Origin of the sequence: Natronorubrum marinum, assembly GCF_052040125.1 — an archaeon.
In the GTDB taxonomy this organism is placed as follows: Archaea; Halobacteriota; Halobacteria; order Halobacteriales; family Natrialbaceae; genus Natronorubrum.
In genome coordinates, this window is record NZ_JBPPFV010000002.1 from 949,564 (window position 1) to 1,171,728 (window position 222,165).

A 222,165-nucleotide genomic window follows, 5' to 3' on the forward strand; every position below is an offset into this window, starting at 1 on the left:
TGACGGCGACGCGCAGCGCGAACGTCGTCGACAAACAGATCGACACCGTCCTCGTCGGCGTCTTTCTGACGCCCACCGCGGTCGCGTTCTACACGATCGCCAAGCAGATCACCGACTTCGTGCTCTCGCCCGCGGAGGCGCTCGGCTTTACGATCTCGCCGAACTTCGGCGAGCAGAAGGCCTCCGGACAGCTCGCGGAGGCCCGTCAGATCTACCAGACGGCGCTGACGAATACGATGTTGCTGTACATCCCCGCGGCCGCCGGGCTGGCGATCGTCGCGGGCCCGTTCATCACGATGATCATCGGCGAGAACTACGCGGGTGCCGTGCCCGTGCTCCAGATCCTCGCCGGCTTCGTCGTGTTGCAGGCGATCACGAACCTGACCAGCGACAGTCTGGACTACCTCGGCCGCGCCCGTCATCGAGCGATCGCGAAGGGAGGCACGGCCGCGGCCAACTTCGGGCTGAACATCGTCCTCATCCCGACGATGGGCGTCGTCGGCGCCGCGGCGGCAACGGTCGCCACACACTCGGTGTACGTCGCGGTGAACCTCTACATCGTCCACCTGGAGCTCGATCTCGACCTGTTGCGTCTGGCCCGATCGATCGGGCTGATCTGCGCCATCACGGGCGTGATGGCCGTCGCCGTCTTGGTCGTGATGCCAATGGTCTCGAGCATCGCGGTACTGTTCGGCGCGATCGCACTCGGCGCGGCCACGTGGGCCGTCCTCGCCGTCGCGAGCGGACTGGTCGATCCAGGGGAGGTCCGGGCGGCGATTTCGTGAGAAACTCTCGGAAAATCGAACAGAATCCGGCTATATCGACCACCCGTCGCCGTTCGATGACAGTATACTTTTCCCGCACCTCATCGTCTACGCTAGTATGGCCGTCGACGATCCTGTCACCGTTGGAGTATTAAGCCTACACACGAGCAAGGAGACGAAGGCGATTTTGAACGCCGTCGAAGGACTCGGTCACGAGACCGAGTGGCTCCGTGCCGAGAATACGTCGATCAGCGTGACCGACGGCAGCGTCGTCTTAGAACCCGACGTCGACGTCATCGCGAACCGAATGCTCCTGTCGAACACCGAACAGCCCGCCGAGGAACTCGGACTCGCGAACACCTTCGCACAGCTGGTTCCAACGCTGAACGAGCCGTCGACCGTATTGACGGCGATCCACAAGCTCGCGACGGCAACGACGCTCGCGGCCAACGACGTCAGAACGCCCGACGTCACCCTCGCGCTGAACAGCGAGACGTTGAACGCCGCCCGTAAGCGGTACGGCGAGGAGGCCGTCTACAAGACGGCGATCGGAACCCACGGCGGCGGGACGTGGAAGGTCAGCGGCGACGATCCGGTCAACGCCAAAGTCGGCAACCGATACGCCTTCCTGCAGGAACTCATCGACCGCGACGACGACCGTCACTTCGACGCTCGCGTCTACGTCGTCGACGGGGAGATCATCAGCGCGATGTACCGCTACGCGCCGGACAACGACTGGCGAACGAACGTCGCCCTCGGCGGCGACGTCGAAGACGCGACCGACGACCTCCCCGAGGAGGCCCGGGACATGGCCCGCCGAGCGTCGACCGCGATCGGCCTCGACTACGCCGGCGTCGACCTCGTCGAGGGCGACGAGGGCTGGTTCGTTCTCGAGGTCAACCCGACGGCCGGATTCAAGGGGCTCTACGAGGCGACGCACGTGAGTCCCGCGCCGTACATCGCCAAACTCGCGATCGAACAGGCCGGCGGCGAGGTCGACGACGACCGCGTCCGCGACCTCGCGAACGTCCTCGACGACTCCCGACCGACGGCCCAGCCCGTCGAGGCGACGTCACCGGATACGGAGTCCGCCATCATCGGCTACACCGAGGAGATCGTGCTGTCGGGAACCAGCGGCTCGAAATCCGTTCTCGCAAAGTCCGACACCGGCGCGACGCGGACGAGCATCGACACGAGTCTCGCGGCCGACATCGGGGCTGGCCCGATCAAATCCATCACGCGCATCCGCTCGGGCAGCAGCAAAACGGCCAAGAGCCGGCCCGTCGTCGACGTCGTCGTCGGCGTTGGTGGCAACCAGCACACCGTCACCGCGAGCGTCGAAGACCGCAGCCACATGGACTACCCCGTCATCCTCGGTCGAGATATCCTCGGTAACTACCAGGTTGACGTGGGTCGGCGAGCCGACAAGGACGTTCCCGACACCCCCGAAGAAGAAGAGTAATCGGGCGAGACCGGGCGACTCCGGTGTGGCTCTCGACGACCGACGACGTCCGTCTCGAGCGATCTCCAAGCAACACATCACTTTTGGTTGTTCGAACTCAACTCGAGTGGATCAGCAGTTGTCGGTCCAGCACTCGGACTCGGTAACGGAGGGGAGCCACCATCGGGGCCGAAAACGATCGCGGCCCCGACAACGAGGACGGCTGAGCGTATTGGTTGGCGGTGGATCGTAGCGGTCGTGCGGAGAGACAGCACGGAGACACTTCGGAAAAAGTTTTTGAAGATGAAAATCAGTTGGGCTACAGCGAAGACTAATTTCTCGCATTAGGAAATCTTAATACGGGAAAGACACAATCCCCCGTTGATGACTAAGTCAAACCAAGACTGGTGGCCAAACCGGTTGAACGTGGACCTTCTCGATCAGAACGTTTCCTCGTCCAACCCGATGGACGAGGACTTCGACTACGCCGAGGCGTTCGAAACACTCGACCTCGAGGAAGTGAAAGCGGACATCGAGGACGTCATGACGACGTCCCAGGACTGGTGGCCGGCCGACTACGGCAACTACGGACCGCTGTTCATTCGGATGGCGTGGCACAGCGCCGGGACCTACCGGACCAGCGACGGCCGCGGTGGCGCGGCTGGCGGCCGACAGCGGTTCGCGCCCCTCAACAGTTGGCCCGACAACGCGAACCTGGACAAGGCGCGCCGAGTGCTCTGGCCGGTCAAACAGAAGTACGGCCGCAAGCTCTCGTGGGCCGACCTGATCGTGCTGGCCGGAAACGTCGCCCTCGAGTCGATGGGATTCGAGACGTTCGGCTTCGCCGGCGGACGTGAGGACGAGTACAAACCCGACGACGCCGTCGACTGGGGGCCTGAGGACGAGTGGGAAGACTCGGACCGCTTCGACGAGGAAGACACTCTCGAGGGAGGGCTCGCCGCCACCGTGATGGGCCTCATTTACGTGAACCCGGAGGGTCCGAACGGTGAGCCGGATCCGGAGTGGTCGGCGGAACGGATCCGACACTCGTTCGGTCAGATGGCGATGAACGACGAGGAGACGGCCGCGCTCATCGCCGGCGGTCACACGTTCGGGAAGGTCCACGGCGCCGACAACCCCGACGAGCACGTCGGCCCGGAGCCCGAGGCTGCCCCGATCGACCAGCAGGGCCTGGGCTGGGAGAGCAGCCACGGCTCCGGCAAGGGGTCCGACACGATCACCAGCGGGATCGAAGGACCGTGGAACACCACGCCGACCCAGTGGGACACGAGCTACCTCGACAACCTGCTCGAGCACGAGTGGGAGCCCGAGAAGGGTCCCGGCGGTGCGTGGCAGTGGACGACGACGGACGGCGAACTCGACGGCGCCGCACCGGGCGCCGAGGATCCGTCGGAGAAAGAAGACGTGATGATGCTGACGACGGACGTCGCGCTCAAGCGGGATCCCGAGTACCGGGAAATCATCGAGCGCTTCCAGGAGAACCCGATGGAGTTCGGGATGGCCTTCGCGAAAGCGTGGTACAAGCTGATCCACCGCGACATGGGCCCGAAACAGCGGTTCCTCGGCCCGGAGGTTCCCGAGGAGGAGATGCTGTGGCAGGATCCCATCCCCGACGCCGACTACGACCTGATCGGCGACGAGGAGGTCGCCGAGCTCAAAACGGAGCTCCTCGACTCGGAACTCTCGACCACCCAGCTCGTCAAGACGGCCTGGGCGGCGGCGTCGACCTACCGCGACAGCGACAAACGCGGTGGTGCCAACGGCGCGCGCATCCGCCTCGAGCCCCAGCGGAGCTGGGAAGTCAACGAGCCGGACCAGCTGGAGACGGTGCTGTCGACCTACGAAACGATTCGGGAGGAGTTCAACGGTTCGCGATCCGACGACGTGCGGGTTTCGCTGGCCGACCTGATCGTGCTGGGCGGCAACGCGGCCGTCGAGCAGGCCGCGGCCGAGGCCGGCTACGACGTCGAGGTGCCGTTCGAACCGGGCCGGACCGACGCCTCCCAGGAACAGACCGACGTCGACTCGTTCGAGGCGCTCAAGCCCGAGGCCGACGGCTTCCGTAACTACCTCTCGGACGAGGCCGACCGATCCCAGGAGGAGCTGCTGGTCGACAAGGCCGACCTCCTCGATCTGACGGCACCCGAGATGACGGTGCTGGTCGGCGGCATGCGCGCGCTGGACGCGACCTACCAGGATTCCGGTCTCGGCGTCCTCACCGACCGGCCGGGGACGCTGACGAACGACTTCTTCGTCAACCTGCTCGACATGAGCTACGAGTGGGAAGCCTCCGACGGCTCCCACGACGTCATGGGTTGGGAAGCGGCCTCGGATACCGAAGAGGACCAGGGCCAGGTCTTCGATATTCGCGACCGCGAGACGGGCGAGGTCGAGTGGACGGCGACCCGCGCGGACCTCATCTTCGGGTCGAACGCCCGACTTCGAGCCATCGCGGACGTCTACGCGGCCGACGACGCCGAGGAGAAGTTCGTGCAGGACTTCGTCGAGACGTGGAGCAAGGTCATGAAACTCGACCGCTTCGACCTCGAGTAACGACTCGAGTCGCCGACATCGATCTCTCTGTCACCTCTTCTTTGCGGACATCGCGTCACGCAGTCGTGATCGCCCAGCGCCGTCACTCGACGTGCTCGTCGTCGGCTCGGTGCTGGATGATGACCTCGTCGTCGGTGATCTCGTTGATCTCGGAGCGCTCGACAGGGTAGTCGTCGTCGCCGTGGCCGCCCCAGTTCAGTCGCGCTTTGAGCCGATCCGTCAGCCCCGGCTCGGGGTCGATGTAGGCGGTCTGGCCCTCGATCTCCGCGACGATGCCGATCTGTTCGCCCCGCTCGTCGACGACGTCTTTCCCCTGATCGTCCTCCGAAAGTTCGACCGGACCAGTGTCGACGGTCGGCGTGTCGGTCCCCGCGTCGGCTTCGGTGCCGGTCTCGCCCATGGCTGCGTCACCGCTCGCGTCGGCTTCGGTGCCGGTCTCGCCCATGGCTGCGTCACCGCTCGCGCCGGCAGCACCGGGCTCGGCCGTCGTATCAATCGCGCCGTACTCCTCGACGTCGATGATTTCGCCCTCAATAAGGTCGCTGCCGAGAACCTCGGACTCGAGCAGTTCGGTCTCCTCGAGCGTAAAGCGCATCCGGCTTCGCTCGTCGATCTGCTCCTCGATGGTGCGGCGCTCGAGCAGTTCGCTCCGGACGGTATCGCCCTCGCCGCGCTTGCTCTGGATGACCTCGCGGTCGACGACGTCGTCGGTCGCGACATCCGTACGTACGACGTCGCTGTCGAGGATCGATCGCTGGACGCTCTCGAGTTCGATATTCGTCTTGACCTCGTCGCGTTCGAGCTGATCGTGCTGTTCGACGTCGACGTCGACCACCCGGCTCTCGATCGTGTAGCGTTCGATCTCTTCGACCGTCTCGAGGCGGGACTCGTCGGTCGTCACCTCGATGAGGTCGTCGCTGACGAACTCGGTATCGACGATCTCTCGGGAGAGAAGTTCCGAGTCGACGACGGTCCGTTCGGCGAGTTCGGTGTCGACGACTTCGCTCTCGATCGTGTCGCGTTCGACGACTTCGGTCTCGACGACCTGCGTCTCGACGATCTCGGTCGTCACCGTTTTCCCCTCCCGAAGCTGGTCCTCGAGTTCGCTCCGGCCGAGATCCGCGCGCTCGAACGCCGCCTCGCGCTCGACGATCTCGAAGTGGCCCAGCCCCTCGCCGGCGGGTTCGTCCTCGTGGTAGACGAACACCAGATCCTCGTCGTCGAACGTCTCCGTGAACTCGTCCCAGGTGTACTCCTCGTGGCGCTCCTCGAGGTGGCCCTGCCGGGCGAACGAGTGGCCGTGATCGTCACTGTCGCGGACCGTGACGGGAACGGCGTCGTGGGCCTCCGCCCACTCGCGGATTCGTTCGGGATCGGTGGTCATTCGTCGCTGTTCGGGGCCGTCGTCTACGGGTGGTTCGTTTGCCATCTCGTTTTCGACCCCGCCCGGATCGCACTTGAGTCGGTGTGGCCGTCTCGTCGGTCAGTATCTCGTTTCTCGAGACGCCTCGTTCAGACTGTATCGTCGGGGACGTAATCGTCCGTTGTCCATTCGAGACGTTCGAACGTCGGACAGGGATCGGTGACAGTAACGGATTACCGCAGCCGACCGACCGAATCCGTCGCGACCGGCGACCGTTTCACTCCGTTTCCCCTCGGAAACTCGCGTTTGTACGCCGATCGCTAGGGAATTTGCGACCCGATCCAGAGCCCGCTACGCCGATTCGTACTCGGCCCAGATGTACCGCGTCGCGACGCTTCGGTACGGCCGCCACGCCTCGGCGATCTCGCGCATCTCCGCCCGCGTCAGCTCCTCGTCGCCGTTTCCGTACAGCTGTTCGATACCGCGGCGAACGGCGAGATCGCCGAGGGGGAGAACGTCCGGTCGCTCGAGAACGAATAAGAGGTACATCCGGGCCGTCCAGTCGCCGATCCCCTTGATTTCGGTGAGCAGGTCCATCACGTCGTCGTTCGAGCGGTCGGCCAGCCCCTCCCTCGTGTAGTCACCCTGTTGAAACGCGCGGGCCGCGTTTCGGACGTACTCGATTTTCTGTCGCGAGAGTCCGGCCGACCGCAGGGCGTCGTCCGCCGTTGTGAGGACGGATTCGGGCGTTACATCGCCGTCTAACAGTTCGAAGAATCGCTCTCGAACGGCGGTCGCGCTCGCCGTCGACAGCTGCTGGTTGATGATCGAGATACAGAGCCGTTCGAACTCGCTCCAGTTCGGTTCGACGTACGGATCGTGTCGCTCGACGAGCTCCGCCATCACGGGGTCCTGCCGGAGAACCGGCTCGGCGTCTGCTAACATCTGCGTAGATCGAATGGGAGGTGGCCAAGCGTCAAAGGCGTCTCGGTGACGGTCACCGATCGGCAGGACCCGATCGACGGCCGAACCGTCACTCGAGGTGGTGGTAGTCGAGTTCGTGATCCTCGTCGAGGGCCGCTCGGACCGCATCCGACGGGTCGGCGACGCCCCGCCGCCGAATTCTGAGGCCGCCCTCGTCGGCCGAGAGAACGAGGTTGGCTCGCCAGTCCGAGTCGGTCTCGGGGAAGTCGGTTCGGTAGTGAGCCCCCCGAGATTCGGTTCGCTCGAGTGCGCTCCGAAGCATCGTTTCGGCGACGGTGAGGCTAAACGAGAGGTCGACGGCGTACTCGAGCGATTCCGACGTCCGGTCGCCGTCGACGCGGAGGTCGGCGGTCCGCGCTCGAAGTTCGGCGACGGCCGCCAGCCCCTCGCGGAGCGACTCCTCGTCGCGAAGAATGCCGGCGGTATCCCAGAGTACGTCGCCGAGTTCCGTGAGGAGTTCGATCGGGCGAACGCTGCCCTCGGCCGCGGCAAGGTCGTCGAGTGCCCGGAACTCCCGTTCGGCGAGAGCCTGCTGTGCGCCGGTGACCGTCGGAACGCGGTCCCTGCTGGTAACCGCGTTCGCCACGTGGCCACCGACGAGTTTCCCGATCGCGACGGTCTCCGCCAGGGAGTTGCCGCCGAGCCGGTTCGCGCCGTGGACGCCCGCGACGGTCTCGCCGACGGCGTACAGTCCCTCGACGCCCGTCTCGCCGGTTCGGAAGTCGATGTCGACGCCGCCCATCGTGTAGTGGGCGGTCGGCGCGACTTCCATCGGTTCCCTCGTGATGTCGACGCCGAGCCCCTCGAAGCGCTCGACCATCGTCGGCAGTCGGTCACGAATGTACTCGGGGTCGCGGTGGGAGATGTCGAGGTAGACGCCGCCGTGGTCCGTGCCGCGACCTTCTCGAACCTCCTGGGCGATTGCTCGCGCGACGACGTCTCGCGCGTCGAGTTCCATCTGGGTCGGCGAGTAGCGTTCCATGAACCGCTCGCCGTCCGCGTTGAACAGCCGTCCGCCTTCGCCGCGGACCGCCTCGGTCACGAGTCTGCCGTCCCACTCCTCGCCGTAGCGTTCGCCGACCATCCCAGTCGGGTGGAACTGCACGAACTCGAGATCCATCAGTCGCGCACCCGCCTCGAGGGCCAGCGCCTGTCCGTCGCCGTTGTTCTCGTCGGCCCGCGAGGAGTGGCGGTGGTACAGCGCCGAGAACCCGCCCGCGGCGAGCACGACGTGGTTCGTGCGGAACAACAGCCCCTCGCCGGTCTCCATGTCGAAGCCCACGGCGCCGTCGACGCGGGTGCCGTCCGAGAGCAGTCGGCTGATCATCACGTTGTCACGGTAGGGGATCTCGAGCGCCTGCGCGCGGTCGATCAGCGTCTCGAGCATGGCCTCACCCGTTCGATCGCCGACGAAGCAGGTCCGGCGCGAAGACTGCGCCCCGAAGTAGCGTTGGTTGATCTTGCCGTCGTCGGTTCGATCGAATGGCATCCCCCACTCTGCGAGTTCGCGAATGCGGTCCGGCATGTGCTTCGCGGTTAGTTCGACGGCTTCGGGGTCGTTCAGGTGGTGGCCCTCGTTCAGCGTGTCCGCGGCGTGGATCGTCCAGTCGTCCTCGTCGAGCGAGCCGAGTGCGGCGTTGATCCCGCCCGCAGCCCACGTGGTGTGAGCGTCGCCGTGGTCTCGCTTCCCGATGACGAGCGGCTCGAGACCCGACTCGGCGAGTTCGATCGCGACTCGCGCGCCGGCGGCACCCGCACCGATGACGAGGACGGGGGTCGTGACGGTGTCGTACTCGATCTCGCGATCGGTGTCACCGCCGTCGGCGGTGTTGATTCGCCCGTCGACGCCGGCGTCGTCGGTCGTCGGTACACCGTGGTCGGTCGGCGGTATTTTTGTCATCAATATAAGGGAAGGGGTGGTGGGAGATAAGCCGACCACCCAACCATGCAACCCGCTGAAAACGGCCGAACGCGCACGTTCAAACCGGGGATTTAGTATCCCACGTCGGCCACGTTCGGACGGATGCAACCGGTCGTTCATCTCGCCGTCGGCTACCTTTGTTATGCAGCCTACACGCGATGGCACCACGGACGCACGCCGGCCGATCTACCCGCGCTCGTCGCCGTCTTCGCGGCCGGACTCGCGGACTTCATCGACAAGCCGCTTTACGCGGCCGAAACCGTACCGGTCGGTCGGGCCATCGGTCACTCCTTGCTGTTCGCCGCCCCCCTAATCCTCCTGGCCTGGGTCGTCGCGACCCGCCGGGACCGACGGCCCCTCGGCGTCGCCTTCGCGATCGGCTACCTCTCGCACATCGCGACGGACGTGCCGTGGCACGTCCTTTCGGGCGATTTCGACGAACTCGGCTTTCTCCTCTGGCCGGTGACTGAGATGCCCGCCTACACGGGGGTCAAACCGCTCGGAACCGTCGGCGGGGTCGAGATCACGACGCTGTGGCTCGAGGCCGTTATTCTCGCCGCTGGCGTCGCGCTGTGGTGGACCGACGGCCGGCCCGGAACCGGGACGGTTCGTCGCGGCCTCGGTGGATGACAGCTATCGGGACAGAGAGGGCGATTGGGGAACTACCATAACCTCCGCGGCCGTTGGTCGCGGTATGAGTTCCGAAGACAGGCAGACAGTCGAAGACGTCATGTCAACGCCACTGGAGACCGTTTCGAAGGACGCGACGGTCGTCGAAGCCGTCCAGCAAATGCGCGACAAAAATATCAACGCGTTGGTCGTCCCGACGACGCCACGAGCGATCATCAGCAGTACGGACGTCCTCGACGCCGTCGCCGACGGTCAGGACATCACGGAGTTGACGGTGGCAGACGTGATGACGACCGATGTCGAAACCGTCGCGCCGGATCTGTACATGGAGGAAGTCGCCGCGATGATGACCACCTACGGTATCAAACACCTCCCGGTCGTCGACGACGACTACGTCGGAATGGTCTCCTCGACCGACGTTACGGCGCACCTCTCGTAAGCCGGCCGCTCGATTCGCGCCGGAACGCTTTTCGGTGGATCCAGCCGATCAGCGCCCGCCGTCGCCGCGTCCCTCGAGTCCGTCGGGCGTCTCGGGTTCGACGTTCGCCAGGCGCATCGCGTTGCCCGTCACGCCGAGGCTCATCCCCATGTCGCCGATGACAACCGCGTGAATCACCGTGACGATCCCGACCGGGGCCCCGACCGCGAGGACGGCCTTGACGGCCAGACTCGACCAGACGTTCTGTCGGATCACGCCGTTCGCCATTCCGGAGAGTTCGTAGAGGTAGGGAAGCCGGGTGAGATCGTCGCTCATCAGGGCGACGTCGGCCGTCTCGAGGGCCGTGTCGGTCCCCGCCGCACCCATCGCGATGCCGACGCTGGCGGTCGCGAGCGCGGGCGCGTCGTTGATGCCGTCGCCGACCATGGCGACGTGGCCGTCGCCGCCGTTGCCCACACCCGCCTCGTCCGCTAAGCGTCGGATCCACTCGAGTTTCTCGTCGGGCAGGAGTTCGGCGTGGTACTCCTCGATCCCGACCGCGTTCGCGATCGCGCGAGCGGTCCCTTCGTTGTCGCCGGTGAGCATGACGACGCGAACGCCCTGCTCCTGGAGTTGCGAGACGGCCCACTTCGCTTCGGGCCGAACCTTATCCGCGACGCCGATGACACCGATCGGTCGCTCGTCGGTGCCGACGATCACGACGGTCTTCCCCTCGGCCTGAAGGTCCGGAACGACCTCGCTGAGCACGTCCAGACAGCCCTCCCGGTCGCACTGGAACGCGCCACTGTATCCCATCTCCGTGAGTGCCACGCCGCCGTCGGTCGTCGCGTGGACGTGCTCGAGATCCGCGAGTCCGTCGAACAGGTCCGGCTTGCCGACGTAGTGGGTGGTTCCGTCGATTTCGGCGCGGACGCCCTTGCCCGTCAACGCCTCGAAACTCGAGACCTCGGGTTCGGTCCCGTCTCCGCGGTCGGCCGCGATTTCCTGCTCGTCGGCGTAGCCGACGATCGCCCGGCCGATCGGGTGTTCGCTCCGTTGTTCGAGCGTGCGCGCTCGACGAATCACGTCGTCCTCGTCGGCACCCTCGAGCGGGATCACGTCGGTGACCGTCAGATCGCCCTCGGTAAGCGTTCCCGTCTTGTCCACCGCGAGGACGTCGCTGTCGCCGACGGCCTCGAGGTGTCGGCCGCCTTTGATTAGGACGCCGTTTCGCGCCGCGCTCGTGATCCCGGAGACGACGCTGACCGGCGTCGAGATGACCAACGCACAGGGACAGGAAAGGACGAGTAGGGTCAGACCGACGATGAACCAGTAGTTCCACGACGCGCCGAAGAGCAGCGGCGGCACGACCACGGCCGCCACCGCGAGCAAGAGGACGATCGGCGTGTAGACGCTCGCGAAGCGATCGATGAACTGCTCGCGTTCGGTTTTTTCCCGTTCGGCGTCCTCGACCATGCGGACGATCCGGGCGATGGTGGAGTCGCCGGCCTCGCTTTCGACCTCGACCTCGAGGTAGCCCGACTCGGGGATCGTCCCGGCGAAGACCTCGTCGCTCGCAGCCGTATCCACGGGCACGCTCTCGCCCGTGATCGGCGACTGATCGATCGCGCTCTCGCCTTCCAGTACGACACCGTCGGCCGGAATCTTCTCGCCGGGCCGGACGACGACCACGTCGCCGATCGCGAGTTCGTCGGCCGGAACCGTCTCCTCCGCCCCGTCCTCGCGACGAACGGTCGCGGTCTCCGGGGAGAGATCCATCAGCTCCCGCAGCGAGTCACGCGCGCGGTCCATCGAGAACCGCTCGAGCAGTTCCGCGACCGAGAACAGCACCGCGAGCATGGCTCCTTCGAAAGGGTGGTGGGCCGCGACGCTCGCGACGATCCCGAGTCCCATCAGGAAATCGATGTCGAGACTCCGATTGCGGACGGAGTAGTAGCCGTTGCGGAGGATCGGCGTCCCCGCAACCGCGACGGCCGCGATGAACAGGAGCTGTGACAGTTCGTAGGTCCGGCCCGCGAGGGTGGCCAGCGCTGGATCGAGGGCCGGGAAGACGAACTCGAGCAGCATGCCGACGGTCACCAGCGCGGCACCGATCGCGGTCCCGACGGCGCGGCGACTCTTCCAGACGGCCTCCCGGTCGTCGATCGGGCCGCTGTCGTCGGCGATGGGTGACGCGTCGTAGCCAGCGCCGTCGATCGCGTCGATGACGGCCGTCGATTCGAGACCATCGTCGACCGTCACGGTCACGCGACCTGAGGCAGGACGCGTCTCGATGTCGTCCACGCCGTCCGTGCGCTCGAGCGCGTTTTCGACCTTGCCCGCACAGGAGGCGCAGTCCATGTTGGGGACCGAAAACGTGCGTTCGCCGGCCGAAGATTCGATCTCGTAGCCCGCCGCACGCACGCGCTCGCGAATCTCCGAATCGTCGGTCAGCGTCGGATCGTACTCGACGACGAGGCGACCGCTGGTCACCCGCGGCTCGATGCCGTCGATCCCCTCGAGTCGCCCGACGCTGTTCTCGACCTTCCCGGCGCAGGTCGGACAGTCCATGTCGGGGACGCGTAGCTCGAGGGTTCGACTCGAGTCCGGCGGCGTAGACGGGGAGGGGGTATCGCTCATTATATCCACATAGTCGCCCGGCCGACATACGGGTTATTTGGCGTGCGCCAACTCGGCCGTCGTCTCGAGAGAATTACCTGCTATCGAGTCGCTCTACCGTAGCGAGTCTACAGGCGGTTCGAGCCAATTCACAGCATCATCGTTCAAATGTAGTCTCGGAAGAGACCTATCAGTTAAGTTCGTGTAACAATACGCGCAGAAGCCATACACGGATGGAGGGTGTCCCTACGGTATGGAACTGAACCACATTCGGCGGGGGACGGGCGACCCGTTGCTCCTCGTTCACGGGCTGGGTGGAAGCTGGCGAACGTGGGACCCCGTACTCGACGACCTGGCCGCCGAGCGCGAAGTGATCGCGGTGGACCTCCCCGGCCACGGTGAGACGGCCCCGTTGTCCGGCGAAGTGTCTATCGATACGCTCGCTACGGCCGTCAGCTCGTTTCTCGAGGCGAACGGTCTCGACGGGGTCGACGTGGTCGGGAACTCGATGGGCGGACGGCTCGTACTCGAGCTCGCGCGTCGAGGTGACGTGGGCGCAACTGTTGCGCTCGCTCCCGGCGGATTCTGGAAGGGGTGGGAGCGGTACTTTTTCTATGCGACCCTCGCCCCTTCGATCCGACTCGTTCGCTTGCTCCAACCCGTAATGGATCGGCTGATGGACAACGCAGTGGGTCGGACCCTCCTCTTGGCCCAACTCTCCGCCCGACCCTGGGCGCTGTCTGGCGATGTCGCCCTGGAAGAGATGCGGACGTTCGCCGAGTCGCCCTCGTTCGGCGAACTGTTGCGTCGGTTGGCCTTCGAGCCCGGTCAGCGAGGGGCAGCCTCCACACGCGGACCGGTCGTGATCGGATGGGGGCGTAAAGACCGAGTGACCCTTCCCCGTCAGGCGAAGCGCGCGATGACGCGGTTTCCCAACGCACAACTATACTGGTTTGGGGAAAGCGGGCACTATCCCCACTGGGATGCGCCCGAAGAGGCCGCCCAACTGATCCTCGCGAGCACCGTCAGCGAAGCGGGGACCACGCTCGAGTGAGGCCGACGCTGATCAGCGGTCTACAGCCAGCGCCTCGAGCGAGTCGTCCTCGTCGACGAAGGTCGTCGCGAGGCTGGCTTCGGCCCGGCGGAGTCGGTAGGAGAGCGTCGACCGAGGAATCTCGAGTTGCTCGGCGAGGTCGGAGAGTTCGATCCGGCGCGGCGTCTCGTAGTAGCCGTGATCGACGGCAGCCCGCAGCGCCTCGCGCTGCTCGTCCGGCAGGTCCTCCGCGGGTTCGGGATGGGAACGGTCCGGATCGAGTTCGGTCAGCCGGAGCATCTCCATTCCCGTACACTCGCCCACTTCCTCGCCCAGCGCGTCGAAGAAGTCGTGGATCGGCGCGTCGCTTCCCAGCACGATTCGCCACCGATAGCGCCGGCCCTCGCGATAGGTCTCGAAGAGGAGCCCCTCACCGAGGTGCTCGAGGGCCACGTGGGGAACCGACGTACAGATCTCGGTTCGATCCCAGTAGGTGTAGACGACTAACGTGTCGTTCGAGCGGTCGAGCACCTGGACCTCGCAGTCGGCCCCGCAGTCGTCCTTCACGAGACAGTCCGCGAAGAAATCTGCCGTTTTGTAGGCGTCCTCGAGGGCCTCGAGCGCCTCGCTCGACCCTTCAGCGTGGTCGACCCGCCAGAGGCTGTCCCTCGTGACGTGACACGACAGCGAGCGGATCGACGTCTCGGGGTAGTCGGCGAGCACGTCGGCGACCGGGTTCGTCCCCGATTCGTACTCGAGGGCGAAGACGAATTCTCTCATTAGCTCTATAGAGGCGCTCGCACGCCAAAGGGGTTTCTCGATGGCTGCCGTAGCGACGAACGATGGTGGTGGCATCGACGGTCGTTATCTCGAGCGTCACGCAGTGGGTTCGAGACTTCTGGGTGTTCTATCGTCGCTATACGGACACGACGGTCCACACGGCGTCGACGGCAGCGCTCGCCATCTTCGGGATCCTCGTCTTCGTCGACCCCTGGTTTGCGGTCGCCGCTATCGCCTGTTACGTCGTTCCCCCCGTCGCCTTGTACGTGGTCGCGGATGACCCGGTTCCCGGCCCGGAACGCCCCGTCGAACAGCGTGGTTCCGAGAGCCACGCGGCCGATACGTCGGATCGGGCGGTCGAATCTGTCGCCGCGCGTTCGGAGCCGGCTCGCTCGAGTGGCGACGGCGGTGCCTCGAGATCGAACGTGAACGCCGACGCTGGTACCGGAGACACCGATAGCGACACCGACGCTGGTGAAACAGCCACTGACGGCGACAGTGGCGGGACGGACTCGGACTCCGACAGCGACGGCGGAGACACCGATTCCGACAGCGACGGCGGAGACACCGATTCCGACAGCGACGGCGGAGACACCGATTCCGACAGCGACGACGGAGACACCGATTCCGACAGCGACGACGGAGACACCGATTCCGACAGCGACGGCGCGGATACGGATTCTGATTCTGACGATGGCGACACCGATTCGGATTCCGACAGCTAATCGAATCGCTCGAGGTCGTCACCCGAATCGTCGTCTGCAACGCGATCGACGAACTGGCGTTCGGCTGGTTGTGTGAACGAAACGGGCGGAGAGTACTGGCCGGGAGCGCGACTCGAGCAGACGCGAGAGTCGCGCGACCCGACGGAAGACGTTGCGCGTCTTCCGAGCATCGCGGACGCAAAGCGTCCGCTTAACGGGGAAAGGAAGGCTTTCACACCGTAACTCTCCGCGAGCGAAGCCGAAGACTGAGCGAGCGGGCCGACGACTGATGTGACCGAACGACTGAAAGGAGTGAGAGAACGGAAGGAGGAGTGCTTTTAATCGAATTTTTGCCGAGGGCCGGCGATAGCCGGCCCGCAGAGCAAAACTTCGTCTCTAGAACCCCTTGCCGAGCAGTTCCCGCGCGATGACGTTCTTCTGGATCTCGGAAGTTCCCTCGTAGATCTGGGTGATCTTCGAGTCACGGTAGAAGCGCTCGACGGGGAAGTCGTTGACGTAGCCCGACCCGCCGTGGATCTGGACGGCTTCGTTGGAGACGTCGACGGCAACGCGGGAGGTGTACTCCTTGGCCATCGAGGCGAGTTTCGTGATGTCGTTGCCCTGGTCGACGTTCCAGGCGGCCTTGTAGGTCAGGTTGCGGGCGGCCTCGGTCTGGGTCGCCATGTCGGCGAGTTTGTGCTGGATGGCCTGGAACTCGCTGATCGGCTGGCCGAACTGCTCGCGGTCCTGGGCGTACTCGAGGGCCGCGCGAAGCGCACCCTTGGCGATCCCGACGCCCTGTGCGGCGACGCCGGTTCGAGTGGCGTCGAAGAACTGCATCTGCTGCATGAAGGCGGCGTCCTGGGTACCGATGAGGTTCTCCTCGGGGACGCGAACGTTGTCGAAAATGAGTTCGGCGGTGTCCGACGCTCGAATGCCGAGTTTGCCGGTAATCTTGTCCGAACTGAAGCCGTCGCGGTCGGATTCGACGACGATCTGACTGAAGCCGTTGTAGCGACCTTCGGCGTCGGGGTTGGTCTTACAGAGGACGACGAAGAAGTCGCCGACGGTACCGTTCGTGATCCACATCTTGTTGCCGTTGACGACCCACTCGTCGCCGTCCTTCTCGGCGCGCGTCGAGACGGAGGAGACGTCGGAGCCGGTGTCGGGTTCCGAAATCGCGGCGCCCGAAATCTTCTCGCCCATCGCAACGGGCTCTAAGAAGCGTTCCTTCTGGTCTTCGTTCCCGAACTCCCGAATGGCTTCGGTCCCGAACGAACAGGCCATGATCGAGAGCGCGATGCCGGGATCCCAGGAGAACAGTTCCTCGGCGATGAGCACCGACTCGAGCGTCGAGTAGCCCGCGCCGCCGTACTCGATCGGGATCGACGAGCCGACGAGTCCCATGTCAGCGGCCTTGTCGACGATTTCGTGGGGGAACCGCTCTTCGACGTCGTACGTCTCGGCTTCGGGGACGATTTCGTTCTTGGCGAACCGCTCGACTTCCTCGCGAATCTGTTCCTGCTCTTCGGAGAGACCGAATTCCATGTGAACGTGTTCCTAGGCCAGCGGTAAAGAACTTTGTAACCGGGAGTAAACTGAACTGTAGTTTCTACCAAGCGGAGGGAAACGTTGAAACACGTGCCGATTGCAAGTATACCCATGGAGTTAGAAGATATCAACACCGTCGCAGTTCTCGGCGCAGGGAATATGGGCCACGGCATCGCGGAGGTCGTCGCGATGGCCGGCTACGACGTCAACATGCGAGACATCAAAGAGGAGTTCGTGCAAAACGGCTACGACCAGATCGAGTGGTCGCTCGGGAAACTGGCCGAGAACGACCAGCTCACCGAGGAGGAAGCCGACGCTGCCTTGGAACGAGTCACCCCGCTCGTCGACATGGCGGAGGCCTGTGGCGACGCGGACGTCGTCATCGAGGCCGTGCCGGAGCAGATGGGGATCAAAGAAGACGTCTACACCGAACTCGAGGAGGTCGCCCCCGACCGCGCGATTTTCGCGACGAACACTTCGAGTCTCTCGATCACGAAACTCGCCGAGTTCACCGAGCGACCCGAGCAGTTCTGCGGGATGCACTTTTTCAACCCGCCGGTCCGAATGGACCTCGTCGAGGTCATCTCGGGAGCCGAAAGCGACGAGGAGACCCTCGACGTCATCGAGGAACTGGCCGACGATATCGGGAAGTCGCCCGTGCGCGTGCACAAAGACTCACCCGGATTCATCGTCAACCGCGTGCTCGTTCCCCTGATGAACGAGGCCTGCTGGCTCGTGAGCGAGGACGAGGCCACCATCGCTGAGGTCGACTCGACGACGAAGTACGACATGGGGCTCCCGATGGGATCGTTCGAACTCGCCGATCTCACCGGGATTGACGTCGGCTATCACGTCCTCGACTACATGCACGAGGTGCTGGGCGAGGCGTACGAGCCGAGCCCGCTGTTCGTCGAAAAGGTCGAAAACGAGGAGCTCGGCAAAAAGACCGGCAAGGGATTCTACGACTACGAGGACGGTCCGGGCGCCGAGATCCCGACCGACCAGCAGTCCGACCTCGTCAAGGCGCGGCTGGTCGCCTCGATGGCGAACGAAGTCGCCAAACTGATCGGTAACGACGTCGCACCGCCGGCGTCCATCGACGAGGCGACCAAACTCGGCGCCGGTTTCCCCGACGGTCCCGTGAAGATGGTCGACCAGTTCGGCGTCGAAAAGGCCCTCGAAACGCTCGAGGAGGCCTACGAGAAGACGGGCCACGCGCGCTACGAGCCCGCCGACTATCTCGAGGAACGCGCCGGCGAGGGCGGCTTCTACGAGCAGGAGGGAGACGACGGACGGACCGACTTCGACGCCATCCGCGTCGAGTACCCCGGGGACATGGTCGGCCACATCGTCCTGGACCGACCCCACCGAATGAACACGATCAGCGACGAACTGCTCGAGGAGCTATCCGAGGCGATCGACCTGCTCGAGGGTGACGACGAGGTTCGTTCGATCCTCATCACCGGCGAGGGCGAGAAAGCCTTCTCCGCGGGTGCGGACGTCCAGAGCATGGCCGCGGGCGGGGCGGACCCGATTCAGGCCCAGGAGCTCTCGAAGAAGGGCCAGTCCACGTTCGGCAAGCTCGAGGCCTGCGACATGCCCGTCGTCGCCGGTATCGACGGCTTCTGTCTCGGCGGCGGGATGGAGATGGCGACCTGCGCCGACATGCGCGTCGCGAGCGAGCGATCGTCGTTCGGTCAGCCGGAACTGAACCTCGGCTTGCTCCCCGGCTGGGGCGGCACTCAGCGGCTCAAACACATCGTCGGCGAGGGCCGCGCGAAGGAGATCATCCTCACGGCCGAGCGCTACGAGGCCGAGACGATGGCAGACTACGGCTTCGTCAACGACGTCGTCGGCAACGACGAGCTCGAGGACGCGGCGCTCGACCTGGCGGCCGACCTCGCGGGCGGGCCACCGATCGCCCAGAAGTTCACCAAGCGCGCGATGCTCGCCGGTCGCGACGACACCGACGCCGGCCTCGAGTACGAGGCATCCGCGTTCGGTCACCTGATGGCAACCGACGACCTCATGGAGGGGATGACGGCCTTCATGGGCGACGGTGAGCCGAACTTTCAGGGGAAGTGAGGCGAACGTCGAACGACTCGCGCTGCGAGTCGTGCGGACGGGAGTCCGAGTTCGACGATAGGTAAGAGATGTCGGAATCGGCGGCCGACGCCGGTCGACGACCATCGATGCCGGCTATGGATCGGCGTCTCCTCGAGTCTGGTGTATCCGAGTCTCTCAGAACGAGTATATTTTCGGGACGGTCACTACTCCGCAGTTGTATCTCCCGGTTATCGAGTACGCCACGTCAGATTCAGCTTGAAATAGTCTGCATTCTGATATTTGGTCGCGAGATTTATCACTAAGAGGTACCATTGGTGGCCCGTGGCAGTATTCGATGATGAGAACCGAGGGGGCAACCAATGAGTGAGAATCTCGAAGTACTCGTCGTAGACGACGAGTCTCGACTCGCCGACCTGTTCGCCGCGTGGTTGCAGGGCGAGTGGCGCGTCGATACGGCTTACGACGGCGAAGAGGCGCTCGAGAAAATGGCCGACTCCGTCGAGGTCGTGCTGCTGGACCGCCGCATGCCGGGGCTTTCCGGTGACGAAGTGCTGGCGAAGATCAGGGACGCCGGCTACGACTCGCGGGTGGTAATGGTCACGGCGGTCGATCCCGACTTCGACATCATCGAGATGGGCTTCGACGACTATCTGGTTAAGCCGGTCTCGAAGGACGAACTCGTCGATATCGTCGACAACGTCGCCGATCGATCGGAGTACGAGTCGGATATCCAGGAGTACTACGCGCTCGTCTCGAAGAAAGCGCTGCTGGAGTCCGAGAAGGCTGACCGCGAACTCGTGGACAACGAAGAGTATCAGGAGCTCCGCGAGCGCGTCGCGGAACTCGAGGAGCGAGTCGACGAGACGGTCTCCGGGATGACCTCCCACGACGACTTCGTCGGCGCGTTTCAGGACCTTCAGTCCGAGAATTAACGCCGGTCGTCCGACTCGGCGTCGAACGCGAACTCGAACCGGGCCCCTCCGGCTTCGCTCTCCGCTGCGGTAACCGACCAGCCGTGTCCGGCAGCGACTTCTCTGACGACCCACAGACCGATTCCGAGCCCGTCCGACGACGACGAGACGGACGGGTCGAACAACTCGTGGCGCATGTCCTCGGGTAACCCCGTGCCGTCGTCTTCGACGAAGAAGCCACGCGGCTCGGTGTCCGTCTCGTCGTCCGACTCGAGGACCCCGATTCGAACCGAGAGTCCCGCATCACCGTCTTCGGCTGCCTCTCGCTGGGCCTGCAATGCAGGACTCGTCGAGCCGTGCTCCACCGCATTTCGAAAGAGATTCTCGAGCAACCGCAACAGCCGCGATCGGTCGGCCTCGATGGCAGTCGTTTCCGCGACGGAGAGCGACGCGTCGGCCGTGGAGACGTACTCCCAGGCGTCGCGTGCGACCGACTCGAGGTCGACGGATTCGGTGTCGGTCGCCCACTGGCCGTCGCGGGCGATCGCCAGGACGTCCTCGACGATCGATTCCATTCGATCGAGGCCGTCGCGGACGTTTTCGGCGTGCTCGAGCGATTCGGTCTCCTCGAGCAGGTCGAGATAGCCCTGGGCGACGCTCAACGGGTTTCGGAGGTCGTGACTGACGATTCGCGCGAAGGCGTCGAGTCGTTCGTTCTGCTCGCGGAGTTTCCGTTCGCTGCGCTTGCGTTCGGTAATGTCGCGGATGACGGCGACCGACCCTAGATACTCCCCGTCGTGGACGAGCACGGCGATCTGGACCTCACACGGGATTCGGTCGCCGGTTTTCGTCTCGAGGGACAGTTCGAGGGTGTCGGTCCCGGTCCCGCTGGACAGCAGGGAACGGATCTTCGCCTCGCCGGCTTCGATATCGTCCGGATCGAAAACCAGCGAGGCGTGTTCGCCGAGCAGCCCCTCGCGGCTGTAGCCAGTCATCTCCGTGAGGGCGTCGTTGACCGTCATGAAGTGACCGTGTTCGTCGAGGACGTACATGCCGTCACCGGCGGTTTCGACGAGGCGCTCGTATCGCCGGAGGCTTCGCTCCTGTTGCTCGAGGGCTCCGCGGGCGACGATCGTCTCGAGGACGTGCGAACTCGCGTCGGCGGCCGCGCGAATCGCCGTCCGTTCCGCCTCGGCGAACGGCTCGAGGGCGTAGACGACGAACACGCCGTAGACGTCGTCGCTGGAGGACAGTGGGGCGACGACGACGGCGTGAGCGCCCCGATCGAACGCGTGGTCGCCGAACGGAACGTCGTCGCGATTGTTCGCGATGTGCTGGAGCGTCTGGAGTTCGCCCGTCTGCAGTGCGCGTTCGAGCAACGGGTGCTCGCCGTCGCCGATGGGGAAGGTTCGTTGCATCGGCCACTCCATGCTGTCCGGGTCGGTCAGCCACGGGACGACCTCGCGTTCGCCACGGTCGTACTCGCCGACCCAGGCGAACCCGAACCGGTCGGTGGCCGTACACTCCTCGCGGAGGATCCGCTCGACGGCGACAGGCGATGTTACGTCGACGAGGCGTCGTCTGACGCCGCTGACGATGGCCTCGAGGTCGTCCGGGAGGTCGAGGTCGGGGATACGCCGGTCATCGTCCGTCTCGCGGGGCTCCTCCGTCGCACTCGAGTCGCCTGCCTCGGCCGAATCGTCGGTCTCGTCGGCTGTGCTCGAGTCGTTACGGGCGTCGTTTGCCGTGGGACTCGCGTCGGCATCGATACGCCCCGCGACGGCGTCGGCCAGCCGATCCGGCGACTCGGTGTCCTCGGTGCGCGCGACCACTTCGCTGAGGACGGCGACGGATCCCGCGTCCGTTTCGGTGTCGCCCCAGTGAACGAACGTCGGCGTCTCTGCGGACTCGGATTCGACGGTATCGACGAGCGTCGGCACGTCCGAGACCGTGCTCGCGTCGATGACGATCGCGTCGATCGACTGCTGTGCGAGTCGCTCGACGGCGTCGGAAGCGCACTGGGCGACGACGACGTTGACCGGTGTATCGGTCAGCGCGAGCGTCACGGACGCCCGCGTCGAGCGATCGCTACTCACACAGAGGACGCGTGGTCGGCTCATCTCAGCTGAACTCCGTCGGGACATCCATCTCCATCACGGGGATTCGTCGGTGCTAGCTGATCGAAGGCGGCCGAAACAGATTGTTCTTTCGACACAATTTTTGCGCTGGCCGGCCCGCAGGGCATCACTACTGTTCGTCCGCAGTCCGACGTGTTGGTGGTTTTGGCCGAGGTCGTGGCCGCGTTCGAAAGGCGAGAACGCACCGGTGGAGACGAGAGAGTGCGAGGCCGCGTCGGCAGCGCCCGCGTCACCTGTCGTTAGGACGGCGCCTGCCCGTAGATCAGGTTCCGCTGGATCTCGTTTGCCCCCTCGTAGATGACGGGGATACGGACGTCGCGGTAGACCCGGGCGATCCGACGTTCGTCGAGGACCGACCGACCGCCGTGAAACTGCATTCCTCGCTCGGCGACGTCGACAGCCGTCTCCGTCGCGCTCGTCTTCGACAGCGCTGCCCAGTAGCCCGCGTTCTCGCCGTTTTCGACCTTCTCGCAGGCTCGCCAGGCGAGCGATCGGGCGCGCTCGAACCCCATCAGCATATCCGCGAGCCCGTGTTGAACCGCCTGAAAGTCGCTGATCGTCCGGCCGAACTGCTCGCGGTCGTGGACGAACTCCCAGGTCTCCTCGATGGCGGCCGCCGCGAGACCCAGCCCGTGGCCGGAGACGGCGATCCGTCCGTGGTTGAAGAACTCCGCGAGCATCCAGAACCCTGCGCCCTCCGAGCCGACGAGGTTCTCCTCGGGGATGCGACAGTCCTCGAGTTCGATGTGGGCCTGCTTCGAGGCGCGCATCGCCATCTTCTCGGGGATGTGCTCGGCCTCGTAGCCGTCGGTATCCGTCGGCACGATAAACAGCGAGTGGTTGCCGTAGCGGTTGGTCTCGTCGTCGTCAGTCCGCGCGTAGAGGGTGATCCAGTCCGCCTCGACGCCGTTCCCGATCCAGTACTTTTCGCCGTTAATGACGTACTCGTCGCCGTCCTTTTCCGCCGTCGTTTCCATCCCAGTCAGGTCGCTGCCGGTGTCTGGTTCCGAGACGGCGAGCCCCGACCGCTGCTCGCCTTCCGCGACCGGCCGGATGTACTCCTCGCACTGTTCGTCGGTTCCGTACTCGCAGGTCATCTTGCAGCCGAAACTCGCGAGTTGGAGCGTCAGCGCGATGCCCGCGTCCGCGCGGTAGAACTCCTCGGTGAGCGCGAGCAACTGCGGGAGGTCGAGCCCGCGACCGCCCCACTCTTCCGGAATGTCCTGGGCGACGAGGTTCGCCTCCTGACCGGCCTCGAGAATCTCCTCAGGGTAGGTCCCCTCCTGGTAGTGTTCCTGTGCGTTCGGTTCGATGTGTTCGCGGGCGAACTCGCGAGCCTCGGCCTTGATCTCGTGGGCGTGATCCGGAACGATACTCTCCTCGAGTAGAGCCATATTCTGTCACACGGCAGCGAGGTGGATATATTCGCGGGGCAACAGTGCAAGCCTCGCTCCCTCACGGCGGACGCGGCCGGTTGGCGAATCCCAAATCCTCCTTCATCGAAGCGCGCGGACCAGTTCGTCCGTCGTCGCGGCCTCGTCGGCCTGCCGTTCCAAGCGCCACCGATCCCAGAGCACGTCACTGAGGATGTGAACGTAGAGCACGACGCCGGTGATGATCGCGAGCGAGACGCTCGAAACGGCGAGCAGCGGGACGGCGACGCCGACGATGAGGAGATGGCTCGCCAGCCGCGAGAGGAGTCCGACGTCACCCGCGTCGAAGATCCGCTGCTGGTCGGCGACGCCCGAAGCGGGGTTCGCGAGACAGAACCGGACGGCGTCCCAGCGGCCGGTCTTGAGCCGAGCGATGAGGAAGTGATCGAGGTCGACGAGCACGCCCACCGCGGTGCCGTAGCCGACGAGAATCGGTGTCGGAACCGAATGGCCGAAGACCGCGACCGGTGACAGCGCGTAGGCGAGGACGCCGGCGACGGCGAACGAGACGAGCGCGTGGTGTTTCGAGTAGATCGATCGTCACCCGGCCGTTTCGACGGCGGGAGGCCACTAAACCGTCCCGCCGGGTTTCAGAGATCGCCTGGGTCGGAAACACGTCGGGAACCGTACCGATCGGCGACTCAGCCCGCGAATCCCGAGACGAGCCACTCGTCACCATCGTCGTCACCGATGCTCGGTGCGCTGACGAGGACGAACGCGCTCTCCTCGTCGCCGTTTCGGATCTGGCGCGTCGAGGCCGGCGGAATCCACAGCGCGTCGCCGGTCTCCATCTGGACGGGGTCATCGTCGATCACGACGGTCGCGGATCCCTCGATTAGCACGTAGACCTCTTCGTGCTCGTTGTCCGTGTGGTCGTGTGGCTTGCTGTTCCAGCCCGGGTCACAGCGTGCGACCGTTACGCCGACCTGTTCGGTCTCGAGCGGATCGCTCAGGAAGTGCATCGCACTCGAGACCTGATCGACGTCCTCGTAGTTCACCTTCCGATAGCTCATGGCTCTCCATTGGACGGGAAACCAGTAAAACTACGCGTTCCGCGACGGACCGCGAGAAATCGTTCGATCGGGGCGGTGCTCGAGCGCGGCGTCGCGACTAGCAGTCGTCGCAACTGCAGTCGTCGCCACACGTACAGGCCGGATCACAGGTGCAGTCGGGTTCACAACAGGCGGACATTGGTACAGTGTATCATCCTGGGCGCTACAGTCATAACCGTTGCGCTGCCGGCACTCCTCGTCCTGATTTTCGACGCGTCGGGGGCGGTTGAGGACCGTTGCGGGCCGCGGCGATTCCGTCGCCTGCCCCCGGCAACGCCCGTGTACGACGTCGATATTCTCACTCGCACGTCTACGGATCGCTCGAACGGCGGTGTGATCGCTCCGACGCCGTCCGGCGTCCTCGAAGCGGTAGTAGCACGGAGACGACGGATCCGGCGCTTACCCGTCCTGGGAGATCGGGTCGAAGCTGTCGACCGGAATGACCGAGTAGTCGACCGTCAGCGCGTCCTTGGTCGCGCGAATCTTCCCAACGAACGTCGAGATGTCCTCGAGTTCGCCCTCCAGGACGAACAGTTCCATGCAGTAGTGGTCGCCGACGTGGCTGTGGAAGTTCGAGGCGACGAGGTCCTCGTGTTCGTGGCGCAGGTGCATCATGCGCTCTTCGACGCTGGTCGTTTCGTAGTCGAAGAGGACGGTGACGATACCCATCAGCTCTCGGTCCTCGAGGCGGGTGTCCTCGAACTCGCCGAGCAGGTTGCGGGAGGCCTCTCGGACGACTTCGCTCCGACCGGTGTAGCCGTGTTCGTCCGCGAACTGGTCGAGGCGCTCGAGGAGTTCGTCCGGCATGGAGACGCTTACGACTGCCATATAATAATTCGCGGGGCAAAATCTATTAAGCCTTATCATATATCCGGCGCTCGAGCCGATCGGGATGGTATCCGGTCGCGCCGGTTCGCCGGCACACACTGTTTTCCGACTCGACCGTGAGCAGCGTGTATGTACCTTCCAGACCGAACCTGGCCGGAGGTCGGCGAGTACGTCGCGGACGAATCGCTCGCGGTCGTCCCGCTCGGCTCGACCGAACAGCACGGTCCGCATCTCCCGGAGGGGACCGACCACCTGATCGCCGAGGCGCTCGCGCGCGAGGCGACCGATCGAACGGGCTATCTCTGTACGCCGCCGGTTCGGATCGGCGTCAGCTCCCACCACCGGCAGTTCCCCGGCACGATGTGGGTCGAGGCCCCGGTGTTCCGGGACTACGTCGAGAGCCTCTCGAGAAACCTCACCTACCACGGCATTGACCGCATCGTCTACGTCAACGCCCACGGAGGCAACGTCGCCCACCTCCGAGAGGTCGGCCGGCGGCTCCACGACGACGGGACGGCCTACGCCATCGAGTGGATGTGGGACGAGTCGATCCCCGGGCTGATCGAAGAGGTCTTCGAGACGCCGGGCCCTCACGGCGGTCCCAAGGAGACCGCGATGATCATGCACATCGCGAACGAACTCGTCCGCGCGGATCGCCTCGAAGAGGCCCGCGACGGCGGCGCAGTCTTCGATTATGACGCCGAGCGGGTCCACGGCGCGACCACCTTCTACGACTGCATCGAGAACAGTCCGAACGGCGTCTTCGGCGACCAGACCGACGCCACGCCAGAGATCGGCGAAGAGCTGTTCGAGGCCGCGACGGACCAGCTCGTGGCCTTACTCGAGTGGCTCGACGCCCGCCCGGTCGACGACCTCATGCCCGAGCCGCCGCTCGAACCGTAGCCGCCGTCGGGAAGCCGGCGTTACTCCGCGTCGGATCATGCCCACTCGAGCGTCGCGTGGTCCGTATCGCGCCCGTTTCGACCGAGAGATGGGGACGCCGAAGGGCGGGTCGACGACGGCGCGCACGGCCTTTTCCGTCTCGCTGGACTTATGCGCCCGAGACGCCTGACACAGACAATGAGCGACCGAACGGAGTCGTCGGGAACGAGCTTCTGGACGGCCGGCGACGACCGGGCGACGATGGCGTGTTGCCAGGCACTCGTCGACACGGTCGAAGACGGCGTTTTCCGGCTCGATGCCGACGACCGGTTCCTCGCGATCGACGAAACACTTCTCGAGACGACGGGCTACACGCGCGACGCTGTCCTCGGCGAACACGTCTCGCTGCTGTTCTCGCGGTCGGACGCCGAAACGCTCGCGGAAGCCGCCCGAACCGAACGCGACGGCGCCACGTCCCTCGAGTTCCCGCTCCGAACGAGCGACGGCACTACGATTCCCTGTGAGTGCCGAGTGAACGGCGTCCGGGTCGACGGCCGGTTTCGAGGGTCGATCGCGACCGTCCGGGAGTTCGAGGAGCACGACACCCAGACCGACGATGTGCCCGACCGAGCGCGCGACTCCTCCTCGTCGTCCGCGACGTTCGAAGCGGCGACGACGGTCCTCGAGGAAGCCGACGTCGGCGTCTTCGTCCTCGACGACGAGTTCGATGTCGCGTGGATCAACGAGGCGACCGAGCGATACTTCGGCCTCGACCGGGAGGCGGTCCTCGGTCGAGACAAACGCCGGCTGATCGACGAGACGATCGCGGATCGGCTCGCCGATCCCGAGGAGTTCACCGAGGCCGTCACCGCCACGTACGCGGACAACAGCTCCGACGAACGCTTCGAATGTCACGTCACCGCGGATGACGACCGCGAGGAGCGCTGGCTCGAGCACCGAAGCAAACCGATCGACTCCGGGCGGTACGCCGGCGGACGAGTCGAACTCTACTACGACGTCACGGCACAGCACGAGCGAGCGAGCCAGCTTCGACGGCTGAACGAGGCCGTCCGCGAGTGGCTCGCCGAGGATTCGCGCGAGCGCGTCGCCAAGCTGGCGAGCCGTCACGTTCGAGAGATCCTCGACCTCGAGATCAACGGCGTGTTCTGCTACGATGACGATACGCAGACGCTTCGCCCCGCCGGCTGGTCAGAGCCGGCGGAGGCGCTGCTCGGCGACATCCCGTCGTTCGCACCGGGGGAGGGCATCGCCTGGCGCGTCTTCGAGACCGGCGAGCCGGTCATCTACGACGACGTCACGACCGATTCGGACGTCTACAATCCCGACACGCCGATTCGTAGCGAGATCTGCCTGCCGATTAGCGATCACGGCATCCTCATGATCGGCTCCGAACAGCCGACCGAGTTCGACGACGGTGATCTCTCGCTGGCGAAGCTCGTCGCCTCGAGTCTCGAGGTGATCTTCGATCGGATCCGCCACGAACGCCACCTCGAGCGCGAGCGCACGCAAACGCAGAAACTGCTCCAGACGGCTCCGATCGGCATCTCGGTCGAGGACGCCGACGGCGAGACCGTGCTCGCGAACCAGCGAGTACAGGAGCGCGTGAATTCGGTGACGGGGGCGGCGCTCGGCGAGACGGAGATGGTGCGAGAGTGGTCCGTCCGCGACGCCTCGGGCGAGGCGGTCGAGCCCGGATCCAACCCGTCGGCCCGGGTCAGGGAAACCGGCGAACCGGTGCTCGACGAAGAGCTCGTCGTCGAGGGGCCGACGGGCGAACGCCGGTGGCTCTCGGTCAACGCCGTCCCGGTATTCGACGCCGACGGCGGCCTCGAGCGCGTAATCTCCAGCGCGGAGGACATCACGGCGCTCAAAGAGCGCAAGCGTCGTCTCGAGCGCCGGAAGAGCGAACTCGAGACGGAGCTGAGCGAGATCTTCGGTCGCATCTCGGACGGCTTCTACGCGCTCGACGCGGAGTTCCGGTTCACGCACGTCAACGAGACCGCCGAACGGCTCCTGGACCGGTCGCGAACGGAGCTGCTCGGGACCGTGCTGTGGGACGTCTACCCCGAGGCCGCGGGGTCCGAACTCGAGGAACGGTACGGGGAGGCGCTAGCTACGCAGGAGCCGGTCTCGTTCGAACAGTACGTCGAGCCGATGGGGTTCTGGGCGCAAGTGCAGGTGTATCCCTCCGAGACTGGCCTCTCCATCTATTTCCGCGACATCACCGAGGAGAAGGCCCGCGAGCGGGAGCTGATCACCTACGAGACGATCTTCGAGACGGTCGAAGACGGGATCTACGTCATCGACGACGAGGGCCGATTCACGACCGTCAACGAGGCCTACGCCGCCATGACCGGCTACGATCGCGACGAACTGATCGGGACCCACGCTTCGATCGTCGTCGACGAATCGGTGATGGATCTCGCGCGCGAGATCGCCGCCGAAGAGAGCGACGTGCCGACGGTCGAAGCCGAACTCGAGACGAAAACCGGAGGTTGCGTGCCGATCGAAGCGACGGTGACCGCGCTCTCAGTGGCCGATTCCGATCGCGAACGCGTCGGCGTCGTCCGAGACGTCACCGACCGCAAGGAACGCCAGCGAAAACTCGCGGCGAGCGAACAGCGCTACCGAACCCTCGCCGAGAATTTCCCGAACGGGACCGTCGGCCTGTACGACGAAAATCTGCGGTACACGGCCGCCGGGGGCCAGCTCCTCGACGAACTCGAGATCGACCGCACCGACGTGATCGGCCAGACGGTCGCCGACCGGTACTCCGAGTCGATCCTCGAGACGATCGAGCCCCACTTCCGGGCCGCACTCGAGGGCGAGGAGCGGTCGTTCGATCTGCGCTATCACGGCCGGGAGCTGCTGGCACACACCCTCCCGGTCCACACGGACGGCACCGTTCGTCGGGGGATGCTCGTCGTGCAGGATATCACCGAACGGAAGGCCTACGAGCGGAAACTCGAGGAGTCGAACGAGCGACTCGAGCAGTTCGCCTACGCCGCCAGTCACGACCTGCAGGAGCCGCTGCGGATGGTCACGAGCTACCTGCAGCTGATCGAGTCCCGCTATGCCGACGAACTCGACGACGACGCCGAAGAATTCATCGCGTTCGCCGTCGACGGCGCCGATCGCATGCGCGAGATGATCGACGGGTTGCTCGAGTACTCCCGCGTCGAGACGCGGGGCGATCCGTTCGAGTCGGTCGATCTGGAGGGCGTGCTCGAGGACGTCCGCCGGGACCTCGAACTCCAGGTCGACGAGAGCGGGGCCGAGATCGAGACGACGAACTCGCTGCCCGCGGTCCGCGGCGACAGAAGTCAGCTTCGGCAGGTATTCCAGAACCTGCTCGCTAACGCGATCGAGTACAGCGACGACGAGCCGCACATCACCATCTCGGCCGAACGCGACGGGCGACGGTGGACCGTCTCGGTCAGCGACGAGGGGATCGGCATCGATCCAGACGACGCCGATCGGGTCTTCGAGATTTTCCAGCGACTCCACAGTCACGAGGAACACGACGGCACCGGGATCGGGCTCGCGCTCTGTCAGCGCATCGTCGAACGCCACGGCGGCCGGATCTGGGTCGACGCCGAGCCCGGCGAGGGCTCGACGTTCTCGATGACGCTTCCGGCGACCGAGTGAGTCTCATCGGACCCCGGACCTCCGGACGGGAGCCCCCTACCGCGGGCAGCGGTCGGAACCGCGGGCCGGCGGCCGGTGGTCAGTTTTTCGGCGACGTGACGAGTTCGAAGGGACCTCTCGAGCGCCGACGCGTCGGTCCCAACGGTAGAATCGACGATCAGAGAGCGATCGCTGGGGCGGAAATCAGCCCCTACCGGGTTTCAATCAGGTGTTTTGTATCTTGAATGTGTGAAAGTCACCCGAACGTTTACTACTGTCTATCACACGTGATTCACCATGTCCACCGACCAGGCAGGCCTGTCGCTCCGATTCGGTGCGGGACGGTTCGAAGAACAGTTGCTCTACCTAATTCTGATTTTACAACTGACGCTGGGAGCGATGCTCGTCGTGGTCGCGGTGGGGTGGCTGTTCTTCTCGTTCAACCACCTCTCGTACTCGGCGCAGTCGGTCGTCTATCTCCTCGGGGTCATTCCGATACTGATCGGCTTAGCGGCGCCGCTCTACTTCCTCACGTATCTCTACGAATGAGCGCCGGCGCAGTGTGACCGCCGAACCAGCGATGGTCGTGACGGTTTGGAACCGTGAGTGTGTCGAGTGCCGGTCGTCCACCGTTTCCCGAGCGCGTTCTGCGAATGCGGGTGTGCTTCCGCGAGTGGGACTCGAGTCCGTCAGTCGCTCGGGCGGGAGGTCTCGTTCGAGACGGGCCAGTACCGACAGCCACAGGGGTGGGCCGTTCCCTCACTCGGCCCGCGGACGGTCACGGCGGTGATCAGGCTGCCGCAGGTCGGACACTCGGGTAGCGTGGATCGTTCGTCCGTCGTCTGTGACGGCGTGTCGCTCATCGTTCCCCCTGATGGGGCGCTCGATGCGGGCGGTTCGTCGGTCGTTCGGGACGTGTATGTCCCGTCGAGATAGCCGTAATCATGGCTTCAAATCCCCGGTGAGGGATGGAAGCCACGTCCCGGGTGTCTCAGCACCCGGGACAGGTCGGCGCATGGCCCCCGGCAACTGGTGTGGAGAGCGGCTTCCATTCTAATTGTTGAACTGTTGTATCTTATATCTACTGCTAATAGCTGGGAACGAGAAAACAGATCGACGTGAACGGGTTACCGAAACCGATCGCTGTAACGCGGGTCTGGGTATCCGAACGCCCTACCCCATACAAAGCCAACAGCTATATATTCGACCGCCTGTTCGTCCCAGCAAAGCGGTGCACGACGTGATTTCGATACCTACTCGATCGAATCGGCTGTTGCTCGCCGTATCGTTCGCCTGCTTCGCCGTTGCCGGTCTTCTCAGCAGTACCGTCGACACGCTCGTGCCGACCCTCGTGGCCACCGCCGTCGCCATCACGGGCGTCTACTGCGTCGCCCGCTACGCGACCCGCGTCTCCCGGCGAACGCTCGCCAACCTCGCGCTCGCGTTCTGGGTCGCCTTCCTCGCCGTCGCCGGCGTTCACGCGATCGGCCTCGAGACCGTCGGCGCCGCCGTCCCCGGCAACGCGTCGACGTACGTCCACTCGCTGACCGCGATCACCTGGGGCACGCTGCTCATCGCCGCCGCGGCGACGGTCTTCCTCGGCTTCCGCGAGTACGGCGCGACCTCGAGCGCCGACGCCCCCGAAGAGCAGATCCTCGAGGGCGAATCCGACTACTCGACGCGGTAACGATCGATATCCGTTTTCGGCCCGATTCTCGGGCCTCGAGCGTGCCGGTCGGTTCTCGTTGCAGTCTTTGATGGCCGATCGTGGTGCTCACACTGAGGCGTCTCGAGATCCCGAACCCGGAGACCGATCCCCAAAGCCGCAGTTAGCCGACCCGATAGCTCACCGCGATCCCTTCGCCCAGCGGCAACACGATCGTCTCGAAATCGGGGTCGTCGGTCACGCGCTCGAGGTAGTCCGCAATTCCCCGCGTGTGTTGATTCACGTCATCGGGCGCTCCGCCCTCCGCGATTGTCAGCAACGCCTCGAAATCGATCGGACCCGCGGTGATCGCGTTGTCCGCGATCACGACGCCGCCGACGGGAACCTTCGAGCGGACGGCCTCAAATGCGTCCGCGTACCGGTGTTTCTGGTGGTCGATCAACACCACGTCGAACGGGCCGTCGTACGCCTCGATCGTCTCCATCGCGTCGCCCGGTTCGTACCGCGCGAGGTCGTTGTACCCGCCCCGACCCATGTACTCGCGGGCTAACTCGAGTTCGTCCTCGTCGACCTCCGTAAGCACGATTTCGCCGTCATCGGGCAGCGCCGCTGCCATCCAGTACGCCGAGTAGCCGTAGCCGGAGCCGAACTCGAAGATCCGCTCGGCGTCGGCCATCCGGGCGACGAACCGGAGGAAGGCGCCGACCTCGGGACCGACGTGGGGGAACCCTTCCCGTTCGGCGTAGTCGTCCATCTCGCGCAGCGTTTCGTCGGGTTCGGGTCCGACCGCGCGTACGAAGCGAGCGATCTCGTCCGACAGAACATCGACCATGCGGTCCCCTACGGCGGCACCGATATCAAAGCCAGTGGCCTTTTCACGACCCGCTGCGGACTCGAGACCGAGAACCAGTGACGCTGACGACGGCCCTTGCGGGCGTGATCTTCGGACTCGCCCTCGCCGCACCGCCCGGCCCCATGAACGCCATCATCGCCGAGGAGAGCGTCGTCCGCGGCTGGACGGCCGGTTTCCGGGCCGGACTGGGCGCGATGTCGGCCGACGTGCTCTTCTTCGTGCTCACGCTCGCCGGCGCGGTCGCCGTCATCGATCAGTTTCCAGCGGCCCGGCCGCTCCTCTATCTCGTCGGCGGCCTTCTCATGCTGTACTTCGCCATCGGCGCGGTCGAAGAGGCCAGCGCCGCGGCCACGTTCACCGCCGACGGCGACCACAGCGTCTCGACGGGGTTCCGAAAGACGTTCGCCCTCTCGCTGACCAACCCCTACCAGATCGGCTTCTGGCTCACCGTCGGCGTCGGCTTACTCGAGTCCGGCACGCTGGACGTACTCTCGCACGTTCCGGGCGCCGGCGCGGCGCTCGAGGGCGTGCTGACCGTCCAGACCGGTTCGCCCACGCTGCTCGTCGGCTTCTTCGCCGGAATCGCGATCTGGATCACCGTTTACCCCGCCGCGCTGGTCGCGGCGGGCCGGCGCGTCGACGCCTTCGCACCCGTCATCGCCGCGCTGAGCGCGGTCGTCCTGGTCGGGTTCGGACTCCTCTTTCTCGTAATCGGGGCGCTACGCATCGTGTGAGATGGGGCGAAGCTACCGCCTCCATAGAAACGGCCACTGATCGCGGTCAGGACCGATCGGACCGGTCGTTCGACGCTTCTCTATCACCGCTATCGTCCGAATCGCCGGCATCCCCGTCATCGCTCGAGTCCGAAGCTCCGTCCGAATCGACGGCACCGTCGGACCCCGTCCACGCAGTACCGGCGTCGTCGACGTTGTCGGCGGTTGTCTCCGCATCGTCCCACCCGGACCACGGTCTCGAGTCGGCACCGCTCGAGTCGGTATCCGATCCTGTCGAACCGTCTCGGTCCGACTCGTCGGCCCAGCCGTCCTGCTCATTCCAGGCGGCCGAACCGTCCCACGTGGGGTCGTCTCGAGCCGTGTCGCGTCGGTTGCTCGAGGCGGACTTTCCACTTCGACCGACGCCGTCGGCATCGGTCCCACGCTCCCAGTCGATCGTTTCGCGGGGATCACGGCCGGTTGATCGATCGACAACGGGTCCCGTTCCGTCATCGGACCGAACCGCCGCGCGCTGTGCCGGGATGAGGTCGAGCGCGTCGTCCGTATCGCCGAGGATCAACAGCGCGTGGTATCGCACGTAGCTCCGGACCGGCGCTTCGATCGCCGCGACGACGTACTGGTAGCCTAGATAGGCGAAGAGTAACAGGACGACCGCAACCCAGAGGAGGTTCGGATGGATCGCTTCGAACAGCAGCGCCACGAGGACGAACGCGATGATCCCGAAGAAGGTGAGGAAGAATCCGATCATCGCGAACAGCATCCAGAAGGCAAACCCGATCGACCAAGCGATCAGGAGGTAGCCGAGCATCCCGCTCCAGTTCGACGCCAGCGTCGGGACGAACCGTCGCCAGGCGGCGATCGGGCCACACGCCTGCTGTAACATGATCGGAACCGCGAACGCCGTCGTGAGCGTGTAGACCGCGTACCAGCCGATGAAGATACCGAGCGCGGAGAGGGCGAGAAGGGCGATCTGGCCGTCCGAAAGATCGGCAACCTCGCTGATGTCGCCGCCAACGATCACTGCCGCGACGGGGATCGCGAGCGCGACGACCAGTCCGAGCCACAGCAGGGCCCGGAACGCCAGCAGCCACAGGGCGCGACCGAGATTCGCCCGACCGTACCGCCGGAGGCGGATCGCCTCGGAGCGAAGCGACTCGACGAAGACGAACTCGAGGAGCGCGGCGAGATACCTGAACGCGCCGTAGACGACGAGGACGAGGAGGAGCACCGCTGCTGCGAGCCACCGGACCTCGGGATCGTCGACTCCCTCCGCGATCGCTTCCAGCGGGACGTTGACAAACTGTATCGAGATACTGATCCCGCCGAGAAAGAGGACGACGAGCGCGAGTTTGAGCCAGCCGACGTAGCTCAGCGCGCCGAGATATCGTTTCGTGACCGCGAAAGCGTCACGCAGCGTGCCGATCGCATACATGTTGATCGTAAAATCATTCTCGGATGTCAAATAGATGCTGATACGTTTCGCGCGAAACGATACCGGTTCTCTCGCGGGAACCAACCGTGAGGAGAAGGACCCGCCGGATCTCGCGAGGAGACGAGGAGACGGTACGCTCCCCTTCTGACCAGTTGCGACACGGTGCTGCCGACGCCGCCATCGAGCGGACGGCATTCCGTCGACGTGCGCGCCGGAACGGCTATCCCATCGCCGCGATTTCGTCCTCGAGCCACTCGCTGAACCACTTCACGCGCTTGAGTCGCTGGTGGGCGATGCTCTCGGCGGTGTCGCTCCGGACGCGCGAGGCGGCGTCGTAGCCCCGCTCCAGGACTCGCTCGACCATCTCGTCGGAGTCCATGTGCGTTCGGGCCTCGTAGCCCATCCGCAACAGCATGAGCGCGGTGCCGTTCGCGCCGACCTTGTCGAGTAAGTCGGCCTCGATGAGACACTGGGACTCGAGTGAGAGGTCGGTCAACTCGCCCTGATAGGAATGGTGTTCGATCGCGCGACAGACCTGTTCGATGAACGACTCGGGGTACTCCGCGCGGGACTCGAGGTACTCGCGGGCGACGCGAGCGCCGGCCTCGGCGTGGAGCTCCTGATCGGTCTCGAGTTTGGCGACGTCGTGGAAGAGTGCGGCGACGCGCGTGACGTCGACATCCGCGCCCTCCTCGTGAGCGATCTCTTCGGCGAGTTCGACCACGTTGAGGATGTGGTTGTGCCGGTACTCCGCGGAGTGCCACGGATACCAGCGCATGCGGCCGCCTTCCTCCTCTTTCTCGACGCTGGCCGCGAGATACTCGAAGACGAAGCCCTTCATCTTCTCGAACTCGGCGTCGGTCACTCTGGTCTCTTTTATTTCGACTCCCACGAGAGATCCCTCCGCAGTAAACGAACGATAGTCATTAACGGAATGTTAGGTCGTTTCGCTCTTTAGCCTTTGGTTCAGTTCAGATCCGTCTCGCCGTGAGACGGACACGAATTCAGAAGGGTGCCACCTGCCGATATCGTCGGTTCGGAACTGATCGCTCGCGGACGGATGCCGTACCGCTCGATGATGAGGCCAGTCACCCGACACGGCTGAGACGTTCTGTTCGAACGACGTCCCGCGCAACCGTTCCGCGGGCCATGTTCCGGCGAAATATGCACGAATTTCCGTTAAAGTCAAACAGGCGGCTGGGAAAGTGGAGGTATGAGCAGCGAACAGGAACAGGAGTCGATTCGATGTCTCGTCGCCAAGGTCGGTCTCGACGGTCACGATCGTGGAGCCCACGTCATCGCGCGGGCCTTCCGCGACGCCGGCTTCGAAGTCATCTACTCCGGACTGCACAAGGCACCCGAAGAGATCGTTCAGGCGACCGTCCAGGAGGACGTCGACGTCCTCGGGATCTCCATTCTCTCCGGGGCTCACGATACGCTCGTTCCGAAGATCATGGACGGCCTCGAGGAGTACGGCGCAAAAGAGGACACGCTCGTGCTGGCCGGCGGCGTCATTCCCGACGAGGATCGCGCGGAACTCGAGGCACAGGGCGTCTCGGCCATCTTCGGGCCCGGGACGTCGATCGAGGAGACGATCGAGTTCGTTCGCGAGAACGCTCCCAAGCGATGAGTTCCGACGAGGAACTACTCGAGGCCTTACTCGCGGGCGAACACCGCGCGCTGGCTCGAGTAATTTCGAAGATTGAAAACCGATCGCCGGGCTACCGAGACCTCGTCTCGGAACTCTACGCCCACACGGGCGAAGCCGACGTGATCGGGATCACGGGCAGTCCCGGCGCGGGGAAATCGACGCTGGTCGACAAACTCGCCGAAACCTACCGCGACCGCGGCGAGACCGTCGGCGTCATCGCGATCGATCCCTCCTCACCGTTCACGGGGGGAGCCGTCCTCGGCGACCGCATCCGAATGGCCTCGACCGTGGGCGATATGGACGTCTTCGTGCGTTCGATGAGCGCCCGCGGCACGCTCGGGGGCCTCTCCACGGCCACCGCCGACGCCGTCAAGGCGATGGACGCCTTCGGCAAGGACAAGATCATCATCGAGACCGTCGGCGCCGGCCAAAACGAGATCGACATCGTCCGCACGGCTGATACTGTCGCCGTCCTCGTCCCGCCGGGGTCGGGCGACGACATTCAGACCTTGAAAGCCGGCATCCTCGAGATCGCGGATGTCTTCGTCGTCAACAAGGCCGACAGACCCGGCTCGGATCGAACGGTCCAGGAACTGCGGGATATGATCCAACTCGGCGACGGCGGCGGCATGAGCGGCGGCGGTGGCCACCACAGCCAGGAGGTCATCGACGCCCACGACGATTGGGACGGAGAGACCGACGACAAGGGCGAGACGGCGGACTGGACGACGCCCATCGTCGAAACCGTCGCCACGAAGAGCGAGGGCGTCGACGACCTCATCGCCGAGTTCGCGAACCACCGTACCTATCTCGTCGACTCCGGCGAACACGCCGAGCAGGTCCGCGGCCGCTACGCCGAAGAGATCCGCACGCTCCTGCGCGAGGACGTCCACGCCCTGCTCGAGGAGCGACTCGCCGAGCGCGGCGGGATCGACGACCTCGCCGAGTCGGTTCGTGCGGGCGAGACCGACCCCTACTCGATCGCCGGCGAGTTGCTCGACCCCGTCGAGGACTGTCTCGACGAACTCGAGACGACCGGCAAAAACGAATAGCTGAGGCCGGCGGGCTGGGGCCGACGAGTTGGGGCCGACCAACCTGGAACGACCCGGGCGAATCGGCACAGATTGTGAACGCCGACCGCAGGCCTAAGGCCGTCGACGGCATACGCCTCAGTATGAAATTCCGCACAGTCCTCGGTGCAGCAGTCGGTACCGTCGGCGCGGCCGTGATCGGCAATCGACTCCTCGCGAAACGAGCCGGAGAACTCGAAAACCCGCTCGTCGGGGTCGAACGGACGTACCGCTGGCGCGGGATCGAGACGAAGTACACCGTCGCCGGCGATCCCAACGACCCGGATATGATCCTCTGTCACGGGATCCACGCGGGCGCGAGCAGCCGCGAGTTCGAACCGATCGTCGAGCGACTGGCGGAGGACTACCACGTGATCGCGGTCGATCTCCCCGGGTTCGGCCGATCGAACCGGCCGCCGCTGATCTACTCGTCGACTCTCTACGCCGAGTTCATCCGCGACTTCGCGGCAGACGTCGCCGACGAGCCGACCGTCGTCGCCTCCTCGCTGACCGGGTCGTTCGCCGCCGAAGCCGCCCGGGAGAGCGAGTTCGATCAGCTCGTCCTGATCGCCCCGACCGACGAGACGACCGACGAACGCCCCTGGGTTCGGACCCTCGTTCGGACACCGATCGTCGGCTCGACGCTGTTCAACCTGCTCGCCACCAAGCCCGCGATCCGCTACTTCTACGACCGGGACGGCTACTACGACAGCGACCGCATCGACGACGCGGAGATCGAGTACGCCTGGCGGAGCGCCCACCAGCCCGGCGCTCGCTACGCCCCCGCCTCCTTTAGCTCGGGGACCCTCGACCCCGAGTTCGATCTGGCGACGGAGCTGGCGGCGCTCGAGACCCCGACCACGCTCGTCTGGGGCCGCGACGCCGAACTCGTCCCGCTGCGGGAGGGCCGAGACCTCGCCGACGCGGCCGATCTCGAGCTCGTCGTCATCGACTACGCGACGCAGCTACCCCACGCCGAACACCCCGACAAGTTCGTCGAGTATCTCAGCGCCGAGTTGCCACACGCCGACGTCGATCTCGAGTAATATCGACTCGAGTCGAAAACGTAGCTCGTCTCCGTTCGACGACGTTCAGAGTGAGACGAAAAGTCAGACCGATAACGCCGCGTGTACGCTGTGTTTTTCCGCCGTTGCACCGTCGGCGTGCATCGAGGGAGAGAGCCTCAGCGTCTCGAACTGAGCTACACCGGACTGAAGCTGAGCACGCGCTCGCCCGTCGTCTCCGAGACCGTGATCTCGGGTTCGACCTCGAGTCCGTTCTCGATCACCTCGAGCTCGATCTCGACGATCTGTCCGGTGATTCGAACGGGCCCGAAATCGACGACGGCCGTCGCGTACGGTGCGTCCTCCTCGAACGCCGGCGTCGGGACGTGCGTCACGGTGAACGTGGCGACCTCGCCCGACTCGGGGAGTGCGACTTCCTCGAGGTCCGTCGAGCCGCAGTCGGGACAGACCCGCCGCGGCGGCAGCGAGCCGTGACCGTTCGCACACTCGAGGTAGTAGGCCTCGCCCGCTTCCGCGGCGTCGAGCCACTCGTCGAAACCGGCGTCTCTGGTTCGGGAGTCGTTCTCGCTCATCAGTTATCGACCTCCAGGACGTGAACCGTCGCACTCGCGACCGTGCCACCCGCGTTGTGGGCGACGGCGGTCGTTTTGTCCTCGACGAACTCGCTGTTCGGGTGGTCGCCGGAGAGCAGCGTCGCGACCTCCGCGATCTGTGAAGCGCCAGTCGCACCGACCGGATGGCCCTTAGCCTTCAGGCCGCCGGAGAGGTTGATCGGCGTCTCGCCGTCGGCGGTCGTCCGACCGTCGCGGGCCGCCGAGATGCTTTCCCCGACCGGGAAGAGATCCAACGATTCGATCGCCAGCACTTCCGCGATGGTAAAGCAGTCGTGGACCTCCGCGAAGTCCACGTCGGCGGCGTCGATATTCGCGTCGGCGTATGCCTGCTCGCCGGCCTCGCGGGCAGCGGGCGAGCGCGCGAGGTGTTCGCGGTCGTGGAGGGCCATACGATCGCCGCCCTGGCCGGTTCCCGTGATGGAGACCGGTGCGTCGAGGCCGTGCTCCTCCGCGTACTCCTCGCTCGTGAGGACGACCGCGGCGGCACCGTCGGAGAGCGGGCAGGAGTCGTAGAGGCCGAGCGGCGAGGAGACCTGCGGGGCCTCGAGCACGTCGCTCACTTCGATGGCGCTCTGGTACTGGGCCTTGTCATTGTTCAGCGCGTTCTCGTGGTTTTTGACGGCGATGTGGGCAAGGTCTTCGTGTTCGCCGCCGTACTCGGTGAAGTAGGCCTGGGCCATCAGCGCGTACGCGCTCGGGAAGGTCATTCCGGCCCGAACCTCCCAGAGGTCGTCGGCAGCGATGGCGAGCGCTTCTGTCGCGCCCGCGGTGCCGAGGTTAGTCATCCGTTCTGCGCCGCCGACGAGGAGGACGTCGTCCTCGCCGTTTCGGATTCGCATGACCGCGTCTCGAACGGCCGTTCCGCTCGAGGCACACGCTGATTCGTAGCGGGTTGCGGGGGCCTGCACGCCCGCGGCTTCGGCCATCAGCGGACCGTGGTGGCCCTGGTGTTCGGACAGTTCGCCCATGAAATTACCGTAGAGGAGGGCGTCGACGTCGTCGCGGGGAACACCGCTGTCTTCGAAGGCGGTAATGCTCGCTTCCGCGAAGAGGTCCCGGCTCGTTCGCTCGGGCGCGTTCCCGAACGGGGTCAGACCGACACCTGCGACACGTACGTTACTCATGTACACGCGTCTAGCGGGTCGCTCCGTTAATACTCCGCGGTTGCTCTCGCCGCGAAACCTTCCAGTTACTAGTCGTACAGTATCGATCGCGCGGGAGCGTCGTCGGTTCTCCGTAGTCCGTACGTTTATCACGGATTCCCCGTCAGATTGTGTATGGAAACCGTTCCGTTCGATGCCGACCTTCTGACGAAGCTGACAGAGACGAGTGGCGTCCCCGGCTACGAGGACCGAATTCGGGACCTCGTGATCGACGAGTTCGAGGACAGCGTCGACCGGATCCGCACCGACGCGATGGGGAACGTCGTCGGGACCCTCGAGGGCCACTCGGAGTACTCCGTGGCCGTCGCTGCCCACATGGACGAGATCGGCTTTATGGTACGCCACCTCAAGGGCGACGACGACGGCTTCGGCTTCGTCGAACTCGACGCGCTCGGGGGCTGGGACGCCCGGATCCTCAAGGCCCAGCGCGCGACGATCCACACCGACGACGGCGACCTCCCGGGCGTCATCGGCTCCCCGCCGCCACACACCCTGAGCGAGGAAGAACGCGAGAAGACGCCCAAAGTCGAGGACGTCGTCGTCGACGTCGGACTTCCCCACGAGGATCTCGCGGAGCGCGTCTCGGTCGGCGACCTCGTGACGATGGACCAGACCACCGAACGCGTCGGCGAGACGATCACCGGTAAGGCGCTGGACGACCGCGTCTGCCTGTTCGCGATGCTCGAGGCGGCCCGCCGACTCGAATCGCCCGACGTGACGATTCACTTCTGTGCGACGGTCCAGGAGGAGGTCGGCCTGCGCGGCGCACGCGCGCTCGGCGTCGACGTCGATCCGGACCTCGCGATCGCGCTGGACGTCACCGTGGCCAACGACGTTCCCGGCTTCGACGCCGGCAAACGCGTCACCGAACTCGGCGACGGTACGGCGATCAAACTCAAGGACGGGAGCGTCATCACGAGTCCGAAGGTCCACAAACGACTGCAGGCGGTCGCCGAGGAGCAGGGAATCGAGTTCCAGCACGAAATTCTCCCCGCCGGCGGCACCGACACGGCCGGCTTCCAGTTCTCGAGCGGAGCGAAGCCCGTCGGCGCGATCTCGATCCCGACGCGGTACCTCCACACGCCGACCGAGACGGCCCACGTCGAGGACATCTCGGCGACGATCGATCTCCTCGCGGCGTTCCTCGAGAGCGAAAACGGGGAGCACGACTACGCGCTCTGAGCGGCACGACAGTACCGCTCCCTCATCCTGCAGCGCGTTTCGCCGCCCGTCAGGGCATCTCGTGAACCGTCAACTCCACGTCTCTGCGTCGGCCCTCGATATCCGCGACGAGCCGTTCGACGACGGACTCGGCTTCGCTCAGCAGTTTCGGCTCGACCTTCCTGACGACCCAGTCCAACGAGACGAATCGGGGCAGCGAGAGCGCGCTCTCGTCCGCCGAGTAGGGATCGTACTGCGCCTCGAAGTAGATCCGACTCGCCGTCTCGACGCCCTCGGGTGCCGACTCGGGTTCCGATTCGACGCGCCACTCGCCGCGGGCGTCGAGATCGTTGACCAGTCGCCACTCGAGCGAATCCGGCACGGAGATCGCGGTCACCTTCGAGCGCGCCGTGTAGCTGAGCTTCCACCAGCCCAACTCGAGGTCGTAGACGGAGCCGACATCGCCGTCTCCGTGCACGCGGACCGATTTCAGGTGGTCGGTGTACCGCGGGTAGTTGGTGAACGCTCGCACGTACGGAAAGACCTCCTCTGGCGAGCGGTAGGCGACGATACTGAGGAGAATTCTGTCCACATCCGCGTTACAACGCGTCCGAAAGTAAGGATTGCCATCGTGACAGTCGACTCGGGACGGATCGCATCGTCCGACGTCGGCCGTAAGTACGAACCTTTGATATTTACGGCGGCTTACGACGACCCATGCGAGACATCTGTATTATCGGCGGCGGTGTCTCCGGCCTCGCCGCGTCGATCTTCACCGCACGCGCGGGCCTGGACACCCTCGTCATCGACGGCGGGGAGTCCATCCTCGCGCGCAACGCCAGCCTCGAGAACTACCCCGGTTTTCCCGACGGACTCGACGCCCGCCGGTACCTGCAACTGACTCGCGAGCAGGCTCGAAACGCGGGCGCGACGTTCGAACTCGGATACGTCACGAGCGTCGAACCCCGCGACGAGTCGGATCTCGAGGCCGGGTTCGTCCTCGAGACCGAGGGCGGCGACCCGCTCTCCGCCCGCCGGGTGATCGCGGCCTCCTGGTCGGACAGCGAGTACCTCGTTCCACTCGACGTGGGACGGATCCAGCGCGGGAGCAAACACTACGTAAGCGTCGACGAAGCCGGGCGGACGGCCGTCGACGGCGTCTACGCCGCGGGTCGGATCGCCAACGAACCGCACCAGTCGATCGTCGCGGCTGGCCACGGGGCAAAGGTCGGTCTGGCCGCGATCCACGACTCGGATGCGAACTTCTACCACGACTGGGTCGTTCCCGAGGGCTACTTCACCGGCCGGGGCCGCGAGGTGCCCCCAGGCTGTGAGGAGATCGACGGCGAGGAACGTCGCGCCCGCGACGAGCGCGCGCGAAAAACGATTCGCGAGGCGTTCGCCGATCCGCTCGACGAGCAGCCGACGATGCACCCGAGCGTCGATCTCGACGAGGACTGACAGTCGTTCGGTCGGAAGCGAGGAAGCGACGATAGCGGGTCGCACTTTCATTACCGGTCGTCCGGCTCACCCGATCGATTGCCCACCTCACCGTTCGCCGAGCCTCGCTACGCTTAACATACCCCGAGAGAGACTAGCAGACGAATGCTCGAGGGAGTCAACGTCGCGCTCGGGGTGACGGGATCGATCGCGGCCGTCAAGACGGTCGAACTGGCCCACGAGTTGCGACGCCAGGGTGCCGAGGTGCGAGGCGTGATGACCGGCAGTTCCCAGGGGATCATCCACCCGTGGGCGGTCGAGTTCGCCACCGAGAACGACGTGGTGACGGAGATCACGGGACGCGTCGAGCACGTCGAACTCTGTGGCTACGACGGCTGGGCCGATGTCCTCCTGATCGCGCCCGCGACGGCGAACACGGTCGGGAAAATCGCCGGCGCTGTCGACGACACGCCCGTCACGACGTGTGCGACGACCGCACTCGGGGCCGAAACACCCGTCGTGATCGCCCCCGCGATGCACGAACCGATGTACGACCACCCCGGCGTCCTCGAGGCCATCGACACCGTCGTCGACTGGGGCGTCGACTTCGTCGACCCGCGTATCGAGGAGGGGAAGGCCAAGGTCGCCAGCGAGGCGGCCATCGTCACTGACGTCGCGCGTGCGGCGGGCGAGGGCTCGCTCGAGGGCAAACACATCGTCGTCACCAGCGGTGCGACTGGCGAGTCGGTCGATCCCGTCCGCGTACTCACGAATCGCTCCTCAGGGAAAATGGGGCGAGCCGTCGCGAGAGCCTGCTACGCGCGCGGTGCCGACGTCACCCTCGTCCATGGCTTCGTCGGTCCGCAGCCATTCGCTCAAGACGCGGATCTACCAGAGATCGACGACGGCGGCAACGTCCCCTACGCCAGCGTCGAACACGTCGAGAGCGCGCGCGAGATGCTCGAGGCGACGCTGGAGGTCTGCGCCGACGCGGATACGCTGGTCTCCGCCGCCGCGATCGGTGACTACACCGTCGAGACGAGCGCCGAAAAGATTCGATCCGGCCAGGAGCTCTCGCTCTCGCTCGAACCGACGCCGAAACTCATCGACGCGGTCCGCGACGAGCGGCCGGAGCTACCGATCGTCGGCTTCAAAACGGAGACTTCGGGCGACGAGACGGCGATGATCGAGCAGGCGCGACGGACGCTCGAGCGCGCAGAACTGGCGTTCGTCGTCGCCAACGACGCGAGCGTGATGGGGTCGGATCGAACGATGGCGCTGTTGGTCCACGACGAGGACGCCGCTCGCTACGAGGGGACGAAGGCGGGGCTGGCCGGCGAGATCGCCGATTCGATCGCGACGATAACCGGCCCGTAGACGTATGTAATAGTAGACATATTGAACGTTCTTTCCTTCGATTGCCGTCCGTCAGGAGAGTTATATAGGTGGGGTTCCTGCCACGAATTAACAGGGATGCGACCGGTTTCAGTGGCGGACTCGGCTTCGGTATCGGACTGTCTTCCCGGCCCCGATAGCTTTGATTCGATCCCAACCGGTGCAACGAGGTGATCCGTGATGGCTCAACAACAACAACAACAAACTGACAATATCGACGACAGCGGTCCGTTGTCGAAAGGCGAAATTTTCGAAGTGTTACGCAACCAGCGACGGCGCTACGTCCTCCAGTATTTGAAACAGGATACCCGGCCCGTCGAACTCGGCGACCTCGCCCAGCAGGTCGCCGCCTGGGAGTACGAAAGGACCCTCGACGAGGTCACCCCCGAACAGCGAAAGCGCGTCTACACGACGCTCCAGCAGACCCATCTCCCGAAGATGGATCAGTCGGGGATTCTCCTGTTCGATTCCGACGACGGCGTGATCGAGGCCACAGATCGAACGCGCGACATCAGCATCTACCTCGAGATCGTCCCCGGCCACGAGTTCGCGTGGCGCGAGCTCTACCTCTCGCTCGGGGCGATCAGCTCCGCGCTGGTCGCCGCGCTGTGGCTCGAGATCTACCCGCTGACGACGCTTTCGGATCTGACCTGGACCGGAATCGTCGCCGTGACGTTCACCCTGACCGCCGTGGTGCACATCTACTACGAGCGCAACATGCGCCTCGGCCACGGCGAACAACCGCCGGAACTCAGCTACGGGAGCGACGACTGACTGCCACATCGCCGATCGACGCGAAACGGCCCATCGAATTTCGGCGTTCGACATCTTACCGGCTCTCCAGCGGTGACCCAGTCGAATTCGAGCGATGCGGCCGAACGTGACAGAGAGTCACCCACGCCTCGAGTGGATCGTCAACTTTTACTCCGAGACCACCAGACCCACGACATGGATCAGTTGAAGCGGTCGCTTCTCGACGCGCCGATCATCGAGAAAAACGGTTACCACTACTTCGTTCACCCGATCAGTGACGGCGTTCCGAAGCTCGACCCGGGACTCCTCCGCGAGATCGTTATTCGCATCATCAGAAAAGCCGAACTCGAGAACGTCGACCGGATCGTCACCCCGGCGGCGATGGGCATCCACATCTCGACGGCCGTCTCGCTGATGACCGACATTCCGCTGACCGTGATCCGGAAGCGACAGTACGGCCTCGACGACGAGGTCGCTATCTCCCAAAAGACTGGCTACTCGGAGAACGAGATGTATATCAACGACGTTCGCGAGGGCGAGCGCGTACTGGTGCTCGACGACGTGCTCTCGACGGGCGGCACGCTCGCGGCGGTCCTCGAGGCGCTCGACGGGATCGGCGCCGAAGTGATCGACACGGTCGCCGTCATCAAGAAGGTCGGCGGCGAGAACAAGGCCGACGACGCTGGCTACGACATCAAGACGCTGATCAACGTCGACGTCGTCGACGGCGAGGTCGTCATCGTCGACGAAAACGGCGACTGACGGCTCGAGTCGATACTCCGTCGACGGGCCGGTATATCGGTGTCGAACGGCAGTCGGAGCAGTGGTGCCAACAGTTCTCGTTCGGAACCCGCCTTCCGCGCCCGATCAGCGATCCGCTCTCAGTTCGCTCGAATCAGCGAAGTTCGCCGGTTTCGCCACCCCGGACGAACGCTTCACACAGATAACGTTGGCCGTCCGACAATATATTAATTCGGAACGCGATGTTGTATTAAAGAAGCGGGCCTGTTCGACTACTACAATTTACAAATCCTTGTTTGTTTCTTCCAACAATAGTGGGCCTTGTCCGACAAATGTGTCCACAGATGCGCTCTTTTCATACTATGGCGCCCTTAAACTGTGCACTACTGCACACGGTATTACTTGCCTCAGAGTAAAACCATACATATTTATGCCTCCGAACTACACCAAATATCCATGGTCAGGAATACCAAACAATCACGACCGGATATGAAGCGACGACGGCTTCTTCAAGGCGCAGGTGCAGCGGGTATTACCGCAATCGCGGGTTGCCTCGGTGGCAGCGACGATGAAGCAACGTTCGACGTGACGATGGAAGTAAACGCGGACAACGACGACCGCGTCCAGATGGTCGAGTTGATCGCGGAGTCGATGGAGCAGACCGGCTACTTCAACGTCGATGTCGAGACCTTCGAGTGGGGTGACTACGTCCAACGAGTACTCGACACCGGATACGGCGACAATGGGTACCTCCCCTGTATCGGTCTGGGCGGGACCTTCAGCCCGCACAGTTTCTGCGAGGCGCTTCACCACAGCGACAACCACGGCCAGTGTTGTAATCTGGTCGGCGTCAACATTTCCGAACTCGACGAAGCTCTCGACGCCGCACGCTTCGGTGCCGACGTCGCGGAAGACGACGAACTCCGCCGCGAGCGCTACGACGAGGTCTGGAACATGCTCGCAGACGTTCGAGCGAGTTCGATCACCCACTTCGACCTCGAGGCGGGTGTGGTCAACACCGACGTCCACGGCTACCGCCACTGGCCGTTCCAGCAGACGCTGATTGGGAACTTCATGTACCTGCCGACGGAAGAGCAGGTCACGTGGATCGATCGCAGCGACGCGACGCCCGACGAAACCGACCTTTCGGACCTGCAGGAGGGAGACACCATCAGAATCGGTGTCGCGGAGAACCCCGTTTCGTTCGATCCGCCCTACAGCACCGATACGACGTCGACGATCGCCCAGGACCTGATCTTCGAGACGCTGACTCGAAACGACGCCGAAGGGGTGCTCTATCCGTGGCTCGCCGAAAGCTACGAACTGGTCGAGACCAACGACATCCAACGGGTTGATTACGCCGACTACATGGAGACCGTCAGCGTCGAGGAGGGTGTCCCCGACCACGACGGCCAGATCTATATCACCCACCCCGAGGACAACCCCGCCGAGGACGACGAGGTTCGGATCCTCACTCGAGACGGCGCCGCCGCCGCGATCGAAGACGGGGTCTTCGGTATGCAGTACCGCTACACGCTCCGCGAGGGCGTCGAGTTCCACGACGGGACGGAGATGACGGCCGAAGACGTCGTCGCCTCCGGCTTCCGTCAGGAGAACTCCGACATCAGCGCACAGACGTTCAACTCCACGCTGTACTACGACGAAGTCGACGAGTACACGGTCGACATCTACGCGCAGATCCCCGACGCCGAAGCGGAGCGCAACCTGCCGCCGGGCGCGGTCATGCCGAAGGAGTACGCCGAGATGGAAGCGAGTGCGGTCGACCCGCGACAGGGCGTCGACCAGCCGATCGGTACCGGTCCGTACGAGCTCGCCGATTTCGAAGAACAGCAGTATATCGAGTACTCGAAATTCGACAGCTACTGGGTCGAGCAGATGGGCGTCGACTCGATCGACTGGTTCGACGGACCATCGGAATTCCCGGACGGCCCGGTCATCGACACCGTCGAAATGAGCATCGTTCCGGAAAACTCCAGCCGGTCCGCTGCGCTCCAGAGCGACGAAATCGATATGACCTACGGGTTGACGACGGACACGCTCGACGAGTACGACGAGTCCGACGACTACATCGTCGACTCGGTCGAAGCGGGCGGCTACGAGTACATCCAGTACCCGCTCAACGTCGAACCGTGGGACGACGAGCGACTTCGAAAGGCCGTCAACCACCTCGTTCCCCGTCAGAGCATCGTCGACAACGTCCTCAACGGCTGGGCGCGCCCGGCGTGGACGGACATTCCGTCGCTCGCACAGGGGACGGGGACGGCGGACTACGACGCTCTCGAATCGGAGATCAAACCGAAAAACGAGTACGACCCCGAACGCGCAGAGGAACTGATCGAAGAAGTGATCGAAGACCACGACCTCTAAGCCGACTGGTCACCACCTAAATCCGTTATAATGCTTTACTGAGTATGAGTTTACGACGTTTTATACTGAAACGGCTACTATCGATCGTACCGATCCTGTTCGGCGTCTCGGTGATCACGTTCGCCCTCGTGCATCTCACGCCCGGCGATCCTATCGATCAGATGACCGCACTGAACCCTCACGTCGGGCCGGCCGAAGAGGCGCGGTTACGCGCCAGATACGGACTGGACGGTCCCGTCTGGGAGCAGTATCTCACCTGGATCGGCAACGTCGTGACCGGTGACTTCGGTCAGGTCATCACGACTGATCGAGCCGTCATCGATGTCATCTGGGCCCGCCTTCCGGAGACGATCGCCCTCGGCCTTTTCGGCTGGGTGTTCGGTCTCGCAATCGCGATCCCGACCGGTATCTACGCGGCCATCAACAAGGACGAACTCGGCGACACCGTCAGCCGATTCATCGCTCTGTCGGGGATCTCCATTCCGAACTTCTGGCTCGGACTGATGCTGATCCTCATCGGCTGTCTCTGGCTCGGCCTCTGGCCGGTACTACCACCAGCCAGACAGCCGCTGTACCACCCAGAGATGCTGTGGTATCTCGTCCTCCCCGGAATCACGATCGGGACCGCATCTGCGGCGAGTATCATGCGCGTCATGCGCACGTCGATGGCCGAAGAGATGAACAAAGAGTACGTTACGGCCGCTCGAGCGAAAGGCCTACCCGAACGGACGGTCGTCCTCAAGCACGTGTTCCGTAACTCGCTCATCTCCGTCGTCACCCTCGCTGCGACCCTGACGGCGGGTATCGTCGCCGGTTCGGTCGTCGTCGAGGTCGTCTTCAACTGGCCGGGGCTGGGCAGGGAGTTCATCAACGCGATCGTCTCTCGAGAGATCAACCTCATCATGGCAATCACGCTGTTTACAGGTGTCTTCCTCATCCTGGCGAACCTGCTCGCGGACATCCTGTACGCGGTACTCGATCCGAGGATCAGATATGACTAATAAGCGAACGACATCGACGAAACGAGGCCGAATACAGATCTCCGGCTTCAATCCGAAGCGCGTGACGGAGCGAGAGGGGCTGTCCGACTGGACGGAAGAGAGCGGTCAAGAAACGCAGAGTCGATGGAAGCGAGCGCTGGACAAGTTCATGCGGAATCGTTCCGCACTGATCGGCCTCGCAGTCGTCGTCGTCCTCTCGATGTTAGCGGTTTTCGCGCGCCCGATCACGGTTTCCGGACTGACCGTTCAGCCGTTCGGACTCGCCCCGTACGAACCGGGAACGATTCTGTACATGATAGATCCGTCCGTAAGCACCTGGGACTCGCCGTCGGCGTCCCATCCGATGGGCGTCGACGGAAACGGCCGTGATATCTTCTCACGGGTGTTGTACGGCGGCCGATACAGTATCTCGATCGGCTTCGTCGTCGTCTTGCTAACCGCCAGCTTCGGACTCGTCTACGGAGCGATTTCGGGCTACTACGGCGGTTGGGTCGACGAGATCATGATGCGCATCGTCGACACGATCTTCGCGTTTCCGGCCCTGATCCTCGCCCTGATCATCGTCGCAGTCCTCGGAGGCGGCTACTGGCAGCTCGTGCTGGCGTTCTCGCTCTTCGGGTGGGCGACCTACGGACGGCTCATCCGTGGAGAAGTACTGAAGGTCAAAGAAAACGAGTACGTGCTGGCCGCAAAAGCACTCGGCGCGCGGGACCGGTCGGTCATCTTTCGACACATCGTCCCGAACGCGATGCCACCGTTGATCGTCGTGGCGTCGCTCAACGTCGGGACTGTCGTCATCGGTGTCGCAGCACTCGGCTTCCTCGGACTCGGCATGCCGTCCAGTTCGGCCGAGTGGGGAACCATGCTGGACAGTACCCGCGAAACGCTCATTCAGGGACCCGGCGGACGGATTCCCTGGTGGGCGACGGTGTTCCCGGGCGGTGCGATCTTCCTGTTCGTGATGGCGATGAACATGATCGGTGACGGCATCAACGATGCACTCGACGCACAGGAAACTGGTGCAGGAAAGCAAGGAGGTGGCGGATAATGACACTACTCGAAGTAAACGATCTCACGGTCAAGTTCTACACGCAAGAGGGCGTCGTCAACGCGGTCGACAACCTCTCGTATCGCATCGAACGGGGCGAAAAATTCGGCGTCGTCGGTGAAAGTGGGGCTGGGAAAAGCGTCACCGCGCTCTCGCTAATGCGCCTCATCGACAGCCCCGGTCAGATCGAAAGCGGGGAGATCCTGTTCAAAGGCGAAAATTTGCTCGAGTTAAGCGACGAGGAGATGCGGGATATCCGCGGCAACGAGATCGGCATGGTCTTCCAAGACGCACAGACCGCGCTCAACCCCGTTTACACCGTCGGTGAGCAGATTGCAGAAGCGGTCAGACATCACTTGGACTACGACGACGCCGAAGCACGCGAACGGACGATCCAGTTGCTGGACAAAGTCGGGATCCCGGAGGCCGAATCTCGGTACTCCGACTATCCACACGAGTTCTCCGGCGGGATGCAACAGCGTGCCGTAATCGCGATGGCGCTGTCGTGCGATCCGGACTTACTCCTCTGTGACGAACCCACGACCGCGCTCGACGTAACGATCGAAGCCCAGATTCTGGGCGAACTCGAGACGCTCGCGGACGAGTTCGATACGGCAATTCAGCTTATCACGCACGATCTGGGCGTCGTCGCACAGGTCTGCGATCGGGTAATGGTAATGTACGCCGGCAAACCCGTCGAAAAGGCACCCGTCGAAGACCTCTACTACGATCCCAAACATCCCTACACCGTCGGGCTCATGAGTTCGATCCCTCGAGTCGGCGACGACCGAGATCGACTGCAGACGATTCCCGGGACGATGCCGGACCTCGTCGAACTCCCGCCAGGCTGTAGCTTCCATCCACGCTGCCCGTTCGCGGAGGAGGCCTGTCTCCAGAAGGAGCCGCCGATGCTCGACCCCGAGAGCGGGCATGAAGCCACCGAAGCAACGAATCACGCGGCCGCATGTCTCGAGTACACCGGCGACTTATACGGCGGACTCGACTACGAAGTGACGGTCGACGACTCGCCGGTAGAAGAGCAAACCCAGTACGCAGAACGTGATCCGAATGTCTGAAAACGAGATGCCGCTGTTGCGGGCCGAGAACCTCACGAAATACTACGACTCAAACAGCGGGTTCATCGAGAACCTCCTCGGCCAGAATCAGCAGGTGAAAGCGGTCGACGGCATCGACCTCGAACTCTACGAGGGTGAAACACTCGGCATCGTCGGCGAGAGTGGCTGCGGGAAGACGACGCTCGGCCGAACCCTGCTCCAGTTGATCGAACCCACCGACGGCTCGGTCTACTACCAGCAGCGAACCGATCCGGAGAACGATACCGAACGTCGAGAGGAAGTCGACTTGACGAACGCGTCTGGCGGACAGCTCAGAGACCTTCGAACGGACCTCCAGTACATTTTCCAGGACCCCTTCTCGAGTCTGAACCCGCGACTGACCGTCGGCGATATCATCGGCGAACCGCTCGACATCCACGGGATCGCATCGGGCTCCGAACGAACCGATCGAATCTACGAACTGCTCGAGACCGTCGGTCTGAACCCGAGTCACACCCATCGCTATCCACACGAGTTCTCCGGCGGACAGCGCCAGCGGATCGGTATCGCACGCGCGCTCGCAGTCGACCCCGAGGTCATCGTCTGCGACGAGCCCGTCAGTGCACTCGACGTCAGCGTTCAGGCACAGATCTTGAACCTCCTCGAGGACTTACAAGAGGAGTTCGGCCTGTCCTACATCTTCATCGCCCACGATCTGAGCGTCGTCGAACACATCTCCGACCGTATCGCCGTGATGTATCTCGGCGAGTTCGCGGAGGTCGGCACGACCGAAGAGGTGTTTTCGCCACCGCACCATCCGTACACGGAGGCGTTGCTCTCTGCAATTCCGGAACCGGACCCCCTCTGGGAGGGCGAGCAGATATTCCTTCCCGGCACCGTTCCCTCGCCGCTCAATCCACCCTCGGGCTGTCGGTTCCACACGCGCTGTCCGCGAATTATCCAACCGGACGAGTACGACATTCCGCAAGGCGTCTGGCGGTCGATCGTCGACTTCAAACTGCGCGTACGAGAGACGGACTCGATCACGTCGCTTCTCTCGGTCAACGACGTGGACACCGACGACGGCCAAGTCGACCTGAGCGACCGCTCCCGAGACGTCATCGACGAGCAACTCCGAGCGGAGTTCGGGATTCCGTCGACGGTTCCCGATCCCGATATCGAACGGACGCTGTCGCAGGTCGTCGACGAACTCCGAGCCGAGAACCTCTCCGGTGCGCGCGAACTGCTCGAGAAATCGTTCACTTCGCCCTGTGAGACGCATCATCCGGGTCAGGCGCGGACGGGCGAGTCACACCGAATCTCGTGTCTGCTGTACGACGAGCGGTACGAGGACGGACAGTTCCGGACCACGACTACCGGGACTGACGATGCCGTCGCTGACGACTGATCGGCTCGACCGACACCCGTTCGCTACCCGAACGTTTTAGTCGTCGTATCCCCAGCCAACACCAATGCGTCGGATCTACGAATCCAGGGCGCTTCGCCGTGATGACGAGCCGTTTACCCCGACCGAGACCGATTCTTCAGAGCGACCACAGGCGATGCGATCGGTGAACTCGTCCGGACTGAGTCGACTTCTGGTCCCGAAGCGAATCGGTTACCGGGCGATTTCGGTCGCGATCTCGTCACCGCGGACCGAGTACCCGGTCGGGACGATGGTCCCCTTTCGAGTCACGATGAAGAACGCGATGCCGTTTCCGATCACGATCTCGACGAACTCACCGCTCCTGTGGTCGTGGTCCGTCGATAGCGTCCCGGAGGCGTCGCACGTCCCGCTTCGCGATCCGCCGGACGAAGCTGGCTCGCTCTCCTTCGACCGCGGTGAACGAAAGCAGTTCACGAAACAGTGGCACCAGCACTTCCGGGTCGCCGACGACGAGTGGGAGCCGGCAGAGGCCGGTGCGCACACGATCGGCGTCGAACTCAACGTCGACGATCCGGCCGGAAAGGAACTCGCCGACGAAACGACGGTCCGTATCGTTCCGGACGCGGAAGCGTGAGGACGGAGTTCGGTCGTTCACGACGCGATTAGTTCCAGGAGCGAGGGTCGGCCTCGATCGTCGAATCGTAGCGGTGACAGCACACCGAGTGGCCCGTTTCGCGTTCCGAGGCTATCGGCGTCCGTCGCTCACAGACGGTCGGAACCACCTCGCTGAGACGGTCACGAGCGGCCTGCAGATCGCCCGTGATCAGCGACGAAACTGCCTCGCCCTTAGGGCTGGATACCGCCGTTCTCACCGCCGAGTTCTCTCGGGTCGAACTCGAGCAACGGCGCCTCGCAGTCGGCGCACCCGAGCGCGAGCACCTCGTACGATCGACAGCACGATTCGACCGTTTCGTCGGTCAGCGCGATCGTGCCGCCGCAGTCCGGACACGTGTCGTGAAACGAGCGCAGCGCCTCGAGCACTGCGAGCCGTTGTCCGCGAGGAACGGCCGTCCACTCGTCGGTTTGCTCGCACAACGCGTAGTGAGTTGCGACGTCAGTGGCGAGCGCCGCGGTCCCGGGCCACTTGTGAATCCGGCGACCGATCTTGATCGCAGGATAGCCTCGCTCTTTGATCGTCACGGCACGTCGATCGACGTCGAACAGTTCGGCGAGCGTCGCCCGATCCGTCAGGTCGTGATCGCGGTCCAGTTCGCGCCCGACACGTGCGTCGAACTCGTCGGTCAGACAGAGGTCGGATTCCCGCTCACACGGCTCGACCGCGTTCACCCCGAGTAGAAACTCCGACGGATCGACGGCGTTCTCGCGCTGGTACTCGAGTTCTTCGAGGGTCTCCCACTCCGTGGCGCTCCCGTCGGCCGCTGACTCCCCGTCATCCGGTGTACTTCCGGACTCGGACTCGGGGACCGCCTCGATTTCGATCCCGGTTCGTGGCCCCTCGAGTGACTGCTTGTCGAACGCCGCGAGGACCGAATCCGGTAGATATCGCTTCGTGAGCGTCGGCGTTCCCGGAACGAGATACCCTTTGAGGTAGATCACGAGCAGGGATCCCCCGAACGCGAGGGCAGCGACTCGCCGCGACCGAAGTGCGACGAGCACGCTCGCTACGAGAGCGATTCCCACGTTGACGGCGGTACACGGGATACACCGATTCTCACCCGTATACTCGGTGTCTCGAAACCTGTCGACGGCCGACGTTGGCTCTTCTGACATACCCCTCGATTGAACTCCAGCGATAAAAACTGACGGGCTCGAGTGACTCCCTCGCCGGACGTAGTTCGATCGGTATCGCGTCCGGGCCGATCCACTCGCGACGAGCGACCGGCGTGGACGCTCTGGGGATGATGTTCGTCGCGAGCCGAAGAAGACGAGTGTGCGGCCTCGAGCGGTAGATTTGCACCACGCCGACTTCGGTCGCTTCGCTCGCTCGTCGTCTACTTCGAATCAACTCAGCGTATTTTCGACGCTCGCGTCACTCATCACTCCGTTCTTCGTTATTGTTCGCGTCGAAACGTAGCGGGAGGTAGATTTGAACTACGCCGTCATCCTCGCTCCGCTCGGATGCCGTCTGGTTCAGATTACCACTAACCTATTTTCACGAATTCGGAACTCACACCTCGCGATACTCGGTGTCCGTCATTGAATTCGTGAAAAGTAGCGGGAGGTAGATTTGAACCACGTCGAGACGTGCTCGCTTACGCTGCGCGCGTCTCGTCTGGTTCAAACTACCGCCGTGCTATACTTGCTGCTCGCAAATTTGCTCGCAGCAAAAGTATAGCGGGAGGTAGATTTGAACTACCGGTCTGCGGGTTATGAGCCCGCCGGAATCTCCTGGCTATCCCATCCCGCTATCACATCATAACCGAGTGCACTAGTTAAGGGTTGTGATTCGGGTGCCGTATGCGGGTTTCTACCGTCAATCCCGGTGGACCTTCCACGTGTAGAGGCTCTCACAGGTGTAGTTGACGAAGAACCCAACTCCGGTTCCGATCAAGTTCGCCACCAGATACCAGACGCCGAACCAGGTGGTCAAAATGGCGAGCACCGACAGCGTCACCAAAAAGCCAGCGAACCGAACCGCGTTCGAGCGAGCGAACCGTTTGCCGAGCGCTCGAGGCGTCATCGCGCCGTACTCCGAGAAGGTCCAGCGTTCGTTGACCGCGAAGATGACCGCGATCGACAGCTCCCAAGAGATCACCTTCGCTCCCACGGGTCCGAGGCCGGTCAGTTCGACGAGCAAGACGAGGACGAGGTTGTCGACGGCCGCGCCGACGAGTCCGACGCCGGCGAACTGGCTAAACCGTGCGGTCGAGCACAGGGCACGAAAGCGCGTTCGGACGGCCTCTGACAGCGATCCACTCATCGTACGCACCGTCGGTCGATCGCTCGTCGTCTCCAGCGAGCGTGCATGCGAGCGTATGTTTATGGTGGCCCCGGCTTCGGTATCCATGTTATGGTTCAGCTACAGAGGCACTGAGCTGAGATCGTACGATCACGCGGGCACGCGCGAAGAAAAAGTTGTCATAAGCAGTAAATTGTCATACGCAGTAGATATCGAGTGAAACGCAGCGAGACGGATGCCGCAGCGCACGCGGGCGAGTTTGATCGGGGACCTCTCCCATCGGGTTGGGACTCGAGACGATTCGAAAGCCGGCCCGTCGAACAGCTTGCTCCTCGAATCAGACCGCGAGGTCGGCTTTCGGACGGACGACGTCGACGTCCTCGGCGTCGACGCGGTCTACGTCGAGGAAGTGGGGCGTGTAGTTTCGTTTTTCGTAGTCCTCGTACTCGTCTTCGGCGCCGACCGTACACCACAGCTGGACCTGCTCCGGGCCGTGCCACTCGCCGTTCCGGTTGATCCCGAAACAGACCAGCTCCGTCCCGTCGTAGTCGATAATGGCCCCCTTCCGGATCCCGGGATCACCGTGGATAATGACCTGTCTCATAGGTCAGCCTACTCGTGACGGTGGATTAAGCCCTTCGGAGTATCCGTCGCCGTGACCGGTCGGCGCGTGATACGCGTGCGTACACAGCAGGTTGCGAGTGACACGCCGGACGGAGCTCCGACTGCGACCGACCGACGGCGACGAACCAAACGGGTTTTAAACGGCGCTGTCTTAGCCCACGCCAAGTGAGATAACCATGCAGATGCCACGCCGATTCAATACGTACTGCCCGCACTGCAACGAACACTACGAACACGAAGTCGAGAAGGCCCGTTCCGGTCGTTCCTCGGGGATGAAGTGGGACGCTCGCCGCACCCGGCGAAACTCCTCATCGATCGGTAACTCCGGTCGCTTCTCGAAGGTGCCCGCCGGCGAGAAGCCGACGAAGAAGACCGACCTCAAGTACCGCTGCAGCGAGTGCGGCAAGGCCCACCTCCGTCAGGGATGGCGCGCCGGCCGACTCGAGTTCCAGGAGTGATTACAATGGCAGGAAATTTCTACAGCGTCCGATGCAGTGATTGCGAAAACGAACAGACCGTCTTCGGCAAAGCCTCGAGCGAGGTCGCCTGTGCCGTCTGTGGCACGACGCTCGCTCGACCGACCGGCGGCAAAGCCGAGATCGACCACGAGATCTTAGAAACAGTCGAGTCACGATGAAGTACAGCGGCTGGCCCGATCCCGGCGAACTGGTCGTCGGCAAGATCGACGAGATCGAAGACTTCGGCGTCTTCGTCGATCTCGAGGAGTATCAGGACAAACGCGGCCTGATCCACATCTCCGAAGTCGCGAGCGGCTGGATCAAAAACGTCCGCGACCACGTCCGTGAAGGCCAGATCGTCGTCTGTAAGGTCCTCGAGATCGACGAGAGCTCCCAGCAGATCGACCTCTCGCTGAAAGACGTCAACGACCACCAGCGCTCGGACAAGATCCAGGACTGGAAGAACGAGCAAAAAGCCGACAACTGGATGAGCATCGCGCTCGGTGAGGACGCCGACGACGAGAGCTACACCGCGGTCGCCAACGAACTGATCGGCATCCACGGGAGCCTCTACGACGGCTTCAAACAGGCCGCGATCCACGGCGAAGAGGCGCTCGAGGACACCGATCTCTCCGACGACGAGATCGAATCCATCGTCGAGACGGCCCGCGAGAACGTCTCGGTGCCGTACGTCAACGTCACCGGCTATGTCGACCTGGAGAACGCCTCGCCAAGCGGCGTCGACGGGATCCGCGAAGCCCTCGAAGCCGCAGAGGGCAACGGTGAAATTCCCGACGAGGTCGACCTCGAGGTCAGCTACGTCGGTGCACCCGAGTACCGCATCAAGGTGAAAGCGCCCAACTACAAAACCGCCGAATCCCAGCTCGAGGAGAGCGCTCGGCGCGCGGTCGCCGCGATCGAATCCGAAGGCGGCGAGGGCGAGTACCACCGCGAGCGACGAACCGACGACGAGTAACGTATGAAGTCGGATATCCGGGTGTGTTCGGCGTGGCGCGACGCACACGACCGCCCGGTGTATACGCTTTCTGCGAGCTGTCCGGAGTGTGGTGCGGACGCCGAAAACAGCGCCCCCGCGCCGTTCGATCCGAACGACCCACACGGCGAGTACCGACGGTCTCTTAAACGTCGCTATCGCTGATACGGTATGGACGAACTCGAGATCGACGCGGTTGCCGAGGTCGAACTGGACGACCCCGTCCTCGTCGAGGGGCTGCCGGGTGTCGGTCACGTCGGAAGTCTCGCCGTCGAGCACCTGCTCGAGGAACTCGAGGGCGACAGTACGCTCGTACGCCGGATCTACTCCCACGAGTTCCCGCCCCAGGTGAGCGTCGAGGACGGCGTTTCGGAACTCACCTGCGCGAAACTCCACGCCGTCACCGTTCCGGACGGTCGTGATCTACTGCTGTTGTCCGGCGATCATCAAGCACAGACTAACGAGGGCCACTACGTACTGACCGACGCCTTCCTCGACGTCGCCGAGGAGTTCGGCGCGGACGAGGTGTACGCGCTCGGCGGCGTCCCGACCGGTGAACTCATCGACGAGTACGCCGTCGTCGGCGCCGTCAGCGACGAGTCGATGCTCGAGGCGCTCGAGGATGTCGGCGTCGAGTTCCGCGAGGACGAACCCGCGGGCGGCATCGTCGGCGTCTCGGGGCTCATGCTCGGACTGGGCGAGCGCCGCGGCTTCGAGGCCGCCTGTCTGATGGGGGAGACCAGCGGCTATCTGGTCGATCCGAAAAGCGCACGGGCGGTGCTCGAGGTGCTCGAGGAGCGACTCGGCTTCGACCTCGAGTACGAGTCGCTGGACGAGCGCGCCGACGAGATGGAGGACGTCATCGGCAAGATCCAGGAGATGGAGCAACAACAGCAGATGGACGTCCCGACGGACGACGATCTGCGGTATATCGGCTAACTCACGAGGGTCGACTCCGGCAGTTCTCGACGATTACGATTCCGATCCCCGCGTCGCCTGTGGGCGAAACAGCGCGCAGTTCGGGCACCAGACGGTGCCGTCAGTTCGGGCGATCTTCTTTCCGCTACAGTCGGAACAGCGCTCCGCCGAGTACTGAGTCATACGATCTCGAGAATGAATTGCCCCGGGTGTTCATCTACCTTTCGGTGAAATTAACGTTCGACTCGAGTGACAATCCTCGGTCGACGACGGTTCGACGCCGGGACAGAGTAGAGAGACGCGATCGGTTCTAGACGGTCGATCACGCGTCGCCGTCCGGCGCGAGTCCCTCGAATACGCGACAGGCGTTTTTCGAGAACGCTCGCCACAGTTTGTCCTCCGAGACGTCGAGCGTGAGGATCTCCATGACCGCGACGTCGGGGTGGCAGGCCGGCGCGCCGCTGCCGAACAGCACCCGATCGGGATGTTCGAGCAGCGCCCGCTCGAGCAGATCCCGGTATCGGACGAAACTCGTCTCGAGGTAGCAGTCGTCGTACGTATCGAGCAGATCCACCGTCTCGTGCATGCGCGAGCGCTCGAGCAGGTGGCCGCCGAAGTGGGCGACGACGACGGGAAAGGAGCGCTCGAGCACCGTCGCCGCGAGGGTTTCGGGTGGCGCCTCGACGCCGCCGCGAACGATCACGGGGAGGCCGACGTTTTCGAGGGTGGCGAGGACGTCCGCGTCGGGGTAGCCGTCGACGGCGGGATCGACGACGAAGCCGTGAAAGCGGTCGTCGTAGGCGTACTTCTCGACGTCTTCGGGGGTCGTGTGGAACTCCTGACGGCTGCTGATCGCGTTTCGGAACCGTTCCGTTACGGAGGTGCCCGCCCGCTCGGTTCCGTTTATCCGGGCGACGGCGACGAACGGCCGGTCGACGCTGCGGCGGGCGACGCCGTTGTTCGCCGCGACGTAGCTCGTCTCCGCGCTGGCGGGCGGGAAGACGATCGATCTGGTGATGCCGGCCTGGTGCATCTCCCGCTCGAGCCGGTCGGGCGTTATCGTCTGTCCCCCGAACTCCACCGTCGATCCGTCCGGCGTCAGTCGCGCGTAGACGTCGACGATGCGAAATCCGTGCTCCAGTTCCAGCATTCCGTACGCACTCTTTTCAGTCGAGACATATTTCCCTACCGGCCCCGTGACTGTCACGAACGGAGCCGTTCGGGAAGCTGTCGGGCGTGCAATCGCCAGACGGAGCCGGGGCGGGAGCAAAACACTTATATAGAAGTGCTGACGACATAGTTAGTGAGGATTCAACTATGGCACAACAGCGACGCATGGGCGGGCAGCCTATGTTCATTATGAGCGAGGATAGCCAGCGAACGCAGGGTCGCGACGCCCAGTCGTCGAACATTATGGCCGGCAAGGCGGTTGCCGAAGCCGTACGGACGACGCTCGGACCCCGCGGTATGGACAAGATGCTCGTCGACTCCGCCGGCGAGGTCGTCATCACCAACGACGGGGCGACGATTCTCAACGAGATGGACATCGAGCATCCCGCGGCCCAGATGATCGTCGAGGTCGCCGACTCCCAGGAAGAGGAAGTCGGTGACGGGACGACGACAGCGGCCGTGGTCGCCGGCAACCTGCTCGGCGAGGCCGAAGACCTCATCGAACAGGACGTCCACGCGACGACGATCGTCGAGGGCTATCACGAAGCCTCCGCGATCGCTCTCGAGGCCATCGCCGAACAGATCAGCGAAGACACGGTCGACGACGAAGTGCTCAAGCAGGTCGGCGAATCGAGCATGACCGGCAAAGGGACCGGCGGTCTCACCGCCGAGTCGCTGGCCGAGACGGTCGTCGAAGCGATCCGTCACGTCGAAACCGACGACGGCGTCGCTCGAGACAACGTCACCGTCCACACGCAGGTCGGTGCCTCCTCGAACGCGACGGAGCTCGTTCCCGGCATCGTCATCGACGAAGAGCCCGCCCACGAGGGCATGCCCAGCGAGGTCGAGGACGCCTCGATCGCCGTCCTCGACGTCGAACTCGGCGTCCGCACGGGCGACATCGACGCCGAGTACGCCATCGACTCGATCGACCAGCTCAACACGGCCATCGACGCCGAGGAGAGCGAAGTTCGGGGCTACGCCGAAACCGTCGCCGAGAGCGGGGCCGACGTCGTCTTCACGACCGATGACGTCGACGACCGCGTCAGCAACTACCTCGCCAACGAGGGCGTCCTCGTCTTCGAGAACATCGGCAACAGCGACGCCCGCGACATCGTCTCCGCGACGGGCGCTCGCCGCGTCGGCGCGCTCGACGATCTCGAGGAGTCCGACTTCGGCCACGCCGACCGCATCCGGAGCGAGAACTTTGGCGACAACGACCTCGCGTTCATCGAGGGCGGCGCGGCGGCCGAGACCGTCACCGTCTTCGTCCGCGGCGGTACCGAACACGTCGTCGACGAACTCGAGCGCGCCATCGGCGACGCGCTCGACGTCGTCGCAACGGCACTCGCCTCCGGCGAGGTCGTCCCCGGTGCCGGCGCGACCGAGATCGCCATCGCGGACAAGATCCGCCAAGAGGCCGCGGGTATCGAGGGCCGCAAACAGCTCGCCGTGACGGCCTTCGCCGACGCGCTCGACGTGATCCCGCGAACGCTCGCCGCCAACACCGGCCAGGACCCCATCGACGCACTCGTGGATCTTCGTGCCGCCCACGAGTCCGAGGGCCGCGCCGGCCTGATCACCGACGGCGAGACCGTCACCATCGACGACCCATTCGAGTACGGCGTCGTCGACCCCGCCGACGTCAAGCGTGAAGCCATCGAGAGCGCGACCGAGGCCGCGACGATGATCGTCCGCATCGACGACGTCATCGCCGCCGAGTAACGCCGTCGCTCGCCGTTTTTCGGTTTCCATCGGGTTCAGTGACAGTCGTGCGGCCGTCAATGTTATATGTTGACATAGCTAACTCAGCACCGTATCATGTCTGGAACGACTCGAGATCGGCTGACGCCGGTCAGTAAGACGGTCGACCGTCAGCTCTACTACGACGAGGGCCGCGGAACGTACCACGCGTGGTGTGCCGACGCGGACTACGAGCCTGTGAGCACGGGTCTCGTGATGGCCGTCTCGTCGATCCTCGAGGCCGATCCGGCCGATCTCGACTCACTCTCAGCCTCCATCGATCCCGACGCGCTGAACGCTCTCGTCGGCCACTGGGGCGAACGCGAGTCACAGGGTGGGCGAAACTCGATCGCGTTTTCGTTCGCCGACTGCCTGATCACGGTCTACTCCGACGGCGAGATCGTGATCGATCCCGACCACCCCGTCGACGGACCGATCGGTGCGTAATCAGTCGCACACCGACTGCGACCGTCGTCGGTCGGCTCCGTTCGTGCCGTCCGTTCACTCGCCATCAGTGAGATCGCTACCGCAGTCGGCGGTAGCCGTGGTCTCGAGAACCACCCGATCGCCGGCCGCGAGATCGAACGCCTCGTCGCCCCGTCCCTGATTCACGTCGAGTTCGACGTAGCCGTGGCTGCCGACCGTTGCCAGACGCTCACCGGTGGGAACGGCGGCGAACGTCTCGCCGACGGGCACAGTGTCACCGTTCGCGACGATCCGTTCTCGCTCCTCGAGAAATTCTCCCGGTACGTTCGTGATGACGTTCCCGAAGTCGTCGACGACCAGCACCTCGCCCGTCGCACGCTCGCCAGTGAGGGACGCTCGCGGGAGGACGAGATCGACAGGGTCGTCCTCGAGCGGCGAGAGCCACTCCAGATCGACGAGATCCTCGAGTGCGGTGTCGTGAACCGCCGCGGCAGCGGGCGCGAAGACATCGCGGCCGTGAAAGGTATTGCTCGCCGGTCCTGCAGTCGCATCTTCCGGGTCGGCGGAAACCGCCGCCGATCGCTGTGTGCCGGCGGGTTCGACGGGCTCGAGGCGACGCTCGTCGATGACGTAGTACTCGAGGTCGGCGTCGCCGGCGAGTCGACGTGCGGCGGGGAGCAGGACGCCGTTGTCGGGACCGACGAGCGCGTGCTCGCCCGCGCGGACGACGAGCGCGTTGCGATCGGTGCCGACGCCGGGATCGACGACGACGAGGTGGGTCGCCGGCGGAAAGTAGGGGAGCGTTTCGCGGAGCCAGAAGGCGGCGGCACGAACGTCTTGCCGGGGAAAATCGTGGGCGATGTCGACCAGCCTGCAGTCAGTTCGCTGGAGAATAACGCCCTTCATCGCCGCAGGATACGGCGAACCGAAATCCGACGCGAGCGTGATCATGCGCAGTAGTACGGTCCGATCGCTGAAAGCCGATACGACTCACGGTTGAGGGTTGTGGGGAATCGATGGACCAGTCAATCGCCGTTCGAGTCCGAGCCGCTGATCATCTGGATGCGTTCGATGCCGCCAATTTCGCCGACGACGTCGACGACGGCTTCGGGAACCAGCGTCTCCCAGTCGCCGCCGTGGATCATCCGTTGGCGGACTTCGCTCCCCTCGAGCACCTCGCGGTTGAACATCGGCGACTGGCGGATCTCGATGTCGGCCTCGCGAAACAGCTGGATGACCAGCGGATTGTTCGAGTAGGCGACGTCGAAGTCGGGACTCATGCTCTGGACGTGGCTCACCCAGACCGAGTTGCGTTCCAAGTCCTCGATCGGGACGGCGTAGGTGACGAGATCGTGATCGACGAGCGACTTCGTGATCATCATGATCCGTTCGCCGGCCGTGAACGGGTTTCGGATCGTGTGTGAGTCGTCGGCGCTCCCGATGCCGAGTACGAGTTCGTCGACGTCGTCGGCGATCTGCTCGACCATGCTGAGGTGGCCGTTGTGGAACGGCTGAAAGCGGCCGATGTAGAACCCCCGGGTCATGCCGGACACTGTTCGGGCCGCGTGCTTAAGCGTGGCGAGTTTTCCAGCGGCTGAACGGACGTCTTTGCCGGCGTCTCGAGCGACCGACTGACTGGGTGTTAATCACACACATCTTGCGGGCTCGACACGACCGGATGAGAACGAGGCGGAAATCACTAATTGCGCCTTTGGACGCCTGAGGGTGCCGGTATCAGGCACTGTCACCATACTCCGCATGGAGAAAGTATATCAGTCCCAATCCCTTCGAATCAGGTACTGAACAGAGTTCTATGAGTAACGATACGAACGTTGACGACCCTCCCGAAGACGCCCCCTCCACTGAGCCTGACGAGGAGCAGGCACAGCCTCGGTCCCAGGACCAGGAGTCGGTGCGTCAGGGAGAACGGCCGCCGCCCGAGGAGGACGGCGACCAGCGCGACGACGTCGACGACAGTGACCACCAGGAGGAGATCGACGACGGGGACGAGTTCGACGATCCGATCGACGAGTTCGATCGGGAGTCAACCGACGAGGACGACGACATCGAAACCGTCGAAGATCTCGGGAGTACGGTCGACGTCGATCCGGGCGTCGAGATCGACGAGGAGAACGCCGAGGACGATCTGCTCGGCGGCCTCAAAGTCGACTCGACGGCAGATATCGAGGTTCCGGATCGGCTCGTCGACCAGGTCATCGGTCAGGACGAAGCACGGGATATCATCATCAAGGCGGCCAAGCAGCGCCGCCACGTGATGATGATCGGCTCCCCGGGTACCGGGAAGTCGATGCTGGCGAAAGCGATGAGCCAGTTGCTCCCGAAAGAGGATCTCCAGGACGTCTTAGTCTACCACAACCCAGACGACGGCAACGAGCCGAAGGTCCGAACCGTCCCCGCCGGCAAAGGAGAACAGATTATCGACGCCCACAAGGAGGAGGCTCGAAAGCGCAATCAGATGCGCTCGATCCTGATGTGGGTCATCATCGCGATCATCATCGGCTACGCGATTCTCAGCCCCGCCAGCATTCTGCTCGGCATTCTCGCGGCAGGTATCGTCTGGCTGATCTTCCGCTACACGTCCCGCGGCACGGACGCCATGGTGCCGAACATGATCGTCAACAACGGCGATCAGCGCACGGCGCCGTTCGAGGACGCGACCGGCGCCCACGCCGGCGCACTGCTGGGCGACGTTCGCCACGACCCCTTCCAGTCCGGCGGGATGGAAACCCCGAGCCACGACCGCGTCGAACCCGGCTCGATCCACCAGGCCAACAAGGGCGTGCTGTTCGTCGACGAGATGAACACGCTCGATATCCGTACCCAACAGAAGCTGATGACCGCGATTCAGGAGGGCGAGTTCGCCATCACGGGCCAGTCCGAGCGCTCCTCGGGTGCGATGGTCCAGACCGAACCCGTCCCCTGTGACTTCATCATGATCGCCGCGGGGAACCTGGACGCGATGGAGAACATGCACCCCGCGCTCCGCTCGCGGATCAAGGGCTACGGGTACGAAGTCTACATGGACGACACCATCGAGGACACCCCCGAGATGCGGCGCAAGTACGCCCGCTTCATCGCTCAGGAGGTCGAACGCGACGGCCGTCTTCCACACTTCACCCGCGAGGCCGTCGAGGAGGTCATCCTCGAGGCCAAACGCCGCGCGGGCCGGAAGGACCACCTCACGCTGCTGTTCCGAAATCTCGGCGGTCTGGTCCGCGTCGCCGGCGACATCGCCCGCGCCGAGGACCGCGAACACACGACCCGCGACGACGTCCTGCAGGCCAAGCGCCGCTCCCGGTCGATCGAGCAACAGCTCGCCGACGACTACATCGAGCGACGCAAGGACTACGAACTGCAGGTCACCAAAGACGGCGTCGAGGGCCGCGTCAACGGCCTCGCCGTCATGGGCGAGGACTCCGGGATCATGCTCCCCGTCATGGCCGAAATCGCGCCCGCACAGGGCGGCGGACAGGTCATCGCGACGGGCCAACTCAAGGAGATGGCCGAGGAGTCCGTCCAGAACGTCTCGGCGATCATCAAGAAGTTCTCCGACGTGGACCTCTCGGAGAAGGACATCCACATCCAGTTCGTCCAGGCCGGCGAGGGGGGCGTTGACGGTGACTCCGCCTCGATCACGGTGGCGACCGCCGTCATCTCCGCCCTCGAGGACATTCCGGTCGATCAGTCGATCGCGATGACCGGCTCGCTGTCGGTCCGGGGCGACGTACTCCCCGTCGGCGGCGTCACCCACAAGATCGAAGCCGCCGCGAAGGCCGGCTGCGACAAGGTCATCATCCCCGCCTCGAACGAGCAGGACGTGATGATCGAAGACGAGTACAAGGAGATGATCGAGATCATCCCGTGTTCGAACATCAGCGAAGTGCTTGACGTCGCGCTGATGGGCGAACCGAAGAAGGACTCGCTGGTCGACCGTCTCAAGTCGATCACTGGCTCGGCCTTCGAGGGCAGCCAGAGCGGCGTCGGCTCCGCCAGCGGCTCGAACCCGAGTCCGCAATAGATGGCCGACTGGGCGACGTTCGCCGGTATTACGGGCGTCGTCCTCGTGCTGTTGCTGGTTTTATCGCATCTGACGCAGTCAGCGTTCGACAACGGCTCCGACTCGGATCGTAATCGTGACTCGAGCGGCGATTCCGACTCGAGCGTTACTGCCGAGCCGAACGCCGAACTCGAGTCACCCAACGCTCCCAAACCGCGAACGGAGATCGACGACTCGCGTTCGGGTGTCGGGGCCGACAACTCGCGCGCCACTATCGGACCCGCTGGCTCGAGCACTGCAGATCGCGACTCCACGCTCGAGCGCGACGCGAGTCCATCCTCCGATGTCGACGCTGAAGCCGACGAGGATGCCGAGACCGTCTCGGTCGATTCCGAGGCGACTCCCCATCCCGAACGCGGACGCCCCACCGAGCGACCGGATGGGATCGATCCCCGATCGCTGTCGACGGGGGAACTCCTGGCAAACGTCGCGCTCTCGCAAGGGCTGTTCGCCCTCGTCTTGCTCGGGGGCGTGATCTACACGGGGATCCCGGCCGCCGCGCTCGGGATCGAGTTCTCGCTCGGCTACCTCGAGCAGGGACTACTGCTGGGAACGGCGTTCGGACTCGCGTTGTACGTCGTGAACGAGATCGGCGCGGCGACGGCGACTCGGTTCGGCTTCGATCACGACGAGGAGCTTCGGGAACTGCTCGCGCCGGATACGAGACGAGGCTGGTCGGCACTGCTACTGGTCGTCCTCCCCATCATCGCCGTCTTCGAGGAACTGCTCTTCCGGGCGGCGCTGATCGGGGTCATCGCAGCCGCCTTCGGCGTCTCGCCGTGGCTGCTCGCCGTCGTCTCCTCGATCGCGTTCGCCGTCGGCCACGGCATGCAGGGTTCTGTCGGCGTCGTCGTCACCGGCCTGCTCGGGTTCGTCCTCGCGGCGATCTTTATCGTCACCGGCAGCTTCCTCGCGGTCGTCGTCGCGCACTACCTGGTCAACGCCCTCGAGTTCGTCGTCCACGAGGGGCTCGGCTTCGAGTGGGCCCAAACCCTCGAAAGCTAAGGGTTGTGACCTGTTGGGTGTGGGTATGAACGGGCTCGACGACGTACCGGACACGGTCTATCGGGCGATCTTCTCCGGGATCGTCCTCTATTTCGCACTGCTGGTGTACGCACAGGCGACGGGCGACTCCCTGGCGGCGTTCGCCTCGGAGTTCGTCTTCGGCGTGATCGCTATCGGCGTGGGAACGATTCTGTACCTGCAGGCCGAGACCGATCGCGGCTCGTGGGTGATCCCCGGCGCGGCCGTCTGTCTCGTGTTCGGTGGTATGGTTCAGTTCGCGTACCTGTTTACTCGCGTCCTGCTCCTCGATACCGTCTCGTCGATCGCTGTCTTCGTTGGAATCGGGCTCTACATCTACGCGGTCTGGTACGGCGACGAAGAAAGCACCGGGTAGAGGACAACATACGAGCACGATTCCGCATCTCGGTGGTAGCGTTGCTTCCGTATAACAGAAACTGTTAAACCTACAATTACCAACAATACACTCGTGAATATATCTCGACGGCGTATCTTAGCTGTTGGTTCTTCGACCGTTTTGCTCTCTGGGTGTACAGACATCATTACTGACGGAGAGCTAGTAGAACTCGAATTGGAACTCCAGAACCGTGCTGATACTGCACACAGTTTCTCGTTTAGCATAGAATGGGCTGACGGGTTGGGCGAGTGGAAGCAACGAGAAGTGGGGCCAAATGATCGCGAAACAGTTTCTATTTCTATGCCTGGAGATGGGACAGAAGAGTATATACACACAGTTGTAAACGACGAAGTAGCAGTTGGGATGTTCCGCATGGAACGAAGCGATATTGATGGGGACTACTGTGCCAAAATGATAGTCCGATACAGCGAATCGAGAACTGAGATAGATATTGTCACTCCCGAGGACCAGCCGGATTGTTGAACACGATCTCGAAGAGACGGTGTTTCTCGTCGATGGCTATGGATATCTGACTCCCACCTCCCGATTAGGATCGAGCGATCGGCTCGACTGTGTCGAGAGAGCCCTGATCGAAAAGTAGTTTCACGCCCTCGAGAGACGGGTTGGTCGCTTCCATAACTCGTGGATGGCAGTCAGGAGAGCGTCAGAGAGTGGCTCGAACAGTTCGTACACTACTACAAGACAACGACCACAGCAGTCACTCAACGGACAGACGCTAGCAGAGATACTCAACTATACACTGCCACTGAGAACGAACAGTTAGAGCCCCTCGAGCGACCTGAGCTTCTGTTCGACGGCCGGCGGCGCGGCGCTCGGACCGTCGCGCACGCGGTGGTCGGGAATCAAGATCGGGGTTGGGTTCCCATCGAGGGCCGTTCGAACGAGAATGAGGTCGTCCTCGTCGTCCGGGTCGAGTTCGGGGGTCATCCGCGCGAGGGCGTCGACGCTGACCTGCTCGCCGTAGGGGATTCCGCGGACCTGCTCTAAGACGGCACGCTGGTCGGTTGGCACGGTCAAGGCCACCTGTAGCTCGTCGAAGTGGACCTCCTCGAGTCCCTCGAGGTACTCGAAGATCTGCTCGAGAACGGGATGGTCGTCCGTGGCCTCCTCGTCCGGCAGGTCGGGAAACGAGACGCTCAGGACGCGACCGCTCGCGGCCCCGAGCTGGACGTATCGATCGAGATACGACGATTCTCGCGCGTAGATTCCGGCGTCCGTGACGTCCTCCATACTCCCGCGTAGGTGATAGGGCCTTGAATAATCGCCGGTCGCCGGTTTCGAACGCGTCGGTCGGTCGCGGAAACGCCGACCAGTCGGCCGCCCACCGACTCCGACCGAGTTCCATCGATCCCGACGAACCACGTGAACCCTGCCGATGCTGGCACCGACGATAGCCACACCCTCCCCAGCCGCCTGCGGTCCTCGCTCCGTCCGTCGCTGCGGTCCTCGTCCCTCGCGCACCGTCGGCGACGGACCCTCGCTCACTTTTCGAGGTGCTCGCAGGGCTCGCACCTCGCAACGCTCGGCTCCGTCGACAGCGCGCGCCACCGCACGCCGGGGGTCGATCGGCCGAAATCTCGGTAGTTGTCCGGGTTCGACTCGTTCCGATGGCGCAAAGCTTTTGTACATATGAGTACGTCGATGTACAACAATGAACTCTCGAACAGAGCTCGCGCCGGCGGTGGCGTCGATCCTCGAGGCCGCCCGGGAGCGGCCGGGAGGCGACGGCGTCGTGGACGTCGACGCGCGGTCCCTGCCCGATGCGCTCGCGCGGGCCGAAGCCGACGGCCGCGTTCCGGTGATCGCGGAGGTAAAACCCACGAGCCCAACCGCCGACGGCACGCGCGACGACGACCCCGTCGAACTGGCCGAGGCGATGGTCGACGGCGGCGCAGCGGCGATCTCGGTCCTTACCGAGCCGAGTCACTTCGGTGGCTCCCCCGAGTCGCTGACTCGCATTCGCGAGGCCGTCGACGTCCCCGTCCTCCGGAAGGACTTCGTGCTTGAGGAGGAACAGATGGACGTCGTCGAAGCCGATCTGCTCCTGTTGATCGTCCGCTTCGTGGACGATCTGGAGGGACTCATTGCGGCCGCGCGCGAACGCGGCTTCCAGCCACTGGTCGAGGTCCACGACCGCGCGGAGCTCGAGACCGCACTCGAGGCCGGCGCGGAGATTATCGGGGTCAACAACCGGGATCTGGCGCGACTCGAGGTGGACCTCGAAACGTTCGAGTCCGTCAGCCCCCACGCTCCGGATGACGTTACGCTGATCGCCGAGAGCGGCGTGTCGACGCCCGCCGACGTGCGCCGGATGCGCGGGGCGGGTGCCGACGCCCTCCTGATCGGCAGCGCGATCATGGACCACGCCTCGGGCGACAGCGACGTAACCGAGAACACCCGGCGACTGGTCCGGGCCGAAGACGGGGCGGAGAGATGAGCCAGTACGCGACCGACCACTCGGACGACACGGACGGACCAAACACATGAGTACGAACGACCACGACGAACGCACTCGAGAGCGCGATAGCGAAGCCACGTTCGGTGACTACGGCGGGCAGTACGTCCCCGAGGCCCTGATGCCGGCGGTCCAGGAACTCGAGGACGCCTACGAACGCTACGTCCTGCACAACGAAGACGGCTTCATGGACGAGTTCCGCGACCGAATGCGGGATTTCGGCGGCCGACCGACGCCGCTGCAGCGCGCGGAACGCCTCAGCGAGCGCTACGACCGCGAGATCTACCTCAAGCGCGAGGATCTGGTCCACGGCGGCGCGCACAAGCTGAACAACGCGCTCGGACAGGTCCTGCTGGCCAAGTACATGGGCAAAGAGCGGATCATCGCCGAGACCGGCGCCGGCCAACACGGCACGGCGACCGCGATGGCGTCGGCCCACCTCGACATGCCCTGCGAGATCTACATGGGTCGGACCGATATCAACCGCCAGCGGCCGAACGTCTACCGAATGCGGATGAACGGCGCCGAGGTGAACCCGGTCACGGCGGGCAGCGGCACCCTGAAGGAGGCGATCAACGAGACGATGCGCGACTGGGCGACGACCGTCGAGCGGACCCACTACGTCATTGGGAGCGTCGTTGGCCCGCATCCCTTCCCGAAACTCGTTCGAGACTTCCAGTCCGTTATCAGCCAGGAAGCCCGCGAGCAGATCCGAGAAAAGGCGGGGCGACTCCCCGACAGCGTCGTCGCCTGCGCGGGCGGCGGCTCGAACACGATGGGGACGTTCCACGAGTTCGTTCCGGACGAGGATGTCGACCTGTACGCCGTCGAGGCCGGTGGCTCGAGCCTCGAGATCGACGAGGAGAACGCGCTGGCCCCGAACTCCGCGACGCTCTCGACGGGCACCGACGGCGTGCTCCACGGCGCGATGACGAAGCTCCTCCAGAGCACGGACGGCCAGATCATGGAATCGCACAGCGTGAGCGCGGGGCTGGACTACGCCGGCGTCGGTCCCGAGCTCTCACACCTCGTCGACATCGGACGCGTCACCCCCGCGAGCGTCGACGACGAGGCCGCGCTCAACGGCTTTCACCGCCTGTCGCGACTCGAGGGGATCATCCCGGCACTCGAGTCGAGTCACGCGCTGGGCTATCTCGAAGAGAACTACGACGAACTGGGCACGGTCATCGTCGTCAACGTCTCCGGCCGCGGCGACAAGGATCTGGAGACGGTGCTCGAGGAGACCGAGAAGCGTGATCTCGAGGCGGCCCCCGAAGTGGAGGTGTTCGATCGATGAGTGGCGAGGATCGACGACCGGAGGGAGGAGAGCCTCGGGAAACGCGAGCGGGGAGCGACGGTGGGAAGCGATCCGCGAGCACCGAGTACGACAGCGACATCGAGGCCGCTATTCGGCAGAATTACCCGGCGCTGATCACCTATCTGACCGCGGGAGATCCGTCGCTCGAGGACACCAAGGCGTACGTCGAAGCCCTCGACCGCGGCGGCTCGGACCTGATCGAACTCGGCCTGCCGTTTTCGGAACCGATCGCGGAGGGGCCGACGATTCAGGCCGCGATCAACCGCGCGCTCGACGCCGGGACGACGCCCGAGGGCTTCTTCGAGTTGGTCGACGACCTCGAGACCGACGCGCCGCTGCTGGTGATGACGTACTATAATATGATTCTGCAGTACGGACCCGAACCCGACGTCCGGCCGTTCGTCGAACGGGCTGCCGAGTCGGGACTGTCGGGAATCATCGTCCCGGACTTGCCTGCCGAGGAATCCGGTCCCCTTCGCGAAGCCTGTGACGAGCACGGTCTCGATCTGGTCTTCATCATCGCGCCGACGACCGAGGGCGAGCGCCTGGATGGGATCATGTCGCAGGTCTCGGGCTTCGCTTACGTACAGGCCCGACTCGGAACGACCGGGGCTCGCGCGGATGTCTCGTCGGCGACCCACGACAGCCTCGCGCGGCTGTCCGACTACGATGTCCCCAAAGCGGTCGGGTTCGGCGTCAGCGAGGGCGATCACGCGGCAGAGATCATCGAGGCCGGTGCCGACGGCGTCATCGTCGGCAGCGCGCTGATCGACATTGTCGCCTCGAACGATAACCCCGCTGCCGACCTCGAGGCCAAAGCCGAGGAACTCAAACGCGGCGCCGTTCGCGGGTCGGAGACCGTCACGAACGATACGGAAGATGCACCGGAACCAGAACAGCCATAACTGCAAGCTTGCTACACTCCCGCAATGACTACCACAGGCATCGACGCGCGACTCGACAGGATCGGTACAGACGACTCGTACGTGATCGTTCCGATGGATCACGGCATCACCATGGGCGCGGTTCAGGGGCTGAAAGACATCGAATCGACGATCGACGGTGTCACCAGCGGCGGTGCGGACGCGGTCCTCACGCAGAAGGGGATCGCACCTCGCGTCCACGAGCACAAGAACGGAAAGGGCTACATCGTCCACCTCAACGGTTCGACGACGATCGGTCCCGACGAGCAAGACAAGCGACTGACCGGGACCGTCGAGGAGGCCGTTCGGGTCGGCGCCGACGCCGTCTCCTTCCACATCAACGTCGGCTCGGACCACGAACCCGACCAGCTCTCCCAGCTCTCCGAGGTCACGGCGAACGCAGAGCGGCTCGGCATCCCGGTGCTCGCGATGGCCTACGCCCGCGGCCCCGGCGTCGACTCCGAGGATCCCGAAGCGCTCGGCCACGCCGTCCGTCTCGCCGAAGAACTCGGCGCCGATATCGTCAAGACGGGTTACAGCGGCGACGCCGAAAGCTTCCAGCACGTCGTCGAGTCGACCCGGCTGCCGGTCGTTATCGCCGGCGGCTCGAAAGGAACCGACCGCGAGACCGTCGAGATGGTCCGCGGCGTGATGGACGCCGGTGGAGCCGGCGTCTCGATGGGGCGATCGATCTTCCAGCACGAGAACCCGGAAGCCATCGCGACGGCCGTCGCCGGCGTCGTCCACCACGATCTTTCGACCGACGACGCGCTCGCAAAGGCCGGACTCGCGCTCGAGGCCTGAGCACCCCGTCTCTTCCTCTCTGCGATCAACCGCACCGATGGAACGAGCCGCTCGGTAGCGGTTCGGAACTGGCCTGTGCGTGACCACCAATTATTACGGCCACTCGCCTACCCGATACTCGTGACGCCAGCGTCGTTTCGGACCCACCGGCTCGAAGAAACCGACACCGGCCACTACACCGAACTGCTGTACGACGACGGTGGCAACGACGAGATACTCGTCTGTGCCGCCCACGGCGGACACGTCGAACCCGGCACCGCCGAGCAGGCGCTCGATCTCGCCGCTCGTCTCCCTCGGGCCAGCTGTTGGGCCTGCCTGGGCTACGACGAGCAGCGAAGCCCGTTCGAGCTGTGGCATCCGCCCTCGGGCGCGTTCTCGCCCGACGACTACCCCCTGCTCGGCGAAATCGCCGACCGAGCCTTCAAGACGGTCGTCAGTTTCCACGGGCTCGGCGACGACCGAGTCCTCGTCGGCGGCGGAATCGACGCCGGCACGAAACGCGCCGTCAGCGACCGACTCGAGGACGCGGTAACGCCGCCGGTCGAACCGGTCTCGACGGGCCCGTACGCCGGCGTCAGCCCGGACAACTTCGTCAACTGGCTCGCTCGGGACGGCGGCGGACTTCAACTCGAGCAGAGCCGCACCGTCCGAATCGAGGAGTGCGAGGCCGTAAATTCCGTGCTCGAGGGACTTCTCGAGGCGGACGTGCTCTGAGCGAGGGTCGATCAGCCGGCGTCACTCGTCCCGATATCGAGCGGATCCGCCACGACGAGCGCCTCGACGACCGCACCGCCGACGCGTGCGGCGTTCTCGATACCCAGCGCGAGACTGGCGGGATTCCCGTCGAAACTTTCCGCGACCGACTGGCCGGGCGCCGCCCGATCGTAGTTCGAGACGGCGCGGACGCTCAGGTACCGGTGGCGCAGTCCGAACCGCTCGAGGGCCGTCGCCGTCGCGGCATCTTCCATCTGGGTCGTCACGTAGGGGCCAACGCCGTACTGCTCGCAGAGCCACTGAACCTCCCGCGCGTAGCGGGGTCCGTGCCAGAACTCGTCGCCGCAGACGGTCGTCCCCCGTTCGATCGTCGGTCCCGAATCGGGGGCGTTCGGATACGATCGCTGGTAGTCCCGAGCGTCGGCGTCCTCACGCAGGTTGACGTCTCGGGCGCCCTCGAGCGCGCAGTCGACGACGGTCTCCTCGAGTCGGTGGACGTAGTCCCGTGGCCGGTACGCGAGGAGATCGATGGGGCGCTCCTCGATGGAGTGCTCCTCGGTGGATGCTTCCGACACGAAATCCATCCCAGCGGCGTCGGATCCGTGATCCCACCGTTGCTTTCGGTCCCAGTCGACGACGGCGTCCGCGATCGCGACCGAGCCGAGCGCCGTCGTCTCCGGCGACGAGCCGGCGATACCGCAGGAGACGATGTACGTCGACTCGAGATCGAGTCCCGGACTCGACAGAATGGCGGTGACGGTCGTCGCCGCGTCGCTCTTGCCGATGCCGGTGGTCGTGACGGCGATCCCGGAGTCGGTCACGTAGACGGGCGTCTCCGCGCCCGGTATCTCGAGGGCGTCGGCGGGGTCGTCGCGCTCGAGCCACGGTCGGCGTTCGTCGAGCGGGTCCTCGAACGCGGCGGTGAGGACCAACGCGTCGGGAGCGATCGGATCGTCCGGATCCGGGTCTCGAGGCTTTGGCAATGGTCTGTCAGTTGGAGTCATGGCTGGTTTGCACGGAACAAGTGATTGCGTTGCATACCTCTCTCGTTGCGTGGAAGGACTTGGTACATGTGAAGTAACGTATTACATGTAATGTAACGGACCTGGAGTCGCCTCGGATTCACGGCGCAACCGAAACACCTTCTAAATCCGCCTTCCTTCTCCGGCTGTGACCGACGAGGATCTCACGGTCGACGACGAGATCGTCGCTCGAGCCCGGATTCACGCCCGTGAGATCTGTCGCGAGTACGACCTCGAGATCGACCGTTCGTCCCTCGAGTGGGAGGTCACCACGCGCGCCCGTCGCCGCGCGGGGGCCTGCCGGTGGAACGCGAGTCGAGAGGTCGCGACGATCGTGCTCACCCGCCAGGCGTACGAACGCTACGCGTGGGAGACGTTTGCGGGCGTCGTCAGACACGAACTCGTCCACGCCTGGGAGTTCCAGCGCTACGGCGAGTCGGGCCACGGCTCGCGATTTCGCGACCAGGCGGCGCGACTCGAGGCACCCAGACACTGCGAGACGTTTTCGGACCCGCGGTACGTCCTCCGCTGTCTCGCGACCGACTGCGACTGGTCGGCGAGACGCCACCGGGCCTCGAAGCCGGTGAAATCGCCCGACCAGTATCGCTGCGGGACCTGCGGCGGCGACCTCGAGGTCGAACACGCCGACAGCGGACGGACGTGGACGTCCGCGAGCGGGTTCGGCGGGACGAAGGCGGCGCTCGGTGATGATTGGTGAGGTGCGAGGTGCGACCAGCGGGAGCATCTCGAAATGGCGAGCGGGGAGCGGAGCGACCCGCGAGCAGCGAGATTCTCACTCCGTTCGAATCTCGAACTAGCGAGGGACGACCAGCGGGAGTCCCGTTCGGAACGGCGAGTCGCCCGCGGAACACTTATTCGAGTGCCCCTGCCTGTTTCAGCTATGGGAATACTCGAGTTGATGCTGGGCCAGTCGGGACCCGGCGAACAGGGAGTCGAGGGACGGTCGTACAAACTGCCGAAAGAGACCCACGACTTCGTCTATCCCATCGCCGTGCGCCCGCGGGAACTCGAGGCCTTCGCCGAACTCCTCGAGACCGAGCGCGACGCGCCGTCGCTCGAGGACAACACCGACGAACTGCAGGACGTCTTCGACGACGTGCTCGGCGACGTCGAGATCGACGCCTCGGAACTGGCCGAACGACAGCGAAAGCCGCGACTCGAGACCGAAGCGATCGTCGACCACTGGCGCGACCAGGTCACCGAGGATATCGGCGTCGTCTACGCTCGCGTGGACACGTATCCGACGCTACTGTCGTTCGTCAAACGCTGTAAACAGCGCGACGGGCAGGCCGACGACCCGTTCGAACTCCCCGAGAGCTTCGCCGACGGAGCCGCGTTACTGAAGCGACTCGAGACCGCGACGAACGATCAGTATCGGGCCGTCGTCCACACTGATCAACTCCCGCCCGAGAAGTAAGACGGCGGTCGTGGACTCGCGCCGGTTAATCGGCCGTCGTTCCCCGTTCGGAAGCCACACGGCGAGTCCACCACCATCGATTCGCGGCGTAAACCGTCGCTACCACTAGCGTTCCAACGAAACCGAGGAGCCACGCGAGCGCACCGTAGCCGACGGTGACGTTCCCGTACGGTCCGATGATGTCCTGCGGTGGTTCGATTGCGAACGGCCCGAAGTGGACGACGGTGACGACGAGACAGACCGCGCCCAGCAGGACGGCCCAGTATCCCGCCCCGACTCGCTCCGTGAGCGTCAGAGAGAGCCCGACCGCCACGAGCGGGTAAACCACGAGGGTGTAGGTGAACACCGTAACCTCGGGAATCAGCGGCCAGCCGACGTGATTTCCTCGAACGACGTGATCGACGTGGTGTCCGATTCCGAAGACCGTCGCGAGGACGATCAGCGCGTAAAGCCGCGTATCGACGCTGCCCGGGCTCGACTGTTCACTCTTGCGGCGAGGGGGCGTGTTGCTGGATGGCTCGAACATAGCCAGAATCACTCGAGCGGGGTGGGAATATATGTCCCCAACATGTTAGCTTCTACTGTGTCGAATCACACCGAACCGATCGCCAGCGATCCGAGACCGAGCGCTAACGATCCCGTTTCCCTTTCCGCTCCGGGCCGGTCAGAAACCACTTGACCAGCGCCGCTTCGCCTCGGCGGAGCGTCGTGCTCGCCGTCGCCTTGTCGATCTCGAGCGTTTCGGCCAGCTCCGCCAGCGTGCACTCCCTCGGAATTTCGAAGTAGCCTTCTCGAATCGCAGCCTCGAGGAGCTCTCGCTGGCGGTCGGTCAGTAACGCGCCCGAGTCAGTCGTGCTGACTACCGATTGCAGTTCGAACGCGACGCCCGCCGCCTCGAGCGTCGTCCGCAGTTGCTCGAGTTCCTCGCGCGTTCCGGTGAGGTCGAACTTGAACCGGCCGTTCCGGGCGACGACCGGAAACTCGACGGGCAACGACGACAACTCGACGAACCCGTAGAGATCCGTGTGGGTCGTCTCGTACTTGCTGAGCACGCGCCTTTCGGTCGACTCCAGCAGTTCAAACTGGGTGATCCCGGGGTGAGCGCACAGCGCGTCGACAACCGTCTCCGGCTTGTCCGCGCGTATCTCCCCGAGTTCGATCGCCGTCTCGCCCATCTGGTAGCCCGCCAGAAGCGTGAACGTCGCGTCGGGAAACATTCGTGAAACGTCCCGCAGCCACACCCCCTCGGGGAGATCGATCAGAAACTGTGCACGGATCATGGGCCGGTACTGGCGGTCTCCGAAGGTCCGTCGACAGCGGATTTGTGTTCGTCTTCGGCGAGCTGACAGCGGCCGATCGAGCGTAGCACCAACATGTTAGGGTCACTGACAAGCTCGCTCTCCACGATTATGAGCGTAATGAAAGCGCAAGAGCACAGCGTCGACGAGGTGAACGAACGGAAAGTGACCGCCGAACGTGACGAGGAGTTCGTGGTCTTCCACATCGGCATGCGGATCAACTCGTTCTGGAAGATTCATCGCTGGCTCCCGCTGGTGCTCGTCGCACCGCGGATGGTCCGCGAACTGGTCGCCGATCCGGAGTCGGGGCTGCTCGGCAGCCGAACGGTGGTCGGACCCGGTATCCGCAATATCGGCTTCGTCCAGTACTGGGAGTCGTTCGACGCGCTCGAAGCGTACGCTCGCGACAGCGACCGATTACACTTCCCCGCCTGGCAGGAGTACTACAAAGACGGGACCAAAACGGACGGTGCAGTCGGAATCTGGCACGAAACCTATCTCGTCGATGCGGATGAGTACGAGACCGTCTACAACAACATGCCGGCGCACGGACTCGCAGCGTGCGACGAAACTGAAATCGTGTCTGCAAGGGAACACCGGAAGACGGCCGCTGGCCGGTTGGGTCGGACTGACGAGACGAACGGTCTTGCGGGCGCCAGTGATTCGCCCTGAACGTGCAGTTAGTAAATGACGGTGTCGAAGGCCTCGAGCGACGACAGTTCGTGCGTCGGTTCGTGCTCGACGCCGTCGCGGTCGTCGCGACCGAGGTCGATCCAGGCCGAATCGATCCCCATCGCGTTCGCGCCCGCGATATCGGCGTGCAGGGAATCGCCGACGTGGATCGCGGCGTCGGGCGAGACCCCGAGTTCGTCCAGTGCGTACTCGAACGGGGCTGCGTTCGGTTTCGGGTGGATCCCCGCGCTCGGTTCGGTGAAGACGCGAACGTCGAAGACGTCCGCGATGTCGAGCGTCTCGAGTTTCTGCGTCTGCGTCGGCCGGCCGCCGTTGGTGATCAGTCCGACCGGGCCACACTCGCGGGCGCGCTCGAGCGCCGTCTCTGCGCCGGGACGAAATCGGACGGCGGTCGGGTCCTGTAACTCGAGATACTGCGCGGCGAGCGCGGGAGCAATCTCGGTATCGAGATCGGTCTCCGCGCGGTCGACGACCGCGCCGAACAGGTTCCCGTAGAACTCGCGATCCGTCTCGGCCGTCGGCAGCGACGGCACGGCCGCTCGCAGGTCCGCGGGCGTACAGAACGGCTCGCAGCCGACTCGGTCGAACGCGGACTCGAGCAGCGTCGCGCCGTCCTGCGTGGGTTCACAGAGCGTCTGATCGAGATCGAAACAGATCGCGTCGTACGCAGCCATATCCCGGGAATAGGACGGCGAGCGTTCTCAACGTTTCGGGGGTGTGCCTACCCGCTTATACCGTGCTGACGACCCCACCGACGTACCTTCGGTGGGGGATCTCGGAGCCGAGCGCAGGCGCGACCGACCGCCGACCGATCCGCAGCCGTTATTTTCGCGGCGGTTCCTGTCAACGTATGAACGTCGTCAAACGAGTCCACGTCGTGCCCCTCGGCTACGAGTACGACCGGATCGTCGAGCCGATCAGGGCACAACGGGCCGACCTCGTCTACCTGCTCGCGGACGACCGAACCGACAATAGCGGGGACTCAGTCGACAGCGACCGCCCCAACGTAGAGTCCACCGGTACCAATTCCACCGACGGTGACGCCGCAGTCACCGCCGACTACCACGACGATCTCCGGGCCGAACTCGAGTCGGCCGTCCCCGACGTCGAGACGCGACGCTGCGATCTGGGCGACGTCTACGCCGTTCTCGGCGAGGTGACGACGATCGCGGCGGAACACGCCGAGGACACTGTCTCGGTCAACGTCTCCGGCGCGGGGACGATCCCCGCAATCGGCGCGACGATGGCTTGTATGGACGTCTCGACGGACGCACACGCCTACTACGTCCAGCCGTCCGACTACGCTCACGAGGGCGAACGCGAGCCGATCTCGACCGGCGTCGCGGAGACCGAACGCCTCCCGACGTATCCGATCGACTCGCCGACGCCCGATCAGGTCGCGATCATGGGCTTTCTCGCCGATCCAGACGCGTGGGACGGCTATCACGAGGCCAGAACCAGTCCGCCGAAGAAGAAAGACCTGATCGGGTACGCTCGAGATCGGAATCTCTCGTTCATGGCCGATCGTCGACCGCCGGCGGAACGCGGCGGCGAGGACAAGGGTGCCTTCCGCGTGCTCGATACGCACGTGCTGGACCCGCTCGAGGCCGACGGTTACGTGACCATCGAGTCGGTGGGTCGCCGCCGCGTGGTCGAACTTACCGAGCAGGGGACCAACGCCTACCGCGCGTTCAAGCACAAACTCGCCGACGACTAAGTCGGCGGTCGAACGGAAGCGCCACGGCCGAAAACGGCGATGCGCCGAAGATCGAACGGCACTGCGGATCTGGAGGACCGAACCGCCAGCGGAGACGGAACGAGTGGCCGGCCGATGGCACCGGAATCGGCCGAGTGGAGGACCGCGGTCAGCGGAGAATCAGTGCCGAGCAAGCGTCCTACCCGTCGTCCTCGACGCCCGCGCCGAGGACCGTTCCCAGCCGGGCGAACTCGAGGTCGGCCTCGAGTCGCTCGGCGTGGGCCCGAAGCGCGGCTTCGTCGAGTCCCCCCTCGCCGTCGTCGCGACCGGAATCGGTCGCTCGAGCGAGGAGGAACGGCGCGGCGTCGGCGAGCGACGAGCCGGGAAGCTCGGGGCCGACGACACTCCCGCGTTCGGCCGCGGCGAGGAGTTCGCGGACGACGATCAGTCGCCGTCGCAACGATCGAATCTCCTCGGGAGCCGCGGGCGAGCCGACCTGAGCCGCAAGCAACTCGTCGGCCGCGATCACGCAGTCCGGATCGACCTCAAAGGCCGCTTCGAGGCGCTCGCGCTCGAGCGCTCGAGCGTCGGTCCGACGGCAGGCGAGTCGAACGGCCCCCAGGACGGCTGCCGTTCGGCCGTACCGTCGCGACGCGAGGTCGCCCGCGTGGTCGAACGCCGCACGAGCGACGGGGGTGACCGCGTCGACCTCGAGTCGACGAGTCGCCTGGTCTACCGTCAGTCCGTTCCGTGCAGGGGAGTGTCGCTGGCCCATATCTGAACAGTCACGCGAAGAGACATTATTCACTTCTAAGAGAGTGTTCTAACAATCGAAACTGTCGCTACCTTCGTTACTAACGACACTATCTTACTATCGAGCTCGAGCGGAGGCGAACGCTGCTCCGATCTTCGGATCAGCAGCCACAACTGACGCTACTGTTTGGGAAGAACCGCCCTCGAGTCGACCGATTTCGGCTCGAACCCTGAATCAGATCCGGTTACGTGTGCCGATCCCGCCTGCGGCATTCGCCACGTTCAAGCCGGTTCCCTTCGACGGTCGATTTATGACGCGATCTGTCTGGGTAAAAGCCGACGACACGGTCGGCGACTGGGACGACCGCCGTGGCCGGATCACTGCCGCCCTCGAGTCGGGTGCGGACTGGGTACTGGTCGACGAGGACGACGTCGCTCGCGTGCGCGAACTCGGCGACATCAACGTCGCGGCGTTCCGAACCGACGGCGACGTGACGCTGGTCGACGACATCGACGACGCGGAAGCCGACAGCGAGGAGAGCGAACCGACCGCGAAACCCGACGCCGTCGTCGTCGGGAAGGAAGGTGAGGGTGACGCGACTATCGACCTCCCCGAGGACTTCTCCGGCTCGGCGGACCTCTCGACGCTTCGCCGACGTGACGGCGACCTCGAGCGTGGCGCGTACATCCGTATTCTGGGCCAGGAGTACGAACAGTTCGCCGAAGCCGCCGCCGACGAGGCCGACTACACCATCGTCGTCGGCGAGGACTGGACGATCATCCCTCTCGAAAACCTGATCGCCCGCATCGGCGAGGAGACCGACCTCGTCGCGGGCGTCACCAGCGCCGAGGAGGCCAAGACGGCGTTCGAGACGCTCGAGATCGGCGCTGATTCGGTCCTGCTGGATTCGGACGATCCGGACCAGATCCGCGAGACCGTCGAGGTCCGCGACGAGGCCGAACGCGAGTCGCTCGACCTCCAGTACGCCGACGTGCTCGACGTCGAACAGATCGGCAGCGCCGACCGGGTCTGCGTCGATACGGGCAGCCTGCTGGAACACGACGAGGGGATGCTCGTCGGCTCGATGGCCCGCGGGCTCGTCTTCGTCCACGCCGAGACTGCCGAATCGCCCTACGTCGCCTCCCGGCCGTTCCGGGTCAACGCGGGGGCCGTCCACGCCTACGTGCGCACGCCCGACGGCGGCACGAAGTACCTCTCGGAGCTCCAGAGCGGCGACGAGGTACAGATCGTCGACACCGCCGGCAACACCCGCGAGGCGATCGTCGGCCGCGTCAAGATCGAGAAACGGCCGATGTTCCGCGTCGCCCTCGAGACCGAAGACGGCGACCGCATCGAAACCCTCCTGCAGAACGCGGAGACGATCAAGGTCCCGACGCGGGACGGACGGACGGCGGTCACCGACCTCGAGGCCGGCGACGAACTGCTGCTCTACTACGAGGATACGGCGCGACACTTCGGCGAAGCCGTCGAGGAGAGCATCATCGAAAAGTAACGGTACTGGACGGTAGTAGCGGGATCGATTACGTCAATCGACAGAGAACACAATTCTGACGCGCGAAACGGGTTCAGTTACGGACGAGGCGGCGTTTCCTGCTCGGACTTCTCGGCATCGACGGGCGCTTCGTCGTCCGCCGGATCGACCGGCTCGAGGCGGGTCGTACACCAGTGACAGAACGTGAGATCCGCGTCGAGTTCCTTCCCGCACTGCGGGCAGGACGGGCCGTCGCTCGACTCGGAGCCGTTCGGCGGGAAGCCGACCGCTCTGAAGGTGGCGTCGATGGCCGCGAAGAGGGCGATAAACATGATGAAGAACTGCGCCATCGTGTCGGTCTGGGTGTTCGCGATGTCCATTCCTTCCGAAAACGTCGCAGCGTCGACCATCTGATCGATCGGGAAGAAAAACCAGACCGCCGAGAAGTAGAGCCCGGCGAACACCAGCGCACGGAGCCAGTCCCGAATCAAGGCGTGGCCTGCACCGGGGAGGAAGATCGAGAGGCCGCCGGCGAACAGCGCGCGAAGCCATGTCATCGTACGTGGTGCTAGGGGACCCCGCCCCTTAACATTCCGATTTTCTCCGCGGCGTGACTGATCGGCTACGACGATAGTTCCGAAACGAGGGTCGACAGCGTCTCGAGGTCGTACTGCCCCGGCGCAGTCGCATCCGCAGCATCCACAGGCGCATAGCCAATTTTCGACCCGTACACGGGCGCCACGGCACGCGTATGGCTCCCCGGGTCGCCCATCGCCATCGTCGCCACCGTATCTCCGTGAGCGGTCACCTGCTCGGTCGCCGCCAGCAACGCGAGGGTGTCCTTCTTCGACTCCGCAGTGACGGCCATCTTCGACACGTCGGCGTGTTTGGCTGCCTCCGTCAGGGTCGATGCGATCTCGCCTCGAGAGGGCGTCCCCTCGAAATCGTGGGCCGATGCGATCACCGACACGTCACGATCACGCGCGGTCTCCACCACCGCTTCGGCGTCACCGTCGAGTATCGACTCGAGTTCGATATCGATCGCTTCGACGGCATCGAACCCGGTCGCTTCGGCGAGCACAGCGAGTCGCTCCTCGTCGTCCTCCTCCCACTCCCCACCTTCCCAGACGGCCCTGTTCGTCGCGAGAATCGGCAACTCGCCGTTGTAGTTCTCGAGCGCGGCCAATGGCTCGTCCGTCAGATCCATCCGGAACTCGATCGCATCCGCGTGCTCGCGGGCGACGGGTTCCTCGTTCAGGTCGGCGGTCGACGCGGCCAGCACGAACTTCTCGAAGTCGAGACTCATGACCGAACGTAGCGGCGAGAGCGAGAAAAACGGTGTCGTTTCGGCGAGTTACGCCAGTCCGAGCGTCTCCTCGGCCTCGAGGAGTTCGTGGTACCGGTTCCGAATCGTCACTTCGGAGATGTCGGCGACGTCGCTGACGGCGGCCTGCGTGGTCTTTTCGTTGGTCAACAGTGCGGCGGCGTACACCGCGGCGGCCGCGAGGCCGACCGGCGACTTGCCGCTGTGGACGCCCTTCTCCTTGGCGTTCTGGAGGAGGCCGCGGGCGCGGTGTTCGGCCTCGTCGGAGAGGTCGAGTCCCGAAGCGAAGCGGGGAACGTAGCTCTCGGGGTCGGCCGGCTGGACCTCGAGGCCCAGTTCGCGGACGACGTAGCGGTAGGTGCGAGCGATCTCGTTTTTCTCGACGCGGGAGACGTCGGCGATCTCGTCGAGGCTCCGGGGGACGCCGGCCTGACGGGCGGCGGCGTAGACACAGGAGGTGGAGACGCCCTCGATGGAGCGGCCGGGGAGCAGGTCCTCGTCCAGTGCGCGACGGTAGATGACGGACGCGGTCTCGCGAACGTTCGTCGGCAGTCCGAGCGCGCTCGCCATTCGGTCGATCTCGCCCAGCGCCTGTTTCAGGTTGCGCTCCTTCGAGTCGCGGGTGCGGAAGCGCTCGTTCCACTTGCGCAGGCGCTGCATCTTCTCGCGCTGCCGGGAGCCAAGCGAGTTGCCGTAGGCGTCCTTGTTCCGCCAGTCGATGTTCGTCGACAGCCCCTTGTCGTGCATCGTGTTCGTCGTGGGCGCGCCCACGCGGGACTTCTCGTTCTTCTCTGCGGCGTCGAACGCGCGCCATTCCGGCCCGCGGTCGACCGAGTCCTCCTCGACGACCAGGCCGCAGTCCTCACAGACGGTTTCGCCGTGTTCGTCGTCGACGACCAACTGCCCCGTACATTCGGGGCAAGCGAGGTCGCTCTGTTCCGATTCGTTCGTCTCTTCGTTCGATTCTCGTTCGGTACGCCGTACTCTGGTGCTCGATGGTGTGTTAGTCATACGATGGCGAGTGCTGACCGGCCGAACTGACTGCAAAAGCCCGGACGGGTTCGTTACCTACCCCGTTCTGATACTCGAGGGTTAAGGGTTTCGGAATCGCGGGCCGACACCTCTCGAAAGCGGATAATTCGGGCGAACTAGTATGATCGATCAGAACAGTTACGCGGCGAAGCGGGTCCGAACCGGCACTCCCAAAGTTGGGCCGTTCGAACGACGGATATGGACGTCGCAGTCGGGAGTACGAACCCGGTCAAGGTAGACGCGGTCGAACGAACGCTCGAGCGATATCAGCCGTCGGTGTCCGCAGTCGCCGTCGACTCGGGCGTCCCCGAACAGCCGTGGTCGGTCGAGGAAACCGTGACGGGTGCCGAAAACCGCGCTCGACGAGCGCTCGCGGCGACCGACGCCGACTACGGGGTCGGTCTCGAGGGCGGCGTCGCCCGAATCGAGGGCGTCCCCAGTCTCTCGTTGATCATGTGGGCCGCCGCAACCGACGGCGACCGACTGGAACGCGGCGGCGGTCCCACGCTTTCACTCCCCGGCGACGTCGCTCGTCGGCTCGAGGACGGAGCCGAACTGGGACCGGTGATGGACGACCGACACGGAACCGACGGAATCGCCGAACGCGACGGTGCGGCCGGCATCCTGACCGACGGGCTGACGAACCGTTCGCAAGCGCTGAGCGAAGCGGTCGCGTGTGCTGTCGGTCCGTTCGTCACCGATGACTCGCTTACTAGCCAACTGTAACGCGTCGTCGGCGTTTTCAGTCGACGGACTGTCAGTAGTCTCGGCGAGACCCGTTCGGCTGTCAGTACCGTCAAGAATTAACGATAATATGGTAAAGTTGACGTTCTCTCACTATAGAGGTTCGTTAGAAGATATATATTAACCGAACGTACCAACGAAAGCTTTCTGCCCCGTTATGCATCCATTACTCACTGAAAAAACCGCATGCAGGCGGAGGGTTAACCGCACGTACCAAACCCCCTAAGGGCATTCTCGGCATTGAGTCGTGTATGAGCACTGCACTAACCGCGGACCTCACGAGTAAACAGCGCCAGATCCTCCAGTATCTCCGCAATAACGCCGGAACGAAGACGTATTTTAAATCCCGCCTCATCGGCAAAGAACTCGGCATGACGGCCAAGGAGGTCGGCTCGAATATCACCGCCCTGCAGGACGGCAACTACGACATCGAGATCGAGAAGTGGGGCTACTCTTCGAGCACGACGTGGAAAGTCAACGCGTAACGGATCACCGCCGGCCAGTCACGCACGCTGGCCTGCACACGACGGTTCTCCGCGTGTTACGTCGGATTCCTCGTTCGTCGACCGCTTTTTGACGGCTCGCTACGTCCCCTCGAGCGACAGATGTCGCTGCCAATACTGTTCGACATGGACGGAGTGATCCTCGAGGGTCCCGGCACCGATCCGCAGGTGTACGCCGACGCGGCCGACGCAGCCCTCGACGAACTCGGCGCCGAGCCGACGCCGGCACAGCGAGCCGATCTCAGACGGCACGACCTCGAGCACATCAGGGATCACTGCGACGCGCTGGGTATCGACGCCGCGGCGTTCTGGAGGCTGAAAGACGAGTACGCGTCGGAGACGAGCCACGAACTGATTCGGTCGGGCGAGCGCGGGCTGTACAACGATATCGACGCGCTCGCCGGGCTAGCCGATCGGACCACACTCGGGCTCGTCACGAACAACCGGCACGCGACCGCCGAATTCGTCGCCGACTACGTCCCCGTCGAGTTCGACGTCGTCCGCGGTCGCCGGCCGACGTTCGACGACTTTCGGAGAAAGAAACCCGAACCCAACTTCATCGACGACGCGCTCTCGGAACTCGGTGTCGACAACGGGTGCTACGTCGGCGACTCGCACAAAGACGTCACGGCCGGGCGAGCGGCGGGTCTCGAGCCGATCTACCTCCGTCGCCCACACAACCGCCACGTCGATCAACCGACCGAGGCCGCCGCGGTCGTCGACTCGCTCGCGGCGCTCCCGGTGGTCGTCGAAACGATCTGAACGGCGTGAACGGCGTCGCGTTCGAACAGTAATACGCGCTTACCGGCGGTACAAGCTCCTTACCCGTCGTAGACGACGAACTGATCGGCGTTCCGAGCGAGCTGTCGCGCCGCCTCTCCGAAGGAATCGGCGTGGCGGACGACCAGAATCAGGACCGTCTCGGGGCGTTCGACGGCGTAGCCGTCCTCGCGCGAGAGCAGGCCGGCCCCCTCGAGTTCGCCGGCGTACTTGCTCACCGTCGGCGGCGAGACGTCGAGGGCCGTCGCGAGGTCGCCGGCCGTCGCGTCCGGCGTCGAGAGGAGTTCGATCAACATCCCGCGGGGCGTATCTCGGCGGAGATAGCCGAGCGTCTGCTTTTCGAACTCGTCGAACCGATCCGCGAGGACGAACCGCTTGTAATCGCCGTCTCGGAAGCGTTCGATCGCGTCGAGTTCCTCGAGTCGGCGCAGGTGGTGTTGGGTCTCTCCCGTGCCGAGTTGGAGGTCGTCTCGGATCTTCGAGAAGTGCGCGCCGGGCGTGGTAGAGAGATAGCCGGCGATCGCGTCGCGGGCGTCGCTCTCGCCCGTATCGGCTGCTGCAGAATCGGAGAGGCCGGCCAGCGGTGCCGCAGCACCGAGCGCTGCGAACCGGCGCAGGGTCGCTCGTTTGTCGTCGTCGACCCCATCGGAACTCGTCATGAACTACCTACCAACCGAAACGTGGCGGGACGTAAAACAGGTTTCGCTCCGCTTTCTTCACCGAGAACGGAGTGTCTGGAATCTATGAACTCTTGCCGGAGTCGGCGTCGCCGGCGAACTCCTGGTCCATCTCTTCGATGACGTCGTCGGGATCGGAGATCGTGCCGGCGTCTTTGCCCTCTTTGATCGCCTGGGCTTCCTGCTCCATCGCTTCGAGGTCCATCTCGGCTTCCTCGTCGATCTCGCCGATGATTTCGGCGATATCGTCGAGCCCGATCAGTTCGCGCGTCTCCTCGTCAAAGTCGAGACTCTGGAGCGAATCGCCGTCTTCCTTGACGTCGCTACCCGAGAGGTGCTTGCCGTAACGGCCGACCATCGAGGTGAGCTCCTGGGGCATGACGAACGTCGTCGAGTCGCTCTGGCCGATCTCGGCGAGCGTCTCCATCCCCTGATCGATGATGGCGCGTTCGCCCATCGATTCGGCGGATTTCGCGCGCAGTACGGTCGAAATCGAGTCACCCTGCGCTTCGAGGATCTGGCTCTGCTTTTCACCCTGGGCACGGATGATCTCGCTCTGTTTGTCACCCTCTGCCTTCTCGACGGCACTGCGGCGTTCACCCTGGGCCTCGAGAATCATGGCGCGGCGTTTCCGCTCGGCGGAGGTCTGTTGCTCCATCGCGCGCTGGACGTCCTTCGAGGGGTTGACCTCACGGACCTCCACCGACTCGACGCGGATCCCCCACTCGTCGGTGGGTTCGTCGAGTTCCTGGCGGATGCGCGCGTTGATCTCCTGGCGCTTGTTGAGCGTGTCGTCCAGTTCCATGTCACCCAGGACGGCACGCAGGGTGGTCTGGGCGAGGTTCGAGGTCGCCCGCTTGTAGTCGTCGACCTGGAGGAATGCCTTCTTGGCGTCCATGACCTTGATGTAAACGACGGCGTCGGCGGTCACGGGCGAGTTGTCCCGCGTGATCGCTTCTTGTCGAGGGACGTCCAGCGTCTGCGTTCGCATATCGAACCGATACGTGTTCGAGACGAACGGCGGGACGAAGTTGATACCCGGCTCGAGGAGTTTTCTGTACTCCCCGAAGACAGTGAGCGCACGCTTTTCGTACGCGTCGACGATCTCGATCGCACTGAGCAGTGCGGCGATAACGACGAGGAGGACGAGTGCACCGAGGAATAGCAGTGCACCACCGGTCTGCAATGGGAGTAGTTCTACGACCATAGTTCCGTCTTACGGGGGGGACGGGAAAAACGTTCCCTTATTTCAGTAACATATCGGTCTCCGTGATCGACTCGCCCCGGGGTCTAAACTGACTCGAACCGAGCCGCAATCGGCTCGAGCCCGATCCGTCACTCTCTCAGTTCGATTTCTCCGTCTCAGTCTCCGGCTCTCCATCGGCCTCCACGTCGGCCGTCGGCTGGGACTCCTCGGTGGAGTCGTCGGCATCCGCCGGAGGATCCGAGACGGCAGCACCCTCCGCGAGCGCCCGATCGATCTCGTCTTCGCCGATCGCGCCGAGCGATTCGACTGTGAGCACGTTCCCGCCGCCGGGGTCGAGGACGATCACTTCTTCGCCCTCCTCGATCGTTCCGCTCGTGGTTCGTGCGCTGTAGAAGGGCGCGAACCCGCCTTCGTCGAGTTTGACTTCGCCGTCGCGAGTCGTGACGGTCTCGGTGACGTAGCCCGTCGTGCCCGCGAGCGAACTCGAGTCCGACGTTTGGGCGGTCCCCTTCCCGCCGTAGAAGTCGAACTCGTTGTAGACATAAGCCGCGGCGAGGCCGATGACGAGCGTCAGCCCCGCCAGTACGAACGCGTTGGCGACGGGCGGAAAGATAAGTCCGATGAGCCCCGCACCGACCAGTGCGACGCCGATGACGATGAGATGTGCACCCGGCGAGAGGGCCTCGAGCGCCATCAGGACAAGCCCCACTGAGAGGAGCGCGAGCGGCATGTTCGCGAAGAGGAGTTCGATCATACGTCGAGCTAAGTTCTCACCCAAATTAAAGGTTGTCGAGGCAACCCGCTGACTGTACCGACAGAAAACCGGACGGCGGTAGCTTTGTCACCGCTTCTCGTCCCTGTTCAGAGCATAATCGACGCGAGTTGGAACATCACGAGTACCATCGCGACCGCACCGAGGATGACGAAGAGAACGTTCTCGAGCGACGGCTCGCCGGGTTCGATCGGCGTCGAACTGGGTTCCGGTGCGTACGAATCGTTCTCGTCTGCATCGCCAGTCCCGTCTCCGGTCGGTTCGTCCTCGTCGGACGCGTCGGAGAGATCCAGCGGGACCCGGTACTCGTCGTCGGTTCGTTCGGGTCGTCCGATGCGGTCAGCGCGTCTCGCGTGGCCATCATTCTCGAGTCGGTCGCCTCTCGGAGACGCCGTGGTATCCCGGTCGTCCGCGGACCGCGCCGATTCCGCCTCCCCGTCCGAGTACTTGCCGTCCGGAGCTGCCGGCGGCTCACGTCGGTCGTTTCCACCGTCGCTTCCGGACGCGTCGTCTGCCATGGACAGTCCTAACAGGTCCGTCGTCAAAAATCCGCGGTCCGCGCGCGGGCGCGATGTCACATATCGCACTGCCTGCGGACTCAGGCGAGATCGATCTGCTCGTCCCGATCCGTTCGATCGCTGAGGTCGCCGCCGTAGATGACCCCGCGTTCGGCGTCGAGCGTCACGACGCTGCCCTCCCCGGCCTCCGAGAGGTCGGCCCCGCTGATCATCGGGATGTTCATCTCGCGTGCAACCAGCGCCGGGTAGCCGGTTAGTCCGCGCTGGGCGTCGACGATCCCGCCGATCGTCGTCAGATCGCCCTCGAACTCCTCGTCGAAGTCGGCCGCCAGCGAGAGGATCGCTCCCTCGGGGACATCCGAGAGGTCGCCGTCCGTCATTCGGACGAGCGGACCGGTCGTCCGCCCCTCGACGACGACGCGACCGGTCGTCAGCGCCTCCGCGGCGACGTGGACTTTCAGCATGTTCGTCGTGTTCGCGCCCTCGAGTTCGGTCATCATGCCACAGAGGACGACGACGGTGTCGCCGCTGTCGGCCACGCCGGCGTCGAGCGCGGCCTGGACCGCTTTCTCGACGACGGCGTCGGCCCCCTGATCCGACACGCGAGCGTACAGCGGCGTCACACCCCACGAGAGGGCCAGTCGCCGCCGGACCTCGTGACTCGGCGTGGAGGCGACGACCGGAACACCGGGTCGGTACTTCGCCGTTTTCAGCGCTGTGTAGCCGGATTCGGTCGCGGCCACGACCGCGTCCGCCCCGATGTCTCGGGCGAGGAATCGCGCCGAGCGAGCCAGCGCGTCCGTCCGCGCCGGCCCCGCCGCGGGGACGCGTTGCTCGAGCATCTCGGCGTACTCCTCGGAGTTTTCGACCTGCCGGATGATGCTGCCCATCGCGTCGACAACGGAAACGGGGTGGTCGCCGATGGCGGTCTCGGCCGACAGCATCACGCCGTCGGTGCCGTCGAGAACGGCGTTCGCGACGTCCGAGGCCTCGGCCCGCGTGGGGCGGCGAGCGTGGACCATCGAGTCGAGCATCTCCGTCGCCGTGATCACCGGCGATCCCTCGTTGCGACACTTGCGGATGATGCGCTTCTGAATCATCGGGACGTCCTCCATCGGACACTCGACGCCCAGGTCGCCGCGGGCGACCATGATCCCGTAGGCGGCTTCGATGATTTCGTCGAGGTTGTCGACCGCCCCCGCGCGTTCGACCTTCGCGATCAGCGGGATTTCGGCGCCCAGCTCCTCCAGCACCTCGCTGACCGCGTAGACGTCCTCGGCGTCGCGAACGAAACTCGCGGCAACGAAGTCGACCCCCTTCTCGGCGGCCAGTTCGAGGTCCTTGCGGTCGGATTCAGTGACGATGTCGAGGTCGAGGTCCACCCCGGGGACGTTAACGCCCTTTCGACCGCGGAGTTCGCCGCCGGTATCGACCCGCGCTCGGATCGACTCGCCGTCCCGTTCGAGAACGGTCGTCTCGATCAATCCGTCGTCGAGCAGGATGCGATCGCCCCGTTCGACGGCGTCGATCGGCAGCGAGAGGCCCACCGCGTCCGAGGAGGCCTCCTCGCCTTCGACGAACCGGATCTCCGAACCGGTCTCGAGGGTCACCGTCTCCCCCTCCGGAAGCGGCGCGGTACGGATTTCGGGACCTTGCATGTCGAGCATCACCGCGACGGGGGCCTCTCGTTCCTCGTCGACGGCCCGAACGCGGTCGATCAGTTCGGCGCGATCTTCGCGGCTCCCGTGGCTCGCGTTCAGACGGGCAACCGACATCCCGGCGTCGGCGAGCTCCCGGATCGTGTTCCGGTCGCTCGAGGCCGGCCCTAGCGTACAGACAATTTTCGCGTTTCTCATGGCTCGACGTAGCGGGAGTACGGCCAAAAAGATAGGTGGTTTACTCGTCTTCGAGTTGTCTTTCGCCCCGTCGACTGCCACGCGAACGGTTTTCAGCCGGACGATCTACCCGTCGAACGTGGCCACGTACGTATCACTCGTCGACGTCGACGACCGGGACGTACAGAACGCCCAGGAGCTCTCGTCGCTCTGGGGCGAGACCAGGACGGAGTTCGAAGCGCATGAGGCCGACGTGATCGACTCCTATGCGATCCTCGGGGGACACGACTTCCTCGTCCTGTTCGAGGCACCGGACCGAGAGTCTGCGTTCAAGTCGGCGCTGACGCTGCGCCGACACGGGCTGTCGGCGGAGACGATGGAGATCACCCACACCGACGACTTCGCCCACCTGGTCGATGAAGTGTGAGCACTCGTATCAAACCCGACACCCGAGTCGGGCTCGAACGTGACTGCGTCTCGAGCGGTTCGAAGAACGCAGTCGACGGGAATTCGATCCGGCCGACGCGAGGCTACTTGATCTTCTCGCCGATCTCGGCGTCGTCGTGAGTCGTCAGCAGGTCGGCCTCCTCGCCCGCGGCGAGAATCATTCCGTTGGACTCTACGCCGAACAACTTCGCGGGCTCCATGTTCGCGAGGAGCACGCAGTTCGTCCCCGGTAGCTCCTCGAGGTCGTGTAGCTGCTTGATCCCCGCGACGACCTGTCGCGTCTCGAAGCCGATATCGACCTCGAGTTTGGCGAGATCGTCAGCGCCGTCGATCCCCTCAGCCGACTCGATCCGGCCGACGCGGATGTCCAGTTCCTGGAAGTCCTCGAATCCGATTCGATCCTCGAGGAGCGGCTCGAGATCGCCTGTGTCCGTCATATCACCGGATTCGCCCGCGTCGGTGTCGTCAGTTTCGGTTTCGTCGTCGGACTCCGCTTCGTCGTCCGAGGCCGCTTCGACTCGCTCCTCGAGCTTTGCGGTGAGTTCCTCGACGCGGTCGTCCTCGATCTTCGCGAAGAGTTCGCCGGGCTCGTCGAAGCTTCGTGGTGGGGCTTCGAGCGCGTCCTCGAGGTGGGCGTCCGCGACTTCACCGTCCTCGCCGATCTGCTCCCAGAGCAGTTGGGATTTGTCGGGCGTGATCGGCTCTATGAGGATGCCGACGGCCTTGGCGAGTTGGACGCAGTCGCGGATGACCTGCGCTGCCTTCTCGGGTTCCTCGTCCGTGAGCTTCCAGGGCTCGTTGCGCTGGATGTACTCGTTGCCGAACTGGGCGAGTCGCGTCGCGGCGCGGCCGACGCCGCGGAGGTCGTAGTCGTTGACCGCCTCGCGGGTCTCGCCGATCGCGCCCTCGATGCGCTCGCCGACTTCCTCGGAGACATCCGCTTCGGGCGTCCCCTCGTAGTTCCGGTAAGCGAACAGGAGCGAGCGGTACCAGAAGTTGCCGACGGTCCCCACCAGTTCGCCGTTGACCTTCTCCTGGAAGGCTTCCCACGAGAAGTCGACGTCCTGCTGGAGGCCGCCCGTGGTCGTCAGGTAGTAGCGCAGGAGGTCGGGGTGAAAGCCTTCCTCGAGGTACTCCTTCGCCCAGATCGCACGATTCCGGCTGGTCGAGAGTCCCTTCCCGTTGATCGTGATGAAGCCCGTTGCGGCGATTCCGCGAGGGGCGTTGTAGCCGCTTCCCTCGAGCATCGCCGGCCAGAAGATGGCGTGGTGCTGGATGATGTCCCGGCCGATGATGTGAACGATCTCACCCTCGTCTTTCCAGACCTGCTCCCAGTCGTACTCGTCGGTGCCGACGCGCTCGGAGTACTGCTTGGTCGAGGCGATGTACTCGATCGGGGCGTCGACCCAGACGTAGAGGACGAGATCGTCCCCGTCGGCCCCGGCGTCTTCGGCATCCGGATAGTCGATCCCCCAGTCCATATCCCGCGTGATACACCAGTCTTGCAGGCCGTCTTCGATCCACTGCCGGGGCTGGTTGCGCGCGTTCGAGGTTCCCTCGAGACCGTCTAAGAACTCCGTCAGGTACTCCTCGAAGGCCGAGACCTCGAAGAACTTGTGCGCTCGCTGTCGGTACTCGGCCGGGTTGCCGGTGATCGTGCTTTCCGGGTTCTCGACCTCGCCGGGCTCTAAGTGTCGCTGACAGCCCTCGTCGCACTCGTCGCCGCGGGCCTTTGCGCCGCAGTAGGGACAGGTGCCCTCGACGTAGCGATCGGGGAGGTACTGGTCGGCGTCGGGATCGTAGGCGACCTGAATCTCCTTCTCGTAGATGTAGCCCGCCTCGTCCAATTTGCGAACGATCTCCTGGGTCAGTTCCGTGTTCGTCTCGTCGTGGGTGTGCCCGTAGTTGTCGAAGTCGACGTTGAACTTCGGGAACGTCTCTTTATATTGTTCGTGCCAGTCCAGTGCGAAGTCCGCGGGGTCGACGCCCTGCTGCTCGGCGTTGACGGCGACCGGGGTGCCGTGCATGTCGGAGCCACAGACGTAGGCCGTCTCCTGGCCTAACGTCTCGAGCGAGCGGTTGAACGCGTCGGCGCCGATGTACCCCCGCAGGTGGCCGATGTGCAGGTCGCCGTTGGCGTACGGCAACCCGCAGGTCACGACCGCGGGTCTGTCCGTCGGAAATTCGTCGGTGCTCATATCTGTGTGGTGTCGGTGGCGGGCGTAAAACCCGCCGGTTTTCGGTCGTCGGTCGGTTCACGAGCGATACCGGTCGCTTGCGAGCGAGCGGTCGAGACTGACTCGAGTTTCGACGCCACGCGACCGTCGTATGACCGACGTGTTCGCAGCGTTCCACCCGGTGCGGTACCGTCGCTACGGGCGCATCAGAAGAGCGTCGCGGACGGTACGCGTCATCGATTCCGAGTTGTGGATGTCCCTATATAAGTGTTCGGCCCCGCGACTCGCGTCCGCCTCGGACGATCGTCTCTCGATGCCGATAGACGCGCAGTTATTGTCCGGATACGGACCACAAAAACCTGATTTCCGATTTCGACGATCGCGTACTGTTTTGACATATCCGATAGCAACCCCCGACTATGAGTTCACTCGACGTTCCGCGCGAGCAGTGGGCGACCCGTGCCGGATTCATTCTCGCTGCCGTCGGTAGCGCAGTCGGACTCGGGAACATTTGGCGATTCCCGTTCCTAACGGCGGAATCGGGCGGGGCGGTGTTCGTGCTCGTCTACCTGCTCCTCGTCGCGCTCATCGGGCTCCCGGTAATGCTCGTCGAGTTCGTCATCGGGCGACGATCGGAGCGGAATCCGATCGGCGCGTTCAGACGCCTCGGCCATCCGTCCTGGAAGTTCGCCGGAGTGATCGGTGCACTCGCGGGCTTCATCATCCTGTCGTACTACAGTGTCGTCGGCGGGTGGGTACTCCAGTACATCGTCGCCAGCTTTTCGGGCGGCTACGGCGGAGACCCGGAAACGTTCTTCGTCGAGACCGCGTCCGGGACGGACGCGATCGTCTCCCACGCCGTATTCATGGGGCTCGTGGCCGGTATCGTCGCTCTCGGCGTCCGAAACGGACTGGAGAGGGCGGCGAAGGTGATGGTGCCGAGCGTCATCGTGCTCCTCGTGGCCCTCGCGGGGTACGGCGCTACGCTCCCGAACGCGAACGAGGGGTACCAGTTTTACCTCAACCCGGACGTGAGCACGTTCGCGTCCGACGCCGTTTCGATTCTGCCGGCCGCGGCGGGTCAGGCGTTTTTCACCCTGTCGCTCGGGATGGGCGTGATGATCACCTACTCCTCGTACCTGGGCGAAGACCGGAACCTGCTCAACGATTCGCTCATCATCGTCGCGATCGACACGTTCATTGCGCTCCTCGCGGGACTCGTCGCCTTCCCGTTCCTCGCCTCGCAGGGAGTGGATCTCGAAACCGGCGGCGGCGGCGCTGGCGCCGTCTTCATCAGCCTCGCGACCGCGTTCGAGTCCATGCCGGCGGGCCATCTCGTCGGCGGCGTCTTCTTCATCATGCTGGCGATCGCCGCGCTGTCCAGCGCGTTCAGCATCCTCGAGGTCGTCGTCTCGTTCGTGATCGATACGTTCGACGTCGGTCGCGTCCCGGCAACGGTCGGGATCACGGCCGTCATCTTCGTCGTGGGCATCCCGACCGCGATCGACCTGAACTACCTCGACGCCTACGACCTGTTCGCGAACAACATCTTGCTCATCGTCGGCGGACTGGTGCTCTCGATCTTCATCGGCTGGATCTACGCGCCTAACGCGCTCGAGGAACTGGGTCAAGGGCGGACCGGAGACGGTGCATTCGACGCGTACTGGATCAACGTTGTTCGGTTCGTCGTCCCCATAGTACTCCTCTACACGGTATATCTCGCCGTCGTAGAGTACGTCGAGTTCATTCAGGGAACGTTCCTCTGATTCGATCTGCAAAACCGATAACGTGAACGGGCGAGCGGCATGGACGACCGAATTACCATCCTCTCCCGACTCGATCGACGCCCGCGATCGCGAGTCTCGAAACCGTCGCCCTACCGTTCGTCGACCGCCTCTCGATCCGCGTCCCAAATTTCCGGCAGCAGTTCGTGTCGGCTGGCAAAGAGCAGTCCCAGTCCGACCAGTAGCGGCCCGAAAAATAGCACTGCGAACGCGATTCTCCCGGGTGCGAGGACCGGCGCGACCGCGGCACCGACCCACGCGAGCCAGGCCAGCGCCTCCCACGCCTCCCCGTCGTAGAGTCGCCAGACGGCGATCGAGAGGAGGAAACCGCCGAGTGCAGCCGAAAGCGGTGCCGGCTCGGCGACGAGCGAGAGACCGACGATCGCCGCGAACCCGACGACTGCAATTCCATCCTGACGATCGAGCGTCATGGTGATCTCTGAGCGCGGAGGTCGAAAACGCGTATCGATTTCGTCTCGCGGTCGCCGATCGCTCGTCGCTTACTCGTCGCTCGCGACGGGCACGCTGGCACGCACCTCGAGTCGATCCAGATCCCCGATAAACGAAGCCAACATCTCCCGAGTCACGTGGGGCATACAGACCACTCGGAGCTCACCCGTCCCGGTTCTCGAGATCCGCCACCCCTCGTCCCGCAGCGCCTCGAACGTCGACCGCGGCAGGTCGGCCGCGACGAGCGGCAAGGTGGGATCGACGACGTCGTAGCCCCGCTTTTCCAACGCGTCCGCGAGCCACTCGGCGTTGCGCTGGGAGCGGTCGTACTGGCGACGGTAGCCGTCGGGCCACAGCTCGTCCATCGCCGCCACGGCGCTTGCGACCCCCGCTCCGGACCGCGTCCCCGTCAGCGTCGCCTGCGAGGTCGACTCGAGGTAGGGCGTGTCGACGGCGAGTTCGTCGAGCAGGTCGTCCGAGCGAACCAATAACCCACCCGCGGGAACTGCGGCCTGCCCCATCTTGTGCGGATCAATCGCCATCGTGTCGACCGCGGCGTGACCGAAGTGCCACTCGTAGTCGGTAAACGGCAGGACGAACCCACCCCAGGCGGCGTCGACGTGCAGCAGCGCTCCGACCGACCGAACGATCTCGCCGAGTTCGGGGATCGGATCCACGCGGCCGTACTCGGTCGTTCCCGCGACGCCGACCACCATGGCCGTCTCCGCATCGACGCAGGAGCGGACGGCCTCGAGATCGGCCCGGAAGTCGTCGTCCGTGGGAACGATTCGCAACTCCACCCCGAGAACGTCGGCGGCTTTCTGGAAGCTGAAGTGTGCCGATTCGGGCATGATGACGTTCGGCGTCCGCGTTTCGGCGCGCTCGCGAGCGATCCGCACCGCCTGGATGTTCGCTTCCGTTCCGCCGCTGGCGACGTAGCCGGCGGGATCCTCGAGACCAGCAATCTCTCCCAGCGTGGCGATCGCAGCTTCCTCGAGGGTCGCCACGTTCGGATACGTCCCCGGATCGCCGGGATTCGTCGCGAGAAAGCGTTCGGCCGCCTCGCGTGCGACCGGGTGGGGCGCCGTACACATCGACGAGAGCACCCGATCGAACGACTGCGGCTCGATTTGCATATCATGCACAAGTATGTTCGCTGATTTCAACGTTGCGCTTAGGGCCGATAGCGACGACTGTAGCGCTGTGTCAGAGATAGCAAAACGTTCAACGAAGATACAGATCGTTTTGTGGACACTCACCGACAATCTTCACGGTGGAAGACACGTTCCCTCAACGTCTGAGAGGACTCGTTCGGGCGTCGAACGAACCGCGTACCGCCATACTGCGGTATCGGTTCAGGGGTCGAAGCGTCAGGACCACCGCAGCCATCGAACGGCCGCAGTCGGTACCGATCGACGGACAGCACCGCACTGCGCCACGATCCAAAAATATTGATAAGAAGTCGGACGGTACCTCTCGGTAATGCTCACGACAGCATCCCGACTCGCCGAGTACGGCGGCACCGTGGGCGGCGTTCTCCTCCTGTTGCTCGTCGGCCTCTTTCACGGAACGGAGGTGCAAACTGTCACCGTTGATCTACTCGCGGTAACCGTTCGAGTCGTCTTCCTCGAGGCGCTGTCGGCGGTCGCGGTGTTCACCGGGTTCGTCACGCTCACCGGACTATTGCTGGCCCGTGAGGTGTGGACGAGCCGCGAGTCGCTCGAACGGCTACCTGACGGGCCGCGGCTGACGGCGATCGTCCCCGTCTACCGCGATCACGAAGTCATGGACGTCAGCGTCGAGAGCCTCCGTGAAAGCGCCTACGAGAACCTCGAGATCGTGATCGTCGCCGAACCGAACGACGAACCGACGCTCCGACGGGCCCGCGAACTCGCGGCCGCCCACGAGTCGGTGGAGTGTGCGATCAACGGCCGGCCGGGATCGAAAGCAGGCGCGATCAACTACGCCGTCCGCGCGTACGACACCGAGTACGTCGCCGTCTTCGACGCCGACGAGTGGATCGCCCCCGAGTTCCTGCCGACCGCGATGGGCGAACTGCTCGACGGCGCGGACGTCTTTCAGGGTCGGCGCGTCCCGCGCCCGACCGGCATCGTCGAGACCGTCGCCTACTGCGAGCGAATCGTCTTCCACGCGAGCTACAAGCTGGTCGAACTGTTCGACTTTACGAACTGCCGCAGTTCGTCGACCGCGTTCACCCGCGAGGCCTTCGAACGAGTCGGCGGCTACGACGATATGCTCACGGAGGATCTCGACTTCGCTCACGCCTGTTACCGCGAGGGACTGGACGTCAGGCAGGCCCGCCAGTGTACGAACACGATGGAGGCCCCCCACACCTGGACCGATCTCTGGGGGCAGCGCAAACGCTGGCGCGTCGGTCAGATCGAGGTGTTGCACGCGACCGTCGTCGACCTCCTCCGGGGTCGAGTCGGCCGCCGCGGCGCCATCTCGATCGGCCGAATGTGCTCGAGCCTGCTCGGGAGCCTCTTCACCCTCGCGCTCGCCTCGAAACTCCTCCTCCTGCTCGTCCTCGACGTCGAATCGGCCTTCCTGATTCCGTTCACGTTCCTCGTCGGCAGTATCGGCCTCGTCGCCTGGCGCGACGCTCGAGACGGCCGGATCGACGACCTCCGCTGGAGCGTCGTCCTCGCGCCGCTGTTGTATCCCGCGTTCGGAATTCTCACGCTCAAGTCGCTGTTCGAGTACGGACTCAGCTGGGACGGAAGCTGGTATCACGTCGAAAAGACGGGGAGCTGACGGTCGCGAGACGCGGCTATCGGAGCGTTATCGAACCGAGTCGAGCAGCAGTTTCTGCTCGGTCCGTTTGACTTCGTGCTGGACGTCGCGAACGGCGTCGATGTTCGCCGAAATCGAACTCACGCCCTCGTCGACGAGGAACTGGACCATCTCCGGTTTGGAGCCTGCCTGGCCGCAGATGCTCGTTTCGACGTCGTGTTCGCGACAGGTCTCGATGACGGTCCCGATCAGTTTCAGGATCGACGGATGGAGTTCGTCGAAGCGGTCGGCGACGTGTTCGTTGTTCCGGTCGACCGCGAGCGTGTACTGGGTGAGGTCGTTGGTCCCGAAAGAAGCGAAATCGATGCCCGCCTCGGCCATTCCCTCGACCGACAGCGCGGAGGCCGGCGTCTCGATCATCGCACCCCACTTGCGCTTTGCGGGGTCGATGCCCGCCTCTTCCATCAGCCGCTTGGCCTGGTAGATGTCCTCGGCGTCGTTGACCAGCGGGAACATGATCTCGACGTTGTCGTACCCCATCTCGTACAGTCGACGGAACGCCTCGAGTTCGTGGGCGAAGACGTCGGGTCGGTCGAGCGAGCGTCGGATGCCCCGGTAGCCGAGCATCGGGTTGTGCTCCTTTGGCTCGTCCTCGCCGCCCTCGAGTTGGCGGAACTCGTCGGTCGGCGCGTCGAGCGTGCGCACGCGGACGGGTCGGGGGTAGAACTCGTCGGCGACGCCGCGGATGCCCTCGACGAGCTCCGTGATATAGGCGTTCTCGCCGTTTTCCTCGATGTAGTTGGCGGGCGTCTGGTTCAGCGAGAGGATCATGTGTTCCGTGCGGAGCAGGCCGACGCCGTCGGCGCCCGTCGCGGCCGCACGTTCGGCGGCTTCGGGAATCGAGACGTTGACCTTCACCTCGGTCGCGGTCATCGGCTTGACCGGCGACTGCGGACGAACCTCCTCGACTGGCTCGGTCTCCTCGTCCGGTTCGACCTTTTGGCCCTCGAGGACGGCACCCTTGTCGCCGTCGAGCGTGACGATCTGGCCGTCCTCGAGGACGGTCGTGGCGTTCGTCGTGCCGACGATTGCCGGCACGCCGAGTTCGCGGGAAACGATGGCGGCGTGGCTGGTCATGCCGCCCTCGTCGGTGATGATCCCCGAGGCGCGTTTCATCGCGGGAACCATATCCGGCATCGTCATCTCGGTGACGATAATGTCTCCCTCCTTGACCTTGTCCAGGTCGTCGAGTTTCAGGACGATCTGTGCGGCCCCGCTGACGGTGCCCGGACTCGAGCCGAGCCCGTCGACGATGACGTCGCCGGAACTGGCGCTCGAGCCGCCGCCACCGCCGGAGGCGGCTTGTGTCCCGCCGCTGCCGCTGCCGTCGGTGACGCCCTTCGCGGCGTTGACGGCACCGCTCGCACCGGGTGCCTCGGCTCCGCTGCCACCCTCGTCGATGGTGGTGATCGGTCTGGACTGCAGCATGTAAACGTCCCCGTCGATGATGGCCCACTCGACGTCCTGTGGGGTGTCGTAGTGGTCCTCGACGCGCTCGCCGAGTTCGACGAGTGTGTCGATCTCGTCGTCGCTGAGCACGCGGGCGTTTCGTTTGTCCGCGGGTACCTCGCGCTCGACGGTCTCGCCCGTTTCCTCGTCTTTTTCGTGCATCACCTTCTTTTCGGCGACGGTCACGTCGATCTCGTCGTCGTTGCGCGGGACGACGTAGTTGTCCGGCGAGACGGCGCCGGAGACGACGGCCTCGCCCAGTCCCCACGCGGCCTCGATGATCATCGTCGGATCGCCCGTCGAGGGGTGGCTCGTGAACATCACGCCCGATTTCTCGGCGTCGACCATCTGCTGGACGACGACCGCGATGTTGACCGCGGAGTGGTCGAAGCCCTGCTCCTGGCGGTAGTAGATCGCTCGTTGAGTGAACAGCGACGCCCAGCACTCGCGAACGCGATCGAGGAGGGCCCCCTCGGTCACGTTCAGGAACGTCTCCTGTTGCCCCGCAAAGGAGGCGTCGGGCAGGTCCTCAGCCGTCGCCGACGAGCGGACGGCGACGAACGCCTCGCCGTTGCCGACCTCGCGGTAGGATGCGAGGATCTCCTCGCGCAGGTCGTCGGGGAACGGCGTCTCGAGGATGAGTTCCTGTGCGCGGTCGGCCGCGGTCGCGAGCGCGCTCGAGTCGTCGACATCGACCTCGACGGCCTCGAACAGTTCCTCGTCGATTTCGGCGTCTTCGATAAACGATCGATAGGTTCCGGCGGTTACTACGAATCCCGGCGGTACGGGCAGCCCAGCACCCGTAAGCTCGCCCAGGGAGGCGCCTTTGCCGCCGACCTTCTCGAGGTCGCCGGCACTGATCTCGTCCAGCCAGAGTACAGCCATCTCTAGTGGCGTGGACACCCGAGCGAATAAAAAGGGTTGCGAACAGTCGCGCTGATTCGCAACTCGGGACCGAATGAGTTTCGACGGTAGGCGCCGGTTTATCGCCGGTTCCGGCAATTCTTCTGGATCGACGTGCGGCCGGCAGAGCGGTCGAATGGCTACACGTTTCTGGCGATCGTCAGGTAGCCCGTGTGGCCGACCGGTGCGGTCGACGGTCGCGAGCCCCGGTCGTCGAACTGCATCTCTCGCTGGATCGTCTCCCGAGTGCGGACGTTCGACAGGCCGGCCTCGCGGGCCGTCTCGACGACCGCGCGAGTCGACTCGATGAAGGGGCTGTAGACCGCGACGAACCCGCCCTCGACCAGCAGCTCGGGGGCGTGCCCGACCAGATCCGCGGCGTCGCCGGTGTCGAGCGTCATCACGTCGAACGACGAGAGGTCGAGTTCCTCGACGTCCTCGGTCAGGTCGCCCGTTCGGACGTCGACGGCCTCGGCGACTCCGCCCAACTTCATGTTCTCGCGCGCGACGTCGGCGAACTCCGGGTCGCGCTCGTAGGTCACGACCGATGCCCCGGCGCGGGCCATCGACGCCGAGAGCACACCCGTTCCGGTGCCGGTGTCGAGCACCCGATCTCCCTGTGCGATCCCCGTCTCGCCGATGATCAGGCCGATGTCGCGGGGGACCATCGGCGCACCCGTTCGCTCGAAGTGATGAAAGAGGTCCGGGCCGCGCAGTCTGCGGACCCGAAACTCGTCGCCCAGGTGGGTCTCGATCGTGTCGCCCGGCTGAACGTCTTCCGGCACCTCGAGGACGCCTAGATCGGTCCCCTGCTCCCCGCCGGGTTCGACGAGATACGTGCGGTCTTCGCGGACGAGGAGAACGGGAACGCGGTCGCTTTCGGCGTCGGGTTCGGCCTCGTCGCCGGCTCCGGCTTCCGCATCCGCTTTCGAACCAGTTTCGCCCGCCGCGTCGTCGTCGACGCCCGAATCGCGCTCGTTCACGTCCGTCACTCGAGGGACTCGACTGCCGCGGCGAGGTCGCCGTCGACGTCCTCGAGGGCCTCGCGGGCCTCGTCCTCGCTGACGCCGGTGCGGGCCGCAACGAGTTCGACGTCGTCGTCGGGGATCGCACTGCCGGCGTCCCCGTCGGCCCCGGCGTCGGCGCTCCCGCCTGCGGCACCGGATTCGACCTGTTCCGGCGAGCCGATGACCTGGTAGGTCTCCTGACCGCGAGCGTCCATCTTCGTGACTTCGGCGTCGTTGAAGACGAGGTCGTACTCGTCGGTGCGGATGATTACCTCTTCGGCGTCGATATCCTCGACGTCGATCCCCATCTGTTCCATCATCTGTTCCATCTTGCGCGGGTTCAGTCCGCCGCCTCCTCCGAACATACCCGACACGTCGCCACCAGCCACCTTTTACCCTGCGGTCTTGCGTGAAGGAGAGTCCCTCGATGCGGATCGTACGCCGCGACAGAGAGAACGGATTGCACGGCGTTGTTCCAGACGTGTTTCTCGGCCGTCGCGTACCTCCGCGATAACTCGAACGACTCGGGCCTATTTCTCCGCTGGCGCACCCTCGCGCACGTTCACTGCCATCCCCGTCTCGAAGTCCTCGATAGCCTCGGCGCCGAGTCGTGCGGTTCCGACGGCGATTACCTCTCCGCGCTCGTGGACCACCACCACCTCGTCGCCCGGCCGGACTTCCGGGCCGACCTCGAGGACGAACTTCGTGAAGACGTTCTTCTCGTCGCGGACGAACGGTTCGCTCTCGTCGTCGACGACGACGCGGTAGGCCGGATGCTCGAGTGCCGCGTGGAGCCGACGACCACCCTCGAGTCCGAGCGTAAAGCGGCCGTCGGTACCGAAGGAAACGAGACGGCCGGCATCGGCGTGGACCTGCTGGGGGCGACCCGAGGTCGTCCGTTTGACCGTCAGCGATTCCGCGGGCGGGAACAGCGCGTCGCCCGCCCCTGCGCCGAACTGGTAGTCCGCAATCGTGCGGAGATTCGAAAGCCCCGCGAGCCCGTTTTCGTCTCCAGTGTCGCTCATTGCGTGGCGTTTCGTGCGGGCGGTCGAAAGCCCTTCGACCTCGAGCGCCGCGTGATCAGGTCCGAACCGTCTCCGATGATCTCGATCTATCTACTCGAGATAAATGACAGTGAATGAGATGAAAACGAGATAGAGAACGTTATAATACTCGATTCTGTAGTGCCGCTATCCAATGGACGTCACGCAAATCGGCCTCGGGGCTGCCCTCCTCGTCCTCGGCACCCTGACGCTGGCCGGCCCGGCCTCGCTCGTCTCGGGTCCGACGACCTATCTTCTGGCGGGTGTGACGCTGCTCGTTACCGGCTACGCACTGCTGGTCGGTCTCTGGCGAAGTCAGTACCCGCATCGATCCTGATCGATCGCCGCGAATCGTCCGCGACGACCGAGAGCGGCACGCGGAACGCGCCTACAGCAGAAACGTCTCGTGGCGCTCGCCGAGGTCGAGGAACGAGTCCGCCGCGTCGATGAGTTCTTCGGCCGTCGAGGACTCGAACGCCATCACCTCGACGCGAACGCCTTCGTGGCGCAGGTGCGAGCAGAGCCGCGAGAAGTCGCCGTCGCCCGTACAGAGGACGAGCGTATCGATGTGATTCGCGAGCGTGATCGCGTCGAGACTCATCCCGACGTCCCAGTCGGCCTTCTTCGTGCCGTCCGAGAACGTCTTGATGTCCTTGATCTTCGGCTCGAAGCCGATATCGACCAGCGCCTCGAAGAAGCTCTCTTCCTCCGGCGAGTCCGCGCGGATCACGTACGCGATGGCGCGAGTCAGCTGGCGGTCCTGGACGGCCTTATCGAGGAGCGCGGAGTAGTCGATATTTCGACTGTGGAGGCTCTGTGCCGTGTGATAGAGGTTCTGGGCGTCGACCAGGACGGCGACGCGCTGGCCGGGGTGAATTTCGGTCATGGATTACATTGTATCGGCAATCGTTAAAAAGGCGCGTCGTTGGGTCCGTATTTGCGGGCCTCGACCTCGGCATCTTGGGGCACGCAGCCGATATCACTCACGCTCGAGGGATCGATCGTCGCTCGAGTCGGCAGCCGACCGGTGCGGTCGCTCCGGACGGTCGAAACGGCGGCCAAAATATCGTCGACTGTAACCGATCGGCAGCCGTTAGCTGCGGAGCTTCTCGATGCGCTTTTCGGTCGGCGGGTGGGTCGCGAACAGCTGTGCCATGAGGCTCTTGTCGGAGTTGAAGATACAGAGCGCGTTCATGCTGTCTTCGACCTGCGACTCGCGGCCCTGGGACCCGCTCGAGATTTTCTCGAGTGCGCGTGCGAGCGGGTCGCCGCTGCCGATGTACTGTCGCGCGTCGTCGTCGGCAACGTACTCGCGGTACCGCGAGATGGCGAGCACGAAGACCATCACGAGCATGTTCGCGAGCGTGGAGGCGACCATCGCGAGGATGTAGGTGCCGATGTTGCGCTCGCCGCCCATCAGGACCGCGAAGTAGGCGACGTAGCCGACCATCATCCCGATCGACTGGCCGACGACCATCGTGATGACGTCCCGGTTTTTGATGTGGGCGATCTCGTGGGCGATGACGCCCTCGAGTTCGTCGCGCTCGAGCAACTGCATGAGCTCCGTCGAGACGCAGACGACGCCGGCGCCTTTCCGGCCGACGGCGAAGGCGTTGGGGACGCCCATCTCCATCACCATCAGCTTCGGTTTCTTGACGCCCATATCGCGGGAGAGCGATTCGGTCATCTGGTGGACCTCGCGATACTGGCCCTCGTCGGGCATCTCCTCGGCTTTTCTGGTCGCCAGCCACTTTCCGAGTTTGTACTGGAACGCGGGGAGAATGATGATACCAGCGGGTAGTATCAACAGGGGATCGACGCCGAACATCAGTGCGAGCACCGTCGCTGCACCGACGTAGAAGGCGAACAGGATGGCCCCGACGACGACCATCCGTACTTTTAGTCCGAAGTCTGTCATACTCAGTCGTACGTACTACTCCGGGATAAATTACGCGAAACGTCATGTCAATTAGTGGCACAACCCGGACGAGCCGACGGATCGAAGTCACAACGGATAAGGTCGTCCGTTCCGACCGTTCGCACATGCGTCACGTCGCTCACCCGACCGCTGGCCCTGCCGTGAGCGACGCCGCCGTTCGTTTTTCGAAACGCAAACGTCCGTGAGATGTGCTCGAGGCGGGCGTAGCACCCCCGTCCCGGGCGCGACCTCGACGCGGTCAGGTCGAGTCCGATTCCACGCCTGACTCACGACGCGCGAATCACCAATAGCCAAGTACCCAGCAGCCGACTCAGATAGCAACACCCACCCATGACATCCGATATCGACTTCACCGGCGTCTTCCCGGCCATGTGCACGCCGTTCGACGAGGACGAACGCATCGACTTCGAAACACTGCAGACCGACGCACAGCGACTCGAGAGCGCGGGCGTCGACGGACTCGTTCCCGTCGGCTCGACGGGCGAATCCGCGACCCTGACCCACGACGAACACGTCCGCGTCGTCGAGGCCGTCATCGAGGCCGTCGACGACGTCCCCGTCATCGCGGGCACCGGCTCGAACAACACCCGCGAGGCGCTCGAACTCTCCGAACGCGCCGCCGAGGCCGGCGCGGACGGGCTCCTGCTCATTTCGCCGTACTACAACAAGCCCGAACAGCGCGGACTCGTCGACCACTTCCGGACGATCGCCGACGCGGTCGATCTTCCGCAGATCGTCTACAACGTGCCCTCCCGGACGGGCCAGAACATCCAACCCGACACGGCCGTCGAACTCGCGAGCCACGAGAACATCGCGGGCTACAAGGCCGCCAGCGGCGACCTGGGCCAGATCGGCGAGATCGCCGAGCGCACGACGGACGAGGACTTCGCCGTCCTCTCGGGCGACGACGCGCTCACCTTGCCGACGATCGCCGTCGGCGGCACCGGCACGATCAGCGTCGCCGGGAACATCGAACCCGAACTCACCTGCGCGATGGTCGGCGCCGCACTCGACGGCGACTACGCACGCGCGCAGAGCATTCACCACGAACTCGGGCCGCTGTTCCGCGGACTGTTCGTCGAGACCAACCCGATCCCCGTCAAGGAGGCCATGGAGATCCGCGGCTACGGACCCGCGCGGATGCGGCCGCCGCTGACACGGCTCTCCGAGGAGTACCGCGAGGACCTCGAGGCCGTCCTCGCCGACCTCGAGCGCGAATCGACCGAGGTCGCCGATGCGAACCCGGAGGGTGATCGATGAGGGTACGGGTCGGCGTCACCGGCGCGACGGGCCGGATGGGCCGCGAAGTGATCGCCGCCGCGGCCGACCACACCGACTGCGAGGTCGTCTTCGCGGTCACCCGCGAGCCAGACGGCGAGACGGTCGACAGCATCGAGATCGAATCTTCCGGCGAGTTCGACTCGCTGGTCGTCGAGCGCGAACCCACCGTCGTGATCGACTTCACCGGTCCCGACTCCGCCGTCGACTATGCTGGAACCTGCGCCGACGCCGGCGTCGCCTTCGTCACGGGAACCACCGGTTTCGATGACGAAGGGCGCGAGGCGCTCGAGTCCGCGAGCGACGAGATCGCCGTCCTCCACGCACCGAACTTCGCCCGCGGGGTGCAGGCCCTGCTGAACGTCGTCGGCGAAGCCGTACAGAATCTGCCCGGCTACGATGTCGAACTCGTCGAGACCCACCACAACGCCAAACGCGACGCGCCGAGTGGCACCGCGAACCGGCTGCTCGAGGAGATCGAATCTTCCGGCGAGTTCTCCGGGCGCACGCACGGTCGCGAAGGCGAGGACCCGCGGGAGTCGGGCGAGATCGGCGTCCACGCGCTCCGTGCGGGCAACGTGACGGGCGAGCACGAAGTAATCCTCGCGGGCAACCACGAGGAGGTTCGACTCACCCACCGCGCCGAGGACCGCGGAGTCTTCGCCGCGGGCGCGGTCGACGCGGCGGTCTGGATCGCTGGACAAAAGGCGGGCCGCTACGACTTCGCGGACGTGATCAGCGAATGAGCACGCTCGAGACCGAGATCGACGAGCTGTGGGAGCGCAAACAGAACGACGACGTCAGCGTCGAGACCGCCGGCGAGGACGAGAAAGCGACGCTCGACGCCTTCCTCGACGCGCTCGAGGACGGCGAGATCCGCGCCGCGGAGAAACGCGGCGACAACTGGGCGGCCAACGAGTGGGTTAAACAGGGCATCCTGCTCAACTTCGGCCTGCGCGAGACCGTCCCCCGCGAGTACGGCGGCGTCACGTACAACGACGTCCTTCCGCTCGCGGACTCGAGCGAGTACGGCGCCCGCGGCAGTCGAAACACGCCCGACGGCACGGTCGTCCGCAAGGGTGCTCACATCGGCTCGGACTGCATCCTGATGAGTCCGGCGTTCGTCAACATCGGTGCCCACGTCGGCGACGGCACGCTCGTCGACTCCTGTGACACCGTCGGCTCCTGCGCCCAGATCGGCGCGAACGTCAAACTCGGCGCGAACACCCTTATTGGGGGGGTTCTCGAACCGGTCGAGGACGCCCCGGTCATCGTCGAGGACAACGTCTCCCTCGGCGCGGGCTGTCGCGTCACCTCGGGCTTCGTCGTCGGCGAGAACAGCGTCGTCGGCGAGAACACGCTGCTGACGCCGCGCATTCCCGTCTACGACCTCGTCGAGGACGAAGTGCTCTACGGCGAACTGCCCGCCGACCGCCGCGCGTTCACGCGGTTCGTCGAGTCCTCGGTCAGCGAGCACGCGCTGTTCGACGGCGGCGCCTACAAGCCGGCCGTCGTCGCCACGGATCTGGAGACGGAGACGCTCGAGGCGACCGAACGAGAGGACGCGCTGCGAGAGTAACGCCGAACGCCTCGATTGCACCCTCGTCCCGGCCGCACCGAATCCAAACCCTTGAATTCTCACGCTCACGTACACTGAACAATGACTACGCCCGCAGCGTCCCCGGCCGTCCGCCGCCTCGACGACTGGGACGCCGTCGACCTGTCCGCGCTTGTAGACGACTACGGCTCGCCGCTGTACGTCCTCGATCTCGAGCGCGTCCGCGAGAACTGCCACCGGATCCAGTCCGCGTTTCCGGACGCGGAGATCCTCTACGCCGTGAAGGCGAACGCTCTGGGAGACGTCCTCGAGACGCTCCACGAGGAAGGCGTCGGACTCGAGTGTGCCTCCGCCGGCGAGGTCGAGCGCGCGCTCGCGGCCATCGAGTCGAGCACCGGGGGCGATAGCTCGGGCGCGGACGTCCACTACACGGCCGTCAACCCGCCCGCGCGGGACCTCGACTGGGTCGTCGACGCCTGGAAAGATTACCCCGACCTGACGATCACCGTCGGGGCCGAGGACACCGTCGACCGACTCGAGGAACGCGGCTACGACGGCCGCCTCTGTCTCCGCGTGAATCCCGGAATCGGCGCCGGTCACCACGAAAAGGTCCAGACCGGTGCCAACGCGAAGTTCGGCGTCCCGGCGGAACGCGCGGCCGACGTGCTCACCGACGCCGCAGAGCGCGGCTTCGACGTCGTCGGCATCCACGCCCACGTGGGATCGGGCGTCTCGAGCGAGCAACTCGACGACCACCGGGAGTTCGTCGAACGGATGGGCGATCTGGCCCGAGCGGTGAGCGACGCGATCGCGGCCGTCGACGGCGACGGCCTCGAGTTCGTCGACGTCGGCGGCGGCTTCGGCGTTCCCTACCGCGACGAGGAGGAGCCCCTCGATCTCGAGGCGGTCGCCGAGGCGACGCGCGAGGCGATCGGCGAGGTCGACGCGCGGCTGACGATCGAACCCGGCCGCTACTTCGTCGCCGACGCGGGCGTCCTCCTGACGAAAGTCAACACGGTCAAGCAGGCCCGCGACACGCTCGCGGTCGGCGTCGACGCCGGAATGACGACCCTGCTCCGGCCCGCGATGTACGACGCCTTCCACCCGATCCGGAACCTGACGGCCGACTCGAGCGGCACCGATGCGAACGACAGCCACACCAGCCGCGAGATGCGGTCACAGACCATCACCGGCCCGATCTGCGAGAGCGGGGACGTGTTCTGTACCGACCGACGACTCCCGACGAGCGAGCGCGGCGACGTCCTCGCGATCGGGAACACGGGGGCCTACGGCTACGAGATGGCCAATCAGTACAACTCCCGGCCCCGGCCCGCCTCGGTCGTTCTCGAGAGCGACGGGGTTCGACTCGCACGCCGACGCGAGACGATCGACGACGTCACTCGGCTCGAGACCGAGCGCTCCGACCCGGCAAACGACGCCGGCGACGTCGGATCGAACGGGAACGCTGATACCGACGCGGACCGAGAAGCACATAACGACCACGATACTCGATAGCACGATGACTGTTCCATTTCAGAAGTACCACGGCACCGGCAACGACTTTCTAATTATCCACGCGGACGAGTACGTCCCCGATCGGGGGGCACTCGCCGTCCGCGAGTGCAATCGCGACGCCGGCGTCGGTGCCGACGGGATCCTCTATCTCGCCCTCGAGGAGAAGTTCAGGCCGCCACGCGTCGTGATGACGCTGGTCCAGCCCGACGGCTCGACGGCACCGATGTGCGGCAACGGCGCGCGTTGTGCCGCCGAGTGGGCCATGGATCGTACCGACACCGACAGCGTCATGATCGACACGCAGTCGGGCACCCTGCGCGCGGATCGGATCGACGGCGTGATCACCATCGAGATGGGGACGCCCACGTTCGATCCCGGCGATATCCCGGTGCGAGCGGACGAACCGGTCTTTGAGGAGGAGATCGACGGCCTCGAGGTGACGATGGTGAACACCGGCGTCCCACATGCCGTCGCGTTCGTCGACGACGTGGACGACGTCGACCTCGAGACGGTCGCGCCACCGGTTCGCCACGGCGACGCGTTCCCGAGGGGGACGAACGTCACGATCGCCAGCCCTGACGGCGACGGCGGCTTCGACCAGCGGACCTACGAGCGCGGTGTCGAAGCCGAGACGGACTCCTGCGGGACGGGCGCGGTCGCCATCGCCGTCGTCGCCCGCCGACTCGGTCTCACCGACGCCGATCCCGTCGCGGTACGACCGCCGGGTGGCGACCTGCAGGTCAGCTTCAACGACCGCGGGAACGCGACGCTCACCGGCCCCGTCGAACACGAGTTCGACGGCGAAGTCACGCCCGAATCGCCGGCCGAACTGTGAGCGGGGAGAGGATGAGCGAGAGCGAGAGCAAGCGACGACCGGGAACGACTGGAAACGGGGCCGAACGATGAGCGAGGATCGAGCACGGACGACGAACCGAGCGGTCGACGACGCCTTTGACCCCGTCGCCTTCCTGGAGACCGCAGTCCAGCACGCCTCCCACGAGGATGTCGAGCCGATGCGGACGTTTCTCTGTGAGACGCTCGAGGAGCGCGGCCACAGCCCGCGAATCGACGAGCACGGAAACGTGATCGCGACCCGCGGGCCGGCCGACGCCGACACCCACCTCGTGTTGAACACGCACATCGACACCGTCTCGCCGCACGTCCCGTTCGAGCGCGACGCGACCGGCGTCGAGGGCCGCGGCGAAGCCGAGACCGGCGACGTGATCCGAGGCCGCGGCTCCTGTGACGCGAAGGGGCCGCTCGCCGCGTTGCTGTCGGCGTTTTTCGCCGTCGATCCCGCGAGCGCGACCGGCCGCGTCACGCTCGCGATCACGCCCGACGAGGAGGTGCTCTCGATCGGCGCGTACGAACTGGTGTCGGGCGCGGAGTCGCCGACCCGAGACGCCGACGCGGTGATCGTCGGCGAGCCGACGAACCTCGACGTCTGTACGGCCGCGAAGGGACGGTTTCAGGGGACGATCCACCTGACCGGCGCGAACGCCCACGCCGCCGAACCGGAGACGGGAATCAACGCCGTCGCCGCGCTCGAGTCCGTCCTCGCGGCGATCCGAACGTTCGACGACCGAGACGACGCGCCGCCGGCCCACCCGCAACTCGGCGCGGCGACGCTCACGCCGACCGTCGTCGAGGGCGGCGCGGCCACGAACCAGGTTCCGGCCGACTGCGCGCTAACGGTCGATCGGCGGAGCGTGCCGCCCGAAACGGCCGACGAGTTCCACGCGGCGCTCACCGAGCAGTTGCGGGCCGCCGTCCCCGACGACGTGGGCCTCGAGTTTCGCTTCACGGACCGGTCCACGCCGTTTCTCGAGGCCTGGGACACCGATCCCGACGAACGAATCGTCGAGGTCCTCGCGTCCGCTTCCGGCGGGGACGTTCGGCCCTTCGCCGCTGCCACCGAGGCCTCCTACTTCGCTGCGGATGCGCCGACCATCGTTTTCGGTCCGGGCGTGCTCGCGGACGACGAGGGAGCCGTCGCGCACGCGCCGCGGGAGTACGTGCGTGTCGACGCGGTCCGCGAGGCGGCGCGGGCGCTCGAGGAGACGGTGCGCTCGGTCGTCGAGTGAGAGTCGGCCGCGTTCGCGGAGCGACGGCGCTCCTTCGTCGTGAGAACGGTTGGTTCGCTGCGAGCGACCGCGTCGCTACCACTTGATGGAGATATAGAGGAGGGCGATCATGCCCAAAATTGCCACGACGAAGAGGGCGGCGGTCGCGATTTCCGGGAAGAGGTACTCGACTATCGCATCGCTCATACCGCCGATTCGGAACAGTCGGCCAAAGCCGTGTTGATATCGGCCCGTCGACGGCCCTCCACACCAACACCGGATCGGACTCGAGGCGACCGGTCCTCGACCGCTCCGATCGGACGATTTTTATCGGCGCTGGGTAATGTAGACAGCAACCCGTGTCCCTCGCTGTCGCCGCTGCGCTGTGCCCCCTCGCAATTGTCGGGGGAGATTCGACGCTCGTCGCGGCCCAGTCGGTCGGCGGCGTCGATCTCCGCCGACCGCTCGCCGTCGCCGTCGGCTGGACGGCCCTCACGCTCGTCGTCGGCGGAACGCTGCTGGCGGGATTCGCGTCGCCGATTCAGGCAATTCGGGACGACGTCCTCGAGCGGCCGGATCTGGCGTTCGCGACCGGCTTTCTCGTCTTCTTCGCGCCGCTGGTCGTCGCCTCGCTGCCGCTGTTCGTCCTCACCTACGTCGCCGACCATCCAGTGGTGCTCGGGGTCGGCGCGCTCGTCACGCTTCCGGCCTTGCTCGTCGGCGGCGCGCTGTTGCTCGTCGGCGGGACGATCGGTGCACTCGTCGTCGGCGATCGAATCGCCGGCAGTTTCGCGACCGGGACGCCGTCGAGCGGGCGATCGCTTGTGGTCGGATCGGTCGTTCTCGGCGCGAGTCAGCTCGTTCCGGTCGTCGGCACGCTGGTCGCGATCGGAGTTGCAACCGTCGGAACCGGCGCGCTCGTTCGACGGCGGTTCGATCCCTGGAGCGGCGACGACGAGCGCGCCCAGTTGCGTGACGAACAGCCCCGAGCGAACGTGACAGCCGCTACTTCGACCGGCAGCCGGGAAACGGCCGAGCCGGACGAAGCCGCCGCCCGGTCCTCGAGCGAGACCGAGAGCGGTGGTACTGTGCCCGAACGTGACTCATCGACAGCGCTGGCTGGACGGGCTGACAGTGGATCAAACGATCAGCATCGGCCGGAACGACGGTGGTCCGACGGGGATCTCGCTTCGGACGGAAGGGACCGTCCGGACGACGGCTGGACCGTCGACGACTGGGAGTGGGATATCGACACCGACGGGGAGTGCGACGAGGACGATCGAGCCTCGGAGACCGACCGGTAGCAGCGTTCGCGACGCCGAGCAACTCGCCTCAGACGGTTTGCTGTACCGATTTACCGGTGGGATCGCAGAACGGATCGCGGTCCCGCCGAAAATGACTTACAGTAGACAGTATCAGACGTACTCGAGGAAGTTCACGAGGTAGACGACCGCGTTGAACAGGCCGTGGACCAGCGCGGGGACGACCAGGTTGTCGGAGAGTTCGTAGAGGACTCCGAGGTAGAGCCCCAGCGTCGTGACCGTGCCAAGACTCACGAGAACGGCCCCGAGATCCTCGCCCAGATAGGCGGGGAAGTGGACGATGCCGAAGACGAGCGACGCGAGAATGACGGCCACGACCGTCGGGAACGTCTCGCCGAGACGCGACTGGACGACGCCCCGATAGAGCAGTTCTTCGCCGGGTCCGGTGAGAAAGATGGCGATCGGAACCCCGAGCAACAGCAGTACGGGGTACTCTCGCCCCCGTTCGATTCCGGAGTGGGTCGTCCCCTGGCCACCAGTTCCGAGCGGGTCGAACAACTCGACGACGAACTGGTAGCCCATGGCGACGGTGAACGCACCGACCAGGCCAACCGCGATCCAGCTCAGATCCCGAATCGTGGGGTTGCGAATCCGGAGGAACTCGAGGACGAACGCCGAGTCGAACCCCCGGCGACGAACGATCAGATACGTCAGGGCGAGTCCGCCGGCGCCGACGACGTTGAACGCGACCGACGAGGCGAGCTGGTGGATCGTCGCGTCGTCGTACCCGAGGACGAGCAGCTGCACCTCGACCCCGAGCGTCGCGGAGAGTCCGGTGAACCAGCCGCCGATTGCGAGCGCGAGACAGAGGACGACGGCCCGCACGCTCGGCGGAATCGACGCGGGAATCGATCGGTTCGAAGACACACGACTCCGTACTCTCCAGCGATAGAAATAGGTACTGACACGTCGAGGTGACGCGCGGTATTCGACGACCGGACGCGACCGAATCTGCGGCGAGGGTACCCCCGGTGTCCGCGTTCGCGACCGCGACTCGTCACTCGCGCTCGAGGACGATCACGCCGGCGAGGATCGACGCGCCGCCGGCGACGGTCGCGACGGTGACCGGTTCCGCGAACAGCGCCGCGCCGAGGACGACCGTGACCGGCGGTTCGGCGGTGCTGACGATACTCGCACGGCTGGCGCCGATGTACCGCAGCCCGGCGAAAAACGCCACGACGGGAATCGCGGTCGCGATGACGGCGATACTGAGCAGAATCGCCCACGCCGACGGCGCCGTGGGAATCGCGAGTTGACCGGTGGCCGTCCCGATGCCGACGAACGACGCCCCGGCGGCGGGCAACACGTACGCGGTCAGGACCAGCGGATCGACCGCCTCGAGCACCGCCCGCGAGCCGGTGATGTAGCAGGCGTAGGCCAGCGCGGCGCCAAGGACGACGACCACGCCGACGAGCGACGCACCCGCCGGGTTCGCGCCGGTGACGAGGACAATGCCGCCGAAGGCCAGACACAGCGCCAGCAGCATGGCTCGGCTGATTCGCTCGCCGATCGTGAGGACCGCGAGAATCACGACGAACGCCGGGTAGGTGTAGAGGACGATCGCGACCAGTCCGGCGGTCATGTACTCCAGACCGAGAAAGTAGAGCCCGCTCTGTGCCGTGTAGCCGACGCCGCCGAGCGCGAGCGCGATCGTCAGCGGTCGCCCGCGGAGGATCGTCGCCTCCCCTCGCCACGCGAGAACGGCCCAGATCACCAGCCCGGCGAGCAGAAACCGAAAGACGAGCACGGTCGGAATCGACAGCCCCGCCCGCTGGGCATAGATTCCGAAGATGCCGAGCGTTCCGAACCCGATCGCGGAGACGAGGATCAGCGCGATACCGACGTGTTCGGGCTCGAACGATCGGTGAGAAAGATATTCAGGCATGCCAAATCCAGTCGCTGACTCGCAGTACCGCGTATCGGCTTACAAAAACTCCGATACACGCGTCTCGCGGGCCGTGGCGAGTCGGATCGCAAAAGTGGCTGCTCGAGACCGCGCGACGACTACTCGAGGTCGTCCACTAACTCGCTCGCGACGCCGGTGTAGCCCGCCGGCGTCAGCGCGTGGAGTTCCTCGCGGACGTCTTCGTCGACCTCGAGGTCGTCGAACATCCCGCGGAAATCCTCGAGCGTGACGTCCTTGCCCCGCGTGACGGCTTTGACGCGCTCGTAGGCGTCCGCCTGCCCCTCGCGGCGGAGGATCGTCTGGACGGCCTCGCCGATGATCTCGGGGGTTGACTCGAGCTCCTCGCGCATGACCTGCTCGGTGGGGACGACCTTCGAGAGGCCCGACGCAGTCTTGCCGTAGCCGATCAGGCAGTGGGCGAAGGCGGCGCCGATGTTGCGCTTGACGGTCGAGTCCGAGAGGTCGCGCTGGAGCCGCGAGGTGGTGATGTAGTCGGCGAGGAAGGTGAGATCCGAGTTCGCCTTCGAGAGGTTCCCCTCGCTGTTCTCGAAGTCGATCGGGTTGACCTTGTGGGGCATCGTCGAGGAGCCGGTCTCGCCCTCGACGGCCTCCTGGCCGAGGTAGCGATCGGAGACGTAGAGCCACATATCGAGATCGAGGTCGAGCAGGACCTCGTTCGCCCCGCGGAAGGCGTCGAAGACGCTCGCGAGGTCGTCGCAGGGGTTGACCTGCGTCGTGAGGGGTTCGAACTCGAGACCCAGCTCGGTGACGAACGCCTCCGCGAACGTCGGCCAGTCGACGTCGGGGTAGGCCGCGTGGTGGGCCGCGTACGTGCCCGACGCGCCGCCGAGCTTTCCGCGGAGTTCGTCCGTCGCCCGCCGAATGCGGCCCGTCGCGCGTCCGAGGCGGGCGGCGTAGACGGCCATCTCCTTGCCGAACGTGGTCGGCGTCGCGGGCTGGCCGTGGGTCCGAGCGAGCATCGGGAGGTCGCGATAGTCGCGGGCCATCTCGGCGAGCGTCTCGCGGACCTCGTACAGCTCCGGCAGGAGCACCTCGTCGACGGCGTCGCGGACGAGCAGTCGGTGCGCGAGGTTGTTCACGTCCTCGCTGGTCAATCCGAAGTGGATCCAGGCCGAGGCGTCGCTGTCCTCGGGAAGCCGGTGGCGAACGAAGTACTCGACGGCCTTGACATCGTGGTTGGTCGCCTCGAACTCGGCGTAGCCTTCCGTCTCGAGGGTCTTGATCAACCGTGCGTCCTCCTCGGCGAAGTGCTGGTAGAGGCCGCGGAGGTGTTCGCGCTCGCCGTCGTTGATTTCGAGCGGCGTCGCCTCGAGATCCGCGAGGGCGATCAGGTACTCGACTTCGACGCGGACGCGAGCCCGCATGAGCGCGGCCTCGCTGGCGTACGGCGACAGCGGCGCGGTCCGGCTGCCGTAGCGGCCGTCCAGCGGCGAGACGGCGTACAAAGCGTTCGTGTCGGTCATTGGGCGAGCCTTCCCGCACGCGGTCCAAAAGCGTGTCGAAACGCGGGCCGCGCGGGGCCACGAGTATGCATATCTCGAGGAGACCGTACGGAAATACTGCCGTTATGATACACGAACGTGGATATCTTGGTGGCCGAGACCGCAACCACTTTGCCCCTCGCGGGCGCGGGTTCGATCATGACGCGAATCGCCGGGATGGCCGGCAACCGAGGGCGAAACCTGTTGAACATCGCCGACCGCGCGCCGGGCGCGGCCGAACTCGCGGTCGTACTGACGAACAACGCCGACGCGCCGGTGCTCGATGCCGCCGCGGAGAGGGGGATTCCGACCGAAGTCGTTCCGCTCGAGGACGGGATGAGTCGAGCGGACCACGAGGAAGCCGTACTCGAGGCCCTCGCCGACTACGAGTTCGATCTCGTCTGTCTCGACGGCTACATGCGCATCCTCTCGGACACCTTCCTTTCCGAGGCCCCGACGACGCTGAACGTCCACCCCTCCTTGCTGCCCGCGTTCCCCGGGATGGACGCCTGGGGCGACGCGCTCGAGGCGAACGTCTCGGTGACGGGCTGTACGGTTCACGTCGTCACCGACGCGACCGACGACGAGGGCGAGGTCGTCGACAACGAGGTCGACGGCGGTCCCATCGTCACCCAGGAGCCGATCCCGGTCTACGAGGGCGACGACGAGGAAAATCTCAAAGAGCGCGTCCTCTACGAGGGCGAGTTCCGCGCGTACCCGCGGGCCGTGAAGTGGTTCGCCGAGGGGAGCGTCGATGTTGATCTCGAGGCGGGCGAGGTTTCGGTCGAGAGCGATGTTGCGAGTACCGACGGAGACGATCACGATGGACTCCCCGCCCGACGATTCGTCTCCGACGACCGCGCCGACACCCTCCGCTACGGGGAGAACCCCCACCAGGATGCCGCGGTCTACGCCGACTACACCGCGGACGAGGCCAGCGTCGTCCACGCCGACCAGTTGAACGAGGGCGCGAAGGCGCTGTCGTACAACAACTACAACGACGCCGACGGCGCGCTCAATCTGATCAAGGAGTTCGACGAGCCGGCGGCCGCGGTGATCAAGCACACCAATCCGGCGGGCTGTGCGACCGCGGACGACCTCACCGAAGCCTACGAGAAGGCCCTCTCGACGGATCCGATGAGCGCCTTCGGCGGCATCGTCGCGCTCAACCGGGAGTGTGACGCCGCGACGGCAGAGCGGATCATCGACTCGTTCAAAGAGGTCGTCGTCGCGCCCGGCTACAGCGAGGACGCGCTCGAGGTCCTCTTCGAAAAGGACAATCTGCGTGTGCTGGATGTCGGCGAACTCGGCGAGCGAACGGAACGCTTCACCGAGAAGCCGCTCGTCGGCGGCCGACTCGTCCAGGAACGCGACCTGCAGTCGATTACAGTCGACGACCTCGAGGTCGTCACCGAGCGCGAGCCGAGCGAGGAGGAACTCGAGTCGATGGTGTTCGCCTGGCAGACGCTCAAACACGTCAAATCCAACGGGATCCTCTTTACGAAGGGGACCGAGACGGTCGGCGTCGGGATGGGACAGGTCTCCCGCGTCGACGCGGTTCGGCTCGCGGCGATGAAAGCCGACGAGCACGCGGAGGGGAAAGACGCCGAGGGCGCCGTCATGGCCTCGGACGCGTTCTTCCCGTTCCCGGACGGCATCGAGGAGGCCGCGAAGGCGGGCATCAAGGCGGTCGTCCAGCCCGGCGGCTCGGTCAACGACGACGACGTGATCGAGGCCGCGGACGAACACGGGATCGCGATGGCGTTTACGGGTCAACGGTCCTTCCGTCACGATTAACATCTGCGAACGAACGAAGTGAGTGAGCAGCTTTTTGGTCTCTTCGCGAACGGAGTGAGCGAAGGTCAGCGAGAGCTGTGCTCTCGCCAGACAGATTTTTGCGCGAGGGTGAGCGAAGCGAACCCGAGCGGAAAAAGGTGGATCTACGATGGCGTTTACGGGTCAACGGTCGTTTAGACACGACTGATACGGTCTGTTGTACCGATTGACCGGTGTCCTCGCAGAACGGTCGGGTTGCAGCGGCACTGACTTCCAACGGTCCGTTTGAACGGGAGCGAGATCGCGTCATTCGGCGGGTCCGGCACAGCTGATACGACTGCGTCAACTCGAGAGCCAGGTCAGAGTTCGATGGTCGCTTCGTGGCGGTACGTATCCGCAGGGAGGTCCGAACCCAGCAGGGAACCAGTTGACGAGAGCGCCGTCGACACCTCGAGTATCGGCGTCGAACCGTTGCCGCACATCTCGAATATCGACGGCGAACCGTTGCTGCACACCTCGAAACCGCCGGTGTACCCCATCGCGACCGCAGGAGCCTCGTCAATAGTCGGGAACTCGTGGGTCGTTCTGGTGGGCTCCGTCTCCCTCGACGGCTCCCCGATCCGATCGCGGTCGTCGAATACTCCGAGTGTCAGGGCGCCGAGCGTCGCGAATTCGTCGACCGGACACGGCGATCGCTCGGCATCCAGCGTCACGTGTTCGAGCCCGTTGCGAATGACCGGAACCAGTTCGTACTGATTGAGATCCGGCTCGATCTCGTCGAGTGCGTCGTAGACGGCGTCGCTATCGGAGAGGTCCGCGCGGCTGTCAAACGCGTTCGGGTAGCGCTCGAGGAGCGAATTGGGGTCGCTTGCCGCTATCCCCCGTAAGTACGGGCGCCGAAACTGTGTCTCGTCGGTTCCGGCAGCGACGGTTATCTCGAACGAATCGATCGCACCGCCGTCCAGACACGACGCGTCGGTGTCGTCCCCGCCAGGGACCGCGACGAAAAGGACGGCGAGGTCGTATCGGTTCGTGTCGGGGAATCCCGTGTGTTCGGCGACGGAGATCACCTGTTCGACGTACGCCCCGTCCTCCGTCCACCGCCGCTTGTGGGCCTGTGACGTCTCACCTTCAACGACGTCACTCGTCCCGGTATCCGGGCCGTGTGTCTCCTCGAGCGCGCTACACCCGGCGAGGCCGACCGTCGCTGCCGTCGCGCTCGTGAGGAGATAGGTTCGCCTGTTCATTGTTTCCGTATCGGTAATCCAGTATACTACCTCTTGTTACCCGAAACGATTATCCAGGGCGACGACAACATTGGACAGACGTTTTCGAAATCTCACCCGTGGCTCGCCTTAAGTCGCGCATAGAGACGGGAGCCGATGCGAACGACGCCGAGACTGAGACAGTAATAGAATCCGAGCAAGACGAGGAATACCGTTGCCTGCCCGAGGCCGGGAACCACGAAGAGGACGTCGAGTCCGAGCGGTTCGAACACCAGCGATCGGATGGCGGAGACGGGGGCATAGACGAGCAGCCGGAACAGCACCTCGAGTTCGGAGAGGATCACGTCGGGAAGGGGAATCGGTTGTCGGAACGAGAAGGCCGTGAGCAAGATCGGCACGGCTGCGAGGCACAGAAACACGGTCAGCACGGGATGGGTTCGCAGCCAGTTTGCGACACGCTCGAGTCGACTCACGGTAGTTAGTAGGATCGTTGACAGCAAAACAGTTTCGACTTTCGGAATGAGGAGTGGAAGATTCATATAGGATCACCGATAACTATTCGGTATGTCGCTGCCCTCCCATCCGACCCTCTCCCGGAGACGACTGCTCGCAGGAGCGGGTGCCGGCCTCTCAACGCTGACTGTGTGGGGTCTCTCGCCGCTCGTCACGAGCGGATCGCTCCCGGAGGAATCGCCGGAAATCGTCGGCCATCGCGGCGCGGAAGGGCTCGCACCGCCGAATACGATGGCCGCCATCCAGCGCGCCCTCGAGGTCGGCGTCGACGGGATCGAACTCGACGTCCGGCAGACCAGGGACGGCGAACTCCTCCTCTTTCACGACCCCGTGCTGGACTGGGACTCGAACGGACGCGGCTGGATTCGGAACACGCCGTGGGCGGACATTCAGGGGGCGGAGATCGACGGCGAACCGCTGATCAGGCTCGAGCCGGCGCTCGAGCGACTCGCCGAGACGGACGTCTCGATCTACCTCGAAGTGAAGGAGACGGGGGACACCGAGGCGATCCTCGAGACGGTCGACGGCTACGGACTGCTCGATCGGACGACGATCATCGGCTTCGACGCGGCCGCGCTCGAACCGGCGCGGAGTCGCGGCGTCTCGACGGGACTGGTCGGCTCGGCACCGACGTCACAGTTGGCGACCGCAGCCGCCGACTGCGGGGCCGACGTCGCGTTCTGTCATTACGCGCCGCATCTCGCGACGGCGTTCATCGACGAGGTTCGCGCTGACGATCGCGTCGCGGGCATCTGGAAACTGGTCGATACGGAGGGGAGCATCCGCGACGCCCTCGAGGCCGGCCCGGACGTGTTAGTGACGAACCGTCCCGACTACGCGCTCGAGATACTGGGTCCCGCCGAGTGACACGAGTAGCGGACCCTGGTCCTCACTCGAGCGCATCGAAAGGCCGACCCGACTCTCCCCGGCGACAGAAATTCAGACGCCAAACCGACGTGAGAGTGGTCTCCGTGTCCGACAGCCGTAGCTTTTGGCACCCCTAAACCGAACCATTTTTATGACTTTAGGCAGGCCTAAAAGCATGGATACCGCACGAACGCTCGGTCGAACCAGACGGCAGGTGCTCGCGACGAGCCTCGCGGTCGGCAGCGCGACGATCGCCGGCTGCGGCAGCGGCACCGAACGCGAAGAGTCGAACAACGGCGACGCGGAATCCGGAGAACCGTACTCGGTGACCGTGGCGCACCTCGGCGACGTCGAGTTCGACGCCGTTCCCGAGAACGTCTTCGTCACGTTTCCACAGTACGCGGACATGCTGGTCGCGCTCGGCCACGGCGAGGCAGCGAACACGCTGTTCTCACCCGAGATGGCCGGCCCCACCATGAACATGTTTTACGATCACCTCGAGGGCGTCGACTTCGAGTGGGAGCACCTGTCGAACCCGCTCGAACACGGCCTCGTCGAGGAACAGCTCTACGACCTCGACAGCGACGTACACCTCCTCGATCCGTCGTACGTGCTGACGACCGAAGGCGACTGGGAAGAGTCCGACATCGACGAGATCGCCGAGACGATCGGACCCTGGGTCGGGAGCTTCCACAGTGGCGTTCACAGCGATCCGGCGGACGCGTACGCCGACGACTACGAGTACGATACGCTCTGGGAACTCTTCGGGACGATCGCGGACGTCTTTCAGGAACGCGACCGGTACGAGGCGCTCGAGGCAGTGTACGACGATCTTCGAACCCGCATCGAGTCAGCCCTCCCGTCCGAGGACGAGCGGCCGACGGCCGCGCGGGTGACCCTCGGAGAAGACGAGTTTTACACCTACCACCTCAACGCGCCCGGGTTCTGGCAGGCGGACACGCGGCCGCTCGGCGCGGACGACGCGCTCGCCGACTACGACTGGTCAGGTGACTGGGGCGTCCTCGACTACGAGGCGATGGCCGAGGCCGATCCCGACATCATCCTCCACCTCTGGGGGATCACCCCGCAGTACGACATCGAGTCCGTGCGCGACCAACTCGAGGCCCACCCCATTGGGAGCGATCTCACGGCAGTCGAGAACGACCGCGTCGTCGCCGGCGGGATGCGCTATCAGGGGCCGCTGATGAACTTCTTCCAACTCGAGATGACGGCGAAGCAGCTCTACCCCGAGCAGTTCGGCGAGTGGCCCGGCTACGTCCCCGGCGCGGGGTATCCCGAGATACCGGCCGACGAGCAGCTGTTCGACCGACAGCGCGTCGCGGATATCGTCACCGGATCGTCCTGAGTCGGCTGTCGCATCGGATGGGACTGGACTACTCGTACGCTTCGGCGACGAACGCGTCGTAGAACTCGGCGGGGAGATGCTGTCGCTCCCACTCGCGCCGTCGTTCCTCGGCGATGCTGGTCGACCAGACGGTCAACACGGCGAGAAACGCGGCCACTCCGGGTACCACGACGAGCAGCGTCGTGGCCAGCGGTTCTACGAGGACCAGTCCGACGAACCGCGAGACGAGCCCGCTCACGTCGGGACCGAACAGGACCCAGCGAGCGACGAACGGCGCGGCGACGACGATCGCGATCGGATAGACGAGGTTCAGGACCGGACCCCCGTAGCCGCGCACGAACGCGAGGCCGAAGTACGTCCAGACGGCGACCGACGCGACGGCGCCGCCGACGCGCTGTTCGGTGATGCTCGCCTCGGTCGCCAGCGCGTCGAGGTTGCCGAAGACGGCCGCGACGGTCCCGAAGTAGACGGCGAGGCAGAGCGCCAGCCCGCCGACCACCGTCAGGGCGTGCTGGCCCCGGCTCTGGGCGGCGAAACTCGAGAGGCCGAGCGGACGCTCCATCGTCCGATTCGACGGCTGAGGTCCTGTTGAAACTTGTGAGTCGTCCCGAAAACGACCGGCAGAAAACCGAATGCGAAATTCGAAAGCGTTGATCAGTCGTCGGCGGGGACAGTCGTCGTTCGTCGCGCGTCGGCCATCGCGAGGACGTCGTCGAAGAAGCCGAGGGTGTCCTCCGGACCGGGGTTGGCTTCGGGGTGGTACTGGCGGGTGATGACGTCGTAGTCGACGCCGTCGATCCCCTCCGGTGTGTCGTCGTTGACGTTGATTTGCGTGATCTCGAGGTGCTCGCCGGGGTCGGCGACGGTGTAGCCGTGGTTCTGCGTCGTCATGACGACCTGACCCGACTCGAGGTCGAGGACGGGCTGGTTGACGCCGCGGTGACCGAAGGTCATCTTCTCGGTGGTGCCGCCGAGCGCTTCGGCGACGATCTGTTGGCCGAGACAGATGCCGGCGACGGGCATGTCCTCGACGAACGCTTCGACGATCGAGATGGCGTGCTCGTAGTTCGCGGGGTCGCCGGGGCCGTTCGAGATGAACAGGATGTCGGGGTCGACGGCCTCGACGTCGGCGACGCTCGCGTCGTGTGGCAGGACGTGGACCGTCGCGTCGCGGGCGACCAGCGAATCGACGATCGAGCCCTTCGCGCCGCAGTCGACCAGCGCGACGGTGTCGCCGTCGTTGTCCGCGCCGTGGACGACCGGTTCGTCGACGCTAACCTGCGCACCGATCTCGGTGTGCTCGCTCATGCCCTTGCACTGTTCGAGTTCGGCCAGGGCGTCTTCCTCGGTGACGTCCTCGCCGACGGCGATCCCGCACTTCATAGCGCCGCCGTCTCGGATGTCGGTGACGACCTCGCGGGTGTCGAGGTGGTCGACTGCGGGGACGCCCTCGCTTGCGAGCCACTCGGCGACGTCTTCGGTGAGTTCCTTCGCGAGGACGGCACGTGGGTGGACGCGATCGGACTCGAACCGCTCTTTTCGGACGCCGTAGTTTCCGATCAGCGGGTACGAGAAGGTCAGGATCTGTTCCTCGTAGGACGGATCCGTGAGACTCTCCTCGTATCCGGTGTATGCCGTCGTGAAAACGAGTTCGCCACGAGCCGTTCCCGGAGCGCGACCACGTCCCTCGATTACGTGGCCCCCCTCCAGTGCAACGTAGGCAGCTGTCATTACGATCTACGTATTGGATCGACCAGCATAAGTGTTGTCTTCGAAGCTGAGTTACGAAATTCGTAATCGGTAAGTGCCGGTCGCGCGTAGGTACGGATCTCCATGGACGACCTGGACCGCCAGATCCTCGATATGCTCCGGCGAGACGCCCGAACGCCCTACACCGAGATCGCCGACGAAGTTGGGACGAGCGAGGGGACCGTCCGCAACCGCGTCGAGCGGATGATGGACGAAAACATCATCGAACGCTTTACCATCTCGACGCACACGGGCAACGTCAAAGCGATGCTCGAGGTCGGCGTCGCCGTCGACGTCGACACGAAGGCCGTCTCCGAGCGGATCGCCGAGTGGGAGGAAGTCGACTTCGTCTGGATGGTCTCGGGCGAACAGGACATCGTCCTCGTGGTCGACGCCGCGGACACGCGCGGGGTGAACGACCTCATCACGAAAGCCCGCGATCAGGAGGAGGTCGTGAGCACGAAGACGCGACTGATCCTCGACGAGGAACTCGGCTGATTCGCGCTCGAGTCGACAGTCGCCCGACGCGAGCCAGGCGATCCCTCTACTCCGCACCCGACTCCCGGTTGTATCGGTTGTACAGCGTCCGGCCGGTCTCGACCAGTTTCCAGGTCGGTCCGGTGCCGCGCTCCCAGTAGATGTTGGGGAGCAGTTGCCCGCCGAACTCCTCTTTGAACGAGAAACCCCCGTCCTCGAAGTCCGCGCCCCCACCCCCGAAGTCGTAGGTCTCGTAGCCCTCGTCGATGGACCACTGGAACAGGTAATCGTAGAGCCGTTCCGACGCGTGATACTCGAAATATTCGGAGGGAACGGCGCTGAAGAAGCCGTGAACGGTGTCTTGTTCGTCGTTGAGCAATTCCATGAATCCGCCGGCGTACTCGCCCTCGATGTAGAGTTCCAGCAGGAGGATTCGATCCTCCATGTTCACCAACTGCTCGAAGAACTCGAACGGGTAGACCGTGCCGCCGACGCTCTCCATGTGCCGTTCGTACTTCTCGTGGAAGCGCTTCAGCGTCGACCGCGTGAGGTCCGCTTCGACGATCTCGTGGTCGGTCTCGCGGCCACGCCGGATGGCCCGACGTTTCGAACTGTCCATCTCCTCGAAGATGTCGTCGTAGTCTTTCTCGAGGTTCATCACGAACCGACCGCCGACACGACTGGAGTCGTACCCCTCGGCCTCCATGAAGTCGTTGTACCGGAGGAAGTTCGTGTTCGAGGCCCGAATCTCGTGGACGATCGTCGGGTTGTCGCAGAGTTCGGGCACCACGTCGAGGATCTTCGACAGCGATTCGGAGACGTCAGTCGTCAGAAGCGGGCCGCCGAATCCGGGATAAATCGACGTCAGTTTGTAGAACGGCGTCTTCGGAATCTCGACGACGAAGTTAGGAAACACGCCGATCGGATTCGTGTCCTTCTCCACGACGATGTGTCTGGCCGGATACTCGAGGCCCGTTTCGATCGCCTCGATCCACTCGTAGCGATGAAAGACCGTGCCGAGTTCGGCGCGTTCGACGACGTCGTTCCACCGATCCCGATCCATCACACGCACCGTGTCGATGGCGTTTACAGTAAGGCCCGATTGGTCGTCCGACATCGTCTGGACGGTCCCCGTGGTAGTTTCGTCGCGGTTCGATTGTGCACTCTCTGTGACTTGCTGGGCCATCTATCGTTTAGACGCCCGTTCAGGAGGTGGTTAAGTTATTTTAGCCTACAGCCATACATTATCGAACGGGAGCGTCTGTATTCCGCCCGTAATTAGGCCGCGTAAACCGCTCTCATCGAACCCGTTAGCGACGTATTTCGGCTGCAGGCGAAAGAATTTTAATTATCAGCGTGATGCTCGGCACGCTGTGAGACGGTACTAGAGTACATCGCTCCTGGGCCCGCACAGTCCGGCGTTTCTGGCGGAGGCAGTGAACGCTGAAGTCGTGGTACTGGCTCACTAGTCAGAATGCCCACCGATTCACGGGTTGGCGATCGGTCGATAGCGGCCGTCGGTTTCGCGAGCACGTCGTTCGGGCGTTTTCGCTCGCGGATTCGCCGATAGCCGCACCGGAGCAGTTCGTCGACCGCACGTCGGCGACGCGCGGTTCGACGCGTCCGTCGCGGATAGCCTCGACGACCGGATTCGGGGGCGACTGGGTCTGCGTCGACCGGCGTGTAAGCCCGCCTTACTTCGAACGGGACGTCAGCGAAGCGATCGGTCTGACGCTGCTTCCCCGGGAGGGATGAGCGACGATCGCCGCACAACCCCGTTTGTCAATCGGCGCGACGGTCGGGACGGCGGCAGCCCCGTTCGAGACGAAGAGGCGACCGTTCCAAATGATGACGGTCGACAGCCGACGGCTGATCGGGCTTTCGAGGCGGATCGCGAGTCGGGGGAGATCGCCCCGACCGCCGAGCGTCACTCAGTCCGTCGACGCGTCGTCGCCGGGCGGCGTTCCGACGCCCGGCGTCGGTCGCTCGATCGCGTCGATCACTCGCTTGCGGCGGTGGATCGTCCGATAGCCCCGCCGGAGGAGGCGGTCGAACGGCGAGCGGGAGACCCGCGCGCTCACCCGCCCGTCGCGGATCGCGTCGACGACCGCCTCGGGCGTGAGTCGATCGGCATCGACGATCGTGTACGCCCGCCCGACTTCGAACGGGTAGTGGGCGTCGCTGCCGCCGACCAGCGGGAGGTCTCGATCGGCGGCCAACTCCTCGACGAGCGGTTGCGAACGCGGGTGTTTACCGTTGACCTCGATCGCGTCGAACGGGACGTCCTCGAGTTCCCGGACGGTACTGTTGCGAAAGGGGTGGGCGACGATAGCGGCGCAGCCGCGGTCGTGGGCCAATCGGACCGCCTCGCCCGGCGAGAGGGACCCCGGTTCCGTCTCCGTGGGTGGATCCGGACCGACGACGAGGACGTGGCCGCGGTCGGTCGTGATCTCGATTCCGGGCAGCGTCTCGGCGCCGATGGACGGATCGAACGGCGTGTAGTAATCGTGGTTGGTCATAGCGACGCCGTCGAGACCGCGGCGCCCGGCCATCGCGGCGAGCAGTCGGACGCCGAGGGGGTCGAACCGATCGCCGAGCGATCGCCGACCGTGGAAGAACCGCGTGTGTGCATGGAGGTCGACCGCGTACATGGGAAGGCAAACGCCGGGCAGACTCTTTTGCCTGCGGCCGGCACAGTCTGTAGTATGAGACCCGACGGTGGGAGCGATCGCGTTCTCGTTCTCAACCCCGTGAGCGGGAGCGGCGACCACGTCGACGACGTCGTCGAACTGGCGAACGAACACGGGTTCGAGATTCGACGGACCGAGGCGGGCGGCGACGCAAAGCGGTTCGCCCGTGACGCCGCACCCGATGCCGACCTCGTCGCCGCGGCCGGGGGCGACGGAACGATCAACGCCGTCGTAAACGGCGTCACCGCCGCCGACGCGCTGGAATCGACGACCGTCGCGGTCGTTCCCGCCGGGACGGGCAACAACTTCGCGACGAACGTCGGTGTCCGGAGTATCGAACACGCGTTCGAGGTGATCGAAAACGGTCGGCGGCGGCGGATCGACCTCGGGATCGCGGACGATCGGATCTTCGTCAACTCCTGCGTCGGCGGCGTGACCGCCGAAGCCAGCGGCGAAACGTCTTCGGAGAGCAAAGCGGAATTGGGCGTACTCGCGTACGTGAAAAAAACCCTCGAGACGGTCGGCTCGTTCGAATCGCTTCCGCTGCGAGTGGAGACGGCCGCGGGACCGAACGGAGAGCGAGCGCGAGCGTGGGATGGCAACGCGCTGTTCGTCCTCATCGGGAACTGTCGACGGTTCACCGGTGCGCGAACCGCACAGGCGAACGTCGAGGACGGCCTGCTCGAGGTGACGATCGTCGAGGACGCCGCGGCCATCGACCTGCTCAGCGGCGCGGCGCTCGAGGGTCTGTTCGATCGCGACAGCGACTGTATCACGACCCGGCGGGCGCCGTCGCTCGAGATCGAGAGTCGCCGGGACGCCGTCGAGTACAGTCTGGACGGCGAGATGCTCGAGACCGAACGGTTGCACCTCGAAACGAACCGGACCGCACTCGAGATCGCCGTCGGCGAGGAGTATCGATCGGACCCCGACGAGGAGGGGGAGCGGTGGCCGTTCGAGTCGTGAACGTGACCGACTCGAGTCAGTCATTCGACCGTCAGTCGGGCGGAGACCGTCGGAAGCCGATACTGGTTTCAAGCGCGTCTACGATTGTGCTGATATGACTACGACGCGGGACGACGTTCCCCACGAGAACGCCGAACAGGACGTGATCGCCGTCGACGCGGACGACACCGAACTCGAGACCGTCAACCGTCTCGACGCCCACACCGGGGACGGGATTCGCCACCGAGCGTTCACCTCGCTCGTCTTCGACGGCCAGGGGAACGTGTTGCTCGCCCAGCGCGCACCCGGCAAGCGCCTCTGGGGAACCTACTGGGACGGCACCGTCGCCTCCCACCCCGTCGAGGGCCAGAGCCAGGAGGAAGCCACCCGCGAACGACTCGAGGAGGAGTTGGGAATCGCTCCCGACCAGTACGACGATCTGCGACTCACCGACCGATTCGAGTACAAGCGCTACTTCGAGAACGCGGGCGTCGAACACGAAGTCTGTGCCGTGTTGAAGCTGACGCTGTCGGACCACAGCCTCGACCCGGACGAGGAGGAGGTCGCGGGCCTCATGTGGGTGCCCTACGAGCGGCTCCACTCGAACCCCGAGTGGTACCGACAGCTCCGACTCTGTCCGTGGTTCGAGATCGCGATGCGGCGGGATATTCGGGCGGAGTAACTTTCGACCCGGAAGAGTACCCTCTCGTCAGTCAGGCACTCGACGCGTGATAACAAGCAACAAGGCTTATACGACCCCACTTCGTAGCCTCGGCTGAGGACCGACGAAATCGGTCCGTGTGACGCAATGACCTCCCCACAACCGGAAACAGAGACGTACGAAGTCACGCTTTCCAGCGACGAGCAGTGGGTCGTCCACGCGCTCCTCGCGAGTGAAATCGACGACGCCATCGACGACAACGAGACGCCGCCCGCGTGGGCACTCGAGCTATTCGACGCGCTCGAGGCCGGCGACGGGACGACGGTACTTTCGGGCTATCAGGCGCGACGGCTCGTCGACGCGATGACTGCGTACGTCGGCGGTTCGGACGCCCCCGAACAGGACGTCGTCCACGGATCGGCCGTCGTCGAGCGGCTCGAGGACCGACTCGAGTCGCAAGAGTCAATTCAGTAACCCACGGCCTGGGCCACCTGTAGAAGACCACTCAATTTTTGGCGAACTACGGACGCGTCGTCGCCCAGACGGCCGTTACCGCGAGGAAAAAGGCCGGAAACAGCGGGAGGGTCAAGAGCGCGAAGCGGTAGCCGACGCTCGGCGGCCACAGGATGATCGCCGTCGGGGCGATAACGAAGGCGACGACGATCATGCCGACGACCGTCCAGCCCCGCCAGTCGAACTCGCGGTCGACCGTCTCGGGATGGGGCGGATTGACGAGCCAGTCGTCGTCGGCCGACTCCGTCGGCTCTCCGTCCTCGTCGAACGCTGCGGGGTCGTGAACGTAGCCGCCGTCGTCGCTCGAACTCACACATGGGACTTTCGAGTCCGTGGTGAAAGCCCTCACGGTTCCGGTGGCGCTCGAGTCGGCGAACGTTCCACCCAGTTCGACCCGATACTCGCCAGGCGTACGGCGACGAACGTCGTGTAGGCGGTGAGTGCGAATCCTCTTTCTGGGATCCGATCCGGCGTTCGTCCGTTCTCCAATACACGTCGAACTACGTCGACTGTGGCAGTTGAACTTTGAGACTGCCGGTACTGTTCACCGCCACTTCGCAGTCGTGAAATTCGAACGTGATCTGTAGCTCATCTCCAGCGTGTTCCGTTCTCGTGACAAGTTCATCGAACGCATCCGGGTCGATCGCTGAATACAGCGGTTCCATATCGAGCGGATCGATCCCGGAGACGGCCGCAACTGCACTCACAACGGCGATACTCGGGGAGTTACCACCGAAGCGGTAAATTGCCCAGTACGCGTTCTCGTCGACGTGATAATCAAGCGACGCGAACTCACAGCAGTCGCTCTCCATGCGGAGAGTATCCGGTGGTTTGGGGACTTTTGGGGCGTCTGGGTGCGTGGGATCGTTGTCGGCCATCACTCCCTATTTCGCGCTTGACACAAGTGGTTCTGGCCGTTTCCTGTACAACAGGGTATTTAAGCGTAGAATCCGTTTACGGACGGGATTTGATGAGCGTCTGTTCGATGAGCTGTCTGTTGCCACGTCGCAATCGAGCTCCGAGTGCCTGTTGTGAGATCTCGAGGTCGTCAGCGATTTCCTTCAACGTCGTCCCCCGCGGCGAGTCAAAGTAGCCGCGTTCGTACGCAAGAACGAGCGCGTCACGTTGTGACTCCGTGAGACGCTGCGTTGCATCAAGCGGTTGGGGCGCGTGGAGTTCGGTCAGCGTAACCGGGATGCCGTGGTCGTGGCAGTATTCTCGGAATTCGGCAATCGCCTCGCGACTTTCGCCACGAAGTTCGAACGTCCACTCCTCAGCAGTCCCGATGGCCGATAGCAGAACTACTTCCGGTGCGATTAGTGCATCGAGTACGCTATCGTACTCAGAAACCCACGCACATCGGAGAAGATACTCGCTATCGACGCAATCGACGGCACGAATATCGCGAACGCCGGGATGGGTTGCAAACTGCTCTACGATGGCATCGGTTTCCGCCCCTCGTACCCAAAAGTACGGAACGACGCCGTTCGCGTCCGGGATAACCCGTTCGAGTTGCACTGTCACGTTCGGTAATTTCGAAAACACGGTTCCCAGGGGGAATTCATCGGCTGCCAGTGTAAACTCAGCTACAGTAGTCATCTGTCTCTGCTATCGAATTTCCGTCCCAGTGGGCAGTTCCAGGACTGCACGACAGCGCTCGATGGGGGATTAGGAGATGCGTTCATGAGTCGTCGGTCTCGGCATACGCGTGGTTATACCGAGAAATCGGGACTTCTTCAAGTTGTCTCCTACTCCTTTGGGGTGTGACAATATGGGTCACTATCGACACCCAGGTAGCGTAGATCACGTGGTTATCCGTACTATCAGGAGCATCGATCCCGACTGGTACCTCCGCACGACTGGCTGCCGGTAGCGATTACAGTTCGCTATCGGGCCGGACGACGACCTTCCCGAACCCTTCCCGGTTCTCGATGATCTCGTGGGCGCGCGCGGACTCGCTCATCGGTAGCTCCTCGCGGATCGCGGGTTCGAAGGTGCCGTCCCAGACGAGTTCCATCACGTCGTCGACCTGATCGGGCGTCGCCATCGTCGAACCGATGATCTGGAGTTGGTTCCAGAAGATCCGCGGAATGTCGGTCTCGGGATTTCCGCCGGCAGTGCCGCCGCAGGTGACGAGCCGACCGCCCTTGGTGAGACTCTTGATCGAGTCCTGCCACGTCGGGGCGCCGACGTGCTCGACGACGACGTCGACGCCGCGGCCGTCGGTCTCCTCGCGGACCCAGTCCGCGAAGTCCTCCTCCTCGTAGTTGCAGACGTAGTCTGCGCCGTGTTCCTCGGCGTAGTCTAGTTTCTCCTCAGTGCTGCCGGTCGCGTACACCTCCGCGCCCGCGTAGTCCGCGATCTGAAGCGCCGCGTGGCCGACGCCGCCGCTCGCACCCAGCACGAGGACTTTCTCGCCGGCCTCGAGGTCGGCGCGCTCGATCAGCATCCGCCAGGCGGTCTGGAAGACGAGACAGCTCGAGCCGGCGATCTCCCAGTCGACGCCCTCGGGGACGGGGATCAGGTTGTCCTCGGGAATCGCGGCGTACTCCGAGTGAATCCCCGGAACGTGCTCGCCGATGATGTGGTAGCGGGGATCGAGCGTCGGGTCGTCCATTCGCAGGTCGCCGACGCCCGCCGAGAGTGCGACGCGGTCGCCCTCCTCGAACCGGCTGACGCCCTCGCCGACTGCCTCGACGACGCCCGCGCCGTCGCTGCCCGGAATGTGGGGCATTTCGAGGTCCAGCCCGGGCATTCCGCGCCGCGTCCAGATGTCGAGATGGTTGAGCGCCGCGGCCTTCACGTCGACCAACACCTCGTCGCGGTCGACCTCGGGGTCGGGATACTCCCCGTATTCGATGACGTCGGTGTCGCCGTGCTCGGTGATTTTGACTGCCTGCATACACGCAACGCAACGGAAACGCCGTCCATAACAGTTGGGCTACCAGCACCGACGGACCCCTTTCGAGACGCCATCGGCGACGTCGCGAGCGACGTCAGTTCGTGCTGCCGCGAGCCGACGCTGGACGCAGTGCCAGCGTTTTACCCGTCGGCTCTCGAACGGAACGGTATGACCGCGGATCCGAGCCGGAGCACTGCACCGGAGTCGAGGGAAACGGCGACCGAAGACGAGGAGACGAACGAGAACGGGGGCGAAGACCGGACCGCCGAGGAGACCGCTGCCGAGCACGATCCGCTCGGCGTCAGCGTCGTCACGATTTCGGCCGACCGGGAACTCGAGTCGGATCCCGCCGGCAACGTCATCGTCACGGCACTCGAGGAGGCTGGCCACGACGTTGCGACGCGGGAACACATCGACGCCGACCACGACCGAGTCCAGTCGATCGTCTCGCGGATGATCGACCGCGACGACGTCGACATCGTGGTGACCAGCGGCGCGACCAGCGTCGAACCGAGCGACGTCACCGTCGAAGCCGTCGAACCGTTACTCGAGAAGGAACTCACCGCGTTCAGCGAGCTGTTCACCGCGCTCGGTTACGACGCTGTCGGGAGTCAGATCGTCGCCGCCCGGACGGTGGCGGGCGTCGCCGACGACGTTCCGATATTCTGCCTTCCCGGCAAAGCGCCCGCGGCGCGGCTCGGGATGGAGAAGATCATCCTGCCCGAGATGCGTCACCTCGTCGGGGTCGCTCGCGCACAGCGAGACGAGAGCGAACGAGACGAAGCTGAAAGCGAGCGGGATAGTGACGAGAACGAGCAAGACGACGACGAGACGACGAACGACACCGACGCCGAGTCCGCGAACGGAGATGCGAATGAGTGACGGAGATCGGAACAGAGACGACCGAACCGGCGACGTCGACAAGGAGTCCGTCCGCGAACGCGTCTGGGACGATCTCGAGGAGCGCGGCGAGGCCAGGTTCCCCTTCCCACCCCACGGCCGAATTCCGAACTTCGCCGGGGCCGCCGAGGCCGCCGACCGACTCGCAGCCACACCCGAGTGGCAGTCGGCGTCGACGATCAAGGCCAATCCCGACGCACCGCAGTTGCCCGTCCGGCGACGCGCCTTACGCGAGGGAAAGACGGTCTACATGGCCGTGCCGCGACTCGCGGACGAGGACTGCTTTCTCGAACTGGATCCCGACGTACTCGAGGACTACGACGCGGCGACGACGGTATCAGGATCGTCGACACACGGCGAACAGGTCGGCCCCGACGCGGTTGCGGAGATCGACCTGATCGTCTCTGGAAGTGTTGCAGTGACGGATACTGGCGGTCGAATCGGCAAGGGAGAGGGCTACAGCGACCTCGAGTACGCGATCCTCTCCGATCTCGGACTCGTCGACGAGTCGACGACGGTCGCGACGACCGTCCACGAACGGCAGGTGATCGACGATCCGGTTGCGATCGGCGACCACGACGTCTCGATGGACCTGCTCGTCACGCCCGAGCGAACGCTCCGTCCGGACGGACGGCCGCGGCCGACCGGAATCGACTGGTCGTTGCTCGACGACGAGCGGCTCGAGGAGATTCCCGTACTGAAACGGCTTCGCGAGGACTGAGTACGGAACGGGAGTTGTTACGTGTCGATGTGTGACGACGAGTAGAACCCAACTCGAGGCGCGAAGAAGACGCGCCTCGACTGCCAACCGCAGGTGACCCGGGCTGGTGCAAGAGCCCGCGTCGAAACCGGGGAAACGGTACGGTGTGGCAATGGTGGGGGGAAGGGTGCTGTGGTGGGGTTGCTGGAAGTCACGGGTACAGGCGGTGGATGCCTTGGTGGGGTCTGCCCGTCGACCTCCATCTGTCAGTATCGGTGGGAGCCACTTGAACGGCGGCGATGGTATTAGAATCTTATACCGGATTCCGTCGAATTCAATCCGAGTTTACTCGGCCGAAAACGAGGTTACGAACGTTTATACTCCCAATATCACCCACAATGACGGTTTTCTCGAGAAAGTCTCTTTTTCGGCCTCTTTCGAGGCAGTCACTCGATTAAAAGAAGCCGGACGCCGTCCCGATTCAACCAGTCAGCTCTTCGGCGACCATCGCGGGGTCCATCAGCTTCGGATCGACGGCGAGGTCGAGCTGTCCCTTGACGAACTCCGGAACGGTATCGCGCGCGTAGACGACGGTCCGGATGTCGTCGGTGAGATCGCAGACGACCGGAATCGTCGTCGCTTGCCCGACGTCGGTCAGTACGTACAAGTCGGCGTCGACGATGCCAGCCTCCTCGAGTTCGGGCCGGGAAACGATGCCGTTGAGACGGGTGACGCTCGCGCCCTCGGCCTCGAGGGCGTCGCCAATCGCGTCCTCGTCAGGGCCGGCGACGACTACGTTCATCGCCGTCATTCGTACTCGATGGTTGCCGGCGGTTTGTGAGTGACGTCGTAGACGACGCGGGCGACGTTCTCGTGGCCGCCGGTGATCCGGGACTGGATGCGCTGGAGCGTCTCCCAGTCGATCTCCTGGGCGCGAGCCGTCATCCCGTCGCGGGATTCGACGGATCGAACGGAGACCACCCAGCCGTGGACGCGGTTGTCGCCTTTCACGCCCGTCGCCTTGCCGATAACGGCGGCGAGGGCCTGCCACGGCTCGTACTCCTCGAGTTCCTCCTCGACGACGTGACAGGCGAGGCGCGCGACCTCGAGTTTCTCGTCGGTGACTTCGCCGATGACGCGGACGGCGAGTCCGGGACCGGGGAACGGCATCCGTTCGGCGACGATCTCGTCGAGACCGAGGTGGCGAGCGACCTCGCGCACTTCGTCTTTGTACAGGTCGCGAACGGGTTCGACGATGCCGTCGAAGTCGACGACCTCCGGCAGTCCGCCGACGTTGTGGTGGGACTTGATCCCGCCCTCGCTCTCGATGCGGTCGGGGTAGATCGTCCCCTGGACGAGGTAGTCCGCGTCGGTATCTTTCGCCTCGCGTTCGAACTCGCGGATGAACTGCTCGCCGATGACCTCGCGTTTCTCCTCGGGATCGGTGACGCCGGCGAGGGCCTCGAGGAACCGATCTTTCGCGTCGACGATCCGCAGCGACTCCATGTAGTCGAACGTCTCGCGGATCTGGTCGGTCTCGCCTTTCCGCATCAGGCCGGTGTCGACGTAGACCGGAGTCAACTGGTCGCCGATGGCCTCGTAGGCCAAAGCGGCGGCGACCGATGAGTCGACCCCGCCGGACAGGGCGATAACGGCGTTGGCGTCGCCGATTTCGTCGCCGATCTCTGCAACTGCCTCTGGAACGAACGTTGCTGTCTCTACCATCAGTGGGTTACCTCAGTTTCGGTGTCGCTCGTCGATTCGTTCTCCATTTCCGCGCCGTCGTCGGCTCCGGACTCCTCGAGAATCCCCTCGACGAGTCCCAAAAACGGCGGACTCGGCTGACCGGGCCGAGAGGTGTACTCGGGGTGGAACTGCGTCCCGAAGAAAAAGGGATGATCCTCGAGTTCGAGGATCTCCATCCGGTTTCCGGCCGTGCCCGAAAACGTCAGCGGCTCGTCCTCGAACTGGTCGAAGTACTCGGGGTTGACCTCGTAGCGGTGGCGGTGGCGCTCCGTACAGGACGTGTCCTCGTAGAGTTCGTACGCCAGCGTCTCGGGTTCGATGACGGTCGTGTGCTCGCCGAGTCGCATCGTCCCGCCCATATCCTCGACCTCGTACTGCTCGGGGAGAATGTCGATGACCGGGTGGGGCGTGTCCTCGAGCATCTCCGTGGAGTGGGCGCCCTCGAGTCCCAGCACGTTCCGGGCGTACTCGACGACGGCCATCTGGAAGCCCAGACAGAGCCCCAGGAAGGGAACGTCGTTCTCGCGGGCGTAGCGAACGGCCTCGATCTTGCCCTCCGAGCCGCGCATCCCGAAGCCGCCGGGGACGATGACGCCGTCCATGCCCTCGAGTTGCCCCTCGTGGCCGTCGGCCATCTCGTCGGCCGGCACCCAGTGGACGTTGACGTCGATGCCCACCTCGAAGCCGGCGTGTTTCAGCGACTCGTGGATCGACATGTAGGCGTCCTCGAGGTCGTACTTCCCGACCAGCGCGATGTCGATCTCGCCGTCTTTCTCCGTCGTGACGATTTTTCGCCAGTCGTTCGTGCGCTCCGCGGGCGGCAGGGCGTCCTCGGCTATCCCGAAATGCTCCAAGACGTACTGGTCGAGTCCCTCCTCTTCGACCATCAGCGGAACGTGATAGACGTCCTCGACGTCCGGGTTGGAGAACACCGCCTCGGTCGGGATGTCACAGAACAGCGCGATCTTCTCTTTGGTCTCGGGGTCGAGTCGGTCCTCGCAGCGACCGACGATGACGTCGGGTTGGAGTCCGATCGAGCGCACTTCCTTGACCGAGTGTTGGGTCGGCTTCGTCTTCTGCTCGCCGTTTTTCGAGTACGGGACGAGCGTGACGTGCGTAAAGAGGACGTTCTCCTCGGGTTCCTCGTGAGCGAACTGACGCAGCGCCTCGAGGTAGGGCATCCCCTCGATGTCGCCGACGGTCCCGCCGACTTCGATGATACAGACGTCGGTACCTTCGGCGGCCTCCCGGATCCGCCGCTTGATGTCGTCGGTGATGTGGGGGATGATCTGGACCGTCTTCCCGAGGTAGTCGCCCGCGCGCTCCTTCTCGATGACGTGCTGGTAGGTCTTCCCGGTGGTGATGTTGTGATCCGAGGTCATGTCGATGTCGAGGAACCGTTCGTAGTTCCCCAGATCGAGGTCGACCTCGCCGCCGTCCTCCAGAACGTAGACTTCCCCGTGTTGGTATGGGTTCATCGTCCCCGCATCGACGTTGAGATACGGGTCGATCTTGACCGCGGTGACGTCGAACCCGGCGTTCTTGAGGAGCCGGCCGGTGCTCGCGGCCGTGATCCCCTTACCGAGTCCCGACATCACGCCGCCGGTGACGAAGATGAACTTGTTCCCCAGGGAAGGGTCATAATGAGTGTCCGATTCCGTCGGCATACCGACTGTCCGCGTGAGCGGTTGAAAACGATTTCGGGACCGGCCCGACACCGAGAGCCACTGTCACACGCTGGCGTGACGGAAAGGGTGTTTGCGGACCGCCTGCGAGACCTCTCCTCGGGGAGCCGTCCCCGCGTTGTTCGCCCGCTACTGGGGGTGTTCGTCCTGCACTTCGACGATCGCCGCCTGCTCTATGGACTCCATCCCGCCACCCGTGCGGAACTGGATCGTGTATCCGGGGAGGCCCGGATCGTTCTCGTCGGTCGGCTCCTGCGGAACGGATATCGCCGTGATCCCGTCAAGTGTGACGGATCGGCGCTGGATCGGATCGCCCTCGTACTCGATGGTCTCCCAGATTTCGCCGTCGAACTCCTCGATATCCGCGCCGAAATACTCCTCCGAGTCCGGATTGACGGAGTCTTCGGTCTGGGACTCGCCGGTCGTCCGGTTGTCGTCGAACTGGACCTCCTCGTGTTTGTACTGGTACAGCTGCGCGAGCATACGACGACCCACCACGAACAACGTGTTAATCCTTACATGGAGTCGCGGACCGTCGAACTGCGAGCGTCGATCGGTGTCCGAATTATTTTATAGCAAACCGACAACTAGTGAACCACTGTGGCGTCTCACGAACGACGTTCGATCCCGGAGCGCGCGGGCGAGGAACTCGATATCGGATTCAAGGCCGCAATCGGCTTCTATCTCGGAATTATCGTTGCCGGGCTGGCGACGGTCGCCGGAATTATGGCCGACGCGTCGACAGCAGCGGTCCTCGCGACCGCACCCAGTACGATGACGGCCGTCTTGGTCCTCGCCTTGATCTTCGGGGATCGACTCCGCAACCTGCCGGAACGAATCGGCCGAAGCCGCGGCCGACGATTCGGCTGTTATCTCCCCGCGGTCGCCTTCGCCTCGATGCTCGCCGTGCCCGCGTTCGTCCCGCTCGAGTACTCCGCGCGGCTCACAACTGTCACAATCGCCTTCACCGCGCTCACCGCCGTCGTCGCCGTCGGCGTGGCCCGAATGGCTCGAAACAGATACGTTGCCGCGGTGACCGCCGACGAGCCGACGGCCACTTGGTCGTGGCAAAACGCCCGGTTCCACGACGGCGTCTGGGACATCCTCACCACCGTCGGCGCGCTCCTGTTGGTCGCCGGCGGTCTCGTAACCATCTATACGGGACGCACCACCGGAATCTGGTTCCTGCTCTACGGTGGCTTCTGGCTGTTCATGCAGTGGAGCGAAAGGAACGACTGGTTCGAGGCAGACAGCTGGGGAGATGCTGGCCGAGCGACCGCGGGCGACCTCCGCGCTCACGAGGCCGGTCTCGTCTTCGATCGGGCCTACCAGCGAAAGCTCGTGCCGTGGGACGCGATCGACGACGTTCGGTTAACCGACGACGAACTCGTCATAGAGCGCGGCCGCTGGCTCGATATCCGTTGCGACCGATCGGCCATTGACGACCCCGAGAGCGTTCTCGAGGGAATCCAACGCGCACGCGAGCGAGCCGAACACTCCCGAACGGCGGAGTTTACAGACTGAAGTGGGAGGGGTGTCTGCTCTCGCATATGCCAGATCTGACCGTCACCGTCGACGACCGCCCGCTCGAGGCGACCTGGACCGACGACGCACCCGAAACGAAGGCTGCGCTCGAGTCTGCCCTCCCCGTCGCCGGCGACGGAATTCGCTGGGGTGACGAACTGTACTTCGACCTCGCGCTCGACGCGCCGCCGGAGAACGCTCGAGAGGCGGTGCCCGAAGGCGCAATCGCGTACTGGCCGTCGGGGAACAAACTGTGTCTGTTCTGGGGCGAGACGCCCGCCAGTCAGAATGGAGAACCGCGGGCTGCCGCGCCCGTCACCGTCGTCGCGATGCTCAAGGACGTCACACCGCTGTCGGATCTCGAGGGAGGGGCTCGAGTGCGACTCGAGCGAGCGGAGTGAAGCCGGGTTCAGGTTCGCTCGCGTGGAACCGGCCCCGGGTTACGCGTTCGACTCTCGTCTCTGGAGCGGACGATCCATTGGGGAACGGCGAGTATCGCGAGTAGCCCACCGGCGGCGAGCGCGAGCGTCGTCGAACCGATCGCCAGTCCGTAGAAGAGCCCGGCTCCCAGGACGACGTACAACACGACAAGCACCCAGACGAGCTGATTCATGTGAGTTATAAGTCGGAGGACACGATAAGGATAGCGGCGATTCGGCGGGAGCGTCGCAGGATCAATGATCGGTGGTCACTCGAGAACCGTTCAACAGGATTAATTTAAGGGAGATAGCTGATTACTGGACAGTATGTCTGCCGAAGACGAGGACGAGATCGATCAGGTCGCACAGCTTCGGCGGCTCGGAATCGGGCTCGTCGTCGGTGGACTGTTGTTCGGTACGCTCTCCGTCGTCGGCCCGGTGGCTGCCGTCGGCGGCGCGCTACTTGGGCTCGGAATCGTCGTCTGGTACGAGGAATACACCACCCAGCGGACCGTCGGTATCGGACTGGGAATCGGTCTCGTCGGCCTGTTCGGCGTGTTGAACGCACCGCTCTCGTTTGGGTTCACCCCGCTCGAGATCGCAGTCTTCGCCGTCGTCAGTGGGATCGCCGACTACTTGCTGGCACCCGCCTACGAGCGGGTTCGAGCGTCGGGTGAGCGAGCGAGCAGGCGGTGAGAGCCAGTAGCGCACCCCGGTACCGACCGTCCGTCTCTCGAGCCGGCAAAACAGTGTTGTGGACGACGAAGACCGGACTCCGTAGCTACTTGCCCCAGAACGGGTCCCGACTGCGCTGCTTGTCGAGGTACATGTTCAGCGCCTCGAGTTCGTCGCCGGGAATCTCGCTCGCGAGTTCCTGTTCTAAGATCTTCGCGTGTTTCTCCGGGATCTGGATCCAGAGTTCGTCGTCCTCTTCGATCTGACGGCCGACGGTCGGGCCGTCTATGGCGACCGAGACGCGGTTGCCCGCGCGGGCCTCGTCGACATCCTCGCCCTGTTCTTGAATCCCCTTGACTTGGCCGACGCGGTTAGGTTCGTTGTTCTCGAACTTGACGACGTTCGCGTTGTTCTGTATCGTCCCCGAGTTCACCTCGACGCCGACGACCGCGGGATCGTTCTGGCGGAAGGTGTGATCCGGCAGGATCCGGAATCGGGCCGGCCGAATCACGTTCTCGAGGATCGTATCCTGCTGGGCGCGCTCGAGTTCGTCGACGAACTCCTCGTACTCCTCGATCAGCTGGTAGATGACTTCGTCCGTAAAGATCCGCACGTCGTCGTTTTCGGCGCGCTGTTCGGCGTCGCCGAGCACGTCGACGTTGAAGCCGAGGATGACGCGCTGTTTCGGATCCTCGGCCGTCGAGGCGACCGAGACGTCACGCGGCGCGATGTCGCCGACCTCCGCGCGGACGATAGGCAGTTCCACCTCACCCAGCGCGTCGGCCATCGCCTCGAGGCTGCCCAAGGTGTCGGCTTTGACGACCACGCCCTGCTCTTCGGTGTCGACGGCGATGTCCGCGAGTTCGGCCTGCACCTCGCCGACGACGTCCTCGAGCGGGCGGTTGCGAACGACGCGAACCGGCGCGCCGGCCATCGCGTCCGCGAGGTCCGGCGCGGCGACCTTGATCCCCGAGGCGGCCGACACTTCGTCGACTTTCTCGAACCGACTCTCGGTCCGAATTTCGGCGAGCGGACGGGGCTGAAGCAACGCCCGGACTTCGGTGACGATGGGTTCGTTCTTCCCGCCGATGACGATCCGATCGTCAGCACGGATCGTCCCGTCGTAGAGGACGGTGTCGATGGTCGTCCCGAACCCTTTCTCGTCTTTGACCTCGAGGACGGTGCCGACGCCGGGGCCGGTGACGTCGATCTCCATCTCCTCTTTCATGTAGCGCTGGGAGAGCCCCATCATCACCGTCAGGAGGTCCGGGACGCCCTCGCCGGTCATCGCCGAGACGGGGACGACGCCGACGTTGCGCTGGAAGTTCTGCACTCGCCAGTAGAGGTCGGCGGAGAACCCTTCGTCGCTCAGGTTGCCGATGATCTCGTAGAGCTTCTCGTCGAGTCGCGAGCGGACGCGATCCGACTGGGCCTCGTACGTATCGTTGATCGGCGAGTCCTCGTTGACGTTCCAGCCGGGAACGGTGTCGATCTTGTTCGCCGCGACGATAAACGGCGTCTGGGAGCGACTGAGGATCTCCAGGGCCTCGAGCGTCTGGGGCTGGAAGCCGTCGTTGACGTCGACGACGAGGATGGCGATATCCGCGAGGGCACCGCCTCGAGAGCGCAGCGTGGTAAAGGAGTGATGGCCCGGCGTGTCGATAAAGAGGAGGCCGGGGAGATCGAAGTCGTCAGGATCGACGAGATCGCCCGCGATCGTGGAGATGATGTCCAGCGGGACGGCCGTCGCGCCGATGTGCTGGGTAATCGCCCCTGCTTCGCCCTCGATGACCGCAGAGCCGCGTATTTTATCGAGGAGACTGGTCTTGCCGTGATCGACGTGTCCGAGGACGGCGACGATCGGTGTTCTGAGAGATGTTGGGTCGCGCGTATCCGTATTCGACATGGTGAACCACCCGAGAAGGTCTTATCTAACGCGTCGGTAGAGCGGTAGTTAAACCCATCGTCATCCGCGGCCGCGTCGACGGCGATGGCGAGGGGTTCGTCACCATGAGCCGTGGGTCGGGAGGACTTCGGACGTCCGAGCGATTTCGTTCGCCGCGACCGACGTCCGTCTGACGACGCCGTGGTTTTTAATACCGATTAGTAAGAACGGGTATGCATGAGCGATATACTCGCTGAAAATCTCTCGGGGAAGTCCGTCATGGGTTCCGACGGCACTGAACTGGGACTGCTCTACAACATCACGATGGATCTCAAGTCCGGCAAACTGCACAACCTCGTCATCGAACCCGACGAAGAGCTGCCGTCCCGAACGGTCGACTTCGACCGCGACGACGGCGGCCGATTCCTCGTTCCCGTCAACCGCGTCCAAGCGGTAAAAGACTACATTGTCGTCCAGCGCTAACGGTATGTATATTCTCGACTCCTCGGCGTTTATTCACGACTTTCACACGACAGAACAGACTGCGACTATTCCGCTCGTCCGCGAGGAACTCGAGGACGAGTCAGCCTATCGCTACGACGCGATGGAAGGCTCGGGGATGCACATTCACATTCCCAACGAGGACACGACCGAGAAGGTCCGGCGTGCGGCCAAAGAGTCCGGTGATCTGGACGTCCTCTCCGACACCGACATCCGACTCGTCGCCGCGAGTTTCGAACTCGACGGAACGCTCGTGACCGACGACTACGCGATGCAGAACGTCGCCGAAAAGCTCAACGTCGCTGTCGAAGTGATCGCCCGGGAGGGGATCGACGAACAGCGCCACTGGCACTACCAGTGTCAGGGCTGTGGCCGCGAGTTCGACGAGCAGAAGGATCGCTGTCCGATCTGTGGCTCGGAACTGGCGCGCAAGAACCCGTCGTAACCGACTGTCGTCGCGATTCTACCGGCCTTAGGACGACGTAATTACAGCAACAGCGTCGCGAAGATGGCCGCGTTGTAACAGCCGTGGACGAGCGCCGGCACGACCAGGTTCTCGGTTCGTTCGTAGAGCACGCCGAGTATCAGCGAGAGCACGAACAACAGCGAGAGGCTCGCGAGAAGCTCTCCCGCCCCCGCAGTCGCATAGGCCAGAATGTGCACCAACGTAAAGACGACGCTCGCGACGACGACGGCCCCGTACCGAGAGAACGTTGCGTAGAGTGATTTCTGGACGAGATTCCGGTAGAGGAGTTCCTCGAACGGGCCGACGACCAACACCATCGCGGGGATGATGACGTACAACAGGTCGGGGTTCTCGGCCACCCGCTGTGTCGTCGTGTGCTCGGAGGACTCGATCCCGAGCATCCCCATGAATGCCGAGACGCCGAGGTTCGCACCGAGTATCAGGACCAGACCGCCGACGATCCAGCCGACCGTCCGAAGCGTCGGTCGCTCGAGGTCGATAAACGACAGGTCGCGTTCGCGAACGGAGAGGTAGCCAACCGCGACGCCACCGAGTCCGAGCACGAACGCGAGGTACTCGATCACCGTCCACGCCAGTTCCGGGGCCTCACCCCCTGCTAGCTGCACCGGGACCGAGAGGAAGATCGACGCGATCGTGATACCGACAAGCCCGGCGACGCCGAGCACCGTCATCTCGACCGTCTGTCCGAGTCGGTGGAACAGTCCCTGGCCCGAGACGCCGGCGCGATCGGCGACGCCGACGCCGACGGCACCCACTGCGACGAAAAACGCCACGAACAGCAGGGAGATCGACCACCCGAGACCCGGGACGGCGACCGAGCCGAGCACGCCCTGCGTGATCGCGTAGCCGGAGCAGACGACGGCGAGGAGACTCGCGCCGGCGGCGACCGTGCCGGCGAGCCGGCGCTCGAGGAACCCGTGCCGGCGGGCGAGAAAAGCAGCGGTAGCCACGAACGCGGCGGCCGCCGCGGCCCAGAGTGCGAGGTCATCAACCCCGCCGCGAACGGGGACGAGGAGTGCGACGAGCGCGACGGCCGAGAGGACGGTTCCGGCGGTCGGCACCACGGCTGTCGACGAACGTTGGACGCCGTCGCCGTCGGCCGTCCGTGCGGTATCGCTCATACGTGGCTGTTCGTGTGCGCGCTCTTAGGCGAACCGGAACTCGAGCGAGTGAATCGGCTGGGGAGGACGTGGCACACATCGCAGCCAAGATGAACAGAACCTTCGACTTCACCGAAATCTCGTCACAGAACAGACAGCCCGTTCGAACTGTCGTCAGCAATTGAATCGCTATCGCTCGATCCGAAGCTCCGTCTTCTCGGCGACGGCGTCGGCTTCCTCGAACTCCCCGCCGCCGAGCAGCCCCCGAGTCGCCTTCTTCGCCCACTCGACGGCCGGCTGTTCGAACGTGTTGACGGCGTAGAGTTCGCCTGCGAGCACGCAGGCGGCCTCCAGCCCGTACAGCAGGCCGCCGAGTTCGTACTCGTCGACGCGCTCGAGTTCGAGCCGGACGTTCGGCCGGCCGGCCGCGGCCAGGCTGGCCTCGGTGGCCTCGAACTCGGCCTCGAGCAGCTCTCCGAGAGTCGCGTCGCCGAGATACGCCAGATCGTCGACGTCGGTGGCGGGAATCGTCCGATCGGCGGTCTCGCCCGGCGAGACGAACGTGACGAGTTTGTCCCGCGGACCCGCCCGATAGAGCTGCAGTTGGGAGTGCTGGTCGGTGACGCCGAGTGCGCGCACCGGCGTCTGGCCGAGGTCGTCTTTCCCCAGACTCTCGGCCCAGAGTTGCGCGAACCACTCGGCGGAGGTCTCGAGGGACTCCGCGTAGGGAACCATCGCGTTGATCCCGGCCCCGCGCTGGTCCAGCGCGTAGCTCACCGCGCCGTAGGCGTAGGCCGGACAGTCGAACAGCGAACCGGAGAGGGTCTTGCGCTCTGCGGCCGCGCCCTCGAGCAGGGCGTCGAGATCGTGACCGCAGACTTCGGCAGCGACCATGCCGACGGCGGAGAGCGCCGAGAATCGACCGGGGACACCGTCGGGAACCTTCAGCGACGGTAGGTCGTGGCGATCCGAGAGGTCACGGAGGGGACCCGACTCGCCGGTCGTGACGATGGTTCGCTCCGTCCAATCGACGCCTGCGTCCTCGAAGGCCTCGCGCACGATCAAAAAGTTGGCCAGCGTCTCCGCCGTCGTCCCCGACCGCGAGACCACGTTGACGGCCGCGTTCTCGAGGTCGAGTCGCTCGAGGTGACTTGACACCCACTCGGGATCGACGTTGTCGAGGTAGACGGCCTCCGTGTCGCTCTCGTCGGCGAGCGCGTCGGTGATCGTCGCCGCGCCTAGCGCGCTGCCGCCGATACCGACCGTGAGCAGCGCGTCGGCGTCGGCCACCGGCTCGACGGCCGTTCTGATCTCGTCCGGGTCGGTCCGTGCGGGGAGGTTCAGCGCTTCGTAGCCGTGTTCGTGGGCGTCCATCCCCCGTTCGATTCGGTCGTGAGCGTTCGCGACCTGCTCGTCCAGTCGTTCGAGAGACTCCCTCGAGACGCCCGGCGAGGCGACGGACGCGAGCGCGTTACCGATATCGACGTTCATGGGAAAGGAGGCGACCGCCGGGGTAAAAGTCGTTCCGTGATGCACACGGCACTCTCCAGCGTTCGGTCGTCTCCGCGGACGGTACCGGAGACACCATGTGTGTAGGGGCCAGCTTTAGGCGCCCGACGCCACTAGTCGTTTCCGAGTACAATGCCCAGCCATACCCCTACCGAGCCGGTGGACATCCTCCTCGTCGAAGATAACCCGGGTGACGTCCGGCTGACCCAGGAAGCGTTCAAGTCGATCGACAGCGAGATCGAGTTCCACATCGTCACCGACGGCAAAGCGGCCACGCGATACTTCGACGTCTGCGGGACGGATACCGAGCGTATCGATCCGGATCTGGTGCTCCTGGATCTGAACCTCCCGCGGATAGACGGCTTCAAAATCCTCGAGATCCTCAAGGACGAACTGGATTACCCGCCGCCGCCGATCCTCGTCCTCTCGAGTTCGGAGACGGAAGAAGACATCGTCGAAAGTTACGAGCGAGCGGCGAACGCGTACCTCACGAAACCGGACACGCCGGACGAGTTCGATACGCTCGCACGGGCGATCGAGGACTTCTGGTTCGATTCCGTACGGCATCCACCGGCACCCTCATAACGCGCCCGATTCGGCACCCCCTCCCGCATCGGATTCGGCACCGGCGGTTTCCGGTCACCGTGTTCGAAGCGTCAGTCGGCCGGATCCCGAATTTTGGGCAGTCCTGCCGTCACTAACCGGCGTAACAACACCACGACACCGTTCTGAAGTCCCTTGGCGAAGATGGCCTGCTCGCTGGTGCCGTTGCCGTCCGGATAGTACGAGCCGATCAGCAGCGTCTCGCGATCGACGAGCAAGATGCGACTGATCGCCACCTCGGTATCGCCCTCGACGCCGGTAAGCCAGTGGAGGCCGGTTTCGAACACTTGCGTGGACGGGAGCCGCGATTGGAGCGTCTTCGCCGTCGCTTCCGTCTGTCCACCGAGGACGAGCGAGAGGTCACGGTCGATCGCCCCCTCGAGGGCGTCGAACAGCGCGTCGGACATGATCTCCTCGTCGACGACGAGAAGCGCGATTTCGGACTCCGCGTTCTCGATGAGGTCGAGGGTCCGCGACTCGATCGCGTCGTGACCGGTCAATGACCAGATCTCCTGGACGTTCTCGTCGTCCTCAAGGTTTTGGATCTCTGTGTTCTCGAGATAGGTCTCGAGCGTGTCGATCCGACTGTCGTACTTTTGCCGGAGAATCTGCGTCGCTTCGGAGATGGCAACGGCGCGATACAGCTGTGGACTCGAGTGTTGTACCTCCACTAATCCCTGGGACTCGAGAACGCGAATCGCGTCGTACACCCTCGTGCGCGGCACGTCGGAGACCTCGTGTATCTCCTTGGCCGTCCCCCTGGGAAGTTTGTTCAATGCGACGAAGCAGCGCGCCTCGTACTCCTGTAGTCCGAGGTCCTGCAATAGACTGATCGCTTCCGTTGTAGTTTCGTCCTGTGTCATGGCCCAACCACGAATTCGGATATCCGAACACGCAGAATACGGCGCGCGCATGGAAAAGAATTCGTGTTTGGGTATCTCAAAGGGGTAATATTCACGGATAGCGGCTCGAACGGGACTGTTCACTCAGATCATCACACAAGCTACTTGAGGGTGCATCGGCTACGGAGTAGTGACAGGCCCCGTTTGGCCCAACCACGACAGGGCCTGTCAGTTTTGACTGGCTACTCGGGCGTCCACCGATCACCTCCCACGATAGGCTCGGTAATCTGTTTCAGTTCAAATTGTAAGCACCGACTGTTCGTTCGAACGGCCGCTCCTCTATAGGCCGTCAGGGCAACAACCCCGACCCTTATGATCGGGGTTGTTCACGCGAGAGTACTATCAGACGTACTGAACGGCCGCGACATGATTCGGTTACGCCGACGTCGCTGAGAACGTCTCACAGCGGTCGACCAGCACCTCCAAAACCGGCATGATCTCGTCGAACTGAGGACCCGATTCGATCGCGTTGGCCTCCGGATACCAGTTAATAAAGCCATAGTCGTCCAGCATGGGGAGATGGACGTGGTGCCGTTCGATGCGTGCGGTACCGCCATCCGCGATCGCATCGGGTGGTGAGTCGATATTGACCGAGTCAGGCTCGTCCGCGAGGTCGAATAGAATTTGCCGTCGCTCCGCATTCGCTAACGCAGCGAACAGGTTATGCTGTATGGGTGCCATTCGTACCTGCACAATGGTTCCGGAGAGAGTTTACAGTAGTATACTTTCACGCAAAAATGTGTTTTGAGTAATCGAGTGAATGGCTGCCAGCGCCGTTTTCGAGCGCGGCACACGGCCGTCGCGCGTCGACCGAAAGCCGAAACCCGGAAACGGGACCCCGTCGTACGACCGCTCATGACTGAAACGACCGGCACGTTCGTCGTCACGCACGCGGAAGCCGAATCGGCCGTCGTCCGCGACGTGGAAACCGCACAGGTCCACACCCTCGCGTCGAATCCCGGCCTCGAGGTCCACGACGTCCTCGAGGCGACCGTCGCCCCCGAGCCGCCGCTCGAGGTGACGTGGCAGGTCGTCGAGATCGACGACCGCCGCTCGATCGATCTGGTCGACAGCGACCTCGAGCCGACCCAGTTGGAAAAAGAACTGGCCGCCGACGCCGACATCGGCGACCTGATTCAGAAGGAACGCGCCGGTACCGGCGAGATTCACGTCTTCCGCGTCCCCGAGGACGAGGTCGAGGCGGCGGCGCAGGACGTTCTCGAGGACGAGGAGACGGTGGCCCGTGCGGCGCGACTCGAGGCGGTTCGCGTCGAGGTTCGGCGCTCCCCCGAGGACGGCGTGTTGAGCGTTCGGTACCTGCCGGATTGATACTCGAACCGAACCGGCTCCGCTCCGACGGAGGCGGTCGCGGAACCGCCTCGGACGTCGGTTCGCCGCGCGCTCGAGCCACCGAATTTCCGAGCGAGCGGCTCTCTCGGGTGGTGTCTCCTGCGTTCACTCGCGACATTGCTCTTTGGAGGCGTTCTCGAGGTCGTCGGCCTGCAAACTGTTGAACGGAACGTCCTCCTCGACCGTGAACTCGGCCGTGTGGCCGCAGTCGTAACACTCGAGGACGAGCTCCGTTCCGTGGACGAGGATGCCGACGTCGTCGCCGTCGCGACAGGCCGGACACATTAGCCACTCCCGATAAGTGATCGGTCATAGCGGAGGGTACAAGTAAGCGAAAAATAGGTGCTAGCGTTGTACATACTACCACCCGACCGTCGAGACGTCGTTGCGACGAGACGCCATCTCGTGGGTCGCGGAACAGGTCACCTGTCGTCCGGGTGGCTGATCGTCAACGTACTCCTGATGAGATTCTTGTGTCCGGCGTGGAACCGCTTCGAGAGCGCCTGTTGGGAGACGTCGAAGCGCTCCGCCAGTTCGCTCATCGTCACCTTCTGCGGAACGTCGTAGTATCCCGCCTCGAGCGCGGTCAACAGCGTTTCGCGCTGTTTCGGCGTGAGGTCGTACTGCGCGCTGGCCATCGGCTGCTCCTGTTCTTTGAGCTGGGTAAGTTCGAAGGCAATCTCGTTTTCGGCGCAGTAGCGCTGGAACTGCGAGAGCGAGTCGTGGTCGTCGAACCGCATCCGGAGCTCCCAGAACTTCGCTCGGCCGATCGCGTGGAGAATCGTCGCGCCGAGTTCGACGTACGCGTAGACGATGCTCTCGACGTTCCGGGTCCACTCGGCGCGGTACAGTCTGGCCCCCTCGACTTCGTCGATCGCGGCGATGTTCCTGACGGACTCGTCCTCGCGAAAGGCGGTCTCGAACTCCGCGTGATCGCCGCCGCTGACCCAGAAGTACGGCATCACCCGGTCTTCCATCGTCGCGACCACGCGCTCGATCTCGACGATCATCTGCGGAGCGGCCGTTAGCGCGTGGAACAACGCGAAATCGTCGGATTTGACAGAGAACTCCGCGACGATGCTCATGCCGTCCGTTGGCCGTCGGTGGGGATAAACTCCCCCTACGCGACGTGATCCGGCGCGTCCCTGCCGCTGTGGAGCGCCGTCTCGAGCGTGCATCCGGGACCGCCGGCGGTCTTCAGGCCTGACTCGGCCCGCCCTCGCTCTGGACGCGCCAACTGCCCTCGAGGCCGCAGGCCTCCCGCACCTCGTAGCTGATCTCGGTCTGGGCCTCGACTCGAGCGCCGCCGTCGACGCGTTCGACCCGCAGCGGGACGTCCAAGGTGTTGCCACAGCAGCCGACGCCGACGAACTCGTCCCAGATATCGCCCGCTCGAGCCTCGTCTCGAGTCTTGCGCAGGAACGCCCGAAACGACGGCTTCTCGACCTGAAACCGTCCCCAGTCCGAGAGGTCGGCGGGGTAGGAAACCACGACGCGCTCGGCGGTCCTCGCGCTCGGCTGATCGGTCGGTTCGATCGATCGTCCCGAATTCTGACCTGATTCAGGCGTCATAACCACTGAGACGGTCTCGAGCGGCTTCAAATCGTCGCCCCGAGAGTAACGTTCTTCGAAAAACATGCTGTAGAAATTGAGAAGGCTTACTTTAGCTGACCCCCAGTGGTCGCGTACATGGGGTATTTCGACGTACCGGAGTTCGATTACACCCGGTACAGCAACCGCCAACTCGCGGCGGTGCCGCTAGTCGTTCTCGCGGTTGCATTGCTCGTCCTCACTGGCTCGTTTCTCGCGACCGGCGCGCCGGTCCAGCTGGGGATGGACTTCGCCGGCGGCTCCGAGCTGACCGTCCAGACGACCTCGTCGGAGGCGGAGATTGCACAGGCGTTCGACGAAGAACCCGAGTCGGTGCAGGCAGTCACCGCCCCCGACACGGATAACCAGTACATCATCCAGTTTACCTCGACCGATCTCTCGTCGCTGAGCGAGCAAGCCGAGGCGAACCTAGCACAGGATGGGAGCGCAGCCGTCGTCCAAGAGGAGCGGACGATCTCGGAGAGCTTCGGCGCACAGACCCAGCAGACCGCTCTCCTGGGTATCGCCGCCGCGTTTCTCGGGATGAGCGTGCTCGCGTTCTTGCTCTTTCGGACGTTCGTCCCGTCGATTGCGATCGTCCTCTCGGCGTTTTCGGACCTCGTAATCCCGCTTGCGTTCATGACGATCACCGGGATCTCGCTCTCGCTGGGGACCGTCGCCGCGCTGTTGATGCTGATCGGCTACTCGGTCGACTCGGACATCCTGTTGAACAACCAGGTTCTGCGCCGGCAGGGTGACTTTTACGAGAGTACCCTTCAGGCGACGCGGACCGGCGTCACAATGACGGTCACGTCGATGGCTGCGATGCTCGTAATGGGCGTCGCCGCGTGGCTGTTCGGCGTCGAACTGCTGGCGTCGATCGGAATCATCCTCTTCGTCGGTCTCGCGGCCGACCTGATGAACACGTACATGTTAAATCTGAGCCTGCTTCGGTGGTACAAGTTCCACGGGGTGAGATCGTAATGGGGCCGATCAGCTTCGTCAAGGAGTACTGGCGGCTGTTGCTGTTGCTCACCTTTGTCACCTTCGCGCTCGCCGCCCTCTTTATTCCCGGCGGCATCATGGCCGACGACAGCTACGTCGACAGCGGGAGCGCCAACGACAATCCGACGAACCTCGAGTACGGACTCGGACTCGACGGTGGGACCCGAATTAGCGCACCGGTCATCGGTATGACCGCCGAGAATATCGACGCCGGGGCGGTCGACGACGACGGCCGGGTCGACCGGGAACGGCTCAACGAGATCGAGTCGACCCTCTACGACAACGACGAGTTCGAACTCGAGACCGGCGACGCACGCGTTAGCGTCGACGACGACGGCAACGTTCACGCCGAGGTATTCACCGAGGAGGTGACCGAGGAACAGTTCGCCGCGGCGCTCGCGGAAGCCGACGTCGAGGTCGATCCCGACGAAGACATCCGCGACGGCGTCACTGCGTCGACGCGCGCACAGATGATCACGACGATCCAGCAGAAGATCAACGCGGCCGGACTCGACGGCGGCGACGCCTACGAGTCCGAACAGCTCGGCGGCCAGTACTACATCGTCACCGAAGTACCGAACATGGACCCCGACGAGCTTCGAGACCTGCTCTCCGAACGCGGTATCGTCGAGGTCGTCGCCTACTATCCCGAAGACGACGGGAACCACACCAACCAGACTGTACTGGTGGGTGAAGACATCGCGACCGTCGATCCGCCGCGGTCGGCGGAGCGAGGGACCGGTTACGAGGTCCCCGTGGAGGTCGACAGTAACGCCGCACCCGGGTTCCAGTCGGATATGAACGCTCTCGGCTTCACCGGTGAAGGACAGGGGATGTGTCAACTTAGCGGGGGCGATGACGGGGTCAATTTCAACCACGACGGGCCACAGTACTGTCTGCTGACGGTCGTCGACGGCGAGGTCATCGACGCCCACTCGATGGGGCAGAACCTCGCGGAACCGATGGCGGCCGAAACCTGGGCGAGCGATCCGTCGTTCGTCATGGGTGCGCCGACCCAGCAACAGGCACAGGGCCTCTCGGTGAGCCTCCAGTCCGGCGCGCTGACCGCGCCGCTTGACTTCAGTCAGGAGCAGACCTACTCGCTGTCGCCGGCCCTCGCCGATCAGTTCAAGCTCTACTCGCTGCTCATCGGCGGGCTGTCGGTGCTAACCGTCAGCGGGGTCGTCTTCCTCCGATACCGTGACGTCCGCGTCGCCTCGCCGATGATCCTCACCGCGATGGCGGAGGTGGTTATCCTGCTCGGCTTCGCGGCGCTGATACGCATGCCGCTGGATCTCTCCCACGTCGCCGGCTTCATCGCCGTCGTCGGAACGGGGGTGGACGACCTCATCATCATCGCAGACGAGGTGATGGACGACGGCGACGTCAGCTCACAGCGGGTGTTCGAGTCCCGCTTCCGCAAGGCGTTCTGGGTCATCGGGGCCGCCGCCGCGACGACAATCATCGCCATGTCGCCGCTGGCCGTGTTGAGCCTTGGCGACCTGCGCGGGTTCGCGATCATCACCATCCTCGGCGTGCTGATCGGGGTCCTGATTACCCGTCCCGCCTACGGGGACATCCTTCAGCGACTGTTGACGGACAAGTAAACGGCGCGTTCTCGATCTCTCGGTTCGGTTCGATTTGCTTCTCACCCGTCTCGACAGCGCGGACACCAGTCGACGGTGCCGTCGTGGCCGTACGCACGCGCGAAGTCGAGAGAGACGGGGTCGTTACAGTTGGTACAGATCGGCATTTCGAACACAGCAACTGGACGCCGCGACGGCAATGAGCGGGAAGCCTGCCATCGCAGCCCGCTCGAGCGGGCTCGAGCGAGCTTGCTCGCTCGAGATTCCGATTCAGGTCGGGACGACGTCCGACAGCCCGACGCTCTCGAGGACCAGCCACACGACGAACAGGCCGTACAGCGCGAGCAGCGTCCACGCCTCTCTCCTGGAGAGCAGCATGTCGGTTCGAACGATGGCGAAGAAGACGATCGTCGCGAGGATCAGAAAGCCCATCATCGGGACGATGTGGGCGAACGTGATCGCCAGCGTGCCGGCGACGAGAACGCCCGCCGGGACGGCGACGAGCAGATCGAAGACGTTGCTCCCGAGCACGTTCGCGAGGCTGACCGACGGCCGTCCGGATCGGGCGGCCGAGATACTGACGAACGCGTCCGGGATGCTCGAGCCGGCGGCGACGACGGTCATCCCCCAGAGAAACGCGGGCGTCCCGAACGCGTCGCCGAGACCCAGTGCAGACTGGACGAGGCCTTCCACGCCGACGACGATGACCGCCAGCCCGAGACCGAACCAGAGCCAGGCGCGACCGAGATCGACGTCCGGGTCCGCCGCGGTCTCGTCTTCGGCGGTATCGAGATACTGCGTGAATACGTAGAGTCCGTACAACACCAGCGGAAACAGCCCGAGCGGTCGCGTGACGTCACCCTGCAGTCCCGGTCCCTCGAGCGGGTAGTAGATAACCGCCAGCGAGAACGTCAGCAGGAGCGACGCGACCGCGAGCATGTAGAACAGCGCCTCCTTGTAGACGAGATCCTTCCCCGTCGGCATCCCGCCGTCGGCCGCGAGGGCCGCAGCGGCCGGGACGACGAGCAGGTTGAACACCGCGGAGCCGACGATCGCGCCGACGCCGAGTTCGAACTCGCCGTAGCGGAGCGTCGCGACGAGCACGCTCACCAGTTCCGGCATGCTCGAGCCCGCGGCGGCGATGATCGCCCCCTGGACGACCGCCGGGACGCCGTAGCCCGCGGCGAGGCTGTCGGCCGAGGACTCGAGCCACGTGCTCCCCTTCCAGACGACGGCCGTGGCGACGGCGGCGAGCGCGAGGAGCGCGACAACGTCGAGCACGACTCACAGATCCTCGAGCGGCCGGATAAAACGGTCGACACCGAGTGAAACGCGTCAGAATCGCTCGAGACCCGTCTGCTGGGCGTCGGCCAGCACGTCCTCGCAGGTCGACCACGACTCGCGAGCGAACGGCGGGAGTGCGGCGTATTCCTCGACGTAGGACTCGAGAAACTTCCGCGTGTTCGGATCGCTCGGGTAGCCGCTGCCGACGGGTCCGTATTCCTCGGCGATGGCGGCCACGTGGGCGTCGCGTTCGACCTTGGCGATGATGCTCGCCGCGCCGACGAGCCTCGAGTCGTCGTCGGCTCCGTGGCGAGCGTCGATCTCGAGGGCAGCCGTGGACGACTCGAGCGACGAAACACCAGCGCAGGCTTCGTTCACCCGGCGTGCGAACCGATCGGCGTCGGTATCGCAGGCGTCACAGAGCCCCGTAATCGAGTCCGACTCGAGCGCGTCGTGACTGAGTCCCTCGAGCGCCCCGTCGATCGCCTCGGCGTGTGCGGTCACGGCCAGCGAGTTCATGTCCGTCTCGGGGTCGTCGATTCGCGCCGTCGTGATTTCGGCGACGCCGACGCGGATTCGGTCGTCTTCGCGGATGGTGGCCGCCAGTTCCTCGCGGCGCTCCGGTGCGAGTCGTTTCGAGTCCGCAATGTCGTCGGGAAGGACTGTGGGATCCTCGAGTGCGACGCTCGCGGCGAACATCGAGCCGAACACTGGCCCCTTCCCGGCTTCGTCGACGCCGAATTGCATAGGAAGTGCCTCGACAGCGGACACAAAAGTCGTTGTGACTCGTCGTGACCGAATTACTCGGCCGCTTCCGCAGACGTGTCCGAATCGTCGGCGCGCGGCTCGTCCCGGAAGTACGCCTCGAGTTCGAACGGCTCGTCCTCGCCCTCGACACTGAGCACGTCCAGTGCGGTCACCTCGGCGTCGGTCTCGAGCACCCCCGCCAGACTCGGTACCGTGCGACCCTCGTCGCTGCTGACGAGTTCCTTGACGTAGAGGCCGCCTTCGCCGTGGATCGTGACCTCGGCCTCGGTCGAACTCTGCAATTCCCCGTCCATCTCGTAGACGGTTCGCTCGCGCGTCAGCGCCGCTCGCCGGTGGTCGACGCGCTGGGGCGTATCCTGCTCGACGGTGGCACCGGTGAGTTCCTTGAGTGCGGCCTCGAAGTCGCCTTCCTCGACCGGGTCGGCGAACTCGACGTCCGCGCGGTACTGCTTGCTCGCGTCGTGTTCCTTGACGCGCTCGACCATATCGTAGGTCGCGAGTCGCAGCCCGTCGACCTCGACCGATCCCGCCGCGGCCTCGTTGATCTCACGCTCGAGGGCGACGACGTCGACCTCGCGCGTGCTCGGCCGCTTGACCTCGAGGACGAACGGCCGGCCGCCCTCGAGCATCCGGGCGTCGACGTCCTCGCGGCCCGCGCCGTGGAAGGTGCCCTCGTCGCCGTCCATCGCCTCGATGACGTGGGGGCGGACGACCTGTTCGACGCTCGTGTCGTAGAGGTAGCCAGAGCCGCCGCAGTAGTCACAGGGCTCCTCACCCGTGTCGGCTAACTGGATCCCGCTGCCGCCACACTCCCTGCAGGGCCACTCCGTCTGAGGAATGTCCCGCTCGAGTTTGCGGTAGCGGCCGTAGACGAACGCCGGGTTGACCTGCACGTCGACCGCGTGGCTCGTGACCGAGTCGGCGTCGAGCGCCTCGAAGGGGTCGAACCCCTCGAGATCGACGATCGCGAGGACGTCCGGGCGGTCGAAGTCCACGTCAGTTTCGGTCAGATCCCCGATCCGGATGCCCACCTCGCGGTTCACTTCGCGTTTGAGCGACTCGCCGACGTCGGGTTCGAGACCGGCGTCCTCACGGAGAAGTCGTTCGTTCTCCTCGACCAGCGGCGGCACGCGGGAGCCGACCTGGTAGGTGTCGAACTCGACGGTCTCGAGGGCGTCGACGATCGTTTCGGCGATCGCATCGAACGTGCCGCAGTAGCCTTCGCAGACCCAGCAGTCGGCGGGGGGAACGGGGTCGTAGTCCTCGTCGTCGTCCATCGCGATCGTCGTGCGCAGCGCCCGGCCGCGCTCGTCGTTCGTCAGTCCGAAACTCCGTGCGGCGAAGGGGCGACCGAGACAGGAGTCGCAGATGGCCCCCGTCTCGAGCAGCGCGCGGGCGTCGTCCGTGATCATATCCCGGAAATCGGGCGGCCGCGGGTAACACGTTTTCCCTTCGGGGATTCCGTCACTGTCGATGATCTCATTGGCAGGTAACTGGTTCGACCGCACGACATACCAACACACGTGAGCCCGGACGTTCAAATGGGTAGGGTCCTATCACCGGGATATGAACGATTCTGGACTGGATCGACGCGGTTTTCTTTCGCTCTCCGCTGCCGGAGTCGCCGGCGTACTCGCCGGCTGTGCGGAACCGCGGACTGAGAGTTCGTTCGAGGGGAACTCCTCGAGCCAGATCGATCGGGACAATCTCGCCGAGGGGTCGACCTACACCGACGTCTACGAGGCCGTCATCGACTCGGTCACGCAGGTCCAGGTCTTCGGTATCGAAGACCCACTCACCGGCGAGGAAGGACGAGGACAGGGCTCCGGGTTTCTTTTCGACGGGTCCTACGTGGTCACGAACGAGCACGTCGTCGCCGACGGGAACGAGATCGATCTGCAGTACGTCAACGGCGACTGGACGAGTACGCGACTGGTCGGCACCGATTTCTACACCGATCTGGCCGTGCTCGAGGCCGACCACGTCCCCGACGCCGCCACACCCCTGTCGCTCTCCGAGACGTACCCGGTCGTCGGCCAGGAGGTGCTCGCGATCGGCAACCCCTTCGGTCTCGAGGGGACGATGACGAAGGGAATCGTCAGCGGCGTGGATCGAACCCTCGACACGAGGGACCGGGACTTCTCCTACTCGAACGTGGTGCAGACCGACGCCGCGGTCAACCCCGGGAACAGCGGCGGTCCGCTCGTCGATCTCGACGGAAACGTCGTCGGCGTTATCAACGCCGGCGGCGGCGACAACATCGGCTTCGCGATCTCGGCGGCGATGACGAGCCGCATCGTACCGTCGCTCATCGAGACCGGCGAGTACGAACACCCCTACATGGGAATCGGGCTCGTGAGCGTCGATCGCCACATCGCGGAGGCAAACGATCTCCCCGAAGCGACCGGGATCATGGTCACCCACGTCGAACCCGGCGAGGCCGCCGACGGCGTGCTCGAGGAGGCCACGATCCGCGGGGGGAGTAACCCGGTTCCCGTCGGCGGCGACGTCATCTTCGAGATCGACGGCGAACCGATCCCCGACCGCCACGCGCTCTCGACGTATCTCGAACTCGAGACCAGTCCGGGCGACACGATCGAGGTCGACTGCTGGCGGGACGGGACGGAAACCACGGTATCGCTGACGCTCGGCAGCCGTCCGCCGGCCCAGTGAGATCCGCCTCGCTGTGATATAGTAACAACTGCAACGATTTACACACTGATCGCCGAACCGTCTGGCGATCAGGTGTGCGATGACTTGCAGTGGCTACTATAGTTCGGCGACGCTTCGCTTCGAGTTCGCCCCGATTGCGGCGCTCGAGCGTCGTGAGACGGTTCGAAACCACCCCCTACACCGGCGGCTGTGCCGGCAACAACTGACGGGACGGTCGTAACCCCGCCGTACACGTTAGCGACGGTTTCGGTCTCGGTTTCGTGACTGAACGGTCTGAACTGGACCGGAACTGAACGCTATCGTCACTGTTCAACCGGTTAGCAGGTCGATAACAATAGGATACTCTCGGGTAGTCGTGACCAGAGCGATTCCCTCATCGCCTGCCACGCATGAACACGGACATCAACACTGACGGCGACACGCAGTCACCTCCTGAGGAACCGACGACGGAACTGGATCACGTGACCGTCGAGAACGACGACGCTCCGAACGAGTGTGCGATCTTTCCCCGAGAGGCGAGCGAGGAGGCCCTGATGACCAATTGGATCTCCGCCCACGAGGACTCGTACGTCGCACTCGAGTCGATGCGCTGATGCCATGAGCGTTCACCTCGGCCACACGATCACCGCTGCCGGCTTCTGGCTCGGCACGCTCCTGCCGGTCGCCTATCTCCCGGTCTTTTTCGCCGGTATCGACTCGGTCACCACGCTGTCGATCCTCGTCGGACTCCTCACGGTCCACGCGCTCGCCCTGATCGTCGGCCACGAGTATCCCGCCTCCCGAACCCGCTGACAGCCTCGCGCGCCACTGGCGAGGCTTCGTATCGGCTCTCCCCACCCGTTCAAGATTGCTCGAGCCGTGCACTCGGCTCGCTGTCGCCGCGACGACGAACCGTTCGACGCTGACGAACGCGCACGGCATACCGTCTCACGGACTGGTCAGCGAACCCGATGAAAGAAATACCCTACTCGGCGTGGGAGCGGCGCGTATGCGTACCCGCTGTCCGCTCTGTACCCGAGACGTCCCGCGCGAAAAGCAAGTCTGGTGTACGTGTGGGTCCGCGATGGATTCGGGCTGTTACGACGCCCACGAGGACTGGTGTGCCAGACGGGGGACCGACGCCTGGATCGGTGCGTTCGAGCGGTAGTCAGCCGGCTACCACAGCTGGGCACGCGGGGTGTCGCAGCTGTTACAGACCACCGCTCGGTTTTCCTTGTAGGTGCCGCGCTCGAGTTCGCCGTCGTCGCAGTCGGGACAGGGCCGTCCCTCGAGAATCGCGAGTAACTTCGGGTCGTCGTCGCTCGTCCGTGACGACTGTGATTTCGCCATATACGCAGTACAGAGCCGAGACACTGGAAACGGTTGGCCATGCCTATGCAATGTCAATTACCCCCAAATCGAGACGAGCGGTGGATCGTAACCGGCCGAGTTACCCCGTGTTTCCACTTGGCCTCGCGGTATGAGTTCCCTAGACGGTACTGGAGATCGGCCGCTATGAAACCGTGGCGGCTATCCCGTCGGTCGTCGTTCCTCCGATATGCGCCAATTCGTACTGCTCGGTCACGAGGTGCCGACCGACCCCGAGTTCTCGCTCGACGACCTCGCCGGCGGGGCCGGTCGACTCGACGCCCTCTGTCGCTCGATTACCGCTTCGTTCGTCACTTCCCACGGTATCCGCGAGGACGTCCGCACGCATCTCGTAGTGCAGAACGAGTTCACGATCACCTTCGACGGGAGCGAGCTTCGCCGGCTGAATCCCGACGAGCGGAGCACTGCGGCACTGGTTCGGACGGCCATCGCGCACCGCGACGAGGCCATCGGCGCGCTGCCCGCGGAACCCAGTCCGGGGATCGAGGTGTATCGGCGCGGGTTCGAAGGGACCCTCGAGACGGTTGCATCAGAGGGATCCATCGTCCAGCTACACGAGGACGGTGAGGCGATGGTCGACGTGGGTGGACTCGAGGATCCGATATTCGTGCTCTCGGATCACCAGGATTTCACGGACGACGAAGAGCGGGTGCTCGAGGATGTCGTCGACCGGCGGCTTCGACTCGGACCGGAGCTGTTGCACGCGGACCAGGCGATTACGGTGGCCCATCACTATCTGGATACGAACGGCTACGAGCGGTTCTGAGTGGGTGTGAGAAGCGCTTCCCGGTGGTCCGATCAGCGGTTTCGCAACCGTTAAACGATCCGGCGTTCACAGTTGTCAATGCGGGCCGGTGGGGTAGCTTGGTATCCTTCGGCCTTCGGGTGGCCGTAACCGCAGTTCGAATCTGCGCCGGCCCATTTTCACCCCACTTCAAAACGACGAGCGTAGCGAGGAGTCCGAGGCGGGGTGAAATGCAGCCGCGAAGCTTCGAATCAGGGAGCAGCTCTGCTGCGACCGTGGTTCGAATCTGCGCCGGCCCATTCTACTCCCGCACTTCAAACCGCCGAGCGACGCGTATGCGGCGCGAGGCAACCGAAGTGCGGGAGTCGATGACGGCGCGCAGATTCGAAGGAGACCAGACGCGCGCAACGGAGTGAGCACGTCTGGGCGTGGTTCGAATCTGCGCCGATCCACTTTTCCCGCGTCGAAAAACGAGGAGCGAAGCGACGAGTCTGCGATGCGGGAAAATGAATCCAAGCAGGTTCGAGCAGGGAAATCGCAACGCTCGAGCGAAGCGAGAGCGACCGTGTTCCCGTGTTCGACATCTGCGCCGGCTCACTGAATAGAACCCCGTTTCCCGCATCTCCTGACAGTTAGCGGCCGGTTTGGGGGGTGGTCGGCGTGACGATCGCGCCGTGGCCGTCGACCGACACCTCGACCACGTGCGAACACTGCAGATCCTATGTTTCGGAGCGGTTTTGCCGCGTCTACGGCGACAACAGCAACCGCGCCCATCGCTGCGGAGAGTGTGACTCGTACCGCCGACTGACTCGTGGGTCCGCTGCTGGCGTCGAGGTCACGATCCCGGACCCGGAGATCGCCGAGGGCCACCACGGAGGTGAGGCCGATGTCTGAGTTCGTCCGGGCGAGTCAACTGTGCCTTGTCGAGAGTCGGACGCCCATAGTCCATCCAGCCCATCAAGCGAGCGACGCCGACGTTCGCCGCGCGCTCGAGGAGCGAGAGGTTCGATCCGACGGCGGTAACGTCTCGAGCGGTAGTGAGCGGTTTCAGGGGCTACGCCATCTGTTCAAGCGCACTGGCAATTCGAGACAGGTTATAGATCACAGCCAGTCCGATCCCTATCCAAATCCAGATGATTATCGCGCCGATGTTCTCCGTCAGAACGAAGGAAGCGATTCCAATAACGGCACACACGAGGAGTACCGTGGCACTAAATCCGATCATTCCGTAATGCGATTTAGCGGACATACCCCGTTTTCTCTAATCAGTTGTCATAACTACTTTGACTGCTTGGGAGTCGGTGTACGAAACAATCACTGTTCACTACAGCCGGGAATTGATCGCGAGGATGGTGGTTCTCGATGAGTTCGCGAACGTCGCCGCTCGAGAGTTCGAAGGCCAGCGGTGACTTCCTCGAGGCGGAGATCGTGCAGGTGATCGACGCCTTGGAGTACGTCGGTGACCGGACGGCCACCTGGCACGACGCGCGAACCACGGCCGTTCTCGAGGCGAGCCGATTGCTCCCGTTCTACGGTATCGTCCTCGTCGAGCCCGAGAGGCCAGTCGAGATCAACGGCTGTCAGATCGAGACGAGCAACGGTAGCCGATCGACTCGAGGGCGGTTCTACGTCAAACGCCAAGCGCACGATTAGCTCCTCGAGGCGGGCGGGATGTACCTGCCAATACTAGTGTCTGAACGCCCAGTGTGAGAGGACAGATTGTTTTTCTTGAATTAACATATCCGAAATACTAGGGGCCACGAGACATATATGCCCCTAAGGGGGCAGGATAATTGCGCGGCGCGTGCTCTGCGCGCCGCGCTAGCGAAAAATTGGACTGGCCGATACAGGGACTTACGCTGGGTAGACCCGCTGGTACAGGGTAGTGGGACCTTGATAGCCGATGTTGCCAAGTCCGCTTAGGAGGGAGACAAGTGGAACGTTCCTTTTTCGCTCACTACACATGCAAACTGAACGGGGTATACGCACTCACTCAGTTAATCAAAACAGCTGTACACTGTGAAAATGATGCGTATTTACCGTTATGAGGGGCCATAGCTGAAGCGAGGGATACGGGATGGTCAATCATGATAACGTCTTCGACGCGTTGGCAGCCAGTCACCGTCGACAGCTACTAGTACAACTACTCTCCGGCCCCCAAGACGTTCCAAAACCGTCTGGCATGTCCCGTGAGATTGCAGAAGCGGACGAGAACCTACTCCAGAACCATCTAGCCAGTTCTCAAACGATTGCGGAAGCGGATGAGGACTCGATCGGTATGCACCACATCCACCTTCCGAAATTGGAAGAGTACGGCTTCATCGAGTGGGATAGAGATAACGACCTCGTAACACAAGGCCCCCGTTTTGACGAAGTCAGGCCTTCTCTCAGACTGGTGGCTGAACAGCAGGATGGACGCCGTCCGAAAAGCCCCGTCGTAATCGATCGTCGGTGAGGTCCGGTTGAGATCGCAGACGTTGTTCAGTATTTCGTCTGTACTTACCGTGATATCCAGGCGAATTCTGACTGAATAGAACTGCCGAAACACTGTTTTGATACAACTTCTTGCGGTTGGACGTCGCGAAGAACGGTTTCCCCAATATGAACACGAGACGAGTATCGGCCGTGTTCATATTCGGCCCACAGCCCGCGAGATCGCCCCGGCCGTCGCGCCGATCACGATGGGTGTCACCCCCTCTTTATAACCTAAGACCGCTCGAGTGAACCGAAAAAACGGGGGATAGGCGGGTCGTGTTCACGGCTATGTCTCACTACGAGACGCCCGGATCGGTACGAATCCGGACTGACGACGGCAACGAATGGCGATTCGACGCTATCCAGAACGCCGCCCGGTTCTACGACTACAACCGGAGCAATGCGGTCGCGTTCGCCTGCGAAGACGTCGACCAGCTCGTCGCCGCAGCCACGCGTGTCCTCGAGCGAGATGACCTCACTCGCGAACAGCGCCGGGAGATCGCCGAGACGCTGAGCACTCGAGCCGTCAGCTTTGACCTCGAGAGTTCGGTGTTGGTCACAACGAAAGGAGAGTTCGAATCATGAGATGAAAATGGGTTTTAGAAGCACAGATCTACGAGAGTGAATTTGATCAATGCGAGAATCAACCTAGATCGTTTGGCCAGTTTTGACCCTGTTCAGGATGGTTTGGTGATCGATATCGGAAGCCCGAAAGATCGTTCGAAAATGTCCTCCATTTCCCGGCTTGAATGTCTTCCATGGCACAGCGGTTACTTCCACAATCAACTACTATTCGATATTCCTTTCCACGCTTCGAAGTCAGATACACCACTACTCGATTATTAGAGACATCTGGATCAGACTTGCTACTGCGAGAAATTCGCTCGATATACTCAATATTGAACGGTTCTGTTCGCCTGAGAGTGTAGAGACTGCCTCCTTCCACAATACCAGTAAGGTCATTGTACATCTGCTGTACAGTTTTTGGATAGTTTGCTTCCATAGTTATTCCAATTCAGTATAGGATCATCAACAGATAATCACTACGGCCAATTCAGCAAATCGATCCGATTGAGATTTTCGCCTGTTCGGTCCCGCGGTGATCGCCGCCTCCGTACTAGCAGAGCAACGACGGGTCCAAGGAGAGTTCGAACCGACGGCGGTGCTAATAGGGGTACTGAGGTCAGGAGTGTCAGGGTGGTCTCCCCTGACACGGAGCAGCAATACGAACTGCTCTATGGAATTCGGACTCAGTTGGTAATTCTGGTGGTTGTGGTGGTTTCGGGTGCCTCTGAGTCCACTACCCTTCACTCAGTAAACGCTAATAAATCCGCTAGGAGTTGGCAATAATATCCGGAAGCTGACCGCGAGACCGGTGATTGTCGATGCGGTCGCAAACTGGCCGATTCGACGAGAGACTGTCGAGGCGACCGCTCGGAGTATGGAGGATGTCCCCGAGGCCGGTCTGGGCGACCTCGAGCAGCACTGACCAGTCAGCCCGCGGTACTACTGCAACCGACGACAGCCAGTCAGCAGCCGAGTCGAACGATACGTTGTCAGAGGCACGCTCCGGCCCGGCTACCGATTCGGATCCGTCGGACCCGGCCGTCCGCGGATTCGAGGCTATCGGCGGGCGGTCACGACGAACACGAACCAACCGCGAGCGCGCTGATTCTCGATGCGCTCGGGGACGGCTACACTGAGCGCCGCTCAACCCTGCCAACCGCCATTTACAACGGGTTGACACCGCTCGCGGCTACCAGAAGAGTCTTTGCGGACTCATGGACTTATCTCGAGTATGGCTGCCGACGGACTCGACGAGATCGACTACGGAATCCTCCATCTTCTCCAGCAGAACGCTCGAGCCACGACGCCGGTCGATATGGCCGATCAGCTGCCGGTAACCGATACGACGATTCGAAATCGGATCGAGCGGTTGGAAGAGAAGGGGGTAATCGAGGGGTATGTGCCGATCATCGACTACGAAGCGGCGGGCTTTCCGATGCGACTCCAATTTTCCTGTACCGCGGCGACGAACAAGCGCGAGGAGATCGCTGCACGGGTGCTCGAACTCCCCAACGTCGTCAAGGTAGACGAGATGTTGAGCGCGCGGGAGAACATTCGTGCGCTCGCGGTTGCGAGTACTACCGAGGAGGTCAACGATATCGCCGCTCAACTGGACGAACTGCCGCTGACGATCGAACGGGAAAGTTTGCTCCGGAAGGAGCGCATTCGACCGTTCAACCACTTCGGTGAGCACGTCGTCTCGAAGGAGTGACGAGTACTAATATACAGGTACTTTTATTCGAATTTTAAAGCGGTTGCAAGTTACCAGTTCGCTTCCAAATAGATTTGGGGGAAGTATTTTTGTATAGGCGAATAAGTTGCGGACGATGACTGTCGTACCGGAGCGAATTGTTGATACCGATTCCGGAGATTCCGCTCGGATCCGTTTCCTCCCGAACCGAGGAACCGACGGCCGCGACTGTCCTGAGTGGCCGTCGAGTACCGCATCGACCGCACACGACGCTCCTCACGCGCGGCAATTGCCACGCCGAGTGGCACCTGCGCCGGGATCACAGTCGAGTGTCCGACCGACGATCACCGACCGATGAGTGAGGAACGCTATCGGTGCATCTGTCATATGTGCGAAATGGAGCGACTGATCGACGGCCTCGAGAACGCACAGGAGGTATTCAACGAGCACGCCGATATGGCCCACGAAGTGGAACTGCTGAATCGCCAGTCCCGCCGTCGCCATTCGAACTGGCCCGCCGAAACCGAATCCGGGAACGACGAGTCGACTACTGACGGGTAGTGTCGCTCCACAGATAATCCAGCGCCACTCGAGGGTGGGGCCGGTTACGACGAACGCGCGTTAGCTGGTGTCCCGTGCGTCGACGATTTCGTCGACGCGGATCCGCAAGAGGACGCGCTCCGTTTCGATTTCCATCGGGTACTCGTCTTCGTCCATATACCGCCGCGTGAGTTCGTCGATGTGGGTTCGTGCACCCTCGGTCGTCACCTCGTCGACCTCGCCGAGTATCGACAGTCGTCGGTAGGGGTTGTCCGGGTCGATCATACTGACCCCGACGGACGGATCGGCCTCGAGATTGCGCACCTTTTGCCGACCGCGTTCGCTGTTGATCAGGAGCCGCTCGTCGTCGCCGTCGTAATCGATCCAGACCGGTGTGACGTGCGGGTCCTGCTCGTCGCTCAGCGTCGCGACGTGGGCGTACGTTTGCTTCTCGAACAGGTCTTGGAACGAGTCGGGAATGGACTCCATAGGTTCGATTCAGCCGTCGATGGCTTTGCTCTGGTGCCTACACTGGGAGGTGACCGCCGGGTTCGAGAACGCGGATCGACGACCAAACGGCCCATCGGCGGTAAAAAGTGTGACAGGCATCGCCAACGGCCACGCAGCGCCTTCGGTCGTAACACCGATGCGGCGCGATCTGGAACGAAGTCCGTGAGGCGATAATCGTCGGCAGATGGGGCCGCTACGACGAACGTGGTGATGTCTTCGAGCCCGGAGACAGAATCGAGCGACTCACAGGGAGCGACAATCACCCGGAGACAATATCAGCGCTAACACTGCGAGGCGCGAGCGACGGGTCGTGCCGTTCGACCACGCAAGTGTCGGCTATCGGCTTATTCCCGTCGGAAAAGTGGCTGTTGCTGTGACACGATCGAAACGGACACGACGGGGGATGCTACAGCTGACAGGTGCCGCGACATCGGCGGCGTTGCTGGCCGGCTGTGGTGGACCTGGCGAAGAGGAGGGAGACGAACCCGGCACCGAAGAGGGCACCGGAAACGGGCAGGATTTAGAAGACGAAGAAGAAGCGGAGGAGGGGGACGAGGACGAGGACGACCTCGCCGGTGAGAACGGGGAAGATGCTCCCGAACAGGATGACGAGGACGAAGCGTAACAACGTTCCACAGACGCAGCGAGCACGGACTGTGAATACCCTTAATTTCGTTCTGCGTTGATGAGAGTACGGCGTACAGAAATAGTACGATAGTCCCGATTCCTCGCGAGAGGGCGAGCGACGTTCCGGTTCTCGAGCGACCTGTATTCCGCCCCTAAACGTCACGATACCGGGGCTGTTCGGTGGATAACAATCCCCCGTCCGCCCTAACCGTATCCGCATGAGACGCCGTACCTATCTCGCGACGGCAACGGGGGCGACTGCAGCGACCGTAGCAGGCTGCATCGGACTCGGTGGTTCCGACACCGACGAGGGGGCGGACGACGAGACCGTCGACGACGGGCCGCCGGAACTCGAGGGACCCGACGAGGACGGGACGCTCGACGACTTCGACGATCTCGGCGCGTGGACCGTAACCAGCGGCTCCATGTCCGTCGAATCGGATCGGGCCGTCGCGGGAGACCAGTCCGTGCTGCTCGAGACCGACGGCGACGACCAGCAGGCTCGGATCGTCCGCGAACTTCCCGAGCCCGTCGATTGCTCGACCGCGAATCTCGGACTGGCCGTCGCGAGCGAGGAGACGATCACCCCGATGATCCAGCTGTTCGACGACGACGGCAACGTGATCGACTACCGTGCGACGATCCACCCCGGTGGACTACAGCGCTGTAACTTCGGCGTCGCGAGGATTGACAGCGGCGTCGAACTGACCGAGATCACCGACATTCACATCGCGTTTCTCTCCGCCGAAGACGCCGAAGACAGGCTGTTGCTCGACGATCTCTACGCAGTTCCCAGACCCGAGGACGGGCAGGTGATGATCCAGTTCGACGGCGGCCACGAGTCGATCGAGTCCGAGGGGCTGCCGATCCTCGAGGCGTACGACTACCCCGCCACGGCGTTCGTTCCGACGGATCTGGTCCGCGAGGACGACGACGCGGAAGGCGACTATCTCACTGAGGACCAGGTCGAGGAACTCGACGACGCCGGCTGCATGATCGCGAGTTACGCGGCGAACGGACAGATCCTCGATAACTACGACGAGGACGATCAGGCCGCTCAACTCACCGACGCACAGGAGTGGCTCGAGGACGAGGGCTACGAGAACGGGGCCCGCTATTTCTCGTATCCGGCCGGCCAGTACGACGAGGACACCCTCGAACTCGTCGCGGACACCTACGACGTCGGGTTCGCCGGACACCATCCCGTACAGGGTCACGTCGTCAACGCGGCTCGCTATCCCCGCCTCCTCGACCCGGACGTCGAAGACGTCGAGGAGGATCTCGAGCGAACGGCGAAACTCGGCGGGATCACCACGCTCTGTTACTACTCGCTCGAAGACGACGACACGGTCGAGCGGCTCGAGGAGACGTTGGACCGCCTCGAGGACTACGTCGACGAGGGCGAACTCGAGGTCATCATGCCGGACGACCTCGAGACCGAGTACGTGTACGACGGCGAGTAAGCAGCCGCCATCGACGAGCTATCGGTCCCGTACGGTTGAGGATCAGCCCTCGATCGAGGACCCCGGAGCGCTGTTTTTCGGTCACGGAACCCGCAAGTCGCAACGGGTATCGGCGTCCAGCACCATCCTCGAGTGATGACCGAGGGACTCGATGCGGACGTCGACGGCATGGACGAAGTCGCCGAACGGCGCGACGAACTGGCCGCTCGCGTCCGGACGCACGCCGGCCAGATCGCGCGCGAACTCGCCGTCTTGCAGGGCGGCGACTACGGCCAGGAGGAGTTCGACACGGACGGCGGTAGCTGGACGGTCAAGTACGAAGCCGGCGACGTGCAGTACCTCCGATTCGACCCCAAATCGGGATCGGAGACGTACGTCGTCTCGAGCAAGCAGCCGCCCGAACCCGGCCCGCTCGAGACGGCGATGGCCGACTACGGGAACTTCGTCGCGGCCTACAACGAGTACGTTCGATCGTTCGACGGCCTGCTCGCGGACGTGCCCGACGAGTTCCCCGCAGTCGAGTCGACGGCGGAACTGGTCGCCGAACGCGACCGAATCGTTCAGCGAATTCGCGAGGTCGGGACCGCGATGGCGGGCGAACTCTACCGGTACGAGGGCGAGTACGGCACCTACTCCACGACGGTGTCGGGAACGCGCTGGGAACTCAAGTGGGACGGCGACGCGGTCTCCTATCTGCGAGTCGGCGGCTCGGACGGCACGTACCTCCTCTCGCAGTACGGTCCGCCGTCCGCACCCGAAGTCCGTCGACTCGCCGACGATGTCGGTGCGTTCGTCGAAGCGTTCAACGAACACGTCGACGAACTCGAGGCGGATCTGTCGCAGGTGTCACTCGGCGAAGACTCATAAGGGACTCGGTGTTCGGAGCCGATACCGCGCTGTAGGAGGACGTTTCGATCCGTTACGAGCGTTCTACACGGACCCCGGCGGAGTAAACGGGTCGACAATCACGGTAACTGACTGACTGGTTTTTCCCCATTTCGCCCGCCGTTTTGGATGTAGTATGACCCTATCACGACGCTCGACAATCAAGGCAATCGGTATAGTTGGCGGCGGTTCGGCACTGAGTGGAACCGCACTCGCCATCAACGAGCACGAAGACGACGAACGAGACCCGGACGAGGAACCGGACGACGGAGAGATGGGAGCGATTCGCGTCGGTCACTTCTCACCGGACGCCCCGAACGTCGACGTCTACGTCGACGACCAGCAGATCCTCACGGACCTCGCGTACGACGAACTCTCGCCGTATCTGGAGATCGCACCGGGAACGTACACCCTGACCATCACGGCTGCCGGCGACGACGAACCGGTCTACGAGGATACCCTCCCGGTCGATACGGATTACTACACGGCCGCGGCGATCGGCGAAATCGAAGGGCCGGAAACCGCCTCGTCCATCCAGAACGAGACGGATGACGACGGTGAAGACGTAGCTGACGGCGTCGACGACGGTCTCGAGGACGAGGCGACCGACGAGGACGCCGACGAAGGCGGACCCGGAACGTTCGAGGTCCTCCTGCTGTTGGACCGAGAAGAGGTCGAACAGGAGGGCACGTCACAGCTTCGACTGGTCCACGCCTCTCCCGACGCGCCCGCACTCGACATCACGGACGGACAGGGACTTCCGCTCTACGAGGACGTCGGCTTCGGTGAGCCGTCGGGATACGTTTCGTTCGAACCCGGAACGCAGACGCTCGATCTGTTCGAAGCCGGCGGGACCGAGCTCGACAGTGACGGCGAGAACACCGAACAGCCCGAAACCGCAGCGTCCATCCAGAATGAGACTGACGACGATACCGGTCTCGGCGACGATAACGCGACCGACGACGCACTCGACGAAGACGAGGTCATCGATCAGGCCGAGCCCCTCGTCTCCGTCGACGTCGAACTCGAGGACGACACGGTGTACACGGCGTTCGCAATCGGCTACTTCGAAGGCGACGTTGAGGACCGTCCGTTCGAGCTTCGCGTCGCCGTCGACGGACTCGAAGAAGAAGACGCCGACCACGACGAGGCGCCCGACGAAGCGGAACCGGACGAAGAGGAAGTCGACAATGGCGACGACGAGTACAACGAGAGCGACGAGTACAACGAGAGCGACGAGTACAACGAGAGCGACGAGTACAACGAGAGCGACGAGTACAACGAGAGCGACGAGCACGAGGAAGAAGAGCCGATGACGACCGACAACTGATCACGGACGATCTCTCCGGGAGTATCCGGTTCCAGCGGTCATTTTTCGAACGCAATTCGCCGGTCGAGGACGACTATCGCACGCACGAACAGCTGCACTATTCAGACTCCCGGTATCCGGAGACAGGAAATCCTGCGTCGCATCACTCCGACGAGGCCGCTCTCCTGCGTGGAATCGCTGTGCGGGCGCGAACGACGTTTTCGATAGACGGTCGGCAAAGCGGGGACACGGATCGGTCACGGACGCCGCTGGCGGCGGACTGGCTCCCTGTCACTGGTCGCGGATCGCCGATCGATACCAGGTCGCAGACTCGGCAAGTTAGGCGTAGCCGTAGCTCGTCGAGCTGCAGCACGCGGCTCGAGAAGAGCCAGGAGTGTTAGACGTCGACGTACTGGTCGACCCACTCCTGACGGCGCTGCAGGACGCGTCTCCCTTTCGGGGTTAGTGCGTAGTAGTTCGTCCGCCGATCGAGTTGGCCTTTCTCGACGAGTTCCTTCTCGACCAGCGTGTCGAGATTGGGATACAGCCGGCCGTGGGTGACCGGCTGATCGATGTACCGATTGATGTCGTCGAGTATCTCCTGTCCGGACGGACGGTCTTTACCTGCGATCACGTACAGCAAGTCACGTTGGAAGCCAGTTAACTGATCCATGGATCACCCTCTGAATGACGACGTTCACCGATCTGTGGCTTTGTTATAGGGCAGGTACGATCGGCCGAGCGTCCGGAACGCACCGCGTAGGACGGCTCTCGCACGCCCCAGCGCGGAAAGCGCCGACGACGACCGCGTGACGCGGCGTTTTTGACGGTTACCGCCGTACAGCCCGGTATGCCTCCGGATCCACTCGCGTGGGAGACCACCGATCGCCAGGTAGCCTACTCCTGCCCGGGCTTTGACGTCGTTAACGAGTCCGTTCAGCTTCCCGACGGCACCGAAACCGAGTTCGACTACCTCTCCGAACCTGCGAGCGTCTGCGTGCTCCCGTTCGCAGCCGACGGCGACGTCGTCTGCATTGAGGAGTGGCGCCAGGCAGTCTCCCGAATCAACCGCGGTCTCCCCGTGGGCGGCACCGAGCCGGACGACGACGACCTCGAGGCGGCAGCCCGCCGCGAACTCGCCGAGGAGACCGGCCACGAGGCCGAGCGACTCGAGCCGCTGGTCTCCGTCGAAATGGCCAACGGCCTCGCGGACTCGGTGCTCCATCTCTTCGTCGCGCACGGCTGTCGGCCGACGGCCGAGCAGCGACTCGACCACAACGAGAGCATCCGAGTCGAGCGACGCCCGTACGAACGACTGCTCGAGGCCGTCCGCGCCGGAGCGATCAGAGACGGACGAACGGTCCTGGCGGTGTCGTACTATCAGTTGTTCGAGCGCGACGAGTGACGTGACGACGCGAACGTTCGACCGCAAAAAACCGAATCCGTCGTGACCGATCCGCCGGTCCACCGCCCGGCGGTGTGTGATCAGTCGTCGTCAGCCTCGGCGCCGCCGGCTTCGATGTCGTTCTACGTTTCGTTGGCTTCCGTCTCGTTCTCGGTCTCGTTGGTCTCGGTCTCGTTGGCCTCGTCAGCGGCGTCCTCGAGATCGCTCGCGTCCCCGAGGGTGACGGTCGAAGCGTCCGCGTTATCAATGCTGATCGTCGAAGCGGACGCCTGTGAGACCGTCTCGCCGTCGGTGGTCACGTTGTCTTCGGGTTCGTCGGCGGTGGCGTTCTCCTCGTCTTCGGTTTCGTTCGCTTCCTCGAGCGACTCGATGGCCATCGTGTCGATCGACATCGACTCGACGTCGAACTGCTCGATCGTGAGCTGGTCGATCTCCTGCGTTTCGCCGTCGGCCGACTCGTTGTCCTCCTGCGTGGCGTTGTCCTCGCCGCCTCCGTCGTCACCGAACAATCCGCCGACCCAGTCGCTGACCCGATCGAGGATACCGCCGTCCTCTTCGACTTGCAGTTCGTTGATCGTCAGTGACTCGACGCTCATCGTCTCGATCGTCAGCTCTTGAACGACGACCTCGTCGGCGTTCTCGTCGATCAGATCCTGTCCGTCGCCGGCGGTGGCGTTCTCGTCCGTCTCGTTCTCGTCCTGGATGGACGCATCGGTTGCCGACGTGTTGGTCTCGTTCGCACCGTCGTCCATCGCTTCCGTACCCTCGGCTCCGTCGAGTTCGAGGTCGGAGAGCGAGACGTTCTGAAGCTCGAGTTGCTCGAGTTCGATGTCGGAGATGGTCACGTTGTCGTCGGTGCCGTTCTCCACGCCGGTGGCGTTCTCGGACTCGTTATCTTCGGACTCGTTCAGTTCCTCCTCGAGTTCCTGTGGGTCTGCGTCGAAGTTCTCGACCTCGAGTTCCTCGATCGTGGCGTTCTCGACCGTGACGTTCTCGAGTTCGAGCGTGTCGACCTGTACGTTTTCGAGCGTTGCGCTCGCGTCTCCGGCGTCGTCGTTCGCCCCTGTGGATGCGCCTGCGAGGGCAGGACCCCCCGAAAGGGCAACTAGCAGCGCGAGGAATACCACACCGAATTGTTGCGTTCGTGAAACCATGCGTTCGATAGTAGCGGTAGATTCCGGCTAAAACGGGCCGACTGTTACGGCGTTATCTCGGAGAAACACGCAGTTAGCGACCACCGCTATGGCCATAACCTGCTGTTCATCGTATTCGGCTCGATGATGGTCCGTCGCGGTGATCGAATCCGGCTGAGCGACCGAAATCAGCCTTGTGCCTGCGCTCGCCACCGGCTTATTCTGACTGGAGAAGAACGAAGTGTTACCGGATCGCATCGGACGGGACGGACCCGCCCGACCGCTGGAAACGGATCTCTCGTGACTGGTAGTCGCGCGAAAAAAGAGCGTGGTCGGCGGCGGCGATTAGGATCGCACCGACCGCGGTCTCACGCCGTGTCGATCAGTTCAGGACACCGAGGATGCCGTCGTCGTCCTCTTCGTCCGTGTCGTTATCCGCTGTGTCGTTATCTGCGTCCTCCGTAGCGTTGTCTTCGACGGCTGGGTCTTCCTCGCCGGCGTCCTCGAGTTCGGAGGCGTCGGCGAGCGTCAGCGATTCGGCCGTCGCGTTACCGATGTCCATCGTAGACGCCGAGACGGAGGAGACGGTCTCCTCGTCGGTCTCGTTCTCGTCCTCAGCGAGGCCGTCCTCTTCCATATCAGCCTCGTCACCTTCCTCGACTTCTTCGACCGTCATCGACTCGACAGTGAGCTCCTCGACGTCGAACTGCTCGATCGTCAGGTTCTCGATCTCGTCTTCCTGGGTCTCGTCGTCGGTGACGTTATCGTCGGTCTCGTTATCGTCGGTCTCGTTATCGTCGGTCTCGTTATCGTCGTCGAGACCGATGCCGTCCTCATCGTCCTCTTGGATGGCAGCACCGGTTTCAGTCGTGTCCGTTTCCTCGTCGCCGTCGACGAGGTCGGTGTCGTTCTCGTCTTCGGTGGCGTTATCGTCCGTCTCGTTGGTGTCGTCTTCCGTAGCAGCGTCTTCTCCGACGGTCAGTTCGTCGATCGTCAGCGTTTCGACGTCCATCGTCTCGATCGTGAGGTTCTCGACGGTGAGCTCGTCGGCGTCCTCGTCGATCAGATCCTGTCCGTCGGCAGCGGTCTCGTTGTCGTCGGTCTCATTGTCGTCTTCAGTAGCGTTCTCGTCCTCCGCTTCGACTTCGAGGTCCTCGATCGAGACGTCCTCGAGTTCGAGCGTTTCGAACTCGACGCCGGTGATCGTCACTTCCTCACCGGCGGTCTCGTTCATCTCCGTCTCGTTATCCTGGACGGACGCACCGGTTGCCGGTTCGTCGGTCTCGTTCTCAGTGGCGTTGTCGTCGCCAGCCGCGTCGAGTTCGTCCTGAAGCGCTTGCGTGTCGGCGTCGAGCTCCTCAACGTTCAGCTCTTCGATGGTCGCGTTCTCGATAGTGACGTTATCCAGTTCGAGTGTCTCGACCTCCGTATCTTGAAGCGTTGCGCTCATGTCTCCGGCGTCGTCGCTCGCCCCTGATGATGCGCCAGCGAGGGCCGGGCCTCCCGAGAGGGCGACCATCAGCGCGACGAGTACGATACCGAGTTTCTGCGATCGTGAATTCATGCACTCGGTGTTACTGGCGGATGACGGCTAAAACGAGGCGACTGTTACGAGATTGTCTCTGGTAAAGTCACAGTTTGAAACCGTGCAACAGTCCCCAATCCGTGGTTCATCCTGTCGTCTGAAAGGACGGTATTGATACGGGGCTGGCTACCGGTTGCTGAGAAATTTCCCTTGTGCCTGCGCTCGCCACCATCTTATCGTAACCGCCCGTGAGCGGGCGTCTACCGCTACGTTCGTATGTCAGGAAACGATTGAATTACGGCTCCCCGACAGTCGTCCGTCGAAAACCGGCATGACTTACGTCGGACGGTCCAACAGCCGACCAATGCGCGAGTGCTTCGAAGTCCGGGACACCGACGCCGGCGGGCGAATCGGCGAACTCACCGTCCCAAGAGCAGACGTCACCGTCGAGACACCGGCGCTCCTGCCGGTGATCAATCCGAACCTGGATACGATCGCCCCCCGTCGACTCGCCACGGAGTTCGGCGCCGAAATCCTCATCACGAACTCGTATATCATCCACGAGACCGAAGCCGTCCGCGAGCGCGCCCTCGAGGACGGGCTCCACGACTTACTCGAGTTCCCGGGCGCGATCATGACCGACTCGGGTTCCTTTCAGCTCTCCGAGTACGGCGACATCGACGTCACGACCGAGGAAATCCTCGAGTTCCAGCGCGAGATCGGTTCCGACATCGCCACGCCCGTCGACATCCCGACGCCGCCGGACGTCGACCGCGAGCGCGCGGAGACTGAACTCGAGACGACCCAGGAACGCCTCGAACTCGCCGAAACCGTCGAGACGGGCGACATGCTCGTGTCGGCGCCGGTCCAGGGCTCGACGTATCCGGACCTGCGCGAGGCGGCCGGTCGCCACGCCGATTCCACCTCGCTCGACGTCTTCCCCGTCGGCGCGGTCGTCCCGCTGATGAACGACTACCGCTACGACGACATGATCGACGCCGTCGCCGCCGCTAAGCGCGGGCTGGGTGCCGACGCGCCGGTCCACCTCTTCGGCGCCGGCCACCCGATGATGTTCGCACTCGCGGCCGCGATGGGCTGTGACCTGTTCGATTCCGCCGCCTACGCGCTCTACGCCCGCGACGATCGCTACCTCACGGTTCGGGGCACTCGTCACCTCGACGATCTCGATTACCTCCCCTGCTCGTGTCCCGTCTGTACCGAACACTCGCCCGACGACCTCCGCGCGCTCCCCGACGACGAGCGCGAGTCCGAACTCGGCGCGCACAACCTCCACGTCACATTCGAGGAGATTCGTCGTATCAAGCAGGCCATTCGCGCGGGCAACCTGCTCGAACTCGTCGAACAGCGCGCTCGCGCCCACCCGACGATGCTCGACGGCTACCGCACGCTGCTCGATCACGCGGCCCAACTCGAGCGGAGCGACCCCGTCTCCAAGGGCTCTTTCTTTTACACCTCAGCCGAGAGCGCCCGGCGGCCCGAAGTCCTGCGCCACCATCGGCGCCTCGAGCGACTCGCCGTCCCCGACTCGCTGCTCGTCACCGAGGGGAGTTCCCCGCGCGGCGACGAGTTCGACGACTCCTGGCGCGTCGAGCCGCCGTTCGGCCCGTTCCCGCGCTCGCTCTCGAAGAGTTATCCGCTGACCGCCGAAGTGCCCGATCGGACGGATCGCGCGGCACTCGAGGCCGCAGCGGACGGCGTCGCCCGGCTCGCGGCGGCGAATCCGGATGCCGACATCACCCTCGGTCACCGCGGCTGGCCCGACGGCATCCTCGAGCGAGTCGCGGATGCCGTCGATGTCGTCGATCTGGGTCGGGAGTAGCCGCCTGTGCATCGCTGATGGGCGGAAACAAAATACAAGACGTCGGTCAAGCCACCGACTGACACGAGTTCGCGGGCACAGCGCTGGACGTGACGGCCGAATTTCGGCCGTCGATCACCGAGTCGCCTGTCGACCCGACGTCTGGGCGGGCATCGGTTCCGCCATCGGCGTTCCGTCCACCGTGATCTCGAGACCGTCGCCGCACTCGATTACGATGTCGTGGCCGTCGTAGGTGAACTCGAGTTCGCCACACCGCGGGCCGCCGCGTCGTGTCGGCTTGAACAGCGCGTCTAGCGCATCGGGATCGATCCACTCGTACAGCGGCGGGAGTTCGGTCGGAGCAACGCCGCACCGGGTCGAAACCGCGGTGACGACGGCGATGCTCACGGACTCGTCGAACCCATTGTCAGTGGAACCGATGAATGTCTTGTTCACGCCGTACCTAAACGGGCGGGCGGATAAAAGGGTAGCGTCGATACGACCACGCTGACTGAATTATTCGAACGATAGTTCCGTAGTTCGAACATTCGTTGCGGTTCGGGAGGTATATCTATCCATTTGTCCTCCCAGAATTGCCGTTACGACGGTCTCGGCCGGGCAAACGGGCGTCGCGACGGTAACCCGAACGGCATCTCTCGAGGTGACCGCGTCAGTTCTGGACGACGACCGGCCGTCGGTACCGATCGATCGAACATCAGAACAGCAAAGGTGTCGGCGGCGGCTGGTTCGCGTATGCTCGGGGTCACGTCGCTCGTGCTCGGTCTGATCGTCGTCGCGCTGTTCGGCTCGTGGCTGGTCAGGCGGTTCCGGGGCGGGAGCCAGTCGACAGCGCAACGGGAGTCGTACGAACGCCACAAGGACGCCCAGCAGCGCGAGCCCCCGGTCGATATCGGCGACGTCCGGGAGGTCGGCGTCCAGGAGTTCTCCGAACACCACTCCGGCGAGCGACAGGCCGTCTGCAAGATCGAGGGATTCGTGGTCTTCGTCGAGGAGATTCCGAGCGACGTCGCGGTCGGCGACGTCCTCGAGATCAAGATCCTCTCGTTCAACCGCGGTCACACCTCCGCGACGGCGACGTTCGTCGCTCGAGCCTGAGCGGCGATGCGGTTCCGCCCCCTTTTGCCGGGCCGTTTTCTCACCTCACCCCGACAGCGAGACGAGCGTCGCGCCGACCACGACGACCAGCGCCGCGACGCCGACGGGCCAGGTAACGCGCTCGAGTCGCCGCGGCAGGAACAGCACCGAGAGAACCACCACGAGCAGCGGCGTCAGTTGGAGTAACGGCATGACGACGACCACGGGGGCGATCTCGAGGGCCGCGAAGTAGGCGACGAAGCCGACGGTCGTCGAGACGCCGCCCGCGACGAACCAGCCGGTAGAGGCGGCGCGGATCGGTATCCGCCGCAACGAGTCGGTCAACCGGAGGTAGCCGACGAAGCCGACCGTCGCGACGCCCGCCATGACCACGATTCCGGGCAGCGTCGGCGTCCCAGCGGCGAGTCCCATCGAGATGAAGATCGGCTCGATTCCGATGCAGGCGGCAGCGGCCAGGGGCACGACGAGCGTCGCGCCGGTCTCCCGGATCGACTGCTCGGGGCCCGTGGCGGCCGCGGTTTCCCACGAGACGACGGCGATGCCCGCGACGATCAGGACGATTCCGGCGAAGTGGACGGCCGTCAGTTGCTCCTCGAGGAAGACCACGGCGAACACCGTCGCGAAGAAGACGTTCGAGGCGATCACGGGCGAGGTGAGGTTCGCGCCGATCTCCTGGATGCTCTTGAACGTCAGCAGTCGGGCGACGAACATCCCGGCGAGGCCGGCCGCGCCGAACGAGGCGACCGAGTAGGGCGTGAACAGATCGACGTAGGGCGGCGAGTACAGCACCAGTACCGGCGGCGTGAGCAGTGCGATGTTACAGCCTAAGACGACGAGCACTCCGTCGGTGACCTCGCCGGTCTCCGTGCCGAGCCGTGCGAAGAGAAACTGCCCCGCAAAGCCCGCGGCGGCGACGCTCGCCAACAGCACGCCGAGCAGCGAGTCCGACACCTCGAGCACCATACGCCTCGCTTTCGCCGGCGACTGGATAACGGCACCGAACCACCGATTCGACTCGCACGCTCGAGTCGCCGTCGTTCGAACCACCTGCGCCGTCGTTCGGAACGCACACTCGAGCGAACGGGGCGAACCGCGACCGACAGCCTCTTTCACCCTCCCGCTCGCAGGTTCAGGTATGACCGATTACTTCGAAGTCCACGAGCGCGACGGGGCCGCTCGCGTGGGCAAACTCCGCCTCGAGTCGCCCGTGACGACCCCAGCGCTCGTCGACGATGTCCTCGAGGACGCGGGATCGCTCTGGAGCGCCGACCGAACCGTTCCCGAGGGCGACGAGTCGACGCTCACCGTCCTCCCCCACCGGGCGTTCCCCGGCGGCACCGCCGCGGAAGTCCAGGATTCGTTCGCCGTCGACTCGCCCGACGTCGACTACCCGAGCGTCGCGGTCGTCTCGAGCGAGAGCGCGACGGACCAGGGGACGGACGCCTACGCCGTCTCCGACGTCCAGTCGATCACGGGCCACGGCGCGGCGCTCGTCGAGGCCGTCGTGAACGTTCGCGAGGCGATCCCGGCCGACACCGCGCTCTACTTCTCCGGCGTCGCCACGCCGCGCAACGTCGCCGTGCTCGCCTACGCCGGCGTCGACCTCTTCGACGAGACCGCGGCCGTCGTGAAGGGCACTGAGGGCCGGTACCTGACGACCGACGAGGCGTACTTCCTCGAGGACCTCGAGGAACTCCCGTGCTCGTGTCCGGCCTGCCAGCAGCCTCGCGAGGAGTTCACCCGCGAGGACTGCGCCGAGCACAACGCCCACGCCCTCCAAGCGGAACTCGCCATCGTGCGCCGCCGTATTCGAGACGGCCGCCTCCGGGATTATATCGAGGGCCAGGCCCGGCAGAACCAGTGGCTCACCGCCGCGATGCGAGAACTCGATTCCCAGTGGGGCTACCTCGAGGAGCGCACGCCCATCCTCCGTGACGCTCAGATCAACGCCGCGACATCGGATACGATCCGGCGCGTCGAGATCCAGCGCTACGCGGACCGGGTGACGAGTCGCTACCGAAACCGGTTCAAGAATCCGCTCGTGCTGGTTCCCTGCTCGGCGGCGAAACCCTACAGCGAGTCCCAGAGCCACCGCCAGTTCCACGACGCCATCCAGTGGCGGGGCCACCTCGTCTCGATGACGAGTCCGATCGGGGTCGTCCCCCAGGAACTCGAGACGACCTACCCGGCCCAACACTACGACACCGTCGTCACGGGCCGCTGGTCCGAAGACGAGAAGCGATTCGTCAGCGACGTCCTGCAGCGGTATCTCGAGCGTAACGACTACCCCGAAATCATCGCTCACGTCCCCGACGAGGGCTACCGCGACATCGTCGGCCGCGTCGAGGACGAACTGGGTCTCGAGGTTACCTACACCGTCCCCGAGGGCGGCCACCCGACCGACGAGGAGTCGCTCGCGAACCTCTCGAGTGCGCTGTCGGGCCAACTGAAGTACTCCAAGCGAGAGCGCGAGCACAATACCGTCCGCGCCATCGCGGACTACCTGCTCGGCGACGGCGCGGGCGACGACCTCTTCACCGACATGCAGACGACGAGTCGCTACCCGAAAATTCAGGTCCGCGACGAGGAAGATACCCAGCTCGCAACGATGGTCCCCCAGTATGGAACGCTTTCGTTCACCCTCGAGGGGGCGAAACGCTGGGTTGACAGCGACGTGCCGACGAAGCGAGTCGAAATCGACGGTTTCGTTCCGCACGGAAGCGTCCTCGCGCCGGGGATCGTCGACGCCGACGAAGAGATCCGCGTCGGCGATGAGGTCGTCGTCGAGGGGCCGAAGGCGTTCGGCGTCGGCCGCGCGGAGATGTTCGGCCGCGAGATGCGCGAGAGCACGCGCGGGATCGCCGCCGAAATTCGCCACGTCGAAGAGAAGTGACGACGAAGCGACCACCGTCTCGATCAGGCATCACCGGCCCGGACACGATTTGAGCAGGTGCTCGCGGTAGACGGCCGCGGGAACGATCTCGCCGCAGAGGTCGCACTCGCGGTCGGCGCACCGATCGCCGACTGTTTCGTCCGTCTCGCGGCCCGCGGATCGGCGTTCGTCGGCCACGGCGATACCTTCGGTGGCCACGCCCCTCGTCGTTTCGAATGCTGAACACGGTTCGCGTCGCACACGTTGAAGAGTACGTGAACGAATACTGGCCTAATAACGGATTATCCGGATATAAATCCGTTCTATCGATTGATTTTTGGTTGTATGTCACCCCTCATGGAGCAGGTAACTAAAACCGTAAATGTGAAAACAATGTCATATGTCCGCTTCACTGACGGTCGGTATTCTGGCCGAACCCTTCTGCTATCAGTGGCAGGTCCGTGCGATCGAACGGCTCGAGCGGGAGTGTGACATGACGGTGTCGCTCGTCGTCCACAACACGGCCAACGCGGACGTCGAAGCCGAGTCGTGGAACAGGAAGACGCGAATCGAACTCGAGGACGTCGTCCAGTTCGTCGATGTCTTCCGGCGCGAGGGGGCGTGGACGTTCGTTCTCGCCGAACGAACGCTCGGGCGGGTGTTCGGCGACGAGCACCGGCTCTGGCACCGTCACTCCCTCGAGAACGTCGCCTGTCTCGCCGACGCCGAGTTCGTCCCCTGTGAACCGCGAACCGAGAACGGCTGGAGCGAACTTCCAGACGAGATCGTCTCGCGGCTCGCGGCCGACTGCGACGTCGCGATCCGCTTCGGGTTCGGTCTCGTCCGCGGCGACGTGCTAACCGCACCGGAACACGGCGTTTTGAGCTTCCATCCCGCGGATATTCGGCGCTATCGAGGTGTGGGTCCGCCCGCGATCTTTCGCGACGGGCGAGACCGGGCCGGCGCGACGCTCCAGCGACTCGACGAGTCGATCGACGGCGGGGAGATCGTGGCCTACGACGACGTCTCGCTCCGCGGTTGTCACACGCTCTGGGACGTCTTCGATCGGCTCGCAGCGCTTCAGATCCGTCTCCTGTCCGTCGGCGTTTCGAACCTGTGCGATCCCGAATTCGAACCCGAGACCGTCCCCGACGATCACCTCGGCGAGTTCTACGCACGCGACCAGCGACGGACGCTCGGCTTTTCGGGTCGGGTACTGGCGAGAGACCTTCTCGGACGTCTTCGACGGCGACTCGAGCGCGCGCGATCCTCGAGACGAACGGTCGATTCGCCGGCAGGGTCGTCTAACTGACCAGTCGAGCGTTACTCCCCGAGCACCGAATCGAAGAACTTCCGCTCGGCTGTCCGGAGGTGCTGGTTGAAGGTCGCGGGCGCGATGCCCAGTCGCTCCGAGATCTCCTCGCCGGTACTCTCGCGGGGCCAGTCGAAGTACCCCGCGAAGTAGGCCGTCTCGAGGGCCGCGCGTTGTTTCTCGGTGAGATCGTCCTCGAGCACTGAGTTCGACCCCGACTCGCTGCGCTCGCTGCGCTCGCTGGTGCGCTGGGCGAGGTAGGTAACGTCGCCGCGTTGGTCTTTGATGAGTTCGATCATCTGGCGGGTGTCCCGGCCGCGCGAGAGTTCGACGACGAAGCGGAACTCGCCGTCGTCGATCGTTGCGGACTGCACCCGGCCCCCGTGGGTCGCGATCGTCTCGAACAGCGAGACGGCGGCCGGCGCCACGAGTTCGAACTGGAACTCGTCGCGTCTGGCCGCGAGGAAGCGAACGTCGCTGAACCCCTCGGTCTCCGCGATCGTCTCCTCGAACGTCTCCTGATCGACGCCGTGGGCCGAGCCGTAGGCGAGCAGCGTCTCGTCGCCCCGGATCAACTGCTCGAGTTCGATCCGACAGGAATCCTCGGTCGAAAGCTGGATCAACGGTTTGGCCAACTCGTCGACGCGGAACTCGAGTTCGATGACGGCGTCGCTGACGAGCGCGTCCTTGCGCTCGATGGCCGTGATCGCGTGGGCGACGACGTCGCCGATCCGGGCGAGGATCGTCGTCTCCGGCCCCTCGAACGCGCGCGGCGACGACGAGTAGACGTTCAACACGCCGTAGACGAGGTCTTCGTGGGTGATCGGGATCGCCGCCGAGGACTGGTAGCCGCGTTCGAGCGCCGCGTCGCGCCACGGCGCAAACGAGGGATTGTCCTGGACGTTGTTCGCAACCTGGACCGAGCCGGATCGGATCGCCGTTCCGGACGGTCCCTGTCCGGCTTCGTCGTCCTCGTCGACGCTGATCTCGACCGAGTCGAGGTAGCCGTCTTCGACGCCGGCCGCCGCCTTCGGCACCACTTCGTCGCTGCCCGGATTGACGCTGCCGATCCACGCGAACCGATAGGCGTCGGACTCGGCGAGTCGGTCGCAGACGCGCTGTTCCAAGTCGGCTCGCGTCTCCGTCGTGATCACCGCGTGGGTGATATCGTGGCCGATCCGATTGAGCCGGTTGAACGCCTCGAGTTGCTGGCGCTGGCGTTGACGCTCGTGTTCCTGTCGGGCGCGCTCGATCGCGTGGTGGATCGTCCGGACGAGGAGTTCGCTCGTCACCTCGTCTTTGACGAGGAAGTCCTGTGCGCCCCGTTGGATCGCCTGCACGCCGACCTGCTGGTCGCGGACGCCGGTCAGCACGACGATGGGCGTTTCCGCGGTCGCCGCGTGGACCGACTCGAGCGTCTGGAGCCCTTCGCTGTCGGGGAGGTTCAGATCGAGCAAGACGACGTCGGTAGCCAGCTCTTCGAGGGTCGCGAGACCGTCCTCGAGTCGCGTTTCGCGAGTGATCTCCGGCGTTCGTCCCGCCGACTCATCCGGGCTGACGCGTTGGGCGAGCTCTTCGGTGCCCCGCAGCATCTCCTGGATCAGTCGCGCGTCGCCGGGATTGTCCTCGATCAGGAGAATCTCCAGCGTCTCGGCCTCGGAGTCGGTTTCGGTCTGCGTGTTCGTCTCGCTCACGCCTGATCACCCTCCGGCGGCAATCGAACGACCGAGAACCAGAACTTCTCAAAGGCGCGAACGGTCTCGATGAAGTCGTCCGGATCGACCGGTTTCGTGAGGTAGGCGTTGGCGTGGAGTTCGTAGGATCTGACGACGTCCTCTTCGGCCCGAGAGCTGGTCAGAACGATTACCGGAATCGATCGCAGTTCCGAATCCCCTTTCAGTTCCTCGAGGACCTCCTCGCCGTCCTTTCGGGGCAAGTTGAGGTCCAGCAGGATGAGATCCGGCCGGGGCGCGTCGTCGTACTCGCCGCGTCGGTAGAGGAACTCGAGGGCCTCGTTCCCGTCGGAGACGACGTGAAGATCGTTCTCGATGCGGCCCTGCTTGAACGCTTCCTCCGTCAGTCGAACGTCCCCCGGGTTGTCCTCTACCAGGAGGATCTGTGCTGGTTCAGGCTTGAATGGTCTCGAATTACTCATTGGTGGTTGGTGTGCCCGTCGGTTCAGTCGTCGCCTCGGATTCCGGCGGTGCCGGAAGCGTTAGGGTAAACGTCGCCCCCTCGTCCGGCGTCGAGGCGACGCGAATATCGCCGTCGTGTCGCTCGACGATGCGCTGACAGAGTGCGAGTCCGATCCCGGTTCCAGCGTACTCCTCGACGCTGTGCAGCCGATCGAACACCTGGAAGATACGCTCCGTATCGGCCGGGTCGATCCCGATACCCCGATCGCGAACTGAAAGACGCCACTCTTGTCCGTCCTTCTCGGCGAACACGGATATACGTGGGGCCTCGTCGCCGGAATATGTAATCGCGTTGTCCAGTAGGTTCTGGAACACCTGTCGAAGCTGGCCGGGATCGCCGTACACCTCGGGGAGCGGCTCCACCGTGATGTCGGCGTCGGTCTCCTCGATCCGCACCTCGAGATCCGTCAGTACGTCCTCGAGAACGGCCTCGCAGTCGACGACCTCGAAGGGATCGCCCTGCGTGTCGACTCGCGAGTAGGCGAGCAGGCCGTCGATCATCTCCTGCATCCGTTTCGCGCCGTCGACGGCGTACCCGATGAACTCGTCGGCGTCCTCGTCGAGTTCGTCTGCGTACCGCTGATCGACGAGCGTCAGGTAGCTCGCGACCATCCGCAGCGGCTCCTGGAGGTCGTGGCTGGCGGCGTAGGCGAACTGCTCGAGTCGCTCGTTCGACTCCTCGAGTTCGTCCACGAGCTCCTCGAGCCTGCGCTGGTCCGCCCGTCGATCGGAGATATCGCGACCGATCCCGGTCAGAACGGGCCTGCCGTCGGGGTTCTCGAGCGTGCTCGCGGCGAACTCGTAGGGAATCGTCTCGCCGCCTTTCGTGACAACGTCGGCTTCGACGCGAGCGTGTCCGGTCTCGAACACCTCCTGGATCGCGTTCTCGATCCGCCCTCGATCGTCGCCCTCGAAGAACTCGAGCGGCGTCATCGAGTCGACCTCGGCGTCGGAGTAGCCCGTTACGGCACACAGCGTTTCGTTCCAGCGCTGGAACGAGCCGTCCTCGCCGATGACGTAGAACACGTCGTCGACCGCGTCCAAGATATCGTCGGTGTACGCCTTGAACCGGTCGAGGCGGGCCTCTCGCTCGCGGAGTTGTCGTTCCTGCTCGTTGCGCTCGGTGACGTCCTGGACCATAATCATCCCGGCGAACACCTCGCCGCGGTCGTCTTCGACCGGCACGGTGTGAGCGAGCCACTCCCGGCCGTGGATGCCGTACTCGAAACTGGTCCGCTCGCCCGACAGCGCGGCCCGAAAGTTCGACTCGAACGCCTCCAGCGTCTCGCCGTCGTACCGATCGTAAATCGTCTGTCCGACGAAGTCGTCGATCGAGATGCCGATTTCGTCGAGGATCTGCCCCCCGCCGAGCATGTATCGAAGCTCCTCGTCGAACAGCGCTACGATCCCGTTGGGGAACTGTTCGACCAGCGTCCGGTAGCGCCGTTCGCTCTCCTCGAGTTCGCGCTGGTGGTGTTCGCGCTCGAGTTCGTAGCTGAGCCACTGGGTGAGCAGTTCGACAAAGCTCCGTTCGGCGGGCGTAAACGAGGTCGAACGGGGGGCATCGTCGGCGAAACACAGCGTGCCGTACGGTTCGCCGTCGACGCGAAGCTGCCCGCCCAGATAGCTGTCGAACTCCCACTTCTGGTAGGCGTGATCGTCGGCCCACCCCTCGACGGGCGCGTTGGTGAGCACGAGCAACTCGTCTTCCTCGATCGTCCGCCGACAGTAGGTGTCCGACAGCTGCGTCACCGATCCGGGCTGTAACCGCTCGTCGTCGCCGCTGGAGTGGACGACCTCGAACCGGTCGTTGCGTTCGTCGATATCGGCCATGAATCCGACCTCGAGGCCCAGTCGTTCGCGGCCGAGGTCGAGCAGTTCCCGCGTCTTCTCGTCGAAACTCAGTTCGCGATCGGCCGTGATCGCGTACAGCCGCTGGAGCGTCCGATTGTTCGCTTGCAGTTCCCGCTGCGTGGCGTCGCGATCGCTGGCACCCCGAAAGGAGATCGATAGCCCCGTCTCGGAGGGGGAGGCGGTGACTTCGAACCAAGTCTCGAGCGGCGGGTAGTACTCTTCGAAGACCGTCGGCTCCTGGGTCGCCATCGCCCGTCGGTACTCCCGCTCGAACGCCGATTCGACGGTCGTGGGGAACGCTTCCCAAAGGGTCGCACCGATGAGTTCGTCGTCCTCGCGGTCGGTCAGCTCCCGCGCCCGATCGTTGACGTAGGTGACCCGCCAGTCGGCATCGACACCGATGAACGCGTCCGTGAACCGATCGATCGTCGTCTCGAGGTCGGTCTCGAGGCTCCGACGCGTCTGCAGGTTCTCGATCGCGGACGCGACGACGTCCGCGACGTTTCGGACGAACGAAATTTCGTGGTCCGCAAACTCCCGTTTCGCCGTCGTATAGACGCCGAGGACGCCCCACGGCTCGTTTTCATCGGTGTTAACACCGACGCTAACGGCGCTCGTGACGTCGTGGCTAGCGAGCAACGGCGACGTCGAGAGCCCTTCGGTCGTCGCGATATCGTCGGCGACGACCGCTTCGTCGGTCTCGAGCGCGAGTCCCATTGAGTCCGTCGAGCGGGCGGGGACCGTCGCCGAACCGACCGCGCCGTCTCGCCAGCCGACGCCGTGTCCGAGCGCGACCGCGTTTCCATCGGAAAGTACTTCGAACATCCCGCAACGATCCGCGTCGAGCATCTCTCGAACGGCAGCGACGGCGTCGTCCAGAAACTGATCGAGATCGGACGACTCGAGTGCCAGTTGTCCAAGTTCGGTGACGACCTCCTGTTGTCGGATACGAGATCGAAGTTGCCCTGTCGGCGGGTCGGAGGTTGCCATAATCGATTGCTATGCACAAGTCGGCTGACGTGTATAAATGTAGTGCTCGAACGCACCGTTCGTGGTCAGGGTCATCGGCTCTGAACAGTCTCGAGCGGCGACGGCTGCGTCGGCTACTCGGCGGTCGAACGAACGGGTTCCTCGCGATCAGTCGACGAACGCGGACAGCGTCAGCAGTCGGCCGTCGGACGCCGCGCGTCGAATCCGCGAACGGTCCCAGCCGAGCGGCGAGACGACGCTTTCGCAGGCCCGGACGAGTTGGCTCGCGTAGTAGTCGGTATCGTATTCGCCCCCCGCTTCGAAGGGGAGCCGAACCCGCTCGGGCCCGCTGGCGTCGTCGTCCGCGACGACGTACCGGACCGACTGCCCGGGCTGGCGGTCGATTCCGCGGCGCTCGTATCGCTCGAGCGCCGCCACGGTCCGCATCCGTTTTCGGTACGCCGATAGCGGCTTCGACACCCGGGTTGTGATCTCGAGGTCGCTCGAATCGACGTCACCACGGCGAAGCGAGCTAAGTCGACGCTCGAGGACGTCGCAGACGGCTTCGGGGTCGCCCTCGCGGTCGAGCGCCTCGACGAACGCGCGCTGGCTTTCGGCGACGAACGCCGGGGTGCTCCGCTGGCGAAGCTCGATGCCGCGGAACTTGTACGCGCCCGACTCCCGCTTGCCGAAGTACTTCGTGAGCGCCCCCGCCGATCCGGATTCGAACGCCCCCGCCCCCTCGTCTGGCCCGTCCGGGATCGAATCGCGCAACGGGACGAAACAGACCCACTCGTAGCTGCCGTCGTGCTCGAGCGGGATCCCGACCGCCGCGGAGACCTCGTCGATGACGGCCTCGAGCGGCTCCGGCTCGACGCCCTCGCGCGGCGTCACCCAGAGGCTGTCGACGATCCCGTGGACGATCCGCCAGCCCGCGTCCTCGAGTCGGCGTTTAGCCGTCAGCGCGATGTCGCGGGCGTAAGCGTTGATCGCCTCGTGACACTCGATTCGACCGTACTTGGCGTTTCGGTAGCCCTGATAGCCGAAGCAGGAGACGAGGACCCACTTGATCGCGCCCGACTCGGCCCGAAGTCGCCTCGCCTCCGATTCGGCGAGGCCATCGTCGAAATCGTCGGCAAGTCGGTCCTTGATATCTGCCCGATCCGAAAGTAGGGGCTCGAGGACGGTAGGGAGAAAGGCCGTGTCGCCGTCGGTCGCTTCGGGAACGTGCTCGCAGACCTCGTACCCGAGCTCCGGCACGCGGTGGCTGTCGTGGACGAAATCGCCCGCGTCGTGGGCGCAGTCGACCGTCTCCGGGCTGATCCCGCGTTCGCAGATGATCCGGGGGTACAGCGACGCGAAGTCGATTTCGTGGACGTCCTCGTGGAAGCCGACTTCGGGTTCGAATGTGAACCCGCCCCGGTCCGCCGCGTGCAGCGTCCGCACGTCCGAAAACCGTTCGGGCTCCCACTTGTTCTGGGGTGCGAGGACCGCCCACTCGCGGCGAGCGAATCGGATCTGGCGCGAAGTCAACAGCGTGCCGATGCTCCCCCAGGCGGCCTCCTGTATGGGTCGACCCGTCTGCTCGACCATGTACTCGAGTCCCGCCAACCCCGACTGGTTCCAGAGGAAGCTGTTCGAGGTGTCGACGATCGCCCGGCCCGGAATCCGATACCGCGCCGGCGAGTGACCGACCCGCCCGTAGCTCTCGTAGGTGTTCTCGCCCGCCAACTGCGTCCAGCCCGGCGCTCGCCCGAGGTGGAACTCGTCGGCTTCGAATCCCAGTTCCCCCGCCCGTTCGGAGAGCAGCGGAATCAGCTCGCCGTGGCTGACGACGAGCACGTCCGGGTCCCCGCGCCCGATGCGGGTTCGGAGCGTCTCGAGCGCCGACTGCGGATCACCGCCGCCGTCCTCACCAGCGATCGGTTTCCCCTCGATTCGGAGCGCGGAAACGTCACCGTCGGCCAGCGAGTGATCCGCGAGTTCGAGCCGGAGCGTCCGCAACTCCCGCGTCGGCGTGGGATCGATCCCGCGGTCGAGAGAGTACCGAAAGCCGGGCTCGAGATCGACGTCGAACAGCCGGAACGTGCCCGGCGCGTGGGTGCCCGACTCGTGGACACCGCGGATCTCGCGGGCGAGTTGGCGAACGTCGTCGATACGCTCGCAGTCGACCCGTAGCAACTCGCTTCGCTCGTCGACGTGGGCCTCGTGGAGGTCCGTCGCCCACCGCTCCACTCGCGTCTCGGCGACCTTAGGATCGGACTCGAGGCGCGCCCGCAGGTCCGCGAGCGCGTCGTCGGGCCCCGAGACGAACAGCGCGGGCGTGTAGTTCTCGACGAGCGTCGACTCGGCACCCGTATCGGTCAGTCGCCACTCTCGGACGGCCCCGTCCTCGAACTCGAACGCGTAGGGATCCGGTCGGCTCATTCGCGGTCGTCACCCCCGTCCGTCGGCCGTCCGTCTCGCTCCCCGGGTGCCGTCCGGTCGTCGCGCTGTTCGCGTTCCTCGCGTTCCTCGAGTTCCGCCCGCAGCCGCCGCAGTTCGACCTCATGGGCCAGCGCTAGCGACAACAACAGCGCCCGTTCGGGATCCGTCGGGTTCGCGTAGCCCGCCGCGTCGGCGAACGTGCGGCCCCGGTCGAACAGCCGATCGAAATCCGCCTGGTACTCCCGTCGGAGCGCGCGGCGCATCGGGTTCCACTCGGACTCGAGTCCCCGGAGCGCGTCACGGTAGGTCGGGTTCGTTCGGCCCATCAGGGCGTCACCTCGAGGAGTCCACGGTCGTGGGCCTCGACGACGGACTGTCCCTCCGCAACGGCGCCGTAGAGGTCGACCCAGTACGGGATCGTCGTCTGCCAATGGGTTCCGTGCCAGTAGCCCGCCGTGTCGTCGATGACGGGTTCCGTTTCGCCGTCGTCGTCCGTCGGTTCCGCGCACTCGTCGCTCGAGCGCTCGAGTCGAATCCCTTCGCGCGTACGAACGCACTCGATAACCGCCTCTGCGTACTCCGCGACCGTGCCAGCGCGGTTCTCGTCCGCGCTCGTCGCCAGGACGGGGCAGGAAAGTACGCGACCCAGTTCGGCGAGCGTCTCGAGCGACGCAGCGAGCAGGTCCTCGCGTTCCCACTCAGGCAGGTCAGCATCGTGATAGAGGCTGGCGACGTTCGGCGCGACGATCAGCGCCGTCTCCGGTCCCGCTCGCTGCGTGACTCGCCGAACCAGCGAGTGGTGCTGGTAGGCCGTAAACGCCCGGGCGACCTGCAGGGGTTCGAGCGCTCGGTCGCTCGGGACGCAGTCGTAGAGCACCTGCGTCGCGGCCGTGTTTCGGGCGTCGATCCAGTACGCTGTAGCGTTCATCCCGGAGTCTCCCTCGGTGGCAGATTCGGCCAGTCGATCCCCGACGAGTCGATGGAGGGCCGTCGATCCGGCTGACGGTACCTCGAGCAGCGTCAGTCCCGGCTCGAACTCGAGTCCGAACGCGGGCGTGTGAGCGTCCATGGACGGAGACTCGAGCGGACCGTAGATAAGCGGCGGAGCACCGTTTCCGTAATTCCGAAAGTGGAGATGTACCGCCAATCGGGCCTAGAAGGGGCTGTCTCGAGGCGATTCACGTCGCTCGGGATCAATTCCGAAAAGATGTCCAGTCGACGACAGCGGGACGGGTTACCACCAGATACGTTACCAATAGCCTGGGTGAAAAGAATGGTTGCGGAGCGACTCTCCGAAACTACCACCTGCCCTCCGTGCCGCGGGCTCTCGTTCGCGTACAGGACGGTCTTTCACAACCGTTCGGCTACTCGTGATCGACCGCGTCGTCGTCGATGATCCGGTAGGTCCGTCCACGGCGTTCGCCGACGGCCTCGATCAGGTCGTAGTGGACCATCTTCGTCAGATAGTTGCGCAGCGTCCGGTTCGTCTTCGGGTCGTCGACCCGCCGTTCGTACTCGTCGTAGAGGTCGCCGGGTTCGATCTCGCCGACGTCCGCGACGATATCGTACAGCACCCGCTGGTGTTCGATCAGCCCCTCGACGGTCTTGCGCCGGATCGCCGTCCGCGCGTCCGGAATCGCCGCCTCGAGCACGTCGTCCGTCACGCGCTCGTGGCCTTGCTGGCTCGCTCGCCGGGCAGCCGACCGCAGGATCCCGATCCCGACCCGGGCGTCCCCCGATGCGGCGTCGGCGATCGTCCGCAACTGCTCGTCGCTCACGCAGCCCGGCTCGAGCGCCTTGTCCGCCCGTTCCGCGAGGATGGTCGCGAGTTCGTCGGTGCCGTAGCGATCGAACCGGACGCGGGTTCCCGCCCGGAGCCGCGACCGCACCCGATCGTCGAAGCCCGCGAACAACTCCTCCTCGCGGTTGGCGATCAGGACGAGCGAGACGTGGCCCAGTCGGTGGAGATCGTACAGCGCCGCGGTCTCCTCCAACTGGTCGACTTCATCGAGGATGACGACGATCGGACTGTCGTCCGTCTCGCGCAGTCGGCCGAACAGTTCGTCTTTCGGCGTCGATCGATGGATGTCGATCGTCCGCCCGACGGCCTCGAGGACGCTGTAGAGCACTCGAAATCGGGTGTACTCCTGCCAACAGTTGACGTAGGCGACTTCGACCGTGGGCTCCTGTTCGCGAAGCTGGGCGAGCGTGTAGCGGGCGATGCAGGTCTTTCCGACGCCCGTCGGTCCGAAACAGAAGGCTGGATCCGCTCGTCGGCCGTACAGCAGCGGCTCAAGGGACTCGGAGAGGAGGTTCACCTCGTCGTGGCGGTGGACCACCTCGCTGGGCACGAAATCCTCGCGCAGGACCCGGTCGTCGACGATCACAGCCGCTCTGTTTGCCGTCGACCGTTGTAAACGGTGGCGTCCGGCTTCCGAAAGTTCCGAAAGGGATTTTGTATCGCGATATAGAATTTATTCCCCGTCGTTCGGTCCGATCGCATCGAATCTCAGCCCCAGCTGCGGGAGGCGCGAGGTGGTCGAACCGGTTGGACGAATGCAGCCTCAAGCAATGGTTCGTAGCGGGTCGACAGAGCGGGGACGGGGGCTCCGTCGACGCCGAAGGCACGGCTCGCGAGCGACGACTCCGCGCGACCGCCACGCGACCGAACCCAAACGAGAGATCCGCGCTTCTCGAGTCGGAACCGACGGCAGCCATCGCTCGCCAATCCCAGCACAGCGATCAGTAGTACCCGATCGAGTCAACTCACGCATCGAAAATGGTATCGTGTCGCCCCGACTCGAGTGATCTCCTTCGGGAGGTATCGAGTGCCCAACGCACTCCTCGAACCCCGGAGTCGAGCGGTTCGAACGGGTATCGAGAAACGCCGAGATCCGAGACCGGGAATCGATTTCGACCGGCTGCCCGTATGGCTTACACGCGCGTATAGAAAATGGACACCCCATCGGGTATCACGAGTTCTACTGGCGAATGAACCATCGGGGAACTCGATCCACGAGTCGGCTTCGAACGGACGACTCGAACTGTGACCCTCGCAACCATCGAAGCTGTTCTGACTGCCGGAGTCGTTCGACTACCTCGAGCAGTGTTCGGGTTAGAAGGTCGACCGACCGGAACTCGAGCGGCGAACCGATCGACCGACGGCCGATTCCGAGGCGGTTCCGGCTGCAGTCGCGTGCGCCTCGGCCCGGGATAGCTCGCGAGCGACATCACAATTTGAGGATACGGTGGCGATACGATCGGTCTGAGAGGACGTTCTTCGTAAACGAGGGCACCAGTTCAGAGAATAAATCAAATAGTGCTATACTAAATTCGGCGTGTGCGGCCACGGTGGACAGTACAGCAAAGGACACTACCGTGGCTGTCCCGCCGGAAATCGATCGAAGCGCGCAATACGACGCTGCGTGCGTGAGTCGTCGCGACCGTCCGAGGGCGAGACGGCCGGTCGACGGACGACGAACCCGGCTCTCGAGTCGGTCACCGATCGCTGCCGGACGATACAGGCACCATACTAATACGGTCGCTCGGCGGTCATCACCCTATGAGCGTCCATCCGACGTTTTCGTTCGACGACGAGATTCAGCGAACCGTCTACGAGTACGTCGAGCGAAACGGTGCCGTCGACCCCAACGAACTCGCCCGATCGATTCGCGTCGATTCGGGAACCACGCACTCCAAACCGGCCCGGTCCGGCACGTACACCGAATCGGTCTGTCCGCCGACGGCGGACCTCGAGGCCTGTCTCGAGTCGCTGAAAGATCGGGGCTACCTGACCGAATCGAACGGGAAGGTCCGCGTCGCCTTCTCGGCGACGCCGACTGAGTTCGAGTGCGAGGCCGGCACCGTAACCCTCAGACTGGCCCGCGAGGAAGACCGCGACGGCATCGTCGAGACGATGCGCGAGGTCGCCGACGGCGGAACGTACATCGTTGCGGAAAACGTCGCGACGCAACTCGAGCGCGAGTCCGCGCTCGCTCGGGCGAACGAGGAGCGCTCGCGGGTGTTCTTCGTCGCGGTCCTCGAATCCGAGGACGACGACGGCGAGTCCGAAGACGCTGACGAACCGGCGACCGACGCCGGGAGCGAGTCGCACGTGATCGGCTGGCTCCACGTCGACGCCCACGAACTGCCCTCGCTGCGTCACACCGCCGAACTGACCGTCGGCGTCGATCCCGAGTTCCGCCGCGCGGGGGTCGGTTCGAACCTCCTCGAGTACGGGCTCGAGTGGGCCGGCGAGGCCGACTACCACAAGATCTACCAGCACGTTCCCGCGACGAACGAGGCGGCGATCGAGTTCTTGGAGGACAACGGCTGGCAGCGCGAGGGCGAACACGTCGATCAGTACCGGATCGACGACGCCTACGTCGACGAAGTGATGCTGGCGACGTGGCCGTAGTCGTCGAAGCGCGGGACGGCTCACCGGGGTCGCGCGTCGGAGCCGTAGTTTCTTGCCGGCCCGTCGTGTACGTCCGGTATGGACGAAATCTCACTCGGCGTGCCGAACCCGGTGCTGGAGCGACTGCCGGCCGACGACGAGACCGCCGCCGCGGACATGCAGGAAGCGGTCGCCGGCTGGGAGCAGCGACTGAATCGCGCGATCGAGGACGCGGAAGACGACCGCGAGGCCGCGGCTCGCGTCCTCGAGGCGATCGATCGCTTCGAACAGCGCCACGAGACCTACGACGACCTCGTGCCGGAACTGCGAGCGTGGGGCCAGTCGCCGATCTACGCGATCGCGTGGCGGACGCTCTACGCGGACGTGATCGCACAACTGCACGCACACGACGAGCTCGGCGAGCACCTCGACCGGGAGCGAAACGCCCGCCTGGTCGAGGACGGGATTCGGCTGCAGGATATGTAGCGATCGCCCGGGAGAGCTGGTGGAACGTTCCGGAAGCGGAAGCCACAATGGCTATGCCGTCGTACTCGAATACGAACTTCCGTGGCATCGATCGACAACTCACCGATTGACGACCGTGACGGCGGAGCCGAGGTTGCGGACGGGACCGCGATCGACCTGACGACGCGCGTTCGCCGTCGCGTCCTGCCGACGCTCCACCGGATCAAGGAGCCCCTCGGCGGCTTCGCGCAGTGTATTCAACACCCAGACGAGTACGTGGGGACGGTCCAGTACGGGCTCGGCGAGTTTCGCTCGGAACTCGAGGCGATGTCGTTCGCGCCGGAGCCGGTCGCCTCCCTGAAGGTCCACCGGGACGGCCGGCTCTCCGCGGGCAGTTGGGCCCGACGACCGTCGCCGCTTTCGACCTGGCAACTACACGTAGCCCTCTTCGTGGACGGTACCGACGCTGTCGACATCTTCGCTCACCGGGAGTACTCGTGGCTTCGCCACCCGTACAAACACTACACCGCCGAGGGCTGGGACACGACCGGCGGCGTCGACCGGATGCGATCGCTGCTCTCGAGACACGACGTCGCGTTTCGAATCGATCGGCCGGACCGGTGAGGTCGACAGCACAGTCGGGCGAGCAGACCTGTCGACGTTCGGAACAGATTTGATCGTGGCCGATGGATCGTCGATCAATGGTCGATACGGACGACGTCGCCGCGTTCACCGATCTCTACCTCCCGACGGTCAACGGGGTCACCTACACGATCGTGCTCTGGCGCGACCGATGGCAGCGCTACCGAGGCGGGACGATGAATATCGTCTTCGCCGAGATGGACGGCTACGAAGCCTGCGATGGCGAGTTCTCGCTTCCGAGCGTCGGCGCGCCGCTGTACCCGCGCTACCGGCTGGGGCTGCCGGCGATCCCCGACGGCCTCGAGACGCCCGACGTCGTCCACGTTCACACGCCCTTCACCGTCGGCGCGGCGGGCGTCCGGTTCGCCCGCAAGCGGGACGTTCCCGTCGTCGCCTCCTACCACACCCTGCTCGAGGATCGCGTCCACCAGCACGTTCCAGAGTCGCTCGTTCCGAGCTTCAAACGGACGTGCAGGGCGTACGAACAGGCCTTTTTCGAGCGCGTCGATCACGTCACCGCGCCGACCTCGTTCGCCCGCCGGCACCTCCTGGAGCACATCGACGCGGACGTCGAGGCGACGGTCGTCTCGAACGGCATCGATACCGAGTTCTTCCGACCGGTCGATCCGGAACCGTTCCGAAATCGCTACGACCTTCCCGACGGCCCACTGCTCGGCTACACCGGCCGTCACGGTCCCGAAAAGAACCTCGAAGAGGCGATCGACGCCGTCGCCGGCACCGACTACGTGCTCGTCCTCGCGGGCGACGGTCCCGCGCGGGAATCGCTCGAGGCCCGCGCCGAGGCGGTCGACGCCGACGTTCGGTTCCTGGGCTTTCTCGAGCGCGAGGAGTTGCCCGAATTCTACTCGTCCCTCGACGCGTTCGTCTTCCCGAGCCCGGTCGAAACGCAGGGACTGGTTGCGCTCGAGGCGACCGCCTGCGGGACGCCGGTCGTCGCGGTCGACGCGGGCGCGCTCGTCGACAGCGTCATCGAAGGCGAGACGGGCTACCGCTACGATCGCGGCGATCTCGAGGAGTTCCGCTGGGCGATCCGGCGGACGCTGGCCGAAGGCGACCGACTCGCTGATCTCTGTCGCAGACGGCGGCGCATGCTCTCGGTCGACCACTCGCTCGAACAGTTGGGACGGATCTACGACGACCTCGAGCGGTAACCCTTCCGTTCCTCGCGGCCGCGCCGACGAATTCGAACGAAAGCGCGTGAGGACAGACCAAGCGTTCAAACCCTCGCGGTCGGTAGAGAGCGTATGAAGTTTGCAGTCTCGCGGACGGGAACGACGCTCGTCACCCTCCACGGGGGAAGCGACACGACCGCCTGCGACGGAGCGACCGAGGAACTCGCATCGGCGCTCGAGGCGCTCGACGCCGACGGAACGATCGCAGACTGGGCGGTCGACGACGCCGACATCTACGAACACCCCACCGGCCCGTTCGATCCGTACACGGTTAGCGTCGCGTTCTCCGTCACCATCGTCGTCGAGGCGGACGATAGCGACGCGGCGGCGGAAGCGGGATCCAGTGCGATCGACGAGGCCCTCGAGGCCGCGGAGGTCGACTCGGTCACGTACACGTCCTCGCCGACGACCTCTGCGGCCTGACGGGCCGTGCCCCGCTCGCGATGAAATCCGTGCGACCGACGTCGTCGGCCACCCGGACTTATGACGAGCGCAGACGACCATCCGATATGGAGATCGAACTGCGTTTTTTCGCCACCTTTCGAGAGGCAGTCGGACAGAAAGAGCGAGTGGAGACGTTCGACGACGGCGATTCGGTGGGCGACGTACTGGCCAGCCTCGAGGCGGCGTACGAGGGGCTCGAGGGCCAGCTACTCGAGGACGGCGACGACGGCGTCGCGATCAGACCGCAGCTGAGCGTGCTCAAAAACGGCCGCGACGTGACCCACATGGCGGGCGTCGAGACGGCACTCGAGGACGGCGACCGACTGTCGGTGTTTCCGCCGGTCGCCGGTGGCTGACGGCGGGGCCGAACGGGAGTCGTCCGCCGCGGGTGCGCAATCGTCTCGTGGCGTGACCGAGCGCACGTTGATAGCCGGTCCGTGAGCGAACGAGGACGATACCGGCCGGTTTCGGTCGCTCGAGAGCGATCGCCCCGTCCGCTGCGAGGTCTTGTGAACGAATGGCGTACTTGCAGTTTCACGCCGACCGGCTATTGTACGAGCCGTCCGAGACATCCATCGGCCCTTGAACTACATGTTCTCCAGAAAGACTGTCACCTCGAGTGACGGCGGCGACCGGAACGGATCGATCGTCGTGCCGGCCGTCTCCGTCCCGAGTACCGACGCCTGTCTCCGCTCTCTGTCCCCGCGCGGTGCCCACACCGTCGTCGTCTCCGAAGATCCGACGGCGAAATCGTTCTCCTCGAGACACTGCGACGAAGCCGTCCTAGTCCCCGATCCGACGACGAACCTCGAGGCGTACGCCGACGCCCTGCTCGCGCTCGCCCGACGCGACGACGTCCGGACGATCGTCCCGGTCCGCGAGCCGGATATCTACGTCCTCTCGACGTACCGAGAGGCGTTCGCCGAACACGTCGCGACGCCGTGGCCGACGCTCGAGACGCTCAGGCGCGTCCACGATCGAGTACGCCTGGCGGAAGCTGCGGACGCCGCCGGCGTCCCGGTCCCCGAAACGCGCCCGCTCGAGGACGTCGAAACGATCGAGACGCCGTCCATCGTCAAATCCCGGTACAACCTCCTCGTCGACGAGTACGTCGACTCGGTGCCGCCGGATCGGGTGCGACAAAGCAAAACCGTCGAACACCTCCAAGCGGGAACGACGCCGAACGTCGAACAACTGCGGGAGACGTTCGGCCACGATCCCATCGTCCAGGAGTTCGTCCCGATCGAGGAGGAGTACATGGTCGGCGCGCTTTACGATCACGGCGAATTGCTGGCGTCAGTCCAGCACAGACAGCTCCGGGGGGCGTCGTACACCGGCGGCGGCGGCGTCTACCGCGAGTCCGTCTTCGACGACGACCTGCAGGAAGCCGCAGAGGCGTTGCTCGAGGAACTCGAGTGGCACGGACTCGCCTGCATCGAGTACATGCGCCACCCCGAGACGGGCGAATTCTACCTAACCGAGATCAACCCGCGGATGTGGACCTCGCTTTCGGCGAACGTCCAGATGGGCGCGGACTTCCCACGCTACTACTGGCAGCTGGCGACCGATCGCGCCGACGAGATCGAAGCCGGCTACGATCTCGGCGTCGGCTGTCACTACCTGAAGGGCGAACTGGCCTACCTCTTCAGTCTCCTGCGCGAAGAGTCGGACCTCGTCGACCGACCGTCGCTCCCGAACACGATTCGAGAGATCGCTCGCTCCTGTTACGAACAGCCCAACGTCGACGTGCTGAGTCGCGACGATCCCTGGCCGTTCCTGCAGGACGCGCTCATCACGCTCGACAGGGGCGTTCTCGAGGGACGCGGGCTGTCCGAGTTCGGCCGGCGAGCCAGCGGTACGGCGCGACCCGTCGACTGGCGTGAGGCCGCAGACGTCGCTGAAACTCGAAGTGGGCGGTCGCAGCCAGTCGAACAGTAGTCGATCGGCCGGACCGGTCGAAGCGAGACGAGACCTGACGAGTGATAGCACTAATCGTTCCGATTCCGAGAACGCTTTACGCGCCGGCGGTCGCAGAGTGAGATACGCGATGGCGATGGATTCGGAGTCGAGCACGGACGCCCCTCGAGAGTCGAATCCATCCGTCGACGACGCGATGCCGGAACGGGCGCCGGATAACAACGAGGTTACGTTCGGCTGGGAAGGGATCCGCGCCGGCTTTCTCACCGGGATTCCGATCGCGATCGGCGTCGGCGGCTACGGGATCGCCTTCGGCGTGCTGGCCAACCAGGCCGGGCTGAGCGTCGCGGAAGCGGCCCTGATGAGCGCGACGGTGCTGGCCGGGGCCTCCCAGATCATCGCCGTCGAACTCTGGGCGGACCCGATTCCGGTCGCCGCAATCGTCGCCACGACGTTCGCGGTCAACCTCCGGTACTCGCTGATGGGCGCGGCGCTCCAGCCCTGGTTTCGCCACCTCTCGCCGCCACAGATCTACGGAAGCCTCGTGATGATGGCCGACGAGAACTGGGCGCTGACGATGCGCGAGCTGAAAACCGGCAGCGGCCGCGGCGCGTTCCTGCTCGGGAGCGGGATCGTACTCTGGCTGTTCTGGGTCGGTTCGACGGTTCTGGGCGTCCTCGCGGGCGAATCGGTCGGCGATCCGGACCAGTACGGCTTCGACTTCATCCTCGCCGCCGTGTTCGTCGCCCTCGCGTCCGAACTCTGGGAGGGACGATCGACGCTGGTGCCGTGGCTCGTCGCGCTGGGGACGAGCGTCGTCGCCGCAAACGTGCTCCCTGGGCGGTGGTACATCCTGATCGGCGGACTGGCCGCGGCCGCGGTCGAGGTGATGCGACACGATGGTTGAGCTACTGTCGCTCGACCCGCTCGTCGTCGGCGTCATCCTCGCGATGGCCGTCGTCACGGTGATCGCGAAAGTCGGCGGCATCTGGCTCGTCCGTCGATTCGACGTGAGCGAACGAGTCGAGGCCGGACTCGATATCCTGCCGGGTGCGATCGTGATCGCCGTCCTCAGCCCGGAGCTCGCGGCCGGCGGTCCTGCCGAGTGGGCCGCCGCGGGGGTCGTCCTCGCCGTGATGTGGCGAACCGAGAACATCCTGCTGGCGCTGTGTGCGGGCGTCCTCGCCGTGGTGGTGTTCAGAGCGGTCGTCTGAATGCGCGCGATCGCTCGTCGTCCCGCGTCTCGCCGAGTATCGCCGCCGGGTCGGATTTATCTGGATCGCTCTCGAAAGACGGCTATGGGAACGCAGGTCGAACGATCTTTTCGCGGCATCTCCGAACGGCTCGCCGTTCGGTATCTGACGAATTTGGGCGGCGAGCAGGTCGCCGACGATACCGTCGTGGGCGACGACTGGACGGCGACGCTCTCCTCGGAACCGGTCGCCATCGGCCCGTCGTTGACGCTCACCGAAGTGACGGTCGTCTTCGAGGGGACGGAGAACCGAAGCGATGGTGACGGCGAGAGCGACGGGACCGAAGCCGATCCTCTCGAGCCGCTGATCGAAGAGTTCGCCCAGAAGGCGATGCGAGCGGGGGGTTGATGGTCGGCGACCCGATCGAGGGACAGGTGCTCGTACTGACGGCCGCGAAGGCGAGCGTGCCGCCGGAGCGACTGCCAACGCTCGTGGATCGGGCACAGGCGCTGCTGGGGCCGTCCCACGAGCGGTACCGTCGCGAGTACGAACGCTGCTACGCTGACGAGAATCTCGAGGTGTTTCTGGTGGAGTGGGGCCACTGGGACGAACTCGGCGACGATCTCGACCTGAACGGGCGCGAGCGGTCGGCGGTCCGTCGCGCACACGAGGAACAGCTGCTGCGGATCGGTCGCCGAACCGGGCAGGAGGCGGCGTTCGAGTCCGCACTCGAGATCAGAGAACCGGTCTGTATCGGAACCGGCGACGACCGCGACGGTCGGACGGGAAACTGACCGCAGCCGAGGACTCGAGCGCGATTCGACGACGATGGCAACTATAAAGACCGTGTTCCTCCTTGCTCGAGACACTGAGACGATGGCTATCGATCAGGAGACCGAAATGAGCGACGCGGAGATCGACGACTTCCTCGGTCAGCACGAGACGGGGGTGCTCTCGCTCGCGCGCACCGACGATCCCTACGCGATTCCGATTTCGTACGGGTACGACGGCGACGAGCGCGAGTTCTATATGCGGCTGGTGTCGACGCCGGAGAGCGAGAAACGACAGTTCCTCGAGTCCTCACCGGGGGCGCGGCTCGTCGTCTACGACGAGGTAGAGTCGACCTACCGGAGCGTCATCGCCACGGGGAGCTTAGAAAACATCCCGCCGGCGGAGCTGACGCCCGAACAGATCACCCAGTACGGCGACGCGAAGCGCCCGCTGTTCGAAATCTGGGCACAGGGGAAGAAAGACCTCGATATCGAACTTTACCGACTCGAGCCGGAGTCGCTCAGCGGGCGGCGAACTGACGTCGACCGCGAGGAGTAACGAAGCGAGTCGTAGCCATCGAGGATCGACCGGTCAGTTCGACTGTTGCTCGGCGGCGAAATCCGCTGCCGTGACGTCGCTCCCACAAACCGGACAGCCGTGTTCTAACGTGGCCTCGCGCATCTCCTCGTTGACCTCGATCGCTTGGCCGCAGTCGGGACAGGTAAATTCGTATCTGCTCATGTAGGGGTCGGTAGTCGTCTGAGTCGTGCGTTGTCTACGTTCATAGCTGTGCGTCCACTATATATAGGGTTGCGGTTCACCGCAGACTCGCAGTCGGTTCCGAGGGGTTTTCATCGATGCGGAGGCCGTCGGGTCGATGTTCAGTCATCGTACTCGAGGATCGCGTCGAGGAGTTTCGTCTGTGCGGCCGCGAGGTGTTCGGTGAACGTCGTGCTCGTAATCTCGAGCGCCTCGGCGACCTCGCCGGCGTTGGCCCGTTTGGGGTGTTCGAAGTAGCCCATCCGGTGGGCCGTCTCGAGGACCTCTAACTGCCGCGCGGTCAGCGTGCTCCGGTCGACGAAGACGAGGTTCGTCTCGGCGTGGTCCTGCTGGGACTGGAGCAGTCGCTGGACGTCGAGGTTCGAGAACTGCGCCTTGAGGTCGCCGATGATCGCCTGCAACCCTTCCATATCCGGCGCGTGGAAAGTGAGGAAGAGTGCGGACCCCCGCGTTCGGACGTCGACCACGGGCGAGTCGTGGCGCTCGATCCACTCGCAGGGACAGCCGCGACCGAGCTCGCGACCGAATCGGTACACCTCGCTCGTGCCGTAGGAGAAGATCGACGTCAGTTCGACATCGGCGTCGAACGCGTCGGGGTACTCCTCGGCTTCGAGCATGAACTCCTCGGAGACGCGCTCCGGCGCGTCCGGACTCGTGCTCTTCGAGACGGACTGAACGTTGCCGTTCGCCGCTTCGGCGGCCTGCGTGACGACGCAGCCGGCCGGATCGTCTATCTTGATCTCCGCGCGAATCCCCGAGGGCATCGTGTGCGGATGGGGCTGGCTGCCCCCTAAACCCTGCGTCCGTGCCCGTTCGATGGGAACCCGCCGTTCGACCCCCGAGCAAACGGACTCGAGACCGCCTCGAACGTCCGAGTTGCGCCACCCCATATAAAGCACCCTGTATTTAGTGGGGCCCAATTGGAGGGTGGCCGGCCGTTACTACAGAGTGAAGACAATGTCCGCTACGAACCCCACCACGAAGCGAGGATGGCCAGCAACCGACGACGCGGTCGACGCCGGCGCGGTGCTCGGCGCGCTGGACGACGACGCCTGCCGAGCCATCCTCGAGGCGACGAGCGAGGAGTCGTTGACCGCAACCGAGCTCTCCGAGCAGTGTGAGATTCCGATGTCGACGGCCTACCGGAAGGTGGAGAAGCTGACCGAGGCCGACCTCGTCGAGGAGCGGGTCCGAATCAACACCTCCGGCAAGCACGCGACGGAGTACCGCAAGTGCTTCGACGACGTCCTCGTCTCGGTCGACGGCGGCGACATCGCGATCGAGATGACGAAACCCGACACCGATACCGACGCCAGCGCACCCTACGCCGTCGCCGACGACTGATCGTCTCGACGCATCCGCGAGCCACCGCTCGAGATGATCGTAGCGGACGGCCGATCCGGTTCAGCCAGTCCGATCCGCTCGAGCGACCCTCTCTACTCCGTTTTCGTTCGTTTCGACGACATCGTTCGTCCTCGATTCCGACGATCGACAGCCGTAGCGACGGTGCCGCGTCAGTCGGTACGCGCGTCGCGTTCCTCGTCGATCATCGCGAGACATCGGTCCGGGACGGCCGAGACGACGTGATCGGGAGCGCGCTCGAGGAGCCACTCGCCCGCGCTCGCGAGCGGTTTTCTGATCAGCGTGTAGCCGGTCGAGACGACGAGCAGCGCGACCACAGTCGTTTGGATCGCGCCGTCGAAGACGAACTGCGCGAGGAGATCCACCTCCCGCCGGTGCTCGTTCCGAGTTTCGTCGTGCTCTTCGTGCTCTCCTTCGGCGTCTTCTGGGAGATCGGCGAGTTCGCCCAGGACATCGTCGCCGATTACGCCGGCATCCAGATGCCCCTGGCCCAACACGGCCTCGACGACACGATGACCGACATCGTCTTCAACACGATCGGTGCCATCGTCGTCGCTGCGTGGGGGCTGCCGTACCTCACGGACCTCACCGACGCCGTGACGGATCGGCTCGAGGGCTGGCGCCTGCTCGAGGACGACTCGTCGTCCGCCTCGAGCGAGTCGGAGACGACGGACTGAGCGGGAGCGGGTCGCACAAAAAACGAAGCGGTGACCCGACTCCGAGACGGGGTCGAGGACCCCCTCAGTCGTCCGCCGGCGCGGGCGAGTCGCCCACCGAGACGCCCGTTCCCGGCCCGAGATCGATGCCGAGTTCCTCGAGTTTCTCGTCCGGCACGACGCCGTCGACCCAGCCGCGGTGGTCGTAGTACTCCGCTTTCATCTCCTCGAGTTCGCAGTACTCGCCCTCGCTTGCGCCCTGTCCGCGGATGCCGTCCTCGAGGAATCGCGCGGGCAGCGAGTCGTCGTCGCCGTCGAAGCCGACGAGGTTGTTGTAGTAGCGCTCGAGGTTGTAGATCCGCTCGCCGGCCTCGAGGAGGTCCTCCTCACCGACGTCCAGTCCGGTCATGCCGTTGTACTGGAGGACGTACTCCTCGATGCCCTCCGCGAAGGCGTTGAACTTGCAGATGTCGAACGAGTCGCTGATGGCGTGGAGATCCTGGAAGGCGGCGGTGAGTTCGCCCTTGCCTTCGTACTCGTAGGGATCGACCTTCTCCGGAATGCCCAAGATTTCGGCGGCGGGGGTGTAGCCCCGCAGGTGGCAAGCCCCGCGGTTCGAGGTGGCGTAGCCGATGCCCATCCCCTTCATGCAGCGGGGGTCGTAAGCCGCGATGGTCTGGCCCTTGACGGCCAGCGAGTTCTCGTGGGCGTCTCTCGCCTCGGCGACCCGGCGCGGCCCTTCGGCCAGCAGATCCGCGAGGTCGGTCTCGCGGTGGGCGATCTGTTCGAGCATGTCGATCATCGTCTCGGTATCGCCCCAGTCGAGTTCGCCGACGCCCTCGAGTTTGCCCTCCTCGGTCATCTCCATCGCCATCGCCATCATGTTCCCCGCGTCGATGGTGTCGAGACCCATGTCGTTACAGCGGTCAAGCATGAGCGCGATGGCGTCGCGGTCGGTGTGACCGGAGTTTGGCCCGAGCGCGTAGGCCGACTCGTACTCGTAGGACTCCGTGCGGACGTTCATCTCCTCGCCCTTGTGCATCGCCGTCACCTCGACTTCCTTCTTACAGGCGACCGGACAGGAGTGACAGGTCGGTTCGTCGACGAGGATGTTCTCGCGGACGTTCTCCCCGGAGACGCGCTCGGCGTCGATATCGACACCCTCCGCGTCGCGCATGGCTTCGGTCGAGGTGTACCGGCCGTTCTTCGTCGGCAGGCCGTCCATCTCCTCGCCGATGTTCATCAGGACGTTCGTCCCGTACATCGAGAGGCCGCCCTCGTTCGGCGCGGTGACGTCGGACTCCGTGATGGCCTGCATGGCCTGCTGGTGACCTTCCTTGAACGTCTCCGGATCCGCCGGCTGGGGCATCCGGGTGTTGGATTTGACGACGATGGCCTTGAGGTTCTTCGATCCCATCACACAGCCCGTGCCGCCGCGACCCGAGGCCCGGTCGTCCTCGTTCATGATGCAGGCGTACTTGACGCCGTTCTCGCCGCCGGGACCGATCCCCATAACGCTGAGGTTCTTCCCGTAGGAGCCGTCTACTTCCTCCTCGAGTGCGTCGCGGGTGTCGTGAAACCCCTCGCCCCAGAGGTGGGAAGCGTCTCGCAGTTCGATCTCGCCGTCCTCGACGACGGCGTAGACGGGCTCGTCGGCTTCGCCCTCGAACAGCAGGCCGTCGAAGCCGGCCCACTTGAGCCGCGCGCCGGACCAGCCGCCGTGGTGGCTGTCGGTGACGGTACCGGTCAGCGGCGATTTGGTACAAACGGCGATCCGGCCGCTCATCGTCACCTGCGTGCCCGACAGCGGCCCGTTCATAAAGGCAAGCAGGTTGTCGGGACCGAGCGGGTCGACGTCTACCCCTTGTTCGAAGACGTACTTTACGCCGAGCCCCCGTGCGCCGATGTACTTCTTCGCGTCCTCCTCGTCGATCGATTCGTACGCGACCTCCCCGTCCGAAAGATCCACACGGGCGACCCTATCTTGAAATCCGCCGAGTTCAGTCATGATAACTCCTCACCGTTCACTTCGACGCCTATGCTGTTAGTCGTTCTCACCCAATCGTAACCAAAGTACGTTACGTTCCGTATTCGATCTGATCACGGCTAGGTGAGAGAGTCAGTCAACGCGTGTTGAATGACTGTCTGACTACTGGCGAGCAAATACTGCCAGATCGTAACTGATGGTGGTCTCGAGTCGGTTCCGAAACGAGACGAAACTGGGGACTCGAGACGGCGGCCGCTACAGGAGGAGCGCGACGATCGCGAGGATGATGAAGATCAGCACGAAGATGCGGGCGATCTCCATCGAGATCCCGGCGACGCCGCGAGCGCCGACCGCCGCGGCGACGATCGCGAGCACGAAGAAGATTAGCGCCCAGTACAGGAAGCCGCCGCCGCCCATCTGCAGCGGTACCGACGTTGCGATATCGAACATAGCGGTGCTATCACGACCTGATAAATAAACCTCGGCGACCGTCCAGATCCCTAAGTCCCGACTACAGTCGGGTAAGCCTGGCATTCAGCCTGCGGTATCAACCCGAGAGTTGACCCTCGTCGAAGAGCGCCCGACAGAGTTTCGCTTCGGCCGTCCGCAGGTGTTCGTGGAACGTCGGCCGCGAAACGCCCATCGTCTGGGCGAGTTCCTCGCCGGTCGTCGGTCGGGGCCACTCGAAGTAGCCGCTGAGATACGCGCGCTGTAACGCGGCGAACTGTCGATCGGTGAGGTCTCGTTCGAGTCGCGCCGCGAACTCCTGGCGCGTCTCCGGGTCGCGATCGCGCTGCTGGAACGAGACGACGTCGGTCCCCTCGTACCGATCCTCGATGGCTTCGACGACCGAACGGACGTTCGCCGAGCGGGGGATTTCGAGCGTGAGACGTGCCCGACCGGCCTCGCTCTCGATCGCCTCGGTGCGGACGCCGCGCTCGGAGAGCCAGCCGACGAGGTCGTCCCCGCCCGCGAGTTCGATCAGACACTCCGACTCGCGCTCGACGACGACCCGGCAGTCGAGGCCGGCGTCGGCCGCGGCCGTCTCGAGGGCCTCCCCGGTCGCGTCGGGGCCGGTGACGGTGAACAGCGACATCGTCTCGTCGTCGGTGCGGTGGACCGAGCGACGGTACTCGAGTCGACAGTCCGCCGCCGCGGAGACGGCGACGGGGGCGAGCGACCGATCGGTGAGCGTGAGTTCGACGGCGACGACCGCATCGGTTTCGAGAACGCGGCTGGTCTCGCGAGCGTTGACGCCGCTCGCGACCGCGCGGGCCAGCGCGGAGAGGATCACCGTTTCGCGGTCGTCGACCGGCCGATCCCGGTCGGTTCGAACGGTGAGGACGCCGTACTCGATGCCGTTGTACGACAGGGGGAACGACGCGTGAGTCGTTCCCTCGAGCGTTCCCGTAGCCGCCTCGGTCTCGGCGAGCGCGGTGGCTGCGGGGTGGCCGCCGGCGGTCGTGACGTCCGACGTGTCGCCACACTCGCCGGCGCTCGCTCGGACGTCGATCGTCCCCGTCGCGGGGTTTCGCTCGCCGATCCACGCGCCGTCGTAGCCCGTCTCCGCGGCGATTCGCTCGCAGACATCCATCTCGAGCCCGGAGCGATCGGTCGCACCGGCGACGACGTCCGTCACGTCCTGAATCAATCCCTCGATCCGCTCGAGGAGGTACTCGAGCTCCTCGGTCCGGGTCTCGAGCGCGAGTTCGGCCTCCTTCCGGGCCGTGACGTCGTTCTGGAACCCGACGTAGTGGGTAACCGTTCCCGTCTCGTCGCGGACGGGAGCGATCGTGACCTCGTTCCAGAACTCGGTGCCGTCCTCGCGGTAGTTCTTCAGTTCGACGGTGACGGGGCGCTCCGCGTCGATGGCCGCCGCCATCTCCGCGATGGTCTCCTCGCTGGAGTCCTCGCCCTGCAAGAATCGGCAGTTGCGCCCGATAACGTCGTCGTACTTGTAGCCGGTAATCTCCTCGTAGGCGTCGTTGACGTAAACGAGCGGGTTGTCCTCGCGGTCCGGATCCGAGATAGTGATCCCGACCGGCGCCTCGTTGATCGCCCGATCCTTGACCGCGTAGTCGCTCTCGGCCGGCGAGGAGGGCTCGTCGGCGTCCCCGGTCGCCGGCTCGAACATGATCGTCGCGCGCTCCGTCGAGCGATGAATGCGCGCGTCGTAGCGAACGGGGGCAGTCTCGTCGGCGCGGTCGTCGTCGATTTCGAGCGTCACGCGACGAACCGTACCGGCCGTCGTCTCGTGGATCTCGTCCTCGAGTCGCGGCCACGACGGAAACACGGTCGCCGCCTCCCACTCGCTCGCGCCGGTTTCGCGCGTGTCGGCGACCAGTCCGAACGCGTCTCGCGCCGCGCCGTTGGCGTACGTGATCGTCCCACTCGTGACGGCAACGACGGGATCGACGACCGTCTCGAGCGCTACGGCTGCCGGTGTGGCCCGTCCCCCGCCACCGTACTCCGCATCGGCGTTCTCCATACACGTCCTTCGAGCGGGAACGCCTAAGAACCTCGGTGATGGGCGAACGGTTTACTCGACGAACAGGTACCCCCGAATGTTATGGTGTGCCGTGACATAGTGTAACACATGTCTGCGTACAGATCACCGTTCGAACAACTCCGAGCGAAATTCGACGATTCGAACCCAGAATGTCCGGCGTGTGGGTACCACGACAACGACGGGAGTTGGCGTGTCACGACCACTGGAAGCCGCGTCACCTACCAGTTCGTCTGTCCGACCTGCGACGCGATCGAGACACGGGAGATGCGTCTGTAACGGGTCCGATTCCAGCGACGATCGTCTCCTGATTCGATGGGGCAGCGCTTCATCGCCGCGTTGGTCGTTTCACACGAGAATCTCCCGTTGACTCCAACCGTCCGGGAGAGCTCCAGTGTGACGATCACGGTCGAGTCACAACCGCTCTCGTACCCGGAGCGACCCGGCCCGATCGTCTTCTACTCGGTATCCGATACCGACTTCTCGGCGTTCGAATCCCTACTCGAGACCGATCACACGGTGGCCGAGTGGGAGGTGGCGATGGAGTTTACGGATTGCCGCATCTATCAGATCTACGTGAGTTCGGACGCCAAGTTCATGACCCCCGAAATAGCCGCCCTCGGGCTGCAGGTGCCCTCGATTCGAAACACCGATCGCGGGTGGCAGTTCCGACTGCTGGCCCCGAACAGGGAGCGCCTCGGCGACTACTGGCAGTACTGCCGCGAGGAGGGCGTCCAGTTCCACTTCGAGAAACTGTACAGCACCGGTCCTCAAGCGGGCCCCGCGACCGGGGACGGCCTCGAGTCCCCCGCTCGAGAGCGGGACGGACCACGACCCCAGACGAAGGCGCTTTAGGCGCTGGGCTGCTTGCCCCTGATAATGAGTAAACCCACGCCCGACGTCTACGAGCAGGGCAAGGGCATGGACGCCCACAATCAGGTCATGCGGGAGATTCGCTCGCGCAAGGAGGCGAGCTACGACCCCCACGAGCCGACCCGCGTCTGGCTCGACGAGGACAACACCCCCGGCGGCGTCAAGACGAGTCTGACGATCATTCTCAACACCGGCGGCTGCCGCTGGGCCCGCGCCGGCGGCTGTACGATGTGCGGCTACGTCGCCGAGAGCGTCGATGGCGGCAGCGTCTCCCACGAGGCGCTGATGGACCAGATCGACATCTGTCTCGCACACGAAGCCGAGAACGCCGACGAGCCCGCCGACCTCATCAAAATCTACACCTCCGGCTCCTTTCTCGACGAGCGCGAAGTCGGCGCCGAGACCCGGAAAGCGATCGGCGAAACCTTCGCGGATCGGGAGCGCATCGTCCTCGAGTCCCTCCCCGACTTCGTCGACCGCGAGAAGATCGCCGACTTCGCGGGCCACGGCATCGACACGGACATCGCGATCGGCCTCGAGACGGCGACCGACCGCGTCCGCCACGACTGCGTGAACAAGTATTTCGACTTCGCGGATTTCGAGGACGCCTGCGCGGAAGCCGCTGCGGCCGACGAAGCGGCGGGAAGCGACGCCGACGCGGGGATCAAGGCTTACCTGCTGATGAAGCCGCCGTTTCTCACGGAGTCCGAAGCGGTCGAAGACATGATCTCCTCCATCGAGCGCTGTGCCGACGTCTCCGGCTGTCACACCGTTTCGATGAACCCGTGTAACGTCCAGCGGTACACGATGGTCGACGAACTCTACTTCAACGACGGCTACCGGCCGCCGTGGCTCTGGTCGGTGGCTCACGTCCTCGAGGAGACCGCAGATATCGACGCCATCGTCGTCTCCGACCCCGTCGGTCACGGCTCCGATCGCGGGCCGCACAACTGCACGGAGTGTGACGACCTCGTCCAGAAGGCGATCAAGGACTTCGACCTCCGACAGGACCCCAGCGTCTTCGAACAGGTTTCCTGCGAGTGTGAACTGACCTGGAAGACCGTTATGGAGCGCGAACGAAGTTTCAATCAGCCGCTGACTCGATAACGACGACGCCCCACGATCTCACCGACCCAGAACCCGATCCGACGCGTCTCGCTTCGTTCTCGACTCGTCAATCGCCGGTCGCCGTACTGTCACCCGTCGACTGGACGAGTTCGGTGTCGGCCTGTGGAACCTCGATCCTGACGACGGTTCCTCGCGGTTCGTTCGACTCGAATGAGAGTTGACCGCCCGACTGGGTGACGACGAGGTTGACCAGCCAGAGACCGAGCCCGCTGGTGTGGCGGAGTTGCGTGATCTCCCGGTCGCCCTGGAGCAGTTCGCGCTCTTCGTCTGGCATCCCGGGACCGTCGTCGGCGACGGAGATCGCCAGCATCCCGTTGTCCGTCCGGTCGCAGACCGAGATGTCGATCGTCGGCGACGACGTGTCGTTGTGCTCGACGGCGTTCTCGAGGATCTGGAACAGCGCCGTCTGGAGCGACTCGTCGGTCCGCGCGAACGTTCGATCGGGGATCGAACTGGTGAGTTCGACGTCGGGATAGGCGCTCTCGAGTCGCGCGGTCGCCTCGGCGACGGCGTTAGCGACGTCGATCGGTCCCGCGGTCATCGATTCGCGCTCGAGGACGCGTTCGACGGCGCGGGTTTGCTCGGCGAGTCCGATGAGTTCGCCCGCTCGCTCCTGGATCGTCGTCGCGTACTCGACGTCGTCGTCGTCGACGGCCTCGGCGAGCATTTCCGCACAGCCGTCGATGATGTTCATCCCGTTTCGCATGTCGTGTCGCAGCACGCGGTTCAGGATTTCGACGCGTTTCTGGCGTTGTTTCCGATCGGTGATGTCGGTGTAGACGCCGAACGTACCGCTCGAAGACTCGTTCATCTCGACGGGAACGGCTCGGAGCATGAAATCGCGCAAGCCGTCGACGGTTCGACGTTTGACCTCCGCCTCGACGATTTCACCCCGACTGCTGCGTTGCGTGATCGCTTCGGCTTCGGATTTCCTGTCGGCGGGGACGATAAACTGGTGTAACGGTTCGTCGACGAGCGACGACTCCTCGTACCCGAAGACGTGTTCGAACGCCGGGTTGACCGATTCGACGATCGTGTCACCGTCGGTCTGGCGTGCGCTGACGACGGCGTCGGGAACGTTCTCGAAGAGTGCGGCGAATCGGTCGCGCTCGGTCCGGAGCTGTTCCTCGAACGTGAGTCGCTCGAGCGCGTCGGTCACATGAGAGAGCAGCAGCTCCGCCAGATCCTCGTCCTCTTGCGTGAACGCACCGACCTCGGTCGAGACCGTCTGGAAGACGCCCCAGCCGTTGATCGGCACCGACACCACCGAGCGAAACTCCTCGGCCCCCGGCTCGGCGGCGGGAACCGATTGGATGTCGTCGAATCGGTAGGTCTCTCCGGTTCGGTAGGTCATGCCGGCGATCCCCTCGTCCACGCCGATACGCCGGTGAAAGTCGCCGTCGAGCGACGACGTGACGGCTTCCTTGACGAGGTAGTCTCCCTCGGCGCGGTCGACGACGCAGACGTCGAACTCGAGGACGTCCGCGGCCGCCTCGACGGTGAGTTCGGCGATCTCCACCGTGCTCTCGCAGTCGTCGAGCCGCGAGGCAACCTCGTGCAGTCGCTCGATCTTCGCTTTGTGGTCGACGAGTTCCCGTTCCATGCGTTTACGCTCGCTGACGTCGCGGACGACCCCAGCAGAGCCCTCGAGGACGCCGTCGTCCTGGAGCAGCGTCATACTGACTTCACACGGGACGCGGTCGCCGTCGCGCGTCACCAGCGTGATCTCGTAGGTCGCGACTCGATGCTCGTCGGCCGAGACGAGCGCCCGAATCCGCTTGCGGCCGCGTTCGACGCTCTCGTCGGTGAGGGCCGTCGAGACGTGTTCGCCGACGAGTTCGTCTCGGTCGTAGCCCGTCGCCTCGGTCAATCTATCGTTGACCGTGATGAAGACGCCGTCCCTGTCGAGCGCGTAGACGCTGTCGCCGATCGTTTCGACGATCGTTTTCGTCTGCTCGAGTTCCCGATCGCGCACCGCACGATCGAGCGCCGCTTCGGCCGTTGCGGCGAGGACGTGAACGAGGTGAATCTCGGTGAGTTCGAGTTCGTCGTCACCGGAGGAGGCGACGGACAACAACCCGTGATCGCCGAGCGGGTGGACGATGGCGTTCCCGAACCCGATATCGATGTCGTAGGGAACGTTCTCTCGCGAGGCGTCGTCGAGGATGACCGGGTCGCCGTCGCTGTAGGTCTGCCAGAGGGTGTCGTTCCCGGGGCTGATTCTGGTGATATCGCCGGTATTAGACTTGAGATCTGACGTTCCCGCGACGAGTTCGAGCGTCCCACTATCGTCGTCGTAGAAGCGGAGCGCGGCGAGCGACCGATCGAGGATGTGCTCGGTCGCGTCCATCACGATCGACGCGATTTCGTCGACCGACTCGGCACGCATCAGTTCGTGTGTCGTCTCCTGAAGCGCCTCGAGGGCGTTCGCGCGTTTGCGCTCGGCGGTGACGTCCTGGGTGAACGAGCGGATCCCGACGACGTCTCCGTCGTCGAATATCGGCGCAGTGTACCACTCACAGGTGAGTTGCGAGCCGTCCTTGCAGACGTTTTGTGAGGTCTGCCAGCCGCCGTTGGCGGGGCCGTCCCCGGCGAGCAACTGGTTCCAGTGGTCGGCCACCATTTCTCGGTCCGATTCAGGAACGAGCAACTCGAGCCCGTGTTCGCCGTGAGCGTCCGTCGCCGTGTAGCCGAACAGCGCCGTTGCAGCGGGGTTCCAGGACGCGACCTCGAACTCGAGGGTCCACTCGATGATCGCGAACGGCGACTGTTCGACGAGCAGCGGAAGCCGATCCGCGGAGTCCGTCTCCGGGACGTTCGTCGCCGGCGCATCGGGGGTGATCGTCGGTGTCGCGGCGTCGGCGTCCGTCTCGAGTGTGGCGTAACCGCCGGGATGGGCGCGGCTGTCGGCGTCGGAACGGGTAGGGGACGCGGCGTCCGCGTCAGTCGTAGTCTCCGACCGCTCGAGCAAGTCCCCAATTCGTGCGATGAGGAGGTCGACTCCCTCCGACTGCGGAACGTAACCGTCCACACCGGCGGCGATCAACTCGCCGGCGAGCGCTTCGCTCCCGCCGGCGGGAAAGACCACGATAGGGGTAGCAGGACTGTGCTCTCTGAATCGCACACAGCAGTCGACGAGGTCAGTATCGGGTACGTCCGACGTCAGAACGACGCAATCGGCACTCGAGAGCTGTGCAAAACAGCCGGCCGCAGTTTCGACGACGGTGACACTCTTCGCGACGTCGCGGAGCCCCTGAACGACGTCGTCGCTCGCAGCGGGGTCGGCGTACACGAGACGCGTATCTGATTCCATACACCCATCCCCTCCAACAGGGTTCGTGCTCGTCAAGGAACCGCCACGTAATTACTCTTCAACTCGACTCAGAAACTGAGTCGTCGGACAGCCGGTCCGAATCGTCCCGAGAGTTCGCAAGAGAGAACGTTTCAGTCAGCTATTCGACGCCAGCCGCGACCGTTTCGAAGCCGCGAAGGATCCCCTGCCCGTCGGTGCCGCCGACGTCGGGCAGCGTCGCCCGTTCGGGATGGGGCATCAACACCGCGACGTGCTCGCGCTCGCCGAGGACGCCCGCGACGTTGTGTTTCGAGCCGTTCGGGTTCGCGTCCGGCCCAGTCTCGCCGTCTTCGTCGCAGTAGCGAAAGAGGACTCGCCCCTCGTCCTCGAGTTCGGCCAACCGATCGTCGTCGACCTCGTAGCGCCCCTCACCGTGGGCGATGGGCACCTCGATAACGTCGCCGGTCTCGTAGGCCGCAGTCCAGGGCGTGTCGTCGCGCTCGACGCGGAGGAAGACGTGTTCACACTGGAAGCGGGCGCTTTCGTTCGTCGTGAACGCCCCCTCGGTCAGCCCCGACTCGCAGCCGACCTGCGCGCCGTTGCAGACGCCGAGGACGGGCGTGCCGTCGGCCGCCGCCTCGCGGACTTCGTTCATGATCGGCGACCGCGCCGCCATCGCGCCGGCGCGCAGGTAGTCGCCGTAGGAGAAGCCGCCAGGCAGGACGATTCCGGACGTCTCCGCGGGCAGGCCGTCCTCGTGCCAGACGATCTCGGCGTCGATTCCGAGGTGCGCGAGGGCGCGCTCGGCGTCCCGATCGCAGTTCGAGCCGCCGAATCTGATGATCGAAACCGTCACAGTCGCCACCCCGCGGCGTTGCGACCGGCGGTTTCGATCAGTGAAAGCGAAACGGTCATCTACCGCTCGTCGACCTCCACGTCGTAGTCGTGGATGGTCGGGTTCGCCAGCAGGCGTTCGGCCATCTCGCTCGCGCGCTCGCTCGCGGCGTCGGCCGACTCGGCCTCGAGGTCGACCTCGAAACGGTCCGCCGAGCGCAGCCCCTCGAGATCGAAGCCCAGGCGCTCGAGGGCCTGTTTCGTGGTTTCGGCCTCGGGGTCGAGCACGCCGTGTTTGAGTCGAACGGTCACCGTCGCGGTGTAGGCGGTCATCACCTGAAACCCCGTAACCGTGCTCAAAAACGCTTTCGGGTTTGCGCTGTGATACACGTTCGTGAATATTTCGGCGGAACGGGCCGACGGCGCGGCGGTTCGACGGTCGATGGACAGTCAGACGTCCGTTCGAGCGACTCTGACCGCGAGAAAGAGCGCGGCGGAGACCAGTCCGACGACGGCGGCGCCGACGAACGGCACCGCGTAGCCGCCGAACTGATCGATTCCTAGACCGACGCCGTAGGGGACGAGGGTACCGGCGACGGCGAATCCGATGGCCGTCACGCCGAACAGCGTGCTGAGGTCTCCCGTCCCGAAGAGGTTCGCGAGCAGCGGGGACATGAGCGCGGCGGTCCCGCCGTAGCCGAAGCCGAAGATGCCGGAGAGCACGAGCACGGACGCGGACGTCGGAACGGCGACGAGCAGCAGCAATGGGACGCACATCAGGACGACGCAGACGGCCATCATCCGATCCGTTCCGATGGCGTCGGCGGCCCAGCCGGCGGTGAACTTGGCGACGACGTTCATGCCGCCGACGACGCTGAGCGCGATGACGCCGATCCGTCGGGTCACGCCGGCCGCGTCGGCGAAGTCGACGAGGTAGACCAGGACGGCGTTGGCCGGAACGAACATCAACAGCATGGCTGCGAATACGACGCCGAACAGCGGCGTCTTCACCGTCGAGAGCGCCGTATCGATCTGTGCGCGCATCGAGCGCAGTTCGCCGCCGTCGGCCGTCGGGGGCACCTCGAACTCGTCGGTGGTGTCGGCGCCGACCGCGGACGGTCGGTCCGCGAGCAGGACGACGGCGATGACGAGCGCGACGAAGAACATGGCCGCGAGGGCGAGGTAGGTTCCCTGCCAGCCGAGCGTGCCGATGAGCACCTCCACGAACGGCGGCATCGCGAGGATTCCGACGCCCCACCCCGACACGGCGACGCCGGTCGCCAGGCTTCGACGCCGCTCGAACCACCGCGGCGGCGTCGTGTACGCGACAACGAACGTGATTCCCATCCCCGCCGCGGCGACGACGCTGTAGGAGGCGAGCACCCAGTAGAACGACGGCGACTGACTCGCGCCGAGCAGTCCGACACAGATCAGCGCCGCGGCGAGGACCAGCAGTCGCTGCAGTCCGTAGCGGTCGATCGCGAACCCGAGTACGGCGGCCCCGCTGAACGTGACGAGCGACTGGATGCTGAACACCAACGAGGTGTTCGCGTAGCTCTGATCGAATGCCTCGAGAACCGGGCTGAGAAAGACGCTGAAGGAGAACATCGTCCCGGCCGTCATCAGCGACAGGGCGAAACAGCCGACGACGACGAACCACCCGTAGTAGACGTCTGACTCGAGAAGTCGAGCCTGTAGCGGGTTGGTGGCAGTTGACATACGGTACGGTTCCGGGTTCGGACAATAGTCGTCCACGAACCGTACAATTTTGCCGCTTGTTTCGATTTTCGAGGGGGGATTTCGTCAGTTCGACATCCTCAGTTCGTCAGGCCGGAACGCGAGACCGACGCTCCGCGACGGCACGCGTGATCCGATCGGCCGCTCGCCGTGCACCGGCGATATTGCCAGCGAACGGGCCGACGGTGCCGGCCGCCAGCGCGCCCGTGACGAACAGTGGCGACCGATCACCGCCGGACTCGCCCCACGCGAGCGTCTCGTCGTCCAGTACCGGCATACCGCGGTAGCCGCGCTCGAGGTCGAGGTCGGTCGCGATGCGGTCGACGAACGGATGCTCGAAGACGGGGGCGAAGCCCGTCGCCAGGACACCGCGCTCCGCGGAGAGACAGCCGCCGTCCTCGAGCAGGAGGCGAACCCGACCGTCGACTGCGCGGGCGGAGCGAACGTCGCCGTAGCGGATCGACAGCGAGCCGTCGTCGACGGCCGTCTCGAGGCGCTCGAGGAGCGTCGGCGGGACCGTCGCGTCGTTGCGCGCCTCGCGGATGGTTTCGTATCTCTCGCGCGAGCCGGGCGGGTGTCGGTGGAGGTGACGACCGATGTGATTCCAGTTGATCCATCGGGGGGCGGCCTCGATGGCTGCCGCCTCGAAGTCGCGTCTCGCACAGAGCGTGACCGGTTCGCGCTCGCGTTCGGCGAGACAGGTCGCGAGCTGGGCAGCCGTGATCCCGCCGCCGACGACGACAGTGTCGTCGGCAGGCGTCTCGGGGTCGAAGCCGTCCCAAACGTGGGTGAGCGCGTCGACGCCGGCGGCCCACGGCGGGGTCCGGTACCGGCCACCGTGACCGATCGCCAGCACACAGGTTTGGGTCCGAAGGCGAGAATCGGCCGTCTCGAGGACGAGCGAGTCCGTCCCGTCCGCTGATCGTCGAATCGACTCGACGGCCGCCCGTCGATGAAGTGCCTCGAGGTCGGCGCGGTCGATCACGTACTCCGCGTAGTCGAGAAACAGCGACAGCGTCGGCCGGCGCGGATAGCCGGGCGTCGGCCGAAGTTCGTCCGTCCGGTCCCGTCCCTCGGCGAAGCTCTCGAGACCGAACGGCTCGGTGCCGACGTGGTGGACGAACGTCGACCGCAGTTCGTCCATCTCGCACGCGCGGGCCTTCTGCCGGAACGACTCGAGCAGTCGGGCGTGTGGATCGACGATCAGGAGGTCGTCGCGTTCGAGGTCGGTCTCCTCGAGCAGTCGCTGACAGCAGTACGTGCCGTGGATCCCGCCGCCGACGATGACACACTCGAGCATCGAGAGACGGTATGCCGAGTTATTACTTTACTCCTCCGTATTATTAATAGCTGCTATCGGTGATTGGTGTATTGCTACTCACGAGAGGACTGCGACGATCGGTTCCGGGGGCTGAATTCGGCATCTCGCCCCGGAGGGGGACTTTTTGTGTTCCTTCACGAACACGATCGTATGACCGAAAGCCGACCACTCGTTCGAGGACTCACGCCGTCGGTAGCCGTCGTCATCGTCGCCGTACTGGCGACGTTCGTCGCGCTCATGGTAATCAACTCCTCGGTCGCGATTATTCTGGCATTCGTCGGCCTGCTGTTCGGCGGCGACCTGCTCAGGGAACTCGCCGAGGCGGTCGACGGCGAGCTATCCGACGCGGAGTTCGAGCGTCGGCTCGCGGGGCTCCTCGAGACGGAGACGGTCGCGGACGTCGAACGCTACCTCGAGGAGGGCACCGCGACGCCATCCGCGCAGGAAGCCGAAACCGAGGCCGACCGCGAACTCGAGCGCTCGTCGGGATCGTAGTTGGGATCAGACCAGCAGACGCCCGCCCCACGCGATGACGAGCGCGAACCCGATCGCGGCGGCGGCCTGCCGGGCGAGCATCGTCGCGACGAACCGGGTCGAGACCTCCCGTGCGACCGTGATCGCGGTGACGAGACAGGGCAACAGGACGCCGGCGAGGTAGACGGCGACCAGCACCCCGACCGGCGAGAGCGCGGCGACGCCGGCCGATTCCGCCGTGAGGAGCGCGATACCGTCCTTTCGAATCGCGGCGAAGACGACCGGCAGGGCCGTTTCCGCGGGAAGGGCGAAGAGGGCCATCGCCGGCTCGAGAACGACGCCGAGTCGCTCGAGCGCCCCGAGATACTCGAGCAACGCGGCGGCGACGCAGATCACGGCGAAGACGGGGAGCGCCGTCGTGACGAAGCTCTCGAGCGACCGACGGGCCTCCCGCCAGATCGCGCGGGGGCGGGGCCACTCGAGGAAGGTTCGGCGGTCGACCGCGAGGGCGGTGGTTCGGGCCTCGATCGGGGCGATCAACCGGACGTAGAGCAGCGTCGTCGCGACGAGCACGAAGAGGTAGGGGCCGACGAGCCACGGCATCCCCACGGCGGCGAAGACGGCGAGCGTGGCGGGGAACTGGTAGGAGCACGCCGAGCCGAAGGAAATCGCGGAGATGGTCGTACAGCGGGTGCAGTCCGAACAGCCTCGGGTGCTCGTCACCGCGGGCACGTTGCAGCCGAATCCCATGACGACGCGGACGAGGTCCCGGCCGGTGAGCCCGACCCGGCGCATGACCGGGTGGAGCGCGGTCGTCACCCGCATCGTGAGCCCGCTGGCCGAGTACGCGCCCATAAAGAGCGCGAAGATGAGCATCGTCGGCAGCGCCCAGACGAACAGGAACGGCCCCATCGAGAGCAGGCCGTATTCCCCGCCTAACACGGCCGCGAGCGGCCCCGGTAGCGTTTCCGTCCAGCCGATCGCGGGCTCGAGTGCGCCCCCCACGACCGGGTCGAGTTCCCCTGCGACGGTGTTTGCGAACCAGACGGCCACGGCGGCGGGAGCCAGGAGCACGAGCGCGCTCACGACCGGGCCGAGAATCGGCCGCTCGAAGATCCGTGCGGGTGGCTCGAGCTGCCACCCCGTTCGAACGCCGGTTTCGCCGGGCAGTTCGCTGCCAGCAAAAGGAGCAGAAAGACCACTTGTGTGTCGAATCACAGCCAGCACGTTGCGGCCGTCGGCCGCTAGCGCCGAGTAGTCGACCGCCGCGCCGTCGGTCTCCGTTCGGATCCCGCCGTCCGCCGCGACGCGGTCGAGGGCTCTCGCGTCGACGGGCATTACGGGGACGGCGAGGTCGGACTCGAGGTCCGCGATCACCCCCCGGGCCTCGTCGACCGCCCCAATTCGATCCCAGTGCGTGACGACCACCGCACCCACTCGCCCCTCCACGAGCGGGAGGAGATCGTCGAGATCCCGATCGAGATCGGTCGCCGGGACGACGAGCACGACCGTTTCGGCCCGCTCGAGGCTGTCCAGGGCCTCCCGCGTCGTCTCGGTATCCGCCTCGAGCGTGATTCCGGGAGTGTCGACGATCTCGAAATCGTCGGTTCGGTAGACTTCGCTCGAGACCGTCGACCCGCCGACGTTCTCGTCGGCCGGGGCTGCGCCCGTAAGCCCCGCCGCGAGCGCCGATTTCCCGACGCTCTCCTTCCCGATAAGCACGACCCGTTCGCGGTCCGCGTCGGTCATTCAGCGCTGTTCCCCGTTTCCGACGGCGCGTGATCTTCGGTGCATTCTCGCCCGGGTATCACCGCGCCGTTTTAATAATTCTATCGGATAGAATAATAACTACTATTAGATCGGAGTCCACATTGTTAACCGAATGCCCGACAACTCGATTCCCGTTACGGTACTGTCCGGGATCCTCGGCGCCGGTAAGACGACCGTCCTGAACCACGTGCTCAGCGAGAGCGGCGATCGAGAGCTCGCCGTACTCGTCAACGACATGGGCGAGGTAAACGTGGACGCCGAACTCGTCGCCGAGTCCTCGGACATCGCCGACGAAGACAAAGAGCTGATCGAACTCTCGAACGGCTGTATCTGCTGTGAACTGCGCGGGGATCTGCTCGACGCCATCGGCGAACTTTCCCGTGAGCACGAGTTCGACGGCATCGTCGTCGAGTCGACCGGCGTCGCGGAGCCGTTGCCCGTCGCACAGACCCTGACGCTGGGCTTCGATCAGGCCGACCTCGACCCGACCGAGTTCTACGAGGAGACCGGCATCGAACCGCTCGAGGGCTGTCACCTCGACACGACGGTCACGGTCGTCGACGCCCACCAGTTTCGGGCCGCGATGCAGTCCGACGAACTGCTCGACGACGACGGCACCGAGAAACACCTCGGGGATCTCGTCGTCGAACAGGTGGAGTTCTGCGACGTCCTCCTGTTGAACAAGTGCGACCTCGTCGACGACGACACGCTCGAGGAGATCGAAGCGACGCTCGAGGTGCTCCAGCCTCGCGCCGAGATCGTCCGCACCGAACACGGCCGGGTCGAGCCCGACCGGATCGTCGACACCGACCGATTCGACTTCGAAGCGGCCAGCCAATCCGCCGGCTGGATCCGGGAACTCGAGCAGCCCCACGCCTCGGCCGAGGAGGAACACGGCGTCACCTCGTTCGTCTTCGAGGCCCGGCGGCCGTTCCACCCGGAGCGATTCGCCGACCTGCTCGACGAGTTCCCCGACGCGGTCGTGCGCGCGAAAGGACATTTTTGGACTCTCGGCCGCGAGGACGACGCCTTCACGTTCAACGTCGCCGGCCAGTCGATTCGGGTCGGTCCCGGCGGGCGGTGGATCGACTCGCTCCCGGCCGAGGAGCGCCGCGAGCAGCTTGAGGACAGTCCCGAACTCGAGGCGGTGTGGCACGACCAGTGGGGCGACCGCAACAGCCGACTCGTCGTGATCGGCACCGAGATGGACCACGAGTCGCTGCGGAGCGACCTCGCCGATTGCCTGATCACCGAGGCGGAACGCGGCGCCGACCCGTCGACGCTCGAGGATCGCTTCCCGACGTTCGAGCCGCCGGAGGAAGCGCCGGACGGTGAGGCAGCCACGGGAGCGGAGACGGACGACGAGCACGAACACGACCGCGACCACGACGCCACGGAGGAACTGGGCATTGCGGACTAAGACGACCCCACGATGACCGACGGAAACTCCGATTCGGAGACGAACGCCGACTCGGATACAGAAACCGACTCGACGCCGACGCTCGGTCCGCAGTCGGACGGCGGCGACGTTTCGCCGTGCTACCGTGCCTACGTCGAACGCAACGACCACCGGCCGGACGTCTGCACCATCTACTCGGCGGTGACGGCCGGTTCGATCGAGGAGACGTGGATCAGGGCGAACGGCTCGGCGTTCGTCTCTCGAGACGACGTTCGGTAACCGACCGAAGCCGTGATCGAACTGCCACCACGCAGTTCGAGACTCGATCCGCACCGATCGCCGATCAACCGACACCAACAACGACCACCCAAATTCAATGTCAAACGCATTCCAGACGGCCGTCAAACCGGCCGTCCACCACACCGAACGACACGACGCGATCGACCGACTGATCGACGAGAACGAACGGACGAACCTCTCGATAATCGTCCAGATGGGAGGCCTCCGCGCCAGCTTCCGGCGACGGGCGCTCGAGGGGCTCGCGGAGTGCAACGCGACCGACGAACTCGAGGAACTTGCCGAAGAGACGGCGATCAATCCGTCGCTGCGCCGCCGAGCGGCCGACCTCCGCTAGGGTAGCGGCCCTCGGAGCCCGTCCGGTCGGCAGGAACCGACGGCCCGCCGATCGACGTCGTCGCACGTTCGATCGGTGCCGGCACTGTATCGCTCGCCCTTTTTGTAGCTGTGCGTCGTCAGTCGGTACTGCCCATGTCCTACACCTGTTCGACCTGCGACGACTCGTTCAAGTCCGCGGCAGGCGTCACTCAGCACGTCGCGCTTCATCACAACACCTGCGCCGTCTGTGACGATTCGTTCGACGAGACCGACGAACTCCGCGAACACATCCACGCCACGCACTGACGAGCGACCGCACACGGCGACTTCGGTAACCTTCTCCTCGATTTTCCGCGAACGTCGGAACCGTACCGAGGAGCGCCTCGACCTCGAACCGCCGATCGCTCAGCAGTCGCAGTACTCCGGCTCACAGCACTCGAGGTCATCTAAGAGCATCTGCTTCTCGCGGTAGGCCTCGAGCGGTTCGGTGTCGATGCCGAGGCGCTCGCCGACGGTTTCGGCGACGACGGCGAACCGCTGGCGGAACTTGTAGATGAAGCAGAACTGCTGGCCGTTGTGAGCGACCTGCGGACCGACGAGAAACAGCCCCGGCGTCTCGGTCGATTCGTCGCGGTCGGTGAGGTCGGGGAATCCGCGGTCGTCGAACGCGAACCGGTCGTCGGCGAGCGCGAGACTCCCCTCGAATCCTGTCGCGAGGATTGGCGGCGTACTCGAGTGAATCCGATCGCCGTCCTCGGTGACGACGGCGTAGCCGTCGCTGTCGACATCGATATCGGACTCCGCCGCCTCCCGTTCGATCCGTTCGACGCGCGCGTCGGTGACGAGATCTATCGGTCGGCCGGCCTCGAGGGCCGCCTCGAGTCGTTCCATCGTCCGGGGCGAGAGCACCTCGCTGGGGTCGGGGCTGCGATACTGCCACGGGCCGTCGTCGTCCAGCACGGTGACGGAGAGCCCGGTGTCGGCCAGTCCGAGCGCGGCGTCGATGCCGCTTTCGGCCCCGCCGACGATCGCGACGTCGTCCGCGGCGGGGGTCGCGACGCCGGCGCCGTCGGCCGCGACCGGCGACGACGGTCGGTCCGACCCCGTCTCGGCGTTGGAATCGAGACGGGCACTGTCGGCACCGGTCGACCGTCGCTCGGCGTAGGCCGCCCAGGAATCGATCGTCGAGACGTGGACCGCGTGGGACGCGCCCGGAATCGACCCGCTCGAGGGATACTGGTACTGGCCCGCAGCCCAGACGACGTACCGCGCGCTAACGAGCCCCTCGCTGGTCTCGAGCGTGAACCCATCCCGGTTCGAGTCGACGGTCCCATCGCGTTCGTCTTCGCGTTGCTCGTCCGCCGACCCGTCGGGAACGACGGCCTCGACGTCGACGCCGGTCTCGATCGGGAGCTCGTGAAACTCCGCGACCGCCTCGAGGTAGTCGGCGTACTGATCCCCGGTCGGGTGCTCGCGATTCAGCGCGAGCGCGGGCGAGGTGTCGAGCGTGATCGCGTTCAGGTCGCGCACGCCGAAGGCGTTGGCCGGGAACGACGGCGTCAGGAGCCGCATCTCGTCAGGCCATTGTCGGAACGAGGAACCGATACGGTCGCGCTCGAGGACGGCGTACTCGAGATCGAGGCGCTCGAGTGCCACTGCAGTCCCGATTCCTGCGGGCCCGGCACCGACGATCGCAACGTCGATCGGTCGTGAGAGCGTCATTCGGTACTAGCAACAGCCCCGACATTATTAACAACTTTGATCCGCAGGTTGTTAATCGTGGACAAGAAGAGGATCTAACATAGTACCGTTCCATTCTCAGGGGCATCCACGGAAAGCAGGACTTTTGACTACAGGTGGACTCAAACTCGTACTGATGACTCCCTATTCGCCCGAGCGGAGGTGGCTGCGATGACGACCGATATCACCGAAATCACCGTGATCGGGGACGACGACACCGGGCTCATCGCCCGGGTGACGAGCCTCCTGTTCGAGCGCGGAATCAACATCGAGGATCTCGATCAGGCCGTCCGCGACGGCGTCTTCCGCATGTATCTCGCCGTCGATACCTCCGAGATGGTCTGTACGGAAGAGACGCTCCGTGAGGACCTCTCCGAACTCGGCGACGACCTCGGACTCGACGTCCAGGTCCGATTCCCCGCCGACCGGGACAGCCAGCAGATCGCCGTCCTCGTCACGAAGGAGAGCCACTGCCTCGAGGCGATGTTCGAGGCGTGGGCCAACGACAAACTCGGCGCGGACATCGGCGTCGTCATCGGGAACCACGACGACCTCCAGCCGCTGGCCGAACACTACGACGTCCCGTTCCACGATATCGGCGACGAGGGCGGCCAGCAGAACGAGGACCGCCTGCTCGAACTCCTCGCCGAGTACGACGTCGATCTGATCGTTCTCGCGCGGTACATGCGCATCCTCAGCCCGAACGTCGTCTTCCGCTACGAGGACCGCATCATCAACGTCCACCCCTCGCTCCTGCCCGCGTTCCCCGGCGCCGAAGCGTATCGACAGGCTATCGAGGAAGGCGTCCGCGTCGCCGGCGTCACCGCCCACTACGTGACGACCGATCTCGATCAGGGCCCCATCATCACCCAGCGCGCGTTCGACGTCCCCGACGACGCCGGGCTGGACGACATGAAACATCGGGGCCAGCCCCTCGAGGCGGACGCCCTGCTCGAGGCCGTCAAACTCCACCTGAACGGCGACGTCTCGGTCCACCGTGGTCGAACGTCTGTCCGGGAGAACGGCGAGGCATACCAGCTC

At 64.4% G+C, this 222,165-nt stretch carries 230 protein-coding genes, 2 tRNA genes and 2 pseudogenes (2 of these 234 cut by a window edge); 126 read left to right on the plus strand and 108 right to left on the minus strand.

The genetic code is table 11. The features are described 5' to 3' along the window. The 3 genes from ACSFC5_RS14360 to katG all read left to right on the plus strand — a co-directional run. On the plus strand, positions 1–785 hold the 3' portion of the coding sequence (locus ACSFC5_RS14360; protein ID WP_440765927.1) for an oligosaccharide flippase family protein. 685 nt of this gene lie to the left of the window's left edge; only the last 785 of its 1,470 coding nucleotides appear in the window; its start codon lies off the left edge, out of view; the stop codon is at positions 783–785. Between the two features lie 97 nt (positions 786–882). Beyond that, a complete protein-coding gene (locus ACSFC5_RS14365; protein ID WP_440765928.1) occupies positions 883–2,226 on the plus strand; it encodes a putative ATP-dependent zinc protease in 1,344 nt (447 codons plus the stop codon). A gap of 363 nt (positions 2,227–2,589) precedes the next feature. Continuing rightward, the gene (gene katG, locus ACSFC5_RS14370) at positions 2,590–4,779 is read left to right on the plus strand and encodes a catalase/peroxidase HPI (RefSeq protein ID WP_440765929.1); all 2,190 of its coding nucleotides are present in this window, start codon (positions 2,590–2,592) and stop codon (positions 4,777–4,779) included. Positions 4,780–4,861: 82 nt separating this feature from the next. On the opposite strand, the gene ACSFC5_RS14375 is transcribed toward katG, so the two are convergent. The 3 genes from ACSFC5_RS14375 to ACSFC5_RS14385 form a co-directional block, all read right to left on the minus strand. Next, positions 4,862–6,208: a DUF8593 domain-containing protein gene (locus ACSFC5_RS14375; protein WP_440765930.1), complete on the minus strand. Its 1,347-nt coding sequence runs from the start codon at positions 6,206–6,208 to the stop codon at positions 4,862–4,864. Between the two features lie 285 nt (positions 6,209–6,493). Next, positions 6,494–7,087, minus strand: coding sequence for a DNA-3-methyladenine glycosylase family protein (locus ACSFC5_RS14380; protein ID WP_440765931.1), 594 nt, complete (start codon positions 7,085–7,087; stop codon positions 6,494–6,496). An 88-nt stretch (positions 7,088–7,175) separates the two neighbouring features. After that, on the minus strand, positions 7,176–9,026 hold the full coding sequence (locus tag ACSFC5_RS14385; RefSeq protein WP_440765932.1) for an L-aspartate oxidase: 1,851 nt from the start codon (positions 9,024–9,026) through the stop codon (positions 7,176–7,178). 123 nt (positions 9,027–9,149) lie between these two features. Between ACSFC5_RS14385 and ACSFC5_RS14390 the strand changes: the two genes are divergently transcribed. Together ACSFC5_RS14390 and ACSFC5_RS14395 are read left to right on the plus strand one after the other, a co-directional pair. After that, on the plus strand, positions 9,150–9,677 hold the full coding sequence (locus ACSFC5_RS14390; protein WP_440765933.1) for a metal-dependent hydrolase: 528 nt from the start codon (positions 9,150–9,152) through the stop codon (positions 9,675–9,677). Positions 9,678–9,741: 64 nt separating this feature from the next. Continuing rightward, on the plus strand, positions 9,742–10,116 hold the full coding sequence (locus tag ACSFC5_RS14395; protein ID WP_440765934.1) for a CBS domain-containing protein: 375 nt from the start codon (positions 9,742–9,744) through the stop codon (positions 10,114–10,116). Between the two features lie 48 nt (positions 10,117–10,164). On the opposite strand, the gene ACSFC5_RS14400 is transcribed toward ACSFC5_RS14395, so the two are convergent. Continuing rightward, a complete protein-coding gene (locus tag ACSFC5_RS14400) occupies positions 10,165–12,735 on the minus strand; it encodes a heavy metal translocating P-type ATPase (RefSeq protein WP_440765935.1) in 2,571 nt (856 codons plus the stop codon). A gap of 232 nt (positions 12,736–12,967) precedes the next feature. On the opposite strand from ACSFC5_RS14400, the gene ACSFC5_RS14405 reads away from it, so the two are divergent. Beyond that, positions 12,968–13,768, plus strand: a complete 801-nt coding sequence (locus tag ACSFC5_RS14405; protein WP_440765936.1) for an alpha/beta fold hydrolase — start codon at positions 12,968–12,970, stop codon at positions 13,766–13,768. Positions 13,769–13,780: 12 nt separating this feature from the next. Here the strand turns inward: ACSFC5_RS14405 and ACSFC5_RS14410 are convergent, their stop codons facing one another. Continuing rightward, positions 13,781–14,527 (minus strand): helix-turn-helix domain-containing protein, encoded by a 747-nt coding sequence (locus ACSFC5_RS14410; protein WP_440765937.1) that lies wholly within the window; start codon positions 14,525–14,527, stop codon positions 13,781–13,783. 62 nt (positions 14,528–14,589) lie between these two features. Here ACSFC5_RS14410 and ACSFC5_RS14415 point away from each other — a divergent pair, with 62 nt between their 5' ends. Continuing rightward, positions 14,590–15,252, plus strand: a complete 663-nt coding sequence (locus ACSFC5_RS14415) for a hypothetical protein (protein WP_440765938.1) — start codon at positions 14,590–14,592, stop codon at positions 15,250–15,252. Between the two features lie 375 nt (positions 15,253–15,627). Here ACSFC5_RS14415 and ACSFC5_RS14420 read toward each other — a convergent pair whose 3' ends face one another. Further along, on the minus strand, positions 15,628–16,779 hold the full coding sequence (locus tag ACSFC5_RS14420; protein ID WP_440765939.1) for an acyl-CoA dehydrogenase family protein: 1,152 nt from the start codon (positions 16,777–16,779) through the stop codon (positions 15,628–15,630). Between the two features lie 114 nt (positions 16,780–16,893). Between ACSFC5_RS14420 and ACSFC5_RS14425 the strand changes: the two genes are divergently transcribed. Together ACSFC5_RS14425 and ACSFC5_RS14430 are read left to right on the plus strand one after the other, a co-directional pair. Then, entirely contained in the window at positions 16,894–18,867 is a 1,974-nt protein-coding gene (locus ACSFC5_RS14425; RefSeq protein WP_440765940.1) for a 3-hydroxyacyl-CoA dehydrogenase/enoyl-CoA hydratase family protein, read from the plus strand. Between the two features lie 341 nt (positions 18,868–19,208). Then, positions 19,209–19,781, plus strand: coding sequence for a HalX domain-containing protein (locus ACSFC5_RS14430; protein ID WP_440765941.1), 573 nt, complete (start codon positions 19,209–19,211; stop codon positions 19,779–19,781). On the opposite strand, the gene ACSFC5_RS14435 is transcribed toward ACSFC5_RS14430, so the two are convergent. From ACSFC5_RS14435 to nikR, 5 genes are all read right to left on the minus strand, one after another. Further along, the gene (locus tag ACSFC5_RS14435; protein WP_440765942.1) at positions 19,778–21,880 is read right to left on the minus strand and encodes a two-component system sensor histidine kinase NtrB; all 2,103 of its coding nucleotides are present in this window, start codon (positions 21,878–21,880) and stop codon (positions 19,778–19,780) included. The genes ACSFC5_RS14430 and ACSFC5_RS14435 overlap by 4 nt on opposite strands. 257 nt (positions 21,881–22,137) lie before the next feature. Continuing rightward, entirely contained in the window at positions 22,138–23,292 is a 1,155-nt protein-coding gene (locus tag ACSFC5_RS14440; protein WP_440765943.1) for an acyl-CoA dehydrogenase family protein, read from the minus strand. 102 nt (positions 23,293–23,394) lie between these two features. Continuing rightward, positions 23,395–23,805, minus strand: a complete 411-nt coding sequence (locus ACSFC5_RS14445) for a hypothetical protein (protein ID WP_440766309.1) — start codon at positions 23,803–23,805, stop codon at positions 23,395–23,397. Positions 23,806–23,972: 167 nt separating this feature from the next. Next, the gene (locus ACSFC5_RS14450) at positions 23,973–24,344 is read right to left on the minus strand and encodes a cupin domain-containing protein (RefSeq protein WP_440765944.1); all 372 of its coding nucleotides are present in this window, start codon (positions 24,342–24,344) and stop codon (positions 23,973–23,975) included. Between the two features lie 438 nt (positions 24,345–24,782). Further along, a complete protein-coding gene (nikR, locus tag ACSFC5_RS14455) occupies positions 24,783–25,211 on the minus strand; it encodes a nickel-responsive transcriptional regulator NikR (RefSeq protein WP_436347567.1) in 429 nt (142 codons plus the stop codon). Positions 25,212–25,340: 129 nt separating this feature from the next. On the opposite strand from nikR, the gene ACSFC5_RS14460 reads away from it, so the two are divergent. The 3 genes from ACSFC5_RS14460 to ACSFC5_RS14470 all read left to right on the plus strand — a co-directional run bounded on the left by ACSFC5_RS14460 (position 25,341) and on the right by ACSFC5_RS14470 (position 30,290). Then, positions 25,341–26,114 (plus strand): creatininase family protein, encoded by a 774-nt coding sequence (locus ACSFC5_RS14460; protein WP_440765945.1) that lies wholly within the window; start codon positions 25,341–25,343, stop codon positions 26,112–26,114. A gap of 177 nt (positions 26,115–26,291) precedes the next feature. Continuing rightward, on the plus strand, positions 26,292–29,762 hold the full coding sequence (locus ACSFC5_RS14465) for a PAS domain S-box protein (protein WP_440765946.1): 3,471 nt from the start codon (positions 26,292–26,294) through the stop codon (positions 29,760–29,762). A gap of 276 nt (positions 29,763–30,038) precedes the next feature. After that, positions 30,039–30,290 (plus strand): hypothetical protein, encoded by a 252-nt coding sequence (locus ACSFC5_RS14470; protein ID WP_440765947.1) that lies wholly within the window; start codon positions 30,039–30,041, stop codon positions 30,288–30,290. A 140-nt stretch (positions 30,291–30,430) separates the two neighbouring features. Here ACSFC5_RS14470 and ACSFC5_RS14475 read toward each other — a convergent pair whose 3' ends face one another. Beyond that, positions 30,431–30,604, minus strand: coding sequence for a hypothetical protein (locus tag ACSFC5_RS14475; RefSeq protein WP_440765948.1), 174 nt, complete (start codon positions 30,602–30,604; stop codon positions 30,431–30,433). Positions 30,605–30,972: 368 nt separating this feature from the next. On the opposite strand from ACSFC5_RS14475, the gene ACSFC5_RS14480 reads away from it, so the two are divergent. Continuing rightward, positions 30,973–31,428: a hypothetical protein gene (locus tag ACSFC5_RS14480; RefSeq protein ID WP_440765949.1), complete on the plus strand. Its 456-nt coding sequence runs from the start codon at positions 30,973–30,975 to the stop codon at positions 31,426–31,428. Between the two features lie 142 nt (positions 31,429–31,570). On the opposite strand, the gene ACSFC5_RS14485 is transcribed toward ACSFC5_RS14480, so the two are convergent. Further along, positions 31,571–32,239, minus strand: a complete 669-nt coding sequence (locus ACSFC5_RS14485) for an O-methyltransferase (protein WP_440765950.1) — start codon at positions 32,237–32,239, stop codon at positions 31,571–31,573. Positions 32,240–32,316: 77 nt separating this feature from the next. On the opposite strand from ACSFC5_RS14485, the gene ACSFC5_RS14490 reads away from it, so the two are divergent. Then, on the plus strand, positions 32,317–32,994 hold the full coding sequence (locus ACSFC5_RS14490) for a LysE family translocator (RefSeq protein WP_440765951.1): 678 nt from the start codon (positions 32,317–32,319) through the stop codon (positions 32,992–32,994). A 46-nt stretch (positions 32,995–33,040) separates the two neighbouring features. Here ACSFC5_RS14490 and ACSFC5_RS14495 read toward each other — a convergent pair whose 3' ends face one another. Beyond that, positions 33,041–34,426, minus strand: coding sequence for a DUF7544 domain-containing protein (locus ACSFC5_RS14495; RefSeq protein ID WP_440765952.1), 1,386 nt, complete (start codon positions 34,424–34,426; stop codon positions 33,041–33,043). A gap of 220 nt (positions 34,427–34,646) precedes the next feature. Then, positions 34,647–35,318, minus strand: a complete 672-nt coding sequence (locus tag ACSFC5_RS14500) for an HD domain-containing protein (RefSeq protein ID WP_440765953.1) — start codon at positions 35,316–35,318, stop codon at positions 34,647–34,649. Between the two features lie 321 nt (positions 35,319–35,639). Here ACSFC5_RS14500 and ACSFC5_RS14505 point away from each other — a divergent pair, with 321 nt between their 5' ends. The 3 genes from ACSFC5_RS14505 to ACSFC5_RS14515 all read left to right on the plus strand — a co-directional run bounded on the left by ACSFC5_RS14505 (position 35,640) and on the right by ACSFC5_RS14515 (position 38,193). Then, positions 35,640–36,056 (plus strand): cobalamin B12-binding domain-containing protein, encoded by a 417-nt coding sequence (locus ACSFC5_RS14505; RefSeq protein WP_440765954.1) that lies wholly within the window; start codon positions 35,640–35,642, stop codon positions 36,054–36,056. Continuing rightward, positions 36,053–37,129 (plus strand): methylmalonyl Co-A mutase-associated GTPase MeaB, encoded by a 1,077-nt coding sequence (gene meaB, locus ACSFC5_RS14510; RefSeq protein ID WP_440765955.1) that lies wholly within the window; start codon positions 36,053–36,055, stop codon positions 37,127–37,129. The genes ACSFC5_RS14505 and meaB overlap by 4 nt, the downstream gene beginning before the upstream one ends. A 122-nt stretch (positions 37,130–37,251) precedes the next feature. Next, a complete protein-coding gene (locus ACSFC5_RS14515) occupies positions 37,252–38,193 on the plus strand; it encodes an alpha/beta fold hydrolase (protein ID WP_440765956.1) in 942 nt (313 codons plus the stop codon). A 155-nt stretch (positions 38,194–38,348) separates the two neighbouring features. On the opposite strand, the gene ACSFC5_RS14520 is transcribed toward ACSFC5_RS14515, so the two are convergent. Beyond that, entirely contained in the window at positions 38,349–38,744 is a 396-nt protein-coding gene (locus ACSFC5_RS14520; RefSeq protein ID WP_440765957.1) for a Zn-ribbon domain-containing OB-fold protein, read from the minus strand. Then, the gene (locus ACSFC5_RS14525) at positions 38,744–39,910 is read right to left on the minus strand and encodes a thiolase domain-containing protein (protein ID WP_440765958.1); all 1,167 of its coding nucleotides are present in this window, start codon (positions 39,908–39,910) and stop codon (positions 38,744–38,746) included. The genes ACSFC5_RS14520 and ACSFC5_RS14525 overlap by 1 nt, the downstream gene beginning before the upstream one ends. 153 nt (positions 39,911–40,063) lie before the next feature. On the opposite strand from ACSFC5_RS14525, the gene ACSFC5_RS14530 reads away from it, so the two are divergent. Continuing rightward, complete coding sequence (locus ACSFC5_RS14530; RefSeq protein ID WP_440765959.1) at positions 40,064–41,131, plus strand: M42 family metallopeptidase; 1,068 nt, start codon at positions 40,064–40,066, stop codon at positions 41,129–41,131. A 49-nt stretch (positions 41,132–41,180) separates the two neighbouring features. Here ACSFC5_RS14530 and ACSFC5_RS14535 read toward each other — a convergent pair whose 3' ends face one another. After that, positions 41,181–41,702, minus strand: a complete 522-nt coding sequence (locus tag ACSFC5_RS14535; protein ID WP_440765960.1) for an SRPBCC family protein — start codon at positions 41,700–41,702, stop codon at positions 41,181–41,183. Positions 41,703–41,827: 125 nt separating this feature from the next. On the opposite strand from ACSFC5_RS14535, the gene ACSFC5_RS14540 reads away from it, so the two are divergent. The 10 genes from ACSFC5_RS14540 (at position 41,828) to ACSFC5_RS14585 (ending at position 52,952) form a co-directional block, all read left to right on the plus strand. Next, complete coding sequence (locus tag ACSFC5_RS14540; protein WP_440765961.1) at positions 41,828–42,571, plus strand: NAD(P)/FAD-dependent oxidoreductase; 744 nt, start codon at positions 41,828–41,830, stop codon at positions 42,569–42,571. Between the two features lie 144 nt (positions 42,572–42,715). Next, positions 42,716–43,927: a bifunctional phosphopantothenoylcysteine decarboxylase/phosphopantothenate--cysteine ligase CoaBC gene (gene coaBC / locus ACSFC5_RS14545; protein WP_440765962.1), complete on the plus strand. Its 1,212-nt coding sequence runs from the start codon at positions 42,716–42,718 to the stop codon at positions 43,925–43,927. Between the two features lie 198 nt (positions 43,928–44,125). After that, the gene (locus ACSFC5_RS14550) at positions 44,126–44,719 is read left to right on the plus strand and encodes a DUF7344 domain-containing protein (protein ID WP_440765963.1); all 594 of its coding nucleotides are present in this window, start codon (positions 44,126–44,128) and stop codon (positions 44,717–44,719) included. A 174-nt stretch (positions 44,720–44,893) separates the two neighbouring features. Continuing rightward, a complete protein-coding gene (gene hpt, locus ACSFC5_RS14555; protein ID WP_440765964.1) occupies positions 44,894–45,460 on the plus strand; it encodes a hypoxanthine/guanine phosphoribosyltransferase in 567 nt (188 codons plus the stop codon). 435 nt (positions 45,461–45,895) lie between these two features. Continuing rightward, positions 45,896–47,827 (plus strand): ABC transporter substrate-binding protein, encoded by a 1,932-nt coding sequence (locus tag ACSFC5_RS14560; protein ID WP_440765965.1) that lies wholly within the window; start codon positions 45,896–45,898, stop codon positions 47,825–47,827. A gap of 44 nt (positions 47,828–47,871) precedes the next feature. Further along, a complete protein-coding gene (locus ACSFC5_RS14565; RefSeq protein WP_440765966.1) occupies positions 47,872–48,828 on the plus strand; it encodes an ABC transporter permease in 957 nt (318 codons plus the stop codon). Continuing rightward, positions 48,821–49,876 (plus strand): ABC transporter permease, encoded by a 1,056-nt coding sequence (locus ACSFC5_RS14570; protein WP_440765967.1) that lies wholly within the window; start codon positions 48,821–48,823, stop codon positions 49,874–49,876. The genes ACSFC5_RS14565 and ACSFC5_RS14570 overlap by 8 nt, the downstream gene beginning before the upstream one ends. Further along, entirely contained in the window at positions 49,876–50,952 is a 1,077-nt protein-coding gene (locus tag ACSFC5_RS14575) for an ABC transporter ATP-binding protein (RefSeq protein WP_440765968.1), read from the plus strand. Before ACSFC5_RS14570 ends, ACSFC5_RS14575 begins: the two co-directional genes overlap by 1 nt. Continuing rightward, entirely contained in the window at positions 50,945–52,339 is a 1,395-nt protein-coding gene (locus ACSFC5_RS14580; protein WP_440765969.1) for an ABC transporter ATP-binding protein, read from the plus strand. Before ACSFC5_RS14575 ends, ACSFC5_RS14580 begins: the two co-directional genes overlap by 8 nt. Before the next feature lie 64 nt (positions 52,340–52,403). Continuing rightward, positions 52,404–52,952: a DUF7974 family protein gene (locus ACSFC5_RS14585; protein WP_440765970.1), complete on the plus strand. Its 549-nt coding sequence runs from the start codon at positions 52,404–52,406 to the stop codon at positions 52,950–52,952. 28 nt (positions 52,953–52,980) lie between these two features. Here the strand turns inward: ACSFC5_RS14585 and ACSFC5_RS23365 are convergent, their stop codons facing one another. The 5 genes from ACSFC5_RS23365 to ACSFC5_RS14605 form a co-directional block, all read right to left on the minus strand. Further along, on the minus strand, positions 52,981–53,190 hold the full coding sequence (locus ACSFC5_RS23365) for a hypothetical protein (RefSeq protein ID WP_502262823.1): 210 nt from the start codon (positions 53,188–53,190) through the stop codon (positions 52,981–52,983). Beyond that, positions 53,165–54,109 carry a DUF8054 domain-containing protein gene (locus tag ACSFC5_RS14590; protein ID WP_440765971.1) on the minus strand — a complete coding sequence of 315 codons (945 nt, stop codon included), beginning with the start codon at positions 54,107–54,109 and terminating at the stop codon, positions 53,165–53,167. The genes ACSFC5_RS23365 and ACSFC5_RS14590 overlap by 26 nt, the downstream gene beginning before the upstream one ends. A gap of 562 nt (positions 54,110–54,671) precedes the next feature. Continuing rightward, positions 54,672–54,746, minus strand: a tRNA-Met gene (locus ACSFC5_RS14595). Between the two features lie 66 nt (positions 54,747–54,812). Next, entirely contained in the window at positions 54,813–55,259 is a 447-nt protein-coding gene (locus ACSFC5_RS14600) for a GtrA family protein (RefSeq protein ID WP_440765972.1), read from the minus strand. A gap of 316 nt (positions 55,260–55,575) precedes the next feature. Further along, positions 55,576–55,842, minus strand: a complete 267-nt coding sequence (locus ACSFC5_RS14605; protein ID WP_440765973.1) for an HAH_0734 family protein — start codon at positions 55,840–55,842, stop codon at positions 55,576–55,578. Positions 55,843–56,038: 196 nt separating this feature from the next. Between ACSFC5_RS14605 and ACSFC5_RS14610 the strand changes: the two genes are divergently transcribed. The 5 genes from ACSFC5_RS14610 to ACSFC5_RS14630 are packed head-to-tail and all read left to right on the plus strand — an operon-like array spanning position 56,039 to position 58,253. Further along, positions 56,039–56,320, plus strand: a complete 282-nt coding sequence (locus ACSFC5_RS14610; RefSeq protein ID WP_440765974.1) for a 50S ribosomal protein L44e — start codon at positions 56,039–56,041, stop codon at positions 56,318–56,320. A 5-nt stretch (positions 56,321–56,325) separates the two neighbouring features. Then, complete coding sequence (locus ACSFC5_RS14615; RefSeq protein ID WP_006089161.1) at positions 56,326–56,499, plus strand: 30S ribosomal protein S27e; 174 nt, start codon at positions 56,326–56,328, stop codon at positions 56,497–56,499. Next, entirely contained in the window at positions 56,496–57,296 is an 801-nt protein-coding gene (locus tag ACSFC5_RS14620) for a translation initiation factor IF-2 subunit alpha (protein WP_440765975.1), read from the plus strand. The genes ACSFC5_RS14615 and ACSFC5_RS14620 overlap by 4 nt, the downstream gene beginning before the upstream one ends. 3 nt (positions 57,297–57,299) lie before the next feature. Beyond that, the gene (locus tag ACSFC5_RS14625; RefSeq protein WP_440765976.1) at positions 57,300–57,479 is read left to right on the plus strand and encodes an RNA-protein complex protein Nop10; all 180 of its coding nucleotides are present in this window, start codon (positions 57,300–57,302) and stop codon (positions 57,477–57,479) included. Between the two features lie 6 nt (positions 57,480–57,485). Next, a complete protein-coding gene (locus ACSFC5_RS14630; protein ID WP_440765977.1) occupies positions 57,486–58,253 on the plus strand; it encodes a proteasome assembly chaperone family protein in 768 nt (255 codons plus the stop codon). Positions 58,254–58,286: 33 nt separating this feature from the next. On the opposite strand, the gene ACSFC5_RS14635 is transcribed toward ACSFC5_RS14630, so the two are convergent. Together ACSFC5_RS14635 and ACSFC5_RS14640 are read right to left on the minus strand one after the other, a co-directional pair. Continuing rightward, positions 58,287–58,415, minus strand: a complete 129-nt coding sequence (locus ACSFC5_RS14635; protein WP_440765978.1) for a hypothetical protein — start codon at positions 58,413–58,415, stop codon at positions 58,287–58,289. 139 nt (positions 58,416–58,554) lie between these two features. Continuing rightward, on the minus strand, positions 58,555–59,382 hold the full coding sequence (locus tag ACSFC5_RS14640) for an amidohydrolase family protein (protein ID WP_440765979.1): 828 nt from the start codon (positions 59,380–59,382) through the stop codon (positions 58,555–58,557). Between the two features lie 200 nt (positions 59,383–59,582). On the opposite strand from ACSFC5_RS14640, the gene thsA reads away from it, so the two are divergent. Both thsA and ACSFC5_RS14650 read left to right on the plus strand, forming a co-directional pair. After that, the gene (gene thsA, locus ACSFC5_RS14645) at positions 59,583–61,127 is read left to right on the plus strand and encodes a thermosome subunit alpha (protein ID WP_440766310.1); all 1,545 of its coding nucleotides are present in this window, start codon (positions 59,583–59,585) and stop codon (positions 61,125–61,127) included. 96 nt (positions 61,128–61,223) lie between these two features. Next, complete coding sequence (locus ACSFC5_RS14650) at positions 61,224–61,592, plus strand: HalOD1 output domain-containing protein (RefSeq protein WP_440765980.1); 369 nt, start codon at positions 61,224–61,226, stop codon at positions 61,590–61,592. 54 nt (positions 61,593–61,646) lie between these two features. On the opposite strand, the gene ACSFC5_RS14655 is transcribed toward ACSFC5_RS14650, so the two are convergent. Beyond that, positions 61,647–62,522, minus strand: a complete 876-nt coding sequence (locus ACSFC5_RS14655; protein ID WP_440765981.1) for an SAM hydrolase/SAM-dependent halogenase family protein — start codon at positions 62,520–62,522, stop codon at positions 61,647–61,649. A gap of 74 nt (positions 62,523–62,596) precedes the next feature. Continuing rightward, complete coding sequence (locus ACSFC5_RS14660; protein ID WP_090305070.1) at positions 62,597–63,115, minus strand: nicotinamide-nucleotide adenylyltransferase; 519 nt, start codon at positions 63,113–63,115, stop codon at positions 62,597–62,599. 269 nt (positions 63,116–63,384) lie between these two features. Between ACSFC5_RS14660 and lonB the strand changes: the two genes are divergently transcribed. From lonB to ACSFC5_RS14685, 5 genes and pseudogenes are all read left to right on the plus strand, one after another. Continuing rightward, a complete protein-coding gene (gene lonB, locus ACSFC5_RS14665; RefSeq protein ID WP_440765982.1) occupies positions 63,385–65,610 on the plus strand; it encodes an ATP-dependent protease LonB in 2,226 nt (741 codons plus the stop codon). Continuing rightward, positions 65,611–66,654, plus strand: a complete 1,044-nt coding sequence (locus ACSFC5_RS14670) for a CPBP family intramembrane glutamic endopeptidase (protein WP_440765983.1) — start codon at positions 65,611–65,613, stop codon at positions 66,652–66,654. 25 nt (positions 66,655–66,679) lie between these two features. Further along, positions 66,680–67,048 carry a hypothetical protein gene (locus tag ACSFC5_RS14675; RefSeq protein ID WP_440765984.1) on the plus strand — a complete coding sequence of 123 codons (369 nt, stop codon included), beginning with the start codon at positions 66,680–66,682 and terminating at the stop codon, positions 67,046–67,048. A gap of 93 nt (positions 67,049–67,141) precedes the next feature. Further along, complete coding sequence (locus tag ACSFC5_RS14680) at positions 67,142–67,552, plus strand: hypothetical protein (protein ID WP_440765985.1); 411 nt, start codon at positions 67,142–67,144, stop codon at positions 67,550–67,552. After that, positions 67,551–67,853: pseudogene (locus ACSFC5_RS14685) on the plus strand (IS6 family transposase); the annotation flags it as partial. The gene ACSFC5_RS14680 and the pseudogene ACSFC5_RS14685, both read left to right, overlap by 2 nt. Here ACSFC5_RS14685 and ACSFC5_RS14690 read toward each other — a convergent pair. Then, positions 67,850–68,320 carry an MGMT family protein gene (locus ACSFC5_RS14690; protein WP_440765986.1) on the minus strand — a complete coding sequence of 157 codons (471 nt, stop codon included), beginning with the start codon at positions 68,318–68,320 and terminating at the stop codon, positions 67,850–67,852. The pseudogene ACSFC5_RS14685 and the gene ACSFC5_RS14690 overlap by 4 nt on opposite strands. 421 nt (positions 68,321–68,741) lie before the next feature. Here ACSFC5_RS14690 and trpC point away from each other — a divergent pair, with 421 nt between their 5' ends. The 5 genes from trpC (at position 68,742) to ACSFC5_RS14715 (ending at position 73,304) form a co-directional block, all read left to right on the plus strand. Beyond that, positions 68,742–69,527, plus strand: coding sequence for an indole-3-glycerol phosphate synthase (trpC, locus tag ACSFC5_RS14695; protein ID WP_440765987.1), 786 nt, complete (start codon positions 68,742–68,744; stop codon positions 69,525–69,527). Between the two features lie 46 nt (positions 69,528–69,573). After that, a complete protein-coding gene (gene trpB, locus ACSFC5_RS14700) occupies positions 69,574–70,842 on the plus strand; it encodes a tryptophan synthase subunit beta (RefSeq protein WP_440765988.1) in 1,269 nt (422 codons plus the stop codon). Then, positions 70,839–71,768 carry a tryptophan synthase subunit alpha gene (gene trpA / locus ACSFC5_RS14705; protein WP_440765989.1) on the plus strand — a complete coding sequence of 310 codons (930 nt, stop codon included), beginning with the start codon at positions 70,839–70,841 and terminating at the stop codon, positions 71,766–71,768. Before trpB ends, trpA begins: the two co-directional genes overlap by 4 nt. Positions 71,769–71,792: 24 nt before the next feature. Then, the gene (locus ACSFC5_RS14710) at positions 71,793–72,590 is read left to right on the plus strand and encodes a 2-amino-3,7-dideoxy-D-threo-hept-6-ulosonate synthase (protein WP_440765990.1); all 798 of its coding nucleotides are present in this window, start codon (positions 71,793–71,795) and stop codon (positions 72,588–72,590) included. Positions 72,591–72,710: 120 nt separating this feature from the next. After that, a complete protein-coding gene (locus ACSFC5_RS14715; RefSeq protein WP_440765991.1) occupies positions 72,711–73,304 on the plus strand; it encodes a poly-gamma-glutamate hydrolase family protein in 594 nt (197 codons plus the stop codon). An 11-nt stretch (positions 73,305–73,315) separates the two neighbouring features. Here the strand turns inward: ACSFC5_RS14715 and ACSFC5_RS14720 are convergent, their stop codons facing one another. Next, entirely contained in the window at positions 73,316–74,308 is a 993-nt protein-coding gene (locus ACSFC5_RS14720; RefSeq protein ID WP_440765992.1) for a phosphorylase family protein, read from the minus strand. 166 nt (positions 74,309–74,474) lie between these two features. On the opposite strand from ACSFC5_RS14720, the gene ACSFC5_RS14725 reads away from it, so the two are divergent. Next, complete coding sequence (locus tag ACSFC5_RS14725; RefSeq protein ID WP_440765993.1) at positions 74,475–75,044, plus strand: SprT family zinc-dependent metalloprotease; 570 nt, start codon at positions 74,475–74,477, stop codon at positions 75,042–75,044. A gap of 183 nt (positions 75,045–75,227) precedes the next feature. Next, the gene (locus ACSFC5_RS14730; RefSeq protein WP_440765994.1) at positions 75,228–75,764 is read left to right on the plus strand and encodes a hypothetical protein; all 537 of its coding nucleotides are present in this window, start codon (positions 75,228–75,230) and stop codon (positions 75,762–75,764) included. A gap of 25 nt (positions 75,765–75,789) precedes the next feature. Here the strand turns inward: ACSFC5_RS14730 and ACSFC5_RS14735 are convergent, their stop codons facing one another. Then, the gene (locus ACSFC5_RS14735) at positions 75,790–76,290 is read right to left on the minus strand and encodes a hypothetical protein (RefSeq protein WP_440765995.1); all 501 of its coding nucleotides are present in this window, start codon (positions 76,288–76,290) and stop codon (positions 75,790–75,792) included. Positions 76,291–76,393: 103 nt separating this feature from the next. Further along, on the minus strand, positions 76,394–77,044 hold the full coding sequence (locus ACSFC5_RS14740; RefSeq protein ID WP_440765996.1) for a helix-turn-helix domain-containing protein: 651 nt from the start codon (positions 77,042–77,044) through the stop codon (positions 76,394–76,396). Between the two features lie 138 nt (positions 77,045–77,182). Here ACSFC5_RS14740 and ACSFC5_RS14745 point away from each other — a divergent pair, with 138 nt between their 5' ends. Then, on the plus strand, positions 77,183–77,734 hold the full coding sequence (locus ACSFC5_RS14745; protein WP_440765997.1) for a DUF4188 domain-containing protein: 552 nt from the start codon (positions 77,183–77,185) through the stop codon (positions 77,732–77,734). 8 nt (positions 77,735–77,742) lie between these two features. On the opposite strand, the gene ACSFC5_RS14750 is transcribed toward ACSFC5_RS14745, so the two are convergent. After that, positions 77,743–78,429, minus strand: coding sequence for an HAD family hydrolase (locus ACSFC5_RS14750; protein ID WP_440765998.1), 687 nt, complete (start codon positions 78,427–78,429; stop codon positions 77,743–77,745). A 176-nt stretch (positions 78,430–78,605) separates the two neighbouring features. On the opposite strand from ACSFC5_RS14750, the gene ACSFC5_RS14755 reads away from it, so the two are divergent. Then, complete coding sequence (locus tag ACSFC5_RS14755) at positions 78,606–79,472, plus strand: HFX_2341 family transcriptional regulator domain-containing protein (RefSeq protein ID WP_440765999.1); 867 nt, start codon at positions 78,606–78,608, stop codon at positions 79,470–79,472. A gap of 178 nt (positions 79,473–79,650) precedes the next feature. Here ACSFC5_RS14755 and ACSFC5_RS14760 read toward each other — a convergent pair whose 3' ends face one another. Then, on the minus strand, positions 79,651–80,226 hold the full coding sequence (locus ACSFC5_RS14760) for a hypothetical protein (RefSeq protein ID WP_440766000.1): 576 nt from the start codon (positions 80,224–80,226) through the stop codon (positions 79,651–79,653). A 289-nt stretch (positions 80,227–80,515) separates the two neighbouring features. On the opposite strand from ACSFC5_RS14760, the gene ACSFC5_RS14765 reads away from it, so the two are divergent. Beyond that, a complete protein-coding gene (locus ACSFC5_RS14765) occupies positions 80,516–81,718 on the plus strand; it encodes a 3-dehydroquinate synthase II (RefSeq protein ID WP_440766001.1) in 1,203 nt (400 codons plus the stop codon). Positions 81,719–81,795: 77 nt separating this feature from the next. On the opposite strand, the gene ACSFC5_RS14770 is transcribed toward ACSFC5_RS14765, so the two are convergent. The 3 genes from ACSFC5_RS14770 to ACSFC5_RS14780 all read right to left on the minus strand — a co-directional run bounded on the left by ACSFC5_RS14770 (position 81,796) and on the right by ACSFC5_RS14780 (position 84,032). Then, positions 81,796–82,254, minus strand: a complete 459-nt coding sequence (locus ACSFC5_RS14770) for a DUF7575 domain-containing protein (RefSeq protein WP_440766002.1) — start codon at positions 82,252–82,254, stop codon at positions 81,796–81,798. 65 nt (positions 82,255–82,319) lie between these two features. Continuing rightward, entirely contained in the window at positions 82,320–83,003 is a 684-nt protein-coding gene (locus tag ACSFC5_RS14775; protein ID WP_440766003.1) for a type I 3-dehydroquinate dehydratase, read from the minus strand. Between the two features lie 48 nt (positions 83,004–83,051). After that, positions 83,052–84,032 carry a transcription initiation factor IIB gene (locus tag ACSFC5_RS14780; protein ID WP_090305143.1) on the minus strand — a complete coding sequence of 327 codons (981 nt, stop codon included), beginning with the start codon at positions 84,030–84,032 and terminating at the stop codon, positions 83,052–83,054. Between the two features lie 219 nt (positions 84,033–84,251). Here ACSFC5_RS14780 and yjjX point away from each other — a divergent pair, with 219 nt between their 5' ends. The 3 genes from yjjX (at position 84,252) to ACSFC5_RS14795 (ending at position 86,062) form a co-directional block, all read left to right on the plus strand. Beyond that, positions 84,252–84,779, plus strand: coding sequence for an inosine/xanthosine triphosphatase (gene yjjX, locus ACSFC5_RS14785; RefSeq protein WP_440766004.1), 528 nt, complete (start codon positions 84,252–84,254; stop codon positions 84,777–84,779). A 269-nt stretch (positions 84,780–85,048) separates the two neighbouring features. Further along, complete coding sequence (locus tag ACSFC5_RS14790; RefSeq protein ID WP_090305149.1) at positions 85,049–85,282, plus strand: DUF7123 family protein; 234 nt, start codon at positions 85,049–85,051, stop codon at positions 85,280–85,282. A 120-nt stretch (positions 85,283–85,402) separates the two neighbouring features. Then, complete coding sequence (locus tag ACSFC5_RS14795) at positions 85,403–86,062, plus strand: HAD family hydrolase (protein ID WP_440766005.1); 660 nt, start codon at positions 85,403–85,405, stop codon at positions 86,060–86,062. A 59-nt stretch (positions 86,063–86,121) separates the two neighbouring features. Here the strand turns inward: ACSFC5_RS14795 and ACSFC5_RS14800 are convergent, their stop codons facing one another. From ACSFC5_RS14800 to pyk, 5 genes are all read right to left on the minus strand, one after another. After that, positions 86,122–86,739, minus strand: a complete 618-nt coding sequence (locus ACSFC5_RS14800) for a winged helix-turn-helix transcriptional regulator (protein WP_440766006.1) — start codon at positions 86,737–86,739, stop codon at positions 86,122–86,124. A gap of 82 nt (positions 86,740–86,821) precedes the next feature. Continuing rightward, positions 86,822–87,964, minus strand: coding sequence for an SPFH domain-containing protein (locus ACSFC5_RS14805; RefSeq protein ID WP_440766007.1), 1,143 nt, complete (start codon positions 87,962–87,964; stop codon positions 86,822–86,824). Between the two features lie 136 nt (positions 87,965–88,100). Continuing rightward, positions 88,101–88,718: an NfeD family protein gene (locus ACSFC5_RS14810; RefSeq protein WP_440766008.1), complete on the minus strand. Its 618-nt coding sequence runs from the start codon at positions 88,716–88,718 to the stop codon at positions 88,101–88,103. 107 nt (positions 88,719–88,825) lie between these two features. Continuing rightward, positions 88,826–89,254, minus strand: coding sequence for a DUF7312 domain-containing protein (locus tag ACSFC5_RS14815; protein ID WP_440766009.1), 429 nt, complete (start codon positions 89,252–89,254; stop codon positions 88,826–88,828). Positions 89,255–89,334: 80 nt separating this feature from the next. Further along, positions 89,335–91,110: a pyruvate kinase gene (gene pyk / locus ACSFC5_RS14820; protein WP_440766010.1), complete on the minus strand. Its 1,776-nt coding sequence runs from the start codon at positions 91,108–91,110 to the stop codon at positions 89,335–89,337. 118 nt (positions 91,111–91,228) lie between these two features. Here pyk and ACSFC5_RS14825 point away from each other — a divergent pair, with 118 nt between their 5' ends. Beyond that, positions 91,229–91,516, plus strand: a complete 288-nt coding sequence (locus ACSFC5_RS14825) for a GYD domain-containing protein (RefSeq protein WP_440766011.1) — start codon at positions 91,229–91,231, stop codon at positions 91,514–91,516. A gap of 103 nt (positions 91,517–91,619) precedes the next feature. Here ACSFC5_RS14825 and metG read toward each other — a convergent pair whose 3' ends face one another. Continuing rightward, positions 91,620–93,734: a methionine--tRNA ligase gene (gene metG / locus ACSFC5_RS14830; protein WP_440766012.1), complete on the minus strand. Its 2,115-nt coding sequence runs from the start codon at positions 93,732–93,734 to the stop codon at positions 91,620–91,622. A 398-nt stretch (positions 93,735–94,132) separates the two neighbouring features. On the opposite strand from metG, the gene ACSFC5_RS14835 reads away from it, so the two are divergent. Beyond that, positions 94,133–95,479 carry a sodium-dependent transporter gene (locus ACSFC5_RS14835; protein ID WP_440766013.1) on the plus strand — a complete coding sequence of 449 codons (1,347 nt, stop codon included), beginning with the start codon at positions 94,133–94,135 and terminating at the stop codon, positions 95,477–95,479. 110 nt (positions 95,480–95,589) lie between these two features. Here ACSFC5_RS14835 and ACSFC5_RS14840 read toward each other — a convergent pair whose 3' ends face one another. Together ACSFC5_RS14840 and mfnA are read right to left on the minus strand one after the other, a co-directional pair. Beyond that, positions 95,590–95,928, minus strand: coding sequence for a hypothetical protein (locus ACSFC5_RS14840; RefSeq protein ID WP_440766014.1), 339 nt, complete (start codon positions 95,926–95,928; stop codon positions 95,590–95,592). Positions 95,929–95,997: 69 nt separating this feature from the next. Then, a complete protein-coding gene (mfnA, locus tag ACSFC5_RS14845) occupies positions 95,998–97,083 on the minus strand; it encodes a tyrosine decarboxylase MfnA (protein WP_440766015.1) in 1,086 nt (361 codons plus the stop codon). A 346-nt stretch (positions 97,084–97,429) separates the two neighbouring features. On the opposite strand from mfnA, the gene ACSFC5_RS14850 reads away from it, so the two are divergent. Further along, positions 97,430–98,722 (plus strand): glycosyltransferase family 2 protein, encoded by a 1,293-nt coding sequence (locus tag ACSFC5_RS14850; RefSeq protein WP_440766016.1) that lies wholly within the window; start codon positions 97,430–97,432, stop codon positions 98,720–98,722. A 27-nt stretch (positions 98,723–98,749) separates the two neighbouring features. On the opposite strand, the gene ppsA is transcribed toward ACSFC5_RS14850, so the two are convergent. The 4 genes from ppsA to ACSFC5_RS14870 all read right to left on the minus strand — a co-directional run bounded on the left by ppsA (position 98,750) and on the right by ACSFC5_RS14870 (position 103,145). Next, positions 98,750–101,095, minus strand: a complete 2,346-nt coding sequence (gene ppsA / locus ACSFC5_RS14855; RefSeq protein WP_440766017.1) for a phosphoenolpyruvate synthase — start codon at positions 101,093–101,095, stop codon at positions 98,750–98,752. Positions 101,096–101,253: 158 nt separating this feature from the next. Next, entirely contained in the window at positions 101,254–102,105 is an 852-nt protein-coding gene (locus tag ACSFC5_RS14860; protein WP_440766018.1) for a 50S ribosomal protein L11 methyltransferase, read from the minus strand. Beyond that, positions 102,102–102,485, minus strand: coding sequence for a nascent polypeptide-associated complex protein (locus ACSFC5_RS14865; protein ID WP_440766019.1), 384 nt, complete (start codon positions 102,483–102,485; stop codon positions 102,102–102,104). The genes ACSFC5_RS14860 and ACSFC5_RS14865 overlap by 4 nt, the downstream gene beginning before the upstream one ends. 165 nt (positions 102,486–102,650) lie before the next feature. After that, positions 102,651–103,145, minus strand: coding sequence for a PUA domain-containing protein (locus ACSFC5_RS14870; RefSeq protein ID WP_440766020.1), 495 nt, complete (start codon positions 103,143–103,145; stop codon positions 102,651–102,653). A gap of 172 nt (positions 103,146–103,317) precedes the next feature. Between ACSFC5_RS14870 and ACSFC5_RS14875 the strand changes: the two genes are divergently transcribed. Beyond that, positions 103,318–103,500 (plus strand): hypothetical protein, encoded by a 183-nt coding sequence (locus ACSFC5_RS14875; protein WP_440766021.1) that lies wholly within the window; start codon positions 103,318–103,320, stop codon positions 103,498–103,500. Between the two features lie 51 nt (positions 103,501–103,551). Here ACSFC5_RS14875 and ACSFC5_RS14880 read toward each other — a convergent pair whose 3' ends face one another. Continuing rightward, the gene (locus ACSFC5_RS14880; RefSeq protein ID WP_006089106.1) at positions 103,552–104,049 is read right to left on the minus strand and encodes a LabA-like NYN domain-containing protein; all 498 of its coding nucleotides are present in this window, start codon (positions 104,047–104,049) and stop codon (positions 103,552–103,554) included. Positions 104,050–104,256: 207 nt separating this feature from the next. After that, positions 104,257–105,081 (minus strand): M48 family metallopeptidase, encoded by an 825-nt coding sequence (locus ACSFC5_RS14885; protein ID WP_440766022.1) that lies wholly within the window; start codon positions 105,079–105,081, stop codon positions 104,257–104,259. Positions 105,082–105,432: 351 nt separating this feature from the next. Here ACSFC5_RS14885 and dapA point away from each other — a divergent pair, with 351 nt between their 5' ends. The 7 genes from dapA (at position 105,433) to ACSFC5_RS14920 (ending at position 112,820) form a co-directional block, all read left to right on the plus strand. Beyond that, entirely contained in the window at positions 105,433–106,362 is a 930-nt protein-coding gene (gene dapA / locus ACSFC5_RS14890; protein ID WP_440766023.1) for a 4-hydroxy-tetrahydrodipicolinate synthase, read from the plus strand. Further along, complete coding sequence (gene dapB, locus ACSFC5_RS14895; RefSeq protein ID WP_440766024.1) at positions 106,359–107,126, plus strand: 4-hydroxy-tetrahydrodipicolinate reductase; 768 nt, start codon at positions 106,359–106,361, stop codon at positions 107,124–107,126. Before dapA ends, dapB begins: the two co-directional genes overlap by 4 nt. Continuing rightward, positions 107,123–107,959, plus strand: a complete 837-nt coding sequence (locus ACSFC5_RS14900; RefSeq protein WP_440766025.1) for a 2,3,4,5-tetrahydropyridine-2,6-dicarboxylate N-succinyltransferase — start codon at positions 107,123–107,125, stop codon at positions 107,957–107,959. The genes dapB and ACSFC5_RS14900 overlap by 4 nt, the downstream gene beginning before the upstream one ends. Positions 107,960–108,040: 81 nt before the next feature. Continuing rightward, entirely contained in the window at positions 108,041–109,453 is a 1,413-nt protein-coding gene (lysA, locus tag ACSFC5_RS14905) for a diaminopimelate decarboxylase (protein ID WP_440766026.1), read from the plus strand. A 4-nt stretch (positions 109,454–109,457) separates the two neighbouring features. Next, positions 109,458–110,288, plus strand: a complete 831-nt coding sequence (dapF, locus tag ACSFC5_RS14910) for a diaminopimelate epimerase (protein WP_440766027.1) — start codon at positions 109,458–109,460, stop codon at positions 110,286–110,288. 67 nt (positions 110,289–110,355) lie between these two features. Next, entirely contained in the window at positions 110,356–111,537 is a 1,182-nt protein-coding gene (locus ACSFC5_RS14915; RefSeq protein WP_440766028.1) for a M20 family metallopeptidase, read from the plus strand. 338 nt (positions 111,538–111,875) lie between these two features. Continuing rightward, positions 111,876–112,820, plus strand: a complete 945-nt coding sequence (locus ACSFC5_RS14920; protein ID WP_440766029.1) for a DUF8173 domain-containing protein — start codon at positions 111,876–111,878, stop codon at positions 112,818–112,820. Positions 112,821–112,931: 111 nt separating this feature from the next. Here ACSFC5_RS14920 and ACSFC5_RS14925 read toward each other — a convergent pair whose 3' ends face one another. The 3 genes from ACSFC5_RS14925 to purB form a co-directional block, all read right to left on the minus strand. Further along, a complete protein-coding gene (locus ACSFC5_RS14925) occupies positions 112,932–113,705 on the minus strand; it encodes a CPBP family intramembrane glutamic endopeptidase (RefSeq protein WP_440766030.1) in 774 nt (257 codons plus the stop codon). Between the two features lie 130 nt (positions 113,706–113,835). Beyond that, a complete protein-coding gene (locus tag ACSFC5_RS14930) occupies positions 113,836–114,723 on the minus strand; it encodes a DMT family transporter (RefSeq protein WP_440766031.1) in 888 nt (295 codons plus the stop codon). Between the two features lie 119 nt (positions 114,724–114,842). Continuing rightward, positions 114,843–116,228, minus strand: a complete 1,386-nt coding sequence (purB, locus tag ACSFC5_RS14935) for an adenylosuccinate lyase (protein ID WP_440766032.1) — start codon at positions 116,226–116,228, stop codon at positions 114,843–114,845. 177 nt (positions 116,229–116,405) lie between these two features. On the opposite strand from purB, the gene purH reads away from it, so the two are divergent. Further along, positions 116,406–118,043 carry a bifunctional phosphoribosylaminoimidazolecarboxamide formyltransferase/IMP cyclohydrolase gene (purH, locus tag ACSFC5_RS14940; RefSeq protein WP_440766033.1) on the plus strand — a complete coding sequence of 546 codons (1,638 nt, stop codon included), beginning with the start codon at positions 116,406–116,408 and terminating at the stop codon, positions 118,041–118,043. 338 nt (positions 118,044–118,381) lie between these two features. Here purH and ACSFC5_RS14945 read toward each other — a convergent pair whose 3' ends face one another. Next, positions 118,382–119,269, minus strand: a complete 888-nt coding sequence (locus ACSFC5_RS14945) for a hypothetical protein (protein ID WP_440766034.1) — start codon at positions 119,267–119,269, stop codon at positions 118,382–118,384. Between the two features lie 92 nt (positions 119,270–119,361). Continuing rightward, complete coding sequence (locus ACSFC5_RS14950; protein WP_440766035.1) at positions 119,362–119,721, minus strand: hypothetical protein; 360 nt, start codon at positions 119,719–119,721, stop codon at positions 119,362–119,364. 91 nt (positions 119,722–119,812) lie between these two features. Here ACSFC5_RS14950 and ACSFC5_RS14955 point away from each other — a divergent pair, with 91 nt between their 5' ends. Beyond that, positions 119,813–120,628, plus strand: coding sequence for a glycerophosphodiester phosphodiesterase (locus ACSFC5_RS14955; RefSeq protein ID WP_440766036.1), 816 nt, complete (start codon positions 119,813–119,815; stop codon positions 120,626–120,628). Positions 120,629–120,803: 175 nt separating this feature from the next. Further along, positions 120,804–121,994: an ABC transporter substrate-binding protein gene (locus ACSFC5_RS14960; protein ID WP_440766037.1), complete on the plus strand. Its 1,191-nt coding sequence runs from the start codon at positions 120,804–120,806 to the stop codon at positions 121,992–121,994. A 28-nt stretch (positions 121,995–122,022) separates the two neighbouring features. On the opposite strand, the gene ACSFC5_RS14965 is transcribed toward ACSFC5_RS14960, so the two are convergent. After that, a complete protein-coding gene (locus tag ACSFC5_RS14965) occupies positions 122,023–122,556 on the minus strand; it encodes a hypothetical protein (protein ID WP_440766038.1) in 534 nt (177 codons plus the stop codon). Positions 122,557–122,648: 92 nt separating this feature from the next. Further along, complete coding sequence (gene carA / locus ACSFC5_RS14970) at positions 122,649–123,725, minus strand: glutamine-hydrolyzing carbamoyl-phosphate synthase small subunit (RefSeq protein WP_440766039.1); 1,077 nt, start codon at positions 123,723–123,725, stop codon at positions 122,649–122,651. A 102-nt stretch (positions 123,726–123,827) separates the two neighbouring features. On the opposite strand from carA, the gene ACSFC5_RS14975 reads away from it, so the two are divergent. Next, positions 123,828–124,241: an Lrp/AsnC family transcriptional regulator gene (locus ACSFC5_RS14975; RefSeq protein ID WP_440766040.1), complete on the plus strand. Its 414-nt coding sequence runs from the start codon at positions 123,828–123,830 to the stop codon at positions 124,239–124,241. Positions 124,242–124,287: 46 nt separating this feature from the next. Here ACSFC5_RS14975 and ACSFC5_RS14980 read toward each other — a convergent pair whose 3' ends face one another. Together ACSFC5_RS14980 and ACSFC5_RS14985 are read right to left on the minus strand one after the other, a co-directional pair. After that, complete coding sequence (locus ACSFC5_RS14980) at positions 124,288–125,406, minus strand: GNAT family N-acetyltransferase (protein WP_440766041.1); 1,119 nt, start codon at positions 125,404–125,406, stop codon at positions 124,288–124,290. A 745-nt stretch (positions 125,407–126,151) separates the two neighbouring features. Next, complete coding sequence (locus tag ACSFC5_RS14985) at positions 126,152–126,871, minus strand: PHP domain-containing protein (RefSeq protein WP_440766042.1); 720 nt, start codon at positions 126,869–126,871, stop codon at positions 126,152–126,154. A 54-nt stretch (positions 126,872–126,925) separates the two neighbouring features. Between ACSFC5_RS14985 and ACSFC5_RS14990 the strand changes: the two genes are divergently transcribed. The 3 genes from ACSFC5_RS14990 (at position 126,926) to ACSFC5_RS15000 (ending at position 128,990) form a co-directional block, all read left to right on the plus strand. Next, positions 126,926–127,876, plus strand: coding sequence for a diacylglycerol/lipid kinase family protein (locus tag ACSFC5_RS14990; protein WP_440766043.1), 951 nt, complete (start codon positions 126,926–126,928; stop codon positions 127,874–127,876). 94 nt (positions 127,877–127,970) lie between these two features. Next, positions 127,971–128,537, plus strand: coding sequence for an NUDIX hydrolase (locus tag ACSFC5_RS14995; RefSeq protein WP_440766044.1), 567 nt, complete (start codon positions 127,971–127,973; stop codon positions 128,535–128,537). Positions 128,538–128,663: 126 nt separating this feature from the next. Next, positions 128,664–128,990 (plus strand): DUF7853 family protein, encoded by a 327-nt coding sequence (locus ACSFC5_RS15000; protein ID WP_440766045.1) that lies wholly within the window; start codon positions 128,664–128,666, stop codon positions 128,988–128,990. 46 nt (positions 128,991–129,036) lie between these two features. Here the strand turns inward: ACSFC5_RS15000 and ACSFC5_RS15005 are convergent, their stop codons facing one another. The 4 genes from ACSFC5_RS15005 to ACSFC5_RS15020 form a co-directional block, all read right to left on the minus strand. Then, positions 129,037–129,342: a DUF7977 family protein gene (locus ACSFC5_RS15005; RefSeq protein WP_440766046.1), complete on the minus strand. Its 306-nt coding sequence runs from the start codon at positions 129,340–129,342 to the stop codon at positions 129,037–129,039. 187 nt (positions 129,343–129,529) lie between these two features. Continuing rightward, positions 129,530–129,907, minus strand: a complete 378-nt coding sequence (locus tag ACSFC5_RS15010) for a HalOD1 output domain-containing protein (protein WP_440766047.1) — start codon at positions 129,905–129,907, stop codon at positions 129,530–129,532. A 76-nt stretch (positions 129,908–129,983) separates the two neighbouring features. Continuing rightward, a complete protein-coding gene (locus tag ACSFC5_RS15015; protein ID WP_440766048.1) occupies positions 129,984–130,628 on the minus strand; it encodes a helix-turn-helix domain-containing protein in 645 nt (214 codons plus the stop codon). Positions 130,629–130,905: 277 nt separating this feature from the next. Then, a complete protein-coding gene (locus ACSFC5_RS15020; protein ID WP_440766049.1) occupies positions 130,906–131,931 on the minus strand; it encodes a zinc-binding dehydrogenase in 1,026 nt (341 codons plus the stop codon). A gap of 168 nt (positions 131,932–132,099) precedes the next feature. On the opposite strand from ACSFC5_RS15020, the gene ACSFC5_RS15025 reads away from it, so the two are divergent. Beyond that, positions 132,100–132,813: a MogA/MoaB family molybdenum cofactor biosynthesis protein gene (locus tag ACSFC5_RS15025; RefSeq protein ID WP_440766050.1), complete on the plus strand. Its 714-nt coding sequence runs from the start codon at positions 132,100–132,102 to the stop codon at positions 132,811–132,813. Continuing rightward, positions 132,806–133,552, plus strand: a complete 747-nt coding sequence (locus tag ACSFC5_RS15030; protein ID WP_440766051.1) for a 5-formyltetrahydrofolate cyclo-ligase — start codon at positions 132,806–132,808, stop codon at positions 133,550–133,552. The genes ACSFC5_RS15025 and ACSFC5_RS15030 overlap by 8 nt, the downstream gene beginning before the upstream one ends. A gap of 460 nt (positions 133,553–134,012) precedes the next feature. Here ACSFC5_RS15030 and ACSFC5_RS15035 read toward each other — a convergent pair whose 3' ends face one another. The 4 genes from ACSFC5_RS15035 to ACSFC5_RS15050 form a co-directional block, all read right to left on the minus strand. After that, positions 134,013–134,342 (minus strand): DUF7126 family protein, encoded by a 330-nt coding sequence (locus ACSFC5_RS15035; RefSeq protein WP_440766052.1) that lies wholly within the window; start codon positions 134,340–134,342, stop codon positions 134,013–134,015. After that, a complete protein-coding gene (guaA, locus tag ACSFC5_RS15040) occupies positions 134,339–135,256 on the minus strand; it encodes a glutamine-hydrolyzing GMP synthase (RefSeq protein ID WP_440766053.1) in 918 nt (305 codons plus the stop codon). The genes ACSFC5_RS15035 and guaA overlap by 4 nt, the downstream gene beginning before the upstream one ends. Further along, positions 135,256–136,944 carry a glutamine hydrolyzing CTP synthase gene (pyrG, locus tag ACSFC5_RS15045; RefSeq protein ID WP_440766054.1) on the minus strand — a complete coding sequence of 563 codons (1,689 nt, stop codon included), beginning with the start codon at positions 136,942–136,944 and terminating at the stop codon, positions 135,256–135,258. Before pyrG ends, guaA begins: the two co-directional genes overlap by 1 nt. A gap of 147 nt (positions 136,945–137,091) precedes the next feature. After that, complete coding sequence (locus ACSFC5_RS15050) at positions 137,092–137,445, minus strand: hypothetical protein (RefSeq protein ID WP_440766055.1); 354 nt, start codon at positions 137,443–137,445, stop codon at positions 137,092–137,094. A 117-nt stretch (positions 137,446–137,562) separates the two neighbouring features. Between ACSFC5_RS15050 and ACSFC5_RS15055 the strand changes: the two genes are divergently transcribed. Beyond that, entirely contained in the window at positions 137,563–138,486 is a 924-nt protein-coding gene (locus ACSFC5_RS15055; protein WP_440766056.1) for a hypothetical protein, read from the plus strand. Positions 138,487–138,512: 26 nt separating this feature from the next. Then, on the plus strand, positions 138,513–138,887 hold the full coding sequence (locus ACSFC5_RS15060) for a cyclophilin-like family protein (RefSeq protein WP_440766057.1): 375 nt from the start codon (positions 138,513–138,515) through the stop codon (positions 138,885–138,887). A gap of 8 nt (positions 138,888–138,895) precedes the next feature. Here ACSFC5_RS15060 and ACSFC5_RS15065 read toward each other — a convergent pair whose 3' ends face one another. Beyond that, complete coding sequence (locus ACSFC5_RS15065; protein ID WP_440766058.1) at positions 138,896–139,099, minus strand: hypothetical protein; 204 nt, start codon at positions 139,097–139,099, stop codon at positions 138,896–138,898. Between the two features lie 133 nt (positions 139,100–139,232). Between ACSFC5_RS15065 and ACSFC5_RS15070 the strand changes: the two genes are divergently transcribed. Continuing rightward, positions 139,233–139,601 carry a hypothetical protein gene (locus tag ACSFC5_RS15070; protein WP_440766059.1) on the plus strand — a complete coding sequence of 123 codons (369 nt, stop codon included), beginning with the start codon at positions 139,233–139,235 and terminating at the stop codon, positions 139,599–139,601. An 85-nt stretch (positions 139,602–139,686) separates the two neighbouring features. On the opposite strand, the gene infB is transcribed toward ACSFC5_RS15070, so the two are convergent. After that, positions 139,687–141,486 carry a translation initiation factor IF-2 gene (infB, locus tag ACSFC5_RS15075; RefSeq protein WP_440766060.1) on the minus strand — a complete coding sequence of 600 codons (1,800 nt, stop codon included), beginning with the start codon at positions 141,484–141,486 and terminating at the stop codon, positions 139,687–139,689. Between the two features lie 216 nt (positions 141,487–141,702). Here infB and ACSFC5_RS15080 point away from each other — a divergent pair, with 216 nt between their 5' ends. Both ACSFC5_RS15080 and ACSFC5_RS15085 read left to right on the plus strand, forming a co-directional pair. Then, on the plus strand, positions 141,703–141,948 hold the full coding sequence (locus ACSFC5_RS15080) for a PRC-barrel domain-containing protein (protein ID WP_440766061.1): 246 nt from the start codon (positions 141,703–141,705) through the stop codon (positions 141,946–141,948). 4 nt (positions 141,949–141,952) lie between these two features. Then, positions 141,953–142,411, plus strand: a complete 459-nt coding sequence (locus ACSFC5_RS15085; protein WP_440766062.1) for an NOB1 family endonuclease — start codon at positions 141,953–141,955, stop codon at positions 142,409–142,411. 41 nt (positions 142,412–142,452) lie between these two features. Here the strand turns inward: ACSFC5_RS15085 and ACSFC5_RS15090 are convergent, their stop codons facing one another. Beyond that, entirely contained in the window at positions 142,453–143,574 is a 1,122-nt protein-coding gene (locus tag ACSFC5_RS15090) for a CPBP family intramembrane glutamic endopeptidase (protein WP_440766063.1), read from the minus strand. Positions 143,575–143,742: 168 nt separating this feature from the next. Further along, entirely contained in the window at positions 143,743–145,044 is a 1,302-nt protein-coding gene (locus tag ACSFC5_RS15095; protein WP_440766064.1) for a phosphoglucose isomerase-related protein, read from the minus strand. Between the two features lie 150 nt (positions 145,045–145,194). Here ACSFC5_RS15095 and ACSFC5_RS15100 point away from each other — a divergent pair, with 150 nt between their 5' ends. Beyond that, positions 145,195–145,647: a response regulator gene (locus ACSFC5_RS15100; protein ID WP_440766065.1), complete on the plus strand. Its 453-nt coding sequence runs from the start codon at positions 145,195–145,197 to the stop codon at positions 145,645–145,647. A 71-nt stretch (positions 145,648–145,718) separates the two neighbouring features. Here ACSFC5_RS15100 and ACSFC5_RS15105 read toward each other — a convergent pair whose 3' ends face one another. Together ACSFC5_RS15105 and ACSFC5_RS15110 are read right to left on the minus strand one after the other, a co-directional pair. Continuing rightward, positions 145,719–146,528, minus strand: coding sequence for a TrmB family transcriptional regulator (locus ACSFC5_RS15105; protein ID WP_440766066.1), 810 nt, complete (start codon positions 146,526–146,528; stop codon positions 145,719–145,721). A 414-nt stretch (positions 146,529–146,942) separates the two neighbouring features. Continuing rightward, a complete protein-coding gene (locus ACSFC5_RS15110) occupies positions 146,943–147,248 on the minus strand; it encodes a hypothetical protein (protein WP_440766067.1) in 306 nt (101 codons plus the stop codon). A gap of 174 nt (positions 147,249–147,422) precedes the next feature. Between ACSFC5_RS15110 and ACSFC5_RS15115 the strand changes: the two genes are divergently transcribed. Next, entirely contained in the window at positions 147,423–147,896 is a 474-nt protein-coding gene (locus ACSFC5_RS15115) for a DUF5812 family protein (RefSeq protein ID WP_440766068.1), read from the plus strand. A 126-nt stretch (positions 147,897–148,022) separates the two neighbouring features. Here ACSFC5_RS15115 and ACSFC5_RS15120 read toward each other — a convergent pair whose 3' ends face one another. The 3 genes from ACSFC5_RS15120 to ACSFC5_RS15130 form a co-directional block, all read right to left on the minus strand. Continuing rightward, positions 148,023–148,202, minus strand: a complete 180-nt coding sequence (locus ACSFC5_RS15120; RefSeq protein WP_440766069.1) for a hypothetical protein — start codon at positions 148,200–148,202, stop codon at positions 148,023–148,025. A 137-nt stretch (positions 148,203–148,339) separates the two neighbouring features. After that, a complete protein-coding gene (locus ACSFC5_RS15125) occupies positions 148,340–149,002 on the minus strand; it encodes a helix-turn-helix domain-containing protein (protein WP_440766070.1) in 663 nt (220 codons plus the stop codon). A gap of 112 nt (positions 149,003–149,114) precedes the next feature. Then, positions 149,115–149,489: a DUF7968 family protein gene (locus ACSFC5_RS15130; protein WP_440766071.1), complete on the minus strand. Its 375-nt coding sequence runs from the start codon at positions 149,487–149,489 to the stop codon at positions 149,115–149,117. 117 nt (positions 149,490–149,606) lie between these two features. Here ACSFC5_RS15130 and secF point away from each other — a divergent pair, with 117 nt between their 5' ends. Next, positions 149,607–150,491 (plus strand): protein translocase subunit SecF, encoded by an 885-nt coding sequence (gene secF, locus ACSFC5_RS15135; protein WP_440766072.1) that lies wholly within the window; start codon positions 149,607–149,609, stop codon positions 150,489–150,491. Beyond that, positions 150,491–152,119, plus strand: coding sequence for a preprotein translocase subunit SecD (locus tag ACSFC5_RS15140; protein ID WP_440766073.1), 1,629 nt, complete (start codon positions 150,491–150,493; stop codon positions 152,117–152,119). The genes secF and ACSFC5_RS15140 overlap by 1 nt, the downstream gene beginning before the upstream one ends. Positions 152,120–152,160: 41 nt before the next feature. On the opposite strand, the gene ACSFC5_RS15145 is transcribed toward ACSFC5_RS15140, so the two are convergent. The 4 genes from ACSFC5_RS15145 to ACSFC5_RS15160 all read right to left on the minus strand — a co-directional run bounded on the left by ACSFC5_RS15145 (position 152,161) and on the right by ACSFC5_RS15160 (position 155,562). Then, entirely contained in the window at positions 152,161–152,265 is a 105-nt protein-coding gene (locus ACSFC5_RS15145) for a DUF7563 family protein (RefSeq protein ID WP_440766074.1), read from the minus strand. A 103-nt stretch (positions 152,266–152,368) separates the two neighbouring features. After that, positions 152,369–153,379, minus strand: coding sequence for a sodium:calcium antiporter (locus ACSFC5_RS15150; protein ID WP_440766075.1), 1,011 nt, complete (start codon positions 153,377–153,379; stop codon positions 152,369–152,371). 54 nt (positions 153,380–153,433) lie between these two features. Then, positions 153,434–154,129: a ribonuclease HII gene (rnhB, locus tag ACSFC5_RS15155; protein WP_440766076.1), complete on the minus strand. Its 696-nt coding sequence runs from the start codon at positions 154,127–154,129 to the stop codon at positions 153,434–153,436. 53 nt (positions 154,130–154,182) lie between these two features. Beyond that, positions 154,183–155,562 carry a tRNA pseudouridine(54/55) synthase Pus10 gene (locus tag ACSFC5_RS15160; RefSeq protein WP_440766077.1) on the minus strand — a complete coding sequence of 460 codons (1,380 nt, stop codon included), beginning with the start codon at positions 155,560–155,562 and terminating at the stop codon, positions 154,183–154,185. Positions 155,563–155,716: 154 nt separating this feature from the next. Between ACSFC5_RS15160 and ACSFC5_RS15165 the strand changes: the two genes are divergently transcribed. The 4 genes from ACSFC5_RS15165 to ACSFC5_RS15180 all read left to right on the plus strand — a co-directional run bounded on the left by ACSFC5_RS15165 (position 155,717) and on the right by ACSFC5_RS15180 (position 157,970). After that, on the plus strand, positions 155,717–156,823 hold the full coding sequence (locus tag ACSFC5_RS15165; protein ID WP_440766078.1) for a S1C family serine protease: 1,107 nt from the start codon (positions 155,717–155,719) through the stop codon (positions 156,821–156,823). Between the two features lie 389 nt (positions 156,824–157,212). After that, positions 157,213–157,416 carry a DUF7511 domain-containing protein gene (locus ACSFC5_RS15170; RefSeq protein ID WP_440766079.1) on the plus strand — a complete coding sequence of 68 codons (204 nt, stop codon included), beginning with the start codon at positions 157,213–157,215 and terminating at the stop codon, positions 157,414–157,416. A 4-nt stretch (positions 157,417–157,420) separates the two neighbouring features. Beyond that, positions 157,421–157,615 carry a DUF8028 family protein gene (locus ACSFC5_RS15175; RefSeq protein ID WP_440766080.1) on the plus strand — a complete coding sequence of 65 codons (195 nt, stop codon included), beginning with the start codon at positions 157,421–157,423 and terminating at the stop codon, positions 157,613–157,615. Between the two features lie 196 nt (positions 157,616–157,811). Beyond that, positions 157,812–157,970, plus strand: coding sequence for a hypothetical protein (locus tag ACSFC5_RS15180; protein ID WP_175529268.1), 159 nt, complete (start codon positions 157,812–157,814; stop codon positions 157,968–157,970). A gap of 8 nt (positions 157,971–157,978) precedes the next feature. On the opposite strand, the gene ACSFC5_RS15185 is transcribed toward ACSFC5_RS15180, so the two are convergent. Then, positions 157,979–158,152, minus strand: coding sequence for an HVO_A0556 family zinc finger protein (locus ACSFC5_RS15185; protein ID WP_440766081.1), 174 nt, complete (start codon positions 158,150–158,152; stop codon positions 157,979–157,981). Positions 158,153–158,360: 208 nt separating this feature from the next. Here ACSFC5_RS15185 and trmY point away from each other — a divergent pair, with 208 nt between their 5' ends. From trmY to ACSFC5_RS15225, 8 genes and pseudogenes are all read left to right on the plus strand, one after another. After that, positions 158,361–158,957, plus strand: a complete 597-nt coding sequence (trmY, locus tag ACSFC5_RS15190; protein ID WP_440766082.1) for a tRNA (pseudouridine(54)-N(1))-methyltransferase TrmY — start codon at positions 158,361–158,363, stop codon at positions 158,955–158,957. A gap of 82 nt (positions 158,958–159,039) precedes the next feature. Then, positions 159,040–159,112, plus strand: a tRNA-Pro gene (locus ACSFC5_RS15195). 475 nt (positions 159,113–159,587) lie between these two features. After that, positions 159,588–159,830 (plus strand): DUF7563 family protein, encoded by a 243-nt coding sequence (locus tag ACSFC5_RS15200; protein ID WP_440766083.1) that lies wholly within the window; start codon positions 159,588–159,590, stop codon positions 159,828–159,830. A 468-nt stretch (positions 159,831–160,298) separates the two neighbouring features. Next, positions 160,299–160,586: pseudogene (locus ACSFC5_RS15205) on the plus strand (PD-(D/E)XK family putative nuclease); the annotation flags it as partial. 427 nt (positions 160,587–161,013) lie between these two features. Then, positions 161,014–161,391 carry a DUF7344 domain-containing protein gene (locus ACSFC5_RS15210; protein WP_440766084.1) on the plus strand — a complete coding sequence of 126 codons (378 nt, stop codon included), beginning with the start codon at positions 161,014–161,016 and terminating at the stop codon, positions 161,389–161,391. 308 nt (positions 161,392–161,699) lie between these two features. Then, positions 161,700–161,996, plus strand: coding sequence for a DUF7692 domain-containing protein (locus ACSFC5_RS15215; RefSeq protein WP_440766085.1), 297 nt, complete (start codon positions 161,700–161,702; stop codon positions 161,994–161,996). Positions 161,997–163,209: 1,213 nt separating this feature from the next. Further along, entirely contained in the window at positions 163,210–163,689 is a 480-nt protein-coding gene (locus ACSFC5_RS15220; RefSeq protein ID WP_440766086.1) for an Lrp/AsnC family transcriptional regulator, read from the plus strand. 375 nt (positions 163,690–164,064) lie between these two features. Continuing rightward, positions 164,065–164,229 (plus strand): hypothetical protein, encoded by a 165-nt coding sequence (locus ACSFC5_RS15225; protein WP_440766087.1) that lies wholly within the window; start codon positions 164,065–164,067, stop codon positions 164,227–164,229. Positions 164,230–164,289: 60 nt separating this feature from the next. Here ACSFC5_RS15225 and ACSFC5_RS15230 read toward each other — a convergent pair whose 3' ends face one another. Then, positions 164,290–164,697, minus strand: coding sequence for a TIGR03618 family F420-dependent PPOX class oxidoreductase (locus ACSFC5_RS15230; protein ID WP_440766088.1), 408 nt, complete (start codon positions 164,695–164,697; stop codon positions 164,290–164,292). A gap of 424 nt (positions 164,698–165,121) precedes the next feature. On the opposite strand from ACSFC5_RS15230, the gene ACSFC5_RS15235 reads away from it, so the two are divergent. From ACSFC5_RS15235 to ACSFC5_RS15250, 4 genes are all read left to right on the plus strand, one after another. Then, on the plus strand, positions 165,122–165,343 hold the full coding sequence (locus ACSFC5_RS15235; RefSeq protein ID WP_440766089.1) for a hypothetical protein: 222 nt from the start codon (positions 165,122–165,124) through the stop codon (positions 165,341–165,343). Positions 165,344–165,563: 220 nt separating this feature from the next. Continuing rightward, positions 165,564–166,808, plus strand: a complete 1,245-nt coding sequence (locus ACSFC5_RS15240; RefSeq protein WP_440766090.1) for a polysaccharide deacetylase family protein — start codon at positions 165,564–165,566, stop codon at positions 166,806–166,808. Between the two features lie 135 nt (positions 166,809–166,943). Further along, positions 166,944–167,675 (plus strand): profilin-fold protein, encoded by a 732-nt coding sequence (locus tag ACSFC5_RS15245; protein ID WP_440766091.1) that lies wholly within the window; start codon positions 166,944–166,946, stop codon positions 167,673–167,675. A 154-nt stretch (positions 167,676–167,829) separates the two neighbouring features. Beyond that, the gene (locus ACSFC5_RS15250) at positions 167,830–169,023 is read left to right on the plus strand and encodes a DUF4397 domain-containing protein (protein WP_440766092.1); all 1,194 of its coding nucleotides are present in this window, start codon (positions 167,830–167,832) and stop codon (positions 169,021–169,023) included. Between the two features lie 376 nt (positions 169,024–169,399). Here ACSFC5_RS15250 and ACSFC5_RS15255 read toward each other — a convergent pair whose 3' ends face one another. Next, the gene (locus ACSFC5_RS15255; protein WP_006089028.1) at positions 169,400–169,675 is read right to left on the minus strand and encodes a PadR family transcriptional regulator; all 276 of its coding nucleotides are present in this window, start codon (positions 169,673–169,675) and stop codon (positions 169,400–169,402) included. A 177-nt stretch (positions 169,676–169,852) separates the two neighbouring features. On the opposite strand from ACSFC5_RS15255, the gene ACSFC5_RS15260 reads away from it, so the two are divergent. Further along, complete coding sequence (locus ACSFC5_RS15260; RefSeq protein ID WP_440766093.1) at positions 169,853–170,407, plus strand: NUDIX hydrolase; 555 nt, start codon at positions 169,853–169,855, stop codon at positions 170,405–170,407. 122 nt (positions 170,408–170,529) lie between these two features. Here ACSFC5_RS15260 and ACSFC5_RS15265 read toward each other — a convergent pair whose 3' ends face one another. Next, positions 170,530–171,561, minus strand: coding sequence for a hypothetical protein (locus ACSFC5_RS15265; protein ID WP_440766094.1), 1,032 nt, complete (start codon positions 171,559–171,561; stop codon positions 170,530–170,532). Positions 171,562–171,922: 361 nt separating this feature from the next. Next, positions 171,923–173,104: a putative sodium/potassium/calcium exchanger gene (locus ACSFC5_RS15270; RefSeq protein WP_440766095.1), complete on the minus strand. Its 1,182-nt coding sequence runs from the start codon at positions 173,102–173,104 to the stop codon at positions 171,923–171,925. A gap of 325 nt (positions 173,105–173,429) precedes the next feature. Here ACSFC5_RS15270 and tgtA point away from each other — a divergent pair, with 325 nt between their 5' ends. Beyond that, positions 173,430–174,905 (plus strand): tRNA guanosine(15) transglycosylase TgtA, encoded by a 1,476-nt coding sequence (gene tgtA, locus ACSFC5_RS15275; RefSeq protein ID WP_440766096.1) that lies wholly within the window; start codon positions 173,430–173,432, stop codon positions 174,903–174,905. Between the two features lie 114 nt (positions 174,906–175,019). Here tgtA and ACSFC5_RS15280 read toward each other — a convergent pair whose 3' ends face one another. Continuing rightward, positions 175,020–175,340, minus strand: coding sequence for a HalOD1 output domain-containing protein (locus ACSFC5_RS15280; RefSeq protein WP_440766097.1), 321 nt, complete (start codon positions 175,338–175,340; stop codon positions 175,020–175,022). A 297-nt stretch (positions 175,341–175,637) separates the two neighbouring features. Here ACSFC5_RS15280 and ACSFC5_RS15285 point away from each other — a divergent pair, with 297 nt between their 5' ends. After that, positions 175,638–176,000, plus strand: coding sequence for a TRAM domain-containing protein (locus ACSFC5_RS15285; RefSeq protein ID WP_440766098.1), 363 nt, complete (start codon positions 175,638–175,640; stop codon positions 175,998–176,000). 45 nt (positions 176,001–176,045) lie between these two features. Here ACSFC5_RS15285 and ACSFC5_RS15290 read toward each other — a convergent pair whose 3' ends face one another. Beyond that, on the minus strand, positions 176,046–176,963 hold the full coding sequence (locus ACSFC5_RS15290; protein WP_440766099.1) for an EamA family transporter: 918 nt from the start codon (positions 176,961–176,963) through the stop codon (positions 176,046–176,048). 172 nt (positions 176,964–177,135) lie between these two features. Here ACSFC5_RS15290 and arcS point away from each other — a divergent pair, with 172 nt between their 5' ends. Further along, positions 177,136–178,893 carry an archaeosine synthase subunit alpha gene (arcS, locus tag ACSFC5_RS15295; RefSeq protein ID WP_440766100.1) on the plus strand — a complete coding sequence of 586 codons (1,758 nt, stop codon included), beginning with the start codon at positions 177,136–177,138 and terminating at the stop codon, positions 178,891–178,893. Between the two features lie 30 nt (positions 178,894–178,923). On the opposite strand, the gene ACSFC5_RS15300 is transcribed toward arcS, so the two are convergent. Beyond that, positions 178,924–179,091, minus strand: a complete 168-nt coding sequence (locus ACSFC5_RS15300; protein WP_440766101.1) for a hypothetical protein — start codon at positions 179,089–179,091, stop codon at positions 178,924–178,926. A 181-nt stretch (positions 179,092–179,272) separates the two neighbouring features. On the opposite strand from ACSFC5_RS15300, the gene ACSFC5_RS15305 reads away from it, so the two are divergent. Then, the gene (locus ACSFC5_RS15305; RefSeq protein ID WP_440766102.1) at positions 179,273–180,184 is read left to right on the plus strand and encodes a formyltransferase family protein; all 912 of its coding nucleotides are present in this window, start codon (positions 179,273–179,275) and stop codon (positions 180,182–180,184) included. 11 nt (positions 180,185–180,195) lie between these two features. Here ACSFC5_RS15305 and ACSFC5_RS15310 read toward each other — a convergent pair whose 3' ends face one another. From ACSFC5_RS15310 to ACSFC5_RS15340, 7 genes are all read right to left on the minus strand, one after another. Continuing rightward, the gene (locus ACSFC5_RS15310; RefSeq protein ID WP_440766103.1) at positions 180,196–181,878 is read right to left on the minus strand and encodes a bacterio-opsin activator domain-containing protein; all 1,683 of its coding nucleotides are present in this window, start codon (positions 181,876–181,878) and stop codon (positions 180,196–180,198) included. After that, entirely contained in the window at positions 181,875–182,339 is a 465-nt protein-coding gene (locus tag ACSFC5_RS15315) for a response regulator (RefSeq protein ID WP_440766104.1), read from the minus strand. Before ACSFC5_RS15315 ends, ACSFC5_RS15310 begins: the two co-directional genes overlap by 4 nt. Next, on the minus strand, positions 182,332–185,223 hold the full coding sequence (locus tag ACSFC5_RS15320) for a PAS domain-containing protein (RefSeq protein WP_440766105.1): 2,892 nt from the start codon (positions 185,221–185,223) through the stop codon (positions 182,332–182,334). The genes ACSFC5_RS15315 and ACSFC5_RS15320 overlap by 8 nt, the downstream gene beginning before the upstream one ends. Positions 185,224–185,370: 147 nt before the next feature. After that, on the minus strand, positions 185,371–187,629 hold the full coding sequence (locus ACSFC5_RS15325; protein ID WP_440766106.1) for a type B DNA-directed DNA polymerase: 2,259 nt from the start codon (positions 187,627–187,629) through the stop codon (positions 185,371–185,373). Beyond that, complete coding sequence (locus ACSFC5_RS15330; RefSeq protein WP_440766107.1) at positions 187,626–187,955, minus strand: DUF8156 family protein; 330 nt, start codon at positions 187,953–187,955, stop codon at positions 187,626–187,628. Before ACSFC5_RS15330 ends, ACSFC5_RS15325 begins: the two co-directional genes overlap by 4 nt. Further along, positions 187,955–188,698, minus strand: a complete 744-nt coding sequence (locus ACSFC5_RS15335) for a hypothetical protein (RefSeq protein WP_440766108.1) — start codon at positions 188,696–188,698, stop codon at positions 187,955–187,957. The genes ACSFC5_RS15330 and ACSFC5_RS15335 overlap by 1 nt, the downstream gene beginning before the upstream one ends. Positions 188,699–188,993: 295 nt before the next feature. Next, on the minus strand, positions 188,994–190,016 hold the full coding sequence (locus ACSFC5_RS15340; protein WP_440766109.1) for a Cdc6/Cdc18 family protein: 1,023 nt from the start codon (positions 190,014–190,016) through the stop codon (positions 188,994–188,996). A 1,175-nt stretch (positions 190,017–191,191) separates the two neighbouring features. On the opposite strand from ACSFC5_RS15340, the gene ACSFC5_RS15345 reads away from it, so the two are divergent. The 12 genes from ACSFC5_RS15345 to ACSFC5_RS15400 all read left to right on the plus strand — a co-directional run bounded on the left by ACSFC5_RS15345 (position 191,192) and on the right by ACSFC5_RS15400 (position 199,208). Then, the gene (locus tag ACSFC5_RS15345) at positions 191,192–192,046 is read left to right on the plus strand and encodes a GNAT family N-acetyltransferase (RefSeq protein WP_440766110.1); all 855 of its coding nucleotides are present in this window, start codon (positions 191,192–191,194) and stop codon (positions 192,044–192,046) included. A gap of 78 nt (positions 192,047–192,124) precedes the next feature. Next, the gene (locus tag ACSFC5_RS15350; protein ID WP_440766111.1) at positions 192,125–192,511 is read left to right on the plus strand and encodes a DUF7971 family protein; all 387 of its coding nucleotides are present in this window, start codon (positions 192,125–192,127) and stop codon (positions 192,509–192,511) included. 90 nt (positions 192,512–192,601) lie between these two features. Beyond that, on the plus strand, positions 192,602–193,114 hold the full coding sequence (locus ACSFC5_RS15355; protein ID WP_440766311.1) for a hypothetical protein: 513 nt from the start codon (positions 192,602–192,604) through the stop codon (positions 193,112–193,114). Between the two features lie 77 nt (positions 193,115–193,191). Next, complete coding sequence (locus ACSFC5_RS15360) at positions 193,192–194,304, plus strand: glycosyltransferase (RefSeq protein WP_440766112.1); 1,113 nt, start codon at positions 193,192–193,194, stop codon at positions 194,302–194,304. A gap of 93 nt (positions 194,305–194,397) precedes the next feature. Next, positions 194,398–194,748, plus strand: coding sequence for a hypothetical protein (locus ACSFC5_RS15365; RefSeq protein WP_440766113.1), 351 nt, complete (start codon positions 194,398–194,400; stop codon positions 194,746–194,748). Positions 194,749–194,834: 86 nt separating this feature from the next. Further along, positions 194,835–195,125 (plus strand): ubiquitin-like small modifier protein 1, encoded by a 291-nt coding sequence (locus tag ACSFC5_RS15370; protein WP_440766114.1) that lies wholly within the window; start codon positions 194,835–194,837, stop codon positions 195,123–195,125. A gap of 235 nt (positions 195,126–195,360) precedes the next feature. Further along, positions 195,361–196,707 (plus strand): carboxylate--amine ligase, encoded by a 1,347-nt coding sequence (locus ACSFC5_RS15375; protein ID WP_440766115.1) that lies wholly within the window; start codon positions 195,361–195,363, stop codon positions 196,705–196,707. Positions 196,708–196,816: 109 nt separating this feature from the next. After that, the gene (locus ACSFC5_RS15380; RefSeq protein WP_440766116.1) at positions 196,817–197,593 is read left to right on the plus strand and encodes an AzlC family ABC transporter permease; all 777 of its coding nucleotides are present in this window, start codon (positions 196,817–196,819) and stop codon (positions 197,591–197,593) included. Beyond that, on the plus strand, positions 197,586–197,900 hold the full coding sequence (locus ACSFC5_RS15385; protein WP_440766117.1) for an AzlD family protein: 315 nt from the start codon (positions 197,586–197,588) through the stop codon (positions 197,898–197,900). The genes ACSFC5_RS15380 and ACSFC5_RS15385 overlap by 8 nt, the downstream gene beginning before the upstream one ends. 84 nt (positions 197,901–197,984) lie before the next feature. Further along, complete coding sequence (locus ACSFC5_RS15390; RefSeq protein ID WP_440766118.1) at positions 197,985–198,287, plus strand: MoaD-like domain-containing protein; 303 nt, start codon at positions 197,985–197,987, stop codon at positions 198,285–198,287. Then, complete coding sequence (locus tag ACSFC5_RS15395) at positions 198,287–198,673, plus strand: DUF8048 family protein (RefSeq protein ID WP_440766119.1); 387 nt, start codon at positions 198,287–198,289, stop codon at positions 198,671–198,673. The genes ACSFC5_RS15390 and ACSFC5_RS15395 overlap by 1 nt, the downstream gene beginning before the upstream one ends. 82 nt (positions 198,674–198,755) lie before the next feature. Further along, positions 198,756–199,208 carry a pyridoxamine 5'-phosphate oxidase family protein gene (locus ACSFC5_RS15400; protein WP_440766312.1) on the plus strand — a complete coding sequence of 151 codons (453 nt, stop codon included), beginning with the start codon at positions 198,756–198,758 and terminating at the stop codon, positions 199,206–199,208. 33 nt (positions 199,209–199,241) lie between these two features. Here ACSFC5_RS15400 and ACSFC5_RS15405 read toward each other — a convergent pair whose 3' ends face one another. Further along, positions 199,242–199,391 (minus strand): DUF7560 family zinc ribbon protein, encoded by a 150-nt coding sequence (locus ACSFC5_RS15405; RefSeq protein WP_440766120.1) that lies wholly within the window; start codon positions 199,389–199,391, stop codon positions 199,242–199,244. Between the two features lie 140 nt (positions 199,392–199,531). Continuing rightward, positions 199,532–200,194 (minus strand): helix-turn-helix domain-containing protein, encoded by a 663-nt coding sequence (locus ACSFC5_RS15410; protein ID WP_440766313.1) that lies wholly within the window; start codon positions 200,192–200,194, stop codon positions 199,532–199,534. A 193-nt stretch (positions 200,195–200,387) separates the two neighbouring features. Here ACSFC5_RS15410 and ACSFC5_RS15415 point away from each other — a divergent pair, with 193 nt between their 5' ends. After that, a complete protein-coding gene (locus ACSFC5_RS15415) occupies positions 200,388–200,774 on the plus strand; it encodes a helix-turn-helix domain-containing protein (RefSeq protein WP_440766121.1) in 387 nt (128 codons plus the stop codon). A gap of 170 nt (positions 200,775–200,944) precedes the next feature. On the opposite strand, the gene ACSFC5_RS15420 is transcribed toward ACSFC5_RS15415, so the two are convergent. Next, a complete protein-coding gene (locus ACSFC5_RS15420) occupies positions 200,945–201,109 on the minus strand; it encodes a hypothetical protein (RefSeq protein WP_440766122.1) in 165 nt (54 codons plus the stop codon). 6 nt (positions 201,110–201,115) lie between these two features. On the opposite strand from ACSFC5_RS15420, the gene ACSFC5_RS15425 reads away from it, so the two are divergent. After that, positions 201,116–201,469, plus strand: coding sequence for a DUF2238 domain-containing protein (locus ACSFC5_RS15425; protein ID WP_440766123.1), 354 nt, complete (start codon positions 201,116–201,118; stop codon positions 201,467–201,469). A gap of 64 nt (positions 201,470–201,533) precedes the next feature. On the opposite strand, the gene ACSFC5_RS15430 is transcribed toward ACSFC5_RS15425, so the two are convergent. The 3 genes from ACSFC5_RS15430 to ACSFC5_RS15440 all read right to left on the minus strand — a co-directional run bounded on the left by ACSFC5_RS15430 (position 201,534) and on the right by ACSFC5_RS15440 (position 205,923). Next, on the minus strand, positions 201,534–203,456 hold the full coding sequence (locus ACSFC5_RS15430; RefSeq protein WP_440766124.1) for an aldehyde ferredoxin oxidoreductase family protein: 1,923 nt from the start codon (positions 203,454–203,456) through the stop codon (positions 201,534–201,536). Positions 203,457–203,690: 234 nt separating this feature from the next. After that, positions 203,691–203,885: a DUF1328 family protein gene (locus ACSFC5_RS15435; RefSeq protein ID WP_436347311.1), complete on the minus strand. Its 195-nt coding sequence runs from the start codon at positions 203,883–203,885 to the stop codon at positions 203,691–203,693. Positions 203,886–203,982: 97 nt separating this feature from the next. Then, a complete protein-coding gene (locus ACSFC5_RS15440) occupies positions 203,983–205,923 on the minus strand; it encodes a bacterio-opsin activator domain-containing protein (RefSeq protein WP_440766125.1) in 1,941 nt (646 codons plus the stop codon). Between the two features lie 108 nt (positions 205,924–206,031). Here ACSFC5_RS15440 and ACSFC5_RS15445 point away from each other — a divergent pair, with 108 nt between their 5' ends. The 3 genes from ACSFC5_RS15445 to ACSFC5_RS15455 all read left to right on the plus strand — a co-directional run bounded on the left by ACSFC5_RS15445 (position 206,032) and on the right by ACSFC5_RS15455 (position 207,921). Continuing rightward, a complete protein-coding gene (locus ACSFC5_RS15445) occupies positions 206,032–206,220 on the plus strand; it encodes an HVO_0649 family zinc finger protein (RefSeq protein ID WP_440766126.1) in 189 nt (62 codons plus the stop codon). 117 nt (positions 206,221–206,337) lie between these two features. Then, positions 206,338–206,796 (plus strand): hypothetical protein, encoded by a 459-nt coding sequence (locus tag ACSFC5_RS15450; RefSeq protein ID WP_440766127.1) that lies wholly within the window; start codon positions 206,338–206,340, stop codon positions 206,794–206,796. 24 nt (positions 206,797–206,820) lie between these two features. Further along, a complete protein-coding gene (locus ACSFC5_RS15455; protein WP_440766128.1) occupies positions 206,821–207,921 on the plus strand; it encodes an archaeosine biosynthesis radical SAM protein RaSEA in 1,101 nt (366 codons plus the stop codon). Positions 207,922–207,988: 67 nt separating this feature from the next. On the opposite strand, the gene ACSFC5_RS15460 is transcribed toward ACSFC5_RS15455, so the two are convergent. The 5 genes from ACSFC5_RS15460 to ACSFC5_RS15480 all read right to left on the minus strand — a co-directional run bounded on the left by ACSFC5_RS15460 (position 207,989) and on the right by ACSFC5_RS15480 (position 215,105). Next, positions 207,989–211,255 (minus strand): PAS domain S-box protein, encoded by a 3,267-nt coding sequence (locus ACSFC5_RS15460; RefSeq protein WP_440766129.1) that lies wholly within the window; start codon positions 211,253–211,255, stop codon positions 207,989–207,991. A 139-nt stretch (positions 211,256–211,394) separates the two neighbouring features. Continuing rightward, the gene (gene purQ / locus ACSFC5_RS15465; RefSeq protein WP_440766130.1) at positions 211,395–212,090 is read right to left on the minus strand and encodes a phosphoribosylformylglycinamidine synthase I; all 696 of its coding nucleotides are present in this window, start codon (positions 212,088–212,090) and stop codon (positions 211,395–211,397) included. A gap of 59 nt (positions 212,091–212,149) precedes the next feature. Next, the gene (purS, locus tag ACSFC5_RS15470) at positions 212,150–212,401 is read right to left on the minus strand and encodes a phosphoribosylformylglycinamidine synthase subunit PurS (protein WP_006088971.1); all 252 of its coding nucleotides are present in this window, start codon (positions 212,399–212,401) and stop codon (positions 212,150–212,152) included. A gap of 117 nt (positions 212,402–212,518) precedes the next feature. Next, on the minus strand, positions 212,519–213,787 hold the full coding sequence (locus tag ACSFC5_RS15475) for an MFS transporter (RefSeq protein WP_440766131.1): 1,269 nt from the start codon (positions 213,785–213,787) through the stop codon (positions 212,519–212,521). Between the two features lie 106 nt (positions 213,788–213,893). Beyond that, positions 213,894–215,105: an FAD/NAD(P)-binding protein gene (locus ACSFC5_RS15480; protein ID WP_440766132.1), complete on the minus strand. Its 1,212-nt coding sequence runs from the start codon at positions 215,103–215,105 to the stop codon at positions 213,894–213,896. Between the two features lie 171 nt (positions 215,106–215,276). On the opposite strand from ACSFC5_RS15480, the gene ACSFC5_RS15485 reads away from it, so the two are divergent. Next, positions 215,277–215,621 (plus strand): SHOCT domain-containing protein, encoded by a 345-nt coding sequence (locus ACSFC5_RS15485; RefSeq protein WP_440766133.1) that lies wholly within the window; start codon positions 215,277–215,279, stop codon positions 215,619–215,621. A 6-nt stretch (positions 215,622–215,627) separates the two neighbouring features. Here the strand turns inward: ACSFC5_RS15485 and ACSFC5_RS15490 are convergent, their stop codons facing one another. Then, positions 215,628–217,349: a nucleoside recognition domain-containing protein gene (locus tag ACSFC5_RS15490; protein WP_440766134.1), complete on the minus strand. Its 1,722-nt coding sequence runs from the start codon at positions 217,347–217,349 to the stop codon at positions 215,628–215,630. Between the two features lie 133 nt (positions 217,350–217,482). Here ACSFC5_RS15490 and ACSFC5_RS15495 point away from each other — a divergent pair, with 133 nt between their 5' ends. The 4 genes from ACSFC5_RS15495 (at position 217,483) to ACSFC5_RS15510 (ending at position 219,690) form a co-directional block, all read left to right on the plus strand. Further along, the gene (locus tag ACSFC5_RS15495; RefSeq protein ID WP_440766135.1) at positions 217,483–218,790 is read left to right on the plus strand and encodes a GTP-binding protein; all 1,308 of its coding nucleotides are present in this window, start codon (positions 217,483–217,485) and stop codon (positions 218,788–218,790) included. Between the two features lie 12 nt (positions 218,791–218,802). Next, on the plus strand, positions 218,803–219,048 hold the full coding sequence (locus ACSFC5_RS15500) for a DUF7511 domain-containing protein (protein ID WP_440766136.1): 246 nt from the start codon (positions 218,803–218,805) through the stop codon (positions 219,046–219,048). A 97-nt stretch (positions 219,049–219,145) separates the two neighbouring features. Beyond that, positions 219,146–219,403, plus strand: a complete 258-nt coding sequence (locus ACSFC5_RS15505) for a hypothetical protein (protein WP_440766137.1) — start codon at positions 219,146–219,148, stop codon at positions 219,401–219,403. A 134-nt stretch (positions 219,404–219,537) separates the two neighbouring features. After that, on the plus strand, positions 219,538–219,690 hold the full coding sequence (locus ACSFC5_RS15510) for a C2H2-type zinc finger protein (RefSeq protein ID WP_175529272.1): 153 nt from the start codon (positions 219,538–219,540) through the stop codon (positions 219,688–219,690). A gap of 99 nt (positions 219,691–219,789) precedes the next feature. Here the strand turns inward: ACSFC5_RS15510 and ACSFC5_RS15515 are convergent, their stop codons facing one another. Continuing rightward, on the minus strand, positions 219,790–221,106 hold the full coding sequence (locus ACSFC5_RS15515) for an NAD(P)/FAD-dependent oxidoreductase (RefSeq protein ID WP_440766138.1): 1,317 nt from the start codon (positions 221,104–221,106) through the stop codon (positions 219,790–219,792). A gap of 189 nt (positions 221,107–221,295) precedes the next feature. Here ACSFC5_RS15515 and ACSFC5_RS15520 point away from each other — a divergent pair, with 189 nt between their 5' ends. Then, positions 221,296–222,165: the 5' portion of a formyltetrahydrofolate deformylase gene (locus ACSFC5_RS15520; RefSeq protein ID WP_440766139.1), read on the plus strand. It continues 81 nt past the right edge of the window; the window shows 870 of its 951 coding nt (coding positions 1–870); its start codon is at positions 221,296–221,298; its stop codon lies beyond the right edge, outside the window.

Coding starts and splice junctions, on each gene's coding strand:
- ACSFC5_RS14365 (WP_440765928.1), top strand. CDS start 883: ATGGCCGTCGACGATCCTGTCACCGTTGGAGTATTAAGCCTACACACG.
- katG (WP_440765929.1), top strand. CDS start 2,590: ATGACTAAGTCAAACCAAGACTGGTGGCCAAACCGGTTGAACGTGGAC.
- ACSFC5_RS14375 (WP_440765930.1), bottom strand. CDS start 6,208: ATGGCAAACGAACCACCCGTAGACGACGGCCCCGAACAGCGACGAATG.
- ACSFC5_RS14380 (WP_440765931.1), bottom strand. CDS start 7,087: ATGTTAGCAGACGCCGAGCCGGTTCTCCGGCAGGACCCCGTGATGGCG.
- ACSFC5_RS14385 (WP_440765932.1), bottom strand. CDS start 9,026: ATGACAAAAATACCGCCGACCGACCACGGTGTACCGACGACCGACGAC.
- ACSFC5_RS14390 (WP_440765933.1), top strand. CDS start 9,150: ATGCAACCGGTCGTTCATCTCGCCGTCGGCTACCTTTGTTATGCAGCC.
- ACSFC5_RS14395 (WP_440765934.1), top strand. CDS start 9,742: ATGAGTTCCGAAGACAGGCAGACAGTCGAAGACGTCATGTCAACGCCA.
- ACSFC5_RS14400 (WP_440765935.1), bottom strand. CDS start 12,735: ATGAGCGATACCCCCTCCCCGTCTACGCCGCCGGACTCGAGTCGAACC.
- ACSFC5_RS14405 (WP_440765936.1), top strand. CDS start 12,968: ATGGAACTGAACCACATTCGGCGGGGGACGGGCGACCCGTTGCTCCTC.
- ACSFC5_RS14410 (WP_440765937.1), bottom strand. CDS start 14,527: ATGAGAGAATTCGTCTTCGCCCTCGAGTACGAATCGGGGACGAACCCG.
- ACSFC5_RS14415 (WP_440765938.1), top strand. CDS start 14,590: ATGGTGGTGGCATCGACGGTCGTTATCTCGAGCGTCACGCAGTGGGTT.
- ACSFC5_RS14420 (WP_440765939.1), bottom strand. CDS start 16,779: ATGGAATTCGGTCTCTCCGAAGAGCAGGAACAGATTCGCGAGGAAGTC.
- ACSFC5_RS14425 (WP_440765940.1), top strand. CDS start 16,894: ATGGAGTTAGAAGATATCAACACCGTCGCAGTTCTCGGCGCAGGGAAT.
- ACSFC5_RS14430 (WP_440765941.1), top strand. CDS start 19,209: ATGAGTGAGAATCTCGAAGTACTCGTCGTAGACGACGAGTCTCGACTC.
- ACSFC5_RS14435 (WP_440765942.1), bottom strand. CDS start 21,880: ATGAGCCGACCACGCGTCCTCTGTGTGAGTAGCGATCGCTCGACGCGG.
- ACSFC5_RS14440 (WP_440765943.1), bottom strand. CDS start 23,292: ATGGCTCTACTCGAGGAGAGTATCGTTCCGGATCACGCCCACGAGATC.
- ACSFC5_RS14450 (WP_440765944.1), bottom strand. CDS start 24,344: ATGAGCTATCGGAAGGTGAACTACGAGGACGTCGATCAGGTCTCGAGT.
- nikR (WP_436347567.1), bottom strand. CDS start 25,211: ATGGCAGTCGTAAGCGTCTCCATGCCGGACGAACTCCTCGAGCGCCTC.
- ACSFC5_RS14460 (WP_440765945.1), top strand. CDS start 25,341: ATGTACCTTCCAGACCGAACCTGGCCGGAGGTCGGCGAGTACGTCGCG.
- ACSFC5_RS14465 (WP_440765946.1), top strand. CDS start 26,292: ATGAGCGACCGAACGGAGTCGTCGGGAACGAGCTTCTGGACGGCCGGC.
- ACSFC5_RS14470 (WP_440765947.1), top strand. CDS start 30,039: ATGTCCACCGACCAGGCAGGCCTGTCGCTCCGATTCGGTGCGGGACGG.
- ACSFC5_RS14475 (WP_440765948.1), bottom strand. CDS start 30,604: ATGAGCGACACGCCGTCACAGACGACGGACGAACGATCCACGCTACCC.
- ACSFC5_RS14485 (WP_440765950.1), bottom strand. CDS start 32,239: ATGGTCGATGTTCTGTCGGACGAGATCGCTCGCTTCGTACGCGCGGTC.
- ACSFC5_RS14495 (WP_440765952.1), bottom strand. CDS start 34,426: ATGTATGCGATCGGCACGCTGCGTGACGCTTTCGCGGTCACGAAACGA.
- ACSFC5_RS14505 (WP_440765954.1), top strand. CDS start 35,640: ATGAGCAGCGAACAGGAACAGGAGTCGATTCGATGTCTCGTCGCCAAG.
- meaB (WP_440765955.1), top strand. CDS start 36,053: ATGAGTTCCGACGAGGAACTACTCGAGGCCTTACTCGCGGGCGAACAC.
- ACSFC5_RS14515 (WP_440765956.1), top strand. CDS start 37,252: ATGAAATTCCGCACAGTCCTCGGTGCAGCAGTCGGTACCGTCGGCGCG.
- ACSFC5_RS14520 (WP_440765957.1), bottom strand. CDS start 38,744: ATGAGCGAGAACGACTCCCGAACCAGAGACGCCGGTTTCGACGAGTGG.
- ACSFC5_RS14525 (WP_440765958.1), bottom strand. CDS start 39,910: ATGAGTAACGTACGTGTCGCAGGTGTCGGTCTGACCCCGTTCGGGAAC.
- ACSFC5_RS14530 (WP_440765959.1), top strand. CDS start 40,064: ATGGAAACCGTTCCGTTCGATGCCGACCTTCTGACGAAGCTGACAGAG.
- ACSFC5_RS14540 (WP_440765961.1), top strand. CDS start 41,828: ATGCGAGACATCTGTATTATCGGCGGCGGTGTCTCCGGCCTCGCCGCG.
- coaBC (WP_440765962.1), top strand. CDS start 42,716: ATGCTCGAGGGAGTCAACGTCGCGCTCGGGGTGACGGGATCGATCGCG.
- ACSFC5_RS14550 (WP_440765963.1), top strand. CDS start 44,126: ATGGCTCAACAACAACAACAACAAACTGACAATATCGACGACAGCGGT.
- hpt (WP_440765964.1), top strand. CDS start 44,894: ATGGATCAGTTGAAGCGGTCGCTTCTCGACGCGCCGATCATCGAGAAA.
- ACSFC5_RS14560 (WP_440765965.1), top strand. CDS start 45,896: ATGGTCAGGAATACCAAACAATCACGACCGGATATGAAGCGACGACGG.
- ACSFC5_RS14565 (WP_440765966.1), top strand. CDS start 47,872: ATGAGTTTACGACGTTTTATACTGAAACGGCTACTATCGATCGTACCG.
- ACSFC5_RS14570 (WP_440765967.1), top strand. CDS start 48,821: ATGACTAATAAGCGAACGACATCGACGAAACGAGGCCGAATACAGATC.
- ACSFC5_RS14575 (WP_440765968.1), top strand. CDS start 49,876: ATGACACTACTCGAAGTAAACGATCTCACGGTCAAGTTCTACACGCAA.
- ACSFC5_RS14580 (WP_440765969.1), top strand. CDS start 50,945: ATGTCTGAAAACGAGATGCCGCTGTTGCGGGCCGAGAACCTCACGAAA.
- ACSFC5_RS14585 (WP_440765970.1), top strand. CDS start 52,404: ATGCGTCGGATCTACGAATCCAGGGCGCTTCGCCGTGATGACGAGCCG.
- ACSFC5_RS14590 (WP_440765971.1), bottom strand. CDS start 54,109: ATGTCAGAAGAGCCAACGTCGGCCGTCGACAGGTTTCGAGACACCGAG.
- ACSFC5_RS14600 (WP_440765972.1), bottom strand. CDS start 55,259: ATGAGTGGATCGCTGTCAGAGGCCGTCCGAACGCGCTTTCGTGCCCTG.
- ACSFC5_RS14605 (WP_440765973.1), bottom strand. CDS start 55,842: ATGAGACAGGTCATTATCCACGGTGATCCCGGGATCCGGAAGGGGGCC.
- ACSFC5_RS14610 (WP_440765974.1), top strand. CDS start 56,039: ATGCAGATGCCACGCCGATTCAATACGTACTGCCCGCACTGCAACGAA.
- ACSFC5_RS14615 (WP_006089161.1), top strand. CDS start 56,326: ATGGCAGGAAATTTCTACAGCGTCCGATGCAGTGATTGCGAAAACGAA.
- ACSFC5_RS14620 (WP_440765975.1), top strand. CDS start 56,496: ATGAAGTACAGCGGCTGGCCCGATCCCGGCGAACTGGTCGTCGGCAAG.
- ACSFC5_RS14625 (WP_440765976.1), top strand. CDS start 57,300: ATGAAGTCGGATATCCGGGTGTGTTCGGCGTGGCGCGACGCACACGAC.
- ACSFC5_RS14630 (WP_440765977.1), top strand. CDS start 57,486: ATGGACGAACTCGAGATCGACGCGGTTGCCGAGGTCGAACTGGACGAC.
- ACSFC5_RS14635 (WP_440765978.1), bottom strand. CDS start 58,415: ATGACTCAGTACTCGGCGGAGCGCTGTTCCGACTGTAGCGGAAAGAAG.
- ACSFC5_RS14640 (WP_440765979.1), bottom strand. CDS start 59,382: ATGCTGGAACTGGAGCACGGATTTCGCATCGTCGACGTCTACGCGCGA.
- thsA (WP_440766310.1), top strand. CDS start 59,583: ATGTTCATTATGAGCGAGGATAGCCAGCGAACGCAGGGTCGCGACGCC.
- ACSFC5_RS14650 (WP_440765980.1), top strand. CDS start 61,224: ATGTCTGGAACGACTCGAGATCGGCTGACGCCGGTCAGTAAGACGGTC.
- ACSFC5_RS14655 (WP_440765981.1), bottom strand. CDS start 62,522: ATGATCACGCTCGCGTCGGATTTCGGTTCGCCGTATCCTGCGGCGATG.
- ACSFC5_RS14660 (WP_090305070.1), bottom strand. CDS start 63,115: ATGACCCGGGGGTTCTACATCGGCCGCTTTCAGCCGTTCCACAACGGC.
- lonB (WP_440765982.1), top strand. CDS start 63,385: ATGAGTAACGATACGAACGTTGACGACCCTCCCGAAGACGCCCCCTCC.
- ACSFC5_RS14670 (WP_440765983.1), top strand. CDS start 65,611: ATGGCCGACTGGGCGACGTTCGCCGGTATTACGGGCGTCGTCCTCGTG.
- ACSFC5_RS14675 (WP_440765984.1), top strand. CDS start 66,680: ATGAACGGGCTCGACGACGTACCGGACACGGTCTATCGGGCGATCTTC.
- ACSFC5_RS14690 (WP_440765986.1), bottom strand. CDS start 68,320: ATGGAGGACGTCACGGACGCCGGAATCTACGCGCGAGAATCGTCGTAT.
- trpC (WP_440765987.1), top strand. CDS start 68,742: ATGAACTCTCGAACAGAGCTCGCGCCGGCGGTGGCGTCGATCCTCGAG.
- trpB (WP_440765988.1), top strand. CDS start 69,574: ATGAGTACGAACGACCACGACGAACGCACTCGAGAGCGCGATAGCGAA.
- trpA (WP_440765989.1), top strand. CDS start 70,839: ATGAGTGGCGAGGATCGACGACCGGAGGGAGGAGAGCCTCGGGAAACG.
- ACSFC5_RS14710 (WP_440765990.1), top strand. CDS start 71,793: ATGACTACCACAGGCATCGACGCGCGACTCGACAGGATCGGTACAGAC.
- ACSFC5_RS14720 (WP_440765992.1), bottom strand. CDS start 74,308: ATGACTCCAACTGACAGACCATTGCCAAAGCCTCGAGACCCGGATCCG.
- ACSFC5_RS14730 (WP_440765994.1), top strand. CDS start 75,228: ATGGGAATACTCGAGTTGATGCTGGGCCAGTCGGGACCCGGCGAACAG.
- ACSFC5_RS14735 (WP_440765995.1), bottom strand. CDS start 76,290: ATGTTCGAGCCATCCAGCAACACGCCCCCTCGCCGCAAGAGTGAACAG.
- ACSFC5_RS14740 (WP_440765996.1), bottom strand. CDS start 77,044: ATGATCCGTGCACAGTTTCTGATCGATCTCCCCGAGGGGGTGTGGCTG.
- ACSFC5_RS14745 (WP_440765997.1), top strand. CDS start 77,183: ATGAAAGCGCAAGAGCACAGCGTCGACGAGGTGAACGAACGGAAAGTG.
- ACSFC5_RS14750 (WP_440765998.1), bottom strand. CDS start 78,429: ATGGCTGCGTACGACGCGATCTGTTTCGATCTCGATCAGACGCTCTGT.
- ACSFC5_RS14755 (WP_440765999.1), top strand. CDS start 78,606: ATGAACGTCGTCAAACGAGTCCACGTCGTGCCCCTCGGCTACGAGTAC.
- ACSFC5_RS14760 (WP_440766000.1), bottom strand. CDS start 80,226: ATGGGCCAGCGACACTCCCCTGCACGGAACGGACTGACGGTAGACCAG.
- ACSFC5_RS14765 (WP_440766001.1), top strand. CDS start 80,516: ATGACGCGATCTGTCTGGGTAAAAGCCGACGACACGGTCGGCGACTGG.
- ACSFC5_RS14770 (WP_440766002.1), bottom strand. CDS start 82,254: ATGACATGGCTTCGCGCGCTGTTCGCCGGCGGCCTCTCGATCTTCCTC.
- ACSFC5_RS14775 (WP_440766003.1), bottom strand. CDS start 83,003: ATGAGTCTCGACTTCGAGAAGTTCGTGCTGGCCGCGTCGACCGCCGAC.
- ACSFC5_RS14780 (WP_090305143.1), bottom strand. CDS start 84,032: ATGACTAACACACCATCGAGCACCAGAGTACGGCGTACCGAACGAGAA.
- yjjX (WP_440766004.1), top strand. CDS start 84,252: ATGGACGTCGCAGTCGGGAGTACGAACCCGGTCAAGGTAGACGCGGTC.
- ACSFC5_RS14790 (WP_090305149.1), top strand. CDS start 85,049: ATGAGCACTGCACTAACCGCGGACCTCACGAGTAAACAGCGCCAGATC.
- ACSFC5_RS14795 (WP_440766005.1), top strand. CDS start 85,403: ATGTCGCTGCCAATACTGTTCGACATGGACGGAGTGATCCTCGAGGGT.
- ACSFC5_RS14800 (WP_440766006.1), bottom strand. CDS start 86,739: ATGACGAGTTCCGATGGGGTCGACGACGACAAACGAGCGACCCTGCGC.
- ACSFC5_RS14805 (WP_440766007.1), bottom strand. CDS start 87,964: ATGGTCGTAGAACTACTCCCATTGCAGACCGGTGGTGCACTGCTATTC.
- ACSFC5_RS14810 (WP_440766008.1), bottom strand. CDS start 88,718: ATGATCGAACTCCTCTTCGCGAACATGCCGCTCGCGCTCCTCTCAGTG.
- ACSFC5_RS14815 (WP_440766009.1), bottom strand. CDS start 89,254: ATGGCAGACGACGCGTCCGGAAGCGACGGTGGAAACGACCGACGTGAG.
- pyk (WP_440766010.1), bottom strand. CDS start 91,110: ATGAGAAACGCGAAAATTGTCTGTACGCTAGGGCCGGCCTCGAGCGAC.
- metG (WP_440766012.1), bottom strand. CDS start 93,734: ATGAGCACCGACGAATTTCCGACGGACAGACCCGCGGTCGTGACCTGC.
- ACSFC5_RS14835 (WP_440766013.1), top strand. CDS start 94,133: ATGAGTTCACTCGACGTTCCGCGCGAGCAGTGGGCGACCCGTGCCGGA.
- ACSFC5_RS14840 (WP_440766014.1), bottom strand. CDS start 95,928: ATGACGCTCGATCGTCAGGATGGAATTGCAGTCGTCGGGTTCGCGGCG.
- mfnA (WP_440766015.1), bottom strand. CDS start 97,083: ATGCAAATCGAGCCGCAGTCGTTCGATCGGGTGCTCTCGTCGATGTGT.
- ACSFC5_RS14850 (WP_440766016.1), top strand. CDS start 97,430: ATGCTCACGACAGCATCCCGACTCGCCGAGTACGGCGGCACCGTGGGC.
- ppsA (WP_440766017.1), bottom strand. CDS start 101,095: ATGGCTGTACTCTGGCTGGACGAGATCAGTGCCGGCGACCTCGAGAAG.
- ACSFC5_RS14865 (WP_440766019.1), bottom strand. CDS start 102,485: ATGTTCGGAGGAGGCGGCGGACTGAACCCGCGCAAGATGGAACAGATG.
- ACSFC5_RS14870 (WP_440766020.1), bottom strand. CDS start 103,145: ATGAGCGACACTGGAGACGAAAACGGGCTCGCGGGGCTTTCGAATCTC.
- ACSFC5_RS14875 (WP_440766021.1), top strand. CDS start 103,318: ATGGACGTCACGCAAATCGGCCTCGGGGCTGCCCTCCTCGTCCTCGGC.
- ACSFC5_RS14880 (WP_006089106.1), bottom strand. CDS start 104,049: ATGACCGAAATTCACCCCGGCCAGCGCGTCGCCGTCCTGGTCGACGCC.
- ACSFC5_RS14885 (WP_440766022.1), bottom strand. CDS start 105,081: ATGACAGACTTCGGACTAAAAGTACGGATGGTCGTCGTCGGGGCCATC.
- dapA (WP_440766023.1), top strand. CDS start 105,433: ATGACATCCGATATCGACTTCACCGGCGTCTTCCCGGCCATGTGCACG.
- dapB (WP_440766024.1), top strand. CDS start 106,359: ATGAGGGTACGGGTCGGCGTCACCGGCGCGACGGGCCGGATGGGCCGC.
- ACSFC5_RS14900 (WP_440766025.1), top strand. CDS start 107,123: ATGAGCACGCTCGAGACCGAGATCGACGAGCTGTGGGAGCGCAAACAG.
- lysA (WP_440766026.1), top strand. CDS start 108,041: ATGACTACGCCCGCAGCGTCCCCGGCCGTCCGCCGCCTCGACGACTGG.
- dapF (WP_440766027.1), top strand. CDS start 109,458: ATGACTGTTCCATTTCAGAAGTACCACGGCACCGGCAACGACTTTCTA.
- ACSFC5_RS14915 (WP_440766028.1), top strand. CDS start 110,356: ATGAGCGAGGATCGAGCACGGACGACGAACCGAGCGGTCGACGACGCC.
- ACSFC5_RS14930 (WP_440766031.1), bottom strand. CDS start 114,723: ATGCCTGAATATCTTTCTCACCGATCGTTCGAGCCCGAACACGTCGGT.
- purB (WP_440766032.1), bottom strand. CDS start 116,228: ATGACCGACACGAACGCTTTGTACGCCGTCTCGCCGCTGGACGGCCGC.
- purH (WP_440766033.1), top strand. CDS start 116,406: ATGACGCGAATCGCCGGGATGGCCGGCAACCGAGGGCGAAACCTGTTG.
- ACSFC5_RS14945 (WP_440766034.1), bottom strand. CDS start 119,269: ATGAACAGGCGAACCTATCTCCTCACGAGCGCGACGGCAGCGACGGTC.
- ACSFC5_RS14955 (WP_440766036.1), top strand. CDS start 119,813: ATGTCGCTGCCCTCCCATCCGACCCTCTCCCGGAGACGACTGCTCGCA.
- ACSFC5_RS14960 (WP_440766037.1), top strand. CDS start 120,804: ATGGATACCGCACGAACGCTCGGTCGAACCAGACGGCAGGTGCTCGCG.
- ACSFC5_RS14965 (WP_440766038.1), bottom strand. CDS start 122,556: ATGGAGCGTCCGCTCGGCCTCTCGAGTTTCGCCGCCCAGAGCCGGGGC.
- carA (WP_440766039.1), bottom strand. CDS start 123,725: ATGACAGCTGCCTACGTTGCACTGGAGGGGGGCCACGTAATCGAGGGA.
- ACSFC5_RS14975 (WP_440766040.1), top strand. CDS start 123,828: ATGGACGACCTGGACCGCCAGATCCTCGATATGCTCCGGCGAGACGCC.
- ACSFC5_RS14980 (WP_440766041.1), bottom strand. CDS start 125,406: ATGGCCCAGCAAGTCACAGAGAGTGCACAATCGAACCGCGACGAAACT.
- ACSFC5_RS14985 (WP_440766042.1), bottom strand. CDS start 126,871: ATGTACGCGGTCGACCTCCATGCACACACGCGGTTCTTCCACGGTCGG.
- ACSFC5_RS14990 (WP_440766043.1), top strand. CDS start 126,926: ATGAGACCCGACGGTGGGAGCGATCGCGTTCTCGTTCTCAACCCCGTG.
- ACSFC5_RS14995 (WP_440766044.1), top strand. CDS start 127,971: ATGACTACGACGCGGGACGACGTTCCCCACGAGAACGCCGAACAGGAC.
- ACSFC5_RS15000 (WP_440766045.1), top strand. CDS start 128,664: ATGACCTCCCCACAACCGGAAACAGAGACGTACGAAGTCACGCTTTCC.
- ACSFC5_RS15010 (WP_440766047.1), bottom strand. CDS start 129,907: ATGGCCGACAACGATCCCACGCACCCAGACGCCCCAAAAGTCCCCAAA.
- ACSFC5_RS15015 (WP_440766048.1), bottom strand. CDS start 130,628: ATGACTACTGTAGCTGAGTTTACACTGGCAGCCGATGAATTCCCCCTG.
- ACSFC5_RS15020 (WP_440766049.1), bottom strand. CDS start 131,931: ATGCAGGCAGTCAAAATCACCGAGCACGGCGACACCGACGTCATCGAA.
- ACSFC5_RS15025 (WP_440766050.1), top strand. CDS start 132,100: ATGACCGCGGATCCGAGCCGGAGCACTGCACCGGAGTCGAGGGAAACG.
- ACSFC5_RS15030 (WP_440766051.1), top strand. CDS start 132,806: ATGAGTGACGGAGATCGGAACAGAGACGACCGAACCGGCGACGTCGAC.
- ACSFC5_RS15035 (WP_440766052.1), bottom strand. CDS start 134,342: ATGACGGCGATGAACGTAGTCGTCGCCGGCCCTGACGAGGACGCGATT.
- guaA (WP_440766053.1), bottom strand. CDS start 135,256: ATGGTAGAGACAGCAACGTTCGTTCCAGAGGCAGTTGCAGAGATCGGC.
- pyrG (WP_440766054.1), bottom strand. CDS start 136,944: ATGCCGACGGAATCGGACACTCATTATGACCCTTCCCTGGGGAACAAG.
- ACSFC5_RS15050 (WP_440766055.1), bottom strand. CDS start 137,445: ATGCTCGCGCAGCTGTACCAGTACAAACACGAGGAGGTCCAGTTCGAC.
- ACSFC5_RS15060 (WP_440766057.1), top strand. CDS start 138,513: ATGCCAGATCTGACCGTCACCGTCGACGACCGCCCGCTCGAGGCGACC.
- ACSFC5_RS15065 (WP_440766058.1), bottom strand. CDS start 139,099: ATGAATCAGCTCGTCTGGGTGCTTGTCGTGTTGTACGTCGTCCTGGGA.
- ACSFC5_RS15070 (WP_440766059.1), top strand. CDS start 139,233: ATGTCTGCCGAAGACGAGGACGAGATCGATCAGGTCGCACAGCTTCGG.
- infB (WP_440766060.1), bottom strand. CDS start 141,486: ATGTCGAATACGGATACGCGCGACCCAACATCTCTCAGAACACCGATC.
- ACSFC5_RS15080 (WP_440766061.1), top strand. CDS start 141,703: ATGAGCGATATACTCGCTGAAAATCTCTCGGGGAAGTCCGTCATGGGT.
- ACSFC5_RS15085 (WP_440766062.1), top strand. CDS start 141,953: ATGTATATTCTCGACTCCTCGGCGTTTATTCACGACTTTCACACGACA.
- ACSFC5_RS15090 (WP_440766063.1), bottom strand. CDS start 143,574: ATGAGCGATACCGCACGGACGGCCGACGGCGACGGCGTCCAACGTTCG.
- ACSFC5_RS15095 (WP_440766064.1), bottom strand. CDS start 145,044: ATGAACGTCGATATCGGTAACGCGCTCGCGTCCGTCGCCTCGCCGGGC.
- ACSFC5_RS15100 (WP_440766065.1), top strand. CDS start 145,195: ATGCCCAGCCATACCCCTACCGAGCCGGTGGACATCCTCCTCGTCGAA.
- ACSFC5_RS15105 (WP_440766066.1), bottom strand. CDS start 146,528: ATGACACAGGACGAAACTACAACGGAAGCGATCAGTCTATTGCAGGAC.
- ACSFC5_RS15110 (WP_440766067.1), bottom strand. CDS start 147,248: ATGGCACCCATACAGCATAACCTGTTCGCTGCGTTAGCGAATGCGGAG.
- ACSFC5_RS15115 (WP_440766068.1), top strand. CDS start 147,423: ATGACTGAAACGACCGGCACGTTCGTCGTCACGCACGCGGAAGCCGAA.
- ACSFC5_RS15120 (WP_440766069.1), bottom strand. CDS start 148,202: ATGTGTCCGGCCTGTCGCGACGGCGACGACGTCGGCATCCTCGTCCAC.
- ACSFC5_RS15125 (WP_440766070.1), bottom strand. CDS start 149,002: ATGAGCATCGTCGCGGAGTTCTCTGTCAAATCCGACGATTTCGCGTTG.
- ACSFC5_RS15130 (WP_440766071.1), bottom strand. CDS start 149,489: ATGACGCCTGAATCAGGTCAGAATTCGGGACGATCGATCGAACCGACC.
- secF (WP_440766072.1), top strand. CDS start 149,607: ATGGGGTATTTCGACGTACCGGAGTTCGATTACACCCGGTACAGCAAC.
- ACSFC5_RS15140 (WP_440766073.1), top strand. CDS start 150,491: ATGGGGCCGATCAGCTTCGTCAAGGAGTACTGGCGGCTGTTGCTGTTG.
- ACSFC5_RS15145 (WP_440766074.1), bottom strand. CDS start 152,265: ATGCCGATCTGTACCAACTGTAACGACCCCGTCTCTCTCGACTTCGCG.
- rnhB (WP_440766076.1), bottom strand. CDS start 154,129: ATGCAATTCGGCGTCGACGAAGCCGGGAAGGGGCCAGTGTTCGGCTCG.
- ACSFC5_RS15160 (WP_440766077.1), bottom strand. CDS start 155,562: ATGATCACGGACGACGCCCGCGCGCTGCTCGAGACGGGGGCCATCTGC.
- ACSFC5_RS15165 (WP_440766078.1), top strand. CDS start 155,717: ATGAACGATTCTGGACTGGATCGACGCGGTTTTCTTTCGCTCTCCGCT.
- ACSFC5_RS15170 (WP_440766079.1), top strand. CDS start 157,213: ATGAACACGGACATCAACACTGACGGCGACACGCAGTCACCTCCTGAG.
- ACSFC5_RS15175 (WP_440766080.1), top strand. CDS start 157,421: ATGAGCGTTCACCTCGGCCACACGATCACCGCTGCCGGCTTCTGGCTC.
- ACSFC5_RS15180 (WP_175529268.1), top strand. CDS start 157,812: ATGCGTACCCGCTGTCCGCTCTGTACCCGAGACGTCCCGCGCGAAAAG.
- ACSFC5_RS15185 (WP_440766081.1), bottom strand. CDS start 158,152: ATGGCGAAATCACAGTCGTCACGGACGAGCGACGACGACCCGAAGTTA.
- trmY (WP_440766082.1), top strand. CDS start 158,361: ATGCGCCAATTCGTACTGCTCGGTCACGAGGTGCCGACCGACCCCGAG.
- ACSFC5_RS15210 (WP_440766084.1), top strand. CDS start 161,014: ATGGTCAATCATGATAACGTCTTCGACGCGTTGGCAGCCAGTCACCGT.
- ACSFC5_RS15215 (WP_440766085.1), top strand. CDS start 161,700: ATGTCTCACTACGAGACGCCCGGATCGGTACGAATCCGGACTGACGAC.
- ACSFC5_RS15220 (WP_440766086.1), top strand. CDS start 163,210: ATGGCTGCCGACGGACTCGACGAGATCGACTACGGAATCCTCCATCTT.
- ACSFC5_RS15225 (WP_440766087.1), top strand. CDS start 164,065: ATGGAGCGACTGATCGACGGCCTCGAGAACGCACAGGAGGTATTCAAC.
- ACSFC5_RS15230 (WP_440766088.1), bottom strand. CDS start 164,697: ATGGAGTCCATTCCCGACTCGTTCCAAGACCTGTTCGAGAAGCAAACG.
- ACSFC5_RS15235 (WP_440766089.1), top strand. CDS start 165,122: ATGCTACAGCTGACAGGTGCCGCGACATCGGCGGCGTTGCTGGCCGGC.
- ACSFC5_RS15240 (WP_440766090.1), top strand. CDS start 165,564: ATGAGACGCCGTACCTATCTCGCGACGGCAACGGGGGCGACTGCAGCG.
- ACSFC5_RS15245 (WP_440766091.1), top strand. CDS start 166,944: ATGACCGAGGGACTCGATGCGGACGTCGACGGCATGGACGAAGTCGCC.
- ACSFC5_RS15250 (WP_440766092.1), top strand. CDS start 167,830: ATGACCCTATCACGACGCTCGACAATCAAGGCAATCGGTATAGTTGGC.
- ACSFC5_RS15255 (WP_006089028.1), bottom strand. CDS start 169,675: ATGGATCAGTTAACTGGCTTCCAACGTGACTTGCTGTACGTGATCGCA.
- ACSFC5_RS15260 (WP_440766093.1), top strand. CDS start 169,853: ATGCCTCCGGATCCACTCGCGTGGGAGACCACCGATCGCCAGGTAGCC.
- ACSFC5_RS15265 (WP_440766094.1), bottom strand. CDS start 171,561: ATGGTTTCACGAACGCAACAATTCGGTGTGGTATTCCTCGCGCTGCTA.
- ACSFC5_RS15270 (WP_440766095.1), bottom strand. CDS start 173,104: ATGAATTCACGATCGCAGAAACTCGGTATCGTACTCGTCGCGCTGATG.
- tgtA (WP_440766096.1), top strand. CDS start 173,430: ATGCGCGAGTGCTTCGAAGTCCGGGACACCGACGCCGGCGGGCGAATC.
- ACSFC5_RS15285 (WP_440766098.1), top strand. CDS start 175,638: ATGCTCGGGGTCACGTCGCTCGTGCTCGGTCTGATCGTCGTCGCGCTG.
- ACSFC5_RS15290 (WP_440766099.1), bottom strand. CDS start 176,963: ATGGTGCTCGAGGTGTCGGACTCGCTGCTCGGCGTGCTGTTGGCGAGC.
- arcS (WP_440766100.1), top strand. CDS start 177,136: ATGACCGATTACTTCGAAGTCCACGAGCGCGACGGGGCCGCTCGCGTG.
- ACSFC5_RS15305 (WP_440766102.1), top strand. CDS start 179,273: ATGTCCGCTTCACTGACGGTCGGTATTCTGGCCGAACCCTTCTGCTAT.
- ACSFC5_RS15315 (WP_440766104.1), bottom strand. CDS start 182,339: ATGAGTAATTCGAGACCATTCAAGCCTGAACCAGCACAGATCCTCCTG.
- ACSFC5_RS15320 (WP_440766105.1), bottom strand. CDS start 185,223: ATGGCAACCTCCGACCCGCCGACAGGGCAACTTCGATCTCGTATCCGA.
- ACSFC5_RS15325 (WP_440766106.1), bottom strand. CDS start 187,629: ATGAGCCGACCGGATCCCTACGCGTTCGAGTTCGAGGACGGGGCCGTC.
- ACSFC5_RS15330 (WP_440766107.1), bottom strand. CDS start 187,955: ATGGGCCGAACGAACCCGACCTACCGTGACGCGCTCCGGGGACTCGAG.
- ACSFC5_RS15335 (WP_440766108.1), bottom strand. CDS start 188,698: ATGGACGCTCACACGCCCGCGTTCGGACTCGAGTTCGAGCCGGGACTG.
- ACSFC5_RS15345 (WP_440766110.1), top strand. CDS start 191,192: ATGAGCGTCCATCCGACGTTTTCGTTCGACGACGAGATTCAGCGAACC.
- ACSFC5_RS15350 (WP_440766111.1), top strand. CDS start 192,125: ATGGACGAAATCTCACTCGGCGTGCCGAACCCGGTGCTGGAGCGACTG.
- ACSFC5_RS15360 (WP_440766112.1), top strand. CDS start 193,192: ATGGTCGATACGGACGACGTCGCCGCGTTCACCGATCTCTACCTCCCG.
- ACSFC5_RS15365 (WP_440766113.1), top strand. CDS start 194,398: ATGAAGTTTGCAGTCTCGCGGACGGGAACGACGCTCGTCACCCTCCAC.
- ACSFC5_RS15370 (WP_440766114.1), top strand. CDS start 194,835: ATGGAGATCGAACTGCGTTTTTTCGCCACCTTTCGAGAGGCAGTCGGA.
- ACSFC5_RS15375 (WP_440766115.1), top strand. CDS start 195,361: ATGTTCTCCAGAAAGACTGTCACCTCGAGTGACGGCGGCGACCGGAAC.
- ACSFC5_RS15380 (WP_440766116.1), top strand. CDS start 196,817: ATGGCGATGGATTCGGAGTCGAGCACGGACGCCCCTCGAGAGTCGAAT.
- ACSFC5_RS15385 (WP_440766117.1), top strand. CDS start 197,586: ATGGTTGAGCTACTGTCGCTCGACCCGCTCGTCGTCGGCGTCATCCTC.
- ACSFC5_RS15390 (WP_440766118.1), top strand. CDS start 197,985: ATGGGAACGCAGGTCGAACGATCTTTTCGCGGCATCTCCGAACGGCTC.
- ACSFC5_RS15395 (WP_440766119.1), top strand. CDS start 198,287: ATGGTCGGCGACCCGATCGAGGGACAGGTGCTCGTACTGACGGCCGCG.
- ACSFC5_RS15400 (WP_440766312.1), top strand. CDS start 198,756: ATGGCTATCGATCAGGAGACCGAAATGAGCGACGCGGAGATCGACGAC.
- ACSFC5_RS15405 (WP_440766120.1), bottom strand. CDS start 199,391: ATGAGCAGATACGAATTTACCTGTCCCGACTGCGGCCAAGCGATCGAG.
- ACSFC5_RS15410 (WP_440766313.1), bottom strand. CDS start 200,194: ATGCCCTCGGGGATTCGCGCGGAGATCAAGATAGACGATCCGGCCGGC.
- ACSFC5_RS15415 (WP_440766121.1), top strand. CDS start 200,388: ATGTCCGCTACGAACCCCACCACGAAGCGAGGATGGCCAGCAACCGAC.
- ACSFC5_RS15430 (WP_440766124.1), bottom strand. CDS start 203,456: ATGACTGAACTCGGCGGATTTCAAGATAGGGTCGCCCGTGTGGATCTT.
- ACSFC5_RS15435 (WP_436347311.1), bottom strand. CDS start 203,885: ATGTTCGATATCGCAACGTCGGTACCGCTGCAGATGGGCGGCGGCGGC.
- ACSFC5_RS15440 (WP_440766125.1), bottom strand. CDS start 205,923: ATGGAGAACGCCGATGCGGAGTACGGTGGCGGGGGACGGGCCACACCG.
- ACSFC5_RS15445 (WP_440766126.1), top strand. CDS start 206,032: ATGTCTGCGTACAGATCACCGTTCGAACAACTCCGAGCGAAATTCGAC.
- ACSFC5_RS15455 (WP_440766128.1), top strand. CDS start 206,821: ATGAGTAAACCCACGCCCGACGTCTACGAGCAGGGCAAGGGCATGGAC.
- ACSFC5_RS15460 (WP_440766129.1), bottom strand. CDS start 211,255: ATGGAATCAGATACGCGTCTCGTGTACGCCGACCCCGCTGCGAGCGAC.
- purS (WP_006088971.1), bottom strand. CDS start 212,401: ATGACCGCCTACACCGCGACGGTGACCGTTCGACTCAAACACGGCGTG.
- ACSFC5_RS15475 (WP_440766131.1), bottom strand. CDS start 213,787: ATGTCAACTGCCACCAACCCGCTACAGGCTCGACTTCTCGAGTCAGAC.
- ACSFC5_RS15480 (WP_440766132.1), bottom strand. CDS start 215,105: ATGCTCGAGTGTGTCATCGTCGGCGGCGGGATCCACGGCACGTACTGC.
- ACSFC5_RS15485 (WP_440766133.1), top strand. CDS start 215,277: ATGACCGAAAGCCGACCACTCGTTCGAGGACTCACGCCGTCGGTAGCC.
- ACSFC5_RS15490 (WP_440766134.1), bottom strand. CDS start 217,349: ATGACCGACGCGGACCGCGAACGGGTCGTGCTTATCGGGAAGGAGAGC.
- ACSFC5_RS15495 (WP_440766135.1), top strand. CDS start 217,483: ATGCCCGACAACTCGATTCCCGTTACGGTACTGTCCGGGATCCTCGGC.
- ACSFC5_RS15500 (WP_440766136.1), top strand. CDS start 218,803: ATGACCGACGGAAACTCCGATTCGGAGACGAACGCCGACTCGGATACA.
- ACSFC5_RS15505 (WP_440766137.1), top strand. CDS start 219,146: ATGTCAAACGCATTCCAGACGGCCGTCAAACCGGCCGTCCACCACACC.
- ACSFC5_RS15510 (WP_175529272.1), top strand. CDS start 219,538: ATGTCCTACACCTGTTCGACCTGCGACGACTCGTTCAAGTCCGCGGCA.
- ACSFC5_RS15515 (WP_440766138.1), bottom strand. CDS start 221,106: ATGACGCTCTCACGACCGATCGACGTTGCGATCGTCGGTGCCGGGCCC.